Source organism: Pseudomonas parafulva, assembly GCF_002021815.1.
Classification (GTDB): Bacteria; Pseudomonadota; Gammaproteobacteria; order Pseudomonadales; family Pseudomonadaceae; genus Aquipseudomonas; species Aquipseudomonas parafulva_B.
This window is the reverse complement of the sequence record NZ_CP019952.1, coordinates 3,596,164-3,826,849: the sequence shown is the minus strand read 5'-3', so window position 1 is coordinate 3,826,849 and position 230,686 is coordinate 3,596,164. Positions and strand designations below refer to the sequence as shown.

The window sequence follows — 230,686 nt, the reverse complement described above, 5'->3', positions numbered from 1 at the left end:
CGTGGTCAGCAGGCCGATGCCGCCGCTGCCCACGGTCAGCCGGTAGTCACCGGCACGCAGCTCGCCGATGTCCACGCGCAGGCCTTGGCCCAGCGGCAGCAATACCAGGTCGAGCAGGCCCTGGCTGTTGCCGGTGGCCAGCGTCACCCAGGCGCCACTGGCATTTTTTACCTGCAAGGTGAAGGTGGCGCTGTCCAGCAAGGCCAAGGCACTGCCTGTGTTGAGCGTCAGCGTCGGGTCCGCCGTTGTCCCTGCGCCAACTGTCCAGGTAAAGGTCTTGCTGAAGCCTGCCAGCAGGGTGCTGAACGAGTCCTGGTAGGTGCGGCTGCTGACGACGGGCGCAAGGTTGACCACGGCAGTGGCCAGGTTGTCGCTGGCGATAACCGGTGCATTGGCGTCCACATCGGGCGCGGTAACGGTGACGTTGCCCGACACGTTGCCGCGTGGGTCGCTCAAGGTCACCGACAGCAGCTGGCCATTGTCCTGCGGTGGGTTCAAGGCCACGGTGAAGCTACCGTTAGGCTGCACGGTACCGGTTTGCAGCACCGTGCCGGTCGCGCTGCGCACGGTGACGGTGGCGCCGGGCTCGCCGGTACCGGTCAGGCTGGTACCGTCGGCATTGACCTGCAGGTTGCCGGCGACCGCTGGCGGGGTGAAGTCCGGCGCCGTCAACGCGGTGGGCGTCGAAACGTTGCCGGCAGCGTCCGTGAGCGTAACCGACAGCGCCTGGTTGTCGATCTGCGCAGCCGCCAGGCTGACTACGAACAACCCGTTGCTGCCGACCGTGGCAGTGCCCAGCACGGTGCCGGCGCTGTTACGCACCTGCACCGTGCTGCCGACCTGGCCCGAGCCGCTGACGGCGGTGCCGGTGGGGTTGATGGTGGCAAGCGGCGCGGCAGGCGGCGTGGTGTCGGGTGCGAGCACGCTGGCGCTGCCGGACAGGTTACCGGCGGCATCGGTCTGGCGTACCACCAGCAGTTGCCCATCGTTCTGTGGTGAGCTCAGGGCGATGGTAAAGGTGCCGTTGGCCTGCACCACACCGGTACCGACCTGGCCTCCTGGGCCTTGCACGGTAACGGTAGCGCCTGCTTCACCGTTGCCGGTCAGTACGGTGCCCGCACCGTTGACCACCACGTTGGTCGGCGCAGCAGGTGGTTGGACGTCAGGCGCGGTGAAGGCGGTGTTGCCAGAGGCGTTGCCCGCCGCGTCGGTCTGGCTGACGGTCAGCACCTGGCCGTTCAACTGCGGTGCGTTCAGGTTGATGCTGAACTCGCCGGCGGCGTTGACCTGCCCGGTGCCCAGCACCGCATTGCCGGCGCTGCGCACGGTCACTGTCGCGCCCGCTTCGCCGGTGCCGGTCAGTACCAGGCCATTGCTCGACAGCGCGGCGATGACCGGGTTTGCAGGCGGGGTGATGTCTGCCGCCACCACGAAGGTTGGCTGCGACTCGCCGCCAACCAAGGCAACGGCCGTGACGGTCAGTTGCTGCCCGTTGAGTTGTGCGGCCGTCAGTTGCAGGCTGAACGTGCCGTTCAAGGTGGCGCCGCCGACACCGATCTGGTTGCCCGCCGGATCGTATACCCGAATGCCCGTTCCCGAAGGCGCATTGCCCGACAAGGTCAGGCCATCGCTGGCCAGCACGACGTTGGTAGGGGGTACCGGAGGAGGTGCCAACGGCGTGACGAAGGTGATGCTGGCAGACGTATTGGCCGCCGCATCGGTCTGGTAGACCACCAGCGACGCCACTGAGCCGGCAGGCGGACTGGTGACGATCTGGAAGGTCCCGGCGTCGCTGACTTCACCGGTACCGATCACCGTCCCGTTTTTGCTGATGGTGACGGTTGCGCCTGGCTCGCCACGGCCTGTGATCACGGTGAAGGTGTTGTCCACCGCCAGGTCTGTAACGGCACCGGGCGGCGAGGTATCCCGGGCCAGCAAGGTGGCCGGGATCGACGCGTTGCCTGCTGCGTCGATGGAGACCACGGTCAGAAGCTGGCCGTTGTTCTGGGCTGGGTTCAGGGCGACGGTGAAGGCACCGCCCGCCGCTACCTGGGCGGTGCCGACTTCGACACCGTCCGGCCCGCGCACGCTGATGGTGGTGCCGGCTTCGGCCGTACCGGTGAGGGTCTGGCCGGTGGCATTGAGCACAAGGTCACCCGGCTGCACCGGTGGGGTGAGGTCAGGTGCTTGCAGTTCCACGCCGGGCGATGGGTTGCCGGTGGCATCCTGGGCGATGAGTGTCAGCACTTCACCGTTGATCTGTGCCGGCGTCAGTGCCACCACGAAGCGGCCGTCAGCGGCGACGACCACTTGGCCGACCAGGTCGCCCTGGCTGTTGAGCACCGTCACGCGCGCCCCGACTTCGGCTGTGCCGACCACCTGGGTGCCGCTGCTGTTGATGGTCGCCACCACCGCTTCAGGGGGCGTGATGTCCAGGGCAGTCAGGGTGCTGACCGGCGAGACGTTCTGGGCAGCATCGGTCAGGGTCACCTGCAACCGCTCGCCATTGAGCTGCGGGGTTTGCAGGGCGATGGTGAAGGTGCCTGCGGCGCTCACCACTCCCGTGCCGATCTGCGTCGTGCCCACGAACACCCGCACGGTGGCGCCCACTTCGCCGACGCCACCTAGGGTGTCGCCTGCCGCATTGAGGCGTAACTCGGTCGCCGCTGCTGGCGGCGTCAGGTCGGGCGCCTGCACCGTGACCGCCTCGCTGACGTTGCCAGGTGGGTCGGCCTGCAGCACGGATAGCACTTGGTTATCGATCTGAGCCGGCGACAGGTCCACACGGAAGCTGCCGTCTGCCAGGACTGTGCCCGTGCCCAGCGCCACGCCCGCTGCATCCCTGACGGTTACCGTGGATCCCGGCTCACCCAAGCCGGTGACCACGCTGCCATCGGCGTTGATTGCCACCTGAGTCAATGGCTCTGGTGGGGTGAAGTCAGGCGTTTGCAAGGTGGCGATCGGCGAGACATTACCGGCCGCATCAGCCTGGGTGAAGCTCAGCACCTCGGCGTTGGTGAGCGGCGGGTCGAGGGTCAGCGTGAAGTTGCCGCTGGCATCGACGATGGCGCTGCCGATGTCCTCACCCGCTGCGTTGGTGACGGTCACTTCTGCGCCGGCTTCGCCGCGCCCCGTAATGGTGACGCCGTCGCTGGAGACCGCCAGCTCCGCCGGTGCGGTGGGCGGCGTGGTGTCAGGCGCGGTGATGACGCTGGCGCCCGATTGGTTGCCGGCGGCGTCGGTCAGCAGCACCTGAACCTGTTGCCCATTGGCCTGAGGCGCCGTGAGGTTGACCTGGAAGGTGCCATCGACGCGCACGGTGTCGGTACCCAGCACACTGCCGTCGGCAGCGATCACCCGCACGGTGACGCCTGGCTCGCCTGTACCGTTGAGCAGGCTGCCACCGCCAGCGAACTCCAGGTCCTGTGCAGGTGTTGGCGCGGTGCGGTCTGGCGCGGTAAGGCTGACGCTGTTCGATTCGTTACCGGCCACATCGGCCTGGCTGGCATTGAGCAGCTCGCCGTCCAGTTGTGCCGTCGCCAGCGTGGCGCTGAAGTTGCCAGCGGCATCGACCACGGCGGTGCCGAGTTCGATACCACCCTCGCCGGTGATGGTCACGGTAGCGCCCGGTTCGCCGCGGCCGGTCACGACCAGGCCATCGCCAGACAGCACCAGGCCGGTCAGCGGCAGCGGCGCCGTGGTGTCCGGCGCCTGCAGCGTGGCAGGTAGCGAAACCGCGCCGTCGGTGCCAGTGGCGGCGATCAGCAGCACTTCGCCGTTGGCCTGCGCGCTGCCAAGGTTGACCGTGAAGCTGCCGTCATTGGCCACTGGGCTGCTGCCCAGGAGTTGCCCATTGGTGCCGTACACGTTGACGGTGGTGCCGCTGGCTGCCGTTCCCGATACCGATAGCCCGTCGGCTGCCAGGACCAGGTCTGCCGGGGTTGCCGGTGCCAAGGGCCCAGGGGCGTTGATCGATTGGGCAGGCGATACGTTCTGCGCTGCATCGGCTTGCACCACGCTGAGGGTTTCACCCACCAGTGCCGCAGGGCTCAGGCTGACATTGAAACGACCGTCGGCTGCGACCACGGCTGTGCCCAGCAGGCTGCCATCGGCTGCGCTGACGCGCACGGTGGCGCCGGCCTCACCGGTGCCCACCAGGCTCGCGCCGTCGGCGGACACGGCCAGGTTGCTGACGGCGGGCGGCGGCGTGGTGTCTGCTGCGGTATAGGGCGCAGCGGTCGAGACATTGCCGGCAGCGTCGGTGGCGGTCACCTGCAAGGCCTGACCGTTGGTCTGGGGAGCATTGAGGGTGATCTGGAAGGTGCCGTTGGCAGCGGCGACTGCCGTGCCCAGCACGTTGCCGGCGCTGTCGCGCACGGTCACCGTGCTGCCTGCTTCGGCGCTGCCGGTCATTTGCAGGCCTGAAGGGGCGAGCAGCAGGTCGATCGGCGCGTCGGGTGCCGTAAAGTCCGGCGCAGTCACGGCAACCGCCACCGATGTGTTGTTGCCCGCATCGGTCTGGGTGACGCTCAGGCGCTGCGCGTTGAGCTGCGCACTGTCCAGGGTCAGGGTGAAGCTGCCATTGGCCGCGACCAGTCCTGTACCGAGGATGGTGCCGTCGACCCCGCGTACGCTGACGGTGGCGCCTGCTTCGCCCAGGCCGGTCAGGGTCAGGCCGTTGTTGTTCAGCACCACGTTGGTCAGGGCGGCCGGGGGTGTGAGGTCTGGCGTGGTGAGGTTGACGGCAACCGAGGTGTTGCCGGCGGCATCGACCTGGGTGACGCCGATGGCTTGGCCATTGGCCTGGGGCGTATCGAACACCACGGTAAAGCGGCCGTCCACACCCACAGTCGCCGTTCCTAGCACGGCGCCGGAGGCGTTGCGCACCTGCACGGTAGCGCCGGGTTCACCGCTGCCGGACAGCTGCCGGCCATCGCCGCTCAACTGCGCGTCGCTCACGGCTGCCGGCGGTGTGCGATCTGGCGTGGCCAGGCTGGCCGGTGCCGACACGTTGCCGGCTGCATCGCTGAGGGTGACCTGCAGCGCGCTACCGGTTGTCTGGGCGCTGGGCAGGGTGATCTGGAACTGGCCACTCTGGTTGACGGTACCGGTGGCCAGTACCGCGCCGCTGGCATCGCGAATCGTCACCAGCGCCCCGGCCTCACCCTGGCCGCTGACGACCGTGGCCGCGTTGTTCAGGCTCAGGTTGTCGGCAGCCAGAGGTGCCTGCAGATCGGGGGCTTGCAAGGTCGCGGCCAATGACACGTTACCGGCCGCGTCCGCCTGGGTCACGATCAGGTTCTGGGCATTGGCCACTGGCGGAACGAAGTTGATCGTGAACAGGCCATTGCTGCCCACGGTCGCGCTGCCCAGGAAGTTGCCCAGGCTATCGCTGACGCGCACGGTGGCGCCCACTTCGCCCTGGCCGGTCAAGGTGCTGCCGATCCGGTCGATGGCCACGTTTGTCGGTGCATCCGGTGGTGTGGTGTCTTCGGCGACCACGGTGGCTGGCACCGAGGGCTGACCGCCTGCCGTCGCTCGCGCGGTGACCTGCAATTTCTGCGCATTGAGCTGGGCATTGAGGAAGAACACGCGGAAGATGCCATCGGTGCCAACCGTCGCCGTGCCCAACGTGGTACCGGCGGATGTCACGGTAATCAAGGTACCGACGGTGCCCTGGCCGGTCAGCAGGAAGCCGTCGTCGCTGATCGCCAGGTTGCTTGGGGCCGCGACTTCGTTGCCGGTCGGGCCTTGCAGCTGTACTTCGGTGGAGGCGTTGCCGGCCGGGTCGATCACGACCACGTCGACCGTTTCGCCCGTGCTCAGGGGCGGGTCGACCGGGATCACGAAGGTGCCGTCCGGGCCTGCCGTTTCACTGCCGCGCTCGGAGCCATCAGGATTGCGGATGACCACCGTGCTGCCAGGTTCGGCCGTGCCGCCGACCGTGGTGCCATCGGGGCTCACGCTGACATCGGTAGCTGGCAGCGGATCGGTGTTGTCCGGTGCTGTCACGCTGATCGGCGCCGACGCATTGCCAGTCGGATCGGTGACCACGACGGTGACCGTCTCTCCATTGTTCTGCGGGGTGGGCAGCGTCACGCTGAAGCCGCCGTCGGCGTCTACTGGGACAGTGACTTGGCCCCCGGCACTGTCGCGTACCGTGACGGTCTGGGCGCCAGGTGCGTTGCCGGTGACGGTGGTGCCGTCTTCGCTGACCACAACGCCAGTGGGTTGCGCAGGTGGGGTGATGTCCGGCGCGGTGACCTGACCGGGCAACGAAACGTTGCCGGCACCGTCGATCAGCACGACGTCCAGCACTTGCCCATCGAGCTGCGCAGGTGACACGGGGACGATGAAATTGCCGCCCTCAGGCACCACGACGCTGCCCAGCACGGTGCCGTCAGCGGCACGTACTTCTGCCGTGGCGCCAGGTTCGCCAACGCCTTGGATGGCAGTGCCGCCCGGGGTGATGACCAGACCCGTGGCGGTTGACGGTGGAGTGCTGTCCTCAGCCGTGAGCGTGGTTGGAGGTGACAGGTTGCCCTGTGCGTCGATGAGGATTACCGACAGCACTTCACCATTGGTTTGTGCAGGGGTGAGAGGGACTTCGAAGTTGCCATCGACCCCTACTTCGACGCTGCCCAGCACATTGCCGGCGACATCGCGGACCTCGACAGTGGTCCCGGCCTCACCTCGGCCGCTCAGTACATTCCCTGCGCCATTGAGCGTGAGGCCAACAGCCGCCACAGGCGGTTCGAGGTCAGGCGCCGTCAAGGTGCCAGGAACGGAGGCGTTGCCGGCGGGGTCGGTTTGGGTGATTGATAGCGCCTGGCCACCGAGTTGCGCCGGTACCAGGGTAACGCTGAAGTTGCCGTCGGCTTGGACCTCGGCAGTGCCCAGCACGATGCCGGCGACGCCGGTCACCGTGACTTGTGCGCCGGGCTCGCCCGTGCCCGTGACGACGGTGCCATCAGCGGACACCAGCAGGGTGCCGGGGATGGCCGGCGGTTCATTGTCTGGTGCAGTCAGGTCGACGGCCTGGGACAGGTTGCCGGCGGCATCGCGCTGTTCGACGCTCAGCACCTGGCCATTGGTCTGCGCGGGGTCGAGCGTGACCGAGAATGCGCCGTTGTCGCCTACTTGGGCAAAGCCCAACACGGCGCCGTTCGGGCCGCGCACGGTCACCGTGGCGCCGGCTTCGCCAGTGCCACTCACCACGCTGCCTGCGCCGTTGATGGCGGCGTCGGCGACCAGTTGGGGTGGCGTGGTATCCGGCGCAGTGAAGGGTACCGGGCCTGCGCTGTTGCCCAGGTTGTCGGTGGCTTCCACGCTCAAGTTTTCGCCGTTGCGCTGGGCAGCGGACAGGGTGACGTCGAAGCGCCCGTCAGCACCCACGGTTGCGCTGCCCAGCACAGCGCCGCCTGCGTCGCGTACGGTGATGATCGAGCCGACCTGACCTACACCGGTCAGATGGATACCCGCGGTGTCGATAGCCAACGCGGAAGGCTGCAACGGGCCGTCCAGATCGGGCGCCGTGACGGTGGCGCTCGAGGTATTGCCTGCGCCATCGCGCACGGTGACTTCCAGGGTCTGACCATCGGTCTGCGGCGGCGTCAGTTGCACGCTGATGACGCCGTTGGCACCGATCTGAGCCGTGCCGAGCACGTTGCCATCGGCATCGGTGACCTGCACCGTGGCCCCTGCCTCGCCACGTCCGGTCAACACGCTGCCGTTGGTGCTCAACTGCAGATCGGTAGGTTCATTGGGGGCCGTGATGTCGGGAGCGACGATTTGCACGGGCAACGAAGGGGTGCCGTCGCCATCGATGGCGACCACATCCAGGGTTTCACCGTTGGCCTGGGCCGGTGTGAGGCCCACGGTGAAGCTGCCGTCAGGGTTGGCCTGAACGGTGCCGATGACATTGCCCTGCGTATCGCGCACTTCCACCTGGCTGTTGCCAGGGGCTGTGCCGCTGACCGAGGTGCCGTCGCCAGCCACCACGATGTCGGTCGGGCTAGCCGGTACGGGGGCTTGCGAAACGGTGACGTCTATCGCCGTGGAGACATTGCCGGCTGCATCGGTCTGCACCAGCGTGATGGCCTGGCCGGCCACCAACGGCGCATCGAGGTTGACGACGAAGGTGCCGTTGGCCGCGACGGTGCCCGTGCCGATGACCAGGCCCTCGTCATTGCGCACCTGCACGGTGGCGCCCGGCTCGCCCCTGCCTGCAACGGCAAGGCTTCCCGCACCTGCCTGCACGTTGCTGACCGGTACCGGCGGCGTGATGTCGGGGGCGACATAGCCTAGCGGCACCGAGCTGTTGCCTGCGGCGTCGGTGACGGTCACGGACAGGGCCTGACCGTTGGCCTGGGGCGGGTCGAGTGTGAGGGTAAAGGTGCCGCCGGGCTGGGCGATGGCGCTGCCGATCAGGGTGCCGGCGGCGTCGCGCACTTCAACGCGCGCGCCGGCCTCGGCCGTACCGCTCAAGGTCACGCCGTTTTCCAGCGCCAGGTTGGCCGGTTGCAACGGCGCCACCTGGTCAGGGGCGGCCAGCGAGCTTGGCACGGAGATGTTGCCCGCTGCATCGGTGAGGGTGACCTGGAGCGCCGAGCCGTCGATCACCGGCGTCTGCAACTGCACCACGAAGCTGCCGTCGGCTTGTACTGTGCCGGATGCCAGCAGTTGGCCCTGGTCGTTGCGCACTTGGACAGTGGTGCCGGCTTCACCGCGCCCGGAAACAGTGGCGCCATTGGCGCTGATCACCAGGTCGGTGGCAGGTTGCGGCGGCGTGGTGTCGCCGCCGTTGTCGATCACAGGCGCAGTGACCGAGCCCGGCAATGAGGCATTGCCGGCGGCGTCGGTAGCATTGACCTGCAGCTGCTCGCCGGCCACTTGTGGCGGATTCAGGGTGATGCTGAAGACACCGGTCGCACCCACTACGGCCGAACCCAGCACAGTGACCCCATCAGCGGCCAGCACGCGCACGGTACTGCCAGCTTCGGCGCGCCCCGTGACGATGCTGCCGTCGCCATTGACTTGCAGCTCGCCGGGGATGGCCGGTGGCGTGATGTCCGGCGCCGTCACCTGCACAGGCAGGGAGGCATTTGCGGCGCCATCGATGGCCACCACGTCGAGCAATTCGCCGTTCGCCTGAGCCGGGTTGAGCACGACGGTGAATGTGCCACCGGCGCCTACCACCACACTGCCGACTACGTTGCCATCGGCATCGCGTACCTGCACCTGGCTGCCTGCCGGGGCCGTGCCGCTGATGCTGGTGCCGTCCTCGGCCACCACCAGATCGCTCGGGCTGGCCGGGGCCGGAACCAGAGGAACGTCGAACAGCAGCGGTTCGGACCCATTGCCGCTTGGGTCGGTCTGCACGAGGCTCAGGCGTGCGCCGGGCTGGGCAGGTGGGTTGAGTTCGAGCAGGAAGGTCCCGTTGCCACTCACGATGCCGCTGCCGATTACGCTACCGTTCGCATCGCGCACTTCTACGCGCGCGCCCGCTTCGCCTCGACCGGCCACGGTCAGGCCGGCGTTACCCACCACCACGTTGCTTACCGAAGCCGGCGGCGTGATGTCCGGCGCTTCGAACTGCAGCGGGGTCGAGGTGTTGCCGGCGGCATCTACCAGGCGTACATCGAGTGCTTCGCCGTTGGCCTGCGCGGGTGCCAGGGTGATACTGAAGTTGCCGTTTGCATCGACCAGGCCGGTGCCGATCACGGCCCCATCCGCGGTGCGTACCTGCACCGTTGCGCCAGGCTCGCCGCGACCGGTCAGCGTGACGCCGCCTTCAAGGGCAAGCGCGGTTGGTTGGGCAGGCGCCAGCAGGTCGGGGCTGACCACGGTGGCTGGGGTGGAGGCGTTGCCGGCGGCATCGGTGAGCACGACTTGCAGGGTGCTGCCGTCCTTGACCGCAGGGTCCAGCGTGACCTGGAAGGTGCCGTCGGCATTGACGGTGCCGCTGGCCAACAGGTTGCCTTGTCCATCGCGTACCTGCACGGTGGCGCCAGCCTCGCCGCGCCCATTCAGTTGCGCGCCGGCAAGGTTGATGGCCAGGCCCGTGGCAGGTGCAGGCGGCGTGTTGTCCACGGCGTCGATGTCGGGCGCTGTGACATTGCCCCCAGCAGAGGTGTTGCCCGCCGCGTCGGTGGCCGTGACCTGCAAGACCTCGCCGTCGACCTGCGGCGGGTTCAGCGTGATGCTGAAGCTGCCGGTGGCGCCGACCACTGCACTGCCCAACACCGTGGTGCCATCGGCTGCCAGCACGCGCACAGTGCTGCCAGGCTCGCCACGTCCGCTGAGTACCGTGCCGTCGGCATTGACGGCCAGTTCGCTTGGCGTTGCAGGTGCAGTGATGTCCGGGGCGATGATCTGGGTGGGCAGGGAAGAAAGCCCTGCACCGTCGATCGCGACCACATCGAGCAGTTCGCCGTTGGCCTGCGCGGGTGCCAATTCGACCGAGAAGCTGCCGTCAGGGCCTGCGACTGCGCTGCCCAGCAACGCACCGTCCGCGCCGCGCACTTCTACCCGAGTACCTGCCGGGGCGGTACCGGTCAGGGCGGTACCGTCTTCTGACAGTGCCAGTTCAGCAGGGCTGGCGGGCGGATTGGTCGCTGGCACCGCGAATGTCACGGCGATCGAAGCATTGCCGCTGGGGTCCACCTGGATCAGGCTCAGTTGCTCACCGGGCTGCGCGGCAGGGTCGAGATTGACCAGGAAAGTGCCGTTGGCGGTAACCACGCCGCGACCCAGCAGGTTGCCATCGATGTCACGCACTTCAACCGTGGCACCGGCTTCGCCTCGACCACTGAGTGCGGTACCCCCTGGCCCGACCAGAAGGTTGGTCACAGCTTCTGGTGGCGTGATGTCCGGGGCGTTGAACTGCAGCGGGTCAGACGTGTTACCCGCTGCATCGACCAGGCGTACGTCCAATGCCTGGCCGTTGGCCTGGGCAGGAGAGAGGGTGACTGTGAACCGGCCGTCGTCGCCAACAATTGCCGAGCCGATCAGGGTACCGGCTGCGGTACGGACCTGCACGGTCGCACCTGCTTCACCGCGGCCAGTCAGGGTCACGCCGCCAGCCAACGCCAGTTCGGTTGGCTGTACCGGGGCGATCAAGTCAGGGGAAGTAACGGTCGCGGCCTCGGACACATTGCCAGCGGCATCGGTGAGCGTGACCTGCAGGTCGCTACCGTCCTTGACGGCGGGGTCCAGGTTGACAGTAAAGGTGCCATCGGCGGCCACGGTACCGGTTGCAATCAGGTCACCGGCCGCATTGCGCACTTGGACCGTGGCTCCGGCTTCACCGCGACCACTCAACTGGGTACCCGCCACACCCACTACCAGGTTGGAAGCCGCTTCAGGCGGCGTCGTATCGCCGCCGCCGTCAATGTCCGGCGCGGTGACCGAACTGGCCTGGGATGCATTGCCCGATGCATCGGTGGCAGTGGCTTGCAGCACTTCGCCGTCCACCTGGGCAGGGTTCAGGGTGATGCTGAACACGCCGGTGGCGCCGACGACTGCCGAGCCCAACTCAGTGCCATCAGCGGCCAGAATGCGCACGGTGCTGCCCGGCTCGGCGCGGCCCGTGACCACGCTGCCGTCGGCACTCACCGCCAGCTCTGCGGGAGCGGCGGGAGCCGTGATATCGGGGGCGGTGACCTGGGCGGGCAGTGACGATACATCGTCGGCGATGGCCACCACATCCAGCAGTTCGCCGTTGGCCTGGGCCGGGTTCAGGTCGATGCTGAAGCTGCCGTCGGCATTGGCGATGGTGCTGCCGATCAACGCACCGCTGGCATCGCGCACTTCGACGCGTGAGCCTGCCGGGGCAGTACCGGTGAGCACGGTGCCGTCGGCGTTTACCGCCAGGTTGGCTGGGCTTTCCAGGGCTGGGGTCAGGGGCACTTCGTAGTCGACGGCGGGCGAGGCGTTGCCGCTAGGGTCTGTCTGCACCAGGCTCAGTTGCTCGCCGGGTTGCACGGCGGGGTCGAGGTTGACCAGGAAGGTGCCGTTGGCAGTGACCACGGCGCTGCCCAGCAGGGTCCCGTTCGCATCGCGCACCTCCACCGTTGCACCTGGCTCGCCTCGGCCACCGATGACGGTACCGCCGGGGCCGACCAGTACATTGGTGACCGCTTCTGGCGGAGTGATGTCAGGGGCGTCGAACTGCAAGGGCGCCGAGGCGTTGCCTGCCGCATCGACCAGGCGTACGTCCAGTGCCTGGCCGTTGGCCTGGGCAGGGGAGAGAGTAATGCTGAAGGCGCCGTCTGCGCCCACGGTGCCTATGCCGATCACGGTGCCGGCGGCATCGCGCACTTGCACGGTAGCACCCGGCTCACCGCGGCCGGTGAAGGTAACGCCATCGGCCAAGGCAAGGTCGGTGGGTTGCGCAGGCCCTACGAGGTCTGGCGATGCCACGCTGGCGGCTGGCGAAGTGTTGCCCGCTGCGTCGGTCAGGGTGACTTGTAGGCTGCTGCCGTCCTTGACGGCGGGGTCCAGGCTGACGGTGAAGGTCCCATCGGCACCGACGGTGCCTGTGGCGAGCAGGTTACCTGCCGCGTCGCGCACTTGCACGGTGGTGCCGGCTTCGCCGCGGCCGGTCAGTTGACTGCCTGCTAGCCCGATGACCAGGTCCACGGGCGCGTCTGGCGGTGTGACGTCACCACCGCCATCGATGTCCGGTGCTGTGACCGAACTGGCCTGGGATGCATTGCCCGATGCATCGGTGGCAGTGGCTTGCAGCACTTCGCCGTCCACCTGGGCAGGGTTCAGGGTGATGCTGAACACGCCGGTGGCGCCGACGACTGCCGAGCCCAACTCAGTGCCATCAGCGGCCAGAATGCGCACGGTGCTGCCCGGCTCGGCGCGGCCCGTGACCACGCTGCCGTCGGCACTCACCGCCAGCTCTGCGGGAGCGGCGGGAGCCGTGATATCGGGGGCGGTGACCTGGGCGGGCAGTGACGATACATCGTCGGCGATGGCCACCACATCCAGCAGTTCGCCGTTGGCCTGGGCCGGGTTCAGGTCGATGCTGAAGCTGCCGTCGGCATTGGCGATGGCGCTGCCGACCAACGCACCGCTGGCATCGCGCACTTCGACGCGTGAGCCTGCCGGGGCAGTACCGGTGAGCACGGTGCCGTCGGCGTTTACCGCCAGGTTGGCTGGGCTTTCCAGGGCTGGGGTCAGGGGCACTTCGTAGTTGACGGCGGGCGAGGCGTTGCCGCTAGGGTCTGTCTGCACCAGGCTCAGTTGCTCGCCGGGTTGCACGGCGGGGTCGAGGTTGACCAGGAAGGTGCCGTTGGCAGTGACCACGGCGCTGCCCAGCAGGGTCCCGTTCGCATCGCGCACCTCCACCGTTGCACCTGGCTCGCCTCGGCCACCGATGACGGTACCGCCGGGGCCGACCAGCACATTGGTGACCGCTTCTGGCGGAGTGATGTCAGGGGCGTCGAACTGCAAGGGCGCCGAGGCATTGCCTGCCGCATCGACCAGGCGTACGTCCAGTGCCTGGCCGTTGGCCTGGGCAGGGGAGAGAGTGATGCTGAAGGCGCCGTCTGCGCCCACGGTGCCTGTGCCGATCACGGTGCCGGCGGCATCGCGCACTTGCACGGTAGCACCCGGCTCACCGCGGCCGGTGAAGGTGACGCCATCGGCCAGGGCCAGGTCAGTGGGTTGGGCAGGCCCTACGAGGTCTGGCGACGCCACGCTGGCGGCTGGCGATGTGTTGCCTGCCGCGTCAGTGAGGGTGACTTGGAGGCTGCTGCCGTCCTTGACGGCGGGGTCCAGGCTGACGGTGAAGGTCCCATCGGCACCGACGGTGCCTGTGGCGAGCAGGTTGCCTGCCGCGTCGCGCACTTGCACGGTGGTGCCGGCTTCGCCGCGGCCAGTCAGTTGACTGCCTGCTAGCCCGATGACCAGGTCCACGGGCGCGTCTGGCGGTGTGACGTCACCACCGCCATCGATGTCCGGTGCTGTGACTGCACTGGCTTGGGATACGTTGCCCGATGCATCGGTGGCAGTGGCTTGTAGCACTTCGCCGTCCACCTGGGCAGGGTTCAGGGTAATGCTGAACACGCCGGTGGCGCCGACCACCGCCGAGCCCAGCTCGGTGCCGTCAGCGGCCAGAATGCGCACGGTGCTGCCCGGCTCGGCGCGGCCCGTGACCACGGTGCCGTCGGCGCTCACCGCCAGCTCTGCGGGAGCGGCGGGAGCCGTGATATCGGGGGCGGTGACCTGGGCGGGCAGTGACGATACACCGTCGGCGATGGCCACCACATCCAGCAGTTCGCCGTTGGCCTGGGCCGGGTTCAGGTCGATGCTGAAGCTGCCGTCGGCATTGGCGATGGCGCTGCCGACCAACGCACCGCTGGCATCGCGCACTTCGACGCGTGAGCCTGCCGGGGCAGTACCGGTGAGCACGGTGCCGTCGGCGTTTACCGCCAGGTTGGCTGGGCTTTCCAGGGCTGGGGTCAGGGGCACTTCGTAGTTGACGGCGGGCGAGGCGTTGCCGCTAGGGTCTGTCTGCACCAGGCTCAGTTGCTCGCCGGGTTGCACGGCGGGGTCGAGGTTGACCAGGAAGGTGCCGTTGGCAGTGACCACGGCGCTGCCCAGCAGGGTCCCGTTCGCATCGCGCACCTCCACCGTTGCACCTGGCTCGCCTCGGCCACCGATGACGGTACCGCCGGGGCCGACCAGCACATTGGTGACCGCTTCTGGCGGAGTGATGTCAGGGGCGTCGAACTGCAAGGGCGCCGAGGCGTTGCCTGCCGCATCGACCAGGCGTACGTCCAGTGCCTGGCCGTTGGCCTGGGCAGGGGAGAGGGTGATGCTGAAGGCGCCGTCTGCGCCCACGGTGCCTGTGCCGATCACGGTGCCGGCGGCATCGCGCACTTGCACGGTAGCGCCTGGCTCACCGCGGCCGGTGAAGGTGACGCCATCGGTCAGGGCGAGGTCGGTGGGTTGCGCAGGCCCCACGAGGTCTGGCGATGCCACGCTGGCGGCTGGCGAAGTGTTGCCCGCTGCGTCGGTCAGGGTGACTTGGAGGCTGCTGCCGTCCTTGACGGCGGGGTCCAGGCTGACGGTGAAGGTCCCATCGGCACCGACGGTGCCTGTGGCGAGCAGGTTGCCTGCCGCGTCGCGCACTTGCACGGTGGTGCCGGCTTCGCCGCGGCCAGTCAGTTGACTGCCTGCTAGCCCGATGACCAGGTCCACGGGCGCGTCTGGCGGTGTGACGTCACCACCGCCATCGATGTCCGGTGCTGTGACTGCACTGGCTTGGGATACGTTGCCCGCCGCATCGGTGGCAGTGGCTTGCAGCACTTCGCCGTCCACTTGGGCAGGGTTCAAGGTAATGCTGAACACGCCGGTGGCGCCGACCACCGCCGAGCCCAGCTCGGTGCCGTCAGCGGCCAGAATGCGCACGGTGCTGCCCGGCTCGGCGCGGCCCGTGACCACGGTGCCGTCGGCACTCACCGCCAGCTCTGCGGGAGCGGCGGGAGCCGTGATATCGGGGGCGGTGACCTGGGCGGGCAGTGACGATACACCGTCGGCGATGGCCACCACATCCAGCAGTTCGCCGTTGGCCTGGGCCGGGTTCAGATCGATGCTGAAGCTGCCGTCGGCATTGGCGATGGCGCTGCCGACCAACGCACCGCTGGCATCGCGCACTTCGACGCGCGAGCCTGCCGGGGCAGTACCGGTAAGCACGGTGCCGTCGGCGTTTACCGCCAGGTTGGCTGGGCTTTCCAGGGCTGGGGTCAGGGGCACTTCGTAGTCGACGGCGGGCGAGGCGTTGCCGCTAGGGTCTGTCTGCACCAGGCTCAGTTGCTCGCCGGGTTGCACGGCGGGGTCGAGGTTGACCAGGAAGGTGCCGTTGGCAGTGACCACCGCGCTGCCCAGCAGGGTCCCGCTCGCATCGCGCACCTCCACCGTTGCACCTGGCTCGCCTCGGCCCCCGATGACGGTACCGCCAGGGCCGACCAGCACATTGGTGACCGCCTCTGGCGGGGTGATGTCAGGGGCGTCGAACTGCAAGGGCGCCGAGGCATTGCCTGCCCCATCGACTAGGCGTACGTCCAGTGCCTGGCCGTTGGCCTGGGCAGGGGAGAGAGTAATGCTGAAGGCGCCGTCTGCGCCCACGGTGCCTGTGCCGATCACGGTGCCGGCGGCATCGCGCACTTGCACGGTAGCACCCGGCTCACCGCGGCCGGTGAAGGTGACGCCATCGGCCAGGGCCAGGTCAGTGGGTTGGGCAGGCCCTACGAGGTCTGGCGACGCCACGCTGGCGGCTGGCGATGTGTTGCCTGCCGCGTCGGTCAGGGTGACTTGGAGGCTGCTGCCGTCCTTGACGGCGGGGTCCAGGCTGACGGTGAAGGTCCCATCGGCACCGACGGTGCCTGTGGCGAGCAGGTTGCCTGCGGCGTCGCGCACTTGCACGGTGGTGCCGGCTTCGCCGCGACCGCTCAACTGTGTGCCGGCTAGGCCGACCACTAGGTCCACAGGTGCATCCGGCGGTGTGGTGTCACCGCCATCGACCAAGGGCGCGGTGATGTTGGCTGCCGGCGACGTATTGCCTGCTGCGTCGGTAGCGCTCACCGCCAGGGCCTGGCCAGTGGTCTGCGGGGGTTGCAGCGTGATGCTGAACAGGCCGTCGGCGCCCGCGATGGCGGTGCCCAGCAACGCACCGCCAGGGCCGCGTACCGAAACGGTAGACCCAGGTTCGGCCCGCCCGGTCAGGGTGGCCCCTTGGGCATCGACGGCCAGGTTGGTCGGTGCGAGCGGCGCTGTGAGGTCTGGCGCAACGACGGCACCCGGTGCAGAGACGTTGCCAGCGGCGTCGGTCAGGGTGACTTGCAGGTTCTGGCTATCAAGCTGCGCCGGTGTGAGCACCACCTCGAAGGCTCCATTGGCCCCCACCACGCCGCTGCCGATCACATTGCCGGCAGGGTCGCGAACGTTGACCGTGGTGCCGGGTTCGCCGCGGCCCGACAGGCGCGTGCCATCAGCGGAGACAACGAGCGCCACGGGCGCATCAGGAGCGGTGGTGTCGGTGCCATCGACCACTGGAGCCACAATACCAGCTGCGGCGGACGTGTTGCCCGCTGCATCCTCGGCCGTGACCTGCAACGCCTGGCCCGCTGTCTGTGCCGGTTGCAGGGTAATGCTGAACAAGCCGTCCGCCCCAGCCGTGGCCGAGCCCAGCAGCACGCCGTCAGCCCCTCTGACCGACACCGTGGAACCGGGCTCGGCGCGGCCTGTGAGCGTTGTACCCTGAGCGTCGATGGCAAGTTCGGTCGGCGCCAGCGGAGCGGTCGCATCCGGCGCGGTCACGGTGCCCGGTGCAGACACATTGCCGGCTGCATCGGTCAAGGTTACCTGCAGGTTTTCGTTGTTGATCTGGGGGGCGTTGAGCGCTATATCGAAGCTGCCATCGGCCCCGACCGTACCGGTACCGAGCAGGTTGCCAGCGGCATCACGAATGTTCACGATCGCACCCGCTTCACCGCGCCCCGACAGGCGCAGGCCATCCGGGGAAACCAGCAGGTCGATGGGGGTTGCCGGTGCCGTGGTGTCAGGTACTGCACCGCCACCGCCGCCGCCGCCGCTACCGCCGCCCAGCGCCGCCGCGCCGCCGCCCACGCCGAGCAATCCCAAGCCTGCGATGGCCCACGTCGGCATCGCGTCGCCCGCCGTACCGATGCCTGCAACCAGTTCGTCCAGAGAAGCCACTTCGTTGAAGGTGAAGCCGGTGAAAGCCTGAGCGTTGTATTCGGCTTGCCAGAGGGTGCCGTCTTCGCCGACGAACACCATGTCGCTGCCGACGCCTGCCTGGTTCACCGCGAAGAAATTATCGATGGTGACCTTTTCGCCGGACTTGAGCGTGACGATCAAATCCTGCCCGCGTTGCGTGACGGTGGCGACCTGGTCGGGCGCGACGGGCATCTGCACGACGCCTGGGCCATTGAGAGTGATATTGCCCCAGGCATTCTGGGTGGCGACGGCGGACTGCTTATCGGCGACGACGATGTTTTCCATGAAGTGCTCCCTGCTGGTCGACTGATCCCCCCCGGCCTGAATGCGGCCGGCATTGCTGCACCAGGTCCTCTGGAACGCGATGCGGCAGCCTCGACCGGTCAGTCGAGGCGTGGGCGTTTAGGAGATATAGCAGCCGTGTTCAGACCAACCAGAGGCTTTCTGGGTTAATCCTTTTGTGAGGCATCCCTAGCGAATGCCCAGCCGCCGGGCCAAGCGGCTGAGGTTCGCGCGGTCGAGTTCGAGCACTCTTGCGGTGGCTGCCCAGTTGCCCTGATGTTGATCCAGGCAGGCCTGAATCAACTGGCGTTGGTAGGTGTCCAGCGCTTGGCGCAGGCCTCCAGCACCCAGTTCCGGCACCGCCGTTTCATGGGCGGGGGCGAGCTGTGCAGGCAGCGAAGCAAGTGGCTGAAGATCCAGGTCGGCAGCGGTCAAGGACAAAATCCTGGGACGTACCGTTTGTCGGCCCAACGCCTTGAGCGCCGAGCGGCCGATCAGATGCTCCAGTTCACGCACGTTGCCCGGCCAGTCGTAGGACAGAAGTGCAGCCTGGGTGTCCGCGTCCAGACGTAGGCTGCTCAAGCCCAGGCGTGAGCGATTCTGTTCGAGGAAGTAGCCCGCCAGAAGTAGCACGTCGCGTGCTCGTTCCCGCAGAGGGGGGACATGCAGGGGATATACGCTCAGGCGGTGGTAGAAATCGGCACGCAATCGCCCGCTGCGCACCTCGGCGGCCAGATCGCGGTTGGTGGCGGCGATCAGGCGCACGTCGACGTGGTGTTCGCGGTCCGAGCCCAGCCGCTGCAACTGCCCGCTTTGCAACACGCGCAGCAGCTTGGCTTGTACGGCTAGCGGCAACTCGCCTACCTCGTCGAGAAACAGCGTGCCCCCATTGGCCAGTTCGAACTTGCCTCGGCGCTCTGCATGGGCGCCGGTGAAGGCTCCGCGCACGTGGCCGAACAGCTCGCTTTCCACCAGCGTGTCGGGCAGCGCTGCGCAGTTCAGGCTGATCAACGGCTTGTGGGCGCGGCTGCTCGCCTGGTGCAGGGCTTGGGCTACCAACTCTTTGCCCACCCCGGTCTCGCCGGTGATCAGCACGGTGAGGTCGCTGCTGCCCACCAATCGGATTTCCTCCAGCATGCGCTTGTGGGCCGGGCTCTGGCCGATCAGCTCTCGGTCCTGACCACTGGCCTGGCGATACACCTCTGCTCGCTGATGCTCGTTTTCTGCGCGCAGGGCCAGGCGTTCGATCCGCTCGGCCACGGTCACGGTGGCAGCGGCCAGGCTGGCAAAGGCTTGCAAGGCGTCGAGCTCCAGGCTCTGAAACTGGCCGGGCGTCAGGGCATCGAGGGTGACCAGCCCCCACGGGCGCTCATCGACCATCAAGGGGCAACCCATGCAGTCGTGAACCTCAAGGTCCACGTCCGGCGTATTGACCAGGCCATCGTAGGGGTCCGGCAGCTCGGAGTCGCTGGCAAAGCGGGTAGGGGAGGGGCTGCTCAACAGAATCTGAAAACGTGGGTGCTCACTGACCTTGAAGCGACGGCCAACGGTATCTGGGCTCAGGCCGTCCACGGCCAAGGGCACTAGCCATTGGCCATCGAGCCGGAGCAAGGCGGCAGCGTCACAGGGCAGCAGACTGCGCATGGCTTGCAGTAAACGGCGATAGCGCTCCTGATCGGGCAGGTCGCGGGACAGGTCGCTGACCAGTGGCAGCAAGGCGGTAAGCAATGGCTTGGTAGTCATAGGGACTCCTGTGTGTCTAATTGACTATAAGCCATCCTGTGTCATTTTGACATGCTAGGGCTTGAAGCCCCCGAATTTGCAGGGCCCTGGACTTGGCACGAATGGTGAAATGACCCAGGCATCATTCGAAGCCCATGGCTCAGGAGTTGCTGCAATGCTCAATGCCGAACAACGTGCGATCATCAAGGCCACCGTTCCATTGCTGGAAACCGGCGGCGAGACACTGACCACTCATTTCTACCAAATGATGCTCAACGAGTACCCCGAGGTACGTCCACTGTTCAACCAGGCGCACCAGGCCAGCGGTGACCAGCCGCGTGCCTTGGCCAATGGCGTGCTGATGTATGCCCGTCATATCGACCAGCTCGAACAGTTGGGCGGTCTGGTGGGCCAGATCATCAACAAGCATGTGGCGTTGCAGATCCTGCCCGAGCATTACCCGATCGTTGGCCGCTGCTTGTTGCGGGCCATTGAGGAAGTGTTGGGCAAGGACATTGCCACGGCCGAGGTGATCGACGCCTGGGGCGCAGCCTACGGCCAGTTGGCAGACATTCTCATCAATGCTGAAGAAAGCCTATACAAGCAAAAAGAAGAGGCCGACGGCGGATGGCGAGGGACCCGCGAGTTCCGACTGGCACGGCGAGTGGAGGAAAGCCGCGAAATCGTCTCTTTCTACTTCACCCCAGTGGACGGCAAGCCAGTGCTCAAGGCCGAACCTGGGCAGTACATCGGCCTGAGGCTGATGATCGATGGTGTAGAGCATCGTCGCAACTATTCGCTTTCCGCGTTGTGCGACGGTGGTGAATATCGGATCAGCGTCAAACGCGAATCGGGTGGCACGGTCTCCAACTACCTGCATGACCACCTGATGGTAGGTGACACCCTCCAATTGTTCCCACCAGCCGGTGATTTCACACTGGCCGCCAGTGACAAGCCGTTGGTGCTGATCAGCGGGGGCGTGGGCATAACGCCTACCCTGGCCATGCTAGAGGCGGCCTTGCCGACCGGCCGGCCGGTGCACTTCATTCACTGCGCGCGCAACGGGCAGGTGCATGCGTTTCGCGAGTGGCTCGACACCCAGGCAGCGCAGCACCCGCAACTCAAGCGTTTCTACTGCTACGCCGAAGCGGATGATGCCGCCCACGCCAATGCCGTGGGCTTGCTGGACCAGCATCTGCTGGGCGAGTGGCTCCCTCGTGAACGCGACGTGGACGTCTACTTCCTCGGGCCGAAGCCCTTCATGGCCGCGGTCAAACGCCAGCTTCTGGCCCTGGGCGTGCCCGAGCGGCAGACCCGCTACGAGTTCTTCGGGCCGGCCGCGGCGCTGGTGTAAGCGTTTTAACGCCTAGTGACTATATATAAAGAAGCGTAACGGCTACGCGATGGTCGGCCGTCATCAGGGGCTGCAAAGCAGCCCCTCGCCGTGCTCACGAAATCCGTCAGGGCAATGCTTGAGTCCTGCGTTAATCCTGCATTAACCCAGCTGCCATTCACTCCTGCTGAACGAGAAGCAGGCGGCAACTGCGGCCTGTCCGGTAGCTTCACTTTTTTGCTGCCCCTCGTTGAACCGTCCTGCCAACGCCCGGTCAGAGCCACACCCCATTGTCGCCTGGAATATGTATCCATGAAGGCGAAGCGCCCAGGCAACCGGCGTCTGTGTAGAATTGCGCCAGGCTGGCGGACTACGCTGCGACTATCCATCCAAGGAACCGGCAATGAATGATCAAACATCGCGCCTGAATCGGGAACGGCGCTTTCTGGTACTGTTGGGCCTGATCTGCGTTTCGCTGATCGGTGGCGCCCTTTACATGCAGGTGGTGCTGGGCGAGGCGCCATGCCCGTTGTGCATTCTTCAGCGCTATGCGCTCCTGTGCATCGCCGTCTTCGCATTCCTGGCCGCAGCCATGCCCGGGCGACGCAGCCTGACCTTCTTCGAGGCACTGGTCGTGGTCAGCGCCATTGGCGGAATCATTGCAGCCGGCAACCATGTGTATATACTCGCCAACCCCATGGTCAGTTGTGGCATCGATACGCTGCAGCCCATCGTCGATGACTTGCCCTTGGCCAAGGTCTGGCCGCTGGCGTTTCAGGTGGACGGTTTCTGCAGCACGCCTTACCCACCGGTGCTGGGCCTTTCACTGGCGCAATGGGCGTTGATCGCCTTCGTCCTGACGGCGTTGCTGGTGCCACTTGGCATCTACCGCAACCGTCGCCGTCCTTAGACAAAAGTCCCTGAATACGACAAGGTTTTCGCGGGCTTCATCGAGGTACGAAAACCCCTGGCAAGTTGATCCAGATCAAGCTGTAGCCCTTGCTGGATGCGGGTTGCAGGGCTATAGCCAGGGGTGCGACAAAGTGTCGCGAAGTTGAATTTTTCGGCGCTATTGTTACAGAACCTGTAAAGGACTGTTGCTCAATAAGTCATAGTCAAGGGTTGGCGACCTATCTACAATCGCCCCCAATTTCCGTTCGGCACTGCTTGCAAGTCGCAGGATTGAAGGAAGCCCCAGCGCTCCTTTTTGCTGACTTCGTCAAGTTTCGCCCAACGGCGATACCGGGCGGACCCCCCTCCGCGTTTTCCGCACCAAATGGAATTGGTCTGCTATACAGGCCTTTGCCTACAAAACCAAAAGCACCGCTAACTCGCTTGAAGCCAAGGTCCTGCAGTCGGGCCCAGGCAGGAGCGGGTACGGGCGCGCAATGCCTCACTTGGTTGGACGAAGTGTTGGCTACCAAACACCAATTGCATTGAAGCAAGCTGATCTAGAGGTCGTGAGATGAGTAAAAAGCGTTACCCCAGACTGTTTGGCATATTGCCCTTTTTAGGCATGCTTTTACTCAGTGGGTGCAACTGGACCCTGCTCGACCCGAAGGGACAGGTCGGCATTGAGCAAAAGAACCTGATCCTGATCGCAATCGGCCTGATGCTGCTGGTCGTCGTGCCAGTCATCATCATGACCGTGGTGTTCGCCTGGAAGTATCGCGCTTCCAACAAGGCAGCCACCTACACCCCGGACTGGTCGCACTCGACCAAGATCGAGGCTGCGGTGTGGATCATCCCGATCCTGATCATCATCGTGCTGGGTTACGTGACCTACAAGTCCACCCACAAGCTCGACCCGTACCGTCCTCTGGATTCCGACGTGAAGCCCGTGCAGATCGACGTCGTCGCGCTAGACTGGAAGTGGCTGTTCATCTACCCGGAACAAGGTATCGCCACGGTCAACAAGATCGTCTTCCCGGCCAATACCCCGGTCAACTTCCGCGTCACTTCCGACGCCGTGATGAACTCGTTCTTCATCCCGGGCCTGGGTGGCCAGATCTATGCCATGGCGGGCATGACCACCAAGCTGCACCTGATCGCCAACGAAAACGGCGTGTTTGACGGTATCAGCGCCAACTACAGCGGTGCTGGCTTCACCGGCATGAAATTCAAGGCTACTGCCACGTCCCAGGAAGACTTCGAGAAGTGGGTCGCCGAAGTCAAGCAGTCGCCGAAGAAGCTGGACAAGGCCGAATACGAAGCCTTGGCCAAACCAAGCGAAAACAACCCAGTCACGCTGTATAGCGAGGCCTCGCCTGACCAGTTCCAGCTGATCGTCGACAAGTACGAAGGCATGAACCGCGGTCGTTCGAGCCACGAAGAAGCTGGCAGCAAAGACCTGGCCACTACCAAGGGTGTGGAATCGAGTATGCAACCAGCTGCCGGTGCAGAGGAGTAAGAGATGTTCGGTAAATTAAGCCTGGAGGCGATACCCTATCACGAGCCGATAGTCATGGTGACACTCGCCATAATCGCGCTCGGTGGTATCGCTGTCGTTGGTGCAATCACCTACTTCCGCAAGTGGTCCTACTTGTGGACCGAGTGGTTGACGACCGTCGACCACAAGAAAATCGGGGTGATGTACATCATCGTCGCGATGGTCATGCTGCTGCGCGGCTTTGCCGACGCCATCATGATGCGGACCCAGCTGGCTGTTGCCACCGGTGGTTCCGAAGGCTACCTGCCGCCTGAACACTATGACCAGATCTTCACCGCCCACGGTGTGATCATGATCATCTTCATGGCGATGCCATTCTTCACCGGCCTGATGAACCTTGCGGTTCCTCTGCAGATCGGTGCACGTGACGTGGCCTTCCCGTTCCTGAACTCCCTGAGCTTCTACCTGCTGCTGGCAGGCGTGCTGCTGGTGAACATCTCGCTGGGCGTTGGTGAATTCGCCAAGACCGGTTGGGTTGCCTATCCGCCGCTCGCGGGCATTCAGTACAGTCCGGGCGTGGGTGTCGACTACTACATCTGGGCGCTACAGCTCTCAGGATTGGGTACGACACTGACAGGCGTGAACTTCCTCGTCACCGTGATGAAGATGCGCGCACCTGGCATGAAGCTGATGGACATGCCTATCTTCACCTGGACCTGCACCTGGGCAAACGTCCTGATCGTGGCTTCGTTCCCGATCCTGACCGCTGCACTGGCACTGCTGACCGTTGACCGTTATCTGGACTTCCATATCTTCACCAACGAGCTTGGTGGGAACCCGATGATGTACGTCAACCTGTTCTGGGCGTGGGGTCACCCTGAGGTTTACATCCTGATCCTGCCGGCCTTCGGCGTGTTCTCGGAAGTCACCTCCACCTTCGCCGGCAAGCGTCTGTTCGGCCACCACGCGATGATCTACGCATCGGGTGCGATCGCTGTTCTGGGCTTTGCGGTTTGGCTGCACCACTTCTTCACCATGGGTGCCGGCGCCAGCGTCAACACCTTCTTCGGCCTGGCGACGATGCTGATCTCCATCCCGACGGGTGTGAAGCTGTTCAACTGGCTGTTCACCATCTACCAGGGCCGTCTGCGCTTCACCGCGCCGATCCTCTGGACCCTGGGCTTCATGATCACCTTCTCCATCGGTGGCATGACCGGCGTTCTGCTGGCTGTACCGGGTGCTGACTTCGTGCTGCACAACAGCCTGTTCGTGATCGCCCACTTCCATAACGTGATCATCGGTGGTGCGGTATTCGGCTATATCGCCGGCTTCGCCTACTGGTTCCCGAAAGCCTTCGGTTTCACCCTGAACGAGAAGTGGGGCAAGGCTGCCTTCTGGTTCTGGATCTCGGGCTTCTACGTGGCGTTCATGCCGCTGTACGCACTGGGCTTCATGGGTATGACCCGTCGTCTGAACCACTCGGACAACCCACTGTGGGAACCCTACCTGTACGTTGCCGTGGTTGGTGCCGTGCTGATCCTGTTCGGTATCGCCTGCCAGCTGATCCAGCTGTTCGTATCGGTTCGCGATCGTCACCAGAACCTGGACGTGACCGGCGACCCATGGGGCGGCCGTACCCTGGAATGGTCGACTTCCTCGCCACCTCCGTTCTACAACTTCGCCCACATGCCTGAGAAGGTTGGCCTGGATGCCTGGCACGAAGCCAAGGAAGCCGGTGTTGCCTACAAGGTGCCGGGCAAGTACGAAGCGATCCACATGCCGAGCAATACCTCTACCGGTTTGTTCATGGGTCTGTTCCTGACCATCTTCGGCTTCGCTTTCATCTGGCACATCTGGTGGCTGGTCGGCGCAAGCCTGGTTGCAACCATCGCTGTCTTCGTTCGCCACGCTGCGCGTGACGACCAGGGCTACATGGTTCCGGCCGAAGAAGTGGCGCGCATCGAAGGCGAGCGCATGAAAGCGTTGGCCAATGCAGGTGCTCTGCCTGCCGGTGCACGTGTCGAATCGTTTGAGCGGGTGTAATCAATGTCCAGTCAAGTAATGCACGGTGCTCATGGTCACGACCATGGGCACGACGATCACCACCACGACTCGGGCCAGATGACCGTACTGGGCTTCTGGCTGTACCTGATGACCGACTGCATCCTGTTTGCGTCGCTCTTCGCCACCTACGCGGTGCTGTCCGGCAGTTTTGCCGGCGGCCCGTCGGGTCATGACATCTTCCAGCTCGATTTCGTAGCTGTTGAAACGTTGTTCCTGCTGCTGTCCTCGATCACCTTCGGCTTCGCCATGCTGAAGATGTTCGCCGGTAACAAGGCAGGCGTCCTGGGCTGGTTGGCTGTGACCTTCCTGTTCGGTGCAGGCTTCATCGCGATGGAAATCTACGAGTTCCATCACCTGATCGGCGAAGGCTTCGGCCCGAACCGCAGTGGCTTCCTGTCGGGCTTCTTCGCCCTGGTGGGCACCCACGGTCTGCACGTGACGGCTGGTCTGATCTGGATGGCAATCATGATGTACCAGATCAACAAGCACGGCATCACGCCGACCGCCAAGACCCGCATGAGCTGCCTGAGCCTGTTCTGGCACTTCCTGGACGTGGTCTGGATCTGCGTATTCACCGTCGTCTACCTGCTGGGGGTTCTGTAATGGCTAACGCACACGACACTCATCACGAAGGCAGCCACGGCAGCGTCAAGTCGTACATGATCGGTTTCGTCCTGTCGATCATCCTGACCGCGATCCCGTTCGGCCTGGTGATGTTCCCAAGCCTGCCGAAGAACCTGACCGTTCTGGTCGTTGTGGCCATGGCCGTGATCCAGGTGGTGGTACACCTGGTGTACTTCCTGCACATGGACCGCTCGAAAGGGCAACGCAACAACGTATCGACGTTCCTGTTCACCGTCATGGTGATCGCGCTGCTGGTTGGCCTGTCGCTGTGGATCATGTTCAGCATCCACGCCGAAATGCTGGCCAAGTGAGGTAAGACTGCATGTCCGTTAAGCACTTTATCCAAATCACCAAACCGGGGATCATTTTCGGTAACGTGCTTTCCGTGGCAGGCGGTTTCTTCCTTGCCGCGAAGGGCCATGTGGACTTCGCCCTGCTGCTGGCAGTGGTCGTTGGTACTTCCCTGGTGGTGGCGTCCGGTTGTGCATTCAACAACTGCATCGACCGCGACATCGACCAGAAAATGGAGCGCACCAAGAACCGCGTGATGGTACAGGGTGGCATGTCACTGCCCCTCGCGCTGATCTATGCCACCCTGCTTGGGGTGGCGGGTTTCAGCTTGCTCTACGTCCAGGCCAACCCCTTGTCCGCGTACTGCGCACTGATCGGCTTCGTGGTCTATGTGGGCTTCTACAGCCTGTGGCTCAAGCGTAAATCGGTGCACGGCACCTTGGTCGGCAGCCTGTCCGGTGCCATGCCGCCTGTCATTGGCTATTGCGCTGTCAGCAATAACTTCGACCTGGCGGCTGTGACCCTGCTGGTGATGTTCAGCCTTTGGCAGATGCCGCACAGCTTTGCCATCGCCATCTTCCGCTTCAAGGACTACAGTGCCGCAAACATTCCGGTATTGCCGGTGGCGCGCGGCATCCTGGCTGCGAAAAAACAGATCGTGCTGTATGTGCTGGCATTCGTGCTTGCGACCTTGATGCTCACCCTCGGCGGTTACGCCGGCCTCGGCTACATGGCCGTGGCAGCTGCCATGGGCCTTTACTGGCTGTACATGGCATGGGGTGGCTACAAGGCCGAAGATGACAGCAAGTGGGCACGCAAAGTGTTTGGCTTTTCCATCCTTACCGTCATGGCCTTGAGCCTGATGATGGGTGTGGACAGCCAGACGGCTGCTGACGTGCTGATGACCTACGCACGCTGAAACCACGCCTGCTTCACGAAAACCCCGGCCTGTGTGCCGGGTTTTTTTTTGCCTATGCGGGGCCTGTCGCTGGTAAGTCAGGTGACGTGCCCGGTACACAAGTTTTCGTTTTTGGCTTACCAGCATGCGGTTATCCGTGTTCAGCTGGCAAAAAATGCACCTGAATAAATCCAAAAAAACAGTAAATTACCCTTTACAAGCCGTCTCTATCGGCATTATCTTCTGAATCAGGCCGCCCCATGCGGCCAGCGTCGCTCGGACGGTTCCGGGCGCTTACGTTTTCAGAGGAAACCATGGCTAATCCAAGTTTGCCGCGCCGCTTTGCGCGCATCGATCGTCTCCCGCCCTACGTCTTCAACATCACTGCCGAGCTCAAGATGGCTGCCCGCCGCCGTGGCGAGGACATCATCGACCTGAGCATGGGTAACCCCGATGGCGCCACGCCGCCGCATATCGTCGAGAAGCTGGTGCAGGTCGCTCAGCGCGAGGATACCCATGGCTATTCCACATCCCGCGGCATCCCACGCCTGCGTCGCGCCATCTCGAACTGGTACAAGGAGCGCTACGAGGTCGACATAGACCCTGAAGAAGAGGCTATCGTCACCATTGGCTCGAAAGAGGGCCTGGCACACCTGATGCTGGCCACCCTGGATCAAGGCGATACGGTACTGGTGCCCAACCCCAGCTACCCAATTCATATCTACGGCGCTGTGATCGCCGGAGCCCAGGTGCGTTCTGTTCCGCTTGTGCCGGGCGTGGACTTCTTCAACGAGCTTGAGCGGGCCATTCGCGAGTCCATCCCCAAGCCCAAGATGATGATTCTCGGCTTCCCGTCCAACCCGACCGCCCAGTGCGTGGAGCTGGACTTCTTCGAGCGCGTGGTGGCATTGGCCAAGCAATATGGCGTGCTGGTGGTGCACGACCTGGCGTATGCCGACATCGTGTACGACGGCTGGAAAGCGCCGTCTATCATGCAGGTGCCTGGCGCCAAGGACATTGCGGTGGAGTTCTTCACCTTGTCTAAAAGCTACAACATGGCCGGCTGGCGGATCGGCTTCATGGTCGGTAACCCCGAACTGGTCAACGCCCTGGCGCGCATCAAGAGTTACCACGATTACGGTACTTTCACGCCTTTGCAGGTGGCTGCCATCGCAGCGCTGGAAGGGGATCAGCAGTGCGTACGGGATATTGCCGAGCAGTACCGTCAGCGTCGCAATTTGCTGGTCAAGGGCTTGCACGAGTTGGGCTGGATGGTCGAGAACCCCAAGGCGTCCATGTACGTCTGGGCCAAGATCCCGCCTGAGTATGCACACCTGGGTTCGCTCGAGTTTTCCAAGAAACTCCTCGCCGAGGCCAAGGTGTGTGTTTCGCCAGGTATCGGCTTTGGCGACTATGGTGACGACCATGTACGGTTCGCCCTGATCGAAAACCAGGATCGGATCCGTCAGGCCATTCGCGGGATTCGCCAGATGTTTCGGGCTGACGGGCTGGCGCGCAAGTAGCCCTCGACGGCCTGCCGCTGGTTTTTCCGGCGGCAGCGCTGCGCTCACTGGCGGGGCGGACTTCCGTATGTTCCCTGTCTCGCGAACTGGTTAATTTCGGCACTCATTTCTTTCACGACGATAGTGACATGAGTGTTTTTACCGCCTATTTCTGTGGGACAGGTTCCCATCGCTTCGACGACACCAACACCAATTTCTGGAATGGCGAACTGGTTTCGACCCTGGCCAGCCATGACCAGGGCCGCGAGTTTGCCCACTGGGTCGCTGTCGACGGTCCGGGCAGCGGTAATCTTCAGGACGACAGCCTGTTCGTCGATCCCGGCGGTTATTACAACTGGACAGGGCAGTTGTTTGGCCGCGGCTGGGAAGAAAACGTCAGCCATGTGCTTCAGATCATCAAAGGCGAAAGCCGCTGGCAGCGCACCAAACTGAGCGAGGCCGAATATAGGCGGCTCAAAGATGCCGGCGTCCCTGTGCCGGAAGTGGCTTCGACCGCTTCGTGGTTCTGGAGAACCTATGACTACGGTGACCGCCAACCCACGCCGCAGGCACTACAGGAACGCATCATTCATCTGTTTCGTAAGCCGCTTGTGCCTACACAGGTCAACCTGGTCGGCTGGAGCCGCGGCGGCATCAGCTGCCACATGCTGGCCAATGCCATGGCCAAGGACCCTGAGCTGTGCGATGTCCCGGTCAATATTTTTACCATTGACCCGGTTCCAGGCATTGGCAATGTGCAGCCAGAGCGCGTGATGCTGTCGGCCAATGTGCGTGAGTACGTAGGGTTCTACTCCCGTGACGAACGCTCCAAAGGGTTCGCCTGTGTGGTGCCAGACGTGCAGCCCGGTACGCGGATAGGCGTGTTTCCCATGCCGGGTCGGCATGCGACGCTGGTGGGGAACGCGTCGGTTGACGGTGCTGGCAGCGGCCAAGTGCTGGTCGAGCCGGGCCTGGTGGTCAGGCACTACGCCGAAGTGTGCCTCAGGCGCTGGGGTGTCGAATTGGCCAAGTGCCTGGACTTGAGTGAGGAACAAGTGATGGGCTATCACAAGGCAATGGCGGACTGTGAAGACCAGTACCAAGCAATGCGTCGCAAGTCCTACACCGTCGTGACCGAAGGTAGCCGTGACGACAGGCTGTTACATCAAGGCACCCGGCAAACGACCTTCAGCCATGTCCGCGGCGATCCCTATTGCCCAGCTGCAGGTCTTGGCCTGACGCAGTGCGATGGGGATACCTATAAAGCGTTGCGCTAACTTGACCCGAGGGGGGAGAGGGTGTCTGGTGACAGTCAATCGCCTGCAGTTATTTTTTTCTGCCCCTCTATTCAATCACCCCCGCTTGGCCCGAGAATGGCTGCTCGGGCCAGCCCCGATCTCAACCACCTTCCTTCCGTGCAATCATGTCCGAATATAACCCTTGCCTTGACTGCGGCGCTTGCTGCGGGTATTTCCGTGTGTCCTTCTTCTGGGGTGAATGCCAGTCCTCCGGCGGTGTGGTGCCTGACGATCTGGTGGTGCAGGTGAGTCCGTCTCGGGTGGCCATGATTGGCACCGACGCCAAGCCCTGCCGTTGTACCAGCCTGCAGGGCGAGGTGGGGCAAGGCGTTGCCTGCGCCATCTACGCCAACCGTTCCAGCACCTGCCGCGAGTTCGAGGCGTCGTGGGAAGGGGGCGTACACAACCCACGCTGTGATACCGCCCGGGCTGCCTACGGTCTACCGCCATTGACTCCGCCTGGGGCCAATGAGCCCCATTGGCCCGATGATGGGGCTGAGGTCGCCTAAGTCGGCATGTAGAGGTTCGCTTAGTAGTGTCCTAACTGTCGACTGTGCACCGCCGTGGCATTTTGCAATGCCTGAACGCCGCGCTTGACGCTAAACTGTCATCTTACCCAGTAATGGACAGGTGAGCCGGCGTGACCCCACCCCGAAGTTTCCCGAGTGATCTGTGTCTCGATAGCCCGCGCCTTTACCTGCGCCCCATGCGCCACGCAGATGCGGCAAAGTGGTTGGCGATCATGGCCGACCCGGAAGTCATGCGGTACTGGCACCACGCGCCCTGGCAGAGTCTGGCTGAAGCCCAGAGCGCACTGGCAGCTGATCGTGAGGCGTATGCCAATGGAGAGCAACTCAAGCTTGGCATGTATCGCCGGGACAACGGCGAGCTGATTGGCATGGTTCAACTGTTCAACATCGACGACACCTCCCGGCGAGGTGAGATCGGCTATTGCCTGGCCAGCGCCGTGCAGGGAAGGGGGTATATGGATGAAGCATTGACGTGCTTTATCGACTACATCGCCAACACCCTGCACATGCGCCGCCTGGAAGGCGAGATCGACCCTCGCAACCAAGGCTCGGCGCGTACGTTGGAGCGCCAGGGGTTTGTGTTGGAGGGCACCCTGCGGGCGCGCTGGTGCGTAGGCGGTGAGCTATCCGACTCGGGCATCTACGGGCTGCTGCTCGAACCGCCGGTGGCTTGAAAGACTGCGAACACCCAGTTTGGAAGCGGGGGATGACATGGGTTATGGTCATCCCCTGTACCGTCCTCCCAGGTGTCCTTTGCCCGCTTTTTATCTCAGTATCACGCTCCTGCTGTACTTGGTCGCTCTGTGCTTCGATGGCGCCTCGATGAGCGATGGCCACCACATGCCCGCCCTGCAGATGTTGCTGTACGGGCCTTGGGGGGTACCCTTCGGGCTGAGCCAGTGGTTCGCCAATCCGTTGCTCGCCCTGGCCATTCTGGCGCATCGGCGCTTTCGCCGCTTGGCCCTGCTGCTAGGGCTTTGTGCTCTGTATCTGGCGGCAACCAGTTTGGGTATCGACCGCCTGCCGGACAATCAGAGTTATGAGTTTCACGACCTGACAGGTTTGGCGGCAGGGTTCTATGTGTGGATGGCAGCCATGCTGGTATTTTGCCTTGGTCAGGGCTGGTACTGTTTGAAAGCGCGCCAGGCCGCTGATATGCCTGGGTGGAATTGGGCGGACGTTACCCTGATTGCGGCATTGGCGGTGACGTTGTATGCCGCCACGCAGATGCCGTCGTTGCGCTTCGAGCCGAGCAGGGTATTGATGCCGCCGGAGCAGCCTCAGACGCTTTGACACTCAAGGAGAGTTTGCATGATCAAGCACTACCTGGCGGGGCTGGCATTGGCGTGCTGCACGACGCTGGCGATCGCCGCCGAACCTTCTCCAGCCTATACCCGCTGTATGGAGGGTGCCTCCAGTACCCTGGCCATGGGTGAATGCCTCAAGGCTGAGACGCAGGTACAGGATCAACGCCTGAACCGCGTCTACAAGCAGCTGATGGGTAAACTGGCGGCGGATCAGCAAAAGAGCCTGCGTGATGTGCAGCGCAAATGGCTGGTCTATCGGGATGGCAACTGCCAGTTTCACCGCAAGGCCAGCGGCGGCACCATGGCGCAGCTGGAGGGTGGGACCTGCCTGATGGACATGACCCGAGAGCGGGCAGCGGAGCTTGAGCGGGTTATGGAACCGTAGCGGTGATGAATTCTAAACTTGCCACGGTATATGTCTTCTGTAGGATAAACGTGCAGCGGCTCCAAGCGTTGAGGCAGTGCGCTAATGACTGGGGCCGCTGCGCGGCCCATCGCGGCGCAAGGCCGCTCATACATAGAACTGTTAGTATTCAAAGGATTTGCAAGCGTCAACTCATCTATTGAGTTTATATATTGCAGTTGCAGTTGCAGTTGCAGTTGCAGTTGCAGTTGCAGTTGCAGTGCTCTTGCTCTTGCTTCTAAGCGCGCGGTAGCTCAGGCGCCGCAGATCGCGACTTCAGGAGGCCGAGCGCAGGGCTTGCGGAGGGAGGTGACAGGCATGGATGCCTGTCAAGCGCTGGGCCCCAGGATGGGGCCTGCAGCGCGGTCCTCCCGGGAGCAAGCCCGGAGCGAGGGAACCCCGGAGCGCAGCGTAGGGGCCGGATGATAGGAGCAGGCGGTTTTTGCTTACTTTTTGACAAGACAAAAAGTGAGCCGCCGTAAGGGCGGAAAGGTGACTGTGCGCCACCCTCGCCAATGTATACCAACCTGCAGTATGCGCCCACGCTTTGAAGTTTGAAGTTTGAAGTTTGAAGTTTGAAGTTTGAAGTTTGAAGTTTTATTGCTGAGTGTGGGTATTGAAAGAGAGCATACTCCATTGGCGATGGCGACGCTTAATCACCTTTTCGCCATTACGGCGAGTCACTTTTTGTCAAACGCGACAAAAAGTAACCAAAAAACGCTGCGCTCCATTCATACGGCCCCTACGCTGCGCTTCGGGGTTCCCTCACTCCGGTCTTGCTCCCGGGAGGACCGCGCTGTAGGCCCCATCCTGGGGCCCAGCGCTTGACAGGCATCCATGCCTGTCACCTCCCTCCGCAAGCCCTGCGTTCGGCCTCCTGAAGTCGCGAAGATCAAGATCAAGATCAAGATCAAGAGCAAGAGCAAGAGCAAGAGCAAGATCAAGAGCAAGAGCAAGATCAAGAGATGAGTAGGGTCGAGAGCTGAGAGTTGCTAACCTAATCGGGCTGCTTGACTCAATCCTATCCCTCGCCGCGCGCGTTGCTCCAGATACTCCCGCACCTGCACAGCATCCCCAACAAACTCGATCCGCTCGGCCTTCGCCTCACGCTGATAGGCATACATCGGGTCGTAGTACTCGTTGAGCAACCCCTCGATCCAGCCTCGGTGCAGGTCCACGCAGCCACTACGCAATTGCTCTCCCAAGGCCTGCTCAAGCAGCGCCGTGAGCCGCTGATGGCGCTCACCGCCCAGGCGCTTGCGGATGTTGGCCATGCTCTGCAACATGCGCTGCGCGAACAATTGCTGCCCGGCTTGCTCGCCATGCAGGGCGATGAATTCGGCACTGAGGTCGATGACATAGTCACGCAGGATGCGCTCGACCCGGCCATCGAAACTGTCCTCCAGCCACACCAGCGGGTAGTGCTGCATGCCCTGATACAAAGACAAAGGCACCGTGCAACTGCCAACGATGCGGCCTTCATCCTCTAGCACGAACTGGCCAATGCCTTGCGCGCGCTTTTTAAGCACATCGATGGCCAGCTGGTTCTCGAAGTCGATCTGAGCCGGTTGCCCGGTGGCGCGTTTGCCAAAGCTCGACCCGCGATGATTGGCATGGCCTTCAAGGTCCAGTACGTTGCCCAGCTGTTGCAGCACATCGGTCTTGCCAGTACCGGTCAAGCCGCCAACCAACACGAAATCGCACTCGCTTACGGCCTGCTCCGTGGTCTCGAGCAGGTAGTTGCGCATCGCTTTGTAGCCCCCGGTGATACGCGGGTAGCGAATACCGGCTTCATCGCGCAACCACCCTTGGACGATCTGCGAGCGCAGGCCGCCACGAAAGCAATACAGATAGCCGTCCGGATGAGCCTGAGTGAATGCCACCCACGCCTCCAGACGAGCCTGCTTGGTGGCGCCGCCCACCAGTTGATGACCCAGGGCGATGGCGGCAGCCTGCCCCTGCTGCTTGTAACAGGTGCCAACCTTCTGCCGTTCCACATCGTTCATCAGGGGCAGATTGACCACGCCGGGAAAGGCGCCCTTGGCAAACTCGACGGGCGCACGCATGTCCATCATCGGCACGTCGTCGAGGAACAACTGGCGGAAATCAGTGCAGTCGGGCCGCATCAGACGACCTCGACTGCGTGGCGCTGTCGCTCCGCCAGGTAGCCGATAGGCGACAGCTGCAAGCCCAGGTCAGCAGCTGCCGCGAGAAATGCGTCCTCACCTTCCGGGGTTACGGCCACCAGCAGCCCGCCGCTGGTCTGCGGGTCGCACAGCAAGTGCTTCTGATCGTCACTGAGCGCGCCTAGCTTGTGCCCGTAGCTCTCGAAGTTGCGCAGCGTCCCCCCTGGAATGCAGCCGGCGGCGAGGTAGTGCTCGACACTCGGCAGGCGGGGCACCTTGGCGTAGTCCAGGTGTGCGGTCAGGCCGCTGCCTTCTGCAAGCTCAACCAGATGGCCTAGCAGGCCGAACCCGGTGACGTCCGTCATGGCCTTGACCCCGTCGAGCTTGCCAAAGCGGCTGCCTGGTGTGTTCAGGGTACACATCCAGTCGCGCGCCACGCCTCGATCCTGCTCGCGCAGCACGGCTTTCTTCTCGGCGGTGGTGAGGATGCCGATGCCCAGGGGCTTGGTCAGATACAGGCGGCAGCCCGCCGTGGCGGTGTCGTTACGCTTGAGATGACGCTTGCTGACAACGCCAGTCACCGCCAGGCCGAAAATCGGCTCGGGTGCATCGATGGAATGACCACCGGCAAGCGGGATACCGGCTTCGGCGCATACCGCCCGGCCACCGCGGATCACCTCACGGGCAACCTCTGGTGCCAGGACGTTGACGGGCCAGCCCAGGATGGCAATGGCCATCAGGGGATCACCGCCCATGGCGTAGATATCGCTGATGGCGTTGGTTGCCGCGATGCGGCCGAAATCGTAGGGGTCATCGACGATGGGCATGAAGAAGTCGGTGGTCGACACCACACCGCGCTCCTCGTCCAGGGCATACACGGCGGCATCGTCGCGCGACGCATTGCCGACCCAGAGCTTCGGATCCAGGGCCTGGGCACCGCTTTCGGCCAGGATGACGTCCAGCACCTTGGGGGATATCTTGCAGCCACAGCCGGCACCGTGGCTGTACTGGGTCAGGCGAATCGGCTCGCTCATGTGTACCTCGGCAGGTCAATTTATCGCGCGATTGTAGCAAAGCTGGTCATTGGGACTGCGGCTCTTATAATCGTCGGGTCAATGACTCGCATCGAGCTGCAAACTGCACGTCGGCAAGGCAGCCCACCTGCACTGCCTGTTATTGCGCGCAGCCTCGAACTCACCCCATTCCCCGCTATTGAACCGGAGAAACCCATGCTCAAACGTCCCTTGGCGCTCGCCGCCAGCCTCGTGCTGTCCTGCTGTGCCCTGGCCGTCCAGGCCGCAGAGACACTGCGTGTCAGCGCCATTCCCGACGAAGCGCCCACCGAACTGCAACGCAAGTTCAAACCCTTGGGCGAATACTTGTCCAAGCAGTTGGGCATGCAGGTGAAGTTCGTGCCGGTGGCTGACTACCCGGCCGTGGTCGAGTCGCTGGCCTCCGACCGGCTGGACCTGGCGTGGCTGGGCGGGTTCACGTTCGTGCAGGTGCACCTGAAGGATCCGACTGCCACGCCGCTGGTGCAACGCGAGCAGGACGCCCAATTCACCTCCAAGTTCATCACTGCCAACCCTGCAGTAAAAAGCCTGGCGGACCTCAAGGGCAAGTCCTTCGCCTTCGGGTCCATTTCTTCCACGTCCGGTAGCTTGATGCCACGCTATTTCATGCTCAAGCAGGACAACATCAAACCTGAAGGGTACTTCAGCCGCGTAGCCTATTCCGGTGCCCACGACGCCACCGTGGCCTGGGTACAGGCTGGCAAGGTCGATGCCGGTGTGCTCAACGCCAGCGTTTGGCAGAAACTGGTGGACGCCGGCAAGGTCGATACCGCCAAGGTGCGCGTGTTCGCCACGACCCCGACCTATTTCGACTACAACTGGACGGTGCGTGGCAACATGGACCCGGCCCTCAAGGAGAAGATCAAACAGGCCTTCCTGAACCTTGACCCCGCCGATCCAGAGCAGAAAGCCATTCTCGACCTGCAGGCAGCCAGCCGCTTCATCGAAACCAAGCCGGAAAACTACGCGGGCACCGAGCAAGCCGCCCGCGAGGCTGGCTTGCTCAAGTGACGTCTGCCGTGCCTTCTGAAGCAGTCATCGCGCTGCAAGGCGCAAGCTTGCGGCATGGCGCGGTGCGCGCCCTGGAGGGCGTGACCTTGCGCATCGCGCAGGCTGAGCGCGTCGCCATCATCGGCCCATCGGGGGCGGGCAAGTCCAGCTTGCTGCACCTGATGGCCACGGCGACCAGGCCGAGCAGCGGCCGTCTGGAGGTGCTCGGGCAGCAACCATGGGCGTTGTCGGCAGGGGCCCGGCAGCGCCTGCGGGCCCAGGTAGGTCTGGTTCACCAGGCGCCGCCACTGCCGCCGCGCCAGCGGGTGGTCACTGCCGTGCTGGCGGGCCGTCTGGGCCAGTGGGGGCTTGGTCGCAGCCTGCTCAACCTGTTGTATCCCTGCGATGTGCCTGGTGCGCGCCAGGTCTTGGCCGAACTGGGGCTAGCAGACAAGCTGTTCGTGCAGTGCGGTCAACTGTCAGGCGGCCAGCTTCAGCGGGTGGGTATTGCGCGGGTGCTGTATCAGCAGCCTCGTATCATGCTCGCCGACGAGCCGGTGTCGGCGATGGACCCGGTATTGGCCGATCACAGCCTGGCGCTGCTCAACCGGCATGCCCAGGCCACTGGCGTGGCGCTGGTAGCCAGCCTGCATGCGGTCGAATTGGCTCTGGCCCACTTTCCCCGGGTGATCGGCATACGCGAAGGGCAGGTGCTGTTTGATTGCCCAGCCGAGGCTGTGACCGATGAGCTGCTGCAAGCGCTGTACGCCAACGAGCAGCTGGTGGCCAAGCACGGCCTTAATGCGAGCCCCCACGTGCAGTTGCCCAGATGCTGAACGCCAGTCAACGTGATCCGGCAATGGCGCCAAGAATACTGATCGGGTTGCTGGCCATCGCGGTCCTGTGGCCGGGTATCCAGTTGAGCGAGTTGAACCCGGCCGTGCTTTTACAGGCCGAAAACCGCGAGCAGATGGCGAGTTTCACGGGGGCATTCTGGCCACCTGCACATGAGCGCGACTTTCTCGAGCTATTACTTGAGGCCACCCTGCAGACCTTGGCTGTGGCCACCGCCGGCATGGCGCTAGCCTGGCTGCTGGCCGTGCCGGCAGGGTTGCTGGCCAGCCGCGCCTTGTCCCTGAACGCTGCCTCGCGTGGCGGGCGCCCGGGTGCCTGGTCGCGCCTGGTGCGGCTGCCCGTACGGGGCGTGCTGATCTTCCTGCGCAGCGTGCCTGAGATCGTCTGGGCACTGTTGTTCGTGCGCGCTGTAGGCCTCGGGCCCACGGCCGGGGTGCTGGCAATCGCCATTACCTACAGCGGCATGCTGGGCAAGGTGTATGCGGAAATCTTCGAATCGGTGGACCAGCGGCCCGCCCACGCCTTGTTGCAGGCGGGCAGTGGACGGCTGGCCGCCTTTTTCTACGGCATCTTGCCCAATGCCGTCAGCGAAGCGGTGTCCTACACAGTATACCGGTGGGAATGTGCAGTACGGGCATCGGTGGTGATGGGGTTCGTGGGGGCCGGCGGGCTGGGTCAGCAGATCGACCTGTCCATGCGCATGTTCGCTGGCGCCGAGGTAGCCAGCATGTTGTTGACGTTCCTGGCCCTGGTGATGCTTGCCGATGGGCTCAGCCGCCTATTGCGCGGGAGGCTTGCATGAATCGGCTGATCAACCTGGCCCTGTTGGCCGCGCTGCTGGCAGCCATCGTCGGTTCGTTCGCCTATTTGGGGTTGGATTTCGGGGCGTTGATCGGCAATGGTGGGCTGGCCCAAATGGGTGAGTATGCCGGACGGTTCCTGACCCCGGACCTGTCCAGCGAGCATCTGCGTGCGGTGGCGCATGGCGCATTGGAAACCCTGGCCATGTCCGGTATCGGCACGTTGCTGGCCGTCGTCATGGGCCTGTTGCTGGCGCTGCCGGCGGCGGGCCGGTTTGGCTGGCCGTTGCAGGGGCTGGCCCGGTTGCTGCTCAATGCGCTGCGCGCCATTCCGGAGCTGGTGTGGGCCGCGCTGACCGTGCTGGCAGCTGGACTTGGGCCAAACGCTGGCACCCTGGCGTTGGCGCTGCACACCGCCGGCGTACTGGGGCGTCTGTTTGCCGAGGCGCTGGAAAACGCCTCGCCTGAACCTGCCGCAGCCATTCGCCTGCAAGGCGCGGGGCAGGTAGCAGCCTTCTGCTACGGCACCTTGCCTAACCTGTGGCCGCAGTTGCTGGCCTACAGCTTGTACCGTTGGGAAAACAATATACGCATGGCCAGTGTGCTGGGCTTTGTGGGTGCTGGAGGCTTGGGGCAGATGCTCTACACCACCCTGAGTCTGTTTCAGGAAGCCCAGGCCAGTACGGTGATCATCGGGATGCTGGTGCTGGTGTTCCTGGTCGATGCGCTCAGTGATGTACTGCGCCAGCGTTTCGTAAGGGCCTGATCAGGCCAGCGGCCCTGCGGCCGCTGCCTGTTCTCAAGCGCTCACGGCCTCGGCCGATTGCGCCCCGCGCTGCATCGATTCCAGGTTGCGCTCGATCGTCTCGCAGATGGTATCCATCTGGATCTGGTGTTCGCTGAAGCGGAATGGGCTCTGCAAGTCGGTACCGATGCGCTCGATCGCCAGCAGCATGAAGCCTACAACCGTGGAGGCCAGGGGCGTGAACCACTCCAGCGACTCCACCAGGCCGACCGGTACGATCAAGCAGAACAGCGTGATGAACAACCGGGGGAAATAAACATAAGGGTAGGGCAGTGGCGTATTGGCGATTCGCTCCATGCCCCCTTGTGCATTGGACAAGTCCACCAGCGTGGACTCAAGGCGAGCCAAGCGGATGCTGTCCAGCCGGCCCTCCTGATATTCCCTGGCCAGTAACGCGGCCGAACCACTCAAGATGTCATTGGCAAAATTGTTGGAGCCGTGGTGCCGCTCGAATTCTGCCTCAGGGATAAACGCCACCAGCTCCTGCGGGCATTTCTCCCCTTTCAGGTGCGCTGCCAGGCAGTTGATGTAGGCGATGTGCCGACGCAGCAGGGTCGCCTTGACCGGATTGAGCCCCTCGTCGGGGTCATCGATCAGGGTCAGCGTCTGGCGGGCAAAGCTGCGGGAACTGTTGACCAGGGCACCCCACAAGGTACGTGCTTCCCACCAGCGGTTATAGGCGCTGCTGTTGCGAAAGCTCACCAGCACGACCAGCGCCGAACCCATCAATGAAAGCGGGATCAAGGGCAGGGTGAACTTGCTGTTGAGAAACAGCATGAAATCAATGGTGACCAATACGTCCCAGATCAGCAGCCAGAACAGTGACCAACCGATGTAGCCGAAGGTTTTCACGACCAAGCGGTATTTGCGGAGGATGACGTCTTTCAAATGGCGCACCTTAAACGGTTCAGGACCTTGGATGGGACGTCGGGTCGCGCCGAAGGTTCTGGATGAGGTTGTGGCAGCGCATGTGGGGCTGACAGGTGCTGAGGCGACATCCCAAATGAGTGTATGCATTTCATCCAGACGCGTTTGCCGGCCTGATTTGGATGGTGGCACAATGCCTTGCCTCAGCATGCACATGCTTCGCAGTTGTACCGTGCACCTTCAGCCTTATCTTCTCGGTATCCCACCATGATCGAGCGCACCGGCACGGGCCTTTCCTTCGCCAAACGCATGTATGCCCCACGCGCCATCGGAACTGGCCTAGGCTTCTTTTGTGTGATGATCGGAATCGCGCCATTGCAGCCAGGGGGATGGGTGTGGGCGCTGTTACTGGCACACGGTTTTGTCTGGCCGCACCTGGCGTTTCAGATTGCTCGGGTATCCGCCCAGCCCTACAAGACCGAGCAGCGCAACTTGGTGGTCGATGGCTTCGCCGGGGGTTGCTGGGCGGGTGTCATGGGGCTCAACCCACTGCCCAGCGTGATCATCCTGTCGATGATCGCCATGGACAAGATTGCGGCCGGTGGCTGGCCCCTATTCATGAAAACGGTACTTGCCCAGGGTGTCGGCATCGCCCTGGGCCTATGGCTGTTCGCGCCGCCGCTTTTTCCGGCCACCACGCAGGCGCAGATGCTGGCGTGCCTGCCGATCCTGCTGATCTACCCCATGGCCATCGGCATGATCTGCTATCAGGTGACCGTCCAGTTGGGCCAGCATAAACGTGCACTGGCCCGCCTGAGCCAGACCGACAGCCTCACGGGCTTGCGCAATCACGGGGCGTGGCAGGAACTGCTGCTGCGCGAATTTGCACGTTGCCGAGCTAGCACAGGGAGCAGTTGCCTTGCCCTGATCGACGTCGACCACTTCAAGCAGATCAATGACCGTCATGGCCATCAGGTGGGTGACAATATCCTGCGGGTGATCAGTGCCACGCTTTCCTTGCACTTGCGCAAGCATGACCCTGCGGCGCGCTATGGCGGGGACGAATTCTGCGTGATGCTGCCTGACACGACGCCAGGGCAGGCAAGGGAAGTGCTTGAGCGGCTGCGCCTGGCCGTGGAGGCGTTCCGCGACCCAGCGCTGCCGCACCTTAACTTGAGCCTGAGCATCGGTATCGCCCCTTACCATGCAGGCATTACCGATGCCCAAGCCTGGCTGCATGCCGCCGATATGGCGTTGTATGCCGCCAAGCGCGCCGGGCGAAATTGCATCGTCCTGGCGCCCCAGGCCTCTGAACCCGCCTGATCAGGGTTTTGCAGCCACAGCCACAAAGCCTTTGACCGACGTTGGGGCCTGAGGCTTGGACTTGCGCGCCAGCATGTACTGGTAGCGCCGCCACTCCTTGTCGATCTCGCTGAAGGACATGAACACACTGACCCGGTCCTTGCCCACCAGATCCGGTCGTCTGACGGCATCAATGCCGCTGGTGGGGATGATGGCGATGTTGATGCCTACCACGTTACCGTCATCGGCGAATACCGGGCCGCCAGACATCCCCTTGGTGATCGGCCCGTCGTGCACCGAATAGAACACGCTGCCAGGGGTGCCATCGAGCCGGACCAGTGACGAGAGCGCGTGGCCCTTGCCCTGCACGGGCATCATCAAGCTGTTGTAACCCACCGCCGTAACCGCTTCTCCAGGCACATATTGACGCCAACGCGGTATTTCACTGGCCTTGTGCTTGAAGAACACCACATCGCCCAGGCCTTCATGGACCACGTTGCGCAGGAAAGGGGTATGTTTGGCGGTGACTGCATAATCCGCATTCCACTGGATGGCGCTTGCCATCAGCAGCATGGGCAGCGGCGCTCCGGACGTCACCACGAAAGCTTGGCTGTAGACCGGGTCTGAAACGTAGGACGTTGGCACTCCATTGCACCCACTCAGCAGCATCATTGCCGCCATACAGGGCGCGGTTGTTTTCATTGATCACACAAGGGGAGGGGGTTGAGGGGAGCCGCACTATGGCTAAATGCCATCAGTTAGGCAATGCGTTCGGCTTTTATCCGACGAAGTGAGGGTAGGCGGCGGGTATGGCCACTGGCCAATAGCATTGCTGCATGGTCAGGCACCAGCGAATCAATGGGCTGACGCCAGGCAAATGTGATGCACTGAGCGATTTTCACGGCGCAAAAAAAAAGCCGACCATTTAAGGTCGGCTTTTCGGATTTGGTGCCCCGAGGGAGACTCGAACTCCCACTCCTTTCGAAAACGGATTTTGAATCCGCCGCGTCTACCAATTCCGCCATCAGGGCGTGGCGCGCAGTATAGAGAGGTGCCGTCGGTCGGTCAATCGTCTTTCATGGTCAATTTTCATTCCTTGGGCTAAACTTCCCGGCCCTGCCGAACCGAACATCATCATGCGCGTTGCCGATTTCTCCTTCGAACTTCCCGATTCCCTGATCGCCCGCCATCCGTTGGCCGAGCGCCATGGCAGCCGCCTGTTGGTGCTCGATGGGCCAAGCGGTGCACTCGAGCACCGGCAATTCCCCGACCTGCTCGGCTACCTGCGCCCTGGCGACCTGATGGTGTTCAACAACACCCGGGTCATTCCGGCGCGGCTGTTCGGCCAGAAGGCGTCAGGGGGCAAGCTTGAAATGCTGGTCGAACGCGTGCTCGACAGCCATCGCGTGCTGGCTCACGTGCGGGCGAGCAAGGCGCCCAAGGTGGGTGCGGTCATTCTGGTGGACGGCGGTGGTGAAGCTGAAATGGTCGCGCGCCATGACACCTTGTTCGAGCTGCGTTTTACCGAAGAGGTGTTGCCGCTGCTCGACCGGGTTGGTCACATGCCGCTGCCGCCCTACATCGATCGCCCTGACGAAGGCGCCGACCGGGAGCGCTACCAGACGGTCTACGCCGAAAAGGCAGGTGCTGTCGCCGCCCCCACGGCGGGCCTGCATTTCGACGAAGCACTGCTCGAGCAGATCGCCGCCAAGGGGGTAGAGCAGGCGTTCGTTACCCTCCACGTGGGGGCCGGCACATTCCAGCCAGTGCGGGTCGACAAGATCGAAGACCACCACATGCATAAGGAATGGCTCGAAGTGAGCCAGGCTGTGGTCGATGCCATCGAGGCCTGCCGCGCCCGTGGCGGGCGTGTGATCGCCGTGGGCACCACCAGTGTGCGGTCGCTCGAAAGCGCCGCCCGTGATGGCCAGCTCAAGCCCTTCAGCGGTGACACCGATATCTTCATCTACCCCGGTCGCCCGTTCCACGTGGTCGATGCGCTGGTCACCAATTTCCACCTGCCCGAGTCCACGCTGCTGATGCTGGTCTCGGCCTTCGCCGGTTACCCCGAGACCATGGCTGCCTACGCGGCGGCGGTCGAGCAGGGGTACCGCTTCTTCAGTTACGGTGATGCCATGTTCATCACCCGCAATCCGGCGCCTCGCGGCCCCGAGGAGCAAGCATGAGTCGCACCTGCCGAATGTCCTTCGAACTGCTGGCCACCGACGGCAAGGCCCGTCGTGGCCGCATCACCTTCCCCCGTGGCACGGTCGAAACCCCGGCGTTCATGCCGGTGGGCACCTATGGCACGGTCAAGGGCATGCTGCCCCGTGACATCGAGGCCATTGGCGCCGAGATGATCCTGGGCAACACCTTCCACCTGTGGCTGCGCCCAGGCACCGAGGTAATCAAGAAGCACAACGGCCTGCACGATTTCATGCAGTGGAAAGGCCCGATTCTTACCGATTCCGGTGGCTTCCAGGTCTTCAGCCTGGGCGCCATGCGCAAGATCAAGGAAGAAGGCGTGACCTTCGCCTCTCCCGTGGACGGCTCCAAGGTGTTCATGGGCCCGGAGGAATCCATGCAGGTGCAACGCGACCTGGGCTCGGATGTGGTGATGATCTTCGACGAGTGCACCCCGTACCCTGCCGAGCACGACATCGCTCGTACCTCCATGGAGCTGTCGCTGCGCTGGGCCCAGCGCTCGAAGAACGCCCATGCCGACAACACCGCCGCGCTGTTCGGCATCGTTCAGGGCGGCATGTACCAGGACCTGCGCATGCGCTCGCTGGAGGGGCTCGAGAACATCGGCTTCGACGGCCTGGCCATTGGCGGCCTGTCGGTGGGTGAGCCCAAGCACGAGATGATCAAGGTGCTGGACTACTTGCCAGGGCAAATGCCGGCTGACAAACCTCGTTACCTTATGGGGGTAGGCAAACCGGAGGATCTCGTTGAGGGTGTGCGCCGCGGCGTCGACATGTTCGACTGCGTGATGCCTACGCGCAATGCGCGCAACGGCCACCTGTTCGTCGACACGGGGGTGATCAAGATCCGCAACGCGTTCCATCGCCATGATGAATCGCCACTGGATCCGACCTGTGACTGCTACACCTGCAGCAACTTCTCCCGCGCCTATCTGCATCACCTGGACAAGTGCGGCGAAATGCTCAGCAGCATGTTGAATACCATCCATAACTTGCGCCATTACCAGCGCTTGATGGCCGGTTTACGCGAGGCTATTCAACAAGGTAAATTGGCCGCCTTCGTCGACGCCTTCTACGCCAAGCGCGGGCTTGTTGTACCGCCCTTGGACTGACTGTCTGCATCCATTATTAAAATATTTGCATTAGGAGTGCACCCATGAGCTTCTTGATCCCCGCCGCATACGCGGACGCTGCAGCCCCTGCCGCCGGCCCCGCCGGTACTGGTTTCGAGTGGATTTTCCTGGTTGGTTTCCTGGTCATCTTCTACCTGATGATCTGGCGTCCACAGGCCAAGCGCGCCAAAGAGCAGAAGAACCTGCTGGGCAACTTGCAAAAAGGTGACGAAGTTGTCACCAACGGCGGTATCGCCGGCAAGATCGTCAAAGTGGCCGATGATTTCGTGGTGCTGGAAGTGTCCGACACTGTCGAGCTGAAGTTCCAGAAGGGCGCCATTGCCGCGACCCTGCCAAAAGGTACGCTCAAGGCTATCTGAGTTACCGGTTTCATTTTTCCAGTCGGGGCGCGCAACGCGCCCCGCGTCTTGAACGGGCGGCGTGATGCTGAACAAATACCCTCTGTGGAAATACGCACTGATCCTGCTGGTGCTGGCGATCGGTTTCATTTATTCCGCTCCCAACCTCTACCCGGATGACCCGGCCGTGCAGATCAGCGGTGCCAGCTCGGCGCTGCAGGTCAACCAGGCCGATCTCGATCGCGTCAGCAAGGCGCTGGTCGATGCGAACATCGCAGTCAAAGGCGTGAGCCTGGGTGAGAAGGGCAGTGGCCTGATTCGTCTGACCAATCAGGAAGACCAGCTGCCCGCCAAGGATGTGGTGCGCAAGGCGCTGGGCGATGACTATGTCGTGGCGCTGAACCTGGCACAAACCACCCCGCAGTGGTTGCGCAACCTGGGTGCCAGCCCCATGAAGCTGGGCCTGGACCTGTCTGGTGGCGTGCACTTCCTGCTGGAAGTGGACATGGACAAGGCCATGAGCGCCCGCATGAAAGTCTACGAAGGCGAGGTCAAGACCTTGCTGCGCAAGGAGCGGGTCCGCTACCGCAGCCTGCCGCAGCAGGACGGCGGCATCATGCTCGGCTTTGCTGACAATGCTACACGCGAACAGGCACGCGCCCTGATCCGCAAGAATTTCAACGATTTCGACCTGACCACCACCGAGCGCAACGACCTCGCCGTGCTGCGTCTGGCGCTGTCTCAGGCGAAAGTGGCCGAGATTCGCGAATACTCGATCAAGCAGAACCTCACCACCGTGCGCAACCGTGTCAACGAGCTGGGCGTCGCCGAGCCACTGGTGCAGCGCCAGGGCGCCAACCGCATCGTGGTCGAGCTGCCGGGTGTGCAGGACACTGCCGAAGCCAAGCGTATCCTGGGCAAGACGGCGAACCTGGAGTTCCGTTTCGGTGCCGAGCCGGGCGCGTCCAAAGCCACCACCGAAGTGTTCGAGTTCCGTGAAGGGGGGCGTTCGGCGCCCGTCGAGCGTGGCCTGATCATCACCGGTGACCAGGTGACCGACGCCCAGGCCAGCTTCGATGAGCATGGCCGCCCGCAGGTGAACATTCGTTTGGACGGGCATGGCGGCGAACTGATGAGCCGCGCTACCCGCAGCAACGTCGGTCGCAGCATGGCGGTGATCTTCATCGAGCAGAAGCCTGTCACGCGCTACGTGAAGCAGACGGTCGACGGTGTCGAGAAGGACGTTGCGGTCCAGAGCTTCCAGGAAGAGAAGAAGATCATCAGCCTGGCGACCATCCAGTCGCCGCTGGGTAGCCAGTTCCGTATCACGGGGCTGAACGGCCAGGGCGAATCGTCCGAGCTGGCTTTGCTGCTGCGTGCTGGTGGCCTGGCCGCACCGATGTACTTTGCCGAAGAGCGTACCATCGGCCCAAGCCTGGGTGCCGACAACATCACCAAGGGCATCGACGCCTCGCTGTGGGGTATGCTGTTCGTCTCGTTGTTCATCATTGCCATCTACCGCGGCTTCGGTGTCATAGCCACCATCGCCCTGGCGGGTAACATGGTGCTGCTGCTGGCCCTGATGTCGTTGCTTGGCGCCACCCTTACCCTGCCGGGTATTGCCGGTATCGTGCTGACCATGGGTATGGCGGTGGACGCCAACGTACTGATCTTCTCGCGTATCCGCGAAGAGCTCAAAGCCGGCATGTCGGTGCAGCGCGCCATCCATGAAGGTTTCAACCGCGCCTATACCGCGATCATCGACGCCAACCTGACCAGCCTGCTGGTCGGCGGTATCCTGTTCGCCATGGGTACCGGCCCGGTCAAGGGCTTTGCGGTCACCATGTCCCTCGGGATTTTCACCTCGATGTTCACCGCCGTCATGGTGACCCGCGCAATGGTCAACCTGACCTGTGGCGGGCGTGACATCAAGAAGCTGTGGGTTTGAGGGAGCTGCGATGAAAACCATCAATTTCATGGGCGTACGCAATGTCGCCTTCGGCGTCACCGTACTGCTCACCGTGCTGGCCCTGTTCAGCTGGTGGCAAAAGGGCCTGAACTTTGGCCTGGACTTCACCGGCGGCACGTTGATCGAGCTGACCTACGAGCGCCCGGCCGATCTCAAGGCGGTGCGGGCCGAGCTGGTCGAGTCGGGTTTCCACGAAGCAGTGGTGCAGAGCTTCGGTGCCACCACCGACCTGCTCGTGCGCATGCCGGGTGACGACCCGCAGCTGGGCAACAAGGTAGCCGCGGCCCTGCAGAAGGCAGGCGGTGACAACCCTGCCACCGTCAAGCGTGTTGAGTTCGTCGGCCCGCAAGTGGGTGAAGAGCTGCGTGACCAGGGCGGCATGGGCATGCTCCTGGCGCTGGGTGGCATCCTTATCTACCTGGCGTTCCGCTTCCAGTGGAAATTCGCTGTGGGGGCCATCATCTCGCTGATCCACGACGTGATCGTGACCCTGGGCATTCTGTCGTTCTTCCAGATCACCTTCGACCTGACGGTGCTGGCAGCGGTGCTGGCCATTATCGGCTACTCGCTCAACGACACCATTGTCGTGTTCGACCGGGTGCGCGAGAACTTCCGGGTCATGCGCAAGGCGTCTCTGATCGAAAACATCAACGTCTCCACCACCCAGACGTTGCTGCGTACCGTGGCGACTTCGGTGTCCACTTTGCTGGCCATTGCTGCCTTGCTGTTCTTCGGCGGTGACAACCTGTTTGGCTTCTCGCTGGCACTGTTCATCGGCGTCATGGCCGGTACCTACTCGTCGATCTATATCGCCAACGTGGTGCTGATCTGGCTCAACCTGAACAGTGAAGACCTGATTCCGCCGGCCAAGACCGAGGGTGTGGACGACCGTCCATGACCCACTGACGCTCCGCTTGGCGGACGAAAGGGCGCGAGTGTTGAACTCGCGCCCTTTTTTTTGCTCCAAGGCAAGGAGAAAGCGGGCCAAGTCCCGTATGTACGATCAGGAGGTTCACGTGAATAAATCAATGCTGGTGGGTGCGGTGCTAGGTGCTGTCGGTGTCACTGCCGGAGGTGCTGTGGCGACCTACAGCTTGGTGAACAAAGGGCCTGAGTATGCTCAGGTCACCGACGTGCAGCCGATCAAGCAGCAGGTCAAGACCCCGCGCGAAGTGTGCAAGGACGTGACCGTTACTCGCCAGGCGCCAGTCAAGGATCAGCATCAAATCGCCGGCACCGTGGTCGGCGCGCTGGCCGGTGGCCTGTTGGGCAACCAGATCGGCGGCGGCACTGGCAAGAAAATCGCGACCGTGGCCGGTGCGGTGGGTGGTGGTTATGCGGGCAACAAGGTGCAGGAGGGCATGCAGCAGCGTGACACCTATACCACGACCCAAACCCGCTGCAACACGGTCAATGACGTCAGTGAAAAAGTGGTGGGCTACAACGTCAAGTACACCATCGGCGATCAGGTCGGCCAGGTGAAAATGAATCGTGAGCCAGGGCCCACCATTCCGGTGGACAAGAACGGCAAGTTGATTCTCAGCGACGCGGGTCAGTGATCTTGCTGCCGGCGTTGGCCCTGTGCCGGCGCCACTGATGCATGGCTGGCAGGCATGAAAAAAGCACCCCGAGGGGTGCTTTTGTTTTCCTGCGTCAAATGTTCAACGCTTCATGCTTTCTGGCAGGTGCGGTTGGATGGCAGTCAGTACTGCCTTGAAGCACTTGATGTTGCCGGCGACGATGTGGCCTTTGTCGAGGAAGTCATGGCCGCCATTGAAGTCGCTCACCAGGCCGCCCGCTTCCTGAATCAGGAGCACGCCTGCGGCCATGTCCCATTCGGAAAGGCCCGACTCCCAGAATGCATCGAAACGGCCTGCGGCAACATAGGCCAGGTCCAGGCTCGCTGAGCCAGCGCGGCGGATGCCGGCGGTCTGGCCGATCAGGCTACGGAACATGCCCAGGTAGTTGTCCAGGTCGGCCATCTGATTGTCCCGGAACGGGAAGCCGGTGCCCAGCAGGGCGCCGTCCAGGCTGGTACGCGAGCTGACGCGCAGGCGGCGACCATTGAGCTGGGCGCCACGGCCACGGCTGGCGGTGAATTCTTCCTGGCGAACCGGGTCGACGATCACGGCGTGTTCGAGGCGGCCACGGTACTTGCAGGCGATGCTGACGGCGAAGTGCGGGATGCCGCGCAGGAAGTTGGTGGTGCCGTCCAGCGGGTCGATGACCCACAGGTAGTCCTTGCCTTCTTCGCCGGAGCCGGCGTGCAGGCCGGTTTCCTCGCCCAGGATGGAGTGGTTCGGGTAGGCCTTGCGCAGAGCATTGACGATGCTCTGTTCGGCGGCACGATCGACTTCGGAAACGTAGTCCTTGGCCTCTTTCTCATCGACCTTGATGCTATCCAGGCGTTCGATGGAGCGGAAGATCAGTTCACTGGCGCTGCGAGCGGCGCGCAGGGCGATATTCAGCATAGGCTGCATGGGCGGGTCACCTGGAGATGTTAAAGAAGAAAGCCGAACATTCTATCAGAAAAATAGGGCGGCAGAAGTGCGCATTCGCGTGCGTGGCGTTACGCCTGTCGGTTCTGTAAGATTCCAGGCCCTGATTTCCGCCACTGTGAGCACGAGACCTTGCTGCAGAATATTCGTGTCGTGCTGGTCAATACCAGCCACCCCGGCAATATCGGCGGCGCTGCGCGCGCCATGAAGAACATGGGCTTGTCGCGTCTGGTGCTGGTGCAGCCCAGGCAGTTTCCTGCCGAAGAGGCCAGTGCTCGCGCCTCCGGCGCGGACGATGTGCTCAATGACGCCGTCGTTGTCGACAGCCTGGAGCAGGCGCTGGTCGGCTGCAACCTGGTGATGGGCACCAGCGCACGCGAGCGCAGCATCCCATGGCCGCTCATCGGCCCTCGTGAGTGCGGCGACAAGGCAGTGCAGCACGCCGCCGGGGGCGAGCAGATCGCCCTGGTGTTCGGGCGCGAGCATGCCGGGCTGACCAACGAAGAGCTACAGCGATGTCACTTCCATGTGCATATTCCGTCCAACCCGGAATTCAGTTCGCTGAACCTGGCCGCCGCCGTTCAGGTGCTTGCCTATGAAGTGCGCATGGCCAGCCTTGCGACCGACCGCTCGCCGGCCCAGGTCGAGAAGCCCGACGCCGATGCCTTGGCGACCATGGATGAGATGGAGCTGTTCTACGACCACCTGGAGAAAACCCTGGTTGGCATTGGTTTCCTTGACCCCGACAAGCCCAAGCACCTGATGCCGCGTCTTCGCCGGCTATACGGTCGGGTGGCAGTGGAGCGCACGGAAATGAGCATTTTGCGCGGCATTCTTACCGAGACCCAGAAGGTGGTCCGGGGTGAGCCGCATAAACGGAAGGACTGACAGATGCTGGAACGTCTGCGTGAAGATATTCAAAGTGTATTCCACCGTGACCCGGCGGCGCGCAACGCTTTCGAGGTGCTGACCTGCTACCCCGGCATGCATGCCATCTGGCTGCACCGGTTGGGCAATGCCCTGTGGCGGCGGGATTTCAAGTGGCTGGCACGCTTGGTGTCCAACTTCGGTCGCTGGTTGACCGGTATCGAGATTCACCCGGGCGCCACCATCGGTCGGCGGTTCTTCATCGACCACGGCATGGGCATCGTTATTGGCGAAACCGCCGAGATTGGTGACGACGTCACGCTCTACCAAGGCGTAACGCTGGGCGGCACCAGCTGGAATAAAGGCAAGCGCCACCCAACGCTCGAAGATGGCGTGGTGGTCGGGGCAGGGGCGAAGGTGCTCGGGCCATTCACCGTGGGTGCTGGGGCCAAGATCGGTTCCAACGCGGTCGTGACCAAGGCCGTGCCCGCCGGTGCGACGGCTGTCGGCATCCCCGGGCGCATCATCGTCAAGGACGAGCAGGGCGATGTCGAGGCACGGCGCAAGGCCATGGCCGAGAAGATCGGTTTCGATGCCTATGGGGTCAGTGGCGATATGCCTGACCCGGTCGCCCGCGCCATTGGCCAGATGCTCGATCATCTGCAGGCCGTCGATGAGCGCCTGGAGGGTATGTGCGGGGCGCTCACGCGAATGGGCAGCGATTACTGTGCCAAGGAGCTTCCTGCGCTGCCAGAAGATGACTTCACCGAACAGGCGCAGTTGGCCAAGCGCGACATCCAGCCGCATTGATCCCGCCGCGCCAGGCGCGGTGTCTGGCACAGGGGCGTGTGTTATCGCCCCCGTGTCTGCTACAATCGCGGCCGCCTCCCCTCATGCAAACCCGACTAAGGCACTAGGTCTAATAGTTGACTTAAATGCTCGGGAATCGCATACTTGCACACATCCCGTAACTCCCGTGGTACCCAATAGCCATGCGACTGACTACCAAAGGCCGATACGCCGTGACTGCCATGCTCGACCTGGCGTTGCACGCGCAGCATGGGCCGGTGTCTTTGGCCGACATCTCCGAGCGCCAGGGCATATCCCTTTCCTATCTGGAACAGCTGTTCGCCAAGCTGCGCCGCAGCAGCCTGGTTTCCAGTGTTCGCGGCCCCGGTGGCGGCTATCAGCTGTCGCGCGGCATGGAAACCATCCAGGTCGCCCAGGTCATCGACGCGGTCAACGAATCGGTCGATGCCACCCGCTGCCAAGGGCTCGGGGACTGCCATGCCGGTGATACCTGCCTGACCCACCACCTGTGGTGCGACCTCAGTCAGCAGATCCACGAGTTCCTCAGTGGCATCAGTCTGGCCGACCTCGTCATGCGCCGCGAGGTGCAGGAAGTCGCCCAGCGCCAGGACCTGCGTCGCGTCGCCGGTCTGTCTGCCCCGCTGGACAAGATTGAGACGTCCGCCGTCGATTGATCCTTCGGGACGACGAGCGACGCCACCGCCTGATAGGAGAGAAAAATGAAGTTGCCGATCTACCTCGATTACTCCGCGACCACCCCGGTCGATCCACGCGTAGCCCAGAAGATGGCCGAGTGCCTGACGGCCGACGGTAACTTCGGTAACCCGGCTTCGCGTTCCCATGTGTTTGGCTGGAAGGCCGAGGAAGCGGTCGAGAACGGTCGCCGTCAGGTCGCTGAGCTGATCAATGCCGATCCGCGCGAAATCGTCTGGACCAGCGGTGCCACCGAGTCCGACAACCTGGCCCTGAAGGGTGTTGCGCACTTCTATCAGACCAAGGGCAAGCACATCATCACCTCCAAGATCGAGCACAAGGCGGTACTCGATACCGCTCGCCAGCTCGAGCGTGAGGGGTTCGAGGTCACCTACCTGGAGCCGGGCGAAGATGGCATCGTCACCCCGGCCATGGTCGAGGCGGTCCTGCGTGACGACACCATCCTGGTGTCGCTGATGCACGTGAACAACGAAGTCGGCTCGATCAACGACATCGCCGCCATCGGTGAACTGACCCGTTCGCGCGGCGTGCTGTTCCATGTCGATGCCGCTCAGTCTGCCGGCAAGGTCGAAATCGACCTGCAGAAGCTCAAGGTCGACCTGATGTCGTTCTCCGCGCACAAGGTCTACGGCCCCAAGGGGATTGGCGCGCTCTATGTCAGCCGCAAGCCGCGGGTACGCCTTGAGGCAGCCATGCACGGCGGTGGTCATGAGCGCGGTATGCGTTCGGGTACGCTGCCAACTCACCAGATTGTCGGCATGGGCGAGGCATTCGCCATTGCCAAGCAGGACATGGCGGCTGAAAACGCACGCATCAAGGCCTTGAGCGACCGCTTCTTCAAGCAGGTCTCCAGCCTCGAAGAGCTGTACGTCAACGGCAGCCTGACTGCTCGCGTGCCGCACAACCTGAACCTGAGCTTCAACTATGTCGAGGGCGAATCGCTGCTGATGTCGCTTAAGGACATCGCCGTCTCGTCCGGCTCGGCGTGCACCTCCGCCTCGCTCGAGCCGTCCTACGTGCTGCGTGCACTGGGCCGTAACGACGAGCTGGCACACAGCTCCATCCGCTTCTCCTTCGGCCGCTTCACTACCGAAGAAGAAGTTGACTACGCCGCGCAGAAAGTCTGCGAGGCCGTGAACAAGCTGCGTGAACTGTCCCCACTCTGGGACATGTACAAAGACGGCGTCGACATCTCCAAGATCGAGTGGGCCGCCCACTAAGCAGTCGCCGGCAAGAGCGGCTCCCTGATGAGGAAGGAATTGCACCATGGCATACAGTGAAAAGGTCATCGACCACTACGAAAACCCGCGCAACGTCGGCAAGATGAATGCCGAGGACCCGGATGTCGGCACCGGCATGGTCGGCGCACCGGCGTGTGGCGACGTGATGCGCCTGCAGATCAAGGTCAACGAGCAGGGCGTGATCGAAGACGCCAAATTCAAGACCTACGGCTGCGGTTCGGCCATCGCTTCCAGCTCCCTGGCCACCGAGTGGATGAAGGGCAAGACTCTGGACGAAGCCGAGACCATCAAGAACACGCAGCTGGCTGAAGAACTGGCGTTGCCGCCGGTCAAGATCCACTGCTCGGTACTCGCCGAAGATGCCATCAAGGCTGCTGTTCGCGATTACAAGCAGAAGAAAGGCTTGATCTAACGTCGCCCGTTGCAAGGTAAGGAGTTCTCATGGCTATCAGCATGACAGAAGCCGCCGCCAACCATGTGCGGCGTTCCCTGGAAGGGCGTGGCAAGGGTGAAGGCATTCGCCTTGGCGTACGCACCACCGGTTGCTCGGGCCTGGCCTACGTGCTGGAGTTCGTCGACGAGCTGGCGGGCGAGGACCAGGTGTTCGAGAACCATGGCGTCAAGGTGATCATCGATCCCAAGAGCCTGGTCTATCTCGACGGCACCGAGCTGGACTTCGTCAAGGAAGGGTTGAACGAAGGGTTCAAGTTCAACAACCCCAACGTGCGCGGTGAGTGTGGCTGCGGCGAAAGCTTCAACGTCTGAGGCCGATCGTGGGTACTCCTTGTCATTTTGCACTGTTCGACCTGCAGCCGAGTTTTCGACTGGACCTGGAGATGCTGGCCACTCGCTACCGCGAGCTGGCCCGCGAAGTCCATCCTGATCGGTTTGCCGACGCCTCCGAGCGCGAGCAACGCTCCGCGCTGGAGAAATCCGCTGCCCTCAACGACGCCTACCAGACGCTGCGCAGTGCGCCACGCCGTGCGCGCTACCTGTTGGCGATCGGTGGCCACGAAGTGCCGCAGGAGGTCACGGTCCATGATCCGGATTTCCTGTTGCAACAGATGCAGTGGCGTGAAGAGCTCGAAGACCTCCAGGACGAAGCCGACCTCGATGGCGTGGCCGTGTTCAAGAAGCGCCTGAAGGCTGCTCAGGACACGCTCAACGAGGATTTCGCCGCCTGCTGGGATGTTGCCGACGCGCGTGAACAGGCCGAACGCCTGATGCGCCGCATGCAATTCCTCGACAAGCTCGCCCAAGAAGTGCGCCAACTGGAAGAGCGCCTCGACGATTAACCCGGTGCTGCCCGTGATGGCACCTAAGGTATTCAGATAAGCATGGCCCTATTGCAGATTGCCGAACCCGGTCAAATGCCCCAGCCCCATGAGCGCCGCCTGGCGGTAGGGATTGACCTGGGCACCACCAATTCTCTGGTTGCTGCATTTCGCAGTGGCGTCAGCGAGCCCCTGCCCGATGCGCAAGGTAATGTGATTCTGCCTTCGGCGGTGCGTTACCTCGAAGCTGGCGGCAGCGACGTCGGGCAAGCAGCGCGTGACGCCGCCTCCAGCGATCCACTGAACACCGTGCTGTCGGTCAAGCGCCTGATGGGTCGCGGCCTGGCCGACGTCAAGCAGTTGGGCGAGCAGTTGCCCTACCGCTTCGTCGGTGGCGAATCGCACATGCCCTTCATCGACACGGTACAGGGCCCCAAGAGCCCGGTGCAGGTGTCGGCAGACATCCTCAAGGTGCTGCGCGAGCGCGCCGAAGCGACGTTGGGAGGTGAACTGGTAGGTGCGGTGATCACCGTTCCAGCCTATTTCGACGACGCCCAGCGCCAAGCCACCAAAGATGCGGCACGCCTGGCTGGCCTGAACGTACTGCGTCTGCTCAACGAGCCCACTGCTGCCGCCGTGGCCTATGGCCTTGACCAGAACGCCGAGGGCGTGGTCGCCATCTACGACCTGGGTGGTGGTACTTTCGATATCTCCATCCTGCGCCTGACGGCGGGGGTGTTCGAGGTGCTGGCCACCGGCGGCGATACCGCACTGGGTGGCGATGACTTCGACCACGCCATTGCAGGCTGGATCATCGAGCAGGCGGGCCTGTCCTCCGACCTTGATCCGGCTACCCAGCGTGCGCTGCTGCAGACCGCTTGCGCCGCCAAGGAAGCGTTGACCGATGCCGAGGTGGTGAGCGTCACCCATGGCGCCTGGCAGGGTGAGCTCACCCGTGCCGGTTTCGATGCGATGATCGAGCCGCTGGTGGCGCGCAGCCTTAAGGCCTGCCGCCGTGCCGTGCGTGACAGCGGTGTCGAGCTCGAGGACGTGAGCGCCGTGGTCATGGTTGGTGGCTCCACGCGCGTGCCTCGTGTTCGCGATGCCGTCGGTGGCCTGTTCGGTCGTAGCCCGCTGACCTCCATCGACCCCGATCAGGTCGTGGCCATCGGTGCCGCGATCCAGGCCGATACCCTGGCCGGCAATCGTCGCGAAGGCGGCGAGCTGTTGCTACTCGATGTGATTCCACTGTCGCTGGGCCTTGAGACCATGGGCGGGCTCATGGAGAAAGTGATCCCGCGCAACACCACCATCCCGGTGGCGCGCGCTCAGGAATTCACCACCTACAAAGACGGCCAGTCGGCCATGATGATCCATGTGCTGCAGGGCGAGCGCGAACTGATCAGCGATTGCCGGTCACTGGCGCGCTTTGAACTGCGCGGCATCCCGGCCATGGTGGCAGGGGCGGCGAAAATTCGCGTCACCTTCCAGGTCGATGCCGACGGCCTGCTCAGCGTCGCTGCCCGCGAACTGGCATCGGGCGTGGAAGCCAGCATTCAGGTCAAGCCGTCCTACGGCCTGACCGATGGCGAAATCGCGCGCATGCTCAAGGACTCTTTCGAGCATGCCGGTATCGACAAGCAGGCCCGCCAGTTGCGTGAGCACCAGGTGGACGCCGAGCGGCTGCTCGAAGCGGTGCAGGGCGCCCTGGACGCCGATGGTCAGCGCTTGCTCAGCGAAGAAGAGCGCCATGCCATTGAATTCCAGATGCAAGAACTACGTGATTTGCTGGCGGGCACCGATGGCGCTGCCATCGAGCAACAGACCAAGCGTCTGTCGCAGGTGACCGACGCATTTGCCGCCCGACGCCTTGATTCGACGGTCAAAGCCGCACTGGCCGGGCGCAACCTGAATGAGATCGAGGAGTAACCGATGCCGCTGGTGACATTCCTGCCGCATGAGAAGTTCTGCCCGGACGGGCTGACCGTGGACGTGCCTGCCGGCACAAACATCCTGGAGCTGGCCCACGACCATCACATCGAGATGGAGAGCGCCTGCGGCGGTGTGAAGGCTTGCACTACGTGCCACTGCATCGTGCGCAAGGGCTTCGATTCCCTCGAAGAAGCCGACGAGCTTGAAGAAGACATGCTGGACAAGGCGTGGGGCCTGGAAGCGCAGTCGCGCCTGGGTTGCCAGGTGGTGGTAGCCGATCAGGACCTCACCATCGAGATCCCCAAGTATTCGCTCAACCACGCTGCCGAAGCGCCGCACTGAGGTCCTGGACATGAGTCTGAAATGGATTGATGTACTTGATATCGCCATCGAGCTTGCAGAAAGCAAGCCGGACGTCGATCCTCGGTATGTGAATTTCGTCGATTTGCACCGCTGGGTGGTGGCATTGCCTGGCTTCAGCGACGATCCTTCGCGCGCCGGCGAGAAGGTACTCGAGGCCATCCAGGCCGCCTGGATCGACGAAGCCGACTGAACACGTACCGCAGGTTAGGCAATCCCCTGGAACCCGCGTATAATTCGCGGGTTTAATTTTTCGTAACACTCATATTCTGGAGTTTTCCATGGCTGTTCAACGTACTTTCTCCATCATCAAGCCTGACGCCGTTGCCAAGAACGTCATCGGCAAGATCACCACTCGCTTCGAAGAAGCCGGCCTGAAAATCGTTGCCTCGAAAATCAAGCAACTGTCCAAGGCCGAGGCCGAAGGCTTCTACGCCGAGCACCGTGAGCGCGGCTTCTTCGGTGACCTGGTTGCCTTCATGACTTCCGGTCCGGTTGTCGTTCAGGTCCTGGAAGGCGAGAACGCCATTGCCAAGAACCGTGAGCTGATGGGCGCTACCAACCCTAAAGAAGCAGCTGCCGGCACCATCCGCGCCGACTTCGCCGAGTCCATCGACGCCAACGCCGTTCACGGTTCGGACTCCGAAGCTGCTGCCGCTCGCGAAATCGCTTACTTCTTCGCTGCTACCGAGGTAACCACTCGCTAAGCGCAAGCTTACGGGTGAGGGTGAATCCATGACGACATCGACTGACAAAATCAACCTGCTGGGTTTGACCCTGCAGGAAATGGAACAATTCTTCGATTCCATCGGAGAGAAGCGCTTCCGCGCCGGTCAGGTGATGAAATGGATTCACCACTTTGGCGTCGATGATTTCGCCGCCATGACGAACGTCGGCAAGGTCTTGCGTGAAAAGCTCGAGGCCGTTGCCGAAATTCGCCCGCCGGAAGTGGTCAGCGAAGACATTTCCGCAGACGGCACCCGCAAGTGGGTGATCCGCGTTGCCTCTGGCAGCTGCGTCGAAACCGTCTACATTCCCACCGACGATCGCGGCACCCTGTGCGTGTCGTCGCAAGCCGGTTGTGCCCTGGACTGCAGCTTCTGCTCCACCGGTAAACAAGGCTTCAACAGCAACCTCACCGCCGCCGAAGTGATCGGCCAGGTGTGGCTTGCGAACAAATCCTTCGGGACCGTGCCTGCCAAGATCGACCGCGCCATCACCAACGTGGTCATGATGGGCATGGGCGAACCCCTGCTCAATTTCGACAATGTCATCGCCGCCATGAAGATCATGATGGAAGATCTGGGCTATGGCATCTCCAAGCGTCGCGTCACCCTGTCCACCTCGGGTGTCGTGCCGATGATCGACGAGCTGGCCAAGCACATCGATGTGTCCCTGGCCTTGTCGTTGCATGCGCCCAATGACGAGCTGCGCAACAAGCTGGTACCGATCAACAAGAAGTATCCGCTCAAGATGCTGCTCGACTCGTGCATGGGTTACATGGCGACCCTGGGTGGCAAGCGTGTGCTCACCATCGAGTACACCCTGCTCAAGGACGTCAACGACCAGCCCGAGCATGCGGCGCAGATGATCGAACTGCTGCGCGACGTGCCGTGCAAGATCAACCTGATTCCATTCAACCCGTTCCCGCACTCCGGCTACGAGCGCCCCAGCAACAACGCCATTCGTCGTTTCCAGGACCTGCTGCACCACGGCGGCTACAACGTGACGACGCGCACCACCCGCGGTGATGACATCGATGCAGCCTGCGGTCAGCTGGTGGGGCAGGTCAATGACCGCACCCGGCGCAGCGAACGTTACATCGCCGTCCGGCAGCTGTCGGCAGACGCCGAGCGGTCGGACAGCCCGGCCGCCCACTGACCGGAGCTGGCCTATGAACCTGCGCGCTGCGCTGCCGATCCTTGCGCTTTCGCTGCTCGCCGGCTGCATGTCGGGTGGAGGGAGCGATGCGCAGGTGGCTGAACAGCGCAGGGTCGAGGCCGGGCGCGCTTATGTGCAACTGGGGCTGGGCTACCTGCAACAGGGGATGCTAGGCCAGGCCAAGGCGCCCTTGGCAAAGGCATTGGCGCTGGATGGCAACGATGCCGACGCGCATGCAGCCTTGGCATTGGTCTATCAGGCCGAAGACGAGCCTTTGTTGGCGGAGCGTCATTTCAAGCAAGCGCTCGCGGCGGGTGCCGGCACCACGCGAATTCGCAACAATTACGGCAGTTTCCTTTATGCTCAAGGGCGGTTTGCCGAAGCGCAGCAGATGTTTCGCCTTGCCAGCGCCGATACCCTGTATCCTGAGCGTTCACGGGTTTATGAAAACCTTGGCCTGACAGCCTTGAGGCTCGGCCAGCGCGATCAGGCCCACGCCTATTTGCAAAAAGCATTGCAGCTTAACCAGCGACAACCACAAGCGTTGCTGGAAATGGCTGAGTTGTCCTACGAAAACAGGCATTATGTGCCGGCCCGGGATTACTACGATCGTTTCAGCCGGTTGAGTGGCCACGATGCCCGGAGCCTGCTGCTGGGCAGCCGCCTTGCCAAGGTGTTCGACGAACAAGGCACGGTGGCCGAGTTGGGGCAGCAATTACAACGACTTTATCCCGGTACGCCGGAATATCAGCAATACCTGTCGGAGCAACGATGAACGCCGCGCATCCCGAAGTAGCTGTAGCGCCTGGCCAGAACCCTGGTGAGCTGTTGCGCCTGGCCCGTGAGAAACGGGGCTGGTCCCAAGCCGAGGTGGCCCGCAAGCTCAATCTTACTGTCAGCTCGCTCAACCATGTGGAAACCGGCGCCTTCGACAAGCTGCCCGGGCATACCTTCGCCCGAGGCTACATTCGCGCCTATGCCAAGTTGATGGAGCTGGACCAGGCCGCCTTGGTCGAAGCCTTCGATCGCTACACCGGCACTCACGCCAAAGGCAGCGACGTCCATTCGCTGGGGCGTATCGAAGAGCCTTCACGGTTGTCCCACAATATCCTGCGCGGGGTCAGCCTGTTGTTGCTGCTGGCTGTGGTGGGTGGCGGTTTCGTCTGGTGGCAGGACCAGGGCAGCATGCGCGGCAAGGACCTGTCTAGCGTTGCCCTTGAGCATGTTGAGGTCGAAAGCGCCGACGGCACCACCCAGATTCACCCGCTTGACGAACCCGAAGACCAAGCCGTCTCTGCCGCCCAGCAACCTGAAAGCGCCCCCCTGCCGCTGGCCCAGAGCACCGACGAGCAGCAGGCTGCAAGTACCAGTCAGGCACCGGCGGCCGACACGCCAGCCGCTGGGTCGGCTCCGGTAACTGGCACCGCAACGCCTCAGCCGGCTCCGGTGCCGGCCACTGCTACCCCTGTTGTCAGCGCGCCGACGGCAGCCACACCTGCGACAAGCGCAGACGCAGCCGAGCCCGCAGCTGCGCCAGCGGGCAGCGGCAAGGTCGCGATTGAGTTCGTCGCCGATTGCTGGACTCAGGTTTCCGATGGCAACGGCAAGGTGCTGTTCAGCGGCATCAAGCGCAAGGGGGACAACCTCGAGCTGACTGGCAAGGCGCCCTTTGCGCTCCGCCTGGGCTTTGCCCGTGGCGCCAAGGTCAGCTACAACGGCCAGTCCGTCGACGTTGCCCCGTTCACCAGTGGCGAAACCGCTCGCCTGAAGTTGGGACAGTAATTCATGCACGGCCAATCCCCGATCAAACGTCGCGAATCCCGCAAGATATGGGTCGGCAATGTGCCGGTGGGTGGTGATGCGCCCATTGCAGTGCAGAGCATGACCAATACCGATACCAATGATGTCGCCGCCACGGTGGGGCAGATCCAGCGTCTGGTCGATGCCGGTGTGGACATCGTTCGCGTCTCGGTACCTGACATGGACGCAGCCGAAGCCTTCGGCCGCATCAAGCAGCAGGTCAGTGTGCCGCTGGTCGCCGACATTCACTTCGACTACAAGATCGCTTTGCGCGTGGCCGAGCTGGGTGTGGACTGCCTGCGCATCAACCCCGGCAACATCGGTCGTGAAGACCGGGTCAGGGCCGTCGTGGACGCCGCCCGCGACCGCGGTATCCCGATCCGTATCGGGGTCAACGCAGGCTCACTGGAAAAGGACCTGCAGAAAAAGTACGGCGAGCCTACGCCTGCTGCCCTGGTCGAATCGGCGCTGCGTCATGTGGAGCACCTTGATCGCCTCGACTTCCAGGATTTCAAGGTGAGCGTCAAGGCGTCGGACGTGTTCATGGCCGTCGAAGCCTATCGCCTGTTGGCGCGGCAAATCGTGCAACCCCTGCACCTGGGGATCACCGAAGCCGGTGGCCTGCGTTCGGGTACGGTGAAATCTGCCGTTGGCCTAGGTATGCTGCTGGCCGAAGGCATTGGCGATACCATCCGCATTTCGCTGGCGGCAGACCCGGTGGAGGAGGTCAAGGTAGGCTATGACATCCTCAAGTCCCTGCATTTGCGTTCACGAGGCATCAACTTCATCGCCTGCCCGAGCTGCTCGCGGCAGAATTTCGATGTGGTAAAAACCATGAACGAGCTCGAAGGGCGCCTCGAGGACCTGCTGGTTCCGTTGGACGTGGCCGTCATCGGCTGTGTGGTCAATGGCCCGGGGGAGGCCAAGGAAGCGCATGTCGGCCTCACCGGTGGTACGCCCAACCTGGTCTACATCGACGGTAAACCTGCGCAGAAACTGACCAACGACAACCTGGTCGATGATCTCGAAAGGCTCATCCGACAGAAAGCGGCCGAGAAGGTCGAAGCCGACGCGGCACTGATCGTCCGTGGCTGATACACAGAATTCGTAAGGATCATTCGTGAGCAAATCGCTGCAAGCCATCCGTGGCATGAACGACATCCTGCCTGAGCAGTCGCCGTTGTGGCGCTATTTCGAAGGTACCGTTGCCGGCCTGCTGGACACCTACGGGTACAGCCAGATCCGCACGCCCATCGTGGAATTCACCGAGCTGTTCAAGCGCTCGATCGGTGAAGTGACCGATATTGTCGAAAAGGAGATGTACACCTTCGAGGACCGCAACGGCGACTCGCTCACGTTGCGTCCGGAAGGGACGGCGGCCTGCGTCCGCGCGGTGCTGGAGCATGGCATCACCGGTAATGGCCAGGTGCAGAAGCTGTGGTACATCGGGCAAATGTTCCGCCACGAGCGCCCCCAGAAGGGCCGCTACCGGCAGTTCCACCAGATCGGTGTGGAGGTGTTCAACCTCGATGGCCCGGACATCGATGCCGAGTTGATCATGCTGACCTGGCGCCTGTGGGGCTTGCTGGGTATTCAGGATGCGGTCAAGCTCGAACTCAACAGCCTTGGCACCAGCCAAGCGCGCGCCCGCTACCGCGACGCGTTGGTAGAGTTCCTGTCCGCGCGCCTGGAGCAACTGGACGAAGACAGCCAGCGCCGCCTCAAGAGCAATCCGCTGCGCATCCTCGACAGCAAGGACACCAATACCCAGGCGGTGCTGGTCGATGCGCCGAAGCTCGAAGATTACCTGGACGAAGAATCCCGTGCGCACTTCGTAGGCCTGAAGGCCCGCCTGGACGCTGCCGGCATTCCATTCGTGCTCAACACCAAGCTGGTGCGGGGGCTGGATTACTACAGCAAGACCGTCTTCGAATGGGTCACTGACAAGCTTGGCGCCCAGGGCACCGTATGTGCCGGCGGCCGCTACGATGGGCTGGTGGAGCAAATGGGCGGCAAGCCTACCCCTGGCGTTGGCTTTGCCATGGGTATCGAGCGTCTGATTCTGCTGCTCGAAACCCTGGGCAAGGTACCGGACTCCATCAGCCGTCAGGTCGATGTCTACCTCTGCGCGTTTGGCGAGCAGGCCGAGTTGGCGGGCCTGCGACTGTCCGAAGCGGTGCGTGACCGTCTGCCCGGCCTGCGTCTGGCCGTGAATGCGGGCGGGGGCAGTTTCAAGAGCCAGTTCAAGAAAGCCGACAAGAGCGGCGCGCTGTTCGCCTTGATTCTTGGCGATGACGAGTTGGCCAAACAGGAAGTCGGCTTCAAACCCCTGCGTGGTCAGGGCGAACAACAGAACATTGCCTGGGATGCCCTTGCAGGGCACCTGGAAACCGCGATCGCACACGCGTAACGCGGTTCAACGAGCGAATAGGCGAAAAGGAGTATTGGGGTGTCGAGTACCGATGATGATGACCTGGCAGGGGTCAAGGACTGGTGGAACCGTAACGGCAAGCCGCTGCTGACCGGCGCGCTGCTCGCCGGCGTGGTGGTGCTGGGGTGGAACACCTGGCACAAGTACCAGAACAACCAGTCGCAAGGTGCCTCGCAGCTGTATCAGGCGCTGTTGGAAACCAGCCTCACGCCTACGGGTCAGCCGGACGCCACCCGGGTTGCGGAACTGGCCGGCAAGCTCAAGAGCGAGTTCGGCGGCACGACCTATGCCCAGTACGGCAGCCTGTTCGTGGCCAAGGTAGCGGTCGAGAGCGGCAAGCTCGACGATGCCGCTGGCGAGCTCAAGGCTATTGTGGACAAGCCAGCAGACGCCACCCTTGGCGAGATCGCACGCCAGCGTCTGGCCCGTGTGCTGGCTGCCCAGAACAAGGCCGAGGATGCCCTCAAGTTGCTGGATGGGGATGCCGAGAAAGCCTTCCTCGCCAGTCGCGAGGAGTTGAAAGGGGACCTGCTGGTACAGCTGGGCCGCACTGCTGACGCGCACGGTGCCTACGAAAAGGCCAAGGCTGCGTTGTCCGACGAGGCGGCAGTGGGTGGCTTGCAGTTGAAGCTCGATGATCTGGCCAGAGGGGACGCGTAAGTGATCGGTTGGAAACAAGCAGCAGTGCTGACCTTGGCGGTATTGGCCGCAGGGTGCAGCAGCAACAGCAAGAAGGAACTGCCTCCTGCCGAGCTGACCAAGTTCACCGAGGAAGTGGTGCTCAAGAAGCAGTGGAGCCGCTCCATCGGTGATGGCCAGGGTGAAACCTACAATACCCTCGTGCCGGCCATCGAGAATGACCGGATCTATGCCTCCGACGTCACTGGGGATGTCTATGCCCTGGACCGCATCACGGGCAACGTGGTGTGGAACAAGGACCTTGACCTGCCGGTTTCCGGTGCGGTTGGCGTAGGCTATGGCCTGGTGATGCTCGGCACCCTCAAGGGTGAAGTGATCGCCCTGGATTCGAGCACCGGTGAGGAGCGCTGGCGCGCCCGCGTGACCAGCGAAGTGCTGGCGCCTCCGGCCAACAACGGTGATGTAGTGGTGGTGCAGACCCAGGACGATCGCCTGATCGGGCTGGATGCCGCCACTGGTGACCGTCGCTGGATCTATGAAAGCACCCCGGCGGTACTGACCCTTCGCGGCACCGGCGCGCCCGTCGTGACCAACCGCCTGGCAGTCGCGGGCCTTTCCACCGGCAAGGTCGTGGCAGTCGACATCAGCAATGGCGTACCTGTATGGGAAAGCCGTGTGGCGATCCCGCAGGGCCGTTCGGAGCTTGAGCGTGTCGTCGACATCGACGGCGGCCTGCTGCTTTCTGGTGGTACCCTGTACGTCAGCACGTACCAGGGGCGCGTTGCGGGCCTGGACTTGGAAAGCGGCCGCGTGCTCTGGCAGCGTGATGCCTCCAGCTACGTAGGGGTCGCCCAAGGCTTTGGCAACGTCTACGTGAGCGAAGCCTCGGGTACCGTGGAAAGCGTCGATGAGCGATCCTCTAGCGCCTTGTGGTCCAACGATGCCATGGCCCGTCGCCAGCTGACCGCCCCCGAGGTGTACAGCAGCTACGTGGCAGTAGGCGACTTCGAAGGCTACCTGCACCTGCTCAGCCAGGTCGACGGTCGCTTCGTTGGCCGTGAGCGTGTCGACAGCAGTGGCCTGCGCGCACGGCCACTGGTGGTTGGGGATACCATCTATGTCTTCGGCAACAGCGGCAAGCTCGAGGCACTGACTATCCGCTGAAGCTATGCTTGAAGCCGTGCGGCTTCAGGCTGCGGCGTAGGACACGCCGCCCGAACTCCGGCCGCTGCCTTGCAGCGGCCTTTGTATTTTCAAGAATTCAAGAGTGGAGAGCCGAATGGTTCCCGTAATCGCCCTGGTGGGCCGCCCGAACGTCGGCAAATCCACCATGTTCAACCGCCTGACCAAGACCCGCGATGCCATCGTGGGTGACCTGTCGGGCCTGACCCGTGATCGCCAGTACGGCGATGCCAGCTGGCAGGGTCGCTCCTTCATCCTCATCGACACCGGTGGCATCACCGGTGATGAAGTGGGCATGGACGAAAAAATGGCCGAGCAGTCGCTCATGGCCATCGAAGAAGCCGACTATGTGCTGTTCCTGGTCGATGCCCGTGCAGGCATGACGGCGGCAGACCAAATGATTGCCGAGCACCTGCGCAAGCGCAACAAGGCGGCGATCCTGGTCGCCAACAAGATCGACAATATCGACGCTGACGTTGCCCGCGCCGAGTTCTCGCCGATGGGCATGGGCAATGCCATTCCGGTAGCAGGCTCCCAGGGTCGAGGTATCAATGCGTTGATGGAGGCCGTACTCGGCCACTTGCCGCGCGATGCCGAAGAAGAAGCCTTGGACCAGGATGTCGCCGAAGGCGAAGAGGCCGTGCGCATCCCTGGCCCAAGCGAAAAGGATGGCATCAAGATCGCCATCATTGGTCGCCCCAACGTCGGCAAGTCGACCCTGGTCAACCGCATGCTCGGTGAAGAGCGCGTGGTGGTTTACGACGAGCCGGGTACCACCCGCGACAGTATCTACATCCCGTTCGAGCGTGATGGTGACAAGTACACCTTCATCGACACCGCCGGTGTGCGCAAGCGCGGCAAGATCCACGAGGAAGTCGAAAAGTTCTCGGTGGTCAAGACGCTGCAGGCGATCAAGGACGCCAACGTGGTGATCTTCGTCATGGATGCTCGCGAAGGTGTGGTCGATCATGACCTGAACCTGCTGGGCTTTGCCCTGGAAGCTGGCCGCGCCATCGTCATCGCCCTGAACAAGTGGGATGGCATGGAGCCGGGTGAGCGTGCCTATGTGAAGACCGAACTGGAGCGCCGGCTGTTCTTCGTTGACTTCGCCGATATCCACTTCATTTCGGCCCTGCACGGCACCGGCGTGGGCAACCTGTACAAGTCGGTGCAGGCCGCATTCACCTCGGCTGTGACCCGCTGGCCGACCAGCCGTCTGACGCAGATCCTCGAAGACGCCGTCAGCGAGCACCAGCCGCCGCTGGTCAACGGCCGTCGCATCAAACTGCGTTATGCGCACCTGGGTGGGGCCAACCCGCCGCTGATCGTGATCCATGGCAACCAAACCGACAGCATTCCCAAGTCGTACTCGCGTTACCTGGAAAACACCTACCGTCGCGTGCTCAAGCTGGTCGGCACGCCGATTCGCATCGAGTACAAGGGCGGTGAGAACCCGTACGAGGGCAAGAAGAACACCCTCACAGACCGCCAGGTCAACAAGAAGCGTCGCTTGATGTCGCACCACAAGAAGGCTGAGAAGAAACGTCGCGATAAGCGATAGGCGCCTGCTGGGCGCGTCACGCTGCCCGTTCCATGCTTCGCCCCCCGTGCCGCGCGTCTCCAGCGCCGCACCCTGTTTCCTGTTTCCTCACGAGTACGGCCATGCCGCCAAGCTCGGGAGGAAACATTGATCTATGCCGCCTTCCACTTTGCACCGGTAGTTTGTGTGCGGGTAGTGCACGAGGCGCTGAGTCTGTGCTCCTCATTGGTGGCTCATTGGCTATTCACGTACCTGTGAATGCTGTGCTGGATCAATCAAAGGGAACATCATGAACGATATCTTTTTACAAAAAGCCAAGGGTAAGCTCTATCTGCTCAAGGATGGCGAACGTCACGCAATTATCGTCAATCATTTGAATGAACTGCAGGTAGCCGGAACGCTTGATACGCCCGAGTGCTTCGACATCGGAATGCTCGCTCACCCATCGCTCGAGGGGGGTATGGCGTTTGAATTTCGAACGTCAGCAGGCAAGCAGGTTACTGGACGTGGTGGGCGTGTCCTTCATGCATCGGACACAGAGCTGGGCACGCCCGGTCCTGCCCTGCAAATTATCCACCTGGCCGGGAACATTGACGGCGAGCCCAATGTGAATCAGGTTCAATTGCAAACCCTCGATGCCCGCCATGTCTCGGCCCACGATCGCGTGTTAGTCGGCTACAAAAAAGTCCCAGTTGGCTGGACCTGGTTCAGCATCAAGCCTAATGATACGAAAAACATACCTGTCTGGGAGAGCCAGCCAAGCGACAGGTTGCGTTTCCATACTACGGATGTGGCGCCCGCAGCGACTTTCATACTGGAGTTCGTCACCCAGGCATAGGGTGGAGCTAGCCCCGACAGTGATCGTCGGGAAAGCTTGTGACGTGCGACTCACGCTCTGACCGGCTTCTTACCGACGAAACGATCCGCTATGCTCGTGCTTTCTTCCCGTGCCGGCTGCACCAGGAGCGAGGGCGCCATGATCCCCAGCAAATTGCCGAACGTCGGCACGACCATCTTTACCACCATGTCAGAGCTCGCCGCCCAGACCGGGGCGCTGAACCTTTCGCAGGGCTTCCCGGATTTCAACGGGCCCCAGGCCCTGCTCGAGTCGGTGGGCCGACATGTCATGGCGGGTCACAATCAATACGCGCCAATGTCGGGCCTTGCAGCCTTACGCCAGCAGGTGGCCTTGAAGGTCAAGCGCCTCTATGGTGCGACGGTAGACCCCGACCATGAAGTGACGATTACGCCCGGCGCGACGGAGGCGATCTTCTGCGCTATCCAGGCTGTTGTGCGGCCAGGGGACGAGGTCATCATCTTCGACCCCTGTTACGACAGCTACGCGCCCTCGGTGGCACTGGCCGGGGGCCGTTGCGTGCATCTGCAGCTGGACCCCAGCGACTTTGCCATCGATTGGCAGCAGTTCGCGGACGCACTTACGCCACGCACACGTCTGGTCGTGCTCAACTCGCCCCATAACCCAAGCGGTGCCTTGCTGTCCCGGAAGGATCTGGACCAGCTGGCGCAGCTGATCGCCAATCGAGACATCTACGTACTGAGCGATGAAGTCTACGAGCACCTGGTCTATGACGACGTGCAGCATGCTTGCGTACTGGCTCACGAGCAGCTCTACAGACGTGCGTTCGTGGTCAGTTCCTTTGGCAAGACATATCACGTCACCGGCTGGAAGACGGGCTATGTCATCGCACCGCCGGCCCTCACCACCGAACTGCGCAAGGTGCATCAATACGTCAACTTTTGTGGCGTGACTCCTTTGCAGTACGCCCTGGCTGACTTCATGGCCGAGCATCCCGAACATGTCGATGCGTTACCGGCTTTCTATCAAGCCAAGCGCGACCTGTGCTGCGGCTTGTTGCAAGATTCGCGATTCAGGTTCACCCCCACGGCCGGCACTTATTTTCAGCTGGTTGATTATTCGCATATTCGTCCGGACCTCGATGACGTGCAGATGGCGACGTGGTTGACCCGCGAGCATGGTGTGGCCACCATCCCGATCTCGGTGTTCTATCAGCAAGCTGTTCCCGGTCAACGGCTGCTGCGCCTGTGCTTTGCCAAACGAGAGGAGACGCTGCGTCAGGCAGCGGAGAAACTATGCGCGATCTAAGTACGCTGCCAGACCTCAGGCTGGCTCTGGTGCAGACCACCCTGGCCTGGCACGACCGGGAAGCCAACTTCGCCCATTTCGACGTGCTGCTTGAGCAGGTGGGGGAGGTGGACCTGGTGATCTTGCCGGAAATGTTCACCACCGGGTTTTCCATGCAGTCCGAAAGCCTCGCCGAGCCGGAGAATGGCCCCACGTACAAGTGGCTCAAGGCTCAGGCGAAGAGGTGCAACGCCGTGGTCACGGGAAGCGTGATCATTCAGGCGGCCGATGGCAGCCACCGTAACCGCCTGCTCTGGGCAAGGCCTGATGGCGAGATCCTGCACTACGACAAGCGTCACCTGTTCCGCATGGCCGGTGAGCACGAGCACTACACGCCAGGCGAGCGGCAGGTGCAGTTCGAGCTCAAGGGCTGGCGCATTCGCCCGCTCATTTGCTACGACCTGCGCTTCCCGGTCTGGAGCCGGGATGCCACCGACACCGACCTGCTGTTGTACACAGCCAACTGGCCGGCGGCGCGGCGTCTGCACTGGAACCGCCTATTGCCGGCGCGAGGGATCGAAAACCTGTGCTATGTGGCGGCGGTGAACCGGGTGGGCATTGACGGCAAGAGCTTCGCGTACAGCGGTGACAGCCAGGTGCTGGATTTTCAGGGCGAGAGCTTGCTCAGTGCTGGAGAGGCCGATGGCGTGTTCACCGTGGTATTGAGTGCCTCGGAACTGGCCGCTTACAGAGCCAAGTTCCCGGCCAACCTGGATGCCGATACCTTCGAGTTGCACTGATCGCAGCGCCGGCGTCCTGGAGGATTACTGCCAGGACGCCGGCTTTGCTCGTTGCCGATCAGTACACATCCCGCCGGTATCGCCCCTCTTCGATCAGACGTTGCACGGCAGCATCTCCAAGCAGGCCTGCAAGTGCCGCATCGACGCCAGCGGCCATGCCCTGCAGGCTACCGCAGACGTACACGCAGGCACCTTCATCCATCCAGCGTTCGAACAGCGCGGCCTGTTGCAACAACACATCCTGCACGTAGATTTTTTCGGCCTGGTCGCGAGAGAACGCCAGGTCCAGCCGTGCCAGATCCCCAGCGGCGAGCAACCCTTGCAGCTCGTTGCCACACAGAAAATCATGGGCGCGATTGCGTTCGCCGTACAGTAGCCAGTTACGCCGCTCGCCCGCAGCGACGCGGGCCCTTAGCAGACTGCGCAGGCCCGCCAGGCCAGTACCGTTGCCGATCAGGATCATCGGTACATTGCCCTGGGGCATATGGAAGCCACTGTTGCGCTTTAGCCTCAGGCTCAGTGTGCCATCGAGCGGCAGGTATTCGGTCAGCCAACCAGAGCCTACGCCCAAGTCGCCACTTGGGTGTCGCTCCTGGCGCACGATCAGCTCCAGCACCCCGTCACTGGCAATCGAGGCGATGGAATAGTCGCGGCTGCCGAGCGGCACCAGTGCGTCCACCACCGCCTGGGCATGCAGCCCGACCAGATGCCCACCGACGGCAGGTAACTGACGGCCTGCCAGTGCCTGAGCGAGCGTTTCTCCCACCCCCTCGACCTGCACTCGCGTGTCGGCGTCCAGGCCCAGGCCTTTGACGAAGGCATCGACCCTCGACCGACCATTGAGCGGCATAATCTCCACCAGGTCGCCGGCTTCCCACACAGCAGGCTCCTGCGCCTGCAGGCCGAGCAGATACACCGGCTGGCCCTGGCTGCCAGGGTTGAGCAATTCACGGCGGGTCAGCGACCAGTTGCCGAAACGGGGGGCTTGCCAAGCGGATACCGGCGCGGTGCCGGTCAGAAGCGCCAGCGCCTGATGCCACTGCTGAAGGGCTGCCTGATCGGCGTTGTCGACCTCCACGGGGTCAAATGCACAGCGAGCACCACGCTCGGTCAACCACGTCTGAAGCCGACGGGCGAACCCGCAGAACTGTGGGTATTGACGATCACCCAGCGCCAGCAGGGCATAGCTGAGGGTCTGCAAGGGCAAAGGCTGACCCAGCACGTTGCGCTCAAAGCCTCGCGCGTTGTCAGGGGCTTCTGCATCCCCGAAGGTACTGACGACGAACAACGCACGGCGTGCCGCACGCAGATCTTCTTCACACAACGTACCCAACGCCTTGACCTGCACTGGCAAGCCTGCCGCCTGTAGTTGCCCGGCGCTTTGCCAGGCCAGCTGCTCGGCCATACCACTCTGGCTGGCGTAGCCGATCAGCCAGCTCTCGCTGTTGACTTCATCGGGGGTCACGTGGCGGCGGGCAGCCCTAACCTGACGTTTCTTGCGCCGTCGATCCAGGTAGAGCAGCCAGCCTGTGACGAAGAAGACCGGCATGGCCAGGCTGGCCAAGGTCAGGACGATGCGCCCAACCAGGCCAAAGTATTCCCCGACATGCAGTGCGTACACGCTCTGGAGCAATTGGGCCTTGAATGATTTATCACTGTAGCGTTCGTGAAGGCTGACCTTGCCACTGGCAGGGTCCAGGACCAAGGTGTCGAAGGCCCTGGGATGGTCGGCGTTATCCAGCAGATAGAACAGATTGGCAGGTTGACCGCCGACTGGGGGCAGGCGCAGGTTGTAACTGGCAAGGCGTGGACCTGCGGCGTTGCGCAGGCTGGCCCAGATGGCGTCGTAGTCGACGTTCAGCGCCGGTGCCTTTGGGTCGATAGACGCAGCTCCGGAGCGCCGGTCTTTTTTCAGTTGCGGCTGCGGCTGCCCGGCGACCGGCGGATCGGCCAGTAGCCGGTTCAGACCCTCCCGGTACCATTCGTAGGACCAGAACAGGCCCGTCAGGGCGAACAACAGGTAGAAGAGCAGGCACCAGGTGCCTGCTACGGCGTGCAGGTCCCAGTTGAACGCACGGCCTTTTTTGGCCCAATCCAGCGTCAGCCAGGTTCGCCAGTTTGTGGCATGGCGCGGCCACCGCAGGTACAGGCCCGACAGGCAGAAGAACACCAGCAGCAGCGTCGAGGCACCGGTGATCTGCCTGCCCGTGTCGCCCATGGCCAGAAAGCGGTGAAGCGTAAGCATGAGGGTGAAGAAGCCTTGCCCCGACACCTCGCCCAGCAGCTGGCCCGTATACGGGTCTGCGTAGCGCAACGGACCGCGCCGCTCGCCCGGTGCAGGGGTGAAAAAGATCCTCGCGGCTTCGCCTTCACGAACGTCGACCCACAGCATGGCGACCTTGTCGTGTTGCTGGGATTCGACACGTTGCACCAACTCAGCAGGCGGCAGCACGCCGTCAGGCCGTACCTCTACGCGCAGCACATCGGCATTGAGCGCGCTCAGCAGTTCGTCCTGAAACGAATAGAGCGCCCCAGTGATACCCATTACTGCAAGTACCAGCCCGGCCGTGATGCCGAATAACCAATGCAGCTGGAACAGCGTCTTCTTCAGCACCTTCGTTCACCTTGTATCGCCGCCGCACCCTGCGTAGCGCTGGCGGATGTTAATGGAAGCTCCTGCACGCGGCAATTGAGATTCGTTCACATTCACAAGGTGATTAGCTGCTGGTGTGACGCCGGGGATCGAGGTGCGGTCGGCTTTATTGCGCAGGCATGAAAACGGGGCCTTTGGGCCCCGTCATGGATTACAGATAGTAGGCTTTGAGCGGCGGGAACCCATTGAACTCCACCGCGCTGTAGCTGGTGGTGTAGGCACCGGTCGACAGCCAGTACAGGCGATCGCCGATTGCCAGGTTCAGCGGCAGACCATACTTGTAGTGCTCGTACATGATGTCGGCGCTGTCACAGGTAGGGCCGGCGATGACCACTTCCTCGGTTTCGCCCTTTTTCTCGGTCCAGATCGGGAACTTGATGGACTCGTCCATGGTTTCGATCAGGCCCGAGAATTTGCCGACGTCGGTGTAGATCCAGCGCTCGACGGCCGTGCGCGACTTGCGTGCTACCAGCACCACTTCGCTGACCAGGATGCCGGCGTTGGCAATCAGCGAACGGCCCGGCTCCAGGATGATTTCCGGCAAGTCGTCGCCGAAGTCTTCCTTGAGGAAGCGAATGATCTCCTCGGCGTAGGTTTCCAGGCTGTTGGTACGGGTGATGTAGTTGGCCGGGAAGCCGCCGCCCATGTTGATCAGCTTCAGTTCGATGCCGTCTTCTTCCTTGAGTCGCTCGAAGATCACCTTCACCTTGGCGATAGCGGCGTCCCACACGCTGATGTCGCGCTGTTGCGAGCCCACATGGAAGGAGATGCCATAGGGCACCAGGCCCAGGTCACGGGCGAGGATCAACAGGTCCATGGCCATGTCGGTCTGGCAACCGAACTTGCGCGACAGCGGCCAGTCGGCAGTGGTGGAGCCTTCGGTCAGGATACGCACATACACCTTCGAGCCCGGCGCGGCCTTGGCGATGTTGCGCAGGTCGGCCTCGGAGTCGGTGGCGTACAGGCGCACACCCTTCTCGAAGAAGTAACGAATGTCCTTGGATTTCTTGATGGTGTTGCCGTAGCTGATGCGATCGGCGCTGACACCCTGGTTCATCACCTTGTCCAGCTCGTAGATGGAGGCGATGTCGAAGTTCGAGCCCTTGTCCTTGAGCAGGTCGATGATCTCGACGGCTGGATTGGCCTTGACGGCGTAGTACACCTTGGCGAATTCGAAGCCGGCGCGCAGGTCGTCATAAGCCTTGCTGATCATCTGGGTATCGATGAGTACGAACGGCGTTTCCTGTTTGTCGGCAAACGCCTTCATCTTCTGGAAGGTGTCGCGTGCGAAATAGTCTTCGACCTGGATCGACATGCTCAGGGACTCCATGGGCAAACTGAAAATTTAAGTGGCTGCAAACTGAACGCCCTCCGTATCCCCACTTTGGTTCGCCTACTCAGTACTTGAGCCGGATGGATCGTTTCCAGCATGGACGTTCGGCGCGCACTTTAGGGCGTGAACTCGGCAGAATCAACAGGCAATCCCTGGCGAATCGGCGATGTTCGAATTGCCACGCCTGGGATTAACGACCCATGTGAACGGCTGGTGTTCCCCAGTGCGCGTCAGACGTAAAGAATTGTGGAATAGCCCTGGGTAGGGTGCGTAAACCCAAGCCCCTCCGCTTGGGCACGAGGCGCATTTGGAGATGATCGAGCGGTGCGGCAGGTAGGCTCGGGTGTTCATATTTATGGCCACCCGAGCCTGGTACTGGCGTTCAGAAAACGGTCCATGAATTTTTTATTCCGTCCGCCCTCGTCACGCCTTTTTTGCGATGAAAGGCTTTTAGGACGTCACCATCTCGGCGGGCGAGACAATGGTGGATTTCGCCCCGCGTGAGCGGCCCGAGCTCAGGTAGGCCGCAATCGACTCCTGGGTGACCTCGCCCAGGAACACCTGCTCGGCGTCCAGTACCGGCAGCCAGGCGCGGTTGAACTCGTACATGCGCGACAACAGGATACGCAGGTTTTCATCGTGTGCCGCCGTGGCGTTGAATGGCCGCAGGAAGTCGGCGCACGTGCCTTGCTGGCGGTGCATGTCGCGTCGGCGCACATAGCCGAGCGCCTTGTTCGTGGCGTCGGTCACCACCACGTAGCGGCGATCATGTTCGTCCAGCAGTTCCAGCGCATCAGCCACTGGGGTCTGCGGGTTCACCGCCGGGGCATTGTCAGCCGCATCTTCGGCACGTACCAGCAGTAGCCGCTTGAGGGTGCTGTCCTGGCCGACGAAGTTGCTCACGAAGTCATCGGCCGGGTGCGCTAGCAAGGTGTCTGGGTGATCCAGCTGCAACAGCTTGCCCGCCCGGAAGATGGCAATCTTGTCGCCCAGCTTGATGGCTTCGTCGATGTCATGGCTGACCATGATCACGGTCTTGTTCAAGGCCCGCTGCATCTCGAAGAATTCGTTCTGGATCATCTCCCGGTTGATGGGGTCCACGGCGCCGAACGGCTCGTCCATCAACAGCACCGGGGCGTCGGCTGCCAGGGCGCGGATCACCCCGATCCGCTGCTGCTGGCCACCGGAGAGTTCGCGGGGGTAGCGCTGCAGGTACTGCTTGGGCTCGAGCTTGATCATGTGCATCAGCTCGCGGGCGCGCTCGGCGCAGCGCTGCTTGTCCCACCCGAGCAGGCGCGGCACGACGGTAATGTTCTCCTCGATGGTCATGTTCGGAAACAGGCCGATCTGCTGGATCACATAGCCGATGTGACGACGCAGGCTGACTTCGTCCAGGCCGCTGGTGTCTTCGCCATTGATGAACACCTGCCCCGAGGTGGGGGTAATCAGGCGGTTGATCATCTTCAGTGTGGTGCTCTTGCCGCACCCTGACGGGCCCAGGAACACGCAGATTTCGCCTTCGTTGACCGTGAGGCTGACCGCGTCCACGGCCTTGACGTCCTTGCCGTTGACGTTGAAGGTCTTGCTGAGGTTCTTCAGTTCGATCATGAGCGCATTCCTTCTGGAGTCAGGGCACGTTGCAGGGTTTGCAGGAGCAGGTCGGCGATGATCGCCAGCAGGCTGACCAGTACTGCGCCGACCAGCAGCATCGACATGTCGCTGCGGCTGATGGAGGTGAGGATGAGTACGCCCAGGCCACCGGCCCCAATGGTGGCGGCGATGGTCATCACGCCGATGTTCATCACCACGGCAGTACGCACGCCGGCGAGGATCACCGGTACTGCGATGGGCAACTCGACCATGCGCAGGCGTTGACCGAAGGTCATGCCGATGCCCCGGGCAGCCTCGCGAATACCGGGCTCGACGTTGGTCAGCGCCAGGTAGGTGTTACGCAAGATTGGTAGCAGGGAATAGAGGAACACCGCCGTGATGGCAGGCAGCGGGCCCAGGCCCTGGCCGAAGGTGGAGTAGAACGGCAACAGCAGCCCGAACAGGGCGATCGACGGGATGGTCAGCAGCACCGTGGCGCTGGCCTGCACGGGCCCGGCCAGGAAGGGGAAGCGGGTCATGACGATGCCCAGCGGCACGCCGATCAGGATGGCCAGGCCCACGGCCACGCCCACCAACATGATGTGCTGCCAGGTCAGCTGCAACACCAGGGCCCAGTCCAGGTGCGCGAAGGTATCGAACAATGTCATGGCGTCACCTCCTTCAGGGGATGTTCTCGCAGGAAGGCGGCTGCGACCGAGGAGGGGCTTTGGTGCTGCACATCGACCTTGGCGTTGAGTTGGCGCATGGTCTCGTCGTCCAATTGTTCGGCAAGGGGGGCGAGCAGGCTGGCCAACTGCGGATGAGCGTCGAGCACGGCCTTGCGCACCACCGGGCCTGCCGTGTAATCCGGGAAGTAGTGCTTGTCGTCTTCAAGCAGCTTGAGCTTGAACGCGTTGAGTCGGCCATCGGTGGTGTACACCAGGCCTGCGAACACCTGGGCATTGCGCAGCGCGGTGTAGACCAGGCCTGCGTCCATCTGACGGATGTTGGCGCGCTCCAGGTGCATGCCATATCGCGCCTGCAGGCCATCCAGGCCGTCGGGCCGGTTGGCGAACTCGGTGTCCAGCGCAACCACATGCTTGCGCGCCTGCTCGTCCATCAACACCTGGTTCAACTGGCTGATGGTGTTGACCTGCGGGTAGGCCTTGGCCACTTCGCTGGGCAATGCCAATGCATAGGTGTTGCTGAACTTGGAAGGCTTGAGCCAGACCAGTCCCTTTTCGGCATCCAGAGCCTTGACTCGGGCATAGGTGGCCGCCGCGCTGGGCATGCGTTCTTCCACATGGTTGTAGGACACCAGCGAGACCCCGGTGTATTCCCACATCAGGTCAAGCTGCCCGGTTTCCTGCGCCTGACGGGCCAGGCTGCTGCCCAGGCCGCCAGTGACGCGCACCTCGAAGCCATTGGCGCGCAGGTATTGAGCAGTGATTTCGGCCAGCACGGTCTGTTCGGTGAACACCCGGGCGCCGATACGGATCAACGGTTTGTCTGCCGCCTGGGCAAAACCCGCCGACAGCAGGACCGCGCCCAGGAGCAAGGCGATTGCGTTCTTCATGGTTTTCCTCGGGTTATTGGGCCAGGCCACGTTCCAGCCAGCGCTTGCTGGCGAACGTCACCAGTGCGTCCAGCAGCAATGCCAGCAGTGCCGTACAAGCGGCGCCCAGCAAGAGCTGGGGCTGGTTGTTAAGGGCAATGCCGGGGAAAATCAGGCTGCCCAGGCTGTTGGCACCGATCAGGAAGGCGAGCGGGGCGGTGCCCACGTTCAGCGCCAGTGCTACACGCACGCCACCGACGATGATGGGCACGGCATTGGGCAGCTCCATCTGCCACAACTGCTGGCGCGGCGTCATGCCGATACCGGTAGCGGCTTCCTTGAGCGAGGCGGGAACGTTTTTAAGCCCTTCGTAGGTGTTGCGCACGATGGGCAGGAGGGAGGCGAGAAACAGGGCGAAAATGGCAGGGCCTGCGCCGATACCTAGTACGCTCAGGGCGATGGCCAGTACAGCCAGGGGGGGATGGTGTTGCCAATGTTGAAGAACTGCATGAACCGCTCGGCTTTGTCGACCCTATGCGGTCGACTCAAGGCAATGCCGGCGGGGATGCCCACGGCCAATGCCGCCGCCATCGAAGCCAGCACCAGAACCAGGTGCGCTTGCAGGTAGAACGTCAGATCATCGCGGTAGCGCGCGATCGTGTCGAGGCCGATCCAGTGGACCAGCAGGGCCAGGATGACGAGCACGGCGGCCCATCCCAACAGCCCTTTTCCGTAGCGTGTCGCCACAGGTGGACTCCTTCTTGTCGTCGGCGAGCACACTTCTTCTTGGCCAGCCCCGGGAGGCAGCGGTGGTGTGTTCGCGATTAGCAGCCCGATGCGAGCCATAGGCGCCGATCAGGCCATGAGCCAAACCCCGTCGGGTTCGAAAACGCTGGTGAAACCGTTCCCCAACCGAAGCGGTTTACAGGGGAGTGGACGTCTCCTCGGGCGCAAAGGTTCCCATCTCAGGGGGCGTTTGGCCAGCACTAATCACTGGTTAACAGCGATCTAGCAAGTGAAAAGAATCGATAAATGCAGCTGTAGACGTTGAAAGCACTGGTCTTGCACGTATTCGCGTTCTGCCTGTGCAGCGCCAGTTCCCATCCCCGCACGGCAGGCGTTTGCGCACCTCAGGTAGGCGCTGACTTGCCAGCGAGGGACGGGGCGGTACCCGACCGTCCGCCACTGGCCGATTTTCGCCGAGTCGAATTTCAGGTATGATGCTGCCCCTTTTTGATCCCCCAGTCAGGCGATTTCCCATGACCAACCAGGCCGCCGAAGTCGCGAAGCGCCGCACTTTCGCAATCATTTCCCACCCCGACGCCGGTAAGACCACCATCACCGAGAAGCTGTTGCTGATGGGCAAGGCCATCTCCGTCGCCGGCACCGTGAAGTCGCGCAAGTCCGACCGCCACGCCACCTCCGACTGGATGGAAATGGAAAAGCAGCGCGGCATCTCCATCACCACCTCGGTGATGCAGTTCCCGTACCGCGAGCACATGATCAACCTGCTCGACACCCCCGGCCACGAAGACTTCTCCGAAGACACCTATCGCACCTTGACGGCCGTGGACTCGGCGCTGATGGTGCTCGACGGCGGTAAAGGTGTAGAGCCGCGTACCATTGCCCTGATGGACGTGTGTCGCCTGCGCGATACGCCCATCGTCAGCTTCATCAACAAGCTCGACCGTGACATCCGCGACCCGATCGAACTGCTCGACGAAATCGAAGCCGTTCTGAAGATCAAGGCCGCGCCGATTACCTGGCCTATCGGCTGCTACCGTGACTTCAAGGGTGTGTACCACCTGACCGGTGACTACATCATCGTCTACACGCCGGGCCATGGCCACGAGCGTACCGAAGCCAGGATCATTCGCAAGCTGGACTCGGACGAAGCCCGCGCTCACCTGGGCGACCAGTACGACGCGTTCGTCGAGCAGCTGGAGCTGGTGCAGGGCGCTTGCCACGCGTTCGACCAGGACGAATTCATCAACGGTCAACTGACCCCTGTGTTCTTCGGTACCGCACTGGGTAACTTCGGTGTCGACCACGTGCTCGATGCCGTCGTCGACTGGGCGCCGCGCCCGCTGGGCCGTGTTGCCCACGAGCGTACCGTCGAGCCCGTGGAAGAGAAATTCACCGGCTTCGTGTTCAAGATCCAGGCGAACATGGACCCGAAACACCGCGACCGTATCGCCTTCATGCGCATTTGCTCGGGCAAGTACGAAAAGGGCATGAAAATGCGCCACGTGCGGCTGAACAAGGACCTGCGCATCGGTGATGCGCTGACCTTCTTCTCTTCCGAGCGTGAGCAGCTCGAAGAAGCCTACGCCGGCGACATCATCGGTTTGCACAACCACGGCACCATTCAGATCGGTGACACCTTCACCGAAGGCGAGGCGCTGGGCTTCACCGGTATCCCGCACTTCGCCCCGGAACTGTTCCGCCGCGTGCGCCTGAAAGACCCGCTGAAATCCAAGCAGTTGCGTCAGGGCCTGCAGCAGCTGGCCGAAGAAGGTGCTACCCAGGTGTTCTTCCCCGAGCGCAGCAACGACATCATCCTCGGTGCGGTCGGTGTGCTGCAGTTCGACGTGGTGGCCAGTCGCCTGAAGGAAGAGTACAAGGTCGAGTGCGCCTATGAGCCCATCACCGTATGGTCGGCGCGCTGGATCGCCTGCGATGACAAGAAGAAGTTGGAGGAATTCCAGAACAAGGCCATGGAGAACCTGGCCATCGATGGTGGCGGGCACCTGACTTACCTGGCACCTACCCGGGTCAACCTGTCGCTGATGGAAGAGCGCTGGCCTGACGTCAAGTTCCGCGCCACGCGCGAGCACCACTGAGCGTAAAGGGCCCGGCCACTTCGGTGGCCAGGCCGTTGGGCGAAGAGGGCGGCTCGACGCCCGTCTCGCTCATCTCAACCGTTTGACGCCGCCCCCGCAAGGGCAGGTATCAGTTGCCCGCCTTCACACTGGTCCAGATACGTGTCCTGATACGGTCAATCTTGGCTGGCATCGCTTCAAGCGCGTACAACTTGCCCATCACCGCTTCGCTCGGATAGATCATGGTGTTGGCCTTGAGCGCCGGGTCAACCAGCGCATCGGCTTGCAGGTTGGCGTTGGCGTATTGCACGTGGTTGCTGATGGCGGCCATCACCTGCGGCTCCAGCAGGTAGTTCATGTAGGCATACCCGGCCTTTTCGTCCGGCGCATCGGCGGGCATGGCCACCATGTCGAACCACATCGGCGCCCCCTCCTTGGGTATCGAGTAGCCGACCTTGACCCCGTTGTGGGCCTCCTCGGCGCGATTTTTTGCCTGGAGCACATCCCCCGAGAACCCGACCACGACGCAGACGTCGCCATTGGCCAGGTCCGCCGTGTACTTGGATGAGTGGAAATAGCTGATGTACGGCCGCACCTGCATCAGCAGCGCCTTGGCCTTGTCATAGTCGGCCGGGTTCTGGCTGTGGTGGGGCAGTCCCAGGTAGTGCAGGGCGATGGGCAGCAACTCGGGGCCATTGTCCAGTACCGCCACGCCACACCCTTTGAGCTTGCTCATGTACTGCGGCTTGAAGATCAGGTCCCAGGAATCGACCGGCGCGTCGTCGCCCAATACGGCTTTGACCTTGTCGATGTTGTAGCCAATGCCCGTGCTGCCCCAGAGGTACGGGAACCCGTACTGGTTGCCCGGATCATTGCCTTCCAGTGCCTTGAGTAGCACCGGGTTGAGGTTCTTCCAGTTGGGCAACTGCGACTTGTCCAGCCGCTTGAGGGCTTTGCCCTGGATTTGCCGGGCCATGAAATGGTTGGAGGGAAACACCACGTCGTAGCCGGAATTGCCGGTCATCAACTTGCCATCGAGGGTCTCATTGCTGTCGTAGACGTCGTAGGTGGGCACGATGCCGGTGGCTTGCTGGAACTGCTTCAAAGTGTCGGGCGCTATATAACTGGACCAGTTGTAGATCTTGACGGTTTCTGCCGCGCTGGCCACGCTGGCGGCCAGCATCAAGGGGGCGATGATTAGCGTGCGCATGTCGGGTCACCTTGCTTTGTGTGTTGTTATCGAAGGCAGGCGATCAGCGGATCAGAAGATGAGTACGTAGGTCTTGCGCACGGTTTCCTGGATATCCCAGGTGCCGGTGCTGTTGGCCGGTAGCATCAATGCGTCTCCGGCTTCTATGACCAGGGGCTCGCCATCGTCAGGGGTAAAAGTGCAGCGGCCCTTGATGAAATGGCAGAACTCCTGTTGCGTGATTTGCCGTCGCCAGCGCCCTGGGGTGCATTCCCAGATGCCCGTTTCCACGCCATCGCTGCGTTGCACGCACGTGATCGATGTCACCGCCACGGGCTGGCCGAGGGGTACGGCAACAGGGCTGCTGGACTGTAAAACGGCGCTGTCTGCCCGTTTGAACTGAGTGATGCTCATGACAGGTCGATCCTGTTTGGGTGAAGAATCAGTGCATGAAGCCTTCCATGAAATCTGCCAGCTTGGTGGCCAGTTGCCGTCTCCATGGCGGTGTCGCGGGGTTGGCCAGGGTGCGATCCTCGTGGACGAAGCTCTGGATGATGGCGTTGTACCCCAGCCAGCGGCTGGGCTCCGCAGGCCAGCTGGCCAAGCTCGATAGCGGCCTGTTGTCGTGTACCCAGGGCTGTCCGGTAAGCGCGTTCTGCTGATTCAGGATAAGTGCGGCCAGGGTGCGACCGCCCAGGTTGGTCGCGCCTACGCCTTCGCCGCCGTAGCCACCTGCCAACGCGATACCCCGCTGGCGGTCGCACAGCATGTGCGGCCGGAAGCGCCGCGCCATGCCCAGGTTGCCGCCCCACGAATGGGTGATGCGCACATGGCGCAGTTGTGGAAACAGCTCGCTGAACAGGTAGCGACGCAGCTCGATCTCATGGGCCTGGAGGTTGAAGTCCTCGCGTAACCTGCCACCGAAGCGGTAGCCACCGCGGGCACCGAACACCAGGCGATCGTCGGCGGTGCGCTGACCATAGGTCACTTGCCGGCTGCCCTCGCTGAAGGCTTGCCCCTGGTCGAGGCCGATCTGCGCCCACGTGGCTTGCGGCAAGGGTTCGGTGGCCACCATCAGGCTCTGAACCGGCAACTGGTGTTTGCCCAACGGCGGCAAGCTGGCGGCATAGCCTTCCACCGCCGGGACGATCCAGTTGCACCGCAGGCGTGCTAACGGGGTGGTCACTTCGCCAGGCTGCCAGTCCAGCGCCGGTGTGTTCTCGTAAATTGGCACCCCCATGGCCTCGACCGCGCTGGCCAGGCCACGGACGAGCTTGGCCGGCTGTATCGTGGCCGTGTGCGGACTGTAGATGGCGCCATAGGCGTTGCTCACGCGCAACTGGCCCTGCAGTTGTGCTGGGCGCAGCCAGCGGTAATCGTCCTCGGTCATGCCCAGGTTGAACAAGTGGTCCAGGTAGGCACGCAGGCTTCGCTCCTGCTCGGGATACCGCGCCGCGCAGTACAACACGCCGCCCTTGCGGTAGTCGCAATCGAGCTGTTCGCGGTGCAAGACGCGCTGTACTTCGTCCGGAATGTCATGCAGCAGGTCGATGCTGGCGCGGCGCTGCAGCGGCGACAGGCTGGCCAGCAGGCGATCTTCACCCAGCAAATTGCCCATCAGCCATCCGCCGTTGCGCCCCGAGGCACCGAACCCGGCGATGTTGGCCTCGATCACCACGATGTTGAGGTGCGGCGCCTGGCGCTTGAGGTAGTAAGCGGTCCACAGGCCTGTGTAGCCAGCGCCGATGATGCAGACGTCTGCCTCGACGTTTTCACGCAGGGCAGGTCGCGCACGCAGCGGCTCTTGCAGCTGGTCCATCCACAAGCTGAGGGTACGCAGGGGCTGCATGGGCCGGGCTCCACAAGCGATCAGGTGATGGAGCGATGCTAGTGGGCAACGGCAGCGCTTGTCTTACGTGCGTGCACGCGAGGAAATCTGTTTGAGGTAGGCCTTGGGCGTCAGCCCGGTGTGCTCGCGAAAGCACTTGTAGAACGCGGACAGCGAGTTGAAACCGGCGTTGAACGCCAGGTCATCGATGGACGACTGGCCGTTGTCAGTTGCCAGGATCGTCATCAGGTGCTGCAGGCGCGCCTGGTTGACGTAGCGATAAAAGCTCTGGCCCAGCACCTGGTTCAACAGGTAGGAAATCTGATTGCGGCTGTAACCGCTGGCCTGAGCGACCTGTTGCAGGCTCAGCTCAGGATCCAGGTACGGGCGTTGTCGCTGGAAGTAGTGCTCAAGGTCTTGCGCCATGGTCGACAACTGACGCGGGGACAGCCCTAGCCGGCTGGTGGCGGGCCGAGAAGTACGACGGGTGCTGCCGGCACTTTGCTGACGCACCAGTGTGGCGTACTCATTGACCTGCCAGATCAGGCCGTCCTTTACCGTGATCGCCTCGCTGGACTGGAACGCCACCAGGCCGTCCCCGCCCTGCACGGTGACCTGGTACTGAATGTACGCCGTACAGCCATCGACGCGGATACGGTCGCTGTGCACGATGTCCTCGCCGGCGGCATGGGGCAGGCAGGCGCTCACGTACGCACGCAGCTCGGCATGGCTCAGCACGCGATTCTGGAAGAAGTCGTGGTATTGAATGTCGGGGTGGTACAGCGCCATCACGCCATCGAGATCGCGATACTTCCAGCACAGGTGGTAGCGCATCACGGTGTCGGCGGTGATCGGCGTCTGGGACGGGCCATCGGGCAGGGTCATGGCAGGATCATGCCTGTTCCCTGGCGTGGCGACAAGAATTGCAGAACACCTGATGCTAGAGGCCGATTCGCGCATTTTGCACGATCAATAATTAACCTGTTTTTGTAACTCATTGATTTAAAAGGGCGGGATTTTTTATGGCAACTGGCACAGCGGCTGCAACGTTTAATGCGCGAATGGACTTCTCGCTAACAACACAGGCGACCACATCATGATCTCATCTGCCGACTATCCCGTTGTCGATACTCAAAGCCGCTCAGGTGTTTCCTGGGCAGCGATCTTCGCTGGCGCAGCCGGTGCTGCTGCCATCTCTCTCCTTCTGGTAGTGCTCGGTGCAGGGCTCGGCTTTGCCGCGACCTCGCCGTGGGCAGATGAAGGGGCCAGTGCCAAAGCCCTGGGTATTTCCACCATTGTCTGGTTGCTGCTGACCCAGATCATCGCTTCGGGCATGGGCGGCTACATTGCCGGCCGTCTGCGCGTGAAATGGGCCAATCTGCACGGTGACGAAGTGTATTTCCGCGACACTGCACACGGCTTCCTGTCGTGGGCCGTGGCTACCTTGGTGACGGCCATGCTGGTACTGGGTACCGCCGGCAACATCGTCGGTGCAGGTGCCAGTGCAGCGACTCAAGCGGCCGGCATGACCGCCGCTGCCGGTGGTGCTGCCGCCTCCAATGCCTCGGACGAGTCCCTGGACTACTTCGTCGACGGCCTGTTCCGTGGCGAGGGCCCAGCGCCTGTCAGCGATGATGCGGCCAATGGTGTTGCCGCTCGCATCTTGGCCAAAGGTCTCGCCGGGGACGGCGCCCTGGCACCTGAAGACCGTGCCTACCTGGCGCAGCTGGTTGCCCAGCGCACCCGCCTGTCCCAGCCGGAAGCTGAAGCGCGCGTCGACCAAGTCATGGCTCAAGTTCAACAACTGAAGACCGATGCCAAGCAGGCTGCAGACACCGCCGCCAAAGTGGCTGCCTGGACTGCCCTGTGGACCTTCGTGGCCCTTCTGTGCGGCGCCTTCTTCGCCAGCCTCGCCGCGCTGTACGGTGGTCGTCGTCGCGACCAGGTCCAGTGGCTTGAAGGCGACTACGTCGCTCACCGCACTATTCAACGCTAAGTAAGGAGAACGAACATGCGCTCGATATTGCTATGGCTGCTGGGTGTACCGATTCCAATCATCATTCTGATTGCACTGTTCATGCACTGACGAAAAGGGCCGCTTAGCGGCCCTTTTCGTTTATGTCTTACTTGTCGATCTGTCGTCTTGCACCGGTTCTGAAAGCCAGTGAATTGGCAGCGGTCTTGCCGGCCCGCCGGACCGGCCGATCCATACCTTCCTTAGAGAAACTGCTCCGCATAGTGACAAGCCACCTGCCGGGTCTCCACCTGCCTGAACGCCGGTACTTCATTGGCGCAGCGATCGGTCGCGTAGGGGCAGCGTTTGTGAAAAGCGCAGCCATCCGGCGGGTTGAGCGGGTTGGGCAGCTCGCCGGCAATGCGGATACGCGGTTTGGACGGATCTGGATGAATAGCGGGTGTGGCAGACAGCAGGGCCTGGGTATACGGATGCAGCGGCTTTTCGTAGATATCGGCTTTGGGCCCCATCTCCGCCGGTCTGCCCAGGTACATGACCAGTACATCGTCGGCCACGTGCCGTACTACCGCCAGGTTGTGAGAGATGAACACGTAACCGGTACCGTACTGCTGTTGCATGTCCATGAACAAATTCAGCACTTGGGCCTGGATCGACACATCCAGCGCAGACGTCGGTTCGTCGGCCACCAACACCTTGGGCTGCAACATCATGGCCCGTGCCAGCGCGATACGCTGGCGTTGTCCACCCGAGAACATGTGCGGATAGCGCTGGTAATGCTCCGGGCGCAGCCCCACCTGCTCCATCATCTTCTGCACCCTGTCACGCCGCTGCGCCTTGCTCAGCGTGGTGTTGATCAGCAACGGCTCGGCCAGTTGGTCGCCGATCTTCTGCCGCGGGTTGAGCGAGGCGTAAGGGCTTTGGAAGACCATTTGTACGTCCCGGCGCAGTTGCTTGCGCTCGACCTTGCTGGCACCGGTTACCTCGGTACCTGCGATCTGCAGCGAGCCTGAGGTGGGCTGCTCGATCAGGGTCAGGGCGCGGGCCAGGGTCGACTTGCCGCAACCAGACTCACCGACCACCGCCAACGTCTTGCCCGCCTCCAGTTCGAACGAAACGCCATTGAGCGCGCGTACCAGCGCATGGCCCTTGAACAACCCGCGGGAGACTTCGTAATGCCGGGTCAGGTCCCGGGCCGATAGAACGACGGCCATCACGCCACCTCCTGGTTCAGTGGGTAGAAACAGCGGGCCAGGCTCTGGGCTTTGGGGTCCAGGGCCGGGCGCTGGTGTCGACAGTTGTCCTGCACATATGGGCAGCGTGGCGACAGCAGGCAACCCGTGGGGCGGTCATAGCGGCCCGGAACGATGCCGGGCAGGGTGGCCAATCGCTCGGCACCCAGGCTGTGCTCGGGAATCGCCGCCAGCAGGGCTTCGGTATAGGGGTGGGCAGGGATGTCGAACAGCTCTGGCACCTGGCCCACCTCCACAGCCTGGCCTGCATACATCACGCACACCCGGCGCGCGGTCTCGGCCACGACCGCCAGGTCATGGGTGATCAGGATCAGGGCCATGTTGCGCTCCTGCTGCAGGTTGACCAGCAGCTCCATGATCTGCGCCTGGATGGTCACGTCCAGCGCCGTGGTCGGCTCGTCGGCGATCAGCAGCTTGGGCTCGCCGGCAATGGCCATGGCGATGGCCACCCGTTGGCTCATGCCGCCGGACAGTTGATGCGGATAGGCGTCCAGGCGACTCTCGGCGGCCGGGATCTCGACCTTCTGCAGCAGTTCCAGGGCCCGTTGCCGCGCCGCCTTGCCCTTGAGGCCCAAGTGTTGGCGCAGCACTTCTTCGATCTGATAGCCCACGGTGTAGCTGGGGTTCAGGGCCGTCATCGGGTCCTGAAAGACCATGGCGATATCCTTGCCCACCACCTTGCGCCGTTGCCGGCCGCTGAGGGTGAGCATGTCGGTACCGTCGAAGGTCATGGCATCGGCGGTGATCCGACCCTGGGCCTCGATCAGGCCCATCAGGGCCATCATGGTCACCGATTTGCCCGAGCCGGACTCGCCGACGATGGCCAGGATTTCGCCGGATTGAACCTGCAAGTCCAGCCCGTCCACCACCGGCACGGCGTCCGCGTCGCCAAAACGCACGTTGAGGTTGTTGATCTGCAACAAAGACATGGCTGTGCTCCTCAGGCGGCGTTCTTGAGTTTGGGGTCGAGCGCATCGCGCAGGCCATCACCCATCAGGTTGATCGCCAGTACGCTGAGCAGGATGGTCAGGCCCGGCAGGCTCACCACCCACCAGGCGCGCTCGATGTAATCCCTGGCCGAGGCCAGCATGGTGCCCCACTCCGGCGTCGGGGGTTGCACGCCAAGGCCCAGGAAGCCCAGGGCGGCGGCATCGAGAATGGCCGAGGAAAAGCTCAAGGTGGCCTGCACGATCAGCGGCGCCATGCAGTTGGGCAGCACGGTCACGAACATCAGGCGCCACAGCCCAGCACCTGCCAGCCGGGCGGCGGTGACGTAGTCGCGGTTAAGCTCGCCCATCACGGCGGCGCGGGTCAGGCGCACGTACGAGGGCAGCGAGACGATGGCAATGGCGATCACGGTGTTGATCAGGCCAGGGCCGAGGATGGCGACGATGGCGACGGCCAGTAGCAGCGAGGGCAGGGCCAGCATCACGTCCATCAGGCGCATGATCGAAGGGCCGACGAAGTGCGGGAAGAAGCCTGCCAGCAACCCGAGCAGAATGCCGGGGATCAGCGATATCACCACCGATGACAAGCCGATCAGCAAGGACAGGCGCGCCCCCTGGATCAAGCGCGAGAGCAGGTCGCGGCCAAGCTCATCGGTGCCCAGGATGAACTGCCAGGTGCCGCCCTCCAGCCACACCGGGGGAGTCAGTAGAAAATCGCGGTACTGCTCGCTGGGGGCGTGGGGTGCGACCCAGGGCGCAAACAGCGCGCAGAACACCACCACGCACATGAACGCCAGGCCCATCACCGCGCCCTTGTTGCGCGCGAATGCCTGCCAGAATTCCTTGTAGGGCGAGGGATAGAGAAGGCTCTGGTCCACCGGGCTGACCGGGGACAGGTTTTTTGCAGTCGGGTTGGTCATGACGGGGCCTCAGCGCTGATGACGGATGCGTGGGTTGGCCAAGCCGTAGAGAATGTCCACGACGAAGTTGACCAGGATCACCAGGCAGGCAATCAACAGAATGCCGTTCTGGACCACGGGGTAGTCACGGGCACCGATGGCTTCGATCAGCCATTTGCCGATGCCCGGCCAGGAGAAGATGGTTTCGGTCAACACTGCACCGGCCAGCAAGGTGCCGACCTGCAGGCCGAACACGGTCAAGACGGGAATCAGGGCGTTGCGCAAGCCGTGCATGAACACGACCCGGGCCGGGGAAAGCCCTTTGGCGCGCGCCGTGCGGATGTAGTCCTCGCGCAGCACTTCGAGCATGGAGGAGCGCGTCATGCGTGCGATCACGGCCAGCGGGATGGTACCAAGGACGATGGCCGGCAGAATCAGGTGCATCACCGCATCCTTGAACGAGCCTTCTTCATCGCTGAGCAGGGTGTCGATGAGCATGAAGCCGGTCTTGGGTTCGATGTCATAGAGCAGGTCGATGCGCCCGGATACCGGAGTCCAGCCCAGGCTCACCGAGAAGAACATGATCAGGATCAGGCCCCACCAGAAGATCGGCATCGAGTAGCCGGCCAGCGAAATCCCCATCACCCCATGGTCGAACAGCGAGCCGCGCTTGAGCGCGGCGATCACCCCGGCCAGCAAGCCGACCACGCCGGCGAACAGCAAGGCGGCCATGGCCAGTTCCAGGGTGGCCGGGAACAAGGTCGTGAACTCGCTCCATACGCTCTCGCGCGTGCGCAGCGACTCGCCCAGGTCGCCCTGGGCCAGCTTGCCGATGTAGTCCAGGTACTGGGCTGGCAACGGTTTGTTCAGGCCTAGCCGTTCCATGGCCTCGGCATGCATTTGCGGGTCGACCCTGCGTTCGCCCATCATCACTTCCACCGGGTCACCGGGGATCAGGCGTATCAGCGCGAAGGTCAGCAAGGTGATGCCGAAAAAGGTCGGGATCAACAGGCCGAGGCGCCGGGCAATAAAACTCAACATGGTCGCAGTTACCTCATCAGGCCGCATGGCAGGTACCTGCCACGGCAGAGCCGCCATTGCCCACAGGGCAACGGCGGTCGTTGTTGTTCTACTTCACTCGGGTGGTAGCGAAGTTGTTGCTGGTCAGGGGGCTGATCACGTAGCCCTCCACGTTGTCACGCATGGCCGTGAACACCTTGGGGTGGGCCATGCTGATCCAGGGCTGGTCCTCATCGTACACCGTCAATGCCTCGCTATAGAGCCTGGCACGCTCGTCGTTGTCGCTCACCTCGCGGGCGCGGGTGATCAGTGCCTGGAATTTCGAGTTGCACCAGCGTGCATAGTTCTCGCCATTGCTGGCCGCCTCGCAGCTAAGCAAGGGGGTGAGGAAGTTGTCCGGGTCGCCGTTGTCGCCGGCCCAGCCACTGGACACCAGGTCCGCCTCGCCTTTCTTGGCACGGCGCAGCATTTCGGCCCATTCCATGACACGGATATCCAGCTTAAGGCCGATCTGCGCCAGGTCGGACTGAAGCATCTCGGCGGACAGTCGCGGATTTGGGTTGGTCGGGCCGCCGCCATTGCGGGTGAACAGGGTGATGACCGTGCCCTGGGGTACACCGGCTTGTTTAAGCAGCGCACGCGCCTGGTCCAGATCGCGTGGCGGGTTCTGGTTGGCGGTGTTGTAGCCGATCATCGAAGGGGGATACGGGTTGATGCCGACCAGCGCATTGCCTTTGCCGAACAGCTGGTCGACGTGGGTCTGGCGGTCGAATGCCATGTTGATCGCCTTGCGCACGCGTACATCACTCAGGTACGGATGCTGGGTGTTCATGGCAATGTAGCCGGTCACCAGCGCTTCGGTCTGCGCGACCTTCAGGCGCGGATCCGCCATGATCGACGGCACATCGTCCGGTTTGGGATACAGCGCAACCTGGCACTCGTTGGCGCGCAACTTCTGCAGGCGCACGTTACTGTCGGTGGCGATGGCGAAAACCAGGGCATCGGCGGGCGGCTTGCCACGGAAGTAGTCCGGGTTGGGCTTGAAGCGCACCTGGGCATCTTTGTTGTAGCGCTGGAAAATGAACGGCCCGGTGCCGATTGGCTTGCTGTTGAGCTCTGCCGTTTTGCCGGCTGCCAACAACTGATCGCCGTACTCGGCGGAATAGATGGATGTGAAGCCCATGGCCATGTCGCGCAGGAAAGGCGCCTCGGGCCGGGTCAGGGTGATCACCACGGTGTAGTCGTCGGTCTTGTCCACCGACTTGAGCAACGATTTGAAGGCCATGCTCTCGAAGTAGGGGTAGCCGATGCTGGTCTTGTCGTGCCAGGGGTGGTTCGGGTCAAGCTGGCGGCGCAAGCTCCAAAGCACATCGTCGGCGTTCAGATCGCGGCTGGGCTTGAAATAGTCGGTGGTGTGGAACTTGACCCCACGGCGAAGGTGGAAGGTATAGGTCAGGCCGTCGGCAGAAATGTCCCAGCGCTCGGCCAGGGCTGGTTGTACATCCGTGGTGCCGGGCTTGAAGTCCACCAGGCGGTTGAAGAGGGTTTCAGCTGCAGCGTCGAACGTCACCGCCGTGGTGTATTGCACCACGTCGAACCCTTCGGGGCTGGCCTCGGTGCACACCACCAGCGGCTTGGCGGCCAGCTGAGACGTACTGCCCAGGATCAGCGTTGCCAGCAACAGGCGCAATGCCGATGTCTTCTTGGTCACAGCTTGCATGGATCAATTCTCCCTGCGTTGTGCTCCAGCCTGACGCCCGACCCGCTGGCAAGCGGGCCGGGCGGCCGGTCAGAGGATGTTGAACGGAATGGTGGTCACGAGCCTGAATTCGTTCAGGCTGCCATCGCCCTGTGCCTTGCTTGCGCGGTGCGTGGTGTAGGTAGCGCGGATGCTGGTGTCCTTGAGCGGTCCGCTCTGTACCGCGTAGCTGGTGCCGATGCCCCACTCGTAATGGGTCTCGCCATCGAGGCCTTGGACGTCGTAGGCGCTGCCTCGGTAATGGGTGCCGTCGATGCCCCAGCCACGCGCGTTGTACAGGTTGAATTTCAGCCCTGGCACGCCGTAGTAGGCCATGTTGAGCACATAGGATAGCTGCAGCGATTTCTCGTTCGGGCCGTTGAAGTCCGACAGCAGCGAGTTGGCCAGGTAGATGCCGTTGGTTTCGTGGAGGTAGTCGAAATACTCGTTGCCATTGACCTGCTGCCAGGCGGCGGTAAGGGTGTGGGCCTGATGGGTCAGGCCCAGCGACAGGCTGTAGGTGTCGTTGTCGATGTCGCCCATCTTGCGGCTGCCGGCGTCCACCGTCTTGTAGTAGTTAAGACCCGTGGACAGGCTGAGCACGGCGCTGTCGCCGAACAGGTGATTGGCGCCGAAATAGTACTGGTTCCAGAAATCTTCGACCTTGGTGGCGTACAGGCTGGTGGTCAGGCTCTTGAGGGGCTGGTAGTTGATACCGACCGTGCTGGCGCGGTCGGTTTCCACCCCGGCCGCCCCGTATTCGCTGCGGAACTTGCTCAGGCTCTGCTCGGTACGTGGCGATACCCGGTCGAAGGTACCCAGGTCGAACGTCAGGTTGTCGAATTCAGCGCTGTGCAGGAACGCGCCCTGGAAACTGGAGGGCAGGGCGCGGTTGCCGATGAAAGCGATCATCGGGGTATCGACGGCCTGACGACCGAGGGTCAGGGTGGTATTGGATATACGCGCCTTGACGTTACCCAACCCCAGTTTGCTCCACTGGCCGATGGCATCGCCGTCGCTGTGGGTCAGGGTACGGTTGTTGGGCCCTGCAATCGCTTCGCGATCCTGCTGCAGGGCGATGGCATTGTAGCCGGCTGCCTCCACGGCAAAGCCCACCGTGCCCTGGGTAAAGCCCGAGGTGTAATTGAGGATGGTGCCCTGCACCCAGTTTTCACGCGTGTGGGTGGGGTGACGGGTACCGTCGCTCTTGTAGTAGCGCCATAGCGGTGCGCGCGTGGCGCGTTCGCGGGCGTACCAGTTGCGCGTCGTCCCGCTCAAGCTCTGGCCATCGACGAAACCCTTGGCCTGCGCCTGGGCGCTTTGGGCTGCGACGGTGAGCGGCAGGTAGGCTTGGCTCTGTGGGTCGGCGTGGGCGGTGGAGGTTGCCACGCCTATGGCTAACGCCAGCGCGCTCGAATTGAACAGTCTCACGATAGAAGCTCCTTTTCATTTCTAGTTATTGCCGGCCTTGTGGGCCGGGTGGGTGTTGCCGTGTTGCCTGGAGCGCCCCGGGATCACCGAGGTTGAAGCGGACGATGGTCATGCATGGCGCGCGGGTCTCCCCACCTGCGCGCCACGCCTGTCCGGCGGTGCTAATCGACGCTGACGCCGGAAAAATCGTTGCGTCCGAACGGGCTGACCTTGAACCCGGACACTTGGGTGCTCAGGGGCTGATTGACAGTTGAGTGGGCCACTGGCGTGATCGGCACCTGCTGCTTGAGCCGCTGCTGGGCTTGCTGATAGAGCGCGGTGCGCTGGGCCTGGTCGGTGACCTGCTTGGCTTGCTTGACCAGGCTGTCGTACTGCGGGTCGCACCATTGCGAGTAGTTGTTGCTGCCAATGGCATCGCAGCTGTACAGCGTGCCCAGCCAGTTGTCGGGGTCGCCGTTGTCACCTGTCCAACCGATCAGCGCCACATCGTGCTCACCGCTCTTGAGGCGCTTGATGTATTCGCCCCATTCGTAGCTGACGATGCGCACTTTAAAGCCCAGCTTGCTCCAATCGGCTTGGAGCATTTCGGCCATCAGCTTGGCGTTAGGGTTGTAGGGGCGTTGCACCGGCATGGCCCACAGGGTGATTTCGGTGCCAGGCTTGACCCCGGCCTGCTCGAGCAGCTGGCGGGCTTTGTCCGGGTCACGGGGTGCATCGGTGATGCTGTTGTCGTAGGACCACTGTGTGGGCGGCATCGCATTAACCGCCCGTTGCCCGGCTTGCTGGTACACCGCCTGCAGGATGGCTTGCTTGTTGACCGCCATGTCCATGGCCTGGCGTACCTCAAGCCGGTCGAATGGCGGGTGCTGGGTGTTGTAGGCGATATAGCCCAGGTTGAACCCTGCTTGCTGCAAGACCTGCACTTTGGGGTCCTGCTTGAGCCCTGGCAGGTCGGCCGGCCGCGGATGCAGGGTGACCTGGCACTCGTTGCGGCGCAGTTTCTGGATGCGCACCGACGGGTCGACATTGATCGAGAACACCAGGTTGTCGAGCTTCACCTGCTCGGGCGCCCAGTAGGCACGGTTGGCCTTGTAGCGGATCTGCGAGTCCTTCTGGTAACGCTGGAACACGAACGGGCCGGTGCCTATCGGTTGCTGGTTGATGTCGCTGGGCCGCCCGGTCTTGAGCAGTTGCTCGGCGTATTCGGCGGACAGGATCGATGCAAAGCTCATGGCCAGGTTCTGGATGAACGCGGCATCTACCGTGTGCAGCGTGAACACCACGGTGTATGGGTCGGTCTTTTCGACGCCTGCGATGTTCTTGTCCAGGCCCATGCTGACGAAGTAGGGGAACTCGGTGGGGTAGGCCGTGCGAAACGGGTGCTGCCTGTCGAGCATGCGGTTGAAGGTGAACAGCACGTCGTCTGCGTTGAAGGGCCGGCTGGGGATGAAGGCCTTGTTGCTGTGAAAGCTCACGCCTTCGCGCAGGTGAAAGGTGTAGCGCAGGCCGTTCTCGCTGACTTCCCAGCGGGTGGCCAGGGCAGGATGTACCGCCGTGCCGCCGCGTTCGAACTCCACCAGGCGGTTGTAGATCGGCTGGGCGGCGTCATTGTCGGTGGCGGTGGTGTATTGGGCCGTATCGAAACCGGCCGGGCTGCCTTCGGAGCAGAACACCAGGTTGTTGGCCATCACCGCTGGCGTCTGGCCGACGAGGGCCAGGGCGAGCAGTGTAGAAAGTCGGGTCAGGTGGCGCATGCTAAGTCCTTTTGGGTGCGGGGCCGGCTCCGGGCACGAATCGCGGCAACAGTTCGCCTGTCCCGCACGCTTGGCAGCGGGACGACGGGGTATGGATTGGGTGGGTCAGGCGCCCGTCAGGCGGGCGCAGCCCTCAGGCTATTTGTCCACGCTGACGCCGTAGAACGCGTTCAGGGCAAATGGACTGATCTTGAAGTCCTTCACCTTGGCGCTCATGGGCTGGTAGACGGTGGAGTGGGCAATCGGGGTAATCGGCACCTGTTCCTTGAGGATGTGCTGGGCTTTCTGATAAAGCTCGGTGCGCTTGGCCTGGTCGGAGGTGGCCTTGGCCTGCTTGATCAAGTCATCGTAGGGCTTGTAGCACCACTTGGAGAAGTTGTTGCCGTCGATGGCGTCGCAGCCGTACAACGTACCCAGCCAGTTGTCAGGGTCGCCATTGTCCCCGCTCCAGCCAATGAGCATGGCGCCCTGTTCGCCCGCCTTGGAGCGCTTGATGTACTCGCCCCATTCATAGCTGACGATCTTGGCCTTGATACCGACCTTGGCCCAGTCTGCCTGGAGCATCTCGGCCATCAGCTTGGCGTTGGGGTTGTACGGGCGCTGGACCGGCATGGCCCAAAGAGTGATTTCGGTGCCGTCCTTGATGCCGGCTTCCTTGAGCAATTGGCGGGCCTTGTCGGGGTCGTAGGGAGCGTCCTTGATGCTGCTGTCATACGACCACTGGGTCGGCGGCATGGCATTGACCGCCAGCTGGCCTGCCCCCTGGTACACCGACTCGATGATTTTCTGCTTGTCCACGGCCATGTCCAGCGCCTGGCGCACCTTGAGCTGGGCCATGGGGTTGGGCTGGTTGCTGCCCTTGACCTGGTCCATCACGTTGTAGGCGATGTAGCCCAGGTTGAAGCCCGCCTGCTGGGGCATCTGCAGTTTGGGGTCCTGCTTGAGCGGGGCGATATCGGCCGGGCGCGGGAACAGCGTGACCTGGCACTCGTTCTTCTTGAGTTTCTGCATGCGCACCGAAGCATCGGTGGTGATGGCGAAGATCAGGTTGTCGATCTTCACGTCCTCGGGTTTCCAGTAGTCCTTGTTACCCTTGAAGCGAATCTGCGCGTCTTTCTGGTACTTGCTGAACACGAACGGGCCGGTGCCGATCGGCTTCTGGTTGATGTCGGCGGCCTTGCCATTCTTGAGCAACTGGTCGGCGTACTCGGCGGACTGGATGGACGCAAAGCTCATGGCCAGGTTCTGGATGAAAGCGGCGTCGACGTCGTTGAGAGTGAACTTGACCGTATGGTCGTCCAGTTTCTCGACGCCGGCGATGTTCTTGTCCATGCCCATGTCGGTGAAGTATGGGAACTCGGTGGGGTAGGCCTTGCGGAACGGATGGTCCTTGTCGAGCATGCGGTTGAACGTGAATAGCACGTCGTCTGCATTGAACGGGCGGGTGGGCTTGAAGTAATCGGTGGTGTGGAACTTCACGCCTTCGCGCAGGTGGAAGGTGTAGGTCTTGCCATCCTCCGCCACCTCCCAGCGCGTTGCCAGCCCAGGAATGACCGCGGTGCCGCCTCGCTCGAACTGAGTCAACCGGTTGAAAACCGTTTCGGCAGAGGCGTCGAAATCGGTGCCGGTGGTGTATTGCCCCGGGTCGAAACCGGCCGGGCTGCCTTCTGAACAGAACACCAGGTTGGAAGCGGCGAAGGCCGACGGGGCGCCGGTGAGCAAACCTGCGCCTAGCAGGAACGGAATGACTGCATGTTTGAGCATGTTGGCCTCATTGTTGTCATTGTTCAGAAGAGGCGGCCTCGTGAGCCGACCTGCGGATACTTATGCAGGGGTGGGCCCAATGCAATATGCACAAGGTTAGTCGGGACTTGAAATGTGGCACGACAGTACATGAATGTCGCATTGGTGTAACTTTTGACGGAGTTAAACGTTTGCGAGGGCAGAATGGTGGCTTTTTGCAGAATATTGCTGATTAAAGGAAGATGTCGGGAAAGGCTTAAGAGGGTGTAGGAAATCTCTTAAAATGCGGGCTACCCGTTAGGGGAAGAAGAAAGCCCTGGCGGGCCAGTGAAGGCGCCAGGGCATCTGCTGCTGGTCAGGGGCTGGCCTTGGACCTAACCCCTGCCACCTTGCGGTCAGGGCATCTGAACTTCGATCAAGCCATCGGCGTTCATGCTCACTTCGCTGGTGCCCGCCTCGATGTCCGGCGCGGGCGCAGCCTCGTCTGCTGCCATGGCTTTCATTGCCATCGGCGCACTGCGCAGGTAAGGACGTGGGTAGCCGCTGCTGTTCAAGTTGAGGCTGACCACCTTGTAACCGCTGCCGCCCAGGGCTTCGGTGGCCAACTGGGCGCGCGCCTTGAACGCGTCGACGGCCTCCTTGAGCAGTGCGTCTTCGCTGGACTTGCGGGTAGCCGGTGCGATGGAGAAGTCCATGCCGCCCATTTTCAGGTCTTGCAGCAGCTCGGCGGTGAGCTGTGAAAGCGCCGGGAAGTCCGCGCTTTCGAGCCGCAGCTCGGCACGCTCGCGCCAGCCGGTGATTTTCTGGCCCTTGGTGTCGTACACCGGGTAGCTGTTGCGGCTGCCCTGGCTGATCTTGACGTCCTTGACCTGGCGCGACTGCTGCACGGCCTTGTTCATGGTCTCGGTGATCTGCTTGGCAAGCTTGCTCGGGTCGGTGTTCTGCGCTTCGCTGTAGAGGGTCACGACCATCAGGTCGCGTGCCACTTCCTTGCTCACTTCGGCGCGCAGCGACACCTGGTTGAAGCGCGGTTCATCGGCGGCCAGCGCTGGCAGGCTGGCCAGCAGACCGCAGGACAAGAGAAGGGCAGCGCCGCGACGTTGGATTAGCATAAGGTGCTCCTTGGCAGATGAAAGCGTGGGGTGTGGCCATCCATTCCACGCATGGCCCATCAGACCGGGAACAGTGTAGTGGGTTCAGCGCTGGCCCCATGAAGCTGTGACAAAGTGTGGCGGTTTGCCGCATCACTGCAGCAGCATGTCCCGCTTCGGTATACTCCAGCCGATTTTCTGGAGCACTCATCAGGAGAGCTCATGCTCGCCGCCGTACAACCGCTGTCCGCTACACGCCAGAACCTCTGGCGACTGACCGTCATTCGCGTTCTTGTGTTGGCCGCCCAGGCCGGCTCGGTGGGCGTGGCCTACTGGACCGAGCTGTTGCCACTGCCCTGGCTGTCGCTGGCCGGCACCCTGGCCTTGTCCTCGCTGCTGTGCGCCTTCACGGCGCTGCGCCTGCGCTTGTCGCTGCCGGTCACCGAACTCGAATATGCCCTGCAACTGGCGTGCGACCTGTTGATACACAGCGCCCTGCTGTACTACTCCGGCGGCTCGACCAACCCCTTCGTGTCCTATTACCTGGTGCCGCTGGCGATCGCGGCGGTTACGCTGCCCTGGCTGTATTCGCTGATTCTGTCGGGCATCGCGCTGACGGCCTACAGCCTGCTGCTGGTGCAGTTCTACCCGCTCGAAGGCCTGCCACTGGCACGGGACAAGATGCAGGTCTACGGCATGTGGCTGAGCATTGCGCTGGCCGCCGCGGTGATCACGTTCTTTGCCGCGCGCATGGCCGAGGAACTTCGGCGCCAGGAGCACCTGCGCTCGGAGCGCCGCGAAGAAAGCCTGCGCGATGAGCAGTTGCTGGCCGTGGCCACCCAGGCTGCGGGCGCAGCCCACGAGCTGGGTACGCCGCTGGCGACGATGAGCGTGTTGCTTAACGAGATGCGCCAGGATCACACTGATCCGCTGCTGCAGGAAGACCTGCAGATCCTTCAGGACCAGGTCAAGCTGTGCAAGGAAACCCTGCAACAGCTGGTTCGCGCAGCCGAGGCCAATCGCCGGCTGGCCATCGTCGAGCAGGACGTCACCGTCTGGCTCGACGAGGCCCTCAACCGCTGGCACCTGATGCGCCCGGAAGCCAGTTACCGCTTCCAGCGCCTGCGTGATGGTCTTGTCCCCCGGCTGACGCCGCCGCCTGATCTGACCCAGGCGCTGCTCAACCTGTTGAACAACGCCGCCGATGCCTGTCCCGATGACCTGGAGGTGCGCCTGGATTGGGATCACCAGGACATCGTCATCAGCATCCGCGACCATGGCCCTGGCGTACCGCCAGCCATCGCCGAAGCCATTGGCAAACCTTTCATTACCACCAAGGGCAAGGGCTTCGGCCTGGGCCTGTTCCTGAGCAAGGCCAGCGTCACCCGTGCGGGTGGCTCAGTGAAACTCTATAGTCATGAACAAGGTGGCACCCTGACCGAATTGCGCCTGCCACACGGCACGCGAGGAGAAGCATGATGAGTGAAGAAAACCAGGTCGAAACCGAAGAGCTGCCGCACCTGCTGCTGGTGGACGACGATGCTACCTTTACCCGGGTGATGGCCCGGGCCATGAGCCGCAGGGGCTTTCGGGTGAGCACCGCCAGCTCGGCCGAAGAAGGTTTGATCTTGGCCCAGCAAGACCTGCCGGACTACGCCACGCTCGACCTGAAAATGGACGGGGATTCGGGCCTGGTGCTGCTGCCCAAGCTGCTGGAGCTGGACCCGGAAATGCGGGTCGTCATCCTGACCGGGTACTCGAGCATCGCCACGGCAGTGGAAGCGGTCAAGCGCGGCGCCTGCAACTACCTGTGCAAACCGGCTGACGCTGACGACGTGCTGGCGGCCTTGCTGTCCGAGCACACCGACCTGGACACGCTGGTGCCGGAAAACCCCATGTCCGTGGACCGTCTGCAGTGGGAACACATCCAGCGCGTGCTGAACGAGCACGAGGGCAACATCTCGGCGACCGCGCGCGCGCTGGGCATGCACCGCCGGACATTGCAGCGCAAATTGCAGAAGCGGCCAGTGCGGCGCTGAATGCTGCTGCAGGCGCGATCTTGGCGGACGCCGGACCGGCCGCGATGAGCCCAGATGTAATGGGGCTGCGAGTTTGAAATCCTGCGGCCGCTGTGCGGCCCATCGCGTCCGGTTCAGTACTCCAGCAGGGCCGCTTGCAAGGCCATCACGGCACAATGCCCGCAAATCCTGGCCGTTGGCGTATCATTAGCCCCCTAACGGCAACCCCCCTTCCAGGATTGTGCGCCCATGCTTGCCCTTCTCATCCAGACGCTGAACATCACGGCGCCCGTTTTCGCCATGTTGTTTTTGGGCGTGTTGCTTCGCCGTATCCACCTGATCGACGACAACTTCAACAAGGTCGCCTCGCAACTGGTGTTCAACGTCTGCATGCCGGCCTTGCTGTTTCTGGGCATCTATCATGCCGACCTGGCGGCTGCGGTCCGGCCTGGGATCATGCTCTATTTCACGGTGGCCACCCTGGCCGGATTTGCCATCGCCTGGGGCATGGCCGTCTGGCGCAGCCCGTGGGCCGACCGAGGCATCTACACCCAGGGGGCCTTTCGCGGCAACAACGGCGTGATTGGCCTGGCACTGGCCGCAAGCTTGTACGGCGACTATGGCATCTCATTGGGTGCAGTGTTGGCCGGGTTGGTGATCCTGTTGTACAACTCGTTGTCTGCCATCGTGCTGGCGGTCTACAGCCCCGATCTGAAGTCCGACCCGTGGAGCATCCTCAAAAGTATCCTGAAAAACCCGCTGATCCTCAGCGTGCTGGTCGCCATTCCCATGGCCTACGGCCAAGTCCCGTTGCCAAATTGGCTGCTTACCTCCGGTGATTACCTGGCGCAGATGACGCTGCCCCTGGCCCTGATCTGCATTGGCGGCACCCTGTCGCTGACGGCTCTGCGCGACAGCGGCCGGCTGGCCGTGGACGCCAGCCTGGTAAAAATGGCCTGGCTGCCGCTGATCGGTACCCTTGGCGCCTGGCTTTGTGGTTTTCGCGGGGCCGAACTGGGCATCCTGTTCCTCTACATCGGCAGCCCTACCGCAGCGGCCAGCTACGTGATGGCGCGTGCGGCCAACGGCAACCATGAACTGGCCGCTTCGATCATCGTGATCACCACGCTAATGGCCGCGATCACCACCAACATTGGTATTTTCATCTTGCAGTGGGGCGGATGGATCTAGATCCTTGACTGCAAACAACAGCAACAGCATTGCCTCACTGAGCGAAAGGACACTTCATGCAAGACCAGAGCACGCCCGAGCGGTTACAGCGCGGGCTGAAGAATCGTCACATCCAGCTGATCGCGCTCGGCGGCGCCATCGGCACAGGGTTGTTCCTGGGCATCGCCCAGACCATTCAGCTGGCCGGCCCCTCGGTCTTGCTGGGCTATGCCATTGCTGGCCTGATGGCTTTCCTGATCATGCGCCAGCTTGGGGAAATGGTCGTGGAAGAGCCGGTCGCCGGTAGCTTCAGCTATTTTGCCCACCAGTACTGGAGCGAGTTCGCAGGCTTCGTGTCTGGCTGGAACTACTGGGTAGTCTACGTGTTGGTCGGCATGGCCGAGCTGACGGCGGTGGGTATCTACGTCCAGTACTGGTGGCCTGAGTTTCCAACCTGGGCCACGGCCGCGATCTTTTTCGTGGTGATCAACCTGATCAACCTCACCCAGGTGAAGGTTTATGGTGAGATGGAGTTCTGGTTCGCCTTGGTAAAAATCGTGGCCATCGTCAGCATGATAGGTTTCGGCGCCTGGTTGCTCAGCACCGGCAGCGGCGGCCCGGATGCCAGTGTGGCCAACCTGTGGCAATACGGCGGGTTCTTCCCCAATGGCGTGACCGGCCTGGTCATGGCCCTGGCCGTGATCATGTTTTCGTTCGGTGGCCTGGAACTGGTAGGCATCACGGCCGCCGAGGCCGACAATCCGCGCCAGAGCATACCCAAGGCCACCAACCAGGTGGTCTACCGGATCCTGATCTTCTACATCGGCGCGCTTGCGGTGCTGCTTTCGCTGTACCCTTGGCAGAAAGTGGTACAAGGCGGTAGCCCGTTCGTGATGATTTTCCATGAACTGGACAGCGACCTGGTCGCGACCGTCCTCAACATCGTGGTCCTGACAGCGGCGCTGTCGGTTTACAACAGCTGCGTGTACGCCAACAGCCGCATGCTGTTCGGCCTGGCCAGCCAAGGCGATGCCCCACGTCGGTTGCTCAAGGTCAGCCGCAGCGGTGTACCCCTGGCAGCTTTAGGCATTTCTGCCCTGGCCACGGGCCTGTGCGTGGTGATCAATTACCTGATGCCCGGCCAAGCCTTTGGCCTGCTGATGGCACTGGCGGTGTCGGCATTGGTGATCAACTGGGCCAGCATCAGCATCACCCACCTCAAGTTCCGCAAGGCCAAGCGCGCGGCAGGAGTACAGCCCTTCTACAAGAGCTTGGGTCATCCGTTCACCAACTACCTGTGCCTGGCCTTCATCGTGCTGATTTTGGTGGTGATGTACCTGACGCCACCTATTCGCATCTCTGTGATGTTGATCCCGGGCTGGATCCTGCTGCTGTGGGTAGCCTTCAAGTTGAAGAAGGCTCGTCAGGCCAGCCGCTGACCTGACGCTCGGTACTCAATGCTGGCGGCGCCAGGCGCGCACCGTGGTGTACACCAACACCACCGCCAGCACGGGCAATACATAGAGCAGCATCAGGCGCTCCAGGCGCTCGGCCAGTGGCATGCCCATGGTGAACGCGGCGATGTGCAGGCCGTAGGCCAGGTACAGGCACAGGAACACCAGTCCTTCGGCCCGGGTGATGCGATAACCCGAATAAAACACCGGCAAGCTCAACGCGGCCACGCCCAGCATGACGGGCAGGTCGAAATCCAGTGCATTGGGCGAAATCGACAAGGGCTCGGGGGTCACCACGGCGGTCAGGCCCAACACGCCCAGCAGGTTGAACAGGTTGCTGCCGATCACCGTGCCCACGGCGATCTCGCGTTCACCGCGCAAGGCAGCGATCAGGGCTGCCGCCAGTTCCGGCAACGATGTGCAGATGGCCACCACCGTAAGGCCGATGACGCGCTCGGACAGGCCCAGGTCGGTGGCCACCTCCACGGCCGCGTCGAGCAGCAGATGACCGGCCAGGCTCAGCAGCCCCAGGCCTGCCATCACCAACAGCAGCGCAGCGCACCAGAAGCGCGTCGGGCTTTGTGGCACCGATGGCGGGGCAGGGTAGGTGCGTGCGTAGTGACGGGACTGGTGCCAGAGCATGGCCAGATAACCCACCAGCCCCAGCAGCAGCAACACGCCTTCAACGCGTCCCAGATAGCCATTGGCAGCCAACCCGTAGACCAAGGCACTGGCCAGGATCATCAACGGGATATCCAGGCGTACCAGCTGGCGAGAGACGCGAAGCGGAATGACCAGGGCTGCCAGGCCAAGAATGGCCAGCACATTGAAGATGTTGCTGCCGATGACGCTGCCCACGGCAACGTCCGGTGCGCCTTGGTAGGCGGCCTGCAGGCTGAGGGTCAACTGGGGTGCGGTGCTGCCGAATGCCACCAGGCTCAGCCCGATGATCAGCGGCCGGACATGAAGGCGTTGCGCCAGGCGCAGTGCAGCCCGTACCAGCAGTTCGGCGCCTGCGACCAACAGCAGCAAGGCGATGCCCAGCTGCAGCAGGCTGAACGTGGGGAGGGTGGCCAGATCGAAAATGGTAGGGCTCCTGGGCGTCAGTCACTAAGACCTTGTACTCGCACGCGCGCTGTTCCGCTACGCACCATGCCGATTTTTTCAGCGGCAGCCCGAGACAGGTCGATCAGTCGACTGCGGGCGTGCGGGCCGCGGTCATTGATACGGACCACGACGCTGCGTCGATTGGCCAGGTTGGTCACCAGCACCCGGCTGCCGAACGGCAGGTTGCGATGAGCCGCCGTCAGGCCATGCTGATTGAACGCCTCGCCGCTGGCGGTGCGTTTGCCGTGATGGCGGGCACCGTAGTAGGAGGCAGTACCCGTGCGGTCATATCCTCGCGGGTCGATGTCATGGCTGGCGCAGCCTGCCAGACAGGAAAAGAGGGCCAAACTGGCCAGAGAACGTTTCAACATGCAGGTACTCCAGTGCGCCGCAGCTTGTGACCGGGCGCGGGACAAACCAAGGTTGACCAGGGTGCGCTGGTCAGCCTCGGCTGGTCTGTCAGCGAGGGCGAGCCCCCGCTGGAGGGTGCGGTCAACCTTCGAGCTTGGCCTTGAGCAGCTGATTCACCTGCCCAGGGTTGGCCTTGCCCTTGGATGCCTTCATGGCTTGGCCGACGAAGAAGCCGAACATCTTGCCGCGCTTGGCCTCGTCGGCGGCGCGGTACTGTTCGACCTGTTCGGCGTTGGCCGCCAGCACCTCGTCGAGCATCGATTCGATAGCGCCACTGTCGGTGACCTGCTTGAGGCCGCGGCTTTCGATGATGGTGTCGGCATCGCCTTCACCGGCGGCCATGGCCTCGAACACGGTCTTGGCGATCTTGCCGCTGATGGTGTTGTCGCGGATGCGCACCAGCATGCCGCCCAACTGTGCGGCGGTGACCGGGGCCTGGTCGATCTCGATGCCGAGCTTGTTGAGCAGGCTGCCCAGCTCGACCATGACCCAGTTGGCGGCCATTTTGGCGTCGCCCCCGAGCTTGACCACCTCCTCGAAGTAGTCCGCCTGTTCACGGCTCGAGGCCAGTACGTTGGCATCGTACGCCGACAGCCCGTACTGGCTCTGGAAGCGCTCGACTTTCTGGGTGGGCAGTTCCGGCAAGCCGGCGCGCACGGTTTCCAGGAAGCTGTCCTCGATGACCACCGGCAGCAGGTCCGGGTCGGGGAAGTAACGGTAGTCGTTGGCTTCCTCCTTGCTGCGCATGGAGCGGGTTTCGTCCTTGTTCGGATCGTACAGGCGCGTTTCCTGAACCACCTTGCCGCCGTCCTCGATCAAGTCGATCTGGCGTTGGATTTCGCTGTTGATCGCGCGCTCGATGAAGCGGAACGAGTTGACGTTCTTGATCTCGCAGCGAGTGCCAAACTCGGTCTGGCCCTTGGGCCGGATCGACACGTTGCAGTCGCAGCGCAGCGACCCTTCGGCCATGTTGCCGTCGCAGATGCCCAGGTAGCGCACCAGCGCATGAATGGCCTTGACGTAGGCCACCGCTTCCTTGGCGCTGCGCATGTCGGGCTCGGACACGATTTCCAGCAGCGGGGTGCCGGCACGGTTCAGGTCGATGCCGGTGGAACCGCTGAAATCTTCGTGCAGGCTCTTGCCCGCATCTTCTTCCAGGTGGGCGCGGGTCACGCCAATGCGCTTGATGGTGCCGTCTTCCAGGGCGATGTCCAGATGGCCCTTGCCCACAATGGGCAGGTCCATCTGGCTAATCTGGTAGCCCTTGGGCAGGTCAGGGTAGAAGTAGTTCTTGCGCGCGAACACGTTGCGCTTGCCGATTTCGGCATCGATGGCCAGGCCGAACATGCACGCCATGCGTACCGCTTCCTGGTTCAGGACCGGCAGTACACCTGGCATGCCCAGGTCGACCAGGCTCGCCTGCGTATTGGGTTGCGAGCCAAACGTGGTGGCACTACCGGAAAAGATTTTCGACTGGGTGGCGAGCTGAGTGTGGATTTCCAGCCCGATCACAACTTCCCATTGCATGTGTCTGTTCCTCAGAAGCCGTTAGGGGCGCGGGTGTGCCAATCGGTCACCTGCTGGTAGCGATGGGCTACGTTAAGCAGGCGGCCTTCCTGGAAGTAGGGCGCCAGCAACTGCACGCCCACCGGCAGGCCATCGACGAAGCCGGCTGGCATCGAGAGCCCTGGCAGGCCCGCGAGGTTGGCCGTGATGGTGTAGACGTCCTCGAGGTAGGCGGCAACCGGATCGCTGCTCTTGGCGCCCAGTTTCCAGGCCGGGTTGGGGGTGGTCGGGCCGAGAATCAGGTCGACGTCCTTGAAGGCAGCCATGAAGTCGTTCTTGATCAGGCGGCGAATTTGCTGGGCCTTCACGTAGTAGGCGTCATAGTAGCCCGCCGACAGGGCGTAGGTGCCGACCATGATCCGGCGCTGCACTTCGGCGCCGAAGCCTTCGCCACGGGAACGCTTGTACAGGTCGGTCAGGTCCTTGGGCGCCTCGCAGCGATGACCGAAGCGAACACCGTCGAAACGCGACAGGTTCGAGGACGCTTCTGCCGGGGCGATCACATAGTACGCCGGGATGGCGTGCTGCATGTTCGGCAGGCTGATTTCCTTGACCACCGCGCCGAGCTTTTCCAGTTCCTTGACGCTGGCCTGTACGAGGTCGGCAATGCGCGGGTCCAGACCAGCACCGAAGTACTCCTTCGGCAGACCGATGCGCAGCCCTTGCAGCGAATCACCCAGGGTGGCGCTGTAGTCGGGAACCGGCTCCTCGATGCTGGTCGAGTCCTTGGCGTCGAAGCCGGCCATGCCTTGCAGCAATAGCGCGCAGTCCTCGGCCGTGCGGGCCAGGGGGCCGCCCTGATCCAGGCTTGAGGCATAGGCGATCATGCCCCAGCGCGAGACGCGCCCGTAAGTGGGCTTGAGGCCGGTGAGGTTGGTCAGCGCGGCCGGCTGACGGATCGAGCCGCCGGTGTCGGTGCCGGTGGTCACCGGCAACAGGCGCGCGGCTACGGCAGCGGCCGAGCCGCCGGACGAGCCACCGGGTACGTGCTCGAGGTTCCAGGGGTTCTTCACCGCGCCGTAGTGGCTCGATTCGTTGGCCGAACCCATGGCGAACTCGTCCATGTTGGTCTTGCCCAACGTCACCATGCCGGCTTCGGCGAGCTTGGCCACCACAGTGGCGTCATAGGGCGCCTTGAAGGTGTCGAGCATCTTCGAGGCGCAGCTGGTCCGCACGCCCTGTGTGCAGAACAGGTCCTTGTGGGCAATGGGCGCGCCCAGCAACGCCCCGCCTTCGCCAGCGGCACGGCGGGCATCGGCGGCACGTGCCTGGCCCAGGGCCAGCTCGTCGGTCACGGTGATGAAGCTGTTGAGCTGTGGGTCGAGCTGCTTGATACGGTCCAGCAGGGCGCTGGTCAGCTCTTCGGAGGAAAACGACTTGTCGGCGAGTCCGCGGGCGATCTCGGCCAGGGTCAATTGATGCATGGCAGGCTCTATCCCTTACTCGATGACTTTCGGAACCAGGTACAGACCGTTCTCGGTCTGGGGGGCGACGGCCTGATAAGCGTCGCGCTGGTTGTGCTCGGTGACCTGGTCGGGGCGCAGGCGCTGGCTGGCCTCCAGGGGGTGAGCCAGGGGTTCGATGCCGGCGGTGTCCACCGCTTGCATCTGGTCGACCAACCCGAGGATGCTGTTCAAGGCGTCGGTAATGCGTGGCAGTTCGCCATCATTTAGGCCCAGTCGGGCCAGATGGGCGATCTTTTCCACGTCGCAGCGTTCAAGCGCCATGGGGATCTCCAGAAGGATAGAAAGAACGGATTCAGTGTCCGCAATGAGGAACATGTCAGCTTTTTGGCGGTCCAATGGCCGCGATCATCGGCTGGCATGCTCGGAAAAACAGCCAATTTAACATATTGGCTCCTTGCCCAAAATCCCTGCCATTGTTAGAGTTTGCCGCACTTTTTTACCCACGCTTTCCCCAGGGTCACTTTCCCATGTTCAAGAAACTGCGTGGCATGTTTTCCAGCGATCTGTCCATCGACCTGGGTACTGCCAACACCCTAATTTACGTGCGTGAGCGCGGTATCGTCCTGAATGAGCCCTCGGTTGTTGCCATCCGTACCCATGGCAATCAGAAAAGCGTCGTCGCCGTCGGTACCGAAGCCAAACGCATGCTGGGCCGTACGCCTGGCAACATCGCAGCCATTCGTCCGATGAAGGACGGCGTGATCGCCGACTTCAGCGTGTGCGAAAAAATGTTGCAATACTTTATCAACAAGGTTCATGAGAACAGCTTCCTGCAGCCCAGCCCCCGCGTGCTGATCTGCGTGCCGTGCAAGTCCACCCAGGTTGAGCGCCGCGCCATTCGCGAGTCGGCCCTGGGTGCAGGTGCCCGCGAAGTGTTCCTGATCGAAGAACCCATGGCCGCTGCCATCGGTGCCGGCCTGCCGGTCGAAGAGGCCCGTGGCTCCATGGTCGTCGACATCGGCGGCGGTACCACCGAAATCGCGCTGATCTCGCTCAACGGCGTGGTGTATGCCGAATCGGTGCGCGTCGGTGGCGACCGCTTCGACGAAGCCATCGTGACCTACGTGCGCCGTAACTACGGCAGCTTGATCGGCGAATCCACCGCCGAGCGCATCAAGCAGGAAATCGGTACTGCCTACCCGGGCGGTGAAGTGCGTGAAGTTGATGTCCGCGGCCGTAACCTGGCCGAAGGCGTACCGCGTGCGTTCACCCTGAACTCCAACGAAGTGCTCGAAGCGCTGCAGGAGTCGCTGGCGACCATCGTCCAGGCGGTCAAGAGTGCCCTGGAGCAATCGCCACCTGAACTGGCTTCCGATATCGCCGAACGTGGCCTGGTGTTGACCGGCGGCGGCGCACTGCTGCGTGACCTGGACAAGCTGCTGGCCCAGGAAACCGGGCTGCCGGTCATCGTCGCCGAAGACCCGCTGACCTGTGTCGCACGCGGGGGCGGTCGAGCCCTGGAAATGATGGATAAGCACGCAATGGACCTGCTCTCGAGCGAGTGATGCTTACTCGCTGCTCGTGAGCCCCGGTTTACAGGTAGCACGCACAGTGCTACCTGTATGTGCTGGCCGGTGCCCGTTCGGGTGCCTCATCCATCAATTCGCAACCAGGCTGGTGCCTTGTCCCATGTCCAATGACTTCCTGAGTCGTCCACGAGGAACGGCCCATTAAACCGCTTTTCTCCAAGGGCCCCTCGCTGGGCGTTCGCCTGCTCGTCCTGGTGGTGGTGTCGGTCGCGTTGATGGTCGTCGACGCGCGCTTCGACCTGCTCAAGCCTGTTCGCAGCCAGATGGGCCTGGTGCTCATGGAATCGTACTGGATCACCGACTTGCCGCAACGCGCCTGGCAAGGGGTGGCGGGCCAGTTCGGCAGCCGCAACGAGCTGATTGCCGAAAACGAGAAACTCAAGACCGAGGCCCTGCTGCTGCAAGGCCGCCTGCAGAAGCTGGCGGCGTTGACCGAGCAGAACGTGCGCCTGCGGGAGCTGCTCAATTCCTCGGCGTTGGTCGACGAAAAGGTCGAAGTTGCCGAGTTGATCGGTGTCGACCCCAACCCCTTCACCCACCGCATCCTGATCAACAAGGGTGAGCGCGATGGCGTGTTTCTCGGTCAACCGGTGCTCGACGCCCGCGGCTTGATGGGGCAGGTGGTCGAACTGATGCCCTATACCTCGCGGGTCTTGCTGCTCACCGACACCACCCATAGCATTCCCGTGCAAGTCAACCGCAACGGTTTGCGCGCCATTGCCAGCGGTACCGGTAACCCTGAGCGCCTCGAGCTGCGCCATGTGGCCGATACGGCGGACATCAAGGAAGGCGACCTGCTGGTCAGCTCCGGCATGGGCCAACGTTTCCCCGCCGGTTATCCCGTGGCCACCGTCAACGAGGTGATCCACGATTCCGGCCAGCCATTCGCCATCGTGCGCGCCATCCCCACCGCGGCGCTCAACCGTAGCCGTTACATGCTGCTGGTGTTCAGCGACCGGCGCACGCCCGAGCAGCGCGCCACCGATGCCGCGATTGCCCAGGAAGAAGCGGACCGCAAGGGGGGGACGGTTCCTGCTCAGGATACTGGTACGACCGGTCAAGGCACGCCTGTGAACGGTACGCCCGCAAACACCGCCCCTGCCGCGACCCCTGCGCCTGCCACCCAGCCCGGTACGCCTGCAACGGCGCCTGCTGCACAGCCTGCAAGCCCGGCCGCAGCACCCGCTGTGCCCACTCAACCCCGGAGGCAGTGATGGCCGCATCGCGCCGCAACAATGGTTGGATCATCTGGCTGACGTTTGCCGTCGGCCTGCTGCTCAGCGTCTCGCCCATGCCGCAGTTCATGGAAGTCTTTCGCCCCATGTGGCTGGCGTTGCTGGTGTCGTTCTGGACCTTGAACGTGCCGCACAAGGTCGGCATGGCCACAGCGTTCATGCTTGGCCTGGCCGAGGACGTGCTGTACGGCACCTTGTTGGGGCAGAACGCGTTGATCCTCACCCTGATCACATTCCTGGTGCTGTCCTTGCAACAGCGCCTGCGCATGTTCCCCATGTGGCAGCAAAGCCTGATCATTCTGGTGGTCTTCGGCATTGCGCAGTTGCTACAGCTGTGGCTCAGCGCCCTGACCGGCAACCGCCTGCCAACCCTGGCGCTGGTCTGGTCGGCCGTGATCAGCGCGCTGCTCTGGCCATGGATCAGCTTTGCCTTGCGCGATCTTCGCCGACGCTTGCACATCAATTGACGGCTTGATGGCCGCTGACAGGGAGATGTCCGAATGACCCTGCTATACCTGGCTTCCGGCTCTCCACGGCGGCGTGAGCTGCTGACGCAGATCGGTGTGCCCTTCAGGGTGGCCAGCGCGCCCATCGATGAAACCCCGCTGCCTGGCGAAAGCGCAGAGGCGTATGTGCAGCGCCTGGCCAAAGCCAAGGCTGCAGCCGGTCGCGCCAGTCTCGAACCTGCCAAGATGGCGAACGCAGGCGCTGTGGTGCTGGGCGCTGACACGGCCGTGGTGCTTGACGGCCGTATTCTCGGCAAGCCCGAGCACCGTGACGACGCGCTTGGCATGCTGGCCCGGTTGTCTGGCCGCGAACACCAGGTGTTGACGGCAGTGGCGCTCGATGACGGCAAGCGTGTGGAGAGCCTGTGTGTCAGCAGCACTGTCCGCTTTCGCCTCATCGACCAGCAGGAGGCCCAGCGCTACTGGGCCAGCGGCGAGCCGGCGGACAAAGCGGGCGGCTATGCCATTCAAGGGCTGGGCGCGGTATTCGTCACCGGGCTGGTGGGCAGCTATTCGGCCGTGGTCGGTCTGCCATTGAGTGAAACGGCACAGTTGCTCGAGCGCTTCGGCATCGCTTGCTGGCAACCGGCGGCCTCGACACCTGAGGTGACACGCCCGCAGTAGCCAGCACCGTTTGCGCCATCCATCATTAGAACAAGACCCTGGACGAGAACCTGCCATGAGCGAAGAGATCCTGATCAACATCACCCCGATGGAGTCACGCGTGGCGGTGGTGGAAAACGGGGTACTGCAGGAAGTGCACGTCGAGCGCACCCAGCGTCGCGGCATCGTCGGCAATATCTACAAGGGCAAGGTGGTCAGGGTGCTGCCCGGCATGCAGGCGGCGTTCGTGGACATCGGGCTGGAACGGGCCGCATTCATCCATGCCTCGGAAATTTCGCAGCGCGAAGGCTCGGCGGTGGAAAACATCACCGCCCTGGTCCATGAAGGCCAGGCGCTGGTGGTGCAGGTCACCAAGGACCCCATCGGCAGCAAGGGCGCGCGGCTGACCACCCAGTTGTCGATCCCGTCGCGCTACCTGGTCTACATGCCCCGCAGCAGCCACGTGGGCATTTCGCTCAAGATCGAGGACGAGGCCGAGCGTGAACGCCTTAAACGCGTGGTCAGCGACTGCGTAGACAGCGAGAACATACAAGGGGCCGGCGGCTTCATCCTGCGCACCGCCGCCGAGGGCGCGCGGGCTGAGGAAATCCTGCAGGACATCCGCTACCTGCGACGGTTATGGGAGCAGATCGGGGCGCAGATCAAGACCTGTGGCGCACCCCTGGTCATCTACGAGGACCTGGGCCTGGCGCTGCGTACCCTGCGCGACCTGGTCAACCCGAAGATCGAAAAAATCCGCATCGACTCCCGGGAAACCTTCCAGCGCACCACGCAGTTCGTGCAAGAGCTGATGCCTGAAATCGCCGACCGGCTCGAACACTACCCAGGCGAAAGGCCCATCTTCGACCTGTACGGTGTCGAAGACGAAATCCAGCGCGCCCTGGATCGCAAGGTGCCACTGAAGTCGGGTGGCTACCTGGTGGTCGATCCGGCCGAGGCGATGACCACCATCGACGTCAACACCGGCGCTTTCGTGGGCCACCGCAACCTGGAAGAAACCATCTTCAAGACCAACCTGGAGGCCGCCACCGCCATTGCCCGGCAACTGCGGCTGCGCAACATCGGCGGCATCATCATCATCGACTTCATCGACATGGAGGACGAGGATCACCAGCGCCAGGTGCTGCGAACGCTGGAAAAACAGCTGGAGCGCGACCACGCCAAAACCAACATCATCGGCATCACCGAGTTGGGCCTGGTACAGATGACCCGCAAGCGCACCCGGGAGAGCCTTGAGCAGGTGCTGTGCGAACCGTGCCAGGCCTGCCAGGGACGAGGCAAGCTCAAAACCCCCGAAACCATCTGTTACGAGATTTTTCGCGAAATCCTGCGTGAAGCCCGCGCCTACCAGGCTGAGGGCTATCGCGTGCTGGCCAATCAGAAGGTGGTCGATCGCCTGTTGGACGAAGAGTCTGGCAACGTGGCTGAACTCGAGGCCTTCATCGGGCGAACCATTCGCTTCCAGGTCGAGTCGATGTATTCGCAAGAGCAGTATGACGTGGTGCTGCTCTGAGGCCTGCTGAGACCCGACGCGCTTCGGTCGGCGTGGCGAAAACGGTACCACGGGCCATTATGCATATACGACCTGGAGGGCCATGGCCATGGGACGTCTAAGCCGCGTTCTGAGTGTCCTGACCCGTTGGGGATTGGGGGCTTGCGCCTTGCTGCTTATCGCAGTGGCGCTGTACGCCAGCCTCGGCCGGGCCTTGGTGCCGCTGGTGGCCGAGTACCGCAGCACGGTGCAGGCCAAGGTAGCCGAGGCACTGGGTGTGCCCGTGCACATTGGCGCGCTCCAGGGCCGCTGGAGCAGGCTGTCACCGGTGCTGACCGTACACGACCTGCAAATCGGTGAAGGCGCCACGGCCTTGCGGCTCGATGACGTCATCGTGGTGCCGGATGTCTGGGGCAGCCTGGTCGCACGTCAAGTGCGCCTGGCGCGCATCCAGCTGGCCGGCCTGCAACTGATCGCCCGCGAGGATGAAACCGGCGAGTGGAAGCTCGAGGGCCTGCCCAAGCAGGACGACGCACCGCTGCAACCCGAACAATTGCTCAAGGACCTGCGCCGGCTTGGGCGGGTCGATGTGTTCGACAGTCAGGTCACCCTGCACGCCTGGCAGCGTGATCCGCTGACGCTGACCTATGTCAGCGCAGGCTTGCTGGCAGGGCCTTCGCGGCAATCGCTGGACCTACGGGCAACCTTGCCAGATGGCCAACCACTGACGCTGAGCGCGCGCAGCCGGGCTTCGGCCGAGGCCTGGCGTGACGCGCAGGTAGACGGCTACCTCAACCTGCCGGACAGTGACTGGGCGCGCTGGTTGCCGCCTCGGCTGTTGGGGCAGTGGCATGCCCAGGTGCTTCAGGCTGGCGGCGAGGCCTGGTTCGACTGGCGCGACCGCCAGTTGCACCAGGGCGCCGTACGCCTGAATGCGCCGCACCTTGAAGGGGCCTATGACACGCGCAAACCGGCCAAGGTAGACAATCTGGCCCTCAATGCCTGGTTCAAGCGTCAGGATGAGGGCTTCGACGTCGTTGTCGACTCACTGGCGATGGACCTTGGCGACACGCATTGGGCGTCGCGGCTGCGGTTGAGGCAGCGCAACGGTGCTGCGCCGGCTGATGAAAGCTGGCAGGTGCAGGCCGATCGTCTGGAGCTGACCCCCCTCACGCCGTTGATCCACGCCTTGGCGCCCATGGGCCAGCAGGCGCTGGCGGTGGTCGATGGCCTCAATGTCACAGGTGCCTTGCGCAACGTGCAACTGACGGCCCGGCCCCATGCCGACGGTGATCGCCGGTTGGCGTTCGAAGGCAACCTGGAGCGCGTGGGTTTCGATGCGTATCACGGTGCCCCGGCTGCCGGTAACGTGAATGGCAGCATCAGCGGCGACCTTGGGCACGGCGAGCTGCGTCTGGATACCGACGCGTTCATGCTGCACCTGGATCCGATCTTCGCCAAACCCTGGCACTACCAGAAAGCCAATGCGCGCCTGACCTGGACGCTGGACAAGGCAGGTTTCACCCTGATTGCCCCTTATCTGAAGGTCGTGGGCGAGGAGGGCAAGATAGCAGGCGACTTCCTCATCCGCCTGTTGTTCGAGCAAGGCCGTGAAGACTACATGGACCTGCGTGTCGGTCTGACCGATGGCGATGGCCGCTACACCGCCAAGTACCTGCCTGAGGTATTGAGCCCGGCCCTGGACCAATGGCTGCGCAGCGCAATCGTCAAAGGCAGCGTCGACCAGGGTTATTTCCAGTACCAAGGCTCGCTCAATCACGGCGCCAGGCCCGAAGCCCGCAGCATCAGCCTGTTCTTCAAGGTGCATGATGCCACCTTGGACTTCCAGCCCGGCTGGCCACAGGTACAGCATGTGGACGGGGACGTGTTCATCGAGGACAGCGGTGTGCGCATCAAGGCACAACGCGGCGTGCTGCTCGATACCAAGGTCAGCGACGTGAACGTCGACATTCCACATGTGGAAGGCAACGGTGATAGCCACTTGCACTTGGACGGCAATTTCGACGGTGGCCTGGTGGACGGGCTCAAGATACTCAAGCAAGCGCCCATCGGCACCCATGAGATCTTCGCCGGCTGGGAAGGCGAGGGCCCCCTCAAAGGCAAGGTCAAGCTGGACATACCGCTGGCCCATGGGCAGCAGCCCAAGGTAAAGGTGGATTTCGCCACGCGCGATGCGCGGCTCAAGATCGCTTCGCCTGAGCTTGAGCTCACGCGCTTGAAGGGCGACTTCAGCTTCGACTATGACAAGGGCCTCAGTGGCAAGGGCATTTCCCTGCAGGCATTCGGCAAGCCGGTCACTGCGCAGATCGCGGCTGAAGGCGAACCGGGGCAGATGCAGACACGAATCAGTGCCAGCGGTCGGGTTTCGCTGCAGGCGCTGACCCAATGGCTGCATTTCGACCAGTCACTGCCAGCCTCGGGCGAGCTACCGTACCAGCTGCAGTTGAGCATTGGCGCACGTGAAAACCTGTTGAGCGTCGATTCGGACCTCAAAGGCCTGTCGATCGACCTGCCGGCACCCTTTGGCAAAGCGCCCGCCGACAGCCGGGCCAGCCGTTTCAGCATGAACCTGCAAGGCGCGCAACGGCGCATCGACGCCGCCTACACCGATCTCGCCCGGCTGGCCTATGTAGCACCCGCCGAGCACCTGGACCAGGGTGCTGGCGAGTTGCTGCTTGGCGCTGGGCAAGTGCAGCCTCCCGGCGGGCGCGGCCTGCGCGTTCGTGGGCACCTCGATACCCTGGACCTTGACCCTTGGCAGGCTCAGGCGCAGAAGCTCGGGGGCGACGATCCCGGCGGCAGTGCGCGGCAGACTTTGCAGAGCGTGGACCTGAGCATAGGAACCCTAAAGGCTTACGGTACGGAACTGAACCAGTCGAGAGTGCGCCTGGCACGTGGGTCGGCGGCCTGGGACGTGCGCCTGGACAGTCGGCAGGTGGTGGGTGACGCGCGCGTGCCAGACGCCGAAGGCGCCCCTATCGTCGTGCGGCTGCAAACCTTGCGCCTGCCTGCAGGCAGTGCCGACCAGGCGCAGGACGAAGACGGCGCCGATCCGCTGGCGTCCTTCGACCCGCGCAAGGTGCCGCCGCTGGACGTACGCATCGACAGGTTCTACCGCGGTGACGATCTGTACGGCAGCGCTGCGATCAAGCTGCGCCCGACCCGTACCGGTGTGAACGCCAGCGACATCGATCTGAACCTCAAGGGGCTGCGTATCGACGGCAGCGGTGGTTGGGATGGCGCGGGCGGCACGAGCTGGTACAAAGGCCGCGTGCAGGGCAAGCAACTGGGCGATGTGCTCACGGCCTGGGGCTTTGCCCCGACGGTAACCAGCCGGGACTTTCGCATGGACGTGGACGGGCGGTGGCCGGGATCCCCGGCGGCGATCAGCCTGAAACGCTTCTCCGGCAGCCTCGATGCGGTGCTGCACAGCGGGCAGTTCGTCGAGGTAGACGGTGGGGCGCAAGCGTTGCGGGTATTTGGCTTGTTGAACTTCAACGCCATCGGCCGGCGCTTGCGCCTGGACTTCTCCGACCTGTTCGAAAAGGGCCTGGCCTACGACCGACTCAAGGGGCTGCTGGTGGCCAGTGAAGGGGTCTACGTAACCCGCACGCCGATCAAGGTCACCGGCCCGTCGAGCGATTTCGAACTCGATGGTACGCTGGACATGGTGCGTGAGCGGGTCGCTGCCAACCTGCAGGTCAGCCTGCCGGTCACCAACAACCTCCCCCTGGCAGCGTTGATCGTCGGCGCCCCGGCCGTGGGCGGCGCACTGTTTCTGGTCGACCGCCTGATCGGCGACCGGGTGTCGCGCTTTGCCAGCGTGCATTACCGGGTAGTTGGGCCGTGGAAAGAGCCTAAGATTACCTTTGTGAAACCATTCCAGAAATAGCGTCAGGAGGGTCGATGAAGGCTGCGGTAATCCAGATGGTCAGCCAGGATGATGTGCAGAGTAACCTGCGCCAGGCGAGCAGGCTTCTGGAGCAGGCGGCTTCAGGTGGCGCCAGGCTGGCTGTGCTGCCAGAGAACTTCGCTGCCATGGGGCGTGCAGACGCCGCGGCCATCGGCCGCGCCGAGGCCCTAGGCGAAGGCCCGATCCTGCCCTGGTTGAAACGCGTGGCCTGCGACCTCAGGTTATGGATTGTCGCAGGCACCATTGCCCTGCCACCGGATGGTCAGCCCCGGGCCAAGCCACATGCTTGCTCGTTGCTGATCGACGAGCATGGGCAGCAGGTGGCGCGGTACGACAAGTTGCACCTGTTCGATGTGGATGTCGCCGACAATCGTGGCCGTTATCGTGAATCCGATGACTATGCCCCAGGTGCGCAAGTGGTGGTTGCCGATACGCCGGTCGGGCGGTTGGGCCTAAGCGTGTGCTACGACCTGCGCTTTCCCGAGTTGTACAGCCATCTGCGGGCAGCCGGGGCGGAGCTGATCAGTGCACCGTCGGCCTTCACGGCGGTGACTGGGGCGGCGCATTGGGACGTGCTGATCCGCGCACGCGCCATCGAGACACAATGCTACATGCTGGCCGCAGCCCAAGGCGGGCTACACCCCGGCCAGCGCCAGACCCACGGCCACGCGGCGATCGTCGACCCATGGGGGCGCATCGTGGCGCAACAGGCGCAAGGCGAAGCGGTACTGCTTGCCGAGCGCGACAGTGACGAACAGGCGTCCATTCGGGCGCGCATGCCGGTGATCGATCACCGGCGCTTCTTCTCGCAGGGCGCATTGCGGCCTGCGCACACCTCGGAGTGACTATGAGCCAGATGTTATCCACCGTCAGCGAGCAGCTCCTGACCCCAGGCGGCTTGACCCTGGACAGCCTGCAAAGTGTGCTGGGTGAATTGGCCGGCCCTGGCATCGACGCCGCCGACCTGTATTTCCAAGGCCAGATTTCGGAAACCTGGGCGCTGGAGGATGGGATTGTCAAAGAGGGCAGCTTCAACCTCGACCAGGGGGTCGGTGTTCGTGCCCAGGCCGGCGAAAAAACCGGTTTCGCCTACAGCAATGCCATCAACCTCGAAGCCTTGACCTCTGCCGCACGCGCCGCGCGGTCGATTTCCCGTGCCGGTCAGAACGGCACGGTCCAGGCGTTTCGTGCCCAGGACGTGACCACGCTCTACCCGGCGGATAACCCATTGGACGTGCTCAGCCGTGCCGAGAAGGTCGAGCTGCTCAAGCGTGTCGATGCCGCCACCCGCGCGCTGGACCCGCGTATCCAGCAGGTCAGCGTCAGCATGGCGGGCGTCTGGGAGCGAATTCTGGTCGCGGCCGCCGACGGCAGCCTGGCGGCCGACGTGCGGCCCCTGGTGCGCTTCAACGTCAGTGTCATCGTCGAGCAGAACGGCCGTCGCGAACGCGGCGGGCAGGGCGGCGGCGGGCGCACCGACTATCGCTTCTTCACTGAGGAGCGAGTAATGGGCTATGCCCGCGAAGCACTGCGCCAGGCGTTGGTGAACCTGGAAGCCGTTGCCGCGCCTGCCGGCACCTTGCCCGTGGTGTTGGGGCCTGGCTGGTCCGGCGTGCTGCTGCACGAGGCGGTCGGCCATGGCCTGGAAGGCGATTTCAACCGCAAGGGCAGTTCGGCATTCAGCGGCCGGATAGGCCAGAAGGTCGCGTCCAGCCTCTGCACCATCGTCGATGATGGCACCCTGGAAGGTCGGCGTGGGTCCTTGAGCGTGGACGACGAGGGGACGCCAACCGAGTGCACCACCCTGATCGAAAACGGCGTGCTCAAGGGGTACATGCAGGACAAGCTCAACGCGCGCCTGATGGGCATGGCGGTGACGGGCAACGGTCGGCGGGAATCCTATGCCCACTTGCCGATGCCGCGCATGACCAACACCTACATGCGAGCCGGTGAGAGTGACCCACAGGAAATCATCGCTTCGGTGAAGAAGGGCATCTACTGCGCGAATTTAGGTGGCGGGCAGGTGGACATCACCAGCGGCAAGTTCGTGTTTTCGACCAGCGAGGCCTACCTGATCGAGGATGGCAAGATCACCGCACCGGTCAAAGGCGCGACCTTGATTGGCAATGGCCCGGAGGCGATGAGCCGTGTGTCGATGGTCGGCAACGACCTGTCGCTCGACAGTGGGGTAGGCACATGTGGCAAGGACGGGCAGTCCGTGCCGGTCGGAGTAGGCCAACCGACCTTGAAACTCGATGCGATCACGGTGGGCGGTACCGGGGCGTGAGGGTCGGCTGGGGCCGCATGGCGGCCCCGCCGCGATCAGCGCAGCCCGCGCTGCAGCTCGTCCAGATCGCGAATGTACTTGAACACCTTGCGCGAAGCGGCAGGGGGTTTGTTCCTGGCCTTCTCGTGCTGGGCATGGCGCACCAGCGAGCGCAACTGCTGGCGGTCGGTCTCCGGGTATTCGTTGACGAACCGTTCGAGGTCCTCGTCGTTGCCGTCGATCAACCGATCACGCCAGCGTTCAAGACTGTGGAAACGCTCGTTGTACTGGCGAGTGGAGCTGTCCATCTGTTCCAGCAGGGCATGAATGGCGTCCAGGTCCTGGACACGCATCAGCTTGCCGACGAACGACATGTGGCGTTTGCGAGCCCCATGTGCGGTGTGCTTGCTGGCTTCGGCCAATGCCTTGCGCAGTTCATCGGTCAAGGGCAGGCGCGCCAGGGTATCGGCCTTGAGGGTGGTGAGCCGCTCGCCGAGTTCGACCAGCGCATGCAGTTCGCGCTTGATCTGGGTTTTGCTTTTTTCGCCGTCGAAGGCGTCGTCGTTTGAATCAACCATGGTGGCAGTCCGCTAAAGATCGCCGCCATGATAACCAGTCGGGGGCCGCTTGTCCGGCCCGGCCGTTGAATGGCCCTTGCCGAACGCAGAATTCTGAGTGGAGAAAACCATGAGTGCAGTCCAGAGTATCGGCCCGAACGATCTGCCAGCCTTGCAAGAGCAGGTCGAAGCGATCATTGCCGAGGCCCGCCGCCAGGGCGCCAGCGCCTGCGAGGTGGCGGTGTCGCTGGAGCAGGGCCTGTCCACCACGGTCCGCCAGCGCGAGGTCGAGACGGTAGAATTCAACCGTGACCAGGGCTTTGGCATCACCCTGTACGTGGGGCAGCGCAAAGGCTCGGCCAGCACCTCGGCCAGTGGTCCGGATGCCATTCGCCAAACCGTTGCAGCCGCGCTGGCCATTGCCAAGCACACCTCCGAGGACGAATGCGCCGGGCTTGCCGACGCCGCCCTGATGGCCCGCGATATCCCGGACCTCGACCTTTATCACGACTGGAACCTGGAGCCGGAGAAGGCCATTGAAATGGCCTTGGCGTGCGAAGCTGCGGCCTTCGACGCTGATCCTCGGATTCTCAATGCCGATGGCACCTCGCTCAACACCCACCAGGGGTGCAGGGTGTATGGCAACAGCAACGGCTTTGTCGGTGGCTACGCCTCCACGCGTCACAGCCTGAGCTGCGTGATGATCGCCGAGGGCGATGGGCAGATGCAGCGTGACTACTGGTACGACGTCAATCGCCAAGGCCATCTGCTGGCTGACCCGCGCAGTATTGGCATCCGTGCCGCCCAACGGGCTGCCAGTCGCCTGGGCGCACGGCCGGTGCCGACCTGTGAGGTGCCGGTACTGTTCTCGGCCGAATTGGCAGGCGGGCTGTTCGGCAGCTTCCTGTCGGCGGTTTCCGGTGGGAACCTGTACCGCAAGTCCTCCTTCCTGGAGGGCGCGCTCGGCCAACAGTTGTTTCCAGCCTGGCTGACCTTGGACGAGCGCCCTCACATTCCGCGCGCATTGGGCAGCGCAGCCTTCGATGGTGATGGCCTGGCGACCTATGCCAAACCGTTCGTGGACAAAGGCCAATTAGTGTCCTACCTGCTCGGTACCTACTCAGGACGCAAACTGGGCCTGCCCAGCACCGCCAACTCAGGCGGCGTGCACAACCTGTTCGTCACCCATGGCAGTGACGACCAGGCGGCATTGATCCGGCGCATGGGGCGCGGCCTGCTGGTTACCGAATTGATGGGGCATGGCCTGAACATGGTGACAGGGGACTATTCCCGGGGCGCGGCTGGTTTCTGGATCGAGAATGGGGAGATTCAGCACGCTGTCCAGGAAGTCACCATCGCGGGCAACATGAAGGACATGTTCCAGCAGATCGTGGCCATTGGCAGCGACTTGGAGACCCGTAGCAACATTCACACAGGCTCGGTGCTGATCGAGCGGATGATGGTTGCTGGCAGTTGATCCTTTTCATTTGAGACCGTGGGGCCGCTGTGCGGCCCATCGCGGCGGTCCTATCTATTAACGGCAAAAAATCAATCAGCGGATACTCAATACCATCTACCGGTTGAACTGATTCTATTTGTCAATTAATAATGAATATCATTTCACAGCTGCACGATGATGATGTTCATGACTACCGCCCTCCGCGAACTGCCCTATCTCGAAAACTGGCGCTGGCTCAGTCGCCGGATCCGCTGTGCCCTCGAGCCCGATGAGCCGCGCCTGATCGAACATTACCTGGCGGAAGGGCGTTACCTGGTGTGCTGCACCCAAACGTCCCCCTGGACCGTGGCATTGACGTCCTTTCGCCTGCTGCTCGATACCGCCTGCGACCGCATGTTGCCTTGGCATTGGCGCTGCCAGTGCCTGGATCAAGCCTGGCGGCCACTGTTGATCCTGCGCAACCTCGACCGGCAGGAGCAGAACCAACGCTGGCAGCCCTATGCCCTGCAACTGGCCAATTGCCGTTTGCTGCCCTCGATTTCCCCCGATGAATTGATGCAAGGATCCGATGATGACCAATACCCGCATCGAGCGTGACAGCATGGGCGAGTTGCACGTGCCGGCAGACGCGCTGTACGGCGCGCAGACCCAGCGTGCGGTCGACAACTTCCCCATCAGTGGCCAGCGCATGCCTGGCCAGTTCATACGCGCGCTGCTGCTGGCCAAGGCAGCGGCGGCCAACGCCAACGTCGAACTGGAGCAGTTGTCCGCGCAGCAAGGCCGGGCGATCGTCACGGCGGTACAGCAACTGCTGGCAGAAGACTTCAGCGTGCATTTCCCGGTCGATGTGTTCCAGACCGGTTCCGGGACCAGTTCCAACATGAACGCCAACGAAGTGATTGCAACGCTGGCCAGCCGGGGCTCAAGCGAGGCGATCAATCCCAATGATCACGTCAATTGCGGGCAGAGCAGCAACGACATCATTCCGACCACCATTCATGTCAGCGCCGCCCTGGCGCTTCACGAGCAACTGCTGCCAGCGCTAAGCCACCTCGTGCAGGTGATCGAAGCCAAGTCGGTCCAGATTCGTCCGTATATCAAGACAGGCCGCACGCACTTGATGGACGCCATGCCTGTGCGCATGAGCCAAGTGCTCGATGGTTGGGCGGCGCAGGTCACCGGGGCCAAGGCGCATATCGAGGCCACCTTGCCCAGCCTGCAGGCCCTGGCCCAAGGGGGCACGGCCGTAGGCACCGGCATCAATGCCCACCCTGATTTCGCCGCCGGCTTCGCCCGTCACCTCAGCGCGCTGACTGGCGTAGCGTTTCGCCCTGCCCAGAATCTGTTTGCGGTAATCGGCTCCCAGGACACTGCCGTTGCACTGTCCGGCCAGCTCAAGACCACGGCGGTGGCGCTGATGAAGATCGCCAACGACCTGCGCTGGATGAACTCAGGGCCATTGGCGGGCCTGGGTGAAATCGAGCTGCAGGGCTTGCAACCCGGCTCTTCGATCATGCCTGGAAAGGTCAACCCGGTGATTCCTGAAGCCACCGCCATGGTCGCCGCCCAGGTTATCGGCAATGACGCAACGATCGCGGTAGCGGGTCAGTCCGGCAACTTCGAGCTCAACGTCATGTTGCCGGTCATTGCCCGTAACCTGCTCGAAAGCATCGAACTGATGGCCAATGCCAGCCGGTTACTGGCAGACAAGGCCATTGCCACATTCAAGGTCAATGAACACAAACTCAACGAGGCGCTGGCGCGCAACCCGATCCTGGTCACGGCGCTGAACCCGATCATTGGTTACCTCAAGGCAGCCGAAATCGCCAAGGCCGCTTACGCGCAAGGGCGCCCCATCATTGATGTGGCGCTCGAACACACCGACCTTTCCCGTGATCGGTTGCAGGCCTTGCTGAACCCGGAAAAGCTGACCGCCGGTGGTATCTGATGGGTGAAATGGCCCTGGAGGCTCGTCATGCAGCACTGGAAACGCATCACGCAAATCGCCAATCACCTGTTCTCGCAAGGTGAGCTGGTGGACGCTCGCGAACACTACCTCCAGGCCCTGGCATTGGCCCAGGTGCTGTTCACGCGCTGGCAGGATGCCGATGAAGCCGTGGCCTCATTGGTGATTGCGCATCACAACCTGGCCGACTTGCACCTGCGCCTGCAGCAGCTTCATGAAAGCGCCGATTACCTGTGCGCCGTGCACCAACGGCTATTACAGGCCAGTCAGGACGTGTGCCTGCCACGGGCGCTGCGTGATGCAGCACTGCGCCACAGCGCCCGCACCTATACCGAGTTGTTGAGTTTCATCGCCGAACATGGCCAGTACCCGCGCACCGAGCACCTGCTCAATCGGCACAGCGCCTGTTCACTTCAACCTGCCCACGGAGTCCATTGACATGCCCCATGCATTGCCTGCACTGCCCTATGCCTACGATGCGCTGGAACCGCACATCGACACGCAGACCATGGAAATCCATCACACCAAGCATCACCAGACGTACGTCAATGGCCTCAACGCAGCGGTCGAGAACAGCGAATGGGCCGACTGGCCTGTGGAAAAACTGGTGGCGGCGGTCGAGCAGTTACCTGAAAAGATGCGAGGCGCCGTGATCAACCATGGCGGCGGACATGCCAACCACAGTCTGTTCTGGACGGTGATGTCCCCCCGTGGTGGAGGTGAACCCCAGGGCGAGGCAGCCCGTGCCATCGAGACACAATTGGGTGGCTTCGAGGCATTCAAGGAAGCCTTCACCAAGGCCGCTCTGACCCGCTTCGGCAGTGGCTGGGCCTGGCTCAGCGTTACACCGCAGCAGACCCTTGTGGTCGAGAGCAGCGGCAACCAGGATAGCCCGTTGATGCACGGCCATACGCCGATTCTCGGCCTGGACGTCTGGGAGCACGCGTACTACCTGAAGTATCAGAACCGTCGGCCTGAGTACATTGGCGCTTTCTACAACGTCATCGACTGGGCGCAAGTGAACCGCCGCTACCTCGATGCCATGAAATGAGCCAGGCAGGCATGCGCCCCGAAGTGATGTCCGTCAACAGCGTGCGCTTGTTCAGGCTGGCGCTTGGCACCCTGTTGCTGCTGGCCGGCACCGCGTTGCTGGTGGCGCGCGCACTTGCCTGGCTCGACCTGGACCCACGTATGTTGCGGGCGTTGGAGGGCGGCGCGCTATGCGCATTGGGGACGGCCCTGGGTGCGGTCCCCGTACTGGTAGTTCGCACCATGCCCGTGGCGCTGGCGGACACCCTGTTGGGCTTTGGTGCTGGCGTCATGCTGGCGGCCACGGCCTTCTCGCTGCTGGTGCCTGGGCTGGAGGCCGCTCAGGCAATCGGCTTTGGTGCATGGGGAGCCGGCGCCCTCATCAGCGCGGGCCTGTTGACAGGTGCGCTGTGCCTTTATCTGGTGGACTTGAAACTCTCGGCAGGCTCACCCTCAGGGCTGACCTCTGGCGAACCGGTCATCGCCTCGCGCATGTGGCTGTTCGTTTTCGCCATCATCGCCCACAACATTCCAGAGGGCATGGCCATAGGCGTATCAGCGGGCGGGGGCATGGCAGACGCTGATAGCCTGGCAATGGGCATCGCCTTGCAGGATGTACCGGAGGGGCTGGTCATTGCGCTGGTACTTGCCGGCGCAGGCATGTCACGCTTCAAGGCCTTTCTCATCGGCGCCGCCTCCGGTCTGGTGGAGCCAGTGGCGGCCGTTATCTGCGCCTGGCTTGTGAATGTGGCGCAACTGCTCTTGCCGCTGGGCCTCGCCTGCGCTGCAGGTGCGATGCTGCTGGTCGTGACCCAGGAAATCATCCCCGAATCACGCAGCCACGGTAATCACCGCCTGGCCAGCCTGGGGCTGTGCATCGGTTTCTGCTTGATGATGGTGATGGATACTGCGCTGTCCTGAAGCGCCCGTGAGACTGCGGGCGCAAGGAGGAGGGTGGCGCACTTGGCGACGGTCGATGGAAACGCGTGCTGGCCGTGCTGAGGGTTCACTCCCCCTCGTCGAAGTAGTTGTTGATCAACTCGACCAGTGCCTCCATGGCTTCACTGTCCTGCTCGCCTTCGGTATGCAGGTAGACCTGAGTGCCTTTGCCCGCCGCCAGCATCATGACCCCCATGATGCTCTTGCCATCGACCAGCTTGTCCGGTGCACGACCCACCTTGACCTGGCAGGGAAAGCGACCGGCCACCCCGACGAATTTGGCTGCCGCCCGGGCATGCAGACCCAGTTTGTTGATGATGGTGATTTCGCGGGCGGGCATGAGCTGGCGGATCCTTGGGCTAGAGGTCGCGGTGGCGAACCTGGACGTTTTTCAAAGATTGCTGGAGCAACTGGCCCAGCCGTTCGGTGAGGTACACCGAGCGATGATGGCCGCCAGTGCATCCGATGGCGATGGTGACATAGGCACGGTTGCTGGCGGCGAACCGTGGCAGCCACTTGAGCAGGTAGCTGGAAATGTCGGTGAACATCTCTTCGACGTCCGGCTGGGCGGCGAGGTAATCAATCACGGGCTGTTCAAGGCCGGAGTGCCCGCGCAGCTCTGGCTTCCAGTAGGGGTTGGGCAGGCAACGCACGTCGAACACCAGGTCGGCATCGACCGGCATACCCCGCTTGAAGCCGAATGACTCCACTAGAAAAGCCGTACCCGGCTCTGGCTTGTCCAACAGGCGTAGCTTGATCGAGTCGCGCAACTGATAGAGATTCAGGCGGGTGGTATCGATCTTGAGGTCGGCCAGATCGGCGATCGGCCCCAGCAAATCCCGTTCGACGCGGATCGCCTCGGCCAGTGAGCGATCAGCATTGGTCAACGGGTGGCGCCGGCGGGTTTCGGAGAAGCGCTTGAGCAACGTGTCTTCGTCGGCATCGAGGTACAGCACGTCGCACTGGATGTGACGGGCACGCGCTTGTTCAAGCAGTTCGGGAAAACGCGACAAATGGCTCGGCAGGTTACGCGCGTCAATCGATACGGCAACCTTGGGCTGCGGCAACTCGGTGTTGAGCAACGCGCTTTCCGCCAACTGCGGCAGCAACCCGGCGGGCAGGTTGTCGATGCAGTAGAATCCGTTGTCTTCAAGGACATCGAGGGCCGTGCTCTTACCGGAGCCGGACCGGCCACTGACGATGATCAAGCGCATGTTCAATGCTCGTTCTGCACGTCCAGGACGACCTGGAACAAGGCCTCGCTGCTCTGGGCTGCACGCAAGCGATCACGAACGTCCTTGCGATCGAGCATGCTGGCTATCTGGCGCAGCAGTTCAAGATGGGCGTCGGTGGCCGCAACCGGAACCAGCAGAACGAAAAGCAGGTCCACGGGCGCGCCATCGATCGCGTCATAATCAATAGGCGCGTCGAGGTGCAGAAGGGCGCTGACCGGTGAGGAGCACCCTTCAAGGCGGCAATGGGGAATGGCGATGCCATTACCGAAACCGGTAGAGCCCAACTTTTCGCGGGCCACCAGTTTTTCGAAGACGTCTTGCATTTCAAGTTCAGGCACTTGATCGGCAATCAGGGTGGCGACCTTTTCAAGGGCGCGCTTCTTGCTGCCGCCCGGCACGTTCACGAGGGAACGGCCGGGGGTCAGGATGGTTTCAAGTCGGATCATGGATGAGGGGGATCAGCGGGCTGCTGCACCTTGCAGCAGGCTTTGCTGTTTTTCCTTGTGTTTTTTCAGTTGGCGGTCGAGCTTGTCGGCCAAGGCGTCGATCGCTGCATACATGTCTTCGTGTTCGGCGTTGGCTACCACTTCACCGCCAGGAATCTGCAAGGTCGCTTCGACCTTCTGCTGCAGCTTCTCGACTTTCATGATGACCTGCACGTTAGTGATCTTGTCGAAGTGACTCTCCACGCGGGCGAGCTTTTCGAGCACGTAATCGCGCATTGGCTGGGTGACTTCTACATGCTGTCCACTGATATTGACTTGCATACAGCTTCTCCTTTTGTTGCCCGTGCATCAAAGAGGCAGGTGTTGCACCTGCCACACAAACGCGGTGGCACATCTCAGGGGCTACATCAATCGCTTGCGCTCGCTCGAGGGTGCGATACCCAGGGACTCGCGGTACTTGGCGACGGTGCGACGGGCGACCTGGATGCCTTGTGCCTCCAGTAAACCAGCGATCTTGCTGTCACTCAATGGCTTTTTCTGATTTTCCGCCGCAACCAGTTTCTTGATGATCGCGCGGATCGCCGTGGACGAGCATTCACCGCCCTCGGAGGTGCTGACGTGGCTCGAGAAAAAGTATTTCAGCTCGTAGATGCCACGCGGCGTGTGCATGTACTTCTGGGTGGTGACCCGGGAAATGGTCGATTCGTGCATGCCCACGGCTTCTGCGATGTCATGCAGCACCAGCGGCTTCATCGCCTCGTCGCCGTGGTCCAGGAAGCCGCGCTGGTGCTCGACGATCTGCGTAGCCACCTTCATCAAGGTTTCGTTACGACTTTGCAGGCTCTTGATGAACCAGCGGGCTTCCTGCAGCTGGTTGCGCATGAAGGTGTTGTCGGCACTGGTGTCGGCGCGGCGCACGAACCCGGCGTATTGCGCGTTCACGCGCAGACGTGGCACCGCCTCCTGGTTCAGTTCCACCAGCCATCGCTCGCTGTCCTTGCGCACGATCACATCCGGCACCACGTACTCGGGCTCGCTGGACTCGATTTGCGACCCTGGGCGAGGGTTAAGGCTCTGCACCAGTTCGATGACCTGGCGCAGCTCGTCTTCCTTGAGTTTCATGCGGCGCATGAGCTGGCTGTAGTCGCGGCTTCCCAGCAGATCGATGAAGTCGCTGACCAGGCGCATGGCCTCGGTCATCCACGGGGTGCTGGCCGGCAGCTGGCGCAGTTGTAGCAACAGGCATTCGCCCAGCGTACGGGCGCCCACACCGGCAGGTTCGAATTGCTGGATGCGGTGCAGCACTGCCTCGACTTCGTCCAGCTCGATGTCGAGCTCGGGGTCAAACCCTGCACAAATCTCGTCCAGGCTGTCTTCCAGGTAGCCCTGGTTGTTGATGCTGTCGATCAAGGTGACTGCAATGAGGCGGTCGGTGTCGGACATCGGGGCAAGGTTCAACTGCCACAGCAGGTGGCTTTGCAAGCTCTCCCCAGCCGAAGTGCGGGTAGTGAAATCCCACTCGTCGTCGTCATTGCTCGGCAGGCTGCTGGCGCTTGTCTGGTAGATGTCTTCCCAGGCGGTGTCGACGGGAAGCTCGTTGGGAATGCGTTCGTTCCACTCGCCGTCCTCGAGGTTCTCGGCGCTGGCAGTGGTTTCCTGGAAGCTGTTGTCCTGAACGTCGCTGGTGGGTTTGTTCTCGGCGTTATCCGCCATGGGGTCGGTGTTGTCGAAGTCGTCGCCGTCTTCCTGGCGCTCGAGCATCGGATTGGACTCCAGGGCTTCCTGGATTTCCTGCTGAAGGTCCAGGGTGGAAAGCTGGAGCAGGCGGATGGCCTGTTGCAACTGCGGTGTCATCGTCAGTTGCTGGCCCATTTTTAGGACGAGCGATGGTTTCATGGCAGATGCTTTGTACCTTGTTCGCCGGCGCACATGCGCCTTCCACTACACGAGGGCGCCGGGGCGCCATTTCAAGCAAGATTTATGCCTTAAATTGTAGCGTTTGCCTAGAGCACTGTAACAACTTGGCCCAACTTGTGGGCGTCTTTGTCCGTGCCCAAGGCGCGCGTCTTGATCAAAGCCTGAACTCGTGCCCCAGGTAAACTTCTTTCACCAGGTCATTGGCCAGGATGGTCTGGGCATCGCCCTCGGCGATCAGGCGACCGTCGTTGACGATGTAGGCCGTTTCACAGATATCGAGCGTTTCACGCACGTTGTGGTCCGTGATCAGCACACCGATGCCCTTGGCCTTGAGGTGATGAATGATCTGCTTGATATCGCCGACCGAAATCGGGTCTACGCCTGCGAAGGGCTCGTCGAGCAGAATGAATTTTGGCGCGGTTGCCAATGCCCGCGCAATCTCGACCCGTCGGCGCTCACCACCGGACAGGCTCATGCCCAGGTTGTCGCGAATGTGGGTGATGTGGAATTCCTGGAGCAGACTTTCGAGCGCCTGGCGCTGGCCCTCGCGGTCGAGGTCCTTGCGGGTTTCCAGGATCGCCTTGATGTTGTCGGCCACAGTCAGCTTGCGGAAGATCGACGCTTCCTGCGGAAGATAGCCGATACCGGCCTGGGCGCGACCGTGCATGGGCTGGTGGCTGACATCGAGGCTGTCGATCAGCACGCGACCCTGATCGGCCTGAACCAGGCCGACGATCATGTAGAAGCACGTGGTCTTGCCGGCGCCGTTGGGGCCGAGCAGGCCGACGATCTGACCGCTGTCGATCGACAGGCTGACGTCTCGCACGACCTGGCGGCCCTTGTAGCTCTTGGCCAGGTGCTGGGCTTTGAGGGTTGCCATTTACTCGGCCTTCTTCTTGGGCTGGATCACCATGTCGATGCGCTGACGCGGCGTGGTTACGTTGCCACCCCGACCGGCAGTGGCCACTTGTGTCTGGGTGTTGTAGACGATTTTCTCGCCTTCGGTGGTGTTGCCTTCGTTCTCCACCTTGGCTCGGTCGGTAAGTACCACCAGGTCTCTCTGGGCCTGGTACTGGATGGTAACGCCCCAGCCTTTCATCTTGTCCGCCTTGGACGCGCTTTGTTGCTGCTCGAAGTAGGCCAGGTTGCCCACCGAAGTAACCACGTCGATATCGCCACCGTTCGTGCGAGTGATGGTCACGGTGTTGCCTTTGATCATCATCGAGCCCTGGGTGATGATCACGTCACCGGTGTAGGTGGCCACGCCTTTCTTGTCGTCCAGGTGCGCATTGTCGGCCTGGATGCGAATCGGCTGGTCACGGTCGTTCGGCAGGGCGAGGGCGCTCGCGCTTCCCAGTGCTGCGCTCAGGCTGAGCAAAAGGGGGAGGGTTTTAACGAGCCTCATACTGTCCTCTTACGTTAGAGAGCAGGTCCATCCTGCCTTCTTTCAGGTACGCTTTCATTCCTTTGCCCGTGGTCGTCCCACCGGCGCCGTCGATTCTAACGGCTTGCTCGGTCTGCGCATATTGCTTCTGCGGGAACACGGTCATGCGCGAGCTGGTGATGATGGTCTCACGCTTCTGTTCGTCAGTGCGGGCAACGCGCACATTGTCGATCAACTCGACCTCGCTGCCATCGGGGTTGACCTCGGCGCGGGTGCTTTGTACATGCCACGGGAACGCCGTGCCGCGGTACAGGTGCAAGTCCGGCGTGGTCAACATCGTGACCTCGCTGGCCTTGAGATGTTCGACTTTGTCGGCGGTCATTTCGTACTGGAGCCTGCCATCGGGCAGAAACTGGACGCTGTGGGCGTTGATGGCGTAGTAGTCGATGGCGCTTTCGTCGACCTGGGCGACTGGCTTCTCCAGGAAACTCTCCGGGCTGACGTTCCAGTAGCCGACGGCCACCAGCAGGGCCGCAATGACCCCGAGCAGCACGATGTTTCTGGCTTTCTTGCTGAACATGGGCAACCTTAAAGGTAGTTGGCGTTGGCAGCATCCAGGGTGCCCTGGGCCTGCATGATGAGTTCGCAGAATTCGCGCGCGGCACCTTCGCCACCGCGGGCCTGGGTCACGCCATGAGCGTGTTCGCGCACGAACGGCGCCGCATTGGCCACGGCCATGCCCAGTGCCACGCGACGAATGACCGGCAAGTCCGGCAGGTCGTCGCCAAGATAGGCCACCTGATCATAGCTCAGGCCCAGCTCGGCGAGCAGGCCGTCGAGCACCACGAGTTTGTCCTCGCGCCCCTGATACAGATGCGCGATACCCAGGTTCTTCGCCCTGCGCTCGACGACCGGTGTCTTGCGTCCGCTGATGATCGCGGTGGTGACGCCTGATGCCATCAGCATCTTGATGCCATGCCCGTCGAGGGTATTGAAGGTCTTGAACTCGCTGCCGTCCTCAAGAAAATAGAGGCGCCCGTCGGTGAGCACGCCATCGACGTCGAAGACCGCCAGTTTGACGGTCTTGGCGCGTTGTATCAGATCCTGATTCATCGTGGAGCTCCTCACAGTACGCCAGCGCGCAGCAGATCGTGCATGTTCAGGGCGCCGGTGGGGCGGTCGTGGGCGTCCACCACCACCAATGCGCCAATCTTGTTGTCTTCCATGATTTTCAGTGCCTCGGCAGCCAGCATTTCAGCCCGCGCAGTCTTGCCGTGTACCGTCATCACCTCCTCGATCAAGGCGGTGCGCACATCGATGTTGCGGTCCAGGCTGCGGCGCAGGTCGCCGTCGGTGAAGACGCCGGCCAGGGTGCCATCGTTTTCGATGATCACGGTCATGCCCAGGCCTTTGCGGGACATTTCAAGCAGGGCGTCCTTGAGCAGCGTGCCGCGCGTGACCCTGGGCAGGTCGTCGCCGGCATGCATCACGTTCTCGACCTTTAGCAGCAGCCTGCGTCCCAGTGCACCGCCGGGGTGCGAGAACGCAAAGTCTTCGGCCGTGAACCCGCGTGCTTCGAGCAGGGCGATGGCAAGGGCATCCCCCAGTACCAGCGAGGCGGTAGTAGAGGATGTGGGTGCCAGGTTCAGCGGGCAGGCTTCCTGGGCGACGCTGGCGTCAAGGTTGACGTCGGCGGCCTGGGCCAGGGAAGAGGCCGGGTTGCCGGTCAGGCTCACCAGCTTGATGCCCAGGCGCTTGATCAGTGGTAGCAAGGTGATGATTTCGGCAGTGCTGCCGGAGTTCGACAGCGCGAGAATCACGTCGTCGCGGGTGATCATGCCCATGTCGCCGTGACTGGCTTCGGCCGGGTGCACGAAGAAGGCTGGCGTGCCGGTGCTGGCCAGGGTGGCGGCGATCTTGTTGCCGATATGCCCGGACTTGCCCATGCCGACCACCACGACCCGGCCCTTGCTGGCCAGGATCAGCTCGCAGGCCTTGACGAAGTCGTCGCCGATACGCTCGATCAGGGCCGTGACGGCCTCGAGTTCCAGGCGCAGGGTGCGCTGGGCGGATTGGATCAGCTCGCTGGATTGGCTCATGTCGAAAAAGCAGTGTCTGATAAAAAGGCGGCGATTATAGCGGTAATGATTGAAACCCTCACGCTTTCGATTGTCGTAGGCAATATCCCCAAACGCTGTCGACTAGCTGAACAGCGGGCGGTACGGCCTTGGGGCGGCGTTCAGAGCGGTGTTATAGTTCGCGGCTATTCGGCCTGGCCCGGGGCGTGTGCCTTCCCGATGAAGGCTGGCGTCCACTAGGACAGGGCTGCACTAGCAAGGAGTCTAGATGAGTGTGGATAGCGCCTGCGCGGTCGAGTTGAAGGGGGTTACCTTCAAACGCGGTTCACGCAGCATTTTCAACAATGTCGACATCCGTATCCCACGCGGCAAGGTCACCGGCATCATGGGGCCATCGGGTTGCGGCAAGACCACGTTGCTTCGTCTGATGGGTGCGCAACTGCGCCCTGCAAGCGGGGAAGTGTGGGTGGCCGGGCAGAACCTGCCGGCGCTTTCACGCAGTGACCTGTTCGATGCACGCAAGCAGATGGGCGTGCTGTTCCAGAGCGGCGCCCTGTTCACCGACCTCGATGTCTTCGAGAACGTGGCGTTCCCCCTGCGCGTGCACACCCAACTGCCAGACGAGATGATTCGCGACATCGTGCTGATGAAACTGCAGGCAGTAGGCTTGCGCGGCGCCATCGACCTGATGCCGGACGAACTGTCCGGCGGCATGAAGCGGCGCGTGGCCCTGGCCCGGGCCATCGCACTGGACCCGCAGATCCTCATGTACGACGAGCCCTTCGTGGGCCAGGACCCGATCGCCATGGGTGTGCTGGTGCGCCTGATCCGCCTGCTCAACGATGCCCTGGGCATTACCAGCATCGTGGTGTCCCATGACCTGGCAGAAACTGCCAGCATCGCCGACTACATCTATGTGGTGGGCGATGGCCAGGTGCTGGGGCAAGGTACCCCGGACGAATTGATGGGTTCGGATAACCCGCGCATTCGCCAGTTCATGAAAGGCGATCCCGATGGCCCCGTGCCGTTCCACTTCCCTGCGCCCGATTACCGCGCCGACCTGCTGGGGGCGCGCTGATGCGTCAGAAATCCATTCTTGAACGTGTGCGCCTGCTGGGGCGCTCGGCCATTGACGTGCTGGCGGTGCTGGGGCGGTCCTGCCTGTTTCTGTTCCATGCGCTGGTTGGGCGCGGCGGCATCGGCGGCGGCTTTCAGTTGCTCACTCGCCAACTGTATTCGGTGGGTGTGCTGTCCTTGGCCATCGTGGTGGTCTCGGGCATGTTCATCGGCATGGTGCTGGCCCTGCAGGGCTACAGCATCCTTACAAAGTACGGCTCCGAGCAGGCAGTAGGGCAGATGGTCGCCCTGACCCTGCTGCGCGAACTGGGCCCGGTCGTTACCGCCTTGCTGTTCGCAGGCCGGGCCGGTTCTGCTCTGACGGCCGAGATCGGCAACATGAAGTCGACCGAGCAGCTTTCCAGCCTCGAGATGATCGGCGTCGACCCCCTCAAATACATTGTTGCGCCGCGCCTATGGGCAGGGTTCATCTCGCTGCCGTTGCTGGCGCTGATCTTCAGCGTGGTCGGTATCTGGGGTGGCTCGTGGGTGGCGGTCGACTGGCTGGGCGTCTACGAGGGGTCTTTCTGGGCCAACATGCAGAACAGTGTCTCCTTCACCGACGATGTGCTCAACGGGCTTATCAAGAGCCTGGTGTTCGCCTTCGTTACTACCTGGATTGCCGTGTTCCAAGGGTACGACTGCGAGCCCACTTCTGAAGGGATCAGCCGTGCCACTACCAAGACCGTGGTCTATGCCTCGCTGGCTGTACTGGGTCTGGACTTTATTCTGACCGCTTTGATGTTTGGAGATTTCTGATGCAAAACCGCACCCTGGAAATCGGTGTCGGCCTGTTCCTCCTGGCCGGCATTCTGGCGTTGCTGATGCTGGCCCTGCGTGTCAGTGGCCTATCGGCCAGCCCGGCCACCGATACGTACAAAGTCTATGCCTACTTCGACAACATCGCCGGTTTGACTGTCAGAGCCAAGGTGACCATGGCCGGGGTTACCATCGGCAAGGTCACCGCCATCGACCTGGACCGTGATTCGTACACCGGTCGGGTGACGCTGCAACTGGACAAGTCGGTGGATAACCTGCCGACCGACTCCACGGCGTCGATCCTGACGGCCGGGCTGCTTGGCGAGAAATACATCGGTATCAGCGTGGGCGGTGAGGAAGACGTACTCAAGGAGGGTGCGACCATTCACGACACCCAGTCGTCGCTGGTACTCGAAGACCTGATTGGCAAGTTCCTGCTCAACTCCGTTGGCAAGGAACCCAGAGACGCGCAACCGGACAACTGAGGAGTTTCCATGATATCGATTCTGCGACGTGGCCTGCTGGTTCTGCTGGCGGCTTTCCCCTTGCTGGCCGTGGCGGCACAATCGCCCCACGATGTAATCCAGAGCACCACCAACGAGCTGTTGACTGATCTGAAGGCCAACAAGCAGCAGTACAAGGCCAACCCCAATGCGTTCTACGAGTCGCTCAATCGGATTCTCGGTCCGGTGGTCGATGCCGACGGTATCTCCAGGAGCATCATGACCGTCAAGTATTCGCGCAAGGCCACGCCTGAGCAGATGCAGCGTTTCCAGGAAAACTTCAAGCGCAGCCTGCTGCAGTTCTACGGCAATGCCCTGCTCGAATACAACAACGAAGGAATCGTGGTCGACCCGACCAAGGCCGATGATGGCAAGCGTGCCAGTGTTGGCATGAAGGTCACCGGCAACAACGGCGCGGTATACCCGGTGCAGTACACGTTGCAGAACATCGCTGGCGAGTGGAAGGTCCGCAATGTGATTGTCAACGGCATCAACATCGGCAAGCTGTTCCGTGACCAGTTCGCCGATGCCATGCAGCGCAACGGCAACGACTTGGACAAGACCATCGACGGCTGGGCCGGTGAAGTGGCCAAGGCCAAGCAGAGCGCCGACAGCTCGCCGGAAAAGGCTGTCAAATGAGCCAGGCCGCCACCGCAAGCATGACCGAGCCTGGCGTACTGCGCCTGGCCGGCGTGCTGGACTACCGCAGTGGCCCTGCGCTGCGCAAGCAGGGCCAGGCGCTGATCAAGGCCAGCGGTGACGCGCAGTTGATCATCGACTGCACGGCTGTGGAGCGCTCCACGAGCGTGGGTCTGTCGCTGTTACTGGCTTTCCTGCGCGACGCCCAGGCCGCTGGCAAGCGTTGCCAGGTGCGTGGCATGCCTGATGACATGCGCGACATCGCCCAGGTTTATGACCTCGACGAGGTGCTGGCGAGCTGAAGCGCTAGCGGTAGAATCGCCCCTCGGTCAGTGAACCCCTTCGTTGGGCTTCGCAGGCGAGGGGCTTTTTTGTATGATGGCCGACCCGTGCGCATCGGGCGCCGATTGAGGTTGAGCATGCAGGCCCTAGAAGTTAAAAGCTTCCTTGAAGAAAAATTGCCGGGTTCCCGGGTCGAAGTTGAAGGCGAAGGCTGCAACTTCCAGTTGAACGTGATCAGCGACGAGCTGGCTGGCCTTAGCCCGGTCAAGCGTCAGCAGGCGATCTACGCCCACCTCAATCCATGGATCGCCGATGGCAGCATTCATGCGGTAACCATGAAATTTTTCAGCAGCGCAGCTTGGGCTGAGCGCACCTGAGCCACAAGGCGGCGAGATTCCAAATGGACAAACTGATTATCACTGGTGGCGCTCGTCTTGACGGCGAGATCCGCATTTCGGGTGCGAAAAACGCCGCCCTGCCGATCCTGGCCGCCACCTTGCTGGCCGATGGCCCGGTCACCGTAGGCAACCTGCCGCACCTGCACGACATCACTACCATGATCGAGCTGTTCGGGCGCATGGGCATCGAGCCTGTGATCGACGAAAAGCTGGCTGTGGAAATCGACCCGCGCAGCATCAAGACCCTGGTCGCGCCGTATGAACTGGTCAAGACCATGCGTGCCTCGATCCTGGTGCTCGGCCCCATGGTCGCCCGCTTCGGTGAAGCCGAAGTGGCCTTGCCCGGCGGTTGCGCCATTGGCTCACGCCCGGTCGACCTGCACATCCGCGGCCTGGAGGCCATGGGGGCAACGATCGAAGTCGAGGCCGGCTACATCAAGGCCAAGGCGCCTGAAGGCGGGCTGCGTGGTGCGCACTTCTTCTTCGATACCGTCAGCGTGACCGGTACCGAGAACATCATGATGGCCGCAGCTCTGGCCAAAGGCCGCAGCGTGTTGCAGAACGCCGCGCGCGAGCCTGAAGTGGTCGACTTGGCCAACTTCATCAATGCCATGGGCGGTAACGTGCAGGGCGCGGGCACCGACACCATCACCATCGATGGCGTGGAGCGTTTGGGTTCGGCCAACTACCGGGTCATGCCCGACCGTATCGAGACCGGTACCTACCTGGTCGCCGCTGCCGTGACCGGTGGCCGCGTCAAGGTCAAGGACACCGATCCAACCATCCTTGAAGCCGTACTGGAAAAACTCAAGGAAGCCGGTGCCGATATCAACACCGGCGCGGACTGGATCGAGCTGGACATGCACGGCAAGCGGCCCAAGGCTGTCAACCTGCGCACCGCGCCCTATCCTGCGTTCCCGACCGACATGCAGGCGCAGTTCATCTCGCTCAACGCCATCGCCGAAGGCACTGGCGCTGTCATCGAGACAATCTTTGAAAACCGCTTCATGCACGTGTATGAAATGCACCGTATGGGCGCGCAGATCCAGGTCGAGGGCAACACGGCCATCGTCACTGGCGTCAATGCGCTCAAGGGCGCCCCGGTCATGGCCACCGACTTGCGCGCATCGGCCAGTCTGGTACTGTCGGCCCTGGTTGCCGAGGGCGACACCCTGATTGATCGCATCTACCACATCGACCGTGGTTACGAGTGCATCGAGGAAAAACTGCAGATGCTGGGCGCGAAGATCCGTCGCGTTCCGGGCTAGGAGCCCGTTGGCGCAGTGTAGGAAGGCTTGCAGCCTCGCTTGCCCTGCCTGTGCCTCATGAATTGAATGCCGCCAGGTCGTTGACCTGGCCAGCAGTAGCCGCTTAAGGACTGACGTTCCAATGCTGACCATCGCGCTTTCCAAAGGCCGAATTCTCGACGATACCCTGCCGTTGCTGGCCGAAGCCGGTATCGCACCTACCGAGAACCCGGACAAGAGCCGCAAGCTGATCATTCCCACCACGCAGGACGACGTACGCTTGCTGATCGTGCGTGCCACCGACGTGCCGACCTATGTCGAGCATGGCGCCGCCGACCTGGGCGTGGCCGGCAAAGACGTGCTGATGGAGTACGGCGGCCAAGGCCTCTACGAACCGCTGGACCTGCAGATTGCCCGCTGCAAGCTGATGACGGCCGGGGTGGTCGGTGCGCCAGAGCCCAAGGGGCGTCTGCGGGTGGCCACCAAGTTCGTCAACGTGGCCAAGCGTTACTATGCCGAGCAAGGCCGCCAAGTCGACATCATCAAGCTGTACGGTTCCATGGAGCTGGCGCCGCTGATCAACCTGGCCGACAAGATCATCGACGTGGTCGATACCGGTAACACCTTGCGTGCCAACGGCCTGGAACCCCAAGAGATGATCGCCGACATCAGTTCCCGCCTGGTGGTCAACAAGGCCTCCATGAAAATGCAGCACGCCCGCATCCAAAGCCTGATCGACACCCTGCGCAAAGCGGTCGAATCGCGACACCGCGGCTGACTTCTGCGCGCGACCTTTGCTGTCGCGCCCGTCTATCCGCGTCATAGCCACTTTTCTCAGGTGCCCGCGCGGATGGACTGGTAGCCTAGGGCGCCTGAGCATTCGCTATCAACCGAGGCCCTCGCCATGACCGTGTCCACTGCAATTGCCCGTCTCAACGCTGCTGACCCGGACTTCGCCCGACATCTGGATCATCTGCTGAGCTGGGAGAGTGTGTCCGATGAGGCGGTCAACCAGCGCGTGCTCGACATCATCAAGGCTGTGCGCGAGCGCGGCGACGACGCCTTGGTAGAGTTCACCCAGCGCTTCGATGGCCTGCAAGCCGACTCCATCCAGGACTTGATCCTCGATCGTCAGCGGCTTGAGCTTGCACTGACGCGCATCACCGACACCCAGCGTGCGGCCCTTGAAAAAGCCGCCCAGCGCGTGCGCCTTTACCACGAGCGGCAAAAACAGGACTCCTGGCAGTACACCGAAGCCGATGGCACAGTGCTGGGCCAGAAGGTTACCCCGCTGGATCGCGCCGGGTTGTACGTACCTGGCGGCAAGGCGTCCTACCCCTCATCCGTGCTGATGAACGCCATTCCAGCCAAGGTGGCGGGTGTGGGCGAGGTGGTCATGGTGGTGCCCACACCGCGTGGCGAGGTCAACGAACTGGTGCTGGCCGCGGCCTGTATCGCCGGTGTCGATCGGGTGTTCACCGTCGGTGGCGCCCAGGCGGTGGCTGCCCTGGCCTATGGCACTGCCAGCGTACCCAAGGTCGACAAGATCGTCGGACCGGGCAACATCTATGTCGCCACGGCCAAGCGTCATGTGTTCGGGCAGGTCGGGATCGACATGATCGCCGGCCCCTCCGAGATCCTGGTGGTGTGTGACGGCCAGACCGATCCTGACTGGATCGCCATGGACCTGTTCTCCCAGGCCGAGCACGACGAGGACGCCCAGGCCATCCTGGTAAGCCCGGACGCCGCTTTCCTCGACCGCGTCGCGGCGAGCATCGACAAGCTGCTGCCGACCATGGAGCGGGCCGACATCATCGAGAAGTCGGTCAATGGGCGGGGTGCATTGATCCAGGTGCGCGACATGCAGCAGGCCATTGAGGTGGCTAACCGTATCGCGCCTGAGCACCTCGAGTTGTCAGTGGCAAATCCACAGGCGTGGCTGCCGCACATCCGTCATGCCGGCGCCATCTTCATGGGGCGTCACACCAGCGAGGCGCTGGGTGACTACTGCGCGGGCCCGAACCATGTATTGCCCACCTCCGGCACTGCACGCTTCTCGTCGCCGCTGGGGGTCTATGACTTCCAGAAACGTTCATCGATCATCTTCTGTTCGGAGCAGGGCGCGTCCGAACTGGGGCGCACGGCCTCCGTGCTGGCCCGCGGCGAGTCGCTGACCGCTCACGCGCGCAGCGCCGAATACCGCATTCTGACTACCGAGAAGGGGAACTGAACATGAGTCGATTCTGGAGCCCTTTCGTCAAGGCGCTGGTGCCCTATGTCCCTGGTGAGCAACCCAAGCTTGCCCGCCTGGTCAAGCTGAACACCAACGAGAACCCCTATGGCCCGTCGCCCAAGGCGCTCGAAGCCATGCGCGGTGAAATCAACGACAGCCTGCGCCTTTACCCTGATCCCAATGGCGATCACCTGAAGCAGGCGGTAGCGGACTACTACGGCATCACCGCTGCCCAGGTGTTTGTCGGCAACGGCTCGGACGAGGTGCTGGCGCACATCTTCCATGGCCTGTTCCAGCACGATGCACCTCTGCTGTTCCCAGACATCAGCTACAGCTTCTATCCAGTGTATTGCGGGCTGTACGGTATTGCCTACGAGCAGGTGCCTCTGGACGAGCAGTTCCAGATTCGCGTCGAGGATTACAGCAAGCCCAATGCCGGCATCATTTTCCCCAATCCCAATGCGCCGACTGGCTGCCTGATGCCGTTGCAGGCCATCGAGCAGCTGTTGCAGCAGAACCCGGATTCGGTGGTGGTCGTCGATGAGGCCTATATCGATTTCGGCGGTCAGACGGCGATCAGCCTGGTAGGCCGTTACGACAATTTGCTGGTCACCCAGACCCTGTCGAAATCGCGCTCCCTGGCCGGCCTGCGGGTGGGCCTGGCGGTAGGTCATCCGGACCTGATCGAGGCGCTGGAGCGGATCAAGAACAGTTTCAACTCCTACCCGCTGGACCGCGCCGCCATCGTCGGTGCGGCAGCGGCATTCGCCGATCGCGCTTATTTCCAGCAGACCTGCCAGAAAGTGATCGACAGTCGCGAATCGCTGGTGGGCGAGTTGCAAGCGCGTGGCTTCGAGGTGCTGCCATCGGCAGCCAACTTCGTCTTCGCCCGCCATCCCCAACACGATGCCGCCGCCCTCGCAGCCCGGCTACGCGAGCAAGGGGTGATCGTGCGTCACTTCAAGCAGGCGCGGATCGATCAGTTCCTGCGCATCACCATTGGCACTCCTGAAATGAATCAGGCGTTGCTCGACGCCCTGGTCTGACGCCGTTGCGTTCGCCATGTCCTGCAAGGGTCATGGCGAATGTCTTTTTCAAGGTTATCGAACCACGAGTGCGGACCAGGCGACGCACCTGATCCTGCTCGCCTTCTGACACGAGTTACCAATGCCTGAACCTAGAACGCCCAAAACCCCCGCAGTGGATCCTGACCGCGACCCGTTGCTCATCGACGCCGAGGCGGACGACGAGCAGGTACAGCGCCAGCCGCCGATCAGGCACAAGCCCTGGCTGCTGTTACTCGGCCTGGTACTGGTGGCCTTGAACCTGCGCCCTTCGTTGTCGAGCATGGCGCCGGTGCTGGGGCAGGTTTCCGACGGGCTGGGGCTCAGCGCAGCTCAGGCAGGCCTGCTGACGACATTGCCGGTGCTGTGCCTGGGCTTGTTCGCGCCGCTCGCGCCCATGCTGGCGCGCCGTCTGGGCAGCGAACGGGTGGTGCTGGGCATTCTGGCGACCTTGGCGCTGGGCATCGTACTGCGCAGTGTCCTGGGCACGACAGGTCTGTTTCTGGGCAGCCTGGTGGCCGGTGCCAGTATCGGCATCATCGGTGTACTGCTGCCGGGTATCGTCAAGCGCGACTTTCCACAGCATGCCGGCACGCTGACCGGCGTCTATACCATGGCGCTGTGCCTGGGGGCGGCGGTGGCGGCGGGAGCGACCGTGCCGTTGGCGCACGCTTTGGGCGACAACTGGGCCCCGGCACTGGGGTTCTGGATGCTACCGGCCGTGCTGGCCATGCTGGTATGGCTGCCGCAGGCGCGCAACGGTCATGGCGTGCACAAGGTCGCCTATCGCGTGCGTGGCCTTTGGCGTGATCCGCTGGCATGGCAGGTCACCCTGTACATGGGGCTGCAGTCCTCGCTCGCCTACATTGTCTTCGGCTGGCTGCCCTCGATTCTGATTGGCCGCGGCCTCAGTCCAACCCAGGCGGGCCTGGTGCTGTCGGGGTCGGTGATCATGCAGCTGGTCAGCTCGCTTGCGGCACCTTGGCTGGCCACCCGTGGGCGTGATCAGCGCCTGGCGATCGTGGTGGTCATGCTGGTGACCCTGTGCGGGCTGTTCGGCTGCCTTTACGCGCCCTTGTCGGGGCTGTGGGGCTGGGCAGTGCTGTTGGGCCTGGGCCAGGGCGGCACCTTTGCCCTGGCACTGACCTTGATCGTGCTGCGCTCAAGGGATGCGCATGTGGCGGCAAACCTCTCCAGCATGGCTCAGGGCGTTGGCTACACGCTGGCGTCGATGGGCCCGTTCGCCGTGGGCCTGGTGCATGACCTGACCGGAGGCTGGAATGCTTTGGGCTGGGTGTTCGCCGTGCTTGGTGCAGGGGCCATCGTGTTCGGCCTGGGGGCCGGGCGCGCGTTGCATGTGCAGGTTACCAGCGAGAAGGTCTGATAGCTTCGCGGTGGTACTGGCGTAACCCGGCGAGGCAGATTATCGTGCGGTTTTCACCCTCAGGAAGCCCCTTTAATGAGCGATGCCAACCGCGAGTTGATCACCCGTTTCTACCAGGCTTTCCAACGGCTTGATGCCCAGTCCATGGTCGCCTGTTACAGCGATGACGTGGTGTTCAGTGATCCGGTCTTCGGCACGCTGCGTGGCAAGGACGCCGGCGACATGTGGCGGATGCTGACTCAGCGCGCCAAGGATTTCTCCCTGCGCTACGACAACGTGCGTGCCGATGAGCGCGGTGGTTCGGCGCAATGGATTGCCACTTACGTCTTCGCCCAGACCGGACGAGGCGTGGTCAACACCATCCAGGCACGTTTTGAAATCCGCGATGGGCTGATACACCGGCATGAAGACAACTTCGACCTGTGGGCCTGGTCCCGCCAGGCCTTGGGTGCGCCAGGGCTGCTGCTGGGCTGGACACCCTGGCTGCAAGCGAAAGTACGCCACCAGGCATTCAAGGGCTTGCGCGCGTACCAGCACGCTCAAGGGGCGGCGACCGCCTGATCAGGCTCGTGATAGGTGAACGTGGCACGCTCGCCGGCCTGCCAGGGTAGCCGTATCTTGATCACGGGTATGAAGCCGCCATGGGTGCGGTGCCAGTCTTTTTGATCAGCTTGAGCTTGCTCCAGGGCACCGTACTCCCCGTCGATGTAGAAGAATGACTGGATGGGCAGCTCGCTCGCGTGGGCTTCATCCCAAGCGCCGATCACTATCTCGTTCCAGACAAAGGGCAGCTCGTCAGCAAACAGGCGTTGCGCGCGCAGGGTCTGGTGGAAGGCTTGTGCACGTTCCGGTACGCGCGCCCGGCGTATGTCGAAGGCGCATTGACGCTTATAGTCGCCGGTCAGCCTGAAGCGTGCGATCCAGTCTTCGGCCGTATGCACGCCTTGCTCATGGCAGGCCGCTTCACGTTCGGGTGTCTGTCGATTGTCACCGCATCCCCGGTTGTCTCGTTCCCATGTGTCGCCGTCGGTGGGCCATGCGCAGAGCATTTCATAGCGCAGGGAGCCGGCGGGTCGCTGCAACAGCGGATACAAGGTGAAGCCACTGCGACCATCGGCGGGCAGGCCAGTGGTCGGCAAGTCACTGCGCAGGTAGGAAAACGAAACACCACCTTTGTCCTTGCTGTTCTGGCTATGATGCCAGGTGTGATAGTGCGGGGATGGAAGCGTGGATCTCAGCAAGACGCCGGAGCAGGCATGGGCCGGCACGGCATTGCCCTCGCACTGGGTGGGGATGGCGTTATAGTTTTCCTGCATGCGGGCGGCGGTCTGGGCGCCAATCGAAGCCTGTGCGCTGGCGGTTGCAGCGAGTAGCGCAGTGGCCAGCAGTGAACGAATCTGTGAATGGAGCATGGTGAGCCCTCGTCGAGTGGGCTCATGAAGTTAATGATGGATACAGCCGTTGTGGTGAGTGAAAACGTGCCGGATCAGGTAATAAAACCTTGGTATGTGTACCTGGTTAGGGCGGTCAATGGCGCGCTTTACTGTGGCATCAGCGATGACCCGCGGCGGCGCTTCGAGGCGCACTGCAAAGGCCAGGGTGCACGCTTTTTCAAGACCAGCCCTGCCCAGGCCCTGGTCTACGTGGAGCGGTGGCCGGACAAAGGCGAAGCCTTGCGCCAGGAAAGGCTGGTCAAGCGCTTGCGCAAGTCGGCGAAAGAGGCACTGGTGTCCTCCTACAACGCCGAACCTGCCTGCGGTGCAGTCAGTCCTTGCGACGCTTGAGCTGATCCACGAGCGTTGTGGGCAGACCCTTGATGATCAAGGTGCCAGCCGCTTCGTCGTACTCCACCTTGTCACCCAGCAAATGGGCCTCGAAACTGATCGACAGCCCTTCGGCACGGCCGGTGAAGCGCCGGAATTGGTTGAGGGTGCGCTTATCGGCAGGAATCTCCGGTGACAGCCCGTAGTCCTTGTTGCGGATATGGTCGTAAAAAGCTTTGGGCCGATCTTCATCGATGAGGCTGGACAGTTCTTCGAGCGTCACAGGCTCGCCCAGCTTGGTCTGCGTGGTGGCGTAGTCCACCAGCGTCTGGGTTTTTTCACGGGCAGAGGCCTCGGGCAGGTCCTCGCTTTCCACGAAGTCACTGAACGCCTTGAGCAACGTGCGCGTCTCGCCCGGCCCGTCCACACCTTCCTGACACCCGATGAAGTCACGGAAGTAATCCGAGACTTTCTTGCCATTCTTGCCCTTGATGAACGAGATGTACTGCTTGGAGTTCTGGTTGTTCTTCCATTCCGAAAGGTTGATGCGCGCCGCCAGGTGCAACTGACCCAGGTCCAGGTGCCGCGAAGGCATGACATCGAGTTCGGCGTTCACGGCAACGCCTTCGCTGTGGTGCAGCAGTGCGATGGCCAGGTACTCGGTCATGCCTTGCTGATAGTGCGCAAAGAGCACGTGCCCGCCGGTGGACAGGTTGGATTCTTCCATCAGCTTTTGCAGGTGCTCCACGGCCAGCCGGCTGAAGGCGGTGAAATCCTGCTCCTGGTCCAGGTACTGCTTCAACCAGCCACTGAGCGGGTAGGCACCGGACTCGCTGTGAAAGAACCCCCAGGCCTTGCCCTGCTTGGCGTTGTAGCTGTCATTGAGGTCAGCGAGCAGATTCTCGATGGCGTCGGAGGCTGCCAGCTCGGCGTCACGGGCGTGCAGCACGGCAGGGCTGCCATCGGGCTTTTTGTCGATCAGGTGAACGATGCAATGTCGGATTGGCATGGGATTCTCGGCCAGCTGCAAAAACGCTGAAGTTTACCTCAGACGCTCGGTGATTCAGTGGCCGGATCGTAGCAGAAATGAAGGTTGGCGGTTTTTTGCTCAGATTCGCGGCGTTTTCATCAGTAGGGCCTGAAAACCTGCATTAAATCAGGGGCGGCAGCGGATATTTATCCGCTGCTGTGGTAGTTTTGCGCGGTCTTGCGCCCCTGTTGTGGCGCATTGCTGCAGTACGCGCTCGGCGTGTCGAACCAAACGCTGATTTGCGTATCTACATACCCAATTGGCGCGGCCCTCCAATCTCGTCGGGGCTGGCCCGATAACGTCGTCGTTCGCTGCATAACCATCGAATTTGATAGGGAAGGAACACCACCATGGCATTGACCAAAGACCAACTGATTGCCGACATCGCCGAATCGATCGCAGCGCCTAAAGCCACCGCCAAGAACGCTCTGGAGCAACTGGGCCAGATCGTTGCCGACCAACTGGAAAACGGCGCTGAAATCACCCTGCCAGGCATCGGCAAGCTGAAAGTCTCCGAGCGTCCTGCCCGTACCGGCCGCAATCCTTCGACTGGCGCCGCCATCGAAATCGCTGCCAAGAAAGTCGTCAAGTTCGTACCGGCCAAAGTGCTGACCGACGCCATCAACAAGTAATTGTCGATGCGGTGACCTAACCGCGCTCGGGTTGCCCGAGCGCGGTTTTTTCATGCCTGTGAAATGTGCTTGGCGCGCCATGCCTTGCGTGCAGCATCGTCATGGAAGCTCCAGGCGAGCATGCGGCTTTGTTTCTGCCCTTGGCCCATTTCGACAACGCGCACCGCCGCGGCCCCGGTCTTTTTCAAGACGGCCTCCAGCGCCGGCAGGTTACTGGCCTTCGATACCAGGCTGGTGAACCACAGTGTCTGGCTGGCGTAGGGCGCGCTCTCGTGGATCAATTGGGTGACGAAGCGGATTTCACCGCCTTCGCACCACAGCTCGTTGTTCTGGCCTCCGAAGTTCAGCACGGGCAGCTTGCGCTTGGGGTCCTGCTTGCCCAAGTTCTTCCATTTGCGCTGGCTGCCACGGGTGGCTTCCTCGCGTGAGGCATGGAAGGGCGGATTGCACAGGGTCAGATCGAAGCGCTCATCGTCCTTGAGCAGGCCGCTGAGGATATGCGCAGGGTTGCTCTGCTGGCGCAGGTTGATGACCTTGTCCAGGCCATTGGCCTGAAGGATCGTCCTGGCCGACGCCAATGCTATGGGATCGATGTCCGAGCCCAGGAAGCGCCAGCGGTAATCGCTATGGCCCAGCAGCGGGTAGATGCAGTTGGCACCCACGCCGATGTCGAGCACGCGCACCTGGGCGCCTTTGGGGGGCTGGCCTGCGTTGTCGGCAGCCAGCAGGTCGGCGGCCACATGAATGTAGTCGGCGCGACCGGGGATCGGCGGGCACAGGTAGTTGGCCGGGATGTCCCAGTGCTGGATCCCGTACTGGGCTTTGAGCAGGGCACGGTTGAACACTCGCACGGCTTCGGGGTTGGCGAAATCGATGCTGGGTTTGCCATGGGGATTGGTGAGGGTGAAGCGCGCCAGATCAGGGTGGGCCTTGATCAGGCTCGGGAAGTCGTAGCGGCCCTGGTGGCGGTTGCGCGGGTGCAGGGTGGGTTTATTTTGAGTCATGCTCGGGTCCGGTGCTGCATGTGCTGGCCAGGGGGCCGCTGTGCGGCCCATTCGCGGCACAAGGCCGCTCCCACAGGATAGTGGGGCTCCTTGAAGGCAGCGCCGTTCCTGTGGGAGCGGCCTTGTGCCGCGAAACGAGGGCGAAGCCCTCGCTGGTCAGGTCAGCATTGTCAGGTTACAGCGCTGCAATCCGCGCATGCTGCTCGGTGAAGTTCGCCAACGCCTGCTCGGACTCGGCCAGCTTGGCGCGTTCCTTCTCGATGACGGCAGGCGGTGCCTTGTCGACGAACGCGGCGTTGGACAGCTTGCCGCCCACGCGCGCCACTTCGCCTTGCAGGCGCTGGATTTCCTTGTTCAGGCGGGCCAGTTCGGCATTTTTGTCGATCAGCCCGGCCATCGGTACCAGCACCTGCAGGTCGCCCACCAACGCCGTGGCGGACAATGGCGCCTCGTCGTTGTCGCCCAGCACGGTGAACGATTCGACCTTGGCCAATTTCTTGAGCAAGGCTTCGTTTTCCTGCAGGCGACGCTGGTCGTCGGCGCTGGCGTTCTTCAGGTACAGCGGCAGGGGCTTGCCGGGGCCGATGTTCATTTCGGCGCGAATGTTGCGCAAGCCGACCATCAGCTCCTTGAGCCACTCGATGTCGCCTTCGGCAGCCACGTCGATGCGTGCATCATTGGCCTGGGGCCAGGGCTGCAGCATGATGGTCTTGCCTTCGACGCCGGCCAGGGGCGCGATGCGCTGCCAGATCTCTTCGGTGATGAACGGCATGAACGGGTGGGCCAGGCGCAATGCCACTTCCAGCACGCGAACCAAGGTACGGCGCGTGCCACGGGCGCGCTCCACAGGGGCCTGCTCGTCCCACAACACCGGCTTGGAAAGCTCCAGGTACCAGTCGCAGTACTGGTTCCAGATGAATTCGTACAGCGCCTGGCTGGCCAGGTCGAAGCGGAACTGCTCAAGCTGACGGGTCACTTCGGCTTCGGTGCGCTGCAGCTGCGAGATGATCCAGCGGTCGGCCAGCGACAGCTCGTAGGCTTCGCCGTTCTGGCCGCAGTCCTCACCCTTGTCCAGCACGTAGCGGGCAGCGTTCCAGATCTTGTTGCAGAAGTTGCGGTAGCCTTCGACGCGGCCCATGTCGAACTTGATGTCGCGACCGGTCGAGGCCAAGGAGCAGAACGTGAAGCGCAGGGCGTCGGTGCCGTAGCTGGCAATGCCCTCGGGGAACTCGGCCTTGGTCTGCTTGGCGATCTTCTCGGCCAGCTTGGGCTGCATCATGCCGCTGGTGCGTTTTTCCAGCAGGGCATCGAGGGTGATGCCGTCGACGATGTCCAGCGGGTCCAGCACGTTGCCCTTGGACTTGGACATCTTCTGGCCCTGGCCGTCACGCACCAGGCCGTGCACGTACACGGTCTTGAACGGAACCTGGGGCGTGCCGTCCTCGTTCTTGATCAGGTGCATGGTCAACATGATCATGCGCGCAACCCAGAAGAAGATGATGTCGAACCCGGTCACCAGTACATCGGTGGAGTGGAATTTCTTGAGGAACTCGGTTTGCTCCGGCCAGCCCAGGGTCGAGAAGGTCCACAGGCCCGAGCTGAACCAAGTATCGAGTACGTCGTCATCCTGGCGCAGGTTCACGTCCGCGCCGAGGCCGTGCTTGCTGCGCACTTCCTCTTCGTTGCGCCCGACGTAGACCCGGCCCGCCTCGTCGTACCAGGCCGGGATACGATGGCCCCACCACAGCTGACGGCTGATGCACCAGTCCTGGATGTCGCGCATCCAGGAGAAGTACATGTTCTCGTACTGCTTGGGCACGAACTGGATACGACCATCTTCGACCGCAGCAATGGCAGGCTCGGCCAGTGGCTTGGTGGAAACGTACCACTGGTCGGTCAGCCACGGTTCGATGATGGTGCCCGAGCGGTCACCCTTGGGCACTTTCAAGGCATGGTCGTCGATGCCGACCAGCAGGCCCTGGGCTTGCAGGTCGGCAACGATCTGCTTGCGTGCAACGAAGCGATCAAGGCCGGCATACTGGGACGGCAGGGCGGTGTCTACCTGGTCATTGAGCGAACCATCGAGGTTGAACGCCTGGGCCGCCGGCAGCACCACGGCATTCTTGTCGAAAATGTTCAGCAGCGGCAGGTTGTGACGCTTGCCGACTTCATAGTCGTTGAAGTCGTGGGCCGGGGTGATCTTGACGCAACCGGTGCCGAACTCAGGGTCGCAGTAGTCATCGGCGACGATGGGGATGCGACGGCCAACCAGCGGCAACTCGACGAACTTGCCGATCAGGGCCTGGTAGCGTTCGTCGGTGGGGTTAACCGCGACGGCAGCGTCACCCAGCAGGGTTTCCGGACGCGTGGTGGCGACCACCAGGTAATCCAGCCCCTCGGCGGTGGTGGCACCGTCGGCCAGCGGGTAGCGCAGGTTCCACAGGTGGCCTTTCTCGTCGTGGCTTTCCACTTCCAGGTCGGAAATGGCGGTGTGCAGCTTGGTGTCCCAGTTGACCAGGCGCTTGCCTCGGTAGATCAGGCCGTCTTCGTGCAGGCGCACGAACGCTTCCTTGACCGCTTCGGACAGGCCATCGTCCATGGTGAAGCGCTCGCGGCTCCAGTCTACTGAGGAGCCAAGGCGACGAATCTGCCGGCTGATGTTGCCGCCCGACTGGTCCTTCCACTCCCAGATTTTTTCCAGGAACTGTTCGCGGCCCAGGTCATGACGGTTCAGGCCCTTGGCTTCGAGCTGGCGCTCGACCAGCATCTGCGTGGCGATGCCCGCGTGGTCGGTACCCGGCTGCCAGAGGGTGTCGCGACCCTGCATGCGACGGAAGCGGATCAGGGCGTCCATGATCGCGTTGTTGAAGCCATGACCCATGTGCAGGCTGCCGGTCACGTTTGGCGGCGGGATCATGATGGTGTAGGACTCGCCTGCACCTTGTGGGGCGAAATAGTTCTCGGCTTCCCAGGTGTTGTACCAGGAAGTTTCGATGGCGTGCGGCTGGTAGGTCTTATCCATGCGCGGCGGGACCCTGTGCATTTATTCGGGAAAGCCGGGAAGTATAACCAAGCCGAAGGGCGCAGGCGACAAGCGGCTGCTGGGTGGCCAAGCGGTCTTCATCGCAGTTGGCGTTAGCGATTGGCGCGTTGGAGCGGCCTCGTGCCGCGATGGGCCGCGAAGCGGCCCCAGTATTTGAATCACAACATATAAAATGGGGCCGCTGCGCGGCCCATCGCGGCACGAGGCCGCTCCTACCAGAGGGGCGTAGCTTGCAGGGGTTGTAAAGGCCAGGTGCTCAGCAGCCCTTTCACTCCGAACGTTTGATCAACCGCTCGATGCGCGCATCGAGGCGACGCTTGATCTCGTTTTCGATGTGCGGGGTAAAGTCGTTGATCACATCCTGCATGATCATCTGCGCTGCAGCGCGCAGTTCGCTTTCAAGGTGCAGCAGGGTGTCCTGGCGACGTGCTTGCGGGTCATCAAGGGGGTTGTCGCTGACAGCCGGGGCGGCAGCGCTGTCAACGGGCGAGGGCGCCTGTTCCACCGTGTCGGTGAGCAAAGGCGGTTGCAGGTCGGCATCGCCAAGCAGTTGGCGAATCGACTCGAGGTCGTCGAGCAGGTGGGTGGAGCCGGGCAGGGGAGCGTGCTTGTCCATCGTTATCAAAATCGCTGTAAGCGGTGGTCTTGCAGAGCATAGCCTTGTTCACGGTAGAAACGGAATCGCTCACGCGCCGATTGGCGGATGGCGGCCTCTTCAACCACGATCTCGGCAACCCGCTCGAACTGGCTGACAAAACCGGGAACATTGGCGCCCAGGTTGATCAACAAGTCCTGGTGCCCCTGTGCATGATCCCCGACACCAAGCGCCACGCGCGCATCGGCGTGGTCTTCGGCCAGGTCATGGGGCACGAAGGCTTCGCCCCTGAATGCCCACAAACGCTTGTCCAAGGCGGCACGCTGATCGTCATCCTGGCAATGCAGGTAGACGCGATGGCCCAGCCGCCAGGCTTTGTCGCACAGCTTGCAGGCGAAATCCAGGCGCGCCTCCAGCGAATCGGTGGGCAGTATATAGAAGTCGACTTTGCTCATGTGGGTTCCGTTGGCCGGCAGCGCCCGAGGCACTGCCGGCGCTCGCCGTCAGGCGCCGGCACGGTCCAGCAGGTACTGGGTCAACAGGGGCACCGGCCGACCGGAGGCACCCTTGTCCTTGCCGCCGCTGATCCAGGCGGTACCGGCGATATCCAGGTGCGCCCAGTCATAGGCCTTGGCGAATCGCGACAGGAAGCAACCGGCGGTGATGGTGCCGGCTTTCGGCCCGCCAATGTTGCCCATGTCGGCGAACGGACTGTCCAGTTGTTCCTGGTACTCATCGAACAGCGGCAATTGCCAGGCGCGGTCATCGGCGCGCTTGCCCGCCTCGAGCAGTTGGCTGACCAGCTCGTCGTTGTTGCCCATCAGGCCGCTGGTGTGGCTGCCCAGGGCGACGATGCAGGCGCCGGTGAGCGTGGCGATATCGATCACTGCCTGGGGCTTGAAACGCTCGGCGTAGGTGAGGGTATCGCACAGCACCAGGCGACCTTCGGCGTCGGTGTTGAGAATCTCCACGGTCTGGCCGCTCATGGTGGTGACGATGTCACCGGGGCGAGTGGCGCCGCCGCTGGGCATGTTCTCGGCACAGGCGAGCAGGCACACCAGGTTGATGGGCAGCTGCAGTTCCAGCACCGCACGCAGGGTACCGAACACGCTGGCTGCGCCGCACATGTCGTATTTCATCTCGTCCATGCCGGCACCGGGCTTGAGGCTGATGCCGCCGGTGTCGAAGGTGATGCCCTTGCCCACCAGCACGTAGGGCTTGTCACCTTTCTTGCCGCCTTGGTAGTTGAGCACGATCAGACGCGGAGGTTGATCGCTGCCCTGGCCGACGGCGTAGAACGCGCCCATGCCCAGGTCCTTGATCTTCTTCTCGTCCAGCACATCGACTTTCAGGCCCTTGTGCGCCTTGCCCAGCTCCTTGGCCTGCTCGGCCAGGTAGCTTGGATGGCACAGGTTGGGAGGCAGGTTGCCCAGGTCACGGGTATAGGCCATGCCGGTGGCAATGGCACTGGCGTGGCGCACGGCGCGCTCCACGTCGGCCTGGTTGAGTTTGGTGGTGAGCAGGGTGACTTTCTTCAGCGCCCGAGGCTCGGCCTTCTGGCTTTTGAAACGATCGAATACGTACTCGCCATCGAGTAGGGTTTCGCCCAGCAGGCGATATTTGCCGTAGCCTGTATCGCGGTTGCTCAGCGCAATGTCATCGAGTGCCAGAACGGCGTCGGCGCCGTTGAGGCCCTTGAGCACACCGGCAACGCTGGCCACCAGCTTGCGCCAGGTGCGATCACCCAGCGCCTCGTCCTTGCCGCTACCCACCAGCAGCACACGCTCGGCCTTCAGGCCCGCAACGGCGTGCAGCAGCAGCGTCTGGCCAGGCTTGCCGACCAGGTCGCCACGCTTGAGCGCAGCGCTGATGGCGCCCTCGCTTGCCAGGTCCACGGCCTGGGCCACGGTGCCCAAGGCACGTTTTTCACCGACTGGGATGACCAGCGTTGCGGTCTTGACCGATGCAGCGGCTACGCTTTTTACAACCAGTTCCATCTCAGGGTCCCCGAATGATCGATACGTGTGGCGCCGTGCTGGCCGGCGCTTGGAACGCGACTGGCTGCGCGGTGGCAGGCCAGTGGAAAAGCTGCCAGTTTGAGCCTGCGGCCGGCGTGCTGACAACCCCGGCGTGCTGTGCGATGCGCGGCCAAGTGACAGGCGCGGTCAATCACAGGATAATGCGCGCACTTTATATGGAGGTTCGCCTTGGGCGAACCAGCATTGGCCTTGGATGTACTAAGTCATCGTCTGGTGCCATCGATTGGCAGTCCGTGCTGACAACCCAGGAGTGTCTGGTTTGATCGTCTTTCGTTATCTATCCCGCGAGGTCCTGGTGACCTTGAGCGCCGTCAGTGCAGTGCTGTTGGTGATCATCATGAGCGGGCGCTTCATCAAATACCTGGCCCAGGCTGCACAGGGGGTGCTCGACCCTGGCGTCCTGTTCCTGATCATGGGGTTCCGCCTGCCGGGCTTCCTGCAACTGATCCTGCCGCTGGGGTTGTTCCTGGGTATTCTGCTGGCCTATGGCCGGCTGTACCTGGAAAGCGAAATGACCGTGCTGTCGGCCACCGGCATGAGCCAGCAGCGCCTGCTGGCCATGACTATGGCGCCTGCGGCACTGGTGGCGCTGCTGGTGGCCTGGTTGAGCCTGAGCCTGGCACCCCTGGGCGTGGCCCAGGTGCAGAAGATCATCAGCCAGCAGGATGCCCTGACCGAATTCGACACTTTGGTGCCGGGCCGCTTCCAGACCCTGCGCGATGGTTCGCGGGTGACCTACACCGAGCAGCTTTCCGATGACCGGGTAAACCTGGGCGGCGTGTTCATCTCGGAAAAACGCTTCAACCAGGACAAGACCAAGGACCGCGCCCCGTCGGTGCTGGTGGCCGAGCGCGGGCACCAGGAAATCCAGGCTGACGGCAACCGTTACCTGGTGCTCGAAAACGGCTACCGCTACGACGGCAACCCAGGCCAGGCCGACTACCGCGCCATCAAGTACGACACCTATGGCGTGTTGTTGCCCAAGCCTGAAGTCAGCGAGGAGGTCACCGAGCGCGAGGCGATCCCCACCACCGATCTGTTCGGTGCCCAGGATTTGCGAGAGCGCGCCGAACTGCAATGGCGCCTGTCCCTGCCGATCCTGGTGTTCATCGTGACCCTGCTTGCCGTGCCGCTGTCGCGGGCCAACCCCCGGCAGGGGCGGTTCCTCAAGCTGCTGCCAGCCATCCTCCTGTACATGGCGTACCTGACAATGCTGATTTCCGTGCGCGGTGCACTCGAGAAGGGCAAGTTGCCCATCGCCCTTGGCATGTGGTGGGTGCATGGGCTGTTCCTGCTCATCGGCTTGGGCCTGATGTACTGGGAACCCCTTCGCCTCAAGCGCGCAGCCCGTCGTGCGGAGGTGGCCCGTGGCTAAGCTCGATCGTTATATCGGCCAGAGCGTGCTGGTGGCTATCCTGGCTGTGCTGGGCATCATCCTGGGGCTGGCCTCGCTGTTTGCCTTCATCGACGAAATGGGCGACCTGAGCGATACCTACACGGTGCTCGAAGCAGGCAAGTATGTGCTACTTACCGCGCCGCGGCGGCTGTATGACATGCTGCCGATGGCGGCGCTGATCGGCTGCCTGATCGGCCTGGGTACGCTGGCCAGCAGCAGTGAGCTGACCATCATGCGCGCCGCTGGGGTGTCGATCGGTCGTATCGTCTGGGCGGTGATGAAACCGATGCTGGTGCTGATGCTGGTTGGTCTGCTGATCGGCGAATACGTGGCACCGGTCACCGAAAACAAAGCCCAGGCCGATCGCTCCCTGGCCCAGGGTGGCGGTGAAGCGCAAAGCTCCAAGCGTGGCATGTGGCACCGGCAGGGCGAGGAGTTCGTGCACATCAACTCCGTGCAGCCCAACGGCCTTCTGCTGGGTGTGACCCGCTACCGGTTCGACGACCAGCGCAAGATCATCAGCTCCAGCTTTGCGCGCCGGGCGCGTTACGAAAACGATCACTGGCTGCTGACCGATGTGCGCACCACACTGTTCCATGGCGACCGTACCGAAGTCGTGCAAAACCCTGAAGAACAATGGGATGTGTCGGTCACGCCGCAGTTGCTCAACACGGTGGTGCTGGCGCCTGAATCGCTGTCGATCACCGGCCTGTGGGACTACATCCACTACCTGTCCGACCAAGGGCTGAACAACGCCCGCTACTGGCTGGCCTTCTGGACCAAAGTCCTGCAACCGGCCATTACGGCAGCCCTGGTACTCATGGCCATTTCGTTCATTTTCGGGCCGCTGCGATCGGTGACGCTTGGCCAGCGTGTCTTCACCGGCGTGCTGGTGGGCTTCGTGTTCCGTATTGCCCAGGACCTGCTGGGCCCATCCAGCCAGGTGTTCGGCTTCCCGCCTTTGCTTGCGGTGGTGCTGCCAGCCGGCATCTGTGCTGTGGCAGGCTTGTGGTTGTTGCGCCGCGCTGGATAAACCCGCTGCGCAGCCGCATGGCTGCGTGCTTGACCCTAGGGGCCGCTATAGCGGCCCCTCGTGTTTCAGGGCCGCTGCCGCTTGAGTAGAGCGCTCATTTCTTCGGCTTGGGGACTCGAACCAGTTGGCTCTCGGAGTAGATGTCGTGCCAGCTGCGTTTGCGCTTGTCGACCAGGGCCCAGAAGAAACCCAGCCCCAGGCATAGCCACGAGGCGATGGAAACGACAAACCGCAACAGCGCCTGCCAGAGCGTGATGGGCGAGCCATCGGCGTTCTGCACACGCACGCCCCAGACCTGCATGCCCAGTGTTTGCCCGCCATGGGTCCAGAACTTGGCGAAGAAACCGAATAGCACGAACAGCAGCACCGTGGACAGCAAAGGGTCGCCGTCCAGCGCGCCTGCTTCGGTGAGTTCGCGCATACGCTGCTGGCCGATGATCGCCATCTGGACCATCTTGTAGAGGCCTGCGGTGACGATCAGCAAGGCCGTGCACAGCAAAAAATCATAGAACACCGCAGCCAGACGCCTGCCGAGGCCGACCGGAGGGAAATCACCTTGGGGATGCAGCACAGGCTTGGACATGCAGAATAGCTCCATCACGCAAAGCCGCCATTCTACGGGCAAAAAAAAGCCCCTGCACTGAGCAGGGGCTTTTTTGGGGGTAACAAGGCTTATTCAGCTACCTGTACCTTGTCAGCCTGCATACCTTTCTGGCCTTGTACGGCTTCAAAAGTAACTTTCTGGCCTTCTTTCAGGCTCTTGAAGCCGTTGCCTTCGATGGCGCGGAAGTGCACGAAAAGATCAGCACCGCTTTCTGGGGTGATGAAGCCGAAACCTTTTTCGTCATTGAACCACTTGACGGTACCGTTCTGACGCTGAGACATGGTCTTATTTCCTATGAAACTTAGGTTTGGATGACAGTTTTCTTTCGCTTTCAAACAAGCAAAAGAGTACTGGGCTGGGTTGCAGGAAAGTAAGAGACGTCGAACGGGTTGTAGCAGATTGCGGCTACTGGCCCAGGTCACGAACTGTTGCGACCCATGCAAACACAGTGCGTTGACTCTACGCCAACTACCGAGCGAAAAACAAGCCTTGCAGCGGGTGTAAAAGTGACTGTTTTACAACCCTTGGTCAAATCGCCGAAAAGTGCATGGCGCCTGGCCTGGCGCCATGTTCGCAGTGGCGCGCGCCACGTTCGTAAACGAAGATACCGAGCACAGCCACGTCGTCGATGAAACTGCCTTAAACGCGATAGTAACGGGGCGCTACGAACGGCGTTTTACTGACTTTCAAGGCCACCTTCTTACCGCGCACAAGGGCATATAAAAGCGTGTCCAGGGCGGCATGTTCGGTGTCGACATACCCCATCGCCACAGGGGCGCTGAGTGTGGGCCCAAAGCCGCCACTGCAGATGGTGCCGACCAGGGTACCTTCTGCATCGACAATCTCGGCGCCTTCGCGCACAGGTGTGCGTTCCTGGGGCAGCAAACCAACCCGCTTGCGTTTTACACCCTCACGTTGCTGGCCGAAGATGGCCTGCGCGCCCGGAAAGCCGCCGGCACGGGCACCATCGGCCCGACGTGGCTTGGACATTGCCCACACCAGGTTGGCTTGCACGGGCGAGGTGTCGCTGCTCATGTCATGGCCATACAGGCACAGGCCAGCTTCCAGGCGCAACGAGTCACGGGCCCCTAGGCCGATCGGCTGGACCTCTGGCTGCTTGAGCAGCTCCCTGGCGAGCGTCTCTGCGCCCGCCACCGGCACGGAGATCTCATAACCATCCTCCCCGGTGTAACCCGACCGACTGACCCAGCACGGATGGCCCAGTAACGTGACAGGACGCACCTGCATGAACGTCATGTCAGCCACTTCATGCGCCAGACGCTGCAGAACCTTGACCGCTGCCGGCCCTTGCAAGGCGAGCAGGGCACGCTGGTCGAACAGCGGCTGGACCTCGCAACGTTGGCCGATATGCCGCTGCAGATGCGCCAGGTCCTGATCCTTGCAGGCGGCGTTCACCACCAGCAGCAGTGTTTCGTCACCCAGATTGGCGACCATCAGGTCGTCGAGGATGCCCCCGTGTTCGTTGGTGAACATGGCATAGCGCTGCATGCCAACGGGCAGGTCGATGATGTCGACCGGCACCAGCGTTTCCAGGGCACTGGCAGCGTCGCGACCTTTGAGCAGAACTTGCCCCATGTGCGAGACGTCGAACAACCCGGCTTGTTCACGGGTGTGCAGGTGCTCTTTGAGCACGCCCAGAGGGTACTGCACCGGCATGTCGTAGCCCGCGAAGGGCACCATGCGCGCACCCAGTTCCAGGTGCAGGGCATGCAGTGGGGTTTTGAGCAGTGTTTCGGACATCGATGACTCCTTGCATGGGTTTCGGTCAATGTCCGGGGACATTGACCGCCAGGCGAATGACACACTCAGGATCCGGCGCTGTCAGACGTCCTGGTAGCTTTCGATCGACGGGCAGGCACAGACCAGGTTGCGGTCGCCAAAGACGTTGTCGACCCGGCTCACAGGCGGCCAGTACTTGCTTTGCACCAGGCCAGGCAGCGGGTAGACCGCTTGCTCGCGGGAGTAGCCATGGGCCCATTCGCCCACCAGTTCCGCTGCGGTGTGCGGCGCGTTCTTGAGCGGGTTGTCGTCCTTGTCCAGCGTGCCGTCCTCTACCGCGCGGATTTCCTCGCGGATCTGGACCATGGCTTCGCAGAACCTGTCCAGCTCTTCCCGGGATTCGCTTTCGGTCGGCTCGATCATCAGTGTGCCTGCCACCGGGAACGACATGGTCGGGGCATGGAAGCCGTAGTCGATCAGGCGCTTGGCCACGTCGTCGACGGTGATGCCACTGCTGTCCTTGAGCGGGCGCAGGTCCAGGATGCACTCATGGGCGACCAGGCCATTGCTGCCGGTGTACAGCACCGGGTAGTGCTCCTCCAGGCGGCGAGCGATGTAGTTGGCATTGAGGATGGCCATCTGCGAAGCCCGCTTGAGCCCCGCGCCCCCCATCATGCGAATGTACATCCAGGTGATCGGCAGGATGCTGGCGCTGCCGAAGGGTGCGGCGCATACCGCGCCTTCGGCAGTGCCCAGGGCGGCATGGCCCGGCAGGAAGGGCGCCAGGTGCGATTTCACGCCGATCGGCCCTACGCCCGGCCCACCGCCGCCATGGGGAATGCAGAAGGTCTTGTGCAGGTTCAGGTGCGACACATCGCCCCCGAACTTGCCCGGCGCGCACAGGCCGACCATGGCGTTCATGTTGGCGCCGTCGATGTAAACCTGGCCGCCGTTGTCGTGGACGATGGCGCAAATCTCGCCGATCGCTTCCTCGAACACCCCATGGGTGGACGGGTAGGTGATCATCAGCGCCGCCAGGCGTTCGCGGTGCTCGATGGCCTTGGCACGCAGGTCGGCGACGTCAACGTTGCCGCGCGCGTCGCAGGCCGTGACCACCACCTGCATGCCGGCCATGTTGGCCGTTGCCGGGTTGGTGCCATGGGCTGAAGAAGGGATCAGGCAGATATCGCGATGCCCTTCGTTACGGCTGCGATGATAGGCGCGGATCGCCAATAGGCCCGCGTACTCGCCCTGAGAACCGGCGTTGGGTTGCAGCGATACGGCATCGTAGCCCGTGGCTGCGCAGAGCATGGCCTCCAACTCCGACGTCAATTGCAAGTAGCCCTGGCTCTGCTGCGCTGGGGCGAAGGGGTGCAGGTTGCCGAATTCTGCCCAGGTGACCGGGATCATTTCGCTGGCCGCGTTGAGCTTCATGGTGCACGAGCCCAGCGGGATCATGCTGCGGTCCAGGGCCAGGTCCTTGTCGGCCAGCTTGCGCAGGTAGCGCATCAACTCCGTTTCGCTGTGGTAGCGGTTGAACACGGGGTGTTCGAGGAACGTCGAACGACGCAGCAAGGCCTCGGGCAGTAGTGTACCGCTGCTGGCGGCCAGCGCCTGGAAGTCAGGCTGCGTTTGACCAGCGCCGAACAGCTGCCACAGCGCCTGCACATCGGCCGGAGTGGTGGTTTCGTCCAGCGATACACCTACATGGCCGGCATCGACCTGGCGCAGGTTGATGCCTTGGGCGCGCGCTTTCTCGTGCAGGCCGTGGGTGGCATCGCCGGTAGCCAGGGTCAGGGTATCGAATGCCGTGTCGCTCACGACCGGCACAGCCATTGCCCGCAGGCCCTGTGCCAGGATGGCGGTCAGGCTGTGGGTACGTTGGGCAATGCGCTTGAGGCCTTCAGGGCCGTGATAGACGGCGAACATGCTGGCAATATTGGCAAGCAGCACCTGGGCGGTGCAGATGTTGCTGGTGGCCTTTTCGCGGCGAATGTGCTGCTCACGTGTCTGCATGGCCAAGCGCAGGGCCGTCTTGCCGAAGCGGTCTATCGACACGCCGACCAGGCGCCCTGGCATGTCGCGCTTGAAGGCATCGCGGGTCGCGAAGTAGGCCGCATGCGGCCCGCCGAAGCCCAGGGGCACACCAAAGCGCTGGGCGCTGCCGATGGCCACGTCGGCCTCGAACTCGCCAGGTGGGGTCAACAGAGTCAAGGCCAGCAGGTCTGCCGCCACGGCCACCAACGCATTGGCGTGATGGAACCGCTGCACCACCTCCCGGTAATCGAAGATACCACCGGTGCTGGCGGGGTACTGCAGCAAAGCGCCGAAGAATGGGCTGGCATCATCGAGCGCCTGCTCGTCGCCCACCAGCACCTCGATGCCCAAGGGCTCTGCGCGGGTACGCAGTACATCGAGGGTCTGCGGGTGGCAATGCATCGAGGCAAAGAAGCGGTTGCTGGCCTTGTTCTTCGACAGGCGCTTGCAGAACGTCATGGCTTCGGCAGCCGCCGTGGCTTCATCGAGCAGCGAAGCATTGGCGATCGGTAACCCTGTGAGGTCGCTGATCAGGGTCTGGAAATTGAGCAAGGCTTCCAGCCGGCCCTGGGAAATTTCTGGCTGGTAGGGCGTGTACGCGGTGTACCAGGCCGGGTTTTCCAGCAGATTGCGCAGGATGGGCGCGGGCGTGTGGGTGTTGTAGTAACCCTGGCCTATGTAACTTTTGAAAAGCTGGTTCTTGCCGGCGATGGCCTTCAGGGCGGCGAGCGCATCCGCTTCGCTGTGCCCATCGTCCGTGCCCAGCACGCTGGTACCCTTGATGCTGGCGGGGATGACGGCGTCGGTCATGGCCTCCAGTGAATCGAAGCCCAGAGTGGCGAGCATGGCCTGCTCGTCTTCGCTGCGTGGCCCGATGTGACGGGCAATGAACTCATTGGCAGTGCCGAGGTTGATCGTCATGGCGTGGTTCCTCAGGCGTCGTCGTTGGCGTTGAGCAGGCGGTCGTAGGCACCCTGGTCGAGCAGGGCGCTCACAGCGCTGGCGTCGGCAGGCTTGAAGCGGAAGAACCAGCCTTCGCCCAGCGGGTCCTCGTTGACCAGCTCGGGGCTATCTTCAAGCTGGGCGTTGACCTCAATCACTTCGCCGGCCAGCGGCATGTACACGCCGCTGGCAGCCTTGACCGACTCGACGGTGGACGCTTCGCTGCCTTTTTCATAGTGACGCAGCTCCGGCAGCTGCACGAACACCACATCGCCCAGTGCATTCTGGGCATAGGCGGTGATCCCTATGGTGACGCTGCCATCGGCTTCTACGCGCAGCCATTCGTGGTCGTCGGTGAAACGCAACTCGCTCATGAAAAATCCTCGTGGACCGGGTGGCACGATTAGGTTCGCGCTCTGGTGGGTTTTCAGTAAGCAATAAGGTGGCCAACTGTGCATGGACCCATGAAAGCGGGGGAGGGAGTGCTGGCTCGCTGATTACCGAATAGGCTTCTGTAACGAAATCGATACGCTCAAGTCTTGGTTACCCCTTTGGGCGCCGTTCATCTCTCAGCGCGGCGTGGGATGGGCGGTGTACCGTTTTCGATACGGTGTATTGAATTTGATACGGCTGATTTCCTATTCCATCTTGAGAAATGCATGACGCTGCACAGCAATAGTCAAACATTAAATCTGGCAAAAAATAACCAGAGTTCCCTGACGGGGTCGGCAACGTTTTAGCAGGATCTACTTTCTGTATAACTTTAGTTGTCGGGAACTTTGACCCTCTCATTGTCCGCATGGATCGCCTGTACGGTTCACGCGTGTTCCTCTACATGCCTGAGTGACAAATCAGGCGGATCGCTCATGACGACCGTCAGGCATATTCATGATGCCTGGCTTGTTTGTAAGCTTGATTAAGGATGATGTATGACACGCAAGCGCAGGCAAGTTGAATTACCTCCTACCTAATTGGGAGGTACACCCTCAGGGCCCAATCTTCTTCCTCCCGGCTATTCAGGGCCATTGTTTCCCGCCGACCAGTATCACCCAGGCAGTACAATACTTGAACATTTCCGGTATGTGATAAACAGTGGACCGCAGATTCTGGAAGCTGTAAATGATCATGCCAGTACAGTATTTACCCAAGCGCTGGGACGTGTGGCTCAAACCCTCGAGCATGATGTCGCTTTGGTAAAACAGACGCTAGGGCCGCCACCCGCGTCTACCGCCGGCATGCTCGCACACGACATTGCCGCACGTAACCTGTTGATCGCGCGTAAAGTTGAAGACCGTCATGTTCAGACTGAAGTAGCAGACCGATATTTTGGATCGACGCCACTGGGCAAGACGCGAAAAGACTATATCGACGCCACCTACAGATGGTTTGAAAAAGGTGTCGTGCGAAAGGACGATTTGCGCACGCTGATCCAGGAATCGTTCACGGCTGCCTATCAAACGCAACTGCGCGATGCCGAAATTCAAATGCTCCAGGGTCAAATCGGCGCATTGCAGCACGCGCTTGCACAAGCCGAGGCGCAGGCGCTCGCTGACGCGCAGGCGCAGCGGATAGCCGAGGCTCAGGCACGCGCCCAGGCTGAGGCACAGGCACGTGCCGAGGCTCAAGCACGGGCACGTGCTGAGGCCCAAGCCCAGGCATGCGCTCAGGAGCAGGCCCTCAAACAAGCACAGGCCCTGGCAAAAGCAAAAGCCGAGGCCGAGGCTATTGCGCGTGAAGCCGCCGCCAAAGCCGCCGCTGAAAAAGCCCTGGCCGAGCAAACCCTCAAACAGGCCAATACCTACCCAGTGCCGCTGGCCATCGCAAAGGCACAGGCGCATCTCAGCCTGTCCGCTGGCGCTACGCCGGTTAGCCTCGCTGCTGGCGTTTCGCTTGGAGCCGCTGTACGCGGTGCCATCTGCGCGTTGAACGCCGCCTCGTTGGAAGCGGTTGCCACCCCGTTCCTGATCGGCATTGCCGCACTGTTGCATGCGCCCAAGCTGGGTAATGGGGAGCGCAAGGCAAAGGTGTTGCCGCTTGGCAACTATCTGCTGAGTGTGCCCCTGACCGAATTGTCGATCGAGCTTGATTCCGCCGCTCAAACGCAGGCGGTCGAGCGGGCAGTGATCGACCTGCCGTTGCGCATGGGCGAGGTGCAGACGCTGGGCGGGCCAATCGAACTGTTCGTGGCCAATACCGATGGCCAGGTGATCCCTTCTGCAGTGCCCGTATTGAAGGCCGCTTACGACGCCCAGAGCGGTCAGTACACGGTCGTCACCGACGATGTGCCGCCCAGAACCCTGACCTGGACACCGGCGATCGAACCGACAGACAGTTCGACAAGCCTGCCACCTGCACCGCCGTCTCCTACCCACCTCATTGGCCCCATCCTCGAACCCCTTCAAGGGCGGTTGGACACGTATCCGGACTTGCCGGACTTAGGGTTCGATGACGTTGTCATCATATTCCCAAGCGACTCCGGGCTGCCACCGCTCTACGTGATGTTCAAGAGCCGTCGGAACATGCCGGGGGTGGTGAAAGGTAAAGGACAGCTGATCACAGGCACCTTTTTGACGGCGGGGAGCCGCGAGGGGGTGCCGGTTCCGCAGCAAGTTGCCAGTAAATTGAGGGGTAAGAAGTTTAGCAGTTGGGCGGCGTTCAGGCGTCGCCTGTGGCAGACTATTGGAAGAAGCCCGTTGTTCGAGAGCGAGTTTACGCCAGCTGAATTGTTAAGTATGCGCAGGGGGCTTGCGCCGTTGGCAGAACTTGACGAGCGAGTTGGAAAAAAGATCAAATATGAAATTCACCATGTGAAACGTATTGCTGATGGCAGAGATGTGTATGACATTGACAACCTGAGAATAGTATCACCAAAATTCCATCAGTCCCTGCATAAGCGGAATCGAAACGATGCCTAAAGAAATAAGTGATTATACTGAGCGAGAATTTTTTCAATTGGTGTATGCCTTATATCACAGTGACCCTCAGTACTTCCCTAATGACAGGGAGCATACTCGTGGCGTACTTGAATTTGAACGCCTTGTCCAGCACCCCGCAAAATCAAATCTGATTTACCGCCCACACAGGGTCGGGATTGAATCCTCCCCTAAAGCGGTAGTTGACGAAGTGAAACGGTGGCGCGCTGAGCAGGGGCTTCCAGGTTTCAAGCCATCCTGAATCCAAAACAGACGACTCCCGCAGCTCATCGTGCGGGAGTCTTTCAGCTTACCGGTTCGGCAACGCCATCACAGGTTCATTATTGAAAAAACGGCAGCGCCAGATACACCTTGATCACCACCACATTGATCAAGTCAATGAAGAACGCCCCCACCATCGGCACCACCAGAAATGCCACGTGCGAAGGCCCGAACCGCTGGGTCACCGCTTGCATGTTCGCGATTGCGGTAGGCGTTGCACCCAGTCCGAAGCCGCAATGGCCGGCGGACAGGACAGCCGCGTCGTAGGTGCGGCCCATGACCCGGAAGGTGATGAAGATGGCAAACAGCGCCATCAGCAGGGTCTGCGCCGCCAGCAGCACAAAGAAAGGCAGTGCCAGTGCAGCCAGGTCCCACAGTTTCAACGACATCAACGCAATGGCCAGAAACAACGACAGGCTCACATTGCCCAGTACCGACACTTCCCGCTCGAACACCTGATAAAAGCCGAAGGCTGACAGGCCATTGCGCAGCAGTACGCCCACGAACAATACGCAGACGAAGTTTGGCAACTCGAAGGCAGTGCCCTTGAGCAGCTCATTTAGCACGGTACCGGTCAACAGGCTCACTGCAATCAGGGCAAGCGTCTCGATCACGGAAAACGAGGTGATCAGGCGTTCTTTCTCCGGCTGCTCGAAGCCTGAGGGCAACTGAGGCGTGTTATTAGCCAAGCCAGGGGTCGCGACCCGCTTGATCAGTAGGCGGGCCACGGGACCGCCAATCAAGCCGCCCAAGACCAGCCCGAACGTGGCGGAGGCCAATGCCAGCTCCGAGGCCGAGGCCAGGCCGAACTTTTCAGTGAAGGTGGCGCCCCACGCAGCACCGGTGCCATGGCCTCCCGACAGGGTGATCGAGCCGGCCAGCAGACCCATCAACGGGTCCAACCCCAGCGCCGTGGCCAGACCGATGCCCAAGGCGTTCTGCACCACCAGCAGGCCGGTCACCACCGCCAGGAACAGGACCACCGCACGCCCACCTTTTTTCAGGCTGGCAAAATCGGCGTTCAGGCCGATGGTGGCGAAGAATGCCAGCATCAAAGGTGTCTGCAGGGAGGTGTCGAAGTGAACTTGCACATCGAAGGTGCGCAGCACCAGCAGGGCAATCGCGACCACCAGGCCACCGGCGACCGGTTCAGGGATGTTGTAGGCACGCAGAAAACCTATGCGTGCGACCAGACCGCGACCTAGCAGCAGCACCAGGGAAGCGGCCACCAGCGTGCCGTAAAAATCGAGTTCGAACATCAGGTACTCTCGTTGAATCCATAACGGACCGCTGACCGCTCTGGGGCGGTCTGGCGGGGTGACAGGCAGGATTGCACTGGCACCATTCTACGAGGCGTGACGAAAGACGTATCCGGGGAACGCCTAGGAAAAGTCTGCTAAAACAGAGGGAATTGTCGTCAACCTCAGGTTTTTCCAGGAATTCCGTATTTGCGCAGGCGTTGGGCAATGGCGGTATGTGAGGTCTGCAGCCGGGCCGCCAGCAATCGGGTCGAGGGGTAGCTGGTATACAGCCGTTGCAACAGCTCACGCTCGAAATCACCCACGGCCTGTTCCAGGCTGGCCACGTCGCCCTCATGGGTGCGACTGACAGACGTGCCAGCGATGTCCAAATCGCCGATGTCCACCAGGTTGCTTTCGCAGATAGCGGCGGCGCGAAAGATCACGTTCTGCAATTGCCGCACATTGCCCGGCCAAGGGTTAGCCAGCATGGCGCTGTGGGTGGCGGGGGTGAGCCTGCAGGCAGGCCGCTGGATCTGTGTGCAGGCCTGCTGCATGAAGAAGTGCGCGAGCATCAGGATATCCTGGCCGCGGTCACGCAGGGGAGGGACTTGCAGGTTCAACACATTGAGGCGGTAAAACAGGTCCTCGCGGAACGTGCCCTCGGCCACCATCTGCTCCAGGTTACGGTGGGTCGCGCTGATGATACGCACGTTGACCTTCACTTCCCGGTCGCCCCCCACGCGGCGGAAACTGCCGTCACTGAGAAAACGCAGCAGCTTGGCTTGCAGGTAGGGGGACATCTCGCCGATCTCATCGAGAAACACCGTGCCCTGGTTGGCCAGCTCCATCAGCCCTGGCTTGCCGCCGCGCTGAGCGCCAGTGAAGGCGCCTGGTGCATAACCGAACAGTTCGCTCTCGGCCAGGCTTTCAGGCAAGGCGGCGCAGTTCAGGGCCAGAAAGGGAGCCGCGTGACGGCTGCTGATCGCGTGGCAGGCGCGGGCCACCAGTTCCTTGCCGGTGCCGGTCTCGCCATGCACCAACAGCGGTGCATCCAGGGTAGCCACACGCAAGCCCCGAGCCTTCAGGGTACGGATGGCGGGTGATTCGCCCAACAGGGCGTCGAAACCCTCGGCATGATCGTGGCGCAGGGCTGATAGCCGCTCACCCAATCGCGTGGGCGGGTAAAGTGTCAGCAGGCCGCCGGTGTGGGTGATTGGCATGGCGTCGAGCAGCAGGCTCTGGCCATTGAGCTGCATTTCGCGCATGGGCAGGTGAAAGTTGCTGTCGAGCAACGCTTGCAGCAGGCCCGGGTCGCCAAACAACTCGCCTACGCAGCGCCCGGCCGACTCCCGACCACACAACGCCACCAGCGCAGGGTTGGCCAGCAACACCTTGCCGGCCCTGTCCACCGCCAGCACTGGGTCGCTCATGGCGGCCAGCAGTGCATCGAGCTGCAGGTGACGACGTTGCCCCGGCAGGATGTCGACCACCTCCACTGCCTTCACACCCTGTACGTCGAACAAGGCGTCATGCAGCTCTTCCAGCACGGCGGGGCTGAGGGTCGGTGCGTCGATGTAGACGTTCGGCGGCACCATCTCCACGGCATCGAGGTTGAGGTTGCGCGCACCGAGCAGCGCCAGGACTTCCTGAGTGATGCCGACGCGGTCGATGAAGCTGACATGGATACGCATGTGGCAATACGAAATGGCCGGGTAGGGCGCTAGTATGCCTCAAGCGGATCCTGCTCGTGACGGGTCGCGTCCTACTCCAGATGCTCAGGCTTGATGGGGTCACCGGACTTCACGTCCAGCTTGGCGCGGATGTCCTCGAACATCCAGTCGTAGATCCTGTGGGGTGAAGCCAGGCTTTCGAATTTCTTCGGTGGGGCCAGGTAAGCCTGGGCGCGGCGACTCAGTTGCATCAGAAAACTGGGCAGCACCTGATCCTTGGGCAGAAAGAAAGCCTCGTCGACAGGCTTGCCCTCGATACTGCCCTTCATGTGGAATTGAATACCCCTGCCCTCACGGGGGTCGGTAAAGGCCTCGTAGTCCACCTTGAGGTCATAGCTGTGGTCACTGCTGTTGAGCGCAGTGCGCTCGATGTGGACGTGACCGGGTTCATATTTGGCCATGGGCTCTCCTGTATGAGATTGAGCGGGCACATGGCCCGCCGACGGTATTCAACGGTAGCTGATCCCAGGGGCAGCGGTCGAAACCCGCGTGCCGGCGGTACCGGTCACGATGCGCTCGATATTGGCCAGCGAGCTGATCACCGCCACCTTGCCCGTGTGCCGGGCAAAGTCGCTGGCCGCCTGCACCTTGGGCCCCATCGAACCTGCCGCGAAACCTAGCGTGTCCAGCTCGTCAGGGTGGGCCTGGGCGATGGCGCGTTGGGTCGGCTTGCCAAAATCGATGTACGCCGCCTCCACATCGGTGGCAATGATCAGCAGGTCGGCCTCGAGCTGTTCGGCCAGCAGTGCAGAGCACAGGTCCTTGTCGATCACCGCCTCGATACCCTTGAGCTTACGGTGTTCATCGTAGAGGGTCGGGATGCCGCCGCCGCCGGCACAGATCACGATGCTGCCCTTTTCGAGCAGCCATTTGATAGGGCGGATTTCGAAGATGCGTTTGGGCCTGGGGCTTGCCACCACCCGGCGGTATTTGTCCCCGTCAGGCTTGACCACCCAGCCCTTTTCAGCGGCCAGGCGCTGGGCTTCATCTTTGCTGTAGACCGGGCCGATGAACTTGCTCGGGTCCTTGAACGCAGGGTCCTCGGCGTCCACTTCGACCTGGGTCAGCAGGGTGGCAAACGGCACGCCGACGTCCAGCAGGTTGCCCAGTTCCTGCTCGATCATGTAGCCGATCATGCCCTCGGTTTCGGCGCCCAACACGTCCAGCGGATAGGCCTCGTCGGGCTTGTACGACAGCCCTTGCAAGGCCAGCAGGCCCACTTGCGGGCCATTGCCATGGGCGATTACCAGCTCGTTACCGGGGTGGATCTTGGCAATCTGCTCGGCAGCGGTACGAATGTTGGCGCGCTGGTTTTGCGCGGTCATGGGCTCGCCACGGCGCAGCAGGGCATTGCCGCCTAGTGCAACAACGATACGCATGGAGAATGTCCTTTATCGAAAGTCGTGAGCGGCTGCAGGACGGCTAATGCGGCCCGCTAACAGCCGCAATGCCAAAGCAGGCGGCGATCTACAGATCGGCCAGTGTCGACACCAGAATCGCCTTGATCGTGTGCATGCGGTTTTCCGCTTGCTCGAACGCAATGCAGGCCGGGGACTCGAACACGTCATCGGTCACTTCGATGCCGTTAGTGAGGTCCGGGTACTGCTCGGCGATCTGCTTGCCCACCTTGGTCTCGCAGTTGTGAAACGCCGGCAGGCAGTGCATGAACTTGGTCCTGGGGTTGCCGCTGGCCTTCATCAGCTCGGCGTTGACCTGGTAGGGCTTGAGCAGCTTGATGCGTTCGCCCCAGGCTTCGATGGGTTCGCCCATCGATACCCACACGTCGGTATGAATGAAGTCCACGCCCTTGACGGCGGCCTTGGCATCTTCGGTGAGGGTGATGCGGGCACCGCTTTGCTCGGCGTACTGCTTGCAACGTTGCACCAGGTCATCGTGGGGCCAGAGGTCCTTGGGCGCAGCGATGCGCACGTCCATGCCCAGCTTGGCGCCGATCAACAGCAGCGAGTTGCCCATGTTGTTGCGCGCATCGCCCAGGTAGGCGTAGCTGATGTCATGCAGCGGCTTGTCGCTGTGTTCGCGCATGGTCAACACGTCGGCAATCATCTGGGTAGGGTGATATTCATCCGTCAGGCCATTGAATACTGGCACGCCGGCATACTTGGCCAGTTCTTCGACGATTTCCTGCTTGAAGCCGCGGTATTCGATTGCGTCGTACATGCGCCCGAGCACGCGAGCGGTGTCCTTCATGCTTTCCTTGTGGCCGATCTGCGAGGAGTTCGGGTCGATGTAGGTGACGTTGGCGCCTTGGTCGTAAGCGGCCACTTCGAAAGCACAACGGGTACGCGTGGAGGTTTTTTCAAAAATCAGCGCAATGTTGTTGCCCTTGAGGTGCTGCTGTTCGGTGCCGGTGTACTTGGCCCGCTTGAGGTCGCGGGACAGGTCCAGCAGGTAACGCAGCTCACGGGTGCTGTGGTGTTCCAGGCTGAGCAGGTTGCGGTTGTGGATGTTGAACGCCATGACTTTTCTCCTGGGTGTGGTGAACGCCGGGCCGCTACCGGGTAGGGGCGGCCTGGTTGATGGACGTCAGTAATCGATGGGGTCGCGAACGATAGGGCAGGTCATGCAGTGGCCTCCGCCGCGGCCGCGGCCCAGTTCGCCAGCACTGATGGTGATCACTTCGACCCCGGCCTTGCGCAGCAAGGTATTGGTGTAGGTGTTGCGGTCGTAACCAATGACCACGCCTGGCTCCAGCGCCACCACGTTGTTGCCGTCATCCCATTGCTCGCGTTCGGCGGCAAAGCTGTTGCCGCCGGTTTCGACCACCCGCAGGCGCACACCCAGCTGTTCGCCCACAACCTCGATGAACGACTTGTGCTCGCGGCGCACGTCCATGCCATAGGGCCGGCTTTCGTCGGGCTGGATGATGAACGGTACGATCTCGCTGACCACCTCGGGGAAGACCGTGACCAGGTCGCGGTCGCAGAAGCTGAACACGGTGTCCAGGTGCATGGCGGCGCGGGACTTGGGCAAGCCGGCGACGATGACCTTGTGCACGGCGCCCTTGGCGAACAGGCTCTGCGCCAACTGGCCGATGGCCTGGCGAGAGGTGCGCTCGCCCATGCCGATCAGCACGATGCCGTTGCCGATGGGCATGACATCACCGCCTTCGAGGGTGGACTGACCATGGTCCTTGTCCGGGTCACCGTACCAGACCTGGAAGTCGGCGCCTGTGAACTGCGGGTGGAACGTGTAGATGGCGGTGGTGAGCAGCGTTTCATGGCGCCGTGCCGGCCAGTACATGGGGTTGAGCGTGACGCCCCCGTAGATCCAGCAGGTGGTGTCGCGGGTGAATTGGGTATTGGGCAACGGTGGCAGGATGAAACTCGAATGGCCCAGGTAGTCGTTGTACATCTTGACCACTTCGGCGCCTTCGCTTTGCGGCAGATCCTGGCCAGCCACACCGCCAATCAAAAATTCAGCCAGATGACGCGGCTCCATGCCTTCGAGCCAACTGCGCACCTCATTGGTCAGGCCTACCCCGACGGTGTCAGGGGTGATCTTGCGGTCCAGTATCCATTTGAGCGCTTCGGGTTGCTGCACGATGTCGGTCAGCAGGTTGTGCATTTCCAGCACATCGACACCCCGCTCGCGCATCTTGGTGACGAAATCGAAGTGGTCACGCTTGGCCTGATCCACCCAGATCACATCGTCAAACAACAGCTCGTCGCAGTTGGTCGGGGTCAGGCGCTTGTGCGCAAGGCCCGGCGCGCACACCATGACCTTGCGCAGCTTGCCGGCTTCGGAATGCACACCGTATTTCTGTTTTTCAGCGGACATGGTTTCAATCCTCCATTGAGTCGAAGAGGGATCACAGCGTCAGGAAGCCGTCGTACAGGCCGAAGGCTGCCACCAGGGCACCGACGACCACGGCTGCGAAAATCAGTTTTTCCACGGGGGTGAAGACGGGTTGGCCCACTTCACGCTTGGCCTTTGCAAACAGGATGGCGCCAGGGGCATAAAGCAGCGCCGAGAGCAGCAGGTATTTCACTCCGCCGGCATATAGCAGCCAGATGGCATAGAGCAGGGCGACGCTGCCGATGAACAGGTCCTTGCGGCGTTCGGCCAGCGCTTGTTGGTAGGTTTCACTGCGCACCGCCAGCAACACGGCGTAGGCCGCCGACCACAGGTAGGGCACCAGGATCATCGAAGTGGCCAGGTAGATCAGCGACAGGTAGGTACTGTTGGAGAACAGCGTGATCACCAGGAAGATCTGCACCATGGCGTTGGTCAGCCACAAGGCGTTGGCAGGCACCTGGTTGGCGTTCTCGCGGCGCAGGAAGGCCGGCATGGTGTGGTCCTTGGCAGCGGCGAACATGATCTCGGCGCACAACAGCACCCAGGACAGCAGCGCACCGAGCAGCGAGATGATCAGGCCGACACTGATCAGCACGGCGCCCCAGTGGCCGACCACGTGCTCGAGCACGGCCGCCATCGAGGGGTTCTGCAACCCTGCCAGTTCAGGCTGGGTCATGATGCCCAGCGACAGCACATTGACCAGCACCAGGAACAACAGCACGGTGATGAAGCCGATGACGGTGGCCTTGCCCACATCGGAGCGTTTTTCCGCACGGGATGAGAAGATGCTCGCGCCTTCGATGCCGATGAACACCCACACCGTCACCAGCATCATGTTGCGCACCTGATTCATCACGCCGCCCAGTTCAGGTGTACCGGTGCCCCATATATCGGCGGTGAAGACGTCCAGCCGGAAGGCGAACAGGCAGATCAGCGCGAACAGCACCAACGGCACCACCTTGGCCACCGTGGTAACCAGGTTGATGAACGCCGCTTCACGGATGCCTCGCAGCACCAGAAAATGCACTGCCCACAGCAGGATCGAGGCGCCGATGATCGCGGCCGGCGTGTTGCCCTCGCCAAATACCGGGAAGAAGTAGCCCAGGGTACTGAACAACAGCACGAAATAGCCGACGTTCCCCAGCCAGGCACTGATCCAGTAGCCCCAGGCCGAAGAAAAGCCCATGTAATCGCCGAAACCGGCCTTGGCATACGCATAGACTCCGCCGTCAAGGTCAGGCTTGCGGTTGGCCAGCGTCTGGAATACGAAAGCCAGGGTCAGCATGCCCACGGCGGTGATAGCCCAGCCAATCAACACTGCGCCTACGCCGGCGCTGGCGGCCATGTTCTGCGGAAGGGAAAAGATGCCGCCACCGATCATCGAGCCGACGACCAGCGCAACTAACGCACCGAGTTTTAGTTTTGCGGGAGAATCAGACATTTAACAACTCCTGCCAGGAGGAAGTTGGCCACAGATTAAATCTGATGCCGTGGCCATACGCTGATATGGATCAGTGCATTGCAAGGTAAGGGCGTTGAATTACCTTACCGAACTCCTGGAGATTGCCGACTGCCATGGCTGCAGGCCTTGTACGCTGGCACCTCCATGTCTTGCTACGCTTCATCCCTCTGCCCTGCGAAGGTTGAAACTAGTCGCTTCTGGGCAGAGCGCAAATTTTTTACCGGTATTTATGCTTTTATCGAAATAGTGTGAACCGGTTGGCACTCTGGAGTTCTTAACAACCGCACGCTTAGACGTTAATGGCTTAGTGGCTAAATGAGAGTACGGCTGTAATTGAGGTCAGCCTCTATTAATAAACAGCGTCTTGTTACAACTGCAACACTGTCAGGAAATATCTGGAGACCTATGGGCGAACAAGGACAGAAACTGCGTCTAGGGGCATTGGTGGCGCTGGTCGTGGGTTCGATGATCGGAGGCGGCATTTTCTCCTTGCCCCAGAACATGGCGGCCCGTGCCCAGGCCGGGGCGGTGCTGATTGGCTGGGGGATCACTGCCGTGGGCATGCTGGCCCTGGCCTTCGTCTTCCAGACGCTGGCCAACCGCAAGCCTGAACTGGATTCAGGCGTGTATGCCTATGCCAAGGCTGGGTTCGGCGACTACATGGGCTTTTCCTCGGCGTGGGGCTACTGGATCAGTGCCTGGCTGGGGAATGTCGGTTATTTCGTGCTGTTGTTCAGCACCCTTGGGTTCTATTTCCCGGTGTTCGGTGAAGGCAATACCCCAGTGGCCATCGGGTGTGCCTCGGTGTTGCTGTGGGCGGTGCATTTTCTGGTATTGCGCGGGATTCGCGAGGCGGCGTTCATCAACCTGGTGACCACAGTGGCCAAAGTGGTGCCCCTGGTGCTGTTCGTCGTCATCGCGGCCTGCGCTTTTCGCCTGGATATCTTCACCCAGGACATCTGGGGGCTGGACAATCCGGCGTTCGGCAGCGTGCTCGAGCAAGTGCGCAACATGATGCTGGTAACGGTGTTCGTCTTCATCGGTATCGAAGGCGCCAGTGTGTACTCAGGCAGGGCTCGGCGGCGGGCCGACGTGGGCAGGGCCACGGTCATCGGCTTCGTGGGTGTGCTGGCACTGCTGGTACTGGTCAACGTCCTCTCCCTAGGGGTCATGACGCAACCGGAGCTGGCCGGTTTGCAGAACCCTTCGCTGGCGGCGGTCCTGGCCCACATCGTCGGCCCTTGGGGCGCGTTGCTGATCAGCCTGGGGCTGGCGGTTTCGTTGCTGGGGGCGTTACTGTCGTGGGCGCTGCTGTGTGCCGAGATTCTCTACGCCACGGCGCGCGACCAGACCATGCCCCGTTTCCTTGCCCAGGAGAACGCCAACCAGGTACCTGCCAATGCACTGTGGCTGACCAACGGCATGATCCAGGGTTTTTTACTGATCACGCTGGTGTCCGCCGGTACCTATACCAGCCTGATCTACCTGGCCTCGTCCATGATTCTGGCGCCGTACCTGTGGTCCGCCGCCTACGCCATGTCGCTGGCCGTGCGGGGAGAGACTTACGAAGGCCAACCGGCCCAGCGGCGCAAGGACCTGCTCGTGGCCGCGCTCGCGGTTGGGTACGCCGTCTGGCTGCTGTATGCCGGTGGCCTGAAGTACCTGCTGCTCTCGGCACTGTTGTACGCGCCGGGGGTGATCCTGTTTGCCCGGGCCAAACATGAGCAAGGGCTTAAGCTTTTCACGCTGACAGAGAAGCTGATCTTCGCCGCCGTGCTATCGGGTGCGGCGCTGGCAGGCTATGCCCTCTGGTCAGGGTTGCTGAGCCTGTGAGCCGGCTGTGAACGGCCGTTCCGGTCGCGACCAGATCCACAGGTTGCCCAGGCTCATACCGGCAATGGCCAGGAATACCGGCCAGTGATGCTCAAGAAACACCAGCATCAAAACCGCGCAGAGCAACATGCTGACCGTCGCACTGACCTTGGCCCGCCGCTGGATCACCTTGCCGTTGCGCCAGTTGTACAGGATAGGGCCAAACAACCGGTGGCTTTCGAGCCAGGCGGACAGGCGAGGCGAGCTTCGCGTGGCCGCCCACGCCGACAACAGGATGAATTCGGTGGTCGGCAAGCCCGGAACGACAATGGCGACCAGGCCTACCCCCAGGCTTGCGTAAGCCAGGATCGCATACAGCAGACGGGCAATTTTGGAGCGGGCAGGTTGGGTCATGGGCTCACTGCTAGAACGAACGGCCCCCGGTCAGAGGGCCTTGAAAGTGTTTCAAGCCTGCTCGGCATTCATGGCATAGGCCTGTTTGAGCAAGACGGTGAAGCGCTCGAACGCTGCGACGGCGCCGTGTTCGGCAGCCGCCTCTTCTTCAGCTGACAGTATCAGGCCATCGAGTGTTCGCGTGAACTGCTTCCAGCCTTCGGCGCGCCCACCGGCGGGCTCGCCCAGGTGACGGGCGCCGAAGGTCTCCGACAAGCCCAGCGCCGCGGCCCGCTTGATCAGAAACGCGGCGCCCAGTTTGGAGCCTTCGGACACGAAGATCCAGCCTAGTGCCTCTGCCATGCTTGGACGTTGCACCGCCCCCGGTAGCTCGGCAGGCGCCTGCATGTCCAGGTCCGCCAGGTCCTGACGCGCCTGACGGGCTCGACAGCGCTCGGCAAGGTCGGGTAGGAGGGCGATCAATTGCGGGTCGTTGTAAAGCGGCTGCAGTTCGGCCTGGAACAGGTACTGGGCAACCACGAAGCGGGCAAAACTTTCGCGGCTATCGAATGGCGCATGGGATTTGACCAGGGCGTCGAGTGCGGCATGGGGCGCCTGGGTCACCAGGTTCAGGCGTTGGGTAAGCGAAGAAGCGCGGTTGTTCATGATGCAGTCCTTGGAAAGCAAAGCGTTTCAATACAAGACGAATCAACAGGAGCGGGGGCGTAAAAAGCCTGCAGGAGCAGGCGTGGGTGCTGGGAGCCAAGCCGGGTGCACAGCGGCCCGGCCGGCCCCAGCTGCGCCAGCGCCTCAGATATCCCACACCACGTTGATGGCGAAGTTACGGCCCGGCATGCTCAGGCGGTCGATGTTGGCCGGCTGGGTCACCGCGGCCTCCCCCTGGCCGTCGTAGCTGCGCACCGAGTCCCACTGCCAGTATTTCTTGTCGGTGAGGTTGTACAGGCCAGCGTTCACCGTGATGTCATCGGTGACGTTGTAGAAGCCGGTCAGGTCCAGTACGCCATAGCCGGGCGTGCGGAACTTCGACGCCGAGCCATCGGGCGAATAGAAGGTGCTGTCGTCGACCCGCGTCTTGCGCTTGACCAGCGTCCAGCTCAGCAGCCCACCCATGTCGCCCTGTGTGTAGCCCAGGCCCACGACGCCCTTGAGCGGGTTGACGGTGTTGAGCGGCTGGCCGCTGTCGTCGTTGCGCCCGTAGGTGTACGCCAGGGAGCCTTGTGCATACAGCCCCGCTGGCGCGCCAAACCGGTCGAGTTCCAGCTGGCCTCTTACCTCGGCACCTTTGATGGTCGCGCGCTTGATGTTGTTGGCCTGGAATGTCTGCTCGAGGTTGGCGCCTTGCACGGCGTCTTCGTCAATGAAGTCGCGGTACTTGTTGTAGTAGACCGCCACATCGAAGCTGCCCGCGTCGAAGCGGCCGCGCAGGCCGGTTTCCAGGCCCTTGCTGCGCTCAGGCTGCAGGCCAGGGTTGCCCTCCACGCGGTAGCCTTGCTCCAGGTTCACGAACTTGCCGTACATGGACTTGGCCGTGGGCGTGCGGAAGCCCTGGGCGTATTGCGCGTATCCGGTGTAGTGGTCGTTGAAGGCATAGGTCACCCCCAGCTTGGGCGACACGCGGTGCCACTTTTTGTCCGAATCATCCTGGAAAGCCGGGGCCGTACCGCTGGCGTCAAGCCCGCGCAGGAAGGCGTCGGTAAAGTGAGGCGCCATGCGTGTGTAGTCGTAGCGCGCACCTGGCAGGAACGTCCAGTTGCCCCAGCGAACCTCGTCCTGAACGAACAAACTGTAGGTATTGACGGTCGGGTCCGGGAAGTCGCTGACCAGCGCCTGGCCGTCGCGCGGGCTGTCCTGGCCGATACCCCGGCAAGTGCCGCCGATGTTCACGCACGTGCCAGTACCGCTGCGCGCCCCGGTGACGTTCTGGTGCTTGAGGGTGGTGCCATAGGTCAGCGAGTGATCGGTCTGGCCAAGGCTGAAGGCCTTCTCCAGCTGGGCATCGAAGATCCACTGGCGATCCTTGTAGGTGGTCTGGCGGTCGCGCAGTACCTGACGCCCCGACGCGACGTACAGCTCGTCGGTGCGCTGATCGGTCTTGGCGATCTGGTAGTTCAGGCTCCACTTGACCTCGTCCGCGAAAAGGCTGTCCAGGCCGAAACGGTGGTTCAGGCCGAAGCGCTCGCGGGTGATGGTGTCGTTGCCCTGGCGCATGCGGTACGAATTCCTGGCACCAAAACCCGGGATGAACGGCCCGCCTACTGCGCTGAGCAGGTTCTGGTCGCGGTCGTCCTTGAAGCGTTCGTAGGTCACGCCCAGCCGGGCGTCGTCGGCGTAGTCCCAGCCCAGCTTGGCCAGCACGTTGGTGGTGCGCGCATCCACCGGGTTGGCGCGGGTGCGTGCAAGGCCCACGCCGCCGTGATCGGCATGGCTCTGGGTTTCGTGACCGTTGCGCTGGCTCAGGTGCAGCAGGCCGTCCAGGCTGCCCTCACGACCAGCTACGGTGGCGGACGTCAGCCAACTGTCATCGGCTGAGCTGTAGCCGGTTTTCAGTCGTGCGCCAGCGTCTCGGCCGGGCTTGATGATGTCTTCAGGATCAAGGGTGAAATAGCTCACCGCACCGCCGATGGCATTGCTGCCGTAGAGCACCGAGGCTGGGCCGCGCAGGATTTCCACACGCTTGATGATTTCCGGGTCGACGTAATTGCGCTGGGTCTGGGCGTAGGGCCCGTAGAAGAAGCTGTCCGGGATGGCCACACCGTCGATTTGGGTGAGTATCCGTTCGCCGTCGATGCCGCGAATGTTGTAGCCGTTCAGGCCGCTACGCTGCCCGGTCCCCGCCACCGAGACGCCCGGCTCGTAGCGCACCAGGTCCTGGAGGGTGTTGACGTTCTGCCGGTCGAGTTGTTCTCGGGTCTGCACGCTGACCGTACTGGGGACCTGGCTCACGTCCTGGGCGCTGCGGGTAGCGCTGACGGTCACCTGTTGCAGGGCTATGGCCCCGCGACCTGACTGGCGCTCGAGCACCACGTTGCCGCGGCTGATGGTGCGCGGGACCAGGCCAGTACCCTGTAGCAGGTGTTTGAGTGCCTGCTCCGGGGGCAGTGCACCTTGTATGCCGGGGGAGGCGACCCCTTCGGCCAGGCGGGCGTCGAAGCCCACCTGCCAGCCCGTGACCTGGCTGAACGCATTGATGGCCGATACCAGCGGCTGTTGGGCGATGCCGAAGTGGTAAGCGCCCACGCGCGAGGTGCTCACCGACGCTGGCTCGGCCGCCAGCGTGGGGAGGGAGTAGGCGCCTGTGGTGAGCAAGGCGAGTGATAACAGGGACAGTTGCCCCTTCAGGCGGGGACGTAGGGTCGAACGGATAGGACTGGTGGGCATCGAAAGCGCTCCCTGACGCGCGAACTGTTCATAGGGTGTGCGTTCTTGATTGAACAAGAATCAATTGCATTGGCTATGACGAGACGGACAGGGGGGTGCTATCGCGTAAAAATAAATCGCCTGCGCCCAGCTGGGCGTGTGGCGCGCTGCCGCGCGTGGGCAGGCGCCTTAGTTCAGGATGACCAGCGCCGGATACTCATGCAGTTGTGCCGAGGTGATGTGGGCCAACGCACGTAGCGCCTCAAGCGGCTGGTCGAGGCGGTAGTTGCCGGTGACGGCGATCTTCTCCAGCCGCTCATTGCGATTGATGATCCAGCCGGGGTAATAGCGGCGCAGCTCGGCCAGCACCTGGCTCAAGGGGCAGTTTTCGAAGACCAGGCGCCCATCGACCCAGGCCAGGTCCTTGCGCATGTCCAGTTGCCTGCGTGCACCGAACCCGTCGGGCCCGACGCGAATACTCTCGCCGGCCTGCAAACGGATACGCTGATCGCGACCTCCTTGTACGTCGACGTCGCCGCGCTGCACCTTGACCCAAGCTTGGCCATCGAGCAGGCGGACGGCAAAATCAGTGTCGCGTGCCTGGGCGCGCAGTGGGCCGGCCTGCACCTCAAGCGGGGCCGGCGCGCCCTTGGCGACCTGGAAGTATGCCTCGCCTTGCAGCAGGCGGGCGACCTGTTGCCCGTCGCTGCGCTCGCTGGCTAACGCTGATTGGGTATTGAGCAGCACCCGGGCATCGTCCTGCAGTTCCACCCGGTGACGTTCACCCACGACCGTCAGGTGATCAGCTTGTAGGCGCACTGGCACGTTGCCGAACATGAACAGGCCTACCAGCAGCGCGGCGGCGGTGGCCAGCGGTTTCCAATGGCGACGCAGACGACCGGCGCGAGGGCGTAGTGGTTGACCCTGCAGCTGTGCAGCGGCCTGCTTGAGCGCTGCACCGTTCCACAAGGCCTCGGCCTGCACGAACGCTTCAGCATTCTCAGGATTGGCGTGCAGCCAGGTTTCGAAGGCAAGGTGGTCGGCAGGCTCGGCGGTTTCAAGACGCACCAGCCATGCCAAGGCCTCGTCCGTGGCGCGACGACGCGCATCGGGCGTGGCAGGTGATGGAGGATGTTCGGGGCTGTCGGTCACGGTGAATCCTTGAGCGGGCGTGCGCAGATGATCAGGGCGCTGGCGTGATGTGGCAAGCAGGCCTCATCGCGGCGGCCCGTCAATCGTCCAGGCGCTGGGCAACACCCAGGCAGATACCCATGATCAACTTCAGTTCCTTTTGCACCGTGCTCGCAGAAACCCCCAGCTGCTGGGCGATTTCAAGATAGGTGGCGCCGTGCAGCCGGCTTAGCGTGAAGATCCTTTGCTGGCGCTGGGTCAGTTGCTTCAGGCTTTCGCTCAGGTGACGGAGCAGGTGCTCGGCATGCGCAGCCTCTTCGTTGCTGCTGGCGGGCACGGCGACATTGTTAACCACCTCGTCAGAGACGTCTTCGACCAGGGTTCGGGCCTGCACGCGGCGGGCACGCAAATGGTCGAGCGCAAGATTGCGCGCGGTCTGAAAGACGAAGGGTTCGATGTGCTGGACCGAGCGCTCGCCCAGTGCGCGTGAGACGCGCAGGTAGGTTTCCTGGAGCAGGTCTTCGGCGGTACAGCGGTTGCCGACCATGCGCTGGAGCGTGCGCAGCAAGATGGGCCTCTGGCTGAGGAATACGGAGTTGAACCGGGACTGACTCACGGAGCGACCTGACCTGACAAGCGGCCAATGATAATGCTTATCATCCCTGCTTGAGGTCAAGCTGCATTATGTAGGCAAATCGTAACGGCGCCGCGGGCCTCGCCGAAGCCGCGAAGCGGCTACGACGATACGGGCTATATACCCCAGCATTGAGTGCCAGCCGTGTGGCCCATTTCAGTGGCCAGCGCGTGCTGGCACAGCCGTTACTGAGCGCGACAAAGCGCCAGGCAGTTGTCCAGCATGCGGTTGGAGAAGCCCCACTCGTTGTCGTACCAGGCCAGCACCTTGAGCATGCGCCCGTTGGCCCGCGTGTGATTGGCATCGAAGATAGACGACAGCGGGTTGTGGTTGAAGTCGCACGAGACCAGGGGCAGGGCGTTGTAGCCCAGTACCCGCGAATGCTTGCTGGCCTCCAGGAACAGCTGGTTGACCTGTTCGGCCGTGGCTTCGCGCTTGAGGTTGACGGTGAGGTCCACCAGCGACACGTTGATCACCGGTACCCGCACGGCCATGCCAGTGAGCTTGCCAGCCAGTTCCGGCAATACCAGGCCCACGGCTTCGGCGGCGCCGGTCTTGCTCGGGATCATCGATTGGGTGGCCGAACGGGCGCGATAAGGGTCGCTGTGGTACACGTCGGTCAGCACCTGATCGTTGGTGTAGGCGTGGATGGTGGTCATCAGGCCTTGCTCGATACCGAACTCGCGGTGCAGCACCTGGGCGATGGGCGCCAGGCAGTTGGTGGTGCAGGAAGCGTTGGAGATGACCTGGTGCGAGGCGCGCAGCACGTCGTGGTTGACGCCATACACCACGGTAGCATCAGCGCCCTTGGCTGGCGCGGAGACGATCACCTTGCCAGCCCCGGCGGCGATGTGCGCAGCAGCCTTGTCGCGCTCGGTGAACAGCCCCGTGCATTCGAAGACCACATCGATCGCCAGGGCTTTCCAGGGCAGTTCGGCCGGGTTGCGAATGGCGCTGACCGCGATGCGGTCGCCGTTGACGGTGAGGCTTTCGTGGTCGGCTTCGACGCTGGCCTCGAAGGTACCGTGCACGCTGTCGTACTTGAGCAGGTGGGCGTTCATGGTGCTGTCGCCCAGGTCGTTGATGGCGACGACCTGCATGTCCTGGCGGTAGCCCTGGGTATAGAGTGCGCGCAGGACATTGCGCCCGATGCGGCCGAATCCGTTGATGGCGATGCGAAGGGTCATGGCGATACCTCTGGCAGTCCGAGTCAAACCTGTGGCACAAAGGTGCTTCACTGAAACGGTTTTGTTGTTGGAATTACAAGATTATTCAGTTGCAGATAGAAAACAAGCCTTTTTAGTGGCAGTATTTTGTTTAAACCTACAACGAGCGGTTCGATCGTGAGCCTTCCGAAGCAGTGCGCGCCTGTCCCTTTGAGCCTAGGCGGCAATCGGCAGGGCGCGGTCACTTGGTAAACCGCCCTTACAATTAGCCTGGAGTCCAGTACATGCACCCGCGCATCCTTGAGGTCACCCAACGGCTGGTCGAGCGTAGTCGCGCCACCCGCGAACGCTACCTGCAGCTGATCCGCGGGGCCGCCAGCGAGGGCCCGATGCGTGCCAGCCTGCAATGCGCCAACTTCGCCCATGGCGTGGCCGGTTGCGGCAGCGAGGACAAACAGACCCTGCGCCTGATGAACGCGGCCAACGTGGCCATCGTCTCGGCCTACAACGACATGCTGTCGGCCCATCAGCCCTACCTGCATTTTCCCGAACAGATCAAGCGTGCCTTGCGCGAAGTCGGCTCGGTGGGCCAGTTCGCTGGCGGTGTGCCGGCCATGTGCGATGGCGTCACCCAGGGCGAGCCGGGCATGGAACTGGCCATCGCCAGCCGTGAAGTGATCGCCATGTCCACTGCCGTGGCGTTGTCCCACAACATGTTCGATGCGGCCCTGATGCTGGGCATTTGCGACAAGATCGTGCCAGGCCTGATGATGGGGGCCTTGCGCTTTGGCCACTTGCCCACGGTGTTCGTACCGGGCGGGCCGATGGTCTCGGGTATTTCCAACAAGCAGAAAGCCGATGTGCGCCAGCGTTATGCCGAAGGCAAGGCCAGCCGGGAGGAACTGCTGGAATCGGAAATGCAGTCCTACCACGGCCCTGGCACCTGCACCTTCTACGGCACGGCCAACACCAACCAGCTGGTGATGGAAGTGATGGGGCTGCACCTGCCGGGTGCCTCCTTCGTCAACCCCTACACGCCGCTGCGCGACGCACTGACCGCCGAGGCTGCACAACAGGTCACGCGCATGACGAAGGCCAGCGGCACCTTCATGCCCCTGGGCGAGATCGTCGACGAGAAGGCGCTGGTTAACTCGATCGTGGCCCTGCATGCCACAGGCGGCTCCACCAACCATACCCTGCACATTCCGGCCATCGCCCAGGCCGCCGGTATCCAACTGACCTGGCAGGACATGGCCGATCTGTCCGACGTGGTGCCGACCCTGTCCCACGTCTACCCCAACGGCAAGGCCGACATCAACCACTTCCAGGCCGCCGGCGGCATGGCCTTCCTGATCCGCGAGCTGCTCGATGCCGGCTTGCTGCACGAGGACGTCAACACCGTCGCCGGCCGCGGCCTGCGTCGTTATACCCAGGAGCCGTTCCTGGAGGACGGCAAGCTGGTCTGGCGCGAAGGGCCGCAGCAGAGCCTGGACGAAAGCATCCTGCGGCCCGTGGCGCGGCCATTCTCCGCCGAAGGTGGATTGCGGGTGATGGAAGGCAACCTGGGGCGTGGCGTGATGAAAGTCTCCGCCGTGGCACCGGAGCACCGTGTGGTCGAGGCGCCGGCGCGCATCTTCCACGATCAGCAGTCATTGGCCGATGCCTTCAAGGCAGGCGAGCTGGAGCGGGACTTCGTCGCGGTGGTGCGCTTCCAGGGCCCGCGCTGCAACGGCATGCCTGAACTGCACAAACTCACCCCATTCCTTGGCGTGTTGCAGGATCGCGGTTACAAGGTAGCCCTGGTGACCGATGGGCGCATGTCCGGTGCATCGGGCAAGATACCCGCCGCCATTCATGTGTGCCCCGAAGCCTATGATGGCGGCCCGCTGGCACGGCTGCGCGATGGTGATATCGTGCGGGTCGATGGCGCTGAAGGTACGTTGCGGGTGATGGTACCGGCCGACGAGCTGGCCCAGCGTGACCTGGCGACCGCGCCCCAGGGCAATGACCTGGGTTGCGGGCGCGAGCTGTTCGGTTTCATGCGCATGGCGTTCAGCCCGGCAGAGCAGGGCGCCAGCGCCTTTACCTCTGCCCTGGAGAACCTGAAATGAATGACCTGCTGGTTGGCGACATCGGCGGCACCAATGCCCGTTTTGCGTTATGGCGTGACAACCAGCTGCACGAGGTGAAGGTTTTCGCCACCGAGGACTACACAAGCCCCGAACAGGCCATCGAGGCGTATCTAGAAGCCCTGGCCATCCCCCGTGGTGGTATAGCCGCCGCTTGCCTGGCCGTAGCCGGCCCGGTCGATGGCGATGAGTTTCGCTTCACCAACAACCACTGGCGCCTGAGCCGGACCGCCTTTTGCCAGCGGTTACAGATCGGGCACCTGTTGCTGATCAATGACTTCACCGCAATGGCCCTTGGCATGACCCGCCTGCGCGAAGGTGAGTTTCGGGAAGTATGCCCAGGGCAGGCCGATCCGCTGCGCCCGGCGCTGGTCATCGGCCCGGGTACAGGCCTGGGTGTCGGCTCGCTGTTGCGCCTGGGGGGCAAGCACTGGCATGCCTTGCCAGGCGAGGGCGGGCACGTCGATCTGCCCGTGGGCAATGCCCGGGAGGCGGCGATCCATCAGTACATCCATGGCCAGATCGGCCATGTCAGTGCCGAGACGGTGCTCAGCGGCGGCGGGCTCGTGCGCCTGTATCAGGCCATCTGCGCCCTGGATGGCGAGACCCCGCGGCACACCTCACCGGCGCAGATCACCGATGCAGCCCTGGGCGGCGAGCCGCGGGCGCGAGCGGTTATCGAGCAGTTCTGCCGGTTCCTGGGGCGGGTGGCGGGCAACAACGTGCTTACCCTGGGCGCGCGCGGTGGGGTATATATCGTCGGCGGCGTGATCCCGCGTTTTGCCGAGCTGTTCCTGCGCAGCGGTTTCACCGCCAGCTTCGGCGACAAAGGCTGCATGAGCGGTTACTTCGAAGGCGTGCCCGTGTGGCTGGTGACGGCCGAGTTTTCCGGGCTGCTGGGCGCTGGTGTGGCCTTGCAGCAAGCCTTGGATCAAGGCTAACCGCACGGGTACCCCTGCAAGGCGACACAGATCAGCGGGCAACAAGACCCGCCAGCACAAAAGGACATACCCTTGAGCACTGCCGGCAAATCCATCCTGATGGTTGACGACGATCAGGAAATTCGCGAATTGTTGCAAACCTACCTCAGCCGTTCGGGCTTTCAGGTCAATGCCCAGGCCGATGGCGCCGGGTTTCGTCATGCCCTTGACACCACAGCGTGTGACCTGGTGATCCTGGACGTCATGCTGCCGGACGAGGACGGTTTCAGCCTGTGCCGCTGGGTACGCCAGCACCCGCGCCAGGCGAGGGTACCCATCATCATGTTGACGGCAAGCTCGGACGAGACCGATCGGGTCATCGGGCTTGAGCTTGGCGCCGATGACTACCTGGGCAAGCCGTTCAGCCCGCGCGAGTTGCAGGCCCGCATCAAAGCCTTGCTACGCCGCGCCGAGTTCGGGCAGGCAGCGCCGGGCGGGGCGGTGCTGGCATTCGACGACTGGCGGCTCGACACGGTCAGCCATCGCCTGTTCCACCGCGATGGAGAGGAGGTGATTCTTTCGGGTGCGGACTTTGCGCTGCTCAAGCTATTCTTGGACCACCCCCAGCAGATTCTCGACCGCGATACCATCGGCAACGCCACCCGAGGGCGAGAGCCGATGCCACTGGACCGCATCGTGGACATGGCCGTCAGCCGTCTGCGCCAGCGCTTGCGCGACACCGAAAAGCCACCCCGGCTGATCCGCACCGTGCGCGGCAGCGGCTACCTGCTGGCGACCCATGTCTGCACTGCACCCTGAGCGGCGCTGGCGCCTGCTGCCACGCTCGCTGCTGGGGCGCATGCTGCTGCTGACCTTGCTGGTGGTTCTGCTGGCGCAAGGATTGTCGAGCATCATCTGGGTGGCCCAGCTGCGCGCCAGCCAGTTGCAAGGGCTGCGTGCCAGTGCCAGCAGCCTGGCCCACTCCATGAGCGCCAGCGTCAGTTACTTTCGTTCACTGCCCGTGGCTTACCGGCCGATGGTGCTCGACCAGTTGCGCAGCATGGGGGGCACGCGGTTTTTTGTTTCGCTGAACGCCAAGCCGTTGGATATGCAGGTACTGCCTGTCACGCCGCGCAAGCAGGCCGTGGTGGAGGTGTTCCAGCAGGTGCTGCATGAGCGTCTCGGGCCGCAGATGGACATCTCCGTCGAATTCGTCGACCCCGATGAACTGCGCATCTTCAACAGTGGGCTCAAGCTCGACGAGTTGCCAAGGTCATGGGCGCATTACTCACTCACCCTCGAACCGCTCAACCCGCCGGTGCTGGTCACCCAGATTCGTCTGGCCGAAGGCGAATGGCTGTACATCGCCTCGTTGTTGCCCGAGCCCTACACCAGCCTGGAAGCCGAGCGTCTGCCGCGTCAGCAGATCGGCTTCATCGTCCTGACCACGGCGTTGTTGTTGCTGTTCATCGGGCTGCTGGTGCATTGGCAAAGCTGGCCGCTCAAGCGCCTGGCCCGTGCAGCGCGCGAGCTGTCACTGGGCGCCGATGTAGCGCCAGTGGCCGAAGGCGGCGGCAGCGAGGTGGTGGAGGTGGGCCGGGCCTTCAACAGCATGCGCGAACGCATCAGCCGTTACCTCACCGAGCGTAGCCAACTGTTCAGCGCCATCTCCCATGATCTGCGCACGCCCATCACCCGGCTTCGCCTGCGTGTCGAGCTGCTTGAAGACGAACACCTGCAAGCCAAGTTCAGCCAGGACCTGGACGAACTGGAGCTGCTGGTAAAGGGCGCGCTGCAATGCGTGAAGGACACCGACATTCACGAGAACATCGAGCCGGTGGACCTCAATCAGGTCCTCGAACTGCTGGCTGAGCCGTACCTGCGAGACGGTCGAATCACCCTCGAAGGGCATGCCCTGGCGCCGTATCCCGGCAAGCCGCTGGCATTGCGGCGCTGCATCGGCAACCTGATCGACAACGCCATCAAGTACGGCGAGCGGGCGCGGCTGCGCATCATCGACGGTGCGGCAGGCTTCGTGCTGCAGGTCGATGATCAAGGGCCGGGGGTGCCGCAACAGCAGATGGAGCAGGTGTTCGAGCCCCATGTGCGGCTGGCTGGTCATCAGCAAGGCTACGGGCTGGGGTTGGGCATTGCCCGCAATATCGCCCACAGCCACGGCGGCGAGGTCAGCCTGCTCAACCTGCGCGAAGGCGGCTTGCGGGTGACCTTGTACCTGCCACGGGGCGTGGATTGACGCACCTGCACGCGTTGAACGTGCAGCTGCGCGCAGATGGTCGAACGTCACAGGCACGTGACAATCATACCCGCGTTCGTGACATCCCCCGTGGCCTGGCTGGCTAGAATCGCCACACGACTGGCAAGGACCTCGCTGGCGATGAACAATGATCTTTCTTCACAGGTGTCCTGGCTCCAAGCGCCTGGGCACACTGCATGGCGCCTGGCCGAGGGGCAGCGGTTACTGGCCTTCGCCAGGGCTGCAAAGCTGGCAGAAGGGTTTGGTGACCTGGATGCGGCAGGCAGGCTTGCCGATGATGCAAGCGCCCAGACCCTGACCACTGCCCGGATGACCCACTGTTTCGCCCTGGCTCACCTTCAGGGCATACCGGGTTGTCTGGGGCTGGCTGCCCACGGTGTGACTGCCCTGCGTGGCCCCCTGAGGGATGCGCGCTACGGCGGCTGGTTTGCCCAGGCGGGCGGCTGCGAGGGAAGCGGCAAGGCAGCGTATCTGCATGCTTTCGTCGCCTTGGCGGCCAGCTCCGCCGTCGTGGCGGGCGTCGAGGGCGCCGAGGCATTGCTGACCGACGCCATCGGCGTCATCGAGCGGCATTTCTGGAGCGAAGAGGAAGGTGCGCTTCGCGAAGCCTATGATCGCGTCTGGCAGACGCCTGAGCCCTACCGCGGCGCCAACAGCAACATGCACGCGACCGAGGCGTTCCTGGCCCTGGCCGATGTAACCGGCAACCCTGTGTGGCTGCAACGCGCCCTGCGCATTGCCGAGCGCATCATCCATACCCACGCCGCTGCCAACGGCTATCGAGTGGTGGAACACTTCGACGTCGCCTGGCAGCCGCTCAAGGATTACAACCAAGCACACCCGGCCGACCACTTTCGCCCCTATGGCACGACGCCAGGGCATGCCTTCGAGTGGGCGAGGCTTTTGCTTCACCTGGAGGCCAGCCTGGCCCGCTGCGGGCACGCGCCCCCGCCCTGGCTGGTCGACAGTGCCCGCACCCTGTTCGACACCGCCTGCGAACAGGCGTGGGGCGTTGATGGCCAGCCTGGCCTCGTCTACACCCTTGGCTGGGATGACCGGCCGCGGGTTCGCGCGCGGCTGCACTGGGTTCACGCTGAAGCCTGCGCATGCGCAGCGGCCCTGTTGCAGCGCACGGGGCAGGCGCGCTTCGAGCAGTGGTACCGGCGCTGCTGGGACTTCATATCCGAGCATTTCATCGACCTTGCAGGCGGCAGCTGGCACCACGAACTCGATGTCGACAACCGTCCAGCCGGCACGATCTGGCCCGGCAAGCCCGACCTGTACCATGCCTACCAGGCCCTGGTGCTACCCGGCCTGCCCTTGGCACGCAGCCTGGCGACCGGTGTGGCCTTGAATGTAACCAAACGATGACATTCGCGCATCGCTTCGTTACCTGGCGGTGCGCGCACGCTGTTTAGACTCCATGCAACGCAAGCGCACGACTTGCACGGCATAACAACAATAAGGTGTAGAAATGACTTCCTACCTTCGTCTCGCTGCCGCGATCTCCCTGGCTTCCCTGTTCCCCCTGACTGCGCACGCTGCCGATGCCAAGGGCACCGTCGAAGTGGTGCACTGGTGGACGTCCGGTGGTGAAAAAGCGGCCGTCGATGTGCTCAAGGCCCAGGTCGAGAAAGACGGTTTCACCTGGAAGGACGGGGCCGTGGCCGGCGGTGGCGGCGCTACCGCCATGACCGTGCTCAAAAGCCGAGCGGTGGCTGGCAATCCGCCAGGCGTCGCACAGATCAAAGGCCCCGATATCCAGGACTGGGCCGCGACCGGCCTGCTCGACAGCGACGTGCTCAAGGAGGTGGCCAAGCAGGAAAAGTGGGATGCACTGCTGGATAAGAAAGTCGCCGACACCGTGAAGTACGACGGCGACTATGTAGCCGTTCCCGTCAACATCCACCGTACCAACTGGCTGTGGATCAACCCGGAAGCCTTCAAGAAGGCCGGGATCGACAAGGCGCCCGCCACCCTCGATGAGTTCTATGCCGCTGCCGACAAGCTCAAGGCCGCAGGCATCATCCCGCTCGCCCACGGTGGCCAGCCGTGGCAGGACAGCACGGTCTTTGAAAGCGTCGTGCTGTCGGTGATGGGTGTCGACGGTTACAAGAAAGCCCTGGTCGACCTGGACAACGACGCCCTGACCGGCCCCAACATGATCAGGGCCCTGACCGAACTCAAGCGAGTCGCCACGTACATGGACCCTGATGGCAAAGGCCAGGACTGGAACCTGGAAGCTGCCAAGGTCATCAACGGCAAGGCCGGCATGCAGATCATGGGCGACTGGGCCAAGAGCGAATGGACCTTGGCCAAGAAAACCGCCGGCAAGGACTACCAGTGCGTGCCGTTCCCCGGCACCGAGAAGGCCTTCCTGTACAACATCGATTCGCTGGTGGTGTTCAAGCAGAGCAATGAGGGCACTGCTGCCGGCCAGCAGGATATCGCCCGCAAGGTGCTGGGTGAGGAGTTCCAGAAGGTGTTCAGCACCAATAAGGGCTCGATCCCGGTGCGCAACGACATGCTCGCCGACATGGGCAAGTATGGGTTCGATGCGTGTGCCCAGACCTCGGCCAAGGACTTCCTCGCCGACGCCAAGACCGGCGGCCTGCAACCGAGCATGGCGCACAACATGGCCACGACGCTGGCCGTGCAGGGCGCTTTCTTCGATGTGGTGACCAACTACATCAACGACCCCAAGGCCGATCCGGCTGACGCTGCGAAGAAGCTGGCAGCCGCCATCCGAGCAGCCAAGTAGCCCACGGGCGGGCTAGTGCGGCTCGGTGCCGGGCGTGCCTGACGGGGTGCTGCGCCATCGGGCCCGACGTGAAAAGCAGGCTGCGGGGCCCTCCAAACGTTGGCTGCGTCACTCTCCCGCTGCCACCGACACGGCACCACGCAGCGCCCGAGGCGACCTTCAAACCTGAGCAAGACAGTCGCTGCCGCGCCATGCGCAGCAGCGCCTTCGAGGTGAACCATGACCACTACCACCGCCCGTCTGCGGGCCTCTCCCATGGATGCGCTACAGCGTTGGCTGCCCAAGCTGGTGCTGGCGCCGAGCATGTTCATCGTGTTGGTGGGCTTCTACGGCTACATCCTCTGGACCTTTGTGCTGTCCTTCACCACGTCCACGTTCCTGCCCACCTACAAATGGGCGGGGCTGGCGCAGTACATGCGTTTGTTCGACAACGACCGCTGGTGGGTGGCGAGCAAGAACCTGCTGGTGTTCGGCGGGCTGTTCATCACCATCAGCCTGGCGATCGGCGTGTTGCTGGCGGTGCTGCTGGACCAGCGCATTCGTCGCGAGGGGTTCATCCGCACCATCTACCTGTATCCCATGGCCCTGTCGATGATCGTGACCGGCACGGCCTGGAAGTGGCTGCTCAACCCAGGCATGGGGCTGGACAAACTGCTGCGTGACTGGGGCTGGGAGGGCTTTCGCCTGGACTGGCTGCTGGACCCGGACCGGGTGGTGTACTGCCTGGTGATCGCGGCGGTGTGGCAAGCATCGGGGTTCATCATGGCGATGTTCCTCGCCGGCCTGCGGGGCGTCGATCCATCGATCATCCGTGCCGCCCAGATCGACGGTGCCAGCCTGCCGCGCATCTACTGGCGCGTGGTGCTGCCCAGCTTGCGCCCGGTGTTCTTCAGCTCGGTGATGATCCTTTCGCACATTGCCATCAAGAGCTTCGACCTGGTCGCCGCGATGACGGCAGGCGGGCCTGGTTACTCCTCCGACCTGCCGGCGATGTTCATGTATGCCTTCACCTTCAGCCGGGGGCAAATGGGCATGGGCTCGGCCAGTGCCATCCTCATGCTGGGGGCGATCCTGGCCATCCTGGTGCCTTACCTGTATTCGGAGCTGCGGAGCAAACGCCATGCATAGCCCTGTCGACAAACCCGCGCTCAGCCCCAGCCGGCTTGCCATTCATGCCGTGCTGCTGATCGCCGTGGTGCTGTACTTGGTGCCACTGGTAGTCATGCTGCTGACCAGCTTCAAGACCCCCGAGGACATCAGTACCGGCAACCTGCTCAGCTGGCCGACAGCGATCACCGCCATTGGCTGGGTCAAGGCCTGGGGCACCGTCAGCGGCTACTTCTGGAACTCGATTCTGATCACTGTGCCTGCGGTGCTGATTTCTACCACCATTGGCGCGCTCAATGGCTACGTGCTGTCGATGTGGCGCTTCCGTGGCTCGCAGCTGTTCTTCGGTCTGCTGTTGTTCGGCTGCTTCCTGCCTTTCCAGACGGTGCTGCTGCCGGCCTCGTTCACCCTGGGCAAGCTGGGGCTGGCCAGTACCACCACTGGCCTGGTGCTGGTGCATGTGGTCTACGGCCTGGCCTTCACCACACTTTTCTTTCGCAACTTCTACGTCAGCATCCCCGATGCCCTGGTCAAGGCCGCACGGCTTGACGGGGCAGGGTTCTTCACCATCTTCCGGCGCATCATCCTGCCGATGTCCACGCCGATCATCATGGTCTGCCTGATCTGGCAGTTCACCCAGATCTGGAACGACTTCCTGTTTGGCGTGGTGTTCTCCAGTGGCGACTCGCAACCGATCACGGTGGCCTTGAACAACCTGGTCAATACCAGCACCGGGGCCAAGGAATACAACGTCGACATGGCCGCTGCGATGATCGCTGGCCTGCCGACCCTGCTGGTGTACGTAGTGGCAGGCAAATATTTCGTGCGCGGGCTCACAGCCGGCGCGGTAAAGGGGTAAGTCATGGCAACGCTCGAACTTCGCAACGTGAACAAAACCTACGGTGCCGGGCTGCCGGATACCCTCAAGGACATCCAGCTGTCGATCAAGGACGGTGAGTTCCTGATCCTGGTCGGCCCTTCGGGCTGCGGCAAATCGACATTGATGAACTGCATCGCCGGCCTCGAGCAGATCACCGGCGGCGCTATTCTGATCGACCAGCAGGACGTCAGCGGCATGAGCCCCAAGGACCGTGACATCGCCATGGTGTTCCAGTCCTATGCGCTGTACCCGACCATGACCGTGCGCGAGAACATCGAATTTGGCCTGAAAATCCGCAAGATGCCCCAGGCCGCCATCGACGAGGAGGTGGCGCGGGTGGCCAAGCTGCTGCAGATCGAGCACCTGCTGGCGCGCAAGCCGGCGCAGCTGTCTGGCGGTCAGCAGCAGCGCGTGGCCATGGGCAGGGCGCTCGCGCGCCGACCGAAGATCTACCTGTTCGATGAACCCTTGTCCAACCTCGACGCCAAACTGCGGGTCGAGATGCGGACCGAAATGAAACTGATGCACCAGCGCCTGAAAACCACCACTGTCTACGTCACCCATGACCAGATCGAGGCCATGACCCTGGGTGACAAGGTGGCGGTCATGAAGGACGGCATCATCCAGCAGTTCGGTACGCCACAGCAGATCTACAACGACCCGGCCAACCAGTTCGTCGCAAGCTTCATTGGCTCGCCGCCCATGAACTTCGTGCCGGCGCGGCTAGTGGCCCAGGGCGGTCAGCTGCATGCCGTGCTCGACAGTGGCCAGGCACGCTGCGAGCTGCCCCTGCCCGGCGCCGACCTGGGTCTGGAAGGGCGCGAAATCGTCCTGGGCATTCGACCCGAGCAGATTGCCCTGGGCGCGGGAGGCGGCAGCGGCGGGCCAAGCATTCGCGCGCAGGTACAGGTCACCGAGCCCACTGGTCCGGACATGCTGGTGTTCGTGACCCTCAACCAGACCAAAGTGTGCTGCCGACTGGCCCCTGACGTGGCCTGCCAGGTGGGCGACACCCTGGCCCTGCAATTGGACCCGGCACGGGTGCTGCTGTTCGATGCCCAGAGCGGCGAGCGCCTGCAGGCAAACCGTATCGCCACCACCGTCAAGGACAACATGGCCGCCCTCGGTGGCCGTTGAACCGTCTACACCATCAATAAGAAAAAGAGGACGCAACGCAATGGAACAGCGCAATCGTACTACCACCTGGGGCTCACTGGCGTTGCTTGCGCCGCTGGCGATGGCCGCCAGCAGTGGCCTACAGGCTGCCGAAGCTTTCTCCAGCGAGTCGAAATGGATGACCGGTGACTGGGGCGGTACCCGCACCGAGCTGCTGGAAAAAGGCTACGACTTCACCGTCGATTATGTCGGCGAAGTGGCCGGCAACCTTCATGGTGGCTACAACCACGACAAGACCGCCCGCTACAGCGACCAGTTCGCCCTGGGCGCGCACCTGGACCTGCAGAAGATCTTCGGCTGGCACGATGCCGAATTCAAGCTGGCCATCACCGAGCGAAGCGGTCGCAACCTGTCCAACGACCGCATCAGCGACCCACGCGCCGGGCAGTTCAGTTCGGTGCAAGAAGTGTGGGGGCGTGGCCAGACCTGGCGCCTGACCCAGATGTGGTTCAAGCAGAAGTATTTCGACGGCGCGCTGGACGTGAAATTCGGCCGCTTCGGGCCAGGCGAGGACTTCAACAGTTTCCCCTGTGACTTCCAGAACCTGGCGTTCTGCGGCTCGCAAGTAGGTAACTGGGTGGGTGGCATCTGGTACAACTGGCCCGTCAGCCAGTGGGCAACGCGGGTCAAGTACAACGTCACCCCCGAATTCTATGTACAAGTCGGTGCCTATGAGCAGAACCCGTCCAACCTGGAAACCGGCAATGGCTTCAAGCTGAGCGGCAGCGGCACCAAGGGCGCGATCCTGCCGGTGGAAATGGTCTGGACGCCGAAGCTCAATGGCCTGCCGGGCGAATACCGCCTGGGCTACTACTACAGCACCGCCGATGCCGAGGATGTATACAAGGACGTCAACGGCAACGCCCAGGGGCTCAGTGGTTCGGGCTTCAAATCCCACTCCAGCAAGCATGGCTGGTGGGTGGTGGCGCAACAGCAGGTCACGGCCCAGGCAGGCGACGTCAACCGCGGGCTGAGCCTGTTCGCCAACTTCACGGTGCACGACAAGGCCACCAACGTAGTGGACAACTACCAGCAGGTGGGCATGGTCTACAAAGGTGCCTTCGACGCCCGGCCAAAGGATGACATCGGTTTCGGCATCGCCCGCATCCATGTCAATGACGATGTGCGCAAGCGTGCGCGCCAACTCAACGACATGAGCGGGATCAACGACTACGACAACCCAGGCTTCGTCCCGCTGCAACGTACTGAGTACAACGCCGAGCTGTACTATGGTTTCCACGTCACCAATTGGCTGACCGTGCGGCCGAACCTTCAGTACATCAAGAGCCCCGGCGGCGTGGATGAAGTGGACAATGCCCTGGTGGCGGGCTTGAAGATTCAGTCGTCTTTCTAAGCCCATTTGTTGTAAATTTACGCCAATCCCGTTTGGCGCCCGGCAACCACTGACCTGCAGTGGTTGCCGTGGACAGGCCAAGACAGCGCTATCTCAAACAACAAGAGCCCTGCACCATGCCTGAGCATCCGCTCCATCGCTTCTTCGCCGCACGGCGGCCCCGGCCGACGTTCGAATGGGAGCGCTACCAGCAGCGCGATGTGCTGATCATCGATCACCCCCTGTGCCAGGCGGCGTTCAGTCGCCAGGGCGCGCAGTTGCTGCATTTCCAACCCACAGGTGAGCGGCCCTGGCTGTGGTGCGCCGAACAATGGCCACAGGTGGGCGCCATTCGCGGCGGCGTGCCGGTCTGCTGGCCCTGGTACGGGCGCCATCCCAGCGAAGACCTGTGGCCTGCCCATGGTTGGGCCCGCCTGCTGGACTGGAAGCTGATGGACAGCCATGAAGACGCGCAGGGCGTGGTGCTCAAGTGGCGCCTGGAACTGTGCGACTGGCAGGTCGACCTGGAGGCGCGGCTCGGCAGCCGCATGGAGTTGAGCCTGAGCACCGAGCACCAGGACAGCGAACCGTGCCAGTTGAGTCACGCCTTGTTGGCCTACTGGCGCATCAGTGACGTCTCGGAGGTAGCGCTGTCTGGCCTTGAAGACATCGAGGGGTACGACCACCTCAACCGTCAGGCATGCCGCCAGGAAGGGGCGCTCAAGCCCAAGGGCGGCTGTCAGCGGGTCTATTCAGGCATTCCCGGTGTGCAACTGCATGATCCGGCCTGGCAGCGCCAACTATGTATCGACACCGGCGACAGCGACGACACGGTCGTGTGGCACCCCGGCAGCCGACCGCTACTGGGGGTTACCGGGCGCGAATGCCAGCGTTTCGTGTGTGTGGAGGCCGCCAGCGGCAGCGACGACGGCCTGAGCCTGGCACCGGGGCAGCGCGCGCATCTGAGTCTGCAGGCGCACCGGCTCAGCTGAGTTCGTCGTCCTCGATGGGGTAGCGACTGGCGTTGAGGCTTTCCTTGATCTTGCGCAGGTGTGGCTGGAAATCCACACCCCGGCGCAGGGTCATGCCGGTCGCCAGCACATCGAGCACGGTCAGCTGGATGATGCGCGAGGTCATCGGCATGTAGATATCGGTGTCTTCGGGCAGAGGAATGTGCAGGCTAAGGCTGCAGGCGTTGGCCAGCGGCGACCCGGCCGCTGTCAGACCCAGCACCGAGGCGCCGTTTTCCCTGGCCAGGCGAGCCACTTCCACCAGCTCGCGTGTACGCCCGGTGTAGGAAATGATCACGAACAGGTCGCCGGTATGGGCCACCGACGCCAGCATGCGTTGCATCAGTACGTCGGCGTGCGCTGACACGGCCAGGTTGAAGCGGAAGAACTTGTGCTGGGCATCCAGCGCTACCGGTGCAGAGGCGCCCAGGCCAAAGAAATGAATCTGGCGGGCCTGGATCATCATGTCGACCGCGCGGCTGACCTGCTGGGGGTCGAGCTGCTGGCAGGCACTGTCGAGCGAGGCGATGGCGCTGGCGAAGATCTTCTGGGTGTAGGCCGCCGGATCGTCGTCGGCCTCCACCGCGCGGCTCACGTAGGCCGCGCCGCTGGCCAGGCTCTGCGCCAGTTGCAGTTTCAGCTCTGGGTAACCGCTCACGCCGAAGGAGCGGCAGAAGCGGTTGACGGTCGGTTCGCTGACCTTGGCCGCCTGGGCCAGCGCCGCGATGCTGAAGCGTGTGGCTTGTTGCGGGTTGAGCAGGATGACTTCGGCGACTTTGCGTTCGGCCTTGTTCAGCTCGTCGAGGCGTCCCTGGATTTGTTCCAGGAGGTTTCTCACGCGGTCCATGGGGTGTCCTTGGGTCGGGAAGGCAGTCGGCTGAGGGAGCAGCAGGCCTGTTTACAGGGTCGTCTATCGTACTGGCGGCGCCGGTTGCGCACCACTTGTCTGTCATACATCCGACTAATGTTATGGTTTTTACTACATTTGTCCTTGAAAACCCTAACTGAAAACGGTATTTCTAAATCAACTTTAGGAAAGAACCAACATCATGGCTGCAATCAGTGTCGAACCTTGCACATTTGCCCTGTTTGGCGCCCTGGGCGACCTGGCCTTGCGCAAGCTGTTCCCTGCGCTCTACCAGCTCGACCGCGCCGGGCTATTGCACGCACAGACGCGCCTGCTGGCGCTGGCGCGGGAGGCCGGCAGTGCCCAGGAGCACCTGAACAGCATCGAGGCCCATTTGCGTAAGCATGTGCCCGAGGCTGACATCGAGGCCGCGGCCCTCGAGCGCTTCCTGGCAAGGCTCGATTACCAGCATCTGGATTTTCTGCAGCCAGAAGGCTACCAGGCACTGGCCGCGCAAGTGCCCGACGGGCACCCCCTGATCGCCTATTTCGCCACGGCCGCCGCCGTGTATGGTGCCATCAGCGAAAACCTCGACAAGGTGGGCCTGAGCGAGCGCACCCGTGTAGTGCTGGAAAAGCCGATCGGTCATGACCTTGAGTCTTCACGCCGGGTCAACGATGCCGTGGCGCGATTCTTTCCCGAAAGCCGCGTCTATCGCATCGACCACTACCTGGGCAAGGAGACGGTGCAGAACCTGATCGCCCTGCGCTTTGCCAACAGCCTGTTCGAAACCCAATGGAACCAGAACTCCATCTCCCACGTGGAAATCACGGTGGCGGAGAAGGTGGGTATCGAGGGTCGCTGGGGCTACTTCGACAAGGCCGGTCAGTTGCGCGACATGATCCAGAACCACCTGTTGCAGTTGCTGTGCCTGATTGCCATGGACCCGCCGAGCGAGCTGTCGGCCGACGCCATCCGCGACGAGAAGGTCAAGGTACTCAAGGCGCTGGCCCCGATCACCGGAGACGGGCTGAGCACGCGGGTGGTGCGCGGGCAGTACATTGCCGGCTACAGCGATGGCAAGCCGGTTCCGGGTTACCTTGAAGAAGACAATGCCAATAGCCAGAGCGACACCGAGACCTTCGTCGCCCTGCGCGCCGACATCCGCAACTGGCGCTGGTCGGGTGTGCCTTTCTACTTGCGCACCGGCAAGCGCATGCCGCAAAAGCTGTCGCAGATCGTCATTCACTTCAAGGAAACGCCGCATTACATCTTTGCCCCGGAACAGCGTCTGCAAGTGGGCAACAAGCTGATCATTCGCCTGCAGCCGGACGAAGGTATCTCCTTGCGCGTGATGACCAAGGAGCAAGGCCTGGACAAGGGCATGCAACTGCGCAGTGGCCCGCTGCAACTGAATTTTTCCGACGCCTGGCGTAGCGCGCGGATTCCGGATGCCTATGAACGCTTGCTGCTCGAAGTGATGCGGGGCAACCAGAACCTGTTCGTGCGCAAGGACGAAATCGAGTACGCCTGGAAGTGGTGTGACCAGCTGATTGCCGGTTGGCGCAACACGGGCGACGCCCCCAAGCCCTATGCTGCGGGCAGCTGGGGGCCAATGAGCTCGATTGCATTGATCACCCGCGATGGGAGGGCCTGGTATGGCGACATCTGAAGCATTGTCCGAATTGCAGTTTCCGGCGAGCACCGAGGTGCATCAACTGCCCGATGCCAGCACGTTGGCTGGCACATTGGCCAAGGATGTGAGTGAGCGCCTGCGTGCAGCCATCGACGATAAAGGCCAGGCCTGCGTCGTGCTGTCCGGTGGGCGCAGCCCGGTGCCTTTTCTCGAGCAACTGGCCAAGCAGGACCTGGACTGGAACAAGGTGACGGTCAGTCTTGCCGATGAGCGCTGGGTGCCGGTGGAGCACGCCGACAGCAATGCCGGTCTGTTGGCTCAGCATCTGCTCAAAGGGCAGGCCGCCAAGGCGCGTTTCATCGGGTTGTACCAGCAGGCGCCTTCGCTGAAAGAGGCCGCCGAAGAAGCTGACCGCGCCCTGGCCGATCTGCCGCCCATCGACGTGCTGGTACTGGGCATGGGTGACGATGGCCACACGGCCTCACTGTTCCCAGCCAGTCCTAACCTGGCCGAGGGCCTGGATCCGAACACGCCTCGCCGTTGCCTACCGCTAATGGCGCCAACCGTTCCCCATCAGCGCCTTTCCATGACCCGAGCGCTGCTGGCCACCGCAGGGTTCACCGCATTGTCCGTGCAAGGGCCAGGCAAACTCGCTACTCTGCGCGCCGCGCTGGCGGATGACGACCTCGCCGAAATGCCCATTCGCGCTTTTCTTCACGCACCCCTGGACATCTACTGGTGCCCATGAGCCAAGGATCCACAGTAATGATCACCCTCGAACGTCCACAGCCCAAGCTCTCGATGGCCGACAAGGCCGCCCGGGTCGACGCCATCTGCGAAGCGGCGCGCATCCTGCCGGTGATCACCATCGCCCGCGAACAGGACATCCTGCCCCTGGCCGACGCCCTGGCGGCCGGCGGCATCCGCACGCTGGAAGTGACCCTGCGTTCACAGCATGGCCTGAAGGCCATTGAAGTGCTGCGTGAGCAGCGCCCCGAGCTGTGCGTAGGCGCCGGGACAGTGCTCGACCGCACCATGTTCGCAGCCGTCGAGGCCGCAGGCGCCCAGTTCGTCGTCACACCCGGCATTACCCAGGATGTGCTGCAAGCGGGCGTGGAGAGCGAGATCCCCTTGCTGCCGGGTATCAGCACCCCATCCGAAATCATGATGGGCTACGCGCTGGGTTACCGCCGTTTCAAGCTGTTCCCCGCCGAAATCAGCGGAGGCGTGGCGGCGATCAAAGCGTTTGCTGGCCCGTTCGGCGACATCCGTTTCTGCCCAACCGGCGGCGTCAACCCGGCCAACGTGCGCAACTACATGGCACTGGCCAATGTGATGTGTGTAGGGGGCACCTGGATGCTCGACAGCAGCTGGATCAAGAATGGCGACTGGGCCCGCATCGAGGCCTGCAGTGCCGAGGCCATGGCGCTGGTGGACGGTCACTGAATTTCGTTGTGTGCTTTACGGCTTTTTGGGCGCTTGGTCGGCGCCCATTTTTTTGCCTGGTGATTGGCGTTTGCGGGTTGTGTGCGCGTATACGAAGGGTAAGCGCGCCCGTAGGTCGTTGGGGCCGCTTTGCGGCCCATCGCGGCGCGAGGCCGCTCCCACAAATGACCGCGTGAGGCCTGGCTGACAGGCTCAAGCAGTGTGAGAGCGGCCTCGCGCCGCGATGGGCCGCAAGGCGGCCCCAACAATCTCAAGTCAACAGCATCAGCTAAAGAGGCCGCTTTCTCCCTAACGGTACTCAGGCCGCCTTGGCCTCTTGCTGGCTCAGCGAACGGTTCAGCGCACTGAACAGGGCCTTGAAGCTGGCTGTGGTGATGTTTTCATCGATGCCCACACCGTGCACAGGACGCCCGCCGGCTACACGCAGTTCAATATAGGCCGCTGCCTTGGCGTTGGTGCCCGCGCCGATGGCGTGTTCGTTGTAGTCCATGATTTCGACGGCAACCGGCAGGCCGGCCACCAGGGCTTCCAGGGCGCCATTGCCCTTGCCGCGCCAGTGCAGCGTGGTCTCGCCTTCGCCGGCTACTTCCACTTCCACGGCACTGTGACCGTTTTCTTCCTGCAGGCGATGGCTGACCAGCGCGTACGGTGCGTTGGCTTGCAGGTATTCCTTGTGCAGCAAGCTGTAGATCTGCTGGGCAGTCATTTCCAGGCCCAGGCGGTCGGTTTCGCCCTGTACGACCTGGCTGAATTCGATTTGCATGCGGCGCGGCAGGCTGATGCCGTATTCCTGCTCGAGCAGGTAGGTGATGCCGCCTTTGCCGGACTGGCTGTTGACGCGAATCACGGCCTCGTAGCTGCGGCCGATGTCGGCCGGATCGATCGGCAGGTACGGCACTTCCCACAACTCGCCTTCCTGCTGTTTGGCCAGGCCCTTGCGAATGGCATCCTGGTGCGAGCCGGAGAAGGCTGTGTGTACCAAGTCACCTACGTACGGGTGGCGCGGGTGCACCGGCAGCTGATTGCATTCTTCGACGACCTTGCGCACACCGTCGATGTCGGAGAAATCCAGGCCCGGGTCGATGCCCTGGGTGTACAGGTTCAAGGCCAGGGTCACCAGGTCGACGTTACCAGTACGCTCACCATTGCCGAACAGGCAGCCCTCAGCACGGTCGGCGCCGGCCATCAGGCCCAGCTCGGTCGCGGCGATGCCGGTTCCCCGGTCGTTGTGGCAGTGCAGGCTGATGATCACGCTGTCACGGCGATTGATGTTACGGCAGAACCATTCGATCTGGTCGGCGTACACGTTGGGCGTGGCGACCTCGACGGTGGCCGGCAGGTTGAGGATGATCTTGTGCTCGGGCGTGGGGTTCCACACCTCGATGACCGCATCGCACACTTCCTTGGCGAATTCCATCTCGGTAGCGCTGAAGGTTTCGGGCGAGTACTGGAATGTCCAGTGCGTATCGGGCTGCTGTGCGGCGTATTTGACGAACAGCTTGGCTGCATTGACCGCGATGTCCTTGACGCCCTGCTTGTCCTGGTTGAAGACGATGCGGCGGAAGGCCGGGCAGGTGGCGTTGTACAGGTGAACGATGGCCTTCTTGGCCCCGCGCAGGGACTCGAAGGTCCGGGCGATCAGGTCTTCACGCGCCTGGGTCAGCACCTGGATGGTGGTGTCCTCTGGAATATGACCGTCTTCGATCAAGGTGCGGACAAAGTCGAAGTCGGTTTGCGAGGCCGAAGGGAAGGAGGCTTCGATTTCCTTCACGCCCACTTGCACCAAGGTCTTCCAGAACCGCAGCTTCTTCTGCGCATCCATCGGCTCGATCAGCGACTGGTTGCCGTCACGCAGGTCCGAGCTGCACCAGATCGGCGCCTCGGTGATGGTCTTGGACGGCCAGGTACGGTCAGGCAGATCGATGGTAGGGAAGGCGCGGTATTTCTTCGACGGGTCTTTGAGCATGGTCATGGAAGCAATCCTTTTATGTGCGGCCGAGATCGGGCCTGCCGAGCAGTAACGAGGTGGGGGCGAGGCGACGCGATTCAGCCTGGTAGTCGAGCGCTGACCAGGCAGAGGCTGCGATGTTGTCGGAGCAAGATGAGGGTGCTGAAGGTTTTCATGGCCTCAACCCTAACCAGTGGACTGTGGGTTGGCAAGCGTTGAAAAAAAATTGAGAGGAATGCTTAAAAAAAGTGATATGGCGAGATCTACTTGTTGATACCAGTAAAATACTTAGGTTTTGTTGCGCGGTATTTTTCTTTGGCGCAATGGTGTGTCAGTCGCGTGAGGACCTCCTGGGCCCTGCGTTGTGGCAAGCGCCGCCCGTATTGCGGGGCGGCCCAAACGTCACTCAACGAAGTGTCAACCCTGCCTCAGGGCTGAAAGGCACCGATGAAGATCGCCGGGTCAACACGCGCATCGTTCAAGCTGACGTTCCAGTGCATGTGCGGCCCGGTAGCGCGCCCCGTTGAGCCCACGCGCCCGACCACATCACCACGGCGCAGCGACTGCCCGTTCTGCACGTCGATACGGGACATATGGCAGAACATGCTGATAAAGCCCTGCCCGTGATCAACGAACACCGTGCGGCCATTGAAGAAGTAATCGCCCACCAGAATCACCTTGCCGTTGGCAGGCGTCTTGATCGGCGTCCCCGCCGGTACGGCAAAATCCAGCCCCGCATGGGGGTTGCGTTCCTCGCCATTGAAGAACCGGCGCACGCCGAACTTGCTCGACAGCGGCCCGTTGACCGGCTTGTCGAGGATCAGGTTGCTCGGCAATGCCGGGCTGAAGCTGCGGTAGGCCTTGATCTGCTCGGCCAGTTCGCGATCGATGCGCTTGAGGTCGGCCGGATTGGGGTTGACCTGGCGGGTGTTCTTCAAGGTGATGCGCTGTTCGGGGTACTGCTTGTGCCCCACGGTGAAAGGCAGGCTTCGGCTGCCCTGCTGCACCACCGCCTGCCCAGGCTTCTGAGTCAGGGGGATGCCAACGATGGCCAGCCAGTTGTCCTGTTCCTTGACCACCAGCACGGGCTTGCCATCGAAGCGTGCGCTGGGAGCACTGGCTGCCGGCCCCAGGTCGACCACGGCAACGCCGCCAGGCACCGGTTTGTTCAGCGTGCGCGTGATGTAGCTGGCCTGGGCTGTGGCGCTCAGGACGGTGAAGGCGAGGGCGAGCAGTGACGCGAGCAAGCGGGGCATGTGTCAGTCCAGAAGTGAGAGCGTGACCGGAGTCAGGTGATTGTCTTCGACCCGCACCTGCAGCTCGCCTTCGTTCAGGCGTGCAGTCAGGCGCTGGCCGTTGCGCGTCTGTTCGGCGCTGCGGATGGCCTGGCCTTGTTCGTCGAGCAGGATGCTGTAGCCGCGCGCCAGCGTCGCCAGCGGGCTGACGATCTGCAGGGTCTGCAACTGGGCCTGGAAGCGCTGGCGCCGGTCCTTGAGCACGTCACGCATGGCCCGGGGCAGTCGCTCGGCCAGGCTGTCCAGGCGCTGGCCCAGCAAAGCCAGAGTACGCCCGGGATGTTGCGCGGCCAGACGTGTCTCCAGGCGCACCAGGCGCTCGCGGCGTTGATTGAGGTTATGCAGGAAGGCACGGCGCAGGCGCATGTCCAGGTCATCCAGGCGCTGAGCCTGCTGACGCAGGCGCTCGCCCGGATGGCGCAGGCGGCGAATCAGGGACTCCAGGCGCAGGCGATCATGCACCAACCGGTTCTGCATGCGCAGGGTCAGGCGCCGTTGCAGGCCGTCCAGGCGATGCTGCAGGCCGCTGTTGTCGGGCGCAAGCAGCTCGGCCGCAGCAGACGGGGTAGGGGCCCGCACATCGGCCACGAAGTCGCTGATCGACACGTCGGTTTCATGGCCCACGGCGCTCACGATCGGCGTCTTGCACGCGGCCACGGCACGCGCCACGGCTTCCTCGTTGAAGCACCACAGGTCTTCCAGTGAACCGCCGCCGCGGGCCAGTATCAAGGCGTCGAAACCGCGGCTGTCGGCCAGGCGAATGGCCCGCACGATCTGGGCGATGGCTTCGCGGCCCTGCACGGCAGTGGGGATCAGGTTCAACTCCACCTGGGGCGCACGGCGGGCGAACACACTGATGATGTCGCGGATCACGGCCCCGGTCGGGGAGGTGATGATGCCGATACGCTGGGGGTGCGCAGGCAGCGCTCGCTTGCTGTCGGTGCTGAACAGGCCCTCGGCGCCAAGCTTTTCCTTGAGCGCCTCGAAGGCCAGGCGCAGCGCACCATCGCCGGCAGGCTCCACGGTATCGAGGATCAGCTGGTAGTCGCCACGGCCTTCGAACAGGGACACCTTGCCGCGCACCCGTACCGCCAGGCCGTCACGCAGTGCCTGGCGCACCCGCGTGGCGCTCTGCCGGAAGAGAGCGCAGCGCACCTGGGCACCGCTGTCCTTGAGGGTGAAGTACATGTGGCCGGAGGCCGGCCGGGCCAGGTTGGAAATCTCGCCCTCCACCCATACGCTGCGGAACACGTCTTCCAGCAGCACCCGGGCGCGGCCATTGAGTTGGCTGACGGTGAGCACATCACGGTCAAGGCCGAGGCGTTCGAAAGGGTCTTTGATCATGGGAAGGCACTATAAAGGATGAGGGGGCCGGGTGTCGTGCCCGGTCGATCAGGAGCTGGCCTGGGTCGCCGGTGCCTGCCCTGGCGTACCGATTGCCGACGCTGCGCAGGTCATGTGCTCGATGAACTGACTCACCAGTAGCCCGGCATCGCGGCGGTGGGCGATGGCGACGGTGCTGACGCAGCCGGGGTCCATCAGCGGGATGAACCGCAGCGCCGCAGGGGCGATGTCCTGCATGCAGCGTGGCAGCAAGGCCACCCCGAACCCCGCCTGGATCAGCTGCAACTGGGTGGTCTTGCGCGACACCACCCGCGCAGGCTGGGGAAAGAACCCCGCCGCCATGCACAGCTCGGCAGACAGGTAGCTCAGGCCACCGCGTTGGTGGTGGGGAATGGAGATGAACGGCTGGCTGGAAAGCTCCGCCAAGGCAATGCAATCACGCTCCGCCAGTTCATGGGTAGGGGCGAGCGCCAACAGCAGGGGCTCTTCGAACAACGGCTCGATGCTCAACCCATCGTGCTGGCGCAGCACCGGCAGCCTCAGCAGCCCGATGTCCAGGCGACCTTCGGCCAGTGCTGCAAGCTGCCCTTCGGAGGACAACTGGGCGATCTCCATGCTCACATCAGGGTTTGTCCGCAGGTAATCACCCAGGTGCTCGAGCAGCCGACCGGTCAGCGGCACCGTGCTGGAGTGGCTGATGTTCAGGCTGCCGCACAGGCCCTGGCCGACGGCTCGGGCCAGCTCGCCAGCCTTGTCCAGGTCCAGCAGCAGGTTGCGCGCGCGCGGCAGGAACGCCCGGCCCGCATCGGTCAGGCGAGGCAACCTGGCCGTGCGCTCGAACAACGCGGTGTCCAGCTGCAGTTCGAGCTCGCGCACCTGGCGACTGAGGGCGGACTGGGCGACATACAGTCGTTCGGCGGCGGCGCTGAAGCTGCCACATTCGGCGATTTCCACGAAGTAACGCAGCTGGCGGGTCGAGATCATGAGCGATGCCATTTCGAGATGGATCAGGGCGAGATTGCATATTAGCCGGGATAGCGCGGGTTTGGTTATGGTGCGCTGAACCTTCAAGGACAATGCGCCAATGCTCGCTGACCTCGCTATGCCGTTCTCGGGGCTTGACTGGCTACCCATCGTGTTGGGTACCGCGGCGGCCTATGTGGTGTTCGGCATCGCCGGCTTCGGCACGGCGTTGGTGGCAGGCCCGGTGCTGATCCATTTCATGCCGCTGTCGCAGATCATTCCCTTGCTGGTGTTACTCGATTTCGTAGCGGCGTTCGGCAACCTGTTGCCCTCACGGCGCGATGTGGTACGGGGCGAACTGCTGCGCCTGCTGCCGTTCATGGCGCTGGGGTGCACCCTGGGCGTTGCGTTCCTGCTGCAGCTCAAGTCGGACCTGCTGATGCTGCTGATGGGCCTGTTCATCACGGCCTATGCCCTCTATAGCCTGGCGCTGAAGGTACGCCCGGCGTCGCTTGCCGGGTGGTGGGCGGCACCGATGGGTACCGTGGGCGGGTTGTTCGGCGCCTTGTTCGGCAGCGGCGGGTTTCTCTACGCCCTTTACCTGAGCGCTCGCCTGCCCGACAAGGAGCAGGTACGCGCCACCCAGAGCGCGTTGATCAGTTGCAGCACCTTGGTGCGCCTGACGCTGTTCCTTGTTGCCGGTGTCTACGCCGATCGACAACTGCTGCTGATGGCGGCCTGCCTGCTGCCGGTGATGGTCATCGGTCTATGGGCTGGGCGCAGGCTCACGCACAGGCTGTCACGCGAGGCCTTCGTCCGGTTGGTCACCTGGTTGGTGTTGGCCAGCGGCCTGGCGCTCATCGCTCGCTATGTGAGCGCTTGAGCAGGGGTTAGAATTGGCCGACTACCCGATCCAAGGCTTGTCCGCTCATGAATACCCAAAGCATCATCGTTCCCAGGCAGTCCACCGTCCCGGTGCACGAGGCCCGCGCCCGCGCCATCCTGCGCTGGCTGGTCCGCGAAAAGATCGTGCAAGAGCAGCTGACCACCTGCGGGCGTACCGGCAACCGTATGGCCCATGCCCTTGGGCCAGGTGCCCGCCAAGTGGCGCTGCACCCCGAAAAACTGCCCTTCGATACGCCGGTCAACGGCCTTGAGGTGATGCTCAAGCGCTGCATCTATACGCCCACCGAAGGCTTCAAGGAAGAGGCGGGCTGCCCGCAGTGCCGGCGGGAAGTGGGCGAGCCGTTGTTCGACAGCCTGGAAGAGTGGATGCCCGGGGTCAGTGACAACTTCACCTGCCCGCTGTGCGGGTTCGAAGACGACATCAACGGTTTTTTGTTCCTGCAACCCTGCGCCTTCTCCAACCTGGGCTTCATCTTCAACAACTGGGGCGATGCCGGGTTCACCCAGGCCTTCATCGACAGCTTCGCCGACTGGCTGGACCAACCGGTGGCCGTGGTGCAGGTCCGGCTCGCCTGACGAGGGCGGAGCAGGGCTTTGGTGCGCAGGGCGGCAACGGCCACTTGTAACTTCAGGCTTGATTTACATTGAGTGGCAGGGCACGCATGAGTATAATGGCGCGCTTCCATTTTTCCCGCCCGGGAGCCCCCGCGATGTTGCGTATCAGCCAAGAAGCCCTGACCTTCGACGATATTCTCCTTGTACCTGGTTATTCCGAGGTACTGCCCAATGAAGTCAGTCTCAAGACCCGTTTGACCCGTGGCATCGAGCTGAACATCCCGCTGGTCTCCGCTGCCATGGACACCGTCACCGAAGCGCGCCTGGCCATCGCCATGGCCCAGGAAGGCGGCATCGGCATCATCCACAAGAACATGACCATCGAGCAGCAGGCCGGCGAAGTGCGCAAGGTCAAGAAGTTCGAGGCTGGCGTGGTCAAGGACCCGATCACCATCGAGGCCGACGCCACCGTGCGCGACCTGTTCGACCTGACGCGCCTGAACAACATTTCCGGCGTGCCTGTGCTGGAAAACGGTGACCTGGTCGGTATCGTGACCTCCCGCGACGTGCGCTTCGAAAGCCGCCTGGACGCCAAGGTCCGCGAAGTGATGACGCCCAAGGAACGCCTGGTCACCGTCCGCGAGGGCGCGGACAAGAACGAGGTGCGCGAGCTGCTGCACAAGCACCGCCTCGAGAAAGTGCTGATCGTCGACGAGCACTTCAGCCTCAAGGGCATGATGACCGTCAAGGACATCGAGAAGGCCAAGGCCTACCCACTGGCCAGCAAGGACGACCAGGGTCGTCTGCGCGTTGGCGCTGCAGTCGGCACCGGCAAGGACACCGGCGAGCGTGTTGCCGCCCTGGTAGCCGCTGGCGTTGACGTGGTCGTGGTCGACACCGCTCACGGGCACTCCAAAGGCGTGATCGAGCGCGTGCGCTGGGTCAAGCAAACCTACCCGCAGGTGCAGGTGATTGGCGGCAACATCGCCACCGGCGCTGCTGCCAAGGCCTTGGCCGAGGCGGGCGCTGATGCGGTCAAGGTCGGTATCGGCCCTGGCTCGATCTGCACCACCCGTATCGTAGCCGGCGTCGGCGTGCCGCAGATCAGCGCCATCGCCAACGTCGCCGCTGCCCTGGAAGGCACCGGTGTGCCACTGATTGCCGACGGCGGTATCCGCTTCTCTGGTGACCTGTCCAAGGCCATCGTCGCCGGTGCCAGTTGCGTGATGATGGGTTCTATGTTCGCCGGTACCGAAGAAGCCCCGGGCGAAGTCGAACTGTTCCAGGGCCGCTCCTACAAGGCCTACCGTGGCATGGGTTCGCTGGGCGCCATGGCGCAGTCGCAAGGCTCCTCCGACCGTTACTTCCAGGACTCCTCGGCCGGTGCCGAGAAGCTGGTCCCCGAAGGTATCGAAGGCCGTGTGCCGTACAAAGGCGCACTGGCTGCGATCATTCACCAGCTGATGGGCGGCCTGCGTTCGTCCATGGGCTACACCGGCAGTGCCACCATCGACGAGATGCGCACCAAGCCGGAGTTCGTGCGCATCACGGGCGCCGGCATGGCCGAATCCCACGTTCACGACGTGCAGATCACCAAAGAAGCCCCCAACTACCGGGTTGGCTGATAGCTCAGCGGTAAGCTCCAGACGGTGGCTGCGTTCGCGCAGCCACTGCGTTTTCCCCGATCAACTTGCAGCTTGCAGCTTCAAGCTCGCAGCTGAATCAGAGATTCCCCATGGCCCTCGATATTCACGCTCACCGGATCCTCATCCTCGATTTCGGCTCCCAGTACACCCAGCTGATCGCCCGCCGCGTGCGCGAGATCGGCGTGTATTGCGAACTGCACCCGTTCGACATGGACGATGAAGCGATCCGCGAATTCAACCCGCGCGGCATCATCCTCGCCGGTGGCCCCGAGTCGGTTCACGAAGCCAACAGCCCCCGTGCACCCCAGGCCGTGTTCGACCTGAATGTGCCTGTGCTGGGCATCTGCTACGGCATGCAGACCATGTCCGAACAGATGGGCGGCAAGGTCGAAGGGTCTGACCTGCGTGAGTTCGGTTATGCCCGCGTGGACGTGGTCGGCAAGAGCCGCCTGCTCGACGGCATCGAGGACCATATCGACGCCGACGGCGTACTGGGCCTGGACGTGTGGATGAGCCACGGTGACAAGGTCACCCAACTGCCGACCGGTTTCCACGTACTGGCCAGCACCCCGAGCTGCCCGATCGCTGGCATGTTCGACGACACACGCGGCTACTACGGCGTGCAGTTCCACCCGGAAGTGACCCACACCAAGCAGGGCGGTCGCATCCTGTCCCGTTTCGTGCAGGACATCTGCGGCTGTGAAGCCCTGTGGACCCCGTCCAACATCGTCGAGGACGCCATCGCCCAGGTGCGTGAGCAAGTGGGTTCGGCCAACGTCCTGCTGGGCCTCTCCGGCGGCGTGGACAGCTCGGTGGTCGCGGCCCTCTTGCACCGCGCCATCGGCGACCAGCTGACCTGCGTGTTCGTCGACAACGGCCTGCTGCGCCTGCACGAGGGTGACCAGGTGATGGCCATGTTCAAGGAGAACATGGGCGTCAAGGTGATCCGTGCCGACGCTGAACAGCAGTTCCTCGACAACCTGGCCGGCGAAGCCGACCCGGAGAAGAAGCGCAAGATCATCGGCCGCACCTTCATCGACATCTTCGATGCCGAGGCCAGCAAGCTGCCGAACATCCAGTTCCTCGCCCAGGGCACCATCTACCCGGACGTGATCGAATCGGCCGGCGCCAAGAGCGGCAAGGCCCACGTGATCAAGTCCCACCACAACGTGGGTGGCCTGCCGGAGGAAATGAACCTCAAGCTGGTCGAACCGCTGCGTGAGCTGTTCAAGGACGAAGTGCGCAAGATCGGTCTGGAGCTCGGCCTGCCTTACGACATGGTCTACCGCCACCCGTTCCCAGGCCCGGGCCTGGGTGTGCGCATCCTGGGTGAAGTGAAGAAAGAGTACGCCGACATTCTGCGTCGCGCGGACCACATCTTCATCGAAGAACTGCGCAAGGCTGATTGGTACCACAAGACCAGCCAGGCCTTCGTGGTGTTCCAGCCGGTCAAGTCGGTTGGCGTCGTGGGCGACGGCCGTCGCTATGCATGGGTTGTGGCCCTGCGTGCCGTCGAGACCGTGGACTTCATGACCGCTCGTTGGGCTCATCTGCCTTACGAACTGCTGGAAACCGTCAGTGGCCGCATCATCAACGAGATCGACGGTATCTCGCGGGTGACCTACGACGTGTCGAGCAAGCCGCCGGCGACGATTGAGTGGGAATGATCCCGCGTCCGGCACTGCCCGGTACGATCTAGCAAAAAATGCCCTGAAGCCCGCGTAATTGCGGGCTTTTGGCTTTTTGGGTCTGGCAAGTACAGGCAATGTTTCCCAGCATCAGCATGATTTTTTGGCATGGTGCGGGTACCAGCTGGATCCGGCGTAATCAAGACGCTCAGTGAGAGAAAACCGCTGACCACCTGTCACCGAACAACGCGATAGCCAAGCCTGCGAGCATCACCACCGCCCCAGCCAACTTGATGGGAGACACTGGCCTTTCCAATGCCCCCATCAAGCCGAAATGATCGATGACCAGTGATGAAACGATTTGCCCGGCGATAGCGAGGCCGAGCAGGGCGGACAGGCCTATCTTCGGTGCAAGCACCACATAGCTAAGCAGCGCACTCGCCCCCAGCAAACCGCCCAGCAGGCTCCACAGGGGCTGGGCAGGAATCGCGGCCAGTGAGGCCGCTATTCCTCCGCGCATCAATGCGTAAATGCACAGGCACACTGCGCCGGCAGTGAACGAGAACAGTGCCGCCGCAACGGAGTCTCCACCTACACCTTTAGCGAGCTGGCCGTTGAGTGTGGTCTGCAGCGTAATGCCGAGCCCCGCAGCGATGGCCAACACATAGTAGGCTACGTTCATCTCGTGCCCTCTTAGTTGGCTGAGTCGAACGGGAGGAACGTCTCGGCAAACATATCCGGCGCATAGCCTGTTGCAGCGAATAGATGCTCACGTGACTCATCGATCGCCGCACGCAGCCTCTCACTGTCCACACCCAATACCTTGCCGTCGCGTTTGACGATTCGCCCGCCAATCATGACCGTATCGACATTGCTGCGCTCGGCGGCATGTACCACGGTGCCGAAAGCATTACCTACAGGATAGAGGTTGATGTCCTGTGCGTTGATCAGGATCAGGTCTGCCTGTTTACCCGCAACCAGGCTGCCGACTTTGTCCTGCAAGCCGGCACAGAAGGCGCCGTCGATAGTCGCGGATTTGAGCAGACTGTGGGCGGGCAGCGTCACCACCGGATGATGGTCCTCACCGCAGCAACGTTGCTGGTGCATGCCCATGACACGTTGCAGGTAGAACGCCACCCGCATTTCCATGAACATGTCGCCGCTGTAGGAGGTTTCGTTGTCAACACTCAGTCCCGGGCTGATGCCGTGACGCTGGGCCGACTGCATGGCGAACATTCCATCTTCAATGCCGTAATGGGCATCTGAGCGTGGGCATACGTTGACTCGCACCCCAGCTTCGCGAAGGATTTCCCAGCCGGCGTCCGGCAGCGCGGTGCAGTGGTTGAAGATGTTATCGGATCGCAGCAGACCTTTACGATGCAATTCTGGCAATTGCGCCGCCATGTCCCCACCAAAAAACTCGGTGATGATCGGCAGCCCCAGGCGTCTGGCTTCAGCCCACAGCTCAGGTTCCAGCTGCGCCATCACCGCCAGCGAAAGCAACGGGTTATCACCGTGCTTGATGTATTTTTCCTGCAAACGCTCCAGGTTGCCCGGCCAGTGGGCTTTATCCCACTCACCCGCCACCGGCGCCCCGGAGGCATGTACCGCGCGTATACCTGCATCAAGCAGCGCCTCGACGGCGGCGTCGGAGTGTGCACCGGTGCGGCTGTTATGCGAGTTGTCCACCAAGGTCGTGATGCCGGCATCGATGCACCCTAACGCACTCAGCAAGTTGCCGATGTACATGTCCGCCGGGCGATAGTATTTGGCGAACGAGAAGTGAGTGGCGTTGCAGTAGTCCTCCAATGTGGCTGCGTTGGGATTGATCCGGCGCAGTTGCCCTTCCCACGAGTGGCGGTGCGTGTCGACCATGCCGGGCATGGCGATCATGCCGGATGCATTGATCACCATAGCGTCGCCAGCTTCGAGATGTTCACCAATGGCCTTGATGGTGCTGCCTTCGATGAGAATGTCGCCGCGTACCAGATTGCCGATGTCGCCATCCATACTCAGTACAGTGGCGCCTTGGATGAGTGTGCGGGCAACCGGTGCGGTCTGCGCCTGTACGATGCCGCGATTGTATTTAGCCATTGAGGTACACCTCTTCAAATGTGATTGCAAGAAATGTACGCAAGGCAACACTGCGGGAAAAATATGGATAAACTGTTTTTATTATTCAATTTGGACGAATAATAAGGCTGTCCCTGATCACTGTTTGAGGTTATCAACCGTCGTGGATCGAATTCAGGCGATGCAGATTTTCGTACGCGTAGCGCAAGCGGGAAGCTTTACCCAAGCGGCGCAGACGCTCTCCTTACCCGCTTCGACTGTGACCAGCAGTGTCAAGAACCTGGAAAAGTACTTGCAGGTGCGTCTGCTCAACCGAACAACGCGGCGGGTCAGCCTTACACCTGAAGGCGCACAATATCTGGCGCAATGCCGGGAGATTCTTGAACTGATCGAACACACGGAGAGCAGCCTGGCGGATTCCGTAAAACGGCCGCAGGGGCGTTTGCGCGTCGACATGCCTGGTGGCGTTGCGCACTCCATTGTCATGCCGAGCCTGCGCGACTTTTATCGGCGCTATCCGGATATCTATCTGATGATCGGCGTGAACGATCGACAGGTTGATCTGCTTCAGGAGGGTATCGATTGCGTTATTCGTACAGGTGAGCTCCATGACTCAACCTTGGTCGCGCGCCCACTTGGCCGATTTCGTTGGGTGACCTGTGCGTCAGCCGCCTACCTCAAGGAAAACGGCATCCCGCAAACACCCCATGACTTATCGCACCACCGGGCTATTCACTACTTTTCGAGCGGCGCGAAACACGCAGGTGAAATGCGCTTCGCACGCGATACGGAAAAGATCTCGGTTTTGGTAAGCGGTACGGCCGCCGTCAACGAGACCGGGCTCTACATCAAAATGTGCCTTGATGGGTTCGGGTTGATTCAGCTCGCCGAGAACGTGGTGAGCGAGCATCTGCAGCAAGGGCGGTTGATTGAAGTGCTCGCCGATTGGCAGCCGGCTCCGGTGCAGGTGAGCCTGCTATACCCACACCAGCGATTTCTTTCGCCCGCTGTGAGTTCGTTCGCTGATTGGATAGGTGGGCTGATCGGAAACAAATGAGTGATTGCCCCTTCACAGTACCCTGAGTCCTGCAGTCGTCTTGCCGAGTTGCGGCTTTGCCCGCTATGGGAGGCTCGAGCTACGGTCTCGAGAACGTATTCTGAATCTGCCGGGCTCAGGCAGATGACATGCAGTGGTCGGTGCCGGCAGTTAGCTTCATTGGCAGCGGTAGTTTGTCCGAGCCCTATTCAGAATGGAAAGGGCCGCTTGGCGACCCTGTTCACGTATACCTGGCAGCGCCTGAGCACTGCGCGGTAGGCTAGCGCCCTCAACGCCTGACGGTCAGGCCCTAGGCCCTAACGACCACCGCGACTCAACCCGCCCAGCCGCGCCGAAATCGACTGCATCCCCTTGCCCAATTCCCTGAGCGCACTTGCATCCCGGGCACCTTCCTCGCTGGCTGCATGGATCCGTACCGCCAGCTCGTTGATTTCCTGCGTTACGTGGCTCTGCTCCTGGGCGGCGACGGCGATCTGCTGGGCGCGCTGGACGATGTCGTCGAAACTGCCCACTGTGGTACCCAGGGTAGTGGCCACGCCCACGGCTTGCTGCACCGACTCGCGGGTGCGCTGCGCGCCGTTCTGCATGGTGGTGACGGCAGCGTTCGATGCCTCGCGTAACTGAGTGATCATTTCCTGGATTTCGTTGGCAGACGTCTGCGTGCGGCCGGCAAGGGTGCGCACCTCATCGGCTACTACGGCAAAGCCGCGACCTTGTTCGCCAGCGCGTGCGGCCTCGATGGCAGCGTTGAGCGCCAAGAGGTTGGTCTGCTGGGAGATCGACTTGATCACCTCCAGCACGCCGCCTACGCGTTCGATGTCTTCGCCCAGCTGGGTGATCGCTGTGGCCGCGCCCGAGATGTCGGTCGCCAGGCTTTCGATGGATTCACCGTTGCGGTTGACCTGGTCCTGACTCTTCTGCGCTTCGACCAATGAGCTGCGGGCTGTGTCCGAGCAGTCCGTGGTGTTGCGCGCGACCTCATTGGCGCTGGCCGACATTTCGGTGATGGCGGTAGCGAGCAGGGTATTGTCCACCCGTTGCGCCTCCGCCCGATCGGCCAGGCCGGTGGACAGTTGCGCCAGCTCATTGGCTCGCTCTTCCAGTGACATCGACTCCTCGGCAATGTGACGGAGCATGGCCTGCAGAGAGCCTGCATACTGGTTGACGGCCGTGCGCAGCGCGCCCAGTTCGTCATTGCGCATAACCTCCAGTTGAGCACCCGCCTGGCCGCCTTGACCCAGGTTCTCGATTTGCGCCGTGGTTTCCTCTATCTGGGTGAGCAGCCGTTTGCCAGCCAGCCATGCCAGCCCCAGCAAAACGGCCAGCAATGGCAGCAGGAACAGCAGGATCTGGCCAGTGAGCTTGTTCGCCAGGCCGACCACACGGGCCTCGGGGGTGACCAGACCAATGCGCCAGCCCGTACCTTCCATGGTGGCCAATGTGACGTAGGCCGGCCCATCGAGGCGCGCATCGTTATCCAGGTAGAGGGTGGTGGTGCCAGCCGGCTTGCTCGTCAGGCTATCGGCCACTGGCTTGAACCACGGTTGTTCCTGGCTCAGGCCGGCAAGGGTCTGCAAGCCCTTGGCGCTCTTTGCATCAGGGAAGAACAGCAAATTACCGGACGCGTCCACCGCAAAGGCGTAGCCACCGGTGACATTGCCGTTGGCTTTGAGGAAGGCGGCAAGACCGTCGAGCTTCAGGTCAATGGTGGCGACCCCGGCAAACGCGCCCTGGGCGTGGTAGGGCACGCTGCAGGTCGTCATGGCTACGCCGCTGACCGGGTCCTGATACCCGTCCGACCAGACACAGCGACCCAATGGCGCGGCTTTGGCGCCGGTGTACCACGACTCAGCCTGATACGGCGCCGTTTGCGCAGCGTTGTACTCGTCCGAGTAATCCAACCCGTTGCTGGCGTTGCGTGCCCAGAAGAAACTGCGGCGTTCGGTACCGGCAACGAAGCCGTTGGGCTCTGGCCACAGCCCGCCGCCTGCGATGGCGGTATCACCTTGGCTGTCGATCACATTAGGCAGGTTGGCCTTGATCAGGTTTTCGTCGCGGGGCAGGGTCTCGGCCAGGTGCGCCATGGCCGTCGTGGTGCCCTCGATGCGGTTCACCTGCATGGCCAGCTGGCGGGTGATGGCGCTGGCCGACTGTTCCGCCGCCTCGGTGCCGGCTGCCACCAACTCAGGTTTGCCGCCCAGGGTCATGACTGAATAGATCGCCAAGGCGGTGAGTGCCAGCAACGTCAGGATTCCCAGCGTCATGCGCCCGGAGATGCGATTGGGAAGTAGCGACATGCTGAAGCTCCACAAAATTTAGGTTGGCTCTCAATGATTACGGCAGCCCGGCCCGATAGTTGAGTTGCTACATCATGTTTCGCATGAGCGGACGACCGATGGTGACAAAAAGGCGATGAATCGAGGGGGAATCAGCCAAATCCGCGCACACCTCCTGATGTGCATCAAGCATCGTCATCCTCTCAAACGATAAACGCTGTCCCGGCCGTCTTCCGTCAATGGCGTATTGAGCATCCCTCCTGCCATCGGCAAACCCTGCGCCCACCCCGCAGCCAATACCTGCACGTCCCGCGCTGGGTCGCACGCACTGACCCTCGCATCACGCAACCGACACGTTTCGGCGTCCGTCGCGAACAAGGCACGTGCAAAGCCCCGGCCCTGTTCCGAAAGCCGTGCGGTTTTAGGGGCGCGCGTCCTGGTAAATACCTCAAAAGCCTCGGTGGGTTCGTTGCCGGCACCGGCCAGGCAGCGAGCCAGGTGCCAGGCGTCTTCCAGGGCCTGGCAAGCGCCTTGCCCGGAGGTGGGCAATGGCGCATGCGCAGCGTCGCCGATCAACAGCACGTTCGCGCGGCTCCACGTGTGCAGCGGTTCCAGGTCGTGGACCGCGATGCGCCGGATGGCCTGTTCGGAGGTTGCCCGAATGATGCGTGAAACGGGCTCGGGCCATTGGGCGAACCTGTGCTCGACCTGCGCCCGATCATCGGCTCGGCCAGCCCCTTCGTTCAACGGGCATGCTTGCGCTGCGGCCCAATACACCAGGTCCGGTCGAACTGCCACCGCACCAAAGCGCTGCCCCGTTCCCCAGTAATCCTGGATCGACACATCGTCCACCAGCGCCCCCGACCCTTGTGCCACGCCGATCCAGTTCACGAACCCTTGATAGCGCGGGGTATTGTCACCCGCGACGAACTGGCGCGTCACCGAGGCCATGCGTCCGTCTGCACCGATCAGCACCTCCGGGCAGATGCGTGTACCCGTCTCGAAGCGTGCCACCGCCTTGCCCTGGGCATCCAGGTCGATGGCCATTACCTGGTGCCCGAATTCGACTGCAATCCCCATCCGTCGTGCATGGGCGAGCAACACGTCCTGCAAATCCCGGCGCAGCACCGTAACGGTGGGGTAGCCCATGGTTCGGTCCAGCAATTCGATGTCCAGGCCTCCCAACGCATTGCCGGCTGCATCGTACCGGCGCATGGCAAGGGGCCTGCCGCCAACGGCCTGGATGTCCTGCAACACGCCGAGCTGCTCCAGCACAAAGCTGGCATTGGGCCAAAGCGTCACACCGGCGCCTCCGGCTGCTGGCATCCTACGGCGCTCAAAGACCCGCGGGCTGAAGCCCTGCTTGCGCAACGCCAACGCTGCGCTCAGCCCTGCAATGCCTGCACCCACTATCGCAATGTCCACGTTCCAGCCCTCCTTGTTCATCCGCTGCCCCGCGCCAGGTCACTGGACGCCTGGGGCAAAGGACCATCGTAGATTTCCCCTTCCCAGATCACTAGCGTGCAAAAATGGGACGTTTTCATACCTCAGGTGGGATAGTCAGTGCGCAATGAGCTCGATCTGAATGCGGTCCGTGTCTATGCAGCGGTGGTGGATGAGCAGAGCTTTGTCGGCGCCTCGCGTGCGCTGGCCATGCCGTCTTCCAATGTCAGTCGCCATGTCGCTTCACTGGAGCGACAGCTCGGTACGCGCCTGCTTGAGCGCAGCACCCGGCATCTGCGCATGACCGAAGCGGGGCGGCTGTTGTACGCGCGAGCCAAGCCCTTGCTCGACGCCTTGCACTGCACCCAGGAAGAACTCGGTGCTGTACAGCGCGAGCTGCGAGGGCCACTGAAGCTGTGCATGCCAGGTGAGGCCCCCAGGCTATTGGCGCCCATCCTGGCCGAATTCTGCAGCCTGCACCCTGGCATCGAGCTTGAGTGCGATACCCGGGTGACTGGGCTGGAAGTGCTGCGTGAGGACGTGGACCTGTGCATCCTCTTTCACCGTGGCCGCCAGGAAGACAGCGAGTTCATCACCTGCCAGCTCGCCTGCTTACCGAGCATCGTGGTCGCTGCCCCGTCTCTGCTCGCGCGCACGGGTATCCCGCAGCACGTGCGAGCGTTGAAGTCGCTGCCTTGCATCACCACGCTCAGCGCGCTCGGAGGTCAGCCCTGGCAGTTTCAGGGCGCCAGGGGCGAAACCGTCAAGGTGCCGGTGCGCAGCCGTTACCGCGTCAACAGCGGTGAGTTGGCCGTGGCAGGCGCGCGGCAGGGGATAGGCTTTGCGATTGTGGCGGCTCATCCGTGCCAGGAGGATCTGACGGCTGGCCGGTTGCAGGAGGTGGTGCTGGACCTGTGCCCGGCACCCTTGCAGTTGCTGGCGGCATACAGCCACCGCCATTCAGTGACGGCGCGGGTGCGAGCCCTGCTGGCGTTCATTCAGGAGCGGTTGGAGGCGTTGCACAGCTCGCCAAGCGGTTCTACCAGCGCTTGATCAAGGCTGGACGCGCGGTTACATCGGCAGGCTGTCACGGCCCAAAGCGCGGTCAGTCAGATCGCCTGCACCCTGGCCAATTGCTCGGCCTCAAGCCACGCCCCGATCGCGTTGGGGCGCATGGGCTTTGAGAACAGGTAGCCTTGCGCCCAGGTGCAGCCCAGGGTTTTCAGAGTGCTGAGTTCTGCTGCGGTTTCCACGCCCTCGACGATGCATTCCAGTTGCATGTCCTGGCACAGCGCAATCAGCGACTTGACGATCTTCAAGCTGGCCGGGTTGAGCTGGATGCCGGTGACGAAGGAGCGGTCCACCTTCAGCTTGGTCAGCGACAGCGCATGGATCTGGCTGAGGCTGGAGTAGCCCGTGCCAAAGTCGTCCAGGGAAATGCCGCAGCCCAGCTCACGCAGGCGGCTGATGGCGCGCTGGGCCTGCGGCAGGTCCTGGATGGCCGCGGTTTCGGTGATTTCCAGGTCCAGGCACGTGGGGTCGAACCGGCTGCTCTTGATCAGCTCGACGATCTGCTGGGCGGCCTCTTCCGAGCCACAGTCATGGGTGGAGAGGTTGAAGGACAGGCGCATGCCTGCTGGCCAACTGGCAGCCGTGTCCAGTGCCTTGGTCAGCAGAGGCAGGGTGAGACGATTGACCATGCCGATGCGCTCGGCGATCGGGATGAAGTCACTGGGTGGCACATTACCCAATTCTGGGCTTTCCCAGCGCGCCAGTGCCTCGAACGCAACGGTTCGCTCGCTGCGGACATCCACGATGGGTTGGAACACCATGTGAAACTCGCGATCCAGGTCCGCCCTGCGCAGGGCCTGCTCGGTCAGCCCTTGTCGATTGAGTTGCTGGCGATGGGCAGCGCTGAACAGGCACGCCGTGCCAGGGCGATGACGCTTGCTCTGGTACAGCGCGTAGTCGGCATATTCGTATGCTTGCGTGGCTGACGAAGCCTGATCTGGAAAGGTGGCGATGCCCAGCGACGCGCTGATCTGAATGGGGATGTCTACCAGCACGAACGGCTCGCGCATGCGCGTGCAGAGCTTCTCGCCAAAGGCACGTAGCTGCTCGTCATCCAGGGCCTGGGTGATGATCAGGCCGAACTCGTCGCCCCCCAGCCGGCTCAGGTGCACACCCTGGTCGAGCATCTCGGTGAGGCGCTGACCGACCTGATACAGCAACCTGTCGCCCACACTGTGGCCATACAGGTCGTTGACTGGCTTGAAGCCATCCAGGTCTATCAGCCCGACGGCCAGGCGAGTGTCCTGCTCGCCGGCATGGGGCAACAGCGTGTCGAGGCGGGAGAAGAACTGCCGGCGATTGGCAAGCCCGGTCAGGCTGTCCAGGTTGGCCAGTTGCAGGTTTTCCTCGCTGAGCCTGGCCGTCTGCGCCTGCATGTTCACCAGCCGGGTGAAATCGGTGTATTGCGCCTTGAGGATGACTAGCATGGCGATCGATACCAGCAGCACATCGAGCGCGGTGGCAATAAACGTGATGATGGAAGTGGAGGCGAAAAACACCACGAACGCGGTGTTGACCACGGCGGTCGTGGCCAAAGCCGCTGGCAGCAGGTGCATCATGCAGAAAATACAGCCGATCACGGTGATGGCCATGTAGAAAGCGACATGCGCCTGGGTGTAGCTGTCGCCATAGGGGAACAGCGCCAGGGACCAGGCCGTGAAGGCAACGGCAACGAAGGGGGCGAGCGTGTTGGTGCGCTTGAGTGCCATGACCATTTGGGCCGGGCTGCGCACGCGCCTGCGGGTACGTATCCACTCCACGCCTCGGACCAGGCCGAACAACGTCATGATCATCGGGCAGTACACCACTAGCCAGCGCGGCGCCACCGTGAAGTGGGTGCCCGCCAGCATCAGCGTGTTGATCAGCAGGATGAAGTACATCATGGGCAGCTGGCGCGACAGCGCGATGTATTGCGCCTTGACCAGGTCGGGGTTGTCCTTGGGTACGGACATCAAAGCTCGCACGCCGAGCAGTGTTTTTTTCATCAGGCGACGCTCTGAAAATACAACCAGATAAATAACCGAACGGATTGCCTTTTTCAGCTAGAACCGAGCAGGGCAGAACGCTGCTCTCACGGAACGTATCGGCCGAGCCTCTGGTTGCTGCAATCGTTCAGACTGGTGGCACTTTGATTTCGTTCCCGCCTGGCAACGCCACGGTGAGCAGCGCCGGTCATTCCGTGCCGGGAGTGTGCCCGAAATAGGCCTTGTAGGCATGGCAGAAGTTCGCCGGGTTGGCATAGCCGACATGATAGGCGATCTGCGAAATCTGCCATTTGCGCTCCAGTACCAGGATGCGCGCAAGCTCAAGGCGCTGTTGGCGAATGTACTGCAGGATCGAACAGCCAAACTGCTGGCTGAAGGCTCGGCGCAGCGTGGTCTCGCTCACCTTCAGCTGCTTGGCCAGGGCGGCGACGGACGGCGGGGCAGTGGGGCTGGTGTCCAGCAGCCGACGCGTTTCCAGGGCCAGGTCACGGCGGCCACCGTCTTGCTGCGGCTCAGGTGTCAGGGCCTGGCCTGACAGATGGCTGGCCAGCTCCAGTACGATCCCCAGGCTCAGGCTTTCATAGTGCAGGCGGCGCAAGCTACCGCTGTAGGGTGAGCGATAGAGCTGCTGGAACAGGCGGCTGAGCGAGGGACACTGGGGCAACTGGTCGAAGTGCATGCCATCGGCCAGCAACGCCAGCAACGGATGAAACTGCGGATCGTCCTGGGCCAGCTCGCGCAATGCGTCACCGGCAATGCGCACGCCGGCCATGCGCGCATGGCTGTCGACCGGCAACTGGTCCTGGGCTTCGAGGCTCTCGCTCAGGCCAAGCACGTGCAGCCGACCGGTATCGTAATGGTTCAGCCTGCCATCGACCTTGTGCTGCCAGGCGCCGTCGAACATCTGCACGATGCACAGGCTCTCGGGCAGCACCTTGTCGATGCGCAGGGGCTCTGGAAAGTGCAGGTGGCAATCGAAGTACTGCAGGCCCTGGCGCACGGTCTGTGCCCGATAATGCCCCGTGGCACTGCCCATGACATGGGCGGCACGCGCATCCAGCACGCCTGCCTGGGCCAGGGAGCCAGGGCTGTCGAAACAGAAGGCGGTATCCAGGTAGGGGGTTAGCGATTGCATGCAGACTCGGTTTCTCGGTGGGGCAGCGTCGGCCGGAAATGGTAACGCGCGCACATTTTCGACAACAGTCGTTGTGACCAACCCGCTGTTTGTTGTGATGAACGGGCAACTGGGTTGGCAGCCTGCCTATTGAGTCCTTCAATACGCGTTTTGTTGCAGATCAGGAAACAAAATCATGTTCGCTTATCGGAAATGGGCCGCCTTGCTGGTTGCCGCGCTCACACTGTGTATCGGTCAGGCCCTGGCCGAGGATCGCCCGGACGTAGCGAAGAACGTCGTCGCCTACCTGGGCACTGAAGGGGTCAAGGTGTGGACGCTGCGCATCGGCGATCGCGCGGCCAACGAGGCACTGGTGCAGGTCGAAGGCGTCGATCACGACTGGGATATGCGCATCCAGAAAATGCACGTCGAGAAGACCGCCAAAGATACCCGCTACTGGACCGACGTCGACGGCAAGAAATTCGTCGTGCTGATCATCCAGGGCATGTGGGGAGGTGAGCTGTACCTGCCGGGCGAGGCGCAGCCGCGTCAGGTCGGCTACTCGGAAGGTCTGTCGCACCAAGGCAATGCCGAGGCGTTCCTGACCGATTACCTGGCTGCCAAGAAATAACCGAGGGGTATCGATCATGAGTGAACATACCGATCCATTGGCCGACTTGTCCGGGTCGCTGGGCAATGACTACGACCAGTCGCGCACGGCCCAGCGCGAGCATGTCATTGCCGAGCTTCGGCAAGTGATTGAACGTGTGCCGGAGCAGAGCGAGTTCACCAACTCTCGTCGTTATCGGGTGTGGGGGCCAGTATTGCTGGTCGGTGCCCTGATTCTGTTCGGAATCGGCATCAGCATGCAGCGCACCGGGCCGATCGTGGCCACCGCCTTCATCGTGCTCATTGCCGCTGCCGTGACCTGGCAGCATCGCAACGCCGGTACCCAGGTGTTCATGCGCCTGACGCGCCGGCAGTTGTTCGTCGACACGTTGGACGCGCCGGTGGACTTGGCGCAGGTGCAGGATATCTCGGTCAAGGATGAAGGGCTGGTGATGGTGCAGACGCTGGAGATGAGCAGCGATGCCGTACTGCCTACCCACCGAGTGGTGAAGCTGCAGTTCTTCGGTAACCAGGCCATGGTGCTGAAGAAGCCGCGCCCCCAGGTTCGCATCATGTCGGCGGGGCTTGCGCAAAACGGGCGCAAGCTGTCCAACGAAGAAGTGCTGGCCGTACTGACGGCCTACTGCGATGCCGCCCACGCCCAGCGTCAGCTTGAGCTGCTGCAGGCCAATGGATAATACCGGCGCCAATGCCGACCTGACCTACCTGCAGGTAAATGCCGTCGGCCCCGATGAGTCGTTCGAGCTGCATGAACACTCGCTGGGCAAGACACTTTCGTGTGCAGTCATCGGGTTGGTGGCGATTGGGCTCGGTGGCTGGCTCGCGAGCCTGCCCATGCTCTTCGGTCCGCAGACCGCCAGCACAGTGAAGGTGCTGCTGTGGGCATTCGGCGCAGGGTTGGTCGGCATCGGGCTGGTGGCCCTGGTCAGTGCCTGGGCGCTGTACCAGCGCCATGGGCGGTGCGCACTGGCGGTGACCCGTGACACGGTCGCTTTCGCCAACGCCTTGGCCCCAGTGCCATGGGAAGCGTTCGAAGGCTTCGATGTCGAACAGCGGCGGCTCAGTACGCACCTGGTGTTCAGCCTCGCCGCGTTCGGCGCCGCGCCTGTCCTCAAGGCCCCAGGTTTCAAGGCGCTCGCAGCACCTGATGCTCAGCTGATCGCCGGTGGCCTGCGGCTCAAGGTGTGGGCCTGCAACTTCACCCGGGCGGGGCGCAGGCTCGCGCTGGCAGAACTGGTGGACGTACTCTACCCCTACCTGCAGGCAGCACAGGCCAGGCGCACCTTGGCACAGTTGTTCCCGGCCGTGGCTCGCCAAGGCGATGCCTTGCGGCGGGCTGCGCCATGAGCAACGGGGCCATACGGCTGTTCAGGCGCGTAGGCTGGGGCTTGGCCCTGCTGTTGTTGCCGCTGCTGGTGCTGGGGTGGAGCCAGGTGCAACTCTGGCGCGTCGAGGTGGCCCAGGCGCAGGCGCAGGCGATACGTCAGTGGCTGGATGCGCCAAGCGACACGCTTTTGCAGGCCCTGCCCAAGGCCGAGCGTAACCCCTACATCCCCCAAGCAGACCGACGTGAGCGGCTTCAACGTGAGCTTGACCGTTATGAGGCGGGCCTTGGCGGGCAGTCTCTGCGCAAGGTCCTGGCCGTCACGAGCGGGCTGCTGGCGGTTCTGGCCTTGCTGACTGCGGTCGGGGCATGGCTCAGGCTCAGGCTGGACGCCTGGCGGGCGCTGCGCTCAATTGAGTTCTTGCAGCGGCACATGACCCAGCGTTGGCGTGCCCTGGGCAAGTGGCTGGTACTGCATCTGGGCTTGCTGGCTGCTGCGTTGAGCCTGGCCTTGCTGTACGAGCTGAGCGTTGCGACCAGCCGGGTGGCGGAGGGTGGGTTGACGGTGCTGTTCATCGTGCTGCCGCTGGCCTCGTGCGTGCTGGTCTGCCTGCAACTGGCCAGGCGGTTGCATCGACGCTGGCCGCTGGTGCTCGATCAGAGCACATCCTTTCTGGGCAGGGCGCTTGATCGGGACAGTGCACCCGGCATATGGCGCTGGGTCGAAGGCCTGGCGGCGCAGCTTCAGGCACCGGTCCCCGACAACATCGTGGTCGGGCTCGACCAGGGCTTTTTCGTCACCAGCGTGCCGATTCTGCTTCAGCCTGCCGGCTTGCCGCTGACGGGCCGCACGCTGTATTTGCCGCTGCCCTACCTGGGCATACTCAGCCAGGCGGAAGCTGGCGCGGTCATTGGACACGAACTGGGTCATTTCCGGCATCAGGACACCGAACGCGCGAGCCAGACCAACGCACAGTTCAGCATGATGCTTGCCCATTTCTCGGCACTGGTCGGCCACGACGAGCCCGCGCCCTGGACGCAGCGCCCAACGCTGTGGATGGCCTGGCAGTTCCTGCACCATTTCCAGCGTGCGGTGCTGCATTGGGGGCGGTCGCAGGAGCTGCTGGCGGACCAGGCAGGCGCTGCAGTCGGCGGGCAACGGCTGTTCGCACAGACCCTGCTGCGCATCATTGCGCTGCAGCCTGCGGTCGATACGGTGCTGGCGACGTGTGGTGGGCAAGGCGTCGACCGAGCCCTGCCTGGCTACCTCGAGCGTCACCCGTTGCAGGTCGGTGACGAGGTGCTGAGTGCCGTCATGGCGCACCCGTTCGACACTCACCCTGCAGCCGCTTCCCGCCTGCAGGCATTGAATGTGGCGCCCGACCCGGCGCTGCTGGGCGCCGCTACCCGGGCGCCGGGCGTCGAGGAACGTCACTGGTTCGGCCAACTGTGCAAAGCGCCGCACGCACAAGCCGATTGAGCGCTTCAGGGCACATCAGGCGATCATTCACTTAATCTTTCCCATTCGCAGGTGTATCGTATTCGCCCTTCCTCATCAGCGCCCGCTGGTGAACTGTTTGTGCCGAACACGAGGTACCCGCTGCGATGTCCTTCACCCGTCGACAAATGCTCAAGGGCCTGACCGGCCTGGTTGTGGTTGGCCTGGGCGCGGGGGGCGCCGCGCGGTACTGGCTGGGCAAGGTCGAAGATGACAATGCCGGCCATGACTACGAGCTGATCGCAGCGCCGCTGGACGTCGAACTGGTCCCTGGACATACAACCGAAGCCTGGGCGTTCGGGCCCAGTGCCCCGGGGACCGAGCTGCGCGTGCGGCAGGGTACCTGGTTGCGCGTGCGCTTCATCAACCACCTGCCGATCGAAACCACCATCCACTGGCATGGCATCCGCCTGCCGCTGGAAATGGATGGCGTGCCGTATGTGTCGCAGTTGCCGGTCAAGCCAGGGGAGTATTTCGACTACAAGTTCCGGGTGCCCGATGCTGGCAGCTACTGGTACCACCCCCATGTCAGCAGCTCCGAGGAGCTGGGCCGGGGCCTGGTTGGCCCGCTGATCGTCGAGGAGCGCGAACCTACCGGTTTCAAGCATGAGCGCACGCTCAACCTCAAGACCTGGCATGTGGACGAGCAGGGGGGCTGGATGCCGTTCAGCATCCCGCGCGAGGCGGCGCGCAATGGCACCGCAGGGCGGCTGATCACCATCAACGGCCAGGCCGATGCCGTGACCGAGCTACCGGCAGGGCAGGTGGTGCGCGTGCGCTTGCTGAACCTGGACAACACCTGGACGTACCGCATCAACCTCAAGGGCAACTGCGAAGCGCGGATCTACGCGCTCGATGGCAACCCCGTCACCCCCCGGCCATTGGAAGATGACTACTGGCTGGGGCCTGGCATGCGCATTTGCCTGGCGATCCGCATTCCCAACGCCGGTGAAGAGATTTCCCTGCGCGACGGCTTCGTGCGCCTGGGCACCCTGCGCGCGGTGGCCAACCCGGATGCGCCCAGCGACTGGCCAGCGGCGCTGCCGCCCAACCCCATCGCCGAGCCGGACCTGGAAAACGCCGAAAAGCTCAACTTCAACTTCGAGTGGGCAGGTAAAGTGTCGGTCGGCACCGACCAGGGCAAGCCGCCGAGCCTGTGGCAGATCAACGGCCAGGCCTGGGACATCACCGACAAGACCTGCGCAGATCGCCCAATTGCAACGCTGACCAGGGGCAAGAGCTACATTTTCGAATTGAAGAACATGACCCAGTACCAGCACCCCATCCACTTGCACGGCATGAGCTTCAAAGTGATTGGTTCCAACCGGCATGACATCAAGGAGCCGTGGTTCACCGACACCTACCTGCTGGGCAAGAACGAGCGCGCCCAGGTTGCGCTGGTCGCCGATAACCCGGGCACCTGGATGTTCCACTGCCACGTCATCGACCACATGGAAACCGGCCTGATGGCCGCGATCGCGGTGGTCTGATGCGACCGCAGATCATCGACCGCAGCCACGACCAGACCTACATGCGCATGGCGTTGGCATTGGCCGCCGAGGGCGCACAGCTGGGGGAAGTACCGGTGGGCGCCGTGCTGGTGCAGGACGGCCAGGTCATCGGCCAGGGCTTCAACCGCCCGATCACCGACAGCGACCCCAGTGCCCATGCCGAGATGGTGGCGATCCGCGCCGCAGCTCGCGCGGTCGGCAACTACCGCCTGCCAGGCAGCACGTTGTACGTGACCCTTGAACCCTGCAGCATGTGCGCCGGTTTGATCGTGCATGCGCGGGTGATGCGCGTTGTTTTCGGCGCACCGGAACCCAAGGCGGGGATCGTGCAGAGCCAGGGCCAGTTCTTCGGGCAGGGTTTTCTGAATCACCGTGTGCTGGTGGAGGGTGGCGTGATGGCCGAGGCGTGCGGGCAAGTGCTCAGTGACTTCTTCAGGGCTCGCCGGGCCAAGCCGTGACGTGACCGGCTAAAGCGGCGGTGACTGCTCTGCCGGTTTAGCCTTGTTCACACCCGGGACATGCAGGTTGCCCTCTGCCACCTGGCCTTCGAGCTGAGGCTGGGTAACCCAGGTGAGAATGTCGTAGTAGCGGCGGATGTTGGCGACAAAGTGCACCGGTTCGCCGCCCCGTGCATAGCCGTACTTGGTCTGGCGGTACCATTGCTTCTGCGCCAGGCGCGGCAGCATCTTCTTCACATCCAGCCACTTGTTGGGGTTGAGCTTCTCGCGCTTGGCCAGGGTGCGCGCGTCTTCCAGGTGGCCGCTGCCGACGTTGTAGGCGGCCAGCGCGAACCAAGTGCGGTCGGGCTCCTGGATGCTGTCGTCCAGCTCGGCCTTGATCTTCATGAAGTACTTGGCGCCACCCTTGATGCTTTGCTTGGGGTCCAGGCGGTTGGAGACGCCCATGGCCTGTGCGGTGCGCTGGGTCAGCATCATCAGGCCGCGCACGCCGGTCTTGGAGGTGACTTCCGGCTGCCACATGGACTCCTGGTAGCCGATGGCGGCCAACAGGCGCCAGTCCACCTGCTCGACCTTGGCATAGCTCTTGAAATGCTTCTCGTACTTGGGCAAACGTTGCTGCAGGTGCTGGGCGAAGGTGTAGGCGCCCACATAGCCTAGTACATCGACATGCCCGTAATAACGGTCCTTCAGGCGCTGCAGGGTGCCGTTCTTCTGGGACTTGTCGAGGAATTCGTTCACCTCGTTCAGCAGGCTGTTGTCCTCGCCTGCGGCGACGGCCCAGCGCTGGTCGCGGGACTCGCCCAGGTCGAAGGCCACGCGCACGTTGGGGAAGTACACCTGGTTCATGGCCAGTTCGTTGGAGTCGACCAGGGTAAGGTCGATCTGCCCTTCATCGACCATGCGCAGCAAGTCCACCACTTCCACGGCATCGGATTCTTCGTATTGCAGGCCCGGGTACTGTTTTTTCAGCTCGGCCAGTTGATCGGCGTGGCTGCTGCCCTTGAGCACCATGATCTTCTTGCCGACCAGGCCTTGGGCGTTGGTCGGGCGCGAGCGGCCATTGCGGTAGATGACCTGAGGCGTCACCTCCAGGTAGGGGTGTGAAAACTTCGCCTGGGCCTGGCGCCGTTCGCTGCTGACAAGGCCGGCGGCTGCCAGCACCGGGCCGGACGGCTTGCCAAGTTCGTCAAACAGCTCGTCGAGGTTGTCGGCGGTCTCGATTTCCAGCTTCACGCCCAGGTCGTCGGCAAAATGCTTGACCAGTTCGTACTCGAAGCCGGTCTCACCGTTGCGATCCTGGAAATAAGTGGCCGGGCTGTTGCGGGTGATCACGCGCAGCACGCCGTCCTCCTTCACGCGCTCGAGGGTACTGGGTTTTTCAACGCAGCCACCAAGCAGCAGAAAGAGTCCGGTTGCGAAAAGCCATCTGGCGCAACGCTGGCGCAAAGCAGTGTGGGTGAACATAGGTTGCAGTATACGCAAAGGACTGGCCGTGCCATATCTCGACAACGGTTAGCTTGTCTGATAGCGCTTTTCAGGCGTTTGCTGTCTGATCGTGCAGTCCAGCGCTGTGTGCCAAGCCCGGTTGATGGGGTAAACCCTGTAACAGAGCACTCGGACCTCATTGTGCAAAGCCTGGACGGAGGTTGCCTGTGGGGCTGTATCAGCGTCTGGGCAAGGTGCATGAACCCCCGGAAATTTTGACCCGCAGGTCCGGTTCCGCCGCCCGGCAGCCCTGCGCTACAGCGGGTGCCGCAAGCGAACGAATTAGGCTAGAATGCACGGCCTCCAAGCACACCCCTTCTGAGGCTGTCCCGACGATGTTGATCCTGCGCGGCGCTCCTGCCCTTTCTGCCTTTCGCCACGGTAAGTTACTCGAGCAACTGAGCCAGAAAGTCCCCGCTGTTACTGGTTTGTATGCCGAATTTGCCCACTTTGCCGATACCGACGGCGAGTTGACCGCCGACCAGCAGCAGGTGCTGGGCCGTCTGCTCAAGTACGGCCCGAGCGTACCGGTACAGGAGCCCGCCGGTCGCCTGTTCCTGGTCGTGCCGCGCCTGGGCACTATTTCGCCCTGGGCCAGCAAGGCCAGCGACATCGCCCACAACTGCGGCCTGCAGTCGATCCAGCGCCTGGAGCGCGGCATTGCGTACTATGTGGCCGGTGACCTCAGCGACGCCGATGCCGAGCAGGTGTCGGCGCAGTTGCACGACCGCATGACCCAGCGCGTGCTGGGCCAGCTGGAGCAGGCCGCCGACATGTTCAGCCACGCCCAGCCAAGGCCCATGACGTCGGTGGACATCCTAGCCGGCGGCCGCGACGCCCTGGCCCAGGCCAACATCGACCTGGGCCTGGCACTGGCCGAGGACGAAGTGGACTACCTGGTCACCGCGTTCCAGGGCCTCAAGCGCAACCCCAACGACATCGAACTGATGATGTTCGCCCAGGCCAACTCCGAGCACTGTCGCCACAAGATCTTCAACGCCAGTTGGGACATCGACGGCCAGGCGCAGGACAAGAGCCTGTTCGGCATGATCAAGAACACCTACCAGATGCACAGCGAAGGTGTGCTGTCGGCGTACAAGGACAACGCTTCGGTCATCGTCGGCAACGTTGCAGGTCGTTTCTACCCGAACCCTGAAACCCGCCAGTACGGTGCGGTGCAGGAGCCGGTACACATCCTGATGAAGGTGGAAACCCACAACCACCCGACCGCCATCGCACCTTTCTCCGGTGCCTCGACCGGTTCGGGCGGCGAAATCCGTGACGAAGGTGCCACCGGCCGCGGCGCCAAGCCCAAGGCCGGCCTGACCGGCTTCACCGTGTCCAACCTGCGCATCCCAGGCTTCGAGCAGCCCTGGGAGCAGGCCTACGGCAAGCCTGAGCGCATCGTGGACGCCCTCGACATCATGATCGAAGGCCCGCTGGGCGGCGCGGCCTTCAACAACGAGTTCGGGCGTCCGGCCCTGACCGGCTACTTCCGTACCTTCGAGCAGTCCATCAACACCCCGCACGGTGAAGAAGTGCGCGGCTACCACAAGCCGATCATGCTCGCCGGCGGCATGGGCAACATCCGTGAAGACCACGTGCAGAAGGGCGAGATCACCGTCGGCGCCAAGCTGATCGTGCTCGGCGGCCCGGCCATGCTGATCGGCCTGGGCGGCGGCGCTGCCTCCTCGGTAGCCACCGGTGCCAGCTCGGCTGACCTGGACTTCGCCTCGGTACAGCGCGAAAACCCGGAGATGGAGCGCCGTTGCCAGGAAGTCATCGACCGCTGCTGGCAGCTGGGCGACGCCAACCCGATCGCCTTCATCCACGACGTCGGCGCCGGCGGCATCTCCAACGCCTTCCCGGAACTGGTCAACGACGGTGGCCGCGGTGGTCGCTTCGAGCTGCGCAATGTGCCCAACGACGAGCCGGGCATGGCCCCGCACGAAATCTGGAGCAACGAATCGCAGGAGCGTTACGTGCTGGCCGTCAGCGCTGTCGACTTCGAGCGCTTCAAGGCCATCTGCGAGCGTGAGCGCTGCCCGTTCGCCGTGGTCGGCGAAGCCACCGAAGAACAGCACCTGACCGTCACCGACAGCCACTTCGACAACACTCCGGTCGACATGCCGCTCGACGTGTTGCTGGGCAAGCCGCCACGCATGCACCGCTCGGTCACCCGCGAAGCCGAGCTGGGCGATGATTTCGACCCGAGCGAGCTGGACCTGGACACCGCTGTACAGCGCGTGCTGAGCCACCCGGCCGTGGCCAGCAAGAGCTTCCTGATCACCATCGGCGACCGCACCATCACCGGCCTGGTCGCCCGCGACCAGATGGTCGGCCCTTGGCAGGTACCGGTGGCCGACTGCGCCGTCACCGCCACCAGCTTCGATGTCTACACCGGCGAAGCCATGGCCATGGGCGAGCGTACTCCGCTGGCACTGCTGGATGCCCCGGCATCCGGGCGCATGGCCATCGGCGAAACCATCACCAACCTGGCCGCTTCGCACATCGACAAGCTGTCCGACATCAAGCTGTCGGCCAACTGGATGTCCGCTGCCGGCCACCCAGGTGAAGACGCGCGCCTGTACGACACCGTCAAGGCTGTCGGCATGGAGCTGTGCCCTGAGCTGGGCATCACCATCCCGGTCGGCAAAGACTCGATGTCGATGAAGACCAAGTGGAGCGAAGAGGGCGTCGAGAAGAGCGTCACCTCGCCGATGTCGCTGATCATCACAGGCTTCGCCCCGGTCACTGACATCCGCAAGACCCTGACCCCGCAACTGCGCATGGACAAGGGCGAGACCGACCTCATCCTGATCGACCTGGGCCGTGGCAAGAACCGCATGGGTGCCTCGATCCTGGCCCAGACCTACGGCAAGATCGCAGCCCAGGCGCCGGACGTCGACGACGCCGAAGACCTCAAGGCGTTCTTCGCCGTGATCCAGGGTCTTAACGCCGACGGTCACTTGCTGGCCTACCACGACCGTTCCGACGGCGGCCTGGTCACCACCGTGCTGGAAATGGCCTTCGCTGGCCACTGCGGCCTGGACTTGCACCTCGATCCGCTGACCGACAGCAAGGCCGACATCCCGGCGATCCTCTTCAACGAAGAGCTGGGCGCGGTCATCCAGGTGCGCCAGGACGCTACCCCGGACGTACTGGTCCAGTTCAGCGCCGCAGGCCTGGGTGAGCAGTGCGTGGCGGTGATCGGCAAGCCGGTCAACAACGCCGAAATCTCCATCAGCCTGAACGGCGAAGTGCTGTTCGATGACGACCGCCGCATGCTGCAGCGCCAGTGGGCTGAAACCAGTTACCAGATCCAGCGCCTGCGCGACAACGCCGATTGCGCCGATCAGGAATTCGACCTGCTGCTCGAAGAAGACAACCCAGGGCTGTCGGTCAAGCTTGGCTTCGATGTCAACGATGACATCGCCGCGCCCTACATCAAGAAGGGCGTGCGTCCGCAAGTGGCCATCCTGCGCGAGCAGGGCGTCAACGGCCAGGTCGAAATGGCGGCTGCCTTCGACCGTGCCGGGTTCGCGGCCATCGACGTGCACATGAGCGACATTCTTGCCGGTCGCGTGGACTTCGAGGCCTTCAAGGGCCTGGTTGCCTGTGGCGGTTTCTCCTACGGCGACGTGTTGGGTGCCGGCGAGGGCTGGGCCAAGTCAGCCCTGTTCAACAGCCGTGCGCGTGATGCCTTCCAGGCGTTCTTCGAGCGCAACGACAGCTTCGCCCTGGGCGTGTGCAACGGCTGCCAGATGATGTCCAATCTGCATGAGCTGATCCCGGGTACCGAGTACTGGCCGCACTTCGTGCGTAACCGCTCCGAGCAGTTCGAGGCGCGGGTGGCCATGGTCGAGGTGCAGAAGTCCAACTCGATCTTCCTGCAGGGCATGGCCGGTTCGCGCATGCCGATCGCCATCGCCCACGGCGAGGGCCATGCCGAGTTCGCCAGTGAAGAGGCCTTGCTGGAGGCTGATGTGTCCGGTTGCGTGGCGCTGCGTTACGTGGACAACCACGGCAAGGTCACCGAGGCCTACCCGGCCAACCCCAACGGCTCGCCTCGCGGTATCACCGGGCTCACCAGCCGCGACGGCCGCGTGACCATCATGATGCCGCACCCGGAGCGTGTGTTCCGTGCCGTACAGAACTCGTGGCGCCCGGATGAGTGGCAGGAAGATGCGGCGTTGATGCGCATGTTCCGTAATGCGCGGGTGTGGGTGAACTAAGGCGTGTACAAGCTCGCCTTCTTTGTTCCTGCCAGCCATGTTGAGGTGGTCAAGGCTGCTGTGTTCGCCGCGGGTGGTGGGCACATGGGTGATTATGACCACTGCGCCTGGCAGACCTTGGGCCAGGGCCAGTTTCGTCCGTTGGACGGCAGTTCGCCGTTTCTCGGACGGGCGGGTCAGGTCGAGGTGGTGGAAGAGTGGAAGGTGGAGCTGGTGGTGGCTGACGATCTAGTTGCCCAGGTTGTCGCAGCGCTCAGGCAAAGCCACCCGTACGAGACGCCAGCCTATGAGGTTTGGCGGCTCGCCGAGTTCTAGAGCGTAGCAAGGGTGCTCGCGGCGGTTCGACGCCTCGACACGCCCGCTCCCACTCGTATTTCACAGGTCCTGAACCTTGTGAGATCGCGTACCCCCTGCAGGAGCCTTGTGCCGCGAATGGGCAGCAAAGCGGCCCCTGTACGCTGGACGATCAGGCAGTCCCGATCTCCCCGCCATCATTGCGCTGAATCACCACCGTCGAAGCCCGCCGTCTCACCTTGGCCGCAGCCGGGGTAGCATCTGTAGCCTTGTCGGTATATGGCCAGTTCCCCGGGTGCTGAATGTTGACGAACAGCGTCTTGTTGTCCGGGGTAATGGCAATCCCGGTCACCTCGCAATCATTCGGCCCGACCAAGAAGCGGCGCAGGTCCACCTGATTCTGCGTATTCATCGGCATTCGCTTGTCGCTGGCTGCTACCAGGGAAGCAGTATGATTTCACTCGAACTGTCGTGGAAGTGTTTTTGCTGAGCGATGCGTTCTTGGACGAAGCGCGTCCCAAGACTGCGTCACTGCGCTAATCTGCTTGACAGCGCCACTGGATTGAAAAATTAAGTTTAGTGACGGATATAGTCATAAGGATCAGGTTGAATAGGTGTAACTCGAACCTCCCCGATAGTGTCTCTGATAAGTCTTCTTTCAAGGTAACTATGGGTTGCCAGCTGGGCGGCAACGCCGAGAGTAAGTGTGTTCGTCGCTTGATAGGTTAAAAGATTAGCTGCGGCTGCAATGGCTGCATTTTCTGCGCGGTTAATTATTAGGCTGGATAGGGGTTCTAGTACTTCGGCACTGTTAATAATCCTATTTCCAACACCTGCGACAAACTCGACGTCACCGATATCTACAGATACATGATATGAGTCCGGTGCTGGTGTGTGCCCGGCTCTATGCAGGATAAGTGTTAAATTTGGGCTCTGAGTGCGTTCGCCGCCGATACGTAGCTGTGCTCTATCCACAGAAATAGTTGGACGTTGACCAACAAGCCAATTTACTCCGCGCTTGATCCATTCCCACATTTTTCCACTAGGGTCATGCCGGTTGATGGGATCGTTCTGGCAATAGCAGTAGCCGTTAGGCCCGCCTTTGCCGAATGGAGACATAGTGTCAGCCTGGAGAAATCGCCTCGATCTGCTACTGTAGAGCCGGCGTCCATTGCCGAGAACATAACAGTCCAGCATTGTATCGAGCCGCTGCCCGCTGAACGTAATAAGATGTGTTGATGGGGCTGCGTGCAGAAAACCATAGGGTGAAAAGTTCTGTTGAGTGCCTGCAGGAATACCGCGCAATGCGGTGTTTGAATTGTCAGATTGCAAGAGTTGACTGCTTGTTGTTATTGCATCTGATTCGGCTAATGCAATGCCATTGGCCCAGAGCAGGCGACGTGGGCTGTCACTTACTTCGCAAGCCAGTTTAGGGCCTTGGAAGAAAAATTTTTTCTTTTTTGTCGGGAGCACTGTCGAACGCATATACGTAGCCCGTGGCGAAGTATGTGACTGGATGATTTACTACTGGCTCGCCTACGTCTACTAGCAGATTTATCAGGTGGTTTGACTGCTTCCAATGGAACTGCAGTTTCGAGGGGAAATGAAAGGGAGGCGCTCGCGAAGAATCCAACGCGGTGTATATGGCATCGGCTGTGTCGGTGTTCGCGGGCTGGCCCGCTTGTATGGTTAGACTTGAAGGGGTGGTGGGACGCTAAAGCCGATTCTGACTGTCAGCAGCAGTACAGCTGTGGGAGACATCGTCCCACCCCTTCAAGCCCTAGAACCATAACGTGAGGAGCCACCCATGGCAATGCAGGTAGATCGGTTAATCGTGGGTGTAGATGTCGCAAAAGCGGAGCTGGTTATTCATCACGACGACCGCGATGAAATTATCAAGATTAAAAACGCTAAGCCAGAAATCAAGAAGTGGCTCAAACAGCAAGCGGCCCACACGGCGATCGCCGTTGAGGCTACCAATGTCTACCACTTGGACTTGGTTGAACTAGCCCACGGGATGGGTTTTCAGGTTTATGTCGTCGACGGGTTCCAGTTAAGCAACTACAGAAAAGGTGTCGGGGGACGTGTAAAAACTGATCCATCTGATGCTCGACTACTATCCCGTTTCCTTAGGAACGAAGGCAACGAACTCCGGCCCTGGAGCCCCCCGCCGGCCGTCTACGGCAAGCTCCAGAGCCTGCTGCGGCGCCGGGCGGCTTTGGTGACTGCGCGCACTGCGATGACCCAAAGTTGGGCCAACGAAAATCTGCTTAGAGCCGCCTTCGAGACCTTTGTGAAGTCGATTGATCGGCTGGACCAGTTGATCCAAAAGAAACTGAAAGAAGTGCTGCGCGAGGCTGGATTGCAGGAGCAAGTTGCGCGCTGCCAGGCAGTGGAAGGAATCGGTTTTCTCACCGCCACCGCATTGGTAATGGCATTTGTGAGAGGTGAATTTAAGAGCAGCGACTCATACATCGCCTTTTTGGGGATGGACTTGAGAGTGAGCGATTCTGGGCAGAAGAATGGACGTCGCCGTCTTACCAAGCGCGGCTGCTCGGAGATCCGTCGTCTGCTTCATAACGCTGCGATGGCAGCCAGCCGATCGGCGGCATGGAAAGAACTTTATGAGAAACAGCGCACGGCAGGAAAAGCGACGACCCAAGCACTGGTGATTTTGGCTAGGAAACTTGCGCGGGTGGCGTTCGCCCTGATGAAAAATCAGGACGAATATGTCACCAGAAAGGGGAAACTGGCTTGCTGAAAACCATAGAATCTCCCACTTGGATGTAGAATGATATTCAAAAGGTGTATACGCTTTACATAAATATATCGAGTGTATAACTTGTTGCTGTTGCTGTTGCTGTTGCTGTTGCTGTTGCTGTTGCTGTTGCTGTTGCTGTTGCTGTTGCTGTTGCTGTTGCTGTTGCTGTTGCTGTTGCTGTTGCTGTTGCTGTTGCTGTTGCTGTTGCTGTTGCTGTTGCTGTTGCTGTTGCTGTTGCTTCTAAGCGCGCGGTAGTTCGGGCGCCGCAGATCGCGACTTCAGGAGGCCGAGCGCAGGGCTTGCGCAGGGAGGTGACAGGCATGGATGCCTGTCAAGCGCTGGGCCCCAGGATGGGGCCTGCAGCGCGGTCCTCCCGGGAGCAAGCCCGGAGCGAGGGGACCCCGGAGCGCAGCGCAGGGGCCGGATGATAGGAGCAGGCGGTTTTTGCTCACTTTTTGACAAGACAAAAAGTGAGCCGCCGTAAGGGCGGAAAGGTGACTGTGCGCCACCCGCGCTAATCAATATCAACTTGCTGCGCGCGCCCACGCTTTCAAGTTTCAAGTTTCTCAATAAAACTTAGAGCTTAGAGCTTAGAGCTTAGAGCTTAGAGCTTAGAGCTTGGAACTTGGAGCTCTGAACTCAGAACTTAAAACCGGATAACATAAGAACCCCCATCCAGAACCCA

The 230,686-nt window shown here is 62.5% G+C and carries 195 protein-coding genes, 1 tRNA gene and 3 pseudogenes (1 of these 199 cut by a window edge); 116 read left to right on the top strand and 83 right to left on the bottom strand.

Translation table 11 applies throughout. The annotated features are described in order from the left end of the window. Both B2J77_RS17155 and norR read right to left on the bottom strand, forming a co-directional pair. A protein-coding gene (locus tag B2J77_RS17155) for a BapA/Bap/LapF family large adhesin (protein WP_078479085.1) crosses the window boundary here: on the bottom strand, window positions 1-18,039 show its 5' portion. It extends 1,698 nt beyond the left edge of the window; the window shows 18,039 of its 19,737 coding nt (coding positions 1-18,039); its start codon is at window positions 18,037-18,039; its stop codon lies beyond the left edge, outside the window. Between the two features lie 186 nt (window positions 18,040-18,225). Next, window positions 18,226-19,779: a nitric oxide reductase transcriptional regulator NorR gene (gene norR / locus B2J77_RS17150; RefSeq protein ID WP_058606010.1), complete on the bottom strand. Its 1,554-nt coding sequence runs from the start codon at window positions 19,777-19,779 to the stop codon at window positions 18,226-18,228. Window positions 19,780-19,933: 154 nt separating this feature from the next. Here norR and hmpA point away from each other — a divergent pair, with 154 nt between their 5' ends. The 14 genes from hmpA (at window position 19,934) to B2J77_RS21740 (ending at window position 33,366) form a co-directional block, all read left to right on the top strand. Then, the gene (hmpA, locus tag B2J77_RS17145) at window positions 19,934-21,112 is read left to right on the top strand and encodes an NO-inducible flavohemoprotein (RefSeq protein WP_078479084.1); all 1,179 of its coding nucleotides are present in this window, start codon (window positions 19,934-19,936) and stop codon (window positions 21,110-21,112) included. A 382-nt stretch (window positions 21,113-21,494) separates the two neighbouring features. Beyond that, window positions 21,495-22,001, top strand: a complete 507-nt coding sequence (locus B2J77_RS17140) for a disulfide bond formation protein B (protein ID WP_058639705.1) — start codon at window positions 21,495-21,497, stop codon at window positions 21,999-22,001. A 555-nt stretch (window positions 22,002-22,556) separates the two neighbouring features. Then, window positions 22,557-23,501 (top strand): ubiquinol oxidase subunit II, encoded by a 945-nt coding sequence (gene cyoA, locus B2J77_RS17130; protein WP_058606012.1) that lies wholly within the window; start codon window positions 22,557-22,559, stop codon window positions 23,499-23,501. A gap of 3 nt (window positions 23,502-23,504) precedes the next feature. Then, window positions 23,505-25,523, top strand: a complete 2,019-nt coding sequence (gene cyoB, locus B2J77_RS17125) for a cytochrome o ubiquinol oxidase subunit I (protein WP_058639706.1) — start codon at window positions 23,505-23,507, stop codon at window positions 25,521-25,523. Window positions 25,524-25,526: 3 nt separating this feature from the next. Then, window positions 25,527-26,147 carry a cytochrome o ubiquinol oxidase subunit III gene (cyoC, locus tag B2J77_RS17120; protein WP_058606014.1) on the top strand — a complete coding sequence of 207 codons (621 nt, stop codon included), beginning with the start codon at window positions 25,527-25,529 and terminating at the stop codon, window positions 26,145-26,147. Then, on the top strand, window positions 26,147-26,479 hold the full coding sequence (gene cyoD, locus B2J77_RS17115; protein ID WP_058606015.1) for a cytochrome o ubiquinol oxidase subunit IV: 333 nt from the start codon (window positions 26,147-26,149) through the stop codon (window positions 26,477-26,479). Before cyoC ends, cyoD begins: the two co-directional genes overlap by 1 nt. Window positions 26,480-26,490: 11 nt before the next feature. Further along, complete coding sequence (gene cyoE / locus B2J77_RS17110) at window positions 26,491-27,378, top strand: heme o synthase (protein WP_058606016.1); 888 nt, start codon at window positions 26,491-26,493, stop codon at window positions 27,376-27,378. Window positions 27,379-27,671: 293 nt separating this feature from the next. Then, complete coding sequence (gene alaC, locus B2J77_RS17105; protein ID WP_058639707.1) at window positions 27,672-28,880, top strand: alanine transaminase; 1,209 nt, start codon at window positions 27,672-27,674, stop codon at window positions 28,878-28,880. A 128-nt stretch (window positions 28,881-29,008) separates the two neighbouring features. Further along, on the top strand, window positions 29,009-30,136 hold the full coding sequence (locus B2J77_RS17100) for a hypothetical protein (RefSeq protein ID WP_058639708.1): 1,128 nt from the start codon (window positions 29,009-29,011) through the stop codon (window positions 30,134-30,136). Window positions 30,137-30,282: 146 nt separating this feature from the next. Next, a complete protein-coding gene (locus tag B2J77_RS17095) occupies window positions 30,283-30,666 on the top strand; it encodes a YkgJ family cysteine cluster protein (protein ID WP_058606019.1) in 384 nt (127 codons plus the stop codon). Between the two features lie 131 nt (window positions 30,667-30,797). Then, window positions 30,798-31,361, top strand: a complete 564-nt coding sequence (locus tag B2J77_RS17090; RefSeq protein ID WP_058606020.1) for a GNAT family N-acetyltransferase — start codon at window positions 30,798-30,800, stop codon at window positions 31,359-31,361. A gap of 79 nt (window positions 31,362-31,440) precedes the next feature. Next, on the top strand, window positions 31,441-31,980 hold the full coding sequence (locus B2J77_RS17085; RefSeq protein ID WP_078479083.1) for a hypothetical protein: 540 nt from the start codon (window positions 31,441-31,443) through the stop codon (window positions 31,978-31,980). 18 nt (window positions 31,981-31,998) lie between these two features. Further along, window positions 31,999-32,379: a lysozyme inhibitor LprI family protein gene (locus B2J77_RS17080; protein ID WP_058639711.1), complete on the top strand. Its 381-nt coding sequence runs from the start codon at window positions 31,999-32,001 to the stop codon at window positions 32,377-32,379. 855 nt (window positions 32,380-33,234) lie between these two features. Then, on the top strand, window positions 33,235-33,366 hold the full coding sequence (locus B2J77_RS21740) for a hypothetical protein (protein ID WP_267128930.1): 132 nt from the start codon (window positions 33,235-33,237) through the stop codon (window positions 33,364-33,366). 23 nt (window positions 33,367-33,389) lie between these two features. On the opposite strand, the gene mnmH is transcribed toward B2J77_RS21740, so the two are convergent. Together mnmH and selD are read right to left on the bottom strand one after the other, a co-directional pair. Next, complete coding sequence (gene mnmH, locus B2J77_RS17070) at window positions 33,390-34,523, bottom strand: tRNA 2-selenouridine(34) synthase MnmH (protein WP_058637443.1); 1,134 nt, start codon at window positions 34,521-34,523, stop codon at window positions 33,390-33,392. After that, window positions 34,523-35,557, bottom strand: coding sequence for a selenide, water dikinase SelD (gene selD, locus B2J77_RS17065; protein ID WP_058604348.1), 1,035 nt, complete (start codon window positions 35,555-35,557; stop codon window positions 34,523-34,525). The genes mnmH and selD overlap by 1 nt, the downstream gene beginning before the upstream one ends. 195 nt (window positions 35,558-35,752) lie before the next feature. On the opposite strand from selD, the gene B2J77_RS17060 reads away from it, so the two are divergent. From B2J77_RS17060 to phnE, 4 genes are read left to right on the top strand one after another with little or no spacing between them, the layout of a single operon-like run. Next, window positions 35,753-36,607, top strand: a complete 855-nt coding sequence (locus B2J77_RS17060) for a putative selenate ABC transporter substrate-binding protein (protein WP_058604349.1) — start codon at window positions 35,753-35,755, stop codon at window positions 36,605-36,607. A gap of 8 nt (window positions 36,608-36,615) precedes the next feature. Then, window positions 36,616-37,422: a phosphonate ABC transporter ATP-binding protein gene (locus B2J77_RS17055; RefSeq protein WP_078479450.1), complete on the top strand. Its 807-nt coding sequence runs from the start codon at window positions 36,616-36,618 to the stop codon at window positions 37,420-37,422. Further along, window positions 37,416-38,243 (top strand): PhnE/PtxC family ABC transporter permease, encoded by an 828-nt coding sequence (locus B2J77_RS17050; RefSeq protein WP_078479082.1) that lies wholly within the window; start codon window positions 37,416-37,418, stop codon window positions 38,241-38,243. The genes B2J77_RS17055 and B2J77_RS17050 overlap by 7 nt, the downstream gene beginning before the upstream one ends. Continuing rightward, window positions 38,240-39,007, top strand: coding sequence for a phosphonate ABC transporter, permease protein PhnE (gene phnE / locus B2J77_RS17045; RefSeq protein ID WP_058604351.1), 768 nt, complete (start codon window positions 38,240-38,242; stop codon window positions 39,005-39,007). The genes B2J77_RS17050 and phnE overlap by 4 nt, the downstream gene beginning before the upstream one ends. Window positions 39,008-39,040: 33 nt before the next feature. Here phnE and B2J77_RS17040 read toward each other — a convergent pair whose 3' ends face one another. Further along, the gene (locus tag B2J77_RS17040; RefSeq protein WP_058637447.1) at window positions 39,041-39,934 is read right to left on the bottom strand and encodes a bestrophin family protein; all 894 of its coding nucleotides are present in this window, start codon (window positions 39,932-39,934) and stop codon (window positions 39,041-39,043) included. 246 nt (window positions 39,935-40,180) lie between these two features. Here B2J77_RS17040 and B2J77_RS17035 point away from each other — a divergent pair, with 246 nt between their 5' ends. Next, window positions 40,181-41,236 carry a diguanylate cyclase gene (locus B2J77_RS17035; protein ID WP_058637448.1) on the top strand — a complete coding sequence of 352 codons (1,056 nt, stop codon included), beginning with the start codon at window positions 40,181-40,183 and terminating at the stop codon, window positions 41,234-41,236. On the opposite strand, the gene B2J77_RS17030 is transcribed toward B2J77_RS17035, so the two are convergent. Further along, complete coding sequence (locus tag B2J77_RS17030) at window positions 41,237-41,884, bottom strand: trypsin-like peptidase domain-containing protein (RefSeq protein ID WP_058604354.1); 648 nt, start codon at window positions 41,882-41,884, stop codon at window positions 41,237-41,239. Between the two features lie 277 nt (window positions 41,885-42,161). Further along, a tRNA-Leu gene (locus B2J77_RS17025) sits at window positions 42,162-42,246 on the bottom strand. Between the two features lie 105 nt (window positions 42,247-42,351). Between B2J77_RS17025 and queA the strand changes: the two genes are divergently transcribed. From queA to B2J77_RS16995, 6 genes are all read left to right on the top strand, one after another. Next, complete coding sequence (gene queA / locus B2J77_RS17020) at window positions 42,352-43,401, top strand: tRNA preQ1(34) S-adenosylmethionine ribosyltransferase-isomerase QueA (RefSeq protein ID WP_078479081.1); 1,050 nt, start codon at window positions 42,352-42,354, stop codon at window positions 43,399-43,401. A gap of 14 nt (window positions 43,402-43,415) precedes the next feature. After that, on the top strand, window positions 43,416-44,531 hold the full coding sequence (tgt, locus tag B2J77_RS17015) for a tRNA guanosine(34) transglycosylase Tgt (RefSeq protein WP_178091268.1): 1,116 nt from the start codon (window positions 43,416-43,418) through the stop codon (window positions 44,529-44,531). 44 nt (window positions 44,532-44,575) lie between these two features. Further along, window positions 44,576-44,911: a preprotein translocase subunit YajC gene (gene yajC / locus B2J77_RS17010; protein ID WP_023533309.1), complete on the top strand. Its 336-nt coding sequence runs from the start codon at window positions 44,576-44,578 to the stop codon at window positions 44,909-44,911. A 64-nt stretch (window positions 44,912-44,975) separates the two neighbouring features. Further along, complete coding sequence (gene secD, locus B2J77_RS17005; RefSeq protein ID WP_027913681.1) at window positions 44,976-46,838, top strand: protein translocase subunit SecD; 1,863 nt, start codon at window positions 44,976-44,978, stop codon at window positions 46,836-46,838. 10 nt (window positions 46,839-46,848) lie between these two features. Further along, window positions 46,849-47,757, top strand: coding sequence for a protein translocase subunit SecF (gene secF / locus B2J77_RS17000; protein ID WP_058637451.1), 909 nt, complete (start codon window positions 46,849-46,851; stop codon window positions 47,755-47,757). Between the two features lie 118 nt (window positions 47,758-47,875). Next, window positions 47,876-48,418: a glycine zipper 2TM domain-containing protein gene (locus tag B2J77_RS16995; protein ID WP_058604497.1), complete on the top strand. Its 543-nt coding sequence runs from the start codon at window positions 47,876-47,878 to the stop codon at window positions 48,416-48,418. A 102-nt stretch (window positions 48,419-48,520) separates the two neighbouring features. Here the strand turns inward: B2J77_RS16995 and suhB are convergent, their stop codons facing one another. Further along, window positions 48,521-49,339 (bottom strand): inositol-phosphate phosphatase, encoded by an 819-nt coding sequence (gene suhB, locus B2J77_RS16990; protein WP_058604358.1) that lies wholly within the window; start codon window positions 49,337-49,339, stop codon window positions 48,521-48,523. Window positions 49,340-49,489: 150 nt separating this feature from the next. Between suhB and trmJ the strand changes: the two genes are divergently transcribed. From trmJ to B2J77_RS16880, 22 genes are all read left to right on the top strand, one after another. Further along, window positions 49,490-50,245 (top strand): tRNA (cytosine(32)/uridine(32)-2'-O)-methyltransferase TrmJ, encoded by a 756-nt coding sequence (gene trmJ / locus B2J77_RS16985; protein ID WP_058637452.1) that lies wholly within the window; start codon window positions 49,490-49,492, stop codon window positions 50,243-50,245. Between the two features lie 3 nt (window positions 50,246-50,248). Continuing rightward, window positions 50,249-51,034, top strand: coding sequence for a serine O-acetyltransferase (gene cysE / locus B2J77_RS16980; RefSeq protein ID WP_023533458.1), 786 nt, complete (start codon window positions 50,249-50,251; stop codon window positions 51,032-51,034). A gap of 182 nt (window positions 51,035-51,216) precedes the next feature. Next, complete coding sequence (gene iscR, locus B2J77_RS16975) at window positions 51,217-51,708, top strand: Fe-S cluster assembly transcriptional regulator IscR (RefSeq protein WP_023533322.1); 492 nt, start codon at window positions 51,217-51,219, stop codon at window positions 51,706-51,708. Window positions 51,709-51,753: 45 nt separating this feature from the next. After that, a complete protein-coding gene (locus B2J77_RS16970) occupies window positions 51,754-52,968 on the top strand; it encodes an IscS subfamily cysteine desulfurase (RefSeq protein ID WP_058637453.1) in 1,215 nt (404 codons plus the stop codon). A gap of 46 nt (window positions 52,969-53,014) precedes the next feature. After that, window positions 53,015-53,401 carry a Fe-S cluster assembly scaffold IscU gene (iscU, locus tag B2J77_RS16965; protein ID WP_003248539.1) on the top strand — a complete coding sequence of 129 codons (387 nt, stop codon included), beginning with the start codon at window positions 53,015-53,017 and terminating at the stop codon, window positions 53,399-53,401. 29 nt (window positions 53,402-53,430) lie between these two features. Next, a complete protein-coding gene (iscA, locus tag B2J77_RS16960) occupies window positions 53,431-53,754 on the top strand; it encodes an iron-sulfur cluster assembly protein IscA (RefSeq protein WP_023533425.1) in 324 nt (107 codons plus the stop codon). An 8-nt stretch (window positions 53,755-53,762) separates the two neighbouring features. Then, window positions 53,763-54,284 (top strand): co-chaperone HscB, encoded by a 522-nt coding sequence (gene hscB, locus B2J77_RS16955; RefSeq protein WP_027913687.1) that lies wholly within the window; start codon window positions 53,763-53,765, stop codon window positions 54,282-54,284. A 42-nt stretch (window positions 54,285-54,326) separates the two neighbouring features. Then, the gene (gene hscA, locus B2J77_RS16950) at window positions 54,327-56,192 is read left to right on the top strand and encodes a Fe-S protein assembly chaperone HscA (RefSeq protein ID WP_078479080.1); all 1,866 of its coding nucleotides are present in this window, start codon (window positions 54,327-54,329) and stop codon (window positions 56,190-56,192) included. Between the two features lie 3 nt (window positions 56,193-56,195). Then, entirely contained in the window at window positions 56,196-56,537 is a 342-nt protein-coding gene (gene fdx, locus B2J77_RS16945; protein ID WP_078479079.1) for an ISC system 2Fe-2S type ferredoxin, read from the top strand. 10 nt (window positions 56,538-56,547) lie between these two features. After that, a complete protein-coding gene (iscX, locus tag B2J77_RS16940; RefSeq protein ID WP_023533289.1) occupies window positions 56,548-56,748 on the top strand; it encodes a Fe-S cluster assembly protein IscX in 201 nt (66 codons plus the stop codon). 88 nt (window positions 56,749-56,836) lie between these two features. Continuing rightward, entirely contained in the window at window positions 56,837-57,262 is a 426-nt protein-coding gene (gene ndk, locus B2J77_RS16935) for a nucleoside-diphosphate kinase (protein ID WP_058637456.1), read from the top strand. A gap of 28 nt (window positions 57,263-57,290) precedes the next feature. Continuing rightward, the gene (gene rlmN / locus B2J77_RS16930; protein WP_078479078.1) at window positions 57,291-58,436 is read left to right on the top strand and encodes a 23S rRNA (adenine(2503)-C(2))-methyltransferase RlmN; all 1,146 of its coding nucleotides are present in this window, start codon (window positions 57,291-57,293) and stop codon (window positions 58,434-58,436) included. A gap of 13 nt (window positions 58,437-58,449) precedes the next feature. Continuing rightward, complete coding sequence (pilW, locus tag B2J77_RS16925) at window positions 58,450-59,211, top strand: type IV pilus biogenesis/stability protein PilW (protein ID WP_058637458.1); 762 nt, start codon at window positions 58,450-58,452, stop codon at window positions 59,209-59,211. Next, window positions 59,208-60,218, top strand: a complete 1,011-nt coding sequence (locus tag B2J77_RS16920) for a RodZ domain-containing protein (RefSeq protein WP_078479077.1) — start codon at window positions 59,208-59,210, stop codon at window positions 60,216-60,218. The genes pilW and B2J77_RS16920 overlap by 4 nt, the downstream gene beginning before the upstream one ends. Window positions 60,219-60,221: 3 nt before the next feature. Next, window positions 60,222-61,331 (top strand): flavodoxin-dependent (E)-4-hydroxy-3-methylbut-2-enyl-diphosphate synthase, encoded by a 1,110-nt coding sequence (gene ispG, locus B2J77_RS16915; protein WP_058637460.1) that lies wholly within the window; start codon window positions 60,222-60,224, stop codon window positions 61,329-61,331. 25 nt (window positions 61,332-61,356) lie between these two features. Further along, window positions 61,357-62,646, top strand: coding sequence for a histidine--tRNA ligase (hisS, locus tag B2J77_RS16910; protein WP_058637461.1), 1,290 nt, complete (start codon window positions 61,357-61,359; stop codon window positions 62,644-62,646). 39 nt (window positions 62,647-62,685) lie between these two features. After that, window positions 62,686-63,327 carry a tetratricopeptide repeat protein gene (locus tag B2J77_RS16905; RefSeq protein WP_078479076.1) on the top strand — a complete coding sequence of 214 codons (642 nt, stop codon included), beginning with the start codon at window positions 62,686-62,688 and terminating at the stop codon, window positions 63,325-63,327. Further along, entirely contained in the window at window positions 63,328-64,470 is a 1,143-nt protein-coding gene (gene bamB, locus B2J77_RS16900; RefSeq protein WP_058637463.1) for an outer membrane protein assembly factor BamB, read from the top strand. A gap of 115 nt (window positions 64,471-64,585) precedes the next feature. Further along, window positions 64,586-66,049 carry a ribosome biogenesis GTPase Der gene (gene der / locus B2J77_RS16895; protein ID WP_023533412.1) on the top strand — a complete coding sequence of 488 codons (1,464 nt, stop codon included), beginning with the start codon at window positions 64,586-64,588 and terminating at the stop codon, window positions 66,047-66,049. Window positions 66,050-66,317: 268 nt separating this feature from the next. Next, on the top strand, window positions 66,318-66,866 hold the full coding sequence (locus tag B2J77_RS16890; RefSeq protein ID WP_058637464.1) for a hypothetical protein: 549 nt from the start codon (window positions 66,318-66,320) through the stop codon (window positions 66,864-66,866). Window positions 66,867-67,004: 138 nt separating this feature from the next. Further along, the gene (locus tag B2J77_RS16885) at window positions 67,005-68,153 is read left to right on the top strand and encodes a pyridoxal phosphate-dependent aminotransferase (RefSeq protein WP_058637465.1); all 1,149 of its coding nucleotides are present in this window, start codon (window positions 67,005-67,007) and stop codon (window positions 68,151-68,153) included. Next, a complete protein-coding gene (locus B2J77_RS16880; RefSeq protein WP_078479075.1) occupies window positions 68,141-68,932 on the top strand; it encodes an amidohydrolase in 792 nt (263 codons plus the stop codon). Before B2J77_RS16885 ends, B2J77_RS16880 begins: the two co-directional genes overlap by 13 nt. Window positions 68,933-68,990: 58 nt before the next feature. On the opposite strand, the gene B2J77_RS16875 is transcribed toward B2J77_RS16880, so the two are convergent. From B2J77_RS16875 to B2J77_RS16850, 6 genes and pseudogenes are all read right to left on the bottom strand, one after another. Next, window positions 68,991-71,546, bottom strand: coding sequence for a PepSY domain-containing protein (locus tag B2J77_RS16875; RefSeq protein ID WP_078479074.1), 2,556 nt, complete (start codon window positions 71,544-71,546; stop codon window positions 68,991-68,993). Between the two features lie 190 nt (window positions 71,547-71,736). Continuing rightward, complete coding sequence (locus B2J77_RS16870; protein ID WP_058637467.1) at window positions 71,737-72,900, bottom strand: type III PLP-dependent enzyme; 1,164 nt, start codon at window positions 72,898-72,900, stop codon at window positions 71,737-71,739. A 468-nt stretch (window positions 72,901-73,368) separates the two neighbouring features. After that, on the bottom strand, window positions 73,369-74,526 hold the full coding sequence (locus tag B2J77_RS16865) for a betaine/proline/choline family ABC transporter ATP-binding protein (protein WP_078479073.1): 1,158 nt from the start codon (window positions 74,524-74,526) through the stop codon (window positions 73,369-73,371). Beyond that, complete coding sequence (locus B2J77_RS16860; RefSeq protein WP_023533317.1) at window positions 74,523-75,176, bottom strand: ABC transporter permease; 654 nt, start codon at window positions 75,174-75,176, stop codon at window positions 74,523-74,525. Before B2J77_RS16860 ends, B2J77_RS16865 begins: the two co-directional genes overlap by 4 nt. Beyond that, window positions 75,173-76,084 carry a glycine betaine ABC transporter substrate-binding protein gene (locus tag B2J77_RS16855; RefSeq protein ID WP_058637469.1) on the bottom strand — a complete coding sequence of 304 codons (912 nt, stop codon included), beginning with the start codon at window positions 76,082-76,084 and terminating at the stop codon, window positions 75,173-75,175. The genes B2J77_RS16860 and B2J77_RS16855 overlap by 4 nt, the downstream gene beginning before the upstream one ends. Window positions 76,085-76,097: 13 nt before the next feature. Beyond that, window positions 76,098-76,810, bottom strand: a pseudogene (locus tag B2J77_RS16850) (ABC transporter permease). 512 nt (window positions 76,811-77,322) lie between these two features. On the opposite strand from B2J77_RS16850, the gene B2J77_RS16845 reads away from it, so the two are divergent. After that, entirely contained in the window at window positions 77,323-78,906 is a 1,584-nt protein-coding gene (locus B2J77_RS16845) for a peptide chain release factor 3 (RefSeq protein WP_078479072.1), read from the top strand. Window positions 78,907-79,015: 109 nt separating this feature from the next. On the opposite strand, the gene B2J77_RS16840 is transcribed toward B2J77_RS16845, so the two are convergent. The 4 genes from B2J77_RS16840 to B2J77_RS16825 form a co-directional block, all read right to left on the bottom strand. Then, window positions 79,016-80,095, bottom strand: a complete 1,080-nt coding sequence (locus tag B2J77_RS16840; RefSeq protein WP_027913706.1) for a polyamine ABC transporter substrate-binding protein — start codon at window positions 80,093-80,095, stop codon at window positions 79,016-79,018. A gap of 51 nt (window positions 80,096-80,146) precedes the next feature. Continuing rightward, entirely contained in the window at window positions 80,147-80,488 is a 342-nt protein-coding gene (locus B2J77_RS16835; RefSeq protein WP_058604382.1) for a cupin domain-containing protein, read from the bottom strand. A 28-nt stretch (window positions 80,489-80,516) separates the two neighbouring features. After that, entirely contained in the window at window positions 80,517-81,923 is a 1,407-nt protein-coding gene (locus B2J77_RS16830) for an NAD(P)/FAD-dependent oxidoreductase (RefSeq protein WP_078479071.1), read from the bottom strand. Between the two features lie 63 nt (window positions 81,924-81,986). After that, window positions 81,987-82,787 (bottom strand): helix-turn-helix domain-containing protein, encoded by an 801-nt coding sequence (locus B2J77_RS16825; RefSeq protein WP_058637477.1) that lies wholly within the window; start codon window positions 82,785-82,787, stop codon window positions 81,987-81,989. A gap of 211 nt (window positions 82,788-82,998) precedes the next feature. Between B2J77_RS16825 and B2J77_RS16820 the strand changes: the two genes are divergently transcribed. After that, complete coding sequence (locus B2J77_RS16820) at window positions 82,999-83,898, top strand: hypothetical protein (protein WP_078479070.1); 900 nt, start codon at window positions 82,999-83,001, stop codon at window positions 83,896-83,898. Between the two features lie 221 nt (window positions 83,899-84,119). On the opposite strand, the gene B2J77_RS16815 is transcribed toward B2J77_RS16820, so the two are convergent. The 9 genes from B2J77_RS16815 to B2J77_RS16775 form a co-directional block, all read right to left on the bottom strand. Further along, window positions 84,120-85,088 carry a peptide ABC transporter ATP-binding protein gene (locus tag B2J77_RS16815; RefSeq protein WP_058604386.1) on the bottom strand — a complete coding sequence of 323 codons (969 nt, stop codon included), beginning with the start codon at window positions 85,086-85,088 and terminating at the stop codon, window positions 84,120-84,122. After that, window positions 85,088-86,056, bottom strand: coding sequence for an ABC transporter ATP-binding protein (locus tag B2J77_RS16810; protein ID WP_078479069.1), 969 nt, complete (start codon window positions 86,054-86,056; stop codon window positions 85,088-85,090). The genes B2J77_RS16815 and B2J77_RS16810 overlap by 1 nt, the downstream gene beginning before the upstream one ends. 11 nt (window positions 86,057-86,067) lie before the next feature. Continuing rightward, window positions 86,068-86,994 (bottom strand): ABC transporter permease subunit, encoded by a 927-nt coding sequence (locus B2J77_RS16805; protein ID WP_078479068.1) that lies wholly within the window; start codon window positions 86,992-86,994, stop codon window positions 86,068-86,070. 9 nt (window positions 86,995-87,003) lie between these two features. Continuing rightward, entirely contained in the window at window positions 87,004-88,014 is a 1,011-nt protein-coding gene (locus B2J77_RS16800; RefSeq protein WP_058637549.1) for an ABC transporter permease subunit, read from the bottom strand. An 88-nt stretch (window positions 88,015-88,102) separates the two neighbouring features. After that, window positions 88,103-89,713: an ABC transporter substrate-binding protein gene (locus tag B2J77_RS16795; protein WP_058637481.1), complete on the bottom strand. Its 1,611-nt coding sequence runs from the start codon at window positions 89,711-89,713 to the stop codon at window positions 88,103-88,105. A gap of 69 nt (window positions 89,714-89,782) precedes the next feature. Next, window positions 89,783-91,162, bottom strand: coding sequence for an OprD family porin (locus tag B2J77_RS16790; protein ID WP_078479067.1), 1,380 nt, complete (start codon window positions 91,160-91,162; stop codon window positions 89,783-89,785). Window positions 91,163-91,323: 161 nt separating this feature from the next. Then, a complete protein-coding gene (locus tag B2J77_RS16785) occupies window positions 91,324-92,916 on the bottom strand; it encodes an ABC transporter substrate-binding protein (protein ID WP_078479066.1) in 1,593 nt (530 codons plus the stop codon). Window positions 92,917-93,054: 138 nt separating this feature from the next. Then, window positions 93,055-94,680: an ABC transporter substrate-binding protein gene (locus B2J77_RS16780; protein WP_058637484.1), complete on the bottom strand. Its 1,626-nt coding sequence runs from the start codon at window positions 94,678-94,680 to the stop codon at window positions 93,055-93,057. A gap of 374 nt (window positions 94,681-95,054) precedes the next feature. After that, entirely contained in the window at window positions 95,055-95,771 is a 717-nt protein-coding gene (locus B2J77_RS16775) for an SIMPL domain-containing protein (protein WP_058604393.1), read from the bottom strand. 201 nt (window positions 95,772-95,972) lie between these two features. Here B2J77_RS16775 and B2J77_RS16770 point away from each other — a divergent pair, with 201 nt between their 5' ends. From B2J77_RS16770 to B2J77_RS16755, 4 genes are all read left to right on the top strand, one after another. Further along, a complete protein-coding gene (locus tag B2J77_RS16770; protein ID WP_078479065.1) occupies window positions 95,973-97,229 on the top strand; it encodes an ATP-binding protein in 1,257 nt (418 codons plus the stop codon). Beyond that, entirely contained in the window at window positions 97,229-97,789 is a 561-nt protein-coding gene (locus B2J77_RS16765; RefSeq protein ID WP_058637486.1) for a response regulator transcription factor, read from the top strand. Before B2J77_RS16770 ends, B2J77_RS16765 begins: the two co-directional genes overlap by 1 nt. A 228-nt stretch (window positions 97,790-98,017) precedes the next feature. Then, window positions 98,018-98,959: an AEC family transporter gene (locus B2J77_RS16760; protein WP_078479064.1), complete on the top strand. Its 942-nt coding sequence runs from the start codon at window positions 98,018-98,020 to the stop codon at window positions 98,957-98,959. 56 nt (window positions 98,960-99,015) lie between these two features. Further along, complete coding sequence (locus tag B2J77_RS16755; RefSeq protein WP_078479063.1) at window positions 99,016-100,377, top strand: amino acid permease; 1,362 nt, start codon at window positions 99,016-99,018, stop codon at window positions 100,375-100,377. Between the two features lie 15 nt (window positions 100,378-100,392). Here the strand turns inward: B2J77_RS16755 and B2J77_RS16750 are convergent, their stop codons facing one another. The 5 genes from B2J77_RS16750 to gatC form a co-directional block, all read right to left on the bottom strand. After that, a complete protein-coding gene (locus B2J77_RS16750; protein WP_078479062.1) occupies window positions 100,393-101,436 on the bottom strand; it encodes a calcium/sodium antiporter in 1,044 nt (347 codons plus the stop codon). Window positions 101,437-101,495: 59 nt separating this feature from the next. Next, window positions 101,496-101,870, bottom strand: coding sequence for a septal ring lytic transglycosylase RlpA family protein (locus tag B2J77_RS16745; RefSeq protein WP_078479061.1), 375 nt, complete (start codon window positions 101,868-101,870; stop codon window positions 101,496-101,498). A gap of 121 nt (window positions 101,871-101,991) precedes the next feature. Further along, window positions 101,992-103,437, bottom strand: coding sequence for an Asp-tRNA(Asn)/Glu-tRNA(Gln) amidotransferase subunit GatB (gatB, locus tag B2J77_RS16740; protein ID WP_058604399.1), 1,446 nt, complete (start codon window positions 103,435-103,437; stop codon window positions 101,992-101,994). 11 nt (window positions 103,438-103,448) lie between these two features. Then, the gene (gatA, locus tag B2J77_RS16735) at window positions 103,449-104,900 is read right to left on the bottom strand and encodes an Asp-tRNA(Asn)/Glu-tRNA(Gln) amidotransferase subunit GatA (RefSeq protein ID WP_058604400.1); all 1,452 of its coding nucleotides are present in this window, start codon (window positions 104,898-104,900) and stop codon (window positions 103,449-103,451) included. Window positions 104,901-104,915: 15 nt separating this feature from the next. Beyond that, window positions 104,916-105,203, bottom strand: a complete 288-nt coding sequence (gatC, locus tag B2J77_RS16730) for an Asp-tRNA(Asn)/Glu-tRNA(Gln) amidotransferase subunit GatC (protein ID WP_023533299.1) — start codon at window positions 105,201-105,203, stop codon at window positions 104,916-104,918. A gap of 206 nt (window positions 105,204-105,409) precedes the next feature. Between gatC and mreB the strand changes: the two genes are divergently transcribed. From mreB to tldD, 8 genes are all read left to right on the top strand, one after another. Next, window positions 105,410-106,447: a rod shape-determining protein MreB gene (gene mreB / locus B2J77_RS16725; RefSeq protein WP_003255163.1), complete on the top strand. Its 1,038-nt coding sequence runs from the start codon at window positions 105,410-105,412 to the stop codon at window positions 106,445-106,447. Between the two features lie 194 nt (window positions 106,448-106,641). Next, a complete protein-coding gene (gene mreC / locus B2J77_RS16720; protein ID WP_230375198.1) occupies window positions 106,642-107,685 on the top strand; it encodes a rod shape-determining protein MreC in 1,044 nt (347 codons plus the stop codon). Next, complete coding sequence (gene mreD / locus B2J77_RS16715; RefSeq protein WP_078479059.1) at window positions 107,685-108,173, top strand: rod shape-determining protein MreD; 489 nt, start codon at window positions 107,685-107,687, stop codon at window positions 108,171-108,173. Before mreC ends, mreD begins: the two co-directional genes overlap by 1 nt. Window positions 108,174-108,206: 33 nt before the next feature. After that, window positions 108,207-108,836 carry a Maf family protein gene (locus tag B2J77_RS16710; protein WP_078479058.1) on the top strand — a complete coding sequence of 210 codons (630 nt, stop codon included), beginning with the start codon at window positions 108,207-108,209 and terminating at the stop codon, window positions 108,834-108,836. 55 nt (window positions 108,837-108,891) lie between these two features. Further along, window positions 108,892-110,349: a ribonuclease G gene (gene rng / locus B2J77_RS16705; protein ID WP_058604402.1), complete on the top strand. Its 1,458-nt coding sequence runs from the start codon at window positions 108,892-108,894 to the stop codon at window positions 110,347-110,349. Window positions 110,350-110,431: 82 nt separating this feature from the next. Next, window positions 110,432-114,241, top strand: coding sequence for a YhdP family protein (locus tag B2J77_RS16700; protein ID WP_058637493.1), 3,810 nt, complete (start codon window positions 110,432-110,434; stop codon window positions 114,239-114,241). Between the two features lie 14 nt (window positions 114,242-114,255). Continuing rightward, complete coding sequence (locus B2J77_RS16695) at window positions 114,256-115,107, top strand: carbon-nitrogen hydrolase family protein (RefSeq protein ID WP_078479057.1); 852 nt, start codon at window positions 114,256-114,258, stop codon at window positions 115,105-115,107. A gap of 2 nt (window positions 115,108-115,109) precedes the next feature. Continuing rightward, window positions 115,110-116,549, top strand: coding sequence for a metalloprotease TldD (gene tldD, locus B2J77_RS16690; protein ID WP_058604405.1), 1,440 nt, complete (start codon window positions 115,110-115,112; stop codon window positions 116,547-116,549). 35 nt (window positions 116,550-116,584) lie between these two features. Here tldD and yjgA read toward each other — a convergent pair whose 3' ends face one another. Continuing rightward, window positions 116,585-117,106 carry a ribosome biogenesis factor YjgA gene (gene yjgA, locus B2J77_RS16685; RefSeq protein ID WP_058637496.1) on the bottom strand — a complete coding sequence of 174 codons (522 nt, stop codon included), beginning with the start codon at window positions 117,104-117,106 and terminating at the stop codon, window positions 116,585-116,587. Window positions 117,107-117,215: 109 nt separating this feature from the next. On the opposite strand from yjgA, the gene pmbA reads away from it, so the two are divergent. The 6 genes from pmbA to B2J77_RS16655 all read left to right on the top strand — a co-directional run bounded on the left by pmbA (window position 117,216) and on the right by B2J77_RS16655 (window position 122,460). Further along, window positions 117,216-118,562, top strand: a complete 1,347-nt coding sequence (pmbA, locus tag B2J77_RS16680) for a metalloprotease PmbA (RefSeq protein ID WP_078479056.1) — start codon at window positions 117,216-117,218, stop codon at window positions 118,560-118,562. Between the two features lie 159 nt (window positions 118,563-118,721). Further along, the gene (locus tag B2J77_RS16675; RefSeq protein WP_058637550.1) at window positions 118,722-119,141 is read left to right on the top strand and encodes a hypothetical protein; all 420 of its coding nucleotides are present in this window, start codon (window positions 118,722-118,724) and stop codon (window positions 119,139-119,141) included. Next, entirely contained in the window at window positions 119,116-120,492 is a 1,377-nt protein-coding gene (locus tag B2J77_RS16670; RefSeq protein ID WP_078479055.1) for a class II fumarate hydratase, read from the top strand. Before B2J77_RS16675 ends, B2J77_RS16670 begins: the two co-directional genes overlap by 26 nt. 27 nt (window positions 120,493-120,519) lie before the next feature. Further along, window positions 120,520-120,948, top strand: a complete 429-nt coding sequence (locus tag B2J77_RS16665; RefSeq protein ID WP_078479054.1) for a hypothetical protein — start codon at window positions 120,520-120,522, stop codon at window positions 120,946-120,948. A 1-nt stretch (window position 120,949) separates the two neighbouring features. Further along, window positions 120,950-121,561, top strand: coding sequence for a superoxide dismutase (locus tag B2J77_RS16660; RefSeq protein ID WP_078479053.1), 612 nt, complete (start codon window positions 120,950-120,952; stop codon window positions 121,559-121,561). 11 nt (window positions 121,562-121,572) lie between these two features. Further along, window positions 121,573-122,460 (top strand): ZIP family metal transporter, encoded by an 888-nt coding sequence (locus B2J77_RS16655; protein WP_078479449.1) that lies wholly within the window; start codon window positions 121,573-121,575, stop codon window positions 122,458-122,460. 85 nt (window positions 122,461-122,545) lie between these two features. Here the strand turns inward: B2J77_RS16655 and B2J77_RS16650 are convergent, their stop codons facing one another. From B2J77_RS16650 to B2J77_RS16605, 10 genes are all read right to left on the bottom strand, one after another. Then, window positions 122,546-122,818 carry an HPr family phosphocarrier protein gene (locus tag B2J77_RS16650; RefSeq protein ID WP_078479052.1) on the bottom strand — a complete coding sequence of 91 codons (273 nt, stop codon included), beginning with the start codon at window positions 122,816-122,818 and terminating at the stop codon, window positions 122,546-122,548. 19 nt (window positions 122,819-122,837) lie between these two features. Next, window positions 122,838-123,692 (bottom strand): RNase adapter RapZ, encoded by an 855-nt coding sequence (gene rapZ / locus B2J77_RS16645; RefSeq protein ID WP_058637502.1) that lies wholly within the window; start codon window positions 123,690-123,692, stop codon window positions 122,838-122,840. Window positions 123,693-123,694: 2 nt separating this feature from the next. After that, on the bottom strand, window positions 123,695-124,159 hold the full coding sequence (ptsN, locus tag B2J77_RS16640; protein ID WP_027913742.1) for a PTS IIA-like nitrogen regulatory protein PtsN: 465 nt from the start codon (window positions 124,157-124,159) through the stop codon (window positions 123,695-123,697). A 12-nt stretch (window positions 124,160-124,171) separates the two neighbouring features. Further along, complete coding sequence (hpf, locus tag B2J77_RS16635) at window positions 124,172-124,480, bottom strand: ribosome hibernation-promoting factor, HPF/YfiA family (protein ID WP_058604411.1); 309 nt, start codon at window positions 124,478-124,480, stop codon at window positions 124,172-124,174. Window positions 124,481-124,561: 81 nt separating this feature from the next. Continuing rightward, window positions 124,562-126,055, bottom strand: coding sequence for an RNA polymerase factor sigma-54 (locus B2J77_RS16630; protein WP_058637503.1), 1,494 nt, complete (start codon window positions 126,053-126,055; stop codon window positions 124,562-124,564). Window positions 126,056-126,230: 175 nt separating this feature from the next. Further along, window positions 126,231-126,956: an LPS export ABC transporter ATP-binding protein gene (gene lptB / locus B2J77_RS16625; protein ID WP_058604413.1), complete on the bottom strand. Its 726-nt coding sequence runs from the start codon at window positions 126,954-126,956 to the stop codon at window positions 126,231-126,233. After that, entirely contained in the window at window positions 126,957-127,481 is a 525-nt protein-coding gene (lptA, locus tag B2J77_RS16620) for a lipopolysaccharide transport periplasmic protein LptA (protein ID WP_078479051.1), read from the bottom strand. It abuts the gene before it with no gap. Next, complete coding sequence (gene lptC, locus B2J77_RS16615) at window positions 127,468-128,040, bottom strand: LPS export ABC transporter periplasmic protein LptC (RefSeq protein WP_078479050.1); 573 nt, start codon at window positions 128,038-128,040, stop codon at window positions 127,468-127,470. Before lptC ends, lptA begins: the two co-directional genes overlap by 14 nt. An 8-nt stretch (window positions 128,041-128,048) precedes the next feature. Further along, a complete protein-coding gene (locus B2J77_RS16610; RefSeq protein ID WP_078479049.1) occupies window positions 128,049-128,573 on the bottom strand; it encodes a KdsC family phosphatase in 525 nt (174 codons plus the stop codon). An 11-nt stretch (window positions 128,574-128,584) separates the two neighbouring features. Further along, window positions 128,585-129,559 carry a KpsF/GutQ family sugar-phosphate isomerase gene (locus B2J77_RS16605; RefSeq protein ID WP_058637505.1) on the bottom strand — a complete coding sequence of 325 codons (975 nt, stop codon included), beginning with the start codon at window positions 129,557-129,559 and terminating at the stop codon, window positions 128,585-128,587. A gap of 247 nt (window positions 129,560-129,806) precedes the next feature. Here B2J77_RS16605 and B2J77_RS16600 point away from each other — a divergent pair, with 247 nt between their 5' ends. The 12 genes from B2J77_RS16600 (at window position 129,807) to B2J77_RS16545 (ending at window position 139,724) form a co-directional block, all read left to right on the top strand. Further along, window positions 129,807-130,616 (top strand): ATP-binding cassette domain-containing protein, encoded by an 810-nt coding sequence (locus B2J77_RS16600; RefSeq protein WP_023533446.1) that lies wholly within the window; start codon window positions 129,807-129,809, stop codon window positions 130,614-130,616. Continuing rightward, a complete protein-coding gene (gene mlaE, locus B2J77_RS16595; protein WP_058604415.1) occupies window positions 130,616-131,413 on the top strand; it encodes a lipid asymmetry maintenance ABC transporter permease subunit MlaE in 798 nt (265 codons plus the stop codon). Before B2J77_RS16600 ends, mlaE begins: the two co-directional genes overlap by 1 nt. After that, entirely contained in the window at window positions 131,413-131,898 is a 486-nt protein-coding gene (mlaD, locus tag B2J77_RS16590) for an outer membrane lipid asymmetry maintenance protein MlaD (protein WP_023533426.1), read from the top strand. The genes mlaE and mlaD overlap by 1 nt, the downstream gene beginning before the upstream one ends. 9 nt (window positions 131,899-131,907) lie before the next feature. After that, entirely contained in the window at window positions 131,908-132,555 is a 648-nt protein-coding gene (locus B2J77_RS16585) for an MlaC/ttg2D family ABC transporter substrate-binding protein (protein ID WP_058637506.1), read from the top strand. Then, window positions 132,552-132,857 carry an STAS domain-containing protein gene (locus tag B2J77_RS16580; RefSeq protein WP_058637507.1) on the top strand — a complete coding sequence of 102 codons (306 nt, stop codon included), beginning with the start codon at window positions 132,552-132,554 and terminating at the stop codon, window positions 132,855-132,857. Before B2J77_RS16585 ends, B2J77_RS16580 begins: the two co-directional genes overlap by 4 nt. Before the next feature lie 117 nt (window positions 132,858-132,974). Further along, window positions 132,975-133,214: a BolA family protein gene (locus B2J77_RS16575; RefSeq protein WP_058637508.1), complete on the top strand. Its 240-nt coding sequence runs from the start codon at window positions 132,975-132,977 to the stop codon at window positions 133,212-133,214. Between the two features lie 23 nt (window positions 133,215-133,237). Further along, window positions 133,238-134,503 (top strand): UDP-N-acetylglucosamine 1-carboxyvinyltransferase, encoded by a 1,266-nt coding sequence (murA, locus tag B2J77_RS16570; RefSeq protein WP_058604417.1) that lies wholly within the window; start codon window positions 133,238-133,240, stop codon window positions 134,501-134,503. A gap of 121 nt (window positions 134,504-134,624) precedes the next feature. After that, window positions 134,625-135,260 carry an ATP phosphoribosyltransferase gene (hisG, locus tag B2J77_RS16565; RefSeq protein ID WP_058604418.1) on the top strand — a complete coding sequence of 212 codons (636 nt, stop codon included), beginning with the start codon at window positions 134,625-134,627 and terminating at the stop codon, window positions 135,258-135,260. 126 nt (window positions 135,261-135,386) lie between these two features. After that, entirely contained in the window at window positions 135,387-136,712 is a 1,326-nt protein-coding gene (gene hisD, locus B2J77_RS16560; RefSeq protein WP_058637509.1) for a histidinol dehydrogenase, read from the top strand. 2 nt (window positions 136,713-136,714) lie between these two features. Next, window positions 136,715-137,761 carry a histidinol-phosphate transaminase gene (gene hisC, locus B2J77_RS16555; RefSeq protein WP_078479048.1) on the top strand — a complete coding sequence of 349 codons (1,047 nt, stop codon included), beginning with the start codon at window positions 136,715-136,717 and terminating at the stop codon, window positions 137,759-137,761. A 121-nt stretch (window positions 137,762-137,882) separates the two neighbouring features. After that, entirely contained in the window at window positions 137,883-139,163 is a 1,281-nt protein-coding gene (locus B2J77_RS16550) for a CynX/NimT family MFS transporter (protein ID WP_078479047.1), read from the top strand. A gap of 75 nt (window positions 139,164-139,238) precedes the next feature. After that, a complete protein-coding gene (locus B2J77_RS16545; RefSeq protein WP_058637512.1) occupies window positions 139,239-139,724 on the top strand; it encodes a nuclear transport factor 2 family protein in 486 nt (161 codons plus the stop codon). On the opposite strand, the gene B2J77_RS16540 is transcribed toward B2J77_RS16545, so the two are convergent. Next, a complete protein-coding gene (locus B2J77_RS16540; RefSeq protein ID WP_058637513.1) occupies window positions 139,703-140,575 on the bottom strand; it encodes a hypothetical protein in 873 nt (290 codons plus the stop codon). The genes B2J77_RS16545 and B2J77_RS16540 overlap by 22 nt on opposite strands. Before the next feature lie 36 nt (window positions 140,576-140,611). Between B2J77_RS16540 and B2J77_RS16535 the strand changes: the two genes are divergently transcribed. Beyond that, a complete protein-coding gene (locus B2J77_RS16535) occupies window positions 140,612-140,947 on the top strand; it encodes a GIY-YIG nuclease family protein (protein WP_230376900.1) in 336 nt (111 codons plus the stop codon). On the opposite strand, the gene yejK is transcribed toward B2J77_RS16535, so the two are convergent. After that, window positions 140,928-141,935, bottom strand: coding sequence for a nucleoid-associated protein YejK (yejK, locus tag B2J77_RS16530; RefSeq protein WP_023533422.1), 1,008 nt, complete (start codon window positions 141,933-141,935; stop codon window positions 140,928-140,930). The genes B2J77_RS16535 and yejK overlap by 20 nt on opposite strands. Window positions 141,936-142,306: 371 nt before the next feature. Between yejK and B2J77_RS16525 the strand changes: the two genes are divergently transcribed. Further along, window positions 142,307-142,588 carry an HU family DNA-binding protein gene (locus tag B2J77_RS16525; RefSeq protein ID WP_003255106.1) on the top strand — a complete coding sequence of 94 codons (282 nt, stop codon included), beginning with the start codon at window positions 142,307-142,309 and terminating at the stop codon, window positions 142,586-142,588. Between the two features lie 50 nt (window positions 142,589-142,638). Here B2J77_RS16525 and rlmF read toward each other — a convergent pair whose 3' ends face one another. The 5 genes from rlmF to B2J77_RS16500 all read right to left on the bottom strand — a co-directional run bounded on the left by rlmF (window position 142,639) and on the right by B2J77_RS16500 (window position 149,227). Next, complete coding sequence (gene rlmF, locus B2J77_RS16520) at window positions 142,639-143,592, bottom strand: 23S rRNA (adenine(1618)-N(6))-methyltransferase RlmF (protein ID WP_058637514.1); 954 nt, start codon at window positions 143,590-143,592, stop codon at window positions 142,639-142,641. Between the two features lie 175 nt (window positions 143,593-143,767). Beyond that, window positions 143,768-146,614, bottom strand: a complete 2,847-nt coding sequence (locus tag B2J77_RS16515; protein ID WP_078479046.1) for a valine--tRNA ligase — start codon at window positions 146,612-146,614, stop codon at window positions 143,768-143,770. A 289-nt stretch (window positions 146,615-146,903) separates the two neighbouring features. Beyond that, window positions 146,904-147,251 (bottom strand): DNA polymerase III subunit chi, encoded by a 348-nt coding sequence (locus tag B2J77_RS16510; protein WP_078479045.1) that lies wholly within the window; start codon window positions 147,249-147,251, stop codon window positions 146,904-146,906. A 5-nt stretch (window positions 147,252-147,256) separates the two neighbouring features. Beyond that, window positions 147,257-147,685 (bottom strand): DNA polymerase III subunit chi, encoded by a 429-nt coding sequence (locus B2J77_RS16505; RefSeq protein ID WP_058604426.1) that lies wholly within the window; start codon window positions 147,683-147,685, stop codon window positions 147,257-147,259. A gap of 48 nt (window positions 147,686-147,733) precedes the next feature. Further along, window positions 147,734-149,227, bottom strand: a complete 1,494-nt coding sequence (locus B2J77_RS16500) for a leucyl aminopeptidase (protein WP_078479044.1) — start codon at window positions 149,225-149,227, stop codon at window positions 147,734-147,736. Window positions 149,228-149,528: 301 nt separating this feature from the next. Here B2J77_RS16500 and lptF point away from each other — a divergent pair, with 301 nt between their 5' ends. Next, window positions 149,529-150,644, top strand: a complete 1,116-nt coding sequence (lptF, locus tag B2J77_RS16490; protein WP_058604428.1) for an LPS export ABC transporter permease LptF — start codon at window positions 149,529-149,531, stop codon at window positions 150,642-150,644. Further along, entirely contained in the window at window positions 150,637-151,698 is a 1,062-nt protein-coding gene (gene lptG, locus B2J77_RS16485; protein ID WP_023533306.1) for an LPS export ABC transporter permease LptG, read from the top strand. The genes lptF and lptG overlap by 8 nt, the downstream gene beginning before the upstream one ends. A gap of 94 nt (window positions 151,699-151,792) precedes the next feature. On the opposite strand, the gene B2J77_RS16480 is transcribed toward lptG, so the two are convergent. The 5 genes from B2J77_RS16480 to gcvH all read right to left on the bottom strand — a co-directional run bounded on the left by B2J77_RS16480 (window position 151,793) and on the right by gcvH (window position 157,395). Then, complete coding sequence (locus B2J77_RS16480; RefSeq protein WP_058637520.1) at window positions 151,793-152,281, bottom strand: RDD family protein; 489 nt, start codon at window positions 152,279-152,281, stop codon at window positions 151,793-151,795. 89 nt (window positions 152,282-152,370) lie between these two features. After that, window positions 152,371-152,583, bottom strand: coding sequence for a cold-shock protein (locus B2J77_RS16475; protein WP_058637521.1), 213 nt, complete (start codon window positions 152,581-152,583; stop codon window positions 152,371-152,373). Window positions 152,584-152,941: 358 nt separating this feature from the next. Then, window positions 152,942-154,063 (bottom strand): glycine cleavage system aminomethyltransferase GcvT, encoded by a 1,122-nt coding sequence (gcvT, locus tag B2J77_RS16470; protein ID WP_078479042.1) that lies wholly within the window; start codon window positions 154,061-154,063, stop codon window positions 152,942-152,944. An 81-nt stretch (window positions 154,064-154,144) separates the two neighbouring features. Then, window positions 154,145-157,000, bottom strand: a complete 2,856-nt coding sequence (gcvP, locus tag B2J77_RS16465) for an aminomethyl-transferring glycine dehydrogenase (RefSeq protein WP_078479041.1) — start codon at window positions 156,998-157,000, stop codon at window positions 154,145-154,147. Window positions 157,001-157,011: 11 nt separating this feature from the next. Further along, entirely contained in the window at window positions 157,012-157,395 is a 384-nt protein-coding gene (gcvH, locus tag B2J77_RS16460; protein ID WP_078479040.1) for a glycine cleavage system protein GcvH, read from the bottom strand. Window positions 157,396-158,181: 786 nt separating this feature from the next. Between gcvH and B2J77_RS16455 the strand changes: the two genes are divergently transcribed. Beyond that, entirely contained in the window at window positions 158,182-159,936 is a 1,755-nt protein-coding gene (locus tag B2J77_RS16455) for an S-type pyocin domain-containing protein (RefSeq protein WP_153302516.1), read from the top strand. Further along, on the top strand, window positions 159,929-160,195 hold the full coding sequence (locus tag B2J77_RS16450; RefSeq protein WP_078479038.1) for a bacteriocin immunity protein: 267 nt from the start codon (window positions 159,929-159,931) through the stop codon (window positions 160,193-160,195). Before B2J77_RS16455 ends, B2J77_RS16450 begins: the two co-directional genes overlap by 8 nt. A 79-nt stretch (window positions 160,196-160,274) precedes the next feature. Here the strand turns inward: B2J77_RS16450 and gltS are convergent, their stop codons facing one another. The 7 genes from gltS to arcD (B2J77_RS16415) all read right to left on the bottom strand — a co-directional run bounded on the left by gltS (window position 160,275) and on the right by arcD (B2J77_RS16415) (window position 168,443). Then, entirely contained in the window at window positions 160,275-161,474 is a 1,200-nt protein-coding gene (gene gltS / locus B2J77_RS16445) for a sodium/glutamate symporter (protein ID WP_078479037.1), read from the bottom strand. A 164-nt stretch (window positions 161,475-161,638) separates the two neighbouring features. Then, window positions 161,639-163,147, bottom strand: coding sequence for a sigma-54-dependent transcriptional regulator (locus B2J77_RS16440; RefSeq protein WP_058637527.1), 1,509 nt, complete (start codon window positions 163,145-163,147; stop codon window positions 161,639-161,641). A 71-nt stretch (window positions 163,148-163,218) separates the two neighbouring features. Further along, the gene (locus B2J77_RS16435; RefSeq protein ID WP_078479036.1) at window positions 163,219-163,587 is read right to left on the bottom strand and encodes a DUF5064 family protein; all 369 of its coding nucleotides are present in this window, start codon (window positions 163,585-163,587) and stop codon (window positions 163,219-163,221) included. Window positions 163,588-163,635: 48 nt separating this feature from the next. Then, a complete protein-coding gene (gene arcC / locus B2J77_RS16430) occupies window positions 163,636-164,565 on the bottom strand; it encodes a carbamate kinase (RefSeq protein ID WP_078479035.1) in 930 nt (309 codons plus the stop codon). An 88-nt stretch (window positions 164,566-164,653) separates the two neighbouring features. Beyond that, the gene (locus tag B2J77_RS16425) at window positions 164,654-165,664 is read right to left on the bottom strand and encodes an ornithine carbamoyltransferase (protein WP_058604437.1); all 1,011 of its coding nucleotides are present in this window, start codon (window positions 165,662-165,664) and stop codon (window positions 164,654-164,656) included. A gap of 66 nt (window positions 165,665-165,730) precedes the next feature. Continuing rightward, window positions 165,731-166,984, bottom strand: coding sequence for an arginine deiminase (arcA, locus tag B2J77_RS16420; protein WP_078479034.1), 1,254 nt, complete (start codon window positions 166,982-166,984; stop codon window positions 165,731-165,733). Window positions 166,985-167,015: 31 nt separating this feature from the next. Next, window positions 167,016-168,443 carry an arginine-ornithine antiporter gene (gene arcD / locus B2J77_RS16415; RefSeq protein WP_058637529.1) on the bottom strand — a complete coding sequence of 476 codons (1,428 nt, stop codon included), beginning with the start codon at window positions 168,441-168,443 and terminating at the stop codon, window positions 167,016-167,018. Window positions 168,444-168,869: 426 nt separating this feature from the next. Here arcD (B2J77_RS16415) and arcD (B2J77_RS16410) point away from each other — a divergent pair, with 426 nt between their 5' ends. Next, entirely contained in the window at window positions 168,870-170,297 is a 1,428-nt protein-coding gene (arcD, locus tag B2J77_RS16410) for an arginine-ornithine antiporter (protein ID WP_058637530.1), read from the top strand. Here the strand turns inward: arcD (B2J77_RS16410) and B2J77_RS16405 are convergent. The 6 genes from B2J77_RS16405 to gap form a co-directional block, all read right to left on the bottom strand. Continuing rightward, window positions 170,277-170,690, bottom strand: a complete 414-nt coding sequence (locus B2J77_RS16405) for a YbaN family protein (protein ID WP_058637531.1) — start codon at window positions 170,688-170,690, stop codon at window positions 170,277-170,279. The genes arcD (B2J77_RS16410) and B2J77_RS16405 overlap by 21 nt on opposite strands. Window positions 170,691-170,741: 51 nt before the next feature. Continuing rightward, a complete protein-coding gene (locus B2J77_RS16400) occupies window positions 170,742-171,335 on the bottom strand; it encodes a biliverdin-producing heme oxygenase (RefSeq protein WP_058604442.1) in 594 nt (197 codons plus the stop codon). 144 nt (window positions 171,336-171,479) lie between these two features. Continuing rightward, window positions 171,480-174,068, bottom strand: a complete 2,589-nt coding sequence (locus B2J77_RS16395; RefSeq protein ID WP_058637533.1) for a TonB-dependent receptor — start codon at window positions 174,066-174,068, stop codon at window positions 171,480-171,482. Window positions 174,069-174,236: 168 nt separating this feature from the next. Continuing rightward, complete coding sequence (locus tag B2J77_RS16390; RefSeq protein ID WP_078479033.1) at window positions 174,237-175,199, bottom strand: FecR family protein; 963 nt, start codon at window positions 175,197-175,199, stop codon at window positions 174,237-174,239. Window positions 175,200-175,278: 79 nt separating this feature from the next. After that, on the bottom strand, window positions 175,279-175,794 hold the full coding sequence (locus B2J77_RS16385; RefSeq protein ID WP_058637535.1) for an RNA polymerase sigma factor: 516 nt from the start codon (window positions 175,792-175,794) through the stop codon (window positions 175,279-175,281). 203 nt (window positions 175,795-175,997) lie between these two features. Then, window positions 175,998-176,999: a type I glyceraldehyde-3-phosphate dehydrogenase gene (gap, locus tag B2J77_RS16380; RefSeq protein WP_027913781.1), complete on the bottom strand. Its 1,002-nt coding sequence runs from the start codon at window positions 176,997-176,999 to the stop codon at window positions 175,998-176,000. Window positions 177,000-177,262: 263 nt separating this feature from the next. On the opposite strand from gap, the gene edd reads away from it, so the two are divergent. The 11 genes from edd to B2J77_RS16325 all read left to right on the top strand — a co-directional run bounded on the left by edd (window position 177,263) and on the right by B2J77_RS16325 (window position 190,551). Continuing rightward, window positions 177,263-179,089, top strand: a complete 1,827-nt coding sequence (gene edd, locus B2J77_RS16375) for a phosphogluconate dehydratase (RefSeq protein WP_078479032.1) — start codon at window positions 177,263-177,265, stop codon at window positions 179,087-179,089. Then, entirely contained in the window at window positions 179,086-180,048 is a 963-nt protein-coding gene (locus tag B2J77_RS16370; protein ID WP_058637538.1) for a glucokinase, read from the top strand. The genes edd and B2J77_RS16370 overlap by 4 nt, the downstream gene beginning before the upstream one ends. Window positions 180,049-180,120: 72 nt before the next feature. Next, complete coding sequence (gene gltR / locus B2J77_RS16365; protein WP_058604449.1) at window positions 180,121-180,846, top strand: two-component system response regulator GltR; 726 nt, start codon at window positions 180,121-180,123, stop codon at window positions 180,844-180,846. After that, complete coding sequence (locus tag B2J77_RS16360) at window positions 180,827-182,281, top strand: ATP-binding protein (protein ID WP_058637539.1); 1,455 nt, start codon at window positions 180,827-180,829, stop codon at window positions 182,279-182,281. Before gltR ends, B2J77_RS16360 begins: the two co-directional genes overlap by 20 nt. A gap of 141 nt (window positions 182,282-182,422) precedes the next feature. Continuing rightward, window positions 182,423-183,673 (top strand): AGE family epimerase/isomerase, encoded by a 1,251-nt coding sequence (locus tag B2J77_RS16355; protein ID WP_078479031.1) that lies wholly within the window; start codon window positions 182,423-182,425, stop codon window positions 183,671-183,673. A gap of 103 nt (window positions 183,674-183,776) precedes the next feature. After that, the gene (locus B2J77_RS16350; RefSeq protein WP_078479030.1) at window positions 183,777-185,063 is read left to right on the top strand and encodes an ABC transporter substrate-binding protein; all 1,287 of its coding nucleotides are present in this window, start codon (window positions 183,777-183,779) and stop codon (window positions 185,061-185,063) included. 219 nt (window positions 185,064-185,282) lie between these two features. Then, window positions 185,283-186,191, top strand: coding sequence for a carbohydrate ABC transporter permease (locus B2J77_RS16345; protein WP_058604453.1), 909 nt, complete (start codon window positions 185,283-185,285; stop codon window positions 186,189-186,191). Continuing rightward, window positions 186,184-187,029, top strand: a complete 846-nt coding sequence (locus tag B2J77_RS16340; protein ID WP_023533435.1) for a carbohydrate ABC transporter permease — start codon at window positions 186,184-186,186, stop codon at window positions 187,027-187,029. Before B2J77_RS16345 ends, B2J77_RS16340 begins: the two co-directional genes overlap by 8 nt. A 3-nt stretch (window positions 187,030-187,032) precedes the next feature. Next, window positions 187,033-188,187 carry an ABC transporter ATP-binding protein gene (locus B2J77_RS16335; RefSeq protein WP_058637543.1) on the top strand — a complete coding sequence of 385 codons (1,155 nt, stop codon included), beginning with the start codon at window positions 187,033-187,035 and terminating at the stop codon, window positions 188,185-188,187. 100 nt (window positions 188,188-188,287) lie between these two features. Then, window positions 188,288-189,580, top strand: coding sequence for a carbohydrate porin (locus B2J77_RS16330; protein ID WP_228385197.1), 1,293 nt, complete (start codon window positions 188,288-188,290; stop codon window positions 189,578-189,580). 116 nt (window positions 189,581-189,696) lie between these two features. Beyond that, on the top strand, window positions 189,697-190,551 hold the full coding sequence (locus B2J77_RS16325; protein WP_058637544.1) for a D-hexose-6-phosphate mutarotase: 855 nt from the start codon (window positions 189,697-189,699) through the stop codon (window positions 190,549-190,551). Here B2J77_RS16325 and hexR read toward each other — a convergent pair. Beyond that, complete coding sequence (gene hexR / locus B2J77_RS16320) at window positions 190,544-191,407, bottom strand: DNA-binding transcriptional regulator HexR (protein ID WP_178091267.1); 864 nt, start codon at window positions 191,405-191,407, stop codon at window positions 190,544-190,546. The genes B2J77_RS16325 and hexR overlap by 8 nt on opposite strands. Before the next feature lie 211 nt (window positions 191,408-191,618). Between hexR and zwf the strand changes: the two genes are divergently transcribed. The 3 genes from zwf to B2J77_RS16305 are packed head-to-tail and all read left to right on the top strand — an operon-like array spanning window position 191,619 to window position 194,498. Then, window positions 191,619-193,088, top strand: coding sequence for a glucose-6-phosphate dehydrogenase (zwf, locus tag B2J77_RS16315; RefSeq protein WP_058637545.1), 1,470 nt, complete (start codon window positions 191,619-191,621; stop codon window positions 193,086-193,088). Continuing rightward, on the top strand, window positions 193,060-193,800 hold the full coding sequence (gene pgl, locus B2J77_RS16310; RefSeq protein ID WP_078479028.1) for a 6-phosphogluconolactonase: 741 nt from the start codon (window positions 193,060-193,062) through the stop codon (window positions 193,798-193,800). The genes zwf and pgl overlap by 29 nt, the downstream gene beginning before the upstream one ends. A gap of 17 nt (window positions 193,801-193,817) precedes the next feature. Then, on the top strand, window positions 193,818-194,498 hold the full coding sequence (locus B2J77_RS16305; protein ID WP_058637547.1) for a bifunctional 4-hydroxy-2-oxoglutarate aldolase/2-dehydro-3-deoxy-phosphogluconate aldolase: 681 nt from the start codon (window positions 193,818-193,820) through the stop codon (window positions 194,496-194,498). A 298-nt stretch (window positions 194,499-194,796) separates the two neighbouring features. Here the strand turns inward: B2J77_RS16305 and leuA are convergent, their stop codons facing one another. From leuA to B2J77_RS16280, 4 genes are all read right to left on the bottom strand, one after another. Next, entirely contained in the window at window positions 194,797-196,470 is a 1,674-nt protein-coding gene (gene leuA / locus B2J77_RS16300; RefSeq protein WP_058604461.1) for a 2-isopropylmalate synthase, read from the bottom strand. A gap of 404 nt (window positions 196,471-196,874) precedes the next feature. Then, window positions 196,875-197,702, bottom strand: coding sequence for a M23 family metallopeptidase (locus tag B2J77_RS16290; protein ID WP_058604462.1), 828 nt, complete (start codon window positions 197,700-197,702; stop codon window positions 196,875-196,877). A gap of 3 nt (window positions 197,703-197,705) precedes the next feature. Then, complete coding sequence (xseA, locus tag B2J77_RS16285; protein WP_058638594.1) at window positions 197,706-199,085, bottom strand: exodeoxyribonuclease VII large subunit; 1,380 nt, start codon at window positions 199,083-199,085, stop codon at window positions 197,706-197,708. 48 nt (window positions 199,086-199,133) lie between these two features. Further along, window positions 199,134-200,069: a LysR family transcriptional regulator gene (locus B2J77_RS16280; RefSeq protein WP_078479027.1), complete on the bottom strand. Its 936-nt coding sequence runs from the start codon at window positions 200,067-200,069 to the stop codon at window positions 199,134-199,136. Window positions 200,070-200,169: 100 nt separating this feature from the next. On the opposite strand from B2J77_RS16280, the gene B2J77_RS16275 reads away from it, so the two are divergent. From B2J77_RS16275 to guaA, 4 genes are all read left to right on the top strand, one after another. Next, on the top strand, window positions 200,170-200,931 hold the full coding sequence (locus B2J77_RS16275) for a sulfite exporter TauE/SafE family protein (protein ID WP_078479026.1): 762 nt from the start codon (window positions 200,170-200,172) through the stop codon (window positions 200,929-200,931). A gap of 47 nt (window positions 200,932-200,978) precedes the next feature. Then, a complete protein-coding gene (locus B2J77_RS16270) occupies window positions 200,979-201,530 on the top strand; it encodes a sugar ABC transporter ATPase (RefSeq protein WP_078479025.1) in 552 nt (183 codons plus the stop codon). 134 nt (window positions 201,531-201,664) lie between these two features. Next, window positions 201,665-203,134, top strand: coding sequence for an IMP dehydrogenase (guaB, locus tag B2J77_RS16265; RefSeq protein ID WP_058604466.1), 1,470 nt, complete (start codon window positions 201,665-201,667; stop codon window positions 203,132-203,134). A gap of 110 nt (window positions 203,135-203,244) precedes the next feature. Next, the gene (guaA, locus tag B2J77_RS16260) at window positions 203,245-204,822 is read left to right on the top strand and encodes a glutamine-hydrolyzing GMP synthase (protein WP_023533313.1); all 1,578 of its coding nucleotides are present in this window, start codon (window positions 203,245-203,247) and stop codon (window positions 204,820-204,822) included. Window positions 204,823-204,991: 169 nt separating this feature from the next. Here guaA and B2J77_RS16255 read toward each other — a convergent pair whose 3' ends face one another. Next, window positions 204,992-205,465 carry a DMT family transporter gene (locus B2J77_RS16255; RefSeq protein WP_058638591.1) on the bottom strand — a complete coding sequence of 158 codons (474 nt, stop codon included), beginning with the start codon at window positions 205,463-205,465 and terminating at the stop codon, window positions 204,992-204,994. Window positions 205,466-205,476: 11 nt separating this feature from the next. Continuing rightward, window positions 205,477-206,877: an amidohydrolase family protein gene (locus B2J77_RS16250; protein WP_078479024.1), complete on the bottom strand. Its 1,401-nt coding sequence runs from the start codon at window positions 206,875-206,877 to the stop codon at window positions 205,477-205,479. 142 nt (window positions 206,878-207,019) lie between these two features. Between B2J77_RS16250 and B2J77_RS16245 the strand changes: the two genes are divergently transcribed. Beyond that, window positions 207,020-207,913: a LysR family transcriptional regulator gene (locus B2J77_RS16245; protein ID WP_078479023.1), complete on the top strand. Its 894-nt coding sequence runs from the start codon at window positions 207,020-207,022 to the stop codon at window positions 207,911-207,913. Window positions 207,914-208,209: 296 nt separating this feature from the next. Here B2J77_RS16245 and B2J77_RS21955 read toward each other — a convergent pair whose 3' ends face one another. The 3 genes and pseudogenes from B2J77_RS21955 to B2J77_RS16235 form a co-directional block, all read right to left on the bottom strand. Beyond that, window positions 208,210-208,911: a methyl-accepting chemotaxis protein gene (locus B2J77_RS21955; RefSeq protein ID WP_371921573.1), complete on the bottom strand. Its 702-nt coding sequence runs from the start codon at window positions 208,909-208,911 to the stop codon at window positions 208,210-208,212. A gap of 417 nt (window positions 208,912-209,328) precedes the next feature. Continuing rightward, window positions 209,329-210,120: pseudogene (locus B2J77_RS21950) on the bottom strand (cache domain-containing protein); the annotation flags it as partial. A gap of 264 nt (window positions 210,121-210,384) precedes the next feature. After that, window positions 210,385-211,614: an FAD-dependent oxidoreductase gene (locus B2J77_RS16235; protein ID WP_058638597.1), complete on the bottom strand. Its 1,230-nt coding sequence runs from the start codon at window positions 211,612-211,614 to the stop codon at window positions 210,385-210,387. A gap of 138 nt (window positions 211,615-211,752) precedes the next feature. Here B2J77_RS16235 and B2J77_RS16230 point away from each other — a divergent pair, with 138 nt between their 5' ends. Beyond that, on the top strand, window positions 211,753-212,685 hold the full coding sequence (locus tag B2J77_RS16230; RefSeq protein WP_078479021.1) for a LysR family transcriptional regulator: 933 nt from the start codon (window positions 211,753-211,755) through the stop codon (window positions 212,683-212,685). A gap of 56 nt (window positions 212,686-212,741) precedes the next feature. On the opposite strand, the gene B2J77_RS16225 is transcribed toward B2J77_RS16230, so the two are convergent. Both B2J77_RS16225 and B2J77_RS16220 read right to left on the bottom strand, forming a co-directional pair. Further along, on the bottom strand, window positions 212,742-214,688 hold the full coding sequence (locus B2J77_RS16225; RefSeq protein WP_058638586.1) for a putative bifunctional diguanylate cyclase/phosphodiesterase: 1,947 nt from the start codon (window positions 214,686-214,688) through the stop codon (window positions 212,742-212,744). A 187-nt stretch (window positions 214,689-214,875) separates the two neighbouring features. Beyond that, entirely contained in the window at window positions 214,876-215,823 is a 948-nt protein-coding gene (locus B2J77_RS16220) for a helix-turn-helix transcriptional regulator (protein ID WP_078479020.1), read from the bottom strand. A gap of 175 nt (window positions 215,824-215,998) precedes the next feature. Here B2J77_RS16220 and B2J77_RS16215 point away from each other — a divergent pair, with 175 nt between their 5' ends. The 6 genes from B2J77_RS16215 to tadA all read left to right on the top strand — a co-directional run bounded on the left by B2J77_RS16215 (window position 215,999) and on the right by tadA (window position 221,223). Continuing rightward, entirely contained in the window at window positions 215,999-216,433 is a 435-nt protein-coding gene (locus B2J77_RS16215) for a hypothetical protein (protein WP_078479019.1), read from the top strand. A gap of 16 nt (window positions 216,434-216,449) precedes the next feature. Continuing rightward, on the top strand, window positions 216,450-217,109 hold the full coding sequence (locus B2J77_RS16210) for a hypothetical protein (protein WP_078479018.1): 660 nt from the start codon (window positions 216,450-216,452) through the stop codon (window positions 217,107-217,109). Continuing rightward, complete coding sequence (locus B2J77_RS16205) at window positions 217,102-217,779, top strand: hypothetical protein (protein WP_058604474.1); 678 nt, start codon at window positions 217,102-217,104, stop codon at window positions 217,777-217,779. Before B2J77_RS16210 ends, B2J77_RS16205 begins: the two co-directional genes overlap by 8 nt. Beyond that, window positions 217,776-219,236 carry a M48 family metallopeptidase gene (locus B2J77_RS16200; RefSeq protein ID WP_078479017.1) on the top strand — a complete coding sequence of 487 codons (1,461 nt, stop codon included), beginning with the start codon at window positions 217,776-217,778 and terminating at the stop codon, window positions 219,234-219,236. Before B2J77_RS16205 ends, B2J77_RS16200 begins: the two co-directional genes overlap by 4 nt. A gap of 125 nt (window positions 219,237-219,361) precedes the next feature. Next, window positions 219,362-220,744 (top strand): multicopper oxidase family protein, encoded by a 1,383-nt coding sequence (locus tag B2J77_RS16195; protein WP_058638582.1) that lies wholly within the window; start codon window positions 219,362-219,364, stop codon window positions 220,742-220,744. Beyond that, entirely contained in the window at window positions 220,744-221,223 is a 480-nt protein-coding gene (tadA, locus tag B2J77_RS16190; RefSeq protein ID WP_078479016.1) for a tRNA adenosine(34) deaminase TadA, read from the top strand. The genes B2J77_RS16195 and tadA overlap by 1 nt, the downstream gene beginning before the upstream one ends. A gap of 9 nt (window positions 221,224-221,232) precedes the next feature. Here the strand turns inward: tadA and mltF are convergent, their stop codons facing one another. Beyond that, window positions 221,233-222,690 carry a membrane-bound lytic murein transglycosylase MltF gene (mltF, locus tag B2J77_RS16185; protein ID WP_078479015.1) on the bottom strand — a complete coding sequence of 486 codons (1,458 nt, stop codon included), beginning with the start codon at window positions 222,688-222,690 and terminating at the stop codon, window positions 221,233-221,235. A gap of 356 nt (window positions 222,691-223,046) precedes the next feature. Here mltF and purL point away from each other — a divergent pair, with 356 nt between their 5' ends. Together purL and B2J77_RS16175 are read left to right on the top strand one after the other, a co-directional pair. After that, window positions 223,047-226,946: a phosphoribosylformylglycinamidine synthase gene (purL, locus tag B2J77_RS16180; RefSeq protein ID WP_058638580.1), complete on the top strand. Its 3,900-nt coding sequence runs from the start codon at window positions 223,047-223,049 to the stop codon at window positions 226,944-226,946. 3 nt (window positions 226,947-226,949) lie between these two features. Next, entirely contained in the window at window positions 226,950-227,261 is a 312-nt protein-coding gene (locus tag B2J77_RS16175; RefSeq protein ID WP_058638579.1) for a hypothetical protein, read from the top strand. Between the two features lie 151 nt (window positions 227,262-227,412). Here the strand turns inward: B2J77_RS16175 and B2J77_RS16170 are convergent. Further along, window positions 227,413-227,682 (bottom strand): annotated as a pseudogene (locus B2J77_RS16170) (alkaline phosphatase PhoX); the annotation flags it as partial. 134 nt (window positions 227,683-227,816) lie between these two features. Next, entirely contained in the window at window positions 227,817-228,725 is a 909-nt protein-coding gene (locus B2J77_RS16165) for an RHS repeat-associated core domain-containing protein (protein ID WP_078479013.1), read from the bottom strand. Window positions 228,726-229,047: 322 nt separating this feature from the next. Between B2J77_RS16165 and B2J77_RS16160 the strand changes: the two genes are divergently transcribed. Together B2J77_RS16160 and B2J77_RS21665 are read left to right on the top strand one after the other, a co-directional pair. Then, window positions 229,048-230,001, top strand: a complete 954-nt coding sequence (locus tag B2J77_RS16160; protein WP_058638577.1) for an IS110 family transposase — start codon at window positions 229,048-229,050, stop codon at window positions 229,999-230,001. Window positions 230,002-230,082: 81 nt separating this feature from the next. Then, window positions 230,083-230,256 carry a hypothetical protein gene (locus B2J77_RS21665; RefSeq protein WP_153302515.1) on the top strand — a complete coding sequence of 58 codons (174 nt, stop codon included), beginning with the start codon at window positions 230,083-230,085 and terminating at the stop codon, window positions 230,254-230,256. The last annotated feature ends 430 nt before the right edge of the window (window positions 230,257-230,686 follow it).

Coding starts and splice junctions, on each gene's coding strand:
- norR (WP_058606010.1), bottom strand. CDS start 19,779: ATGACTACCAAGCCATTGCTTACCGCCTTGCTGCCACTGGTCAGCGAC.
- hmpA (WP_078479084.1), top strand. CDS start 19,934: ATGCTCAATGCCGAACAACGTGCGATCATCAAGGCCACCGTTCCATTG.
- B2J77_RS17140 (WP_058639705.1), top strand. CDS start 21,495: ATGAATGATCAAACATCGCGCCTGAATCGGGAACGGCGCTTTCTGGTA.
- cyoA (WP_058606012.1), top strand. CDS start 22,557: ATGAGTAAAAAGCGTTACCCCAGACTGTTTGGCATATTGCCCTTTTTA.
- cyoB (WP_058639706.1), top strand. CDS start 23,505: ATGTTCGGTAAATTAAGCCTGGAGGCGATACCCTATCACGAGCCGATA.
- cyoC (WP_058606014.1), top strand. CDS start 25,527: ATGTCCAGTCAAGTAATGCACGGTGCTCATGGTCACGACCATGGGCAC.
- cyoD (WP_058606015.1), top strand. CDS start 26,147: ATGGCTAACGCACACGACACTCATCACGAAGGCAGCCACGGCAGCGTC.
- cyoE (WP_058606016.1), top strand. CDS start 26,491: ATGTCCGTTAAGCACTTTATCCAAATCACCAAACCGGGGATCATTTTC.
- alaC (WP_058639707.1), top strand. CDS start 27,672: ATGGCTAATCCAAGTTTGCCGCGCCGCTTTGCGCGCATCGATCGTCTC.
- B2J77_RS17100 (WP_058639708.1), top strand. CDS start 29,009: ATGAGTGTTTTTACCGCCTATTTCTGTGGGACAGGTTCCCATCGCTTC.
- B2J77_RS17095 (WP_058606019.1), top strand. CDS start 30,283: ATGTCCGAATATAACCCTTGCCTTGACTGCGGCGCTTGCTGCGGGTAT.
- B2J77_RS17080 (WP_058639711.1), top strand. CDS start 31,999: ATGATCAAGCACTACCTGGCGGGGCTGGCATTGGCGTGCTGCACGACG.
- B2J77_RS21740 (WP_267128930.1), top strand. CDS start 33,235: ATGCCTGTCACCTCCCTCCGCAAGCCCTGCGTTCGGCCTCCTGAAGTC.
- mnmH (WP_058637443.1), bottom strand. CDS start 34,523: ATGCGGCCCGACTGCACTGATTTCCGCCAGTTGTTCCTCGACGACGTG.
- selD (WP_058604348.1), bottom strand. CDS start 35,557: ATGAGCGAGCCGATTCGCCTGACCCAGTACAGCCACGGTGCCGGCTGT.
- B2J77_RS17060 (WP_058604349.1), top strand. CDS start 35,753: ATGCTCAAACGTCCCTTGGCGCTCGCCGCCAGCCTCGTGCTGTCCTGC.
- B2J77_RS17050 (WP_078479082.1), top strand. CDS start 37,416: ATGCTGAACGCCAGTCAACGTGATCCGGCAATGGCGCCAAGAATACTG.
- phnE (WP_058604351.1), top strand. CDS start 38,240: ATGAATCGGCTGATCAACCTGGCCCTGTTGGCCGCGCTGCTGGCAGCC.
- B2J77_RS17035 (WP_058637448.1), top strand. CDS start 40,181: ATGATCGAGCGCACCGGCACGGGCCTTTCCTTCGCCAAACGCATGTAT.
- B2J77_RS17030 (WP_058604354.1), bottom strand. CDS start 41,884: ATGCTGCTGAGTGGGTGCAATGGAGTGCCAACGTCCTACGTTTCAGAC.
- queA (WP_078479081.1), top strand. CDS start 42,352: ATGCGCGTTGCCGATTTCTCCTTCGAACTTCCCGATTCCCTGATCGCC.
- tgt (WP_178091268.1), top strand. CDS start 43,416: ATGTCCTTCGAACTGCTGGCCACCGACGGCAAGGCCCGTCGTGGCCGC.
- yajC (WP_023533309.1), top strand. CDS start 44,576: ATGAGCTTCTTGATCCCCGCCGCATACGCGGACGCTGCAGCCCCTGCC.
- secD (WP_027913681.1), top strand. CDS start 44,976: ATGCTGAACAAATACCCTCTGTGGAAATACGCACTGATCCTGCTGGTG.
- secF (WP_058637451.1), top strand. CDS start 46,849: ATGAAAACCATCAATTTCATGGGCGTACGCAATGTCGCCTTCGGCGTC.
- suhB (WP_058604358.1), bottom strand. CDS start 49,339: ATGCAGCCTATGCTGAATATCGCCCTGCGCGCCGCTCGCAGCGCCAGT.
- cysE (WP_023533458.1), top strand. CDS start 50,249: ATGCTGGAACGTCTGCGTGAAGATATTCAAAGTGTATTCCACCGTGAC.
- iscR (WP_023533322.1), top strand. CDS start 51,217: ATGCGACTGACTACCAAAGGCCGATACGCCGTGACTGCCATGCTCGAC.
- B2J77_RS16970 (WP_058637453.1), top strand. CDS start 51,754: ATGAAGTTGCCGATCTACCTCGATTACTCCGCGACCACCCCGGTCGAT.
- iscU (WP_003248539.1), top strand. CDS start 53,015: ATGGCATACAGTGAAAAGGTCATCGACCACTACGAAAACCCGCGCAAC.
- iscA (WP_023533425.1), top strand. CDS start 53,431: ATGGCTATCAGCATGACAGAAGCCGCCGCCAACCATGTGCGGCGTTCC.
- hscA (WP_078479080.1), top strand. CDS start 54,327: ATGGCCCTATTGCAGATTGCCGAACCCGGTCAAATGCCCCAGCCCCAT.
- fdx (WP_078479079.1), top strand. CDS start 56,196: ATGCCGCTGGTGACATTCCTGCCGCATGAGAAGTTCTGCCCGGACGGG.
- iscX (WP_023533289.1), top strand. CDS start 56,548: ATGAGTCTGAAATGGATTGATGTACTTGATATCGCCATCGAGCTTGCA.
- ndk (WP_058637456.1), top strand. CDS start 56,837: ATGGCTGTTCAACGTACTTTCTCCATCATCAAGCCTGACGCCGTTGCC.
- rlmN (WP_078479078.1), top strand. CDS start 57,291: ATGACGACATCGACTGACAAAATCAACCTGCTGGGTTTGACCCTGCAG.
- pilW (WP_058637458.1), top strand. CDS start 58,450: ATGAACCTGCGCGCTGCGCTGCCGATCCTTGCGCTTTCGCTGCTCGCC.
- B2J77_RS16920 (WP_078479077.1), top strand. CDS start 59,208: ATGAACGCCGCGCATCCCGAAGTAGCTGTAGCGCCTGGCCAGAACCCT.
- ispG (WP_058637460.1), top strand. CDS start 60,222: ATGCACGGCCAATCCCCGATCAAACGTCGCGAATCCCGCAAGATATGG.
- der (WP_023533412.1), top strand. CDS start 64,586: ATGGTTCCCGTAATCGCCCTGGTGGGCCGCCCGAACGTCGGCAAATCC.
- B2J77_RS16890 (WP_058637464.1), top strand. CDS start 66,318: ATGAACGATATCTTTTTACAAAAAGCCAAGGGTAAGCTCTATCTGCTC.
- B2J77_RS16885 (WP_058637465.1), top strand. CDS start 67,005: ATGATCCCCAGCAAATTGCCGAACGTCGGCACGACCATCTTTACCACC.
- B2J77_RS16880 (WP_078479075.1), top strand. CDS start 68,141: ATGCGCGATCTAAGTACGCTGCCAGACCTCAGGCTGGCTCTGGTGCAG.
- B2J77_RS16870 (WP_058637467.1), bottom strand. CDS start 72,900: ATGTCGATCCAGGTCGAAGACTATTTCGCACGCGACACCTTCCAGAAG.
- B2J77_RS16865 (WP_078479073.1), bottom strand. CDS start 74,526: ATGATCGAACTGAAGAACCTCAGCAAGACCTTCAACGTCAACGGCAAG.
- B2J77_RS16860 (WP_023533317.1), bottom strand. CDS start 75,176: ATGACATTGTTCGATACCTTCGCGCACCTGGACTGGGCCCTGGTGTTG.
- B2J77_RS16855 (WP_058637469.1), bottom strand. CDS start 76,084: ATGAAGAACGCAATCGCCTTGCTCCTGGGCGCGGTCCTGCTGTCGGCG.
- B2J77_RS16845 (WP_078479072.1), top strand. CDS start 77,323: ATGACCAACCAGGCCGCCGAAGTCGCGAAGCGCCGCACTTTCGCAATC.
- B2J77_RS16840 (WP_027913706.1), bottom strand. CDS start 80,095: ATGCGCACGCTAATCATCGCCCCCTTGATGCTGGCCGCCAGCGTGGCC.
- B2J77_RS16835 (WP_058604382.1), bottom strand. CDS start 80,488: ATGAGCATCACTCAGTTCAAACGGGCAGACAGCGCCGTTTTACAGTCC.
- B2J77_RS16830 (WP_078479071.1), bottom strand. CDS start 81,923: ATGCAGCCCCTGCGTACCCTCAGCTTGTGGATGGACCAGCTGCAAGAG.
- B2J77_RS16825 (WP_058637477.1), bottom strand. CDS start 82,787: ATGACCCTGCCCGATGGCCCGTCCCAGACGCCGATCACCGCCGACACC.
- B2J77_RS16820 (WP_078479070.1), top strand. CDS start 82,999: ATGATCTCATCTGCCGACTATCCCGTTGTCGATACTCAAAGCCGCTCA.
- B2J77_RS16815 (WP_058604386.1), bottom strand. CDS start 85,088: ATGGCCGTCGTTCTATCGGCCCGGGACCTGACCCGGCATTACGAAGTC.
- B2J77_RS16810 (WP_078479069.1), bottom strand. CDS start 86,056: ATGTCTTTGTTGCAGATCAACAACCTCAACGTGCGTTTTGGCGACGCG.
- B2J77_RS16805 (WP_078479068.1), bottom strand. CDS start 86,994: ATGACCAACCCGACTGCAAAAAACCTGTCCCCGGTCAGCCCGGTGGAC.
- B2J77_RS16800 (WP_058637549.1), bottom strand. CDS start 88,014: ATGTTGAGTTTTATTGCCCGGCGCCTCGGCCTGTTGATCCCGACCTTT.
- B2J77_RS16795 (WP_058637481.1), bottom strand. CDS start 89,713: ATGCAAGCTGTGACCAAGAAGACATCGGCATTGCGCCTGTTGCTGGCA.
- B2J77_RS16785 (WP_078479066.1), bottom strand. CDS start 92,916: ATGCGCCACCTGACCCGACTTTCTACACTGCTCGCCCTGGCCCTCGTC.
- B2J77_RS16780 (WP_058637484.1), bottom strand. CDS start 94,680: ATGCTCAAACATGCAGTCATTCCGTTCCTGCTAGGCGCAGGTTTGCTC.
- B2J77_RS16775 (WP_058604393.1), bottom strand. CDS start 95,771: ATGCTAATCCAACGTCGCGGCGCTGCCCTTCTCTTGTCCTGCGGTCTG.
- B2J77_RS16770 (WP_078479065.1), top strand. CDS start 95,973: ATGCTCGCCGCCGTACAACCGCTGTCCGCTACACGCCAGAACCTCTGG.
- B2J77_RS16765 (WP_058637486.1), top strand. CDS start 97,229: ATGAGTGAAGAAAACCAGGTCGAAACCGAAGAGCTGCCGCACCTGCTG.
- B2J77_RS16760 (WP_078479064.1), top strand. CDS start 98,018: ATGCTTGCCCTTCTCATCCAGACGCTGAACATCACGGCGCCCGTTTTC.
- B2J77_RS16755 (WP_078479063.1), top strand. CDS start 99,016: ATGCAAGACCAGAGCACGCCCGAGCGGTTACAGCGCGGGCTGAAGAAT.
- B2J77_RS16745 (WP_078479061.1), bottom strand. CDS start 101,870: ATGTTGAAACGTTCTCTGGCCAGTTTGGCCCTCTTTTCCTGTCTGGCA.
- gatB (WP_058604399.1), bottom strand. CDS start 103,437: ATGCAATGGGAAGTTGTGATCGGGCTGGAAATCCACACTCAGCTCGCC.
- gatA (WP_058604400.1), bottom strand. CDS start 104,900: ATGCATCAATTGACCCTGGCCGAGATCGCCCGCGGACTCGCCGACAAG.
- gatC (WP_023533299.1), bottom strand. CDS start 105,203: ATGGCGCTTGAACGCTGCGACGTGGAAAAGATCGCCCATCTGGCCCGA.
- mreB (WP_003255163.1), top strand. CDS start 105,410: ATGTTCAAGAAACTGCGTGGCATGTTTTCCAGCGATCTGTCCATCGAC.
- mreD (WP_078479059.1), top strand. CDS start 107,685: ATGGCCGCATCGCGCCGCAACAATGGTTGGATCATCTGGCTGACGTTT.
- B2J77_RS16710 (WP_078479058.1), top strand. CDS start 108,207: ATGACCCTGCTATACCTGGCTTCCGGCTCTCCACGGCGGCGTGAGCTG.
- rng (WP_058604402.1), top strand. CDS start 108,892: ATGAGCGAAGAGATCCTGATCAACATCACCCCGATGGAGTCACGCGTG.
- B2J77_RS16700 (WP_058637493.1), top strand. CDS start 110,432: ATGGCCATGGGACGTCTAAGCCGCGTTCTGAGTGTCCTGACCCGTTGG.
- B2J77_RS16695 (WP_078479057.1), top strand. CDS start 114,256: ATGAAGGCTGCGGTAATCCAGATGGTCAGCCAGGATGATGTGCAGAGT.
- tldD (WP_058604405.1), top strand. CDS start 115,110: ATGAGCCAGATGTTATCCACCGTCAGCGAGCAGCTCCTGACCCCAGGC.
- yjgA (WP_058637496.1), bottom strand. CDS start 117,106: ATGGTTGATTCAAACGACGACGCCTTCGACGGCGAAAAAAGCAAAACC.
- pmbA (WP_078479056.1), top strand. CDS start 117,216: ATGAGTGCAGTCCAGAGTATCGGCCCGAACGATCTGCCAGCCTTGCAA.
- B2J77_RS16675 (WP_058637550.1), top strand. CDS start 118,722: ATGATGTTCATGACTACCGCCCTCCGCGAACTGCCCTATCTCGAAAAC.
- B2J77_RS16670 (WP_078479055.1), top strand. CDS start 119,116: ATGACCAATACCCGCATCGAGCGTGACAGCATGGGCGAGTTGCACGTG.
- B2J77_RS16665 (WP_078479054.1), top strand. CDS start 120,520: ATGCAGCACTGGAAACGCATCACGCAAATCGCCAATCACCTGTTCTCG.
- B2J77_RS16660 (WP_078479053.1), top strand. CDS start 120,950: ATGCCCCATGCATTGCCTGCACTGCCCTATGCCTACGATGCGCTGGAA.
- B2J77_RS16655 (WP_078479449.1), top strand. CDS start 121,573: ATGCGCCCCGAAGTGATGTCCGTCAACAGCGTGCGCTTGTTCAGGCTG.
- B2J77_RS16650 (WP_078479052.1), bottom strand. CDS start 122,818: ATGCCCGCCCGCGAAATCACCATCATCAACAAACTGGGTCTGCATGCC.
- rapZ (WP_058637502.1), bottom strand. CDS start 123,692: ATGCGCTTGATCATCGTCAGTGGCCGGTCCGGCTCCGGTAAGAGCACG.
- ptsN (WP_027913742.1), bottom strand. CDS start 124,159: ATGATCCGACTTGAAACCATCCTGACCCCCGGCCGTTCCCTCGTGAAC.
- hpf (WP_058604411.1), bottom strand. CDS start 124,480: ATGCAAGTCAATATCAGTGGACAGCATGTAGAAGTCACCCAGCCAATG.
- B2J77_RS16630 (WP_058637503.1), bottom strand. CDS start 126,055: ATGAAACCATCGCTCGTCCTAAAAATGGGCCAGCAACTGACGATGACA.
- lptB (WP_058604413.1), bottom strand. CDS start 126,956: ATGGCAACCCTCAAAGCCCAGCACCTGGCCAAGAGCTACAAGGGCCGC.
- lptA (WP_078479051.1), bottom strand. CDS start 127,481: ATGAGGCTCGTTAAAACCCTCCCCCTTTTGCTCAGCCTGAGCGCAGCA.
- lptC (WP_078479050.1), bottom strand. CDS start 128,040: ATGTTCAGCAAGAAAGCCAGAAACATCGTGCTGCTCGGGGTCATTGCG.
- B2J77_RS16610 (WP_078479049.1), bottom strand. CDS start 128,573: ATGAATCAGGATCTGATACAACGCGCCAAGACCGTCAAACTGGCGGTC.
- B2J77_RS16605 (WP_058637505.1), bottom strand. CDS start 129,559: ATGAGCCAATCCAGCGAGCTGATCCAATCCGCCCAGCGCACCCTGCGC.
- B2J77_RS16600 (WP_023533446.1), top strand. CDS start 129,807: ATGAGTGTGGATAGCGCCTGCGCGGTCGAGTTGAAGGGGGTTACCTTC.
- mlaE (WP_058604415.1), top strand. CDS start 130,616: ATGCGTCAGAAATCCATTCTTGAACGTGTGCGCCTGCTGGGGCGCTCG.
- mlaD (WP_023533426.1), top strand. CDS start 131,413: ATGCAAAACCGCACCCTGGAAATCGGTGTCGGCCTGTTCCTCCTGGCC.
- B2J77_RS16585 (WP_058637506.1), top strand. CDS start 131,908: ATGATATCGATTCTGCGACGTGGCCTGCTGGTTCTGCTGGCGGCTTTC.
- B2J77_RS16580 (WP_058637507.1), top strand. CDS start 132,552: ATGAGCCAGGCCGCCACCGCAAGCATGACCGAGCCTGGCGTACTGCGC.
- B2J77_RS16575 (WP_058637508.1), top strand. CDS start 132,975: ATGCAGGCCCTAGAAGTTAAAAGCTTCCTTGAAGAAAAATTGCCGGGT.
- murA (WP_058604417.1), top strand. CDS start 133,238: ATGGACAAACTGATTATCACTGGTGGCGCTCGTCTTGACGGCGAGATC.
- hisG (WP_058604418.1), top strand. CDS start 134,625: ATGCTGACCATCGCGCTTTCCAAAGGCCGAATTCTCGACGATACCCTG.
- hisD (WP_058637509.1), top strand. CDS start 135,387: ATGACCGTGTCCACTGCAATTGCCCGTCTCAACGCTGCTGACCCGGAC.
- hisC (WP_078479048.1), top strand. CDS start 136,715: ATGAGTCGATTCTGGAGCCCTTTCGTCAAGGCGCTGGTGCCCTATGTC.
- B2J77_RS16550 (WP_078479047.1), top strand. CDS start 137,883: ATGCCTGAACCTAGAACGCCCAAAACCCCCGCAGTGGATCCTGACCGC.
- B2J77_RS16545 (WP_058637512.1), top strand. CDS start 139,239: ATGAGCGATGCCAACCGCGAGTTGATCACCCGTTTCTACCAGGCTTTC.
- B2J77_RS16540 (WP_058637513.1), bottom strand. CDS start 140,575: ATGCTCCATTCACAGATTCGTTCACTGCTGGCCACTGCGCTACTCGCT.
- B2J77_RS16535 (WP_230376900.1), top strand. CDS start 140,612: ATGGATACAGCCGTTGTGGTGAGTGAAAACGTGCCGGATCAGGTAATA.
- yejK (WP_023533422.1), bottom strand. CDS start 141,935: ATGCCAATCCGACATTGCATCGTTCACCTGATCGACAAAAAGCCCGAT.
- B2J77_RS16525 (WP_003255106.1), top strand. CDS start 142,307: ATGGCATTGACCAAAGACCAACTGATTGCCGACATCGCCGAATCGATC.
- rlmF (WP_058637514.1), bottom strand. CDS start 143,592: ATGACTCAAAATAAACCCACCCTGCACCCGCGCAACCGCCACCAGGGC.
- B2J77_RS16515 (WP_078479046.1), bottom strand. CDS start 146,614: ATGGATAAGACCTACCAGCCGCACGCCATCGAAACTTCCTGGTACAAC.
- B2J77_RS16510 (WP_078479045.1), bottom strand. CDS start 147,251: ATGGACAAGCACGCTCCCCTGCCCGGCTCCACCCACCTGCTCGACGAC.
- B2J77_RS16505 (WP_058604426.1), bottom strand. CDS start 147,685: ATGAGCAAAGTCGACTTCTATATACTGCCCACCGATTCGCTGGAGGCG.
- B2J77_RS16500 (WP_078479044.1), bottom strand. CDS start 149,227: ATGGAACTGGTTGTAAAAAGCGTAGCCGCTGCATCGGTCAAGACCGCA.
- B2J77_RS16480 (WP_058637520.1), bottom strand. CDS start 152,281: ATGTCCAAGCCTGTGCTGCATCCCCAAGGTGATTTCCCTCCGGTCGGC.
- B2J77_RS16475 (WP_058637521.1), bottom strand. CDS start 152,583: ATGTCTCAGCGTCAGAACGGTACCGTCAAGTGGTTCAATGACGAAAAA.
- gcvT (WP_078479042.1), bottom strand. CDS start 154,063: ATGTCCGAAACACTGCTCAAAACCCCACTGCATGCCCTGCACCTGGAA.
- gcvP (WP_078479041.1), bottom strand. CDS start 157,000: ATGACGATCAACCTCGGCACTGCCAATGAGTTCATTGCCCGTCACATC.
- gcvH (WP_078479040.1), bottom strand. CDS start 157,395: ATGAGCGAGTTGCGTTTCACCGACGACCACGAATGGCTGCGCGTAGAA.
- B2J77_RS16450 (WP_078479038.1), top strand. CDS start 159,929: ATGCCTAAAGAAATAAGTGATTATACTGAGCGAGAATTTTTTCAATTG.
- gltS (WP_078479037.1), bottom strand. CDS start 161,474: ATGTTCGAACTCGATTTTTACGGCACGCTGGTGGCCGCTTCCCTGGTG.
- B2J77_RS16440 (WP_058637527.1), bottom strand. CDS start 163,147: ATGCGTATCCATGTCAGCTTCATCGACCGCGTCGGCATCACTCAGGAA.
- B2J77_RS16435 (WP_078479036.1), bottom strand. CDS start 163,587: ATGGCCAAATATGAACCCGGTCACGTCCACATCGAGCGCACTGCGCTC.
- arcC (WP_078479035.1), bottom strand. CDS start 164,565: ATGCGTATCGTTGTTGCACTAGGCGGCAATGCCCTGCTGCGCCGTGGC.
- B2J77_RS16425 (WP_058604437.1), bottom strand. CDS start 165,664: ATGGCGTTCAACATCCACAACCGCAACCTGCTCAGCCTGGAACACCAC.
- arcA (WP_078479034.1), bottom strand. CDS start 166,984: ATGTCCGCTGAAAAACAGAAATACGGTGTGCATTCCGAAGCCGGCAAG.
- arcD (WP_058637529.1), bottom strand. CDS start 168,443: ATGTCTGATTCTCCCGCAAAACTAAAACTCGGTGCGTTAGTTGCGCTG.
- arcD (WP_058637530.1), top strand. CDS start 168,870: ATGGGCGAACAAGGACAGAAACTGCGTCTAGGGGCATTGGTGGCGCTG.
- B2J77_RS16405 (WP_058637531.1), bottom strand. CDS start 170,690: ATGACCCAACCTGCCCGCTCCAAAATTGCCCGTCTGCTGTATGCGATC.
- B2J77_RS16400 (WP_058604442.1), bottom strand. CDS start 171,335: ATGAACAACCGCGCTTCTTCGCTTACCCAACGCCTGAACCTGGTGACC.
- B2J77_RS16395 (WP_058637533.1), bottom strand. CDS start 174,068: ATGCCCACCAGTCCTATCCGTTCGACCCTACGTCCCCGCCTGAAGGGG.
- gap (WP_027913781.1), bottom strand. CDS start 176,999: ATGACCCTTCGCATCGCCATCAACGGATTCGGCCGCATCGGGCGCAAT.
- edd (WP_078479032.1), top strand. CDS start 177,263: ATGCACCCGCGCATCCTTGAGGTCACCCAACGGCTGGTCGAGCGTAGT.
- B2J77_RS16370 (WP_058637538.1), top strand. CDS start 179,086: ATGAATGACCTGCTGGTTGGCGACATCGGCGGCACCAATGCCCGTTTT.
- B2J77_RS16360 (WP_058637539.1), top strand. CDS start 180,827: ATGTCTGCACTGCACCCTGAGCGGCGCTGGCGCCTGCTGCCACGCTCG.
- B2J77_RS16355 (WP_078479031.1), top strand. CDS start 182,423: ATGAACAATGATCTTTCTTCACAGGTGTCCTGGCTCCAAGCGCCTGGG.
- B2J77_RS16350 (WP_078479030.1), top strand. CDS start 183,777: ATGACTTCCTACCTTCGTCTCGCTGCCGCGATCTCCCTGGCTTCCCTG.
- B2J77_RS16345 (WP_058604453.1), top strand. CDS start 185,283: ATGACCACTACCACCGCCCGTCTGCGGGCCTCTCCCATGGATGCGCTA.
- B2J77_RS16340 (WP_023533435.1), top strand. CDS start 186,184: ATGCATAGCCCTGTCGACAAACCCGCGCTCAGCCCCAGCCGGCTTGCC.
- B2J77_RS16335 (WP_058637543.1), top strand. CDS start 187,033: ATGGCAACGCTCGAACTTCGCAACGTGAACAAAACCTACGGTGCCGGG.
- B2J77_RS16330 (WP_228385197.1), top strand. CDS start 188,288: ATGGCCGCCAGCAGTGGCCTACAGGCTGCCGAAGCTTTCTCCAGCGAG.
- B2J77_RS16325 (WP_058637544.1), top strand. CDS start 189,697: ATGCCTGAGCATCCGCTCCATCGCTTCTTCGCCGCACGGCGGCCCCGG.
- zwf (WP_058637545.1), top strand. CDS start 191,619: ATGGCTGCAATCAGTGTCGAACCTTGCACATTTGCCCTGTTTGGCGCC.
- pgl (WP_078479028.1), top strand. CDS start 193,060: ATGGGAGGGCCTGGTATGGCGACATCTGAAGCATTGTCCGAATTGCAG.
- B2J77_RS16305 (WP_058637547.1), top strand. CDS start 193,818: ATGATCACCCTCGAACGTCCACAGCCCAAGCTCTCGATGGCCGACAAG.
- leuA (WP_058604461.1), bottom strand. CDS start 196,470: ATGACCATGCTCAAAGACCCGTCGAAGAAATACCGCGCCTTCCCTACC.
- B2J77_RS16290 (WP_058604462.1), bottom strand. CDS start 197,702: ATGCCCCGCTTGCTCGCGTCACTGCTCGCCCTCGCCTTCACCGTCCTG.
- xseA (WP_058638594.1), bottom strand. CDS start 199,085: ATGATCAAAGACCCTTTCGAACGCCTCGGCCTTGACCGTGATGTGCTC.
- B2J77_RS16280 (WP_078479027.1), bottom strand. CDS start 200,069: ATGATCTCGACCCGCCAGCTGCGTTACTTCGTGGAAATCGCCGAATGT.
- B2J77_RS16275 (WP_078479026.1), top strand. CDS start 200,170: ATGCTCGCTGACCTCGCTATGCCGTTCTCGGGGCTTGACTGGCTACCC.
- B2J77_RS16270 (WP_078479025.1), top strand. CDS start 200,979: ATGAATACCCAAAGCATCATCGTTCCCAGGCAGTCCACCGTCCCGGTG.
- guaB (WP_058604466.1), top strand. CDS start 201,665: ATGTTGCGTATCAGCCAAGAAGCCCTGACCTTCGACGATATTCTCCTT.
- guaA (WP_023533313.1), top strand. CDS start 203,245: ATGGCCCTCGATATTCACGCTCACCGGATCCTCATCCTCGATTTCGGC.
- B2J77_RS16255 (WP_058638591.1), bottom strand. CDS start 205,465: ATGAACGTAGCCTACTATGTGTTGGCCATCGCTGCGGGGCTCGGCATT.
- B2J77_RS16250 (WP_078479024.1), bottom strand. CDS start 206,877: ATGGCTAAATACAATCGCGGCATCGTACAGGCGCAGACCGCACCGGTT.
- B2J77_RS21955 (WP_371921573.1), bottom strand. CDS start 208,911: ATGTCGGCCAGCGCCAATGAGGTCGCGCGCAACACCACGGACTGCTCG.
- B2J77_RS16225 (WP_058638586.1), bottom strand. CDS start 214,688: ATGAAAAAAACACTGCTCGGCGTGCGAGCTTTGATGTCCGTACCCAAG.
- B2J77_RS16220 (WP_078479020.1), bottom strand. CDS start 215,823: ATGCAATCGCTAACCCCCTACCTGGATACCGCCTTCTGTTTCGACAGC.
- B2J77_RS16215 (WP_078479019.1), top strand. CDS start 215,999: ATGTTCGCTTATCGGAAATGGGCCGCCTTGCTGGTTGCCGCGCTCACA.
- B2J77_RS16210 (WP_078479018.1), top strand. CDS start 216,450: ATGAGTGAACATACCGATCCATTGGCCGACTTGTCCGGGTCGCTGGGC.
- B2J77_RS16205 (WP_058604474.1), top strand. CDS start 217,102: ATGGATAATACCGGCGCCAATGCCGACCTGACCTACCTGCAGGTAAAT.
- B2J77_RS16200 (WP_078479017.1), top strand. CDS start 217,776: ATGAGCAACGGGGCCATACGGCTGTTCAGGCGCGTAGGCTGGGGCTTG.
- B2J77_RS16195 (WP_058638582.1), top strand. CDS start 219,362: ATGTCCTTCACCCGTCGACAAATGCTCAAGGGCCTGACCGGCCTGGTT.
- tadA (WP_078479016.1), top strand. CDS start 220,744: ATGCGACCGCAGATCATCGACCGCAGCCACGACCAGACCTACATGCGC.
- mltF (WP_078479015.1), bottom strand. CDS start 222,690: ATGTTCACCCACACTGCTTTGCGCCAGCGTTGCGCCAGATGGCTTTTC.
- purL (WP_058638580.1), top strand. CDS start 223,047: ATGTTGATCCTGCGCGGCGCTCCTGCCCTTTCTGCCTTTCGCCACGGT.
- B2J77_RS16165 (WP_078479013.1), bottom strand. CDS start 228,725: ATGCGTTCGACAGTGCTCCCGACAAAAAAGAAAAAATTTTTCTTCCAA.
- B2J77_RS16160 (WP_058638577.1), top strand. CDS start 229,048: ATGGCAATGCAGGTAGATCGGTTAATCGTGGGTGTAGATGTCGCAAAA.